The 230,686-nt window shown below is 60.0% G+C and carries 189 protein-coding genes, 1 tRNA gene and 2 pseudogenes (1 of these 192 cut by a window edge); 103 read left to right on the top strand and 89 right to left on the bottom strand.

What is annotated here, in order from left to right:
• From AC0Z4S_RS14390 to AC0Z4S_RS14360, 7 genes and pseudogenes are all read left to right on the top strand, one after another.
• Nucleotides 1-887, top strand: the 3' portion of a protein-coding gene (locus AC0Z4S_RS14390; RefSeq protein WP_485623490.1) for a FecR family protein. It extends 79 nt beyond the left edge of the window; the window shows 887 of its 966 coding nt (coding positions 80-966); its start codon lies off the left edge, out of view; the stop codon is at nt 885-887.
• A 122-nt stretch (nt 888-1,009) separates the two neighbouring features.
• Nucleotides 1,010-3,595, top strand: a complete 2,586-nt coding sequence (locus AC0Z4S_RS14385; RefSeq protein ID WP_485623489.1) for a TonB-dependent receptor — start codon at nt 1,010-1,012, stop codon at nt 3,593-3,595.
• Nucleotides 3,596-3,704: 109 nt separating this feature from the next.
• Nucleotides 3,705-4,301 carry a biliverdin-producing heme oxygenase gene (locus tag AC0Z4S_RS14380; RefSeq protein WP_485623488.1) on the top strand — a complete coding sequence of 199 codons (597 nt, stop codon included), beginning with the start codon at nt 3,705-3,707 and terminating at the stop codon, nt 4,299-4,301.
• A gap of 153 nt (nt 4,302-4,454) precedes the next feature.
• A complete protein-coding gene (locus tag AC0Z4S_RS14375; protein WP_485623487.1) occupies nt 4,455-4,865 on the top strand; it encodes a YbaN family protein in 411 nt (136 codons plus the stop codon).
• Between the two features lie 105 nt (nt 4,866-4,970).
• Nucleotides 4,971-6,314, top strand: a pseudogene (locus AC0Z4S_RS14370) (methyl-accepting chemotaxis protein); the annotation flags it as partial.
• A gap of 102 nt (nt 6,315-6,416) precedes the next feature.
• Nucleotides 6,417-7,172 (top strand): methyl-accepting chemotaxis protein, encoded by a 756-nt coding sequence (locus AC0Z4S_RS14365; RefSeq protein WP_376779074.1) that lies wholly within the window; start codon nt 6,417-6,419, stop codon nt 7,170-7,172.
• 190 nt (nt 7,173-7,362) lie between these two features.
• The gene (locus AC0Z4S_RS14360) at nt 7,363-8,712 is read left to right on the top strand and encodes a CoA transferase (RefSeq protein ID WP_485623486.1); all 1,350 of its coding nucleotides are present in this window, start codon (nt 7,363-7,365) and stop codon (nt 8,710-8,712) included.
• 196 nt (nt 8,713-8,908) lie between these two features.
• Here AC0Z4S_RS14360 and arcD (AC0Z4S_RS14355) read toward each other — a convergent pair whose 3' ends face one another.
• Nucleotides 8,909-10,336 carry an arginine-ornithine antiporter gene (gene arcD, locus AC0Z4S_RS14355; RefSeq protein ID WP_253504741.1) on the bottom strand — a complete coding sequence of 476 codons (1,428 nt, stop codon included), beginning with the start codon at nt 10,334-10,336 and terminating at the stop codon, nt 8,909-8,911.
• 437 nt (nt 10,337-10,773) lie between these two features.
• On the opposite strand from arcD (AC0Z4S_RS14355), the gene arcD (AC0Z4S_RS14350) reads away from it, so the two are divergent.
• The 12 genes from arcD (AC0Z4S_RS14350) to AC0Z4S_RS14295 all read left to right on the top strand — a co-directional run bounded on the left by arcD (AC0Z4S_RS14350) (nt 10,774) and on the right by AC0Z4S_RS14295 (nt 25,599).
• Nucleotides 10,774-12,201, top strand: a complete 1,428-nt coding sequence (gene arcD / locus AC0Z4S_RS14350) for an arginine-ornithine antiporter (RefSeq protein ID WP_042607274.1) — start codon at nt 10,774-10,776, stop codon at nt 12,199-12,201.
• Nucleotides 12,202-12,235: 34 nt separating this feature from the next.
• A complete protein-coding gene (gene arcA / locus AC0Z4S_RS14345) occupies nt 12,236-13,492 on the top strand; it encodes an arginine deiminase (protein ID WP_064364996.1) in 1,257 nt (418 codons plus the stop codon).
• Between the two features lie 69 nt (nt 13,493-13,561).
• A complete protein-coding gene (locus AC0Z4S_RS14340; RefSeq protein ID WP_041479782.1) occupies nt 13,562-14,572 on the top strand; it encodes an ornithine carbamoyltransferase in 1,011 nt (336 codons plus the stop codon).
• A gap of 191 nt (nt 14,573-14,763) precedes the next feature.
• Nucleotides 14,764-15,693 (top strand): carbamate kinase, encoded by a 930-nt coding sequence (gene arcC, locus AC0Z4S_RS14335; RefSeq protein WP_125917143.1) that lies wholly within the window; start codon nt 14,764-14,766, stop codon nt 15,691-15,693.
• A gap of 62 nt (nt 15,694-15,755) precedes the next feature.
• On the top strand, nt 15,756-16,118 hold the full coding sequence (locus tag AC0Z4S_RS14330) for a DUF5064 family protein (RefSeq protein WP_485623483.1): 363 nt from the start codon (nt 15,756-15,758) through the stop codon (nt 16,116-16,118).
• A gap of 264 nt (nt 16,119-16,382) precedes the next feature.
• The gene (locus AC0Z4S_RS14325; RefSeq protein WP_485623482.1) at nt 16,383-17,891 is read left to right on the top strand and encodes a sigma-54-dependent transcriptional regulator; all 1,509 of its coding nucleotides are present in this window, start codon (nt 16,383-16,385) and stop codon (nt 17,889-17,891) included.
• A gap of 438 nt (nt 17,892-18,329) precedes the next feature.
• On the top strand, nt 18,330-18,713 hold the full coding sequence (gene gcvH / locus AC0Z4S_RS14320; RefSeq protein ID WP_485623481.1) for a glycine cleavage system protein GcvH: 384 nt from the start codon (nt 18,330-18,332) through the stop codon (nt 18,711-18,713).
• Between the two features lie 11 nt (nt 18,714-18,724).
• A complete protein-coding gene (gcvP, locus tag AC0Z4S_RS14315; protein WP_253504752.1) occupies nt 18,725-21,577 on the top strand; it encodes an aminomethyl-transferring glycine dehydrogenase in 2,853 nt (950 codons plus the stop codon).
• A gap of 208 nt (nt 21,578-21,785) precedes the next feature.
• Nucleotides 21,786-23,162 (top strand): L-serine ammonia-lyase, encoded by a 1,377-nt coding sequence (locus AC0Z4S_RS14310; protein ID WP_485623480.1) that lies wholly within the window; start codon nt 21,786-21,788, stop codon nt 23,160-23,162.
• A 110-nt stretch (nt 23,163-23,272) separates the two neighbouring features.
• Entirely contained in the window at nt 23,273-24,397 is a 1,125-nt protein-coding gene (gcvT, locus tag AC0Z4S_RS14305) for a glycine cleavage system aminomethyltransferase GcvT (RefSeq protein ID WP_485623479.1), read from the top strand.
• Nucleotides 24,398-24,800: 403 nt separating this feature from the next.
• On the top strand, nt 24,801-25,013 hold the full coding sequence (locus AC0Z4S_RS14300) for a cold-shock protein (RefSeq protein WP_003175786.1): 213 nt from the start codon (nt 24,801-24,803) through the stop codon (nt 25,011-25,013).
• A 97-nt stretch (nt 25,014-25,110) separates the two neighbouring features.
• Nucleotides 25,111-25,599: an RDD family protein gene (locus AC0Z4S_RS14295; RefSeq protein ID WP_485623478.1), complete on the top strand. Its 489-nt coding sequence runs from the start codon at nt 25,111-25,113 to the stop codon at nt 25,597-25,599.
• A gap of 132 nt (nt 25,600-25,731) precedes the next feature.
• On the opposite strand, the gene nadA is transcribed toward AC0Z4S_RS14295, so the two are convergent.
• From nadA to AC0Z4S_RS14200, 19 genes are all read right to left on the bottom strand, one after another.
• Nucleotides 25,732-26,790, bottom strand: coding sequence for a quinolinate synthase NadA (nadA, locus tag AC0Z4S_RS14290; RefSeq protein WP_016773509.1), 1,059 nt, complete (start codon nt 26,788-26,790; stop codon nt 25,732-25,734).
• Between the two features lie 271 nt (nt 26,791-27,061).
• Nucleotides 27,062-27,137 (bottom strand) — tRNA-Lys (locus AC0Z4S_RS14285).
• 63 nt (nt 27,138-27,200) lie between these two features.
• Nucleotides 27,201-27,893 carry a 7-cyano-7-deazaguanine synthase QueC gene (gene queC, locus AC0Z4S_RS14280; protein ID WP_485623477.1) on the bottom strand — a complete coding sequence of 231 codons (693 nt, stop codon included), beginning with the start codon at nt 27,891-27,893 and terminating at the stop codon, nt 27,201-27,203.
• A 1-nt stretch (nt 27,894) separates the two neighbouring features.
• Nucleotides 27,895-28,542, bottom strand: coding sequence for a 7-carboxy-7-deazaguanine synthase QueE (gene queE / locus AC0Z4S_RS14275; protein ID WP_253504763.1), 648 nt, complete (start codon nt 28,540-28,542; stop codon nt 27,895-27,897).
• A gap of 167 nt (nt 28,543-28,709) precedes the next feature.
• Complete coding sequence (gene ybgF / locus AC0Z4S_RS14270; RefSeq protein WP_041479790.1) at nt 28,710-29,549, bottom strand: tol-pal system protein YbgF; 840 nt, start codon at nt 29,547-29,549, stop codon at nt 28,710-28,712.
• 6 nt (nt 29,550-29,555) lie between these two features.
• Nucleotides 29,556-30,053, bottom strand: coding sequence for a peptidoglycan-associated lipoprotein Pal (pal, locus tag AC0Z4S_RS14265; protein WP_003178634.1), 498 nt, complete (start codon nt 30,051-30,053; stop codon nt 29,556-29,558).
• 52 nt (nt 30,054-30,105) lie between these two features.
• A complete protein-coding gene (tolB, locus tag AC0Z4S_RS14260; protein ID WP_016773506.1) occupies nt 30,106-31,386 on the bottom strand; it encodes a Tol-Pal system beta propeller repeat protein TolB in 1,281 nt (426 codons plus the stop codon).
• A 17-nt stretch (nt 31,387-31,403) separates the two neighbouring features.
• Complete coding sequence (gene tolA / locus AC0Z4S_RS14255; protein WP_016773505.1) at nt 31,404-32,480, bottom strand: cell envelope integrity protein TolA; 1,077 nt, start codon at nt 32,478-32,480, stop codon at nt 31,404-31,406.
• Nucleotides 32,480-32,932: a protein TolR gene (gene tolR, locus AC0Z4S_RS14250; protein WP_160767866.1), complete on the bottom strand. Its 453-nt coding sequence runs from the start codon at nt 32,930-32,932 to the stop codon at nt 32,480-32,482. Before tolR ends, tolA begins: the two co-directional genes overlap by 1 nt.
• Nucleotides 32,933-32,955: 23 nt before the next feature.
• On the bottom strand, nt 32,956-33,651 hold the full coding sequence (tolQ, locus tag AC0Z4S_RS14245; RefSeq protein ID WP_008080223.1) for a protein TolQ: 696 nt from the start codon (nt 33,649-33,651) through the stop codon (nt 32,956-32,958).
• Nucleotides 33,641-34,108: a tol-pal system-associated acyl-CoA thioesterase gene (gene ybgC / locus AC0Z4S_RS14240; RefSeq protein WP_253504768.1), complete on the bottom strand. Its 468-nt coding sequence runs from the start codon at nt 34,106-34,108 to the stop codon at nt 33,641-33,643. Before ybgC ends, tolQ begins: the two co-directional genes overlap by 11 nt.
• Before the next feature lie 127 nt (nt 34,109-34,235).
• Nucleotides 34,236-35,297, bottom strand: coding sequence for a Holliday junction branch migration DNA helicase RuvB (ruvB, locus tag AC0Z4S_RS14235; RefSeq protein WP_024014087.1), 1,062 nt, complete (start codon nt 35,295-35,297; stop codon nt 34,236-34,238).
• Complete coding sequence (ruvA, locus tag AC0Z4S_RS14230; protein WP_024014088.1) at nt 35,298-35,906, bottom strand: Holliday junction branch migration protein RuvA; 609 nt, start codon at nt 35,904-35,906, stop codon at nt 35,298-35,300.
• 114 nt (nt 35,907-36,020) lie between these two features.
• Nucleotides 36,021-36,548, bottom strand: coding sequence for a crossover junction endodeoxyribonuclease RuvC (ruvC, locus tag AC0Z4S_RS14225; RefSeq protein WP_016773501.1), 528 nt, complete (start codon nt 36,546-36,548; stop codon nt 36,021-36,023).
• A 157-nt stretch (nt 36,549-36,705) separates the two neighbouring features.
• On the bottom strand, nt 36,706-37,452 hold the full coding sequence (locus AC0Z4S_RS14220) for a YebC/PmpR family DNA-binding transcriptional regulator (RefSeq protein WP_024014089.1): 747 nt from the start codon (nt 37,450-37,452) through the stop codon (nt 36,706-36,708).
• A 119-nt stretch (nt 37,453-37,571) separates the two neighbouring features.
• A complete protein-coding gene (aspS, locus tag AC0Z4S_RS14215; RefSeq protein WP_039758189.1) occupies nt 37,572-39,347 on the bottom strand; it encodes an aspartate--tRNA ligase in 1,776 nt (591 codons plus the stop codon).
• Nucleotides 39,348-39,446: 99 nt separating this feature from the next.
• The gene (locus AC0Z4S_RS14210; protein WP_253504772.1) at nt 39,447-39,668 is read right to left on the bottom strand and encodes an FmdB family zinc ribbon protein; all 222 of its coding nucleotides are present in this window, start codon (nt 39,666-39,668) and stop codon (nt 39,447-39,449) included.
• A gap of 130 nt (nt 39,669-39,798) precedes the next feature.
• Nucleotides 39,799-40,137 carry a ribbon-helix-helix domain-containing protein gene (locus AC0Z4S_RS14205; protein ID WP_253504774.1) on the bottom strand — a complete coding sequence of 113 codons (339 nt, stop codon included), beginning with the start codon at nt 40,135-40,137 and terminating at the stop codon, nt 39,799-39,801.
• A 181-nt stretch (nt 40,138-40,318) separates the two neighbouring features.
• On the bottom strand, nt 40,319-40,789 hold the full coding sequence (locus AC0Z4S_RS14200; RefSeq protein WP_253504776.1) for a Dps family protein: 471 nt from the start codon (nt 40,787-40,789) through the stop codon (nt 40,319-40,321).
• A 310-nt stretch (nt 40,790-41,099) separates the two neighbouring features.
• On the opposite strand from AC0Z4S_RS14200, the gene AC0Z4S_RS14195 reads away from it, so the two are divergent.
• The gene (locus tag AC0Z4S_RS14195; protein WP_042607292.1) at nt 41,100-41,702 is read left to right on the top strand and encodes a cold-shock protein; all 603 of its coding nucleotides are present in this window, start codon (nt 41,100-41,102) and stop codon (nt 41,700-41,702) included.
• 63 nt (nt 41,703-41,765) lie between these two features.
• Here AC0Z4S_RS14195 and AC0Z4S_RS14190 read toward each other — a convergent pair whose 3' ends face one another.
• The 3 genes from AC0Z4S_RS14190 to AC0Z4S_RS14180 form a co-directional block, all read right to left on the bottom strand.
• Complete coding sequence (locus AC0Z4S_RS14190) at nt 41,766-41,972, bottom strand: SlyX family protein (protein WP_016773495.1); 207 nt, start codon at nt 41,970-41,972, stop codon at nt 41,766-41,768.
• Nucleotides 41,973-41,974: 2 nt separating this feature from the next.
• Nucleotides 41,975-42,400 (bottom strand): HIT family protein, encoded by a 426-nt coding sequence (locus AC0Z4S_RS14185; RefSeq protein ID WP_485623474.1) that lies wholly within the window; start codon nt 42,398-42,400, stop codon nt 41,975-41,977.
• Between the two features lie 448 nt (nt 42,401-42,848).
• Nucleotides 42,849-43,211, bottom strand: coding sequence for a hypothetical protein (locus AC0Z4S_RS14180; RefSeq protein WP_485623472.1), 363 nt, complete (start codon nt 43,209-43,211; stop codon nt 42,849-42,851).
• A gap of 75 nt (nt 43,212-43,286) precedes the next feature.
• On the opposite strand from AC0Z4S_RS14180, the gene AC0Z4S_RS14175 reads away from it, so the two are divergent.
• Nucleotides 43,287-44,636: an OprD family porin gene (locus AC0Z4S_RS14175; RefSeq protein ID WP_471878004.1), complete on the top strand. Its 1,350-nt coding sequence runs from the start codon at nt 43,287-43,289 to the stop codon at nt 44,634-44,636.
• Between the two features lie 116 nt (nt 44,637-44,752).
• Here the strand turns inward: AC0Z4S_RS14175 and AC0Z4S_RS14170 are convergent, their stop codons facing one another.
• Together AC0Z4S_RS14170 and AC0Z4S_RS14165 are read right to left on the bottom strand one after the other, a co-directional pair.
• Complete coding sequence (locus tag AC0Z4S_RS14170; RefSeq protein ID WP_042607295.1) at nt 44,753-45,595, bottom strand: mechanosensitive ion channel family protein; 843 nt, start codon at nt 45,593-45,595, stop codon at nt 44,753-44,755.
• A 150-nt stretch (nt 45,596-45,745) separates the two neighbouring features.
• On the bottom strand, nt 45,746-46,231 hold the full coding sequence (locus AC0Z4S_RS14165) for a YajQ family cyclic di-GMP-binding protein (RefSeq protein WP_016773491.1): 486 nt from the start codon (nt 46,229-46,231) through the stop codon (nt 45,746-45,748).
• Nucleotides 46,232-46,371: 140 nt separating this feature from the next.
• Between AC0Z4S_RS14165 and AC0Z4S_RS14160 the strand changes: the two genes are divergently transcribed.
• The 3 genes from AC0Z4S_RS14160 to AC0Z4S_RS14150 are packed head-to-tail and all read left to right on the top strand — an operon-like array spanning nt 46,372 to nt 49,959.
• Nucleotides 46,372-47,289 carry a putative 2-dehydropantoate 2-reductase gene (locus tag AC0Z4S_RS14160; RefSeq protein WP_485623469.1) on the top strand — a complete coding sequence of 306 codons (918 nt, stop codon included), beginning with the start codon at nt 46,372-46,374 and terminating at the stop codon, nt 47,287-47,289.
• Between the two features lie 45 nt (nt 47,290-47,334).
• The gene (locus AC0Z4S_RS14155) at nt 47,335-49,371 is read left to right on the top strand and encodes a sensor histidine kinase (protein WP_485623467.1); all 2,037 of its coding nucleotides are present in this window, start codon (nt 47,335-47,337) and stop codon (nt 49,369-49,371) included.
• A 3-nt stretch (nt 49,372-49,374) separates the two neighbouring features.
• Complete coding sequence (locus AC0Z4S_RS14150) at nt 49,375-49,959, top strand: cob(I)yrinic acid a,c-diamide adenosyltransferase (protein ID WP_485623465.1); 585 nt, start codon at nt 49,375-49,377, stop codon at nt 49,957-49,959.
• 113 nt (nt 49,960-50,072) lie between these two features.
• On the opposite strand, the gene AC0Z4S_RS14145 is transcribed toward AC0Z4S_RS14150, so the two are convergent.
• The 4 genes from AC0Z4S_RS14145 to secA all read right to left on the bottom strand — a co-directional run bounded on the left by AC0Z4S_RS14145 (nt 50,073) and on the right by secA (nt 55,909).
• Nucleotides 50,073-51,020 carry a Nudix family hydrolase gene (locus tag AC0Z4S_RS14145; protein WP_485623463.1) on the bottom strand — a complete coding sequence of 316 codons (948 nt, stop codon included), beginning with the start codon at nt 51,018-51,020 and terminating at the stop codon, nt 50,073-50,075.
• Nucleotides 51,017-51,649: a glutathione S-transferase family protein gene (locus AC0Z4S_RS14140; protein WP_485623461.1), complete on the bottom strand. Its 633-nt coding sequence runs from the start codon at nt 51,647-51,649 to the stop codon at nt 51,017-51,019. Before AC0Z4S_RS14140 ends, AC0Z4S_RS14145 begins: the two co-directional genes overlap by 4 nt.
• Nucleotides 51,650-51,827: 178 nt before the next feature.
• Entirely contained in the window at nt 51,828-53,045 is a 1,218-nt protein-coding gene (argJ, locus tag AC0Z4S_RS14135; protein ID WP_485623459.1) for a bifunctional glutamate N-acetyltransferase/amino-acid acetyltransferase ArgJ, read from the bottom strand.
• 122 nt (nt 53,046-53,167) lie between these two features.
• Nucleotides 53,168-55,909, bottom strand: coding sequence for a preprotein translocase subunit SecA (gene secA / locus AC0Z4S_RS14130; RefSeq protein WP_485623457.1), 2,742 nt, complete (start codon nt 55,907-55,909; stop codon nt 53,168-53,170).
• A gap of 308 nt (nt 55,910-56,217) precedes the next feature.
• Here secA and AC0Z4S_RS14125 point away from each other — a divergent pair, with 308 nt between their 5' ends.
• Nucleotides 56,218-56,673, top strand: a complete 456-nt coding sequence (locus tag AC0Z4S_RS14125; RefSeq protein ID WP_253504809.1) for a DUF721 domain-containing protein — start codon at nt 56,218-56,220, stop codon at nt 56,671-56,673.
• 90 nt (nt 56,674-56,763) lie between these two features.
• Here AC0Z4S_RS14125 and AC0Z4S_RS14120 read toward each other — a convergent pair whose 3' ends face one another.
• Nucleotides 56,764-58,251: a helicase HerA-like domain-containing protein gene (locus AC0Z4S_RS14120; protein WP_485623455.1), complete on the bottom strand. Its 1,488-nt coding sequence runs from the start codon at nt 58,249-58,251 to the stop codon at nt 56,764-56,766.
• A 186-nt stretch (nt 58,252-58,437) separates the two neighbouring features.
• Here AC0Z4S_RS14120 and AC0Z4S_RS14115 point away from each other — a divergent pair.
• The 5 genes and pseudogenes from AC0Z4S_RS14115 to gpgF all read left to right on the top strand — a co-directional run.
• Nucleotides 58,438-59,469, top strand: a pseudogene (locus tag AC0Z4S_RS14115) (HAMP domain-containing protein); the annotation flags it as partial.
• Nucleotides 59,470-59,562: 93 nt separating this feature from the next.
• Nucleotides 59,563-60,327 carry a methyl-accepting chemotaxis protein gene (locus AC0Z4S_RS14110; RefSeq protein WP_425375757.1) on the top strand — a complete coding sequence of 255 codons (765 nt, stop codon included), beginning with the start codon at nt 59,563-59,565 and terminating at the stop codon, nt 60,325-60,327.
• Between the two features lie 174 nt (nt 60,328-60,501).
• Nucleotides 60,502-61,614, top strand: coding sequence for an N-acetylglucosaminyl phosphatidylglycerol synthase (gpgS, locus tag AC0Z4S_RS14105; protein ID WP_485623453.1), 1,113 nt, complete (start codon nt 60,502-60,504; stop codon nt 61,612-61,614).
• Nucleotides 61,607-62,377 (top strand): N-acetylglucosaminyl phosphatidylglycerol deacetylase, encoded by a 771-nt coding sequence (gpgD, locus tag AC0Z4S_RS14100; RefSeq protein WP_485623451.1) that lies wholly within the window; start codon nt 61,607-61,609, stop codon nt 62,375-62,377. The genes gpgS and gpgD overlap by 8 nt, the downstream gene beginning before the upstream one ends.
• Complete coding sequence (gene gpgF, locus AC0Z4S_RS14095) at nt 62,374-63,369, top strand: glucosaminyl phosphatidylglycerol flippase (RefSeq protein ID WP_471877995.1); 996 nt, start codon at nt 62,374-62,376, stop codon at nt 63,367-63,369. The genes gpgD and gpgF overlap by 4 nt, the downstream gene beginning before the upstream one ends.
• 74 nt (nt 63,370-63,443) lie before the next feature.
• Here the strand turns inward: gpgF and AC0Z4S_RS14090 are convergent, their stop codons facing one another.
• Both AC0Z4S_RS14090 and purU read right to left on the bottom strand, forming a co-directional pair.
• Complete coding sequence (locus AC0Z4S_RS14090) at nt 63,444-63,620, bottom strand: hypothetical protein (RefSeq protein WP_485623450.1); 177 nt, start codon at nt 63,618-63,620, stop codon at nt 63,444-63,446.
• An 81-nt stretch (nt 63,621-63,701) separates the two neighbouring features.
• Nucleotides 63,702-64,550 (bottom strand): formyltetrahydrofolate deformylase, encoded by an 849-nt coding sequence (purU, locus tag AC0Z4S_RS14085; RefSeq protein WP_016773477.1) that lies wholly within the window; start codon nt 64,548-64,550, stop codon nt 63,702-63,704.
• 336 nt (nt 64,551-64,886) lie between these two features.
• Between purU and mvaT the strand changes: the two genes are divergently transcribed.
• Nucleotides 64,887-65,264, top strand: coding sequence for a histone-like nucleoid-structuring protein MvaT (gene mvaT, locus AC0Z4S_RS14080; protein WP_016773476.1), 378 nt, complete (start codon nt 64,887-64,889; stop codon nt 65,262-65,264).
• A 98-nt stretch (nt 65,265-65,362) separates the two neighbouring features.
• Here the strand turns inward: mvaT and sbcB are convergent, their stop codons facing one another.
• Nucleotides 65,363-66,793 carry an exodeoxyribonuclease I gene (gene sbcB / locus AC0Z4S_RS14075; RefSeq protein ID WP_485623448.1) on the bottom strand — a complete coding sequence of 477 codons (1,431 nt, stop codon included), beginning with the start codon at nt 66,791-66,793 and terminating at the stop codon, nt 65,363-65,365.
• A 267-nt stretch (nt 66,794-67,060) separates the two neighbouring features.
• Here sbcB and AC0Z4S_RS14070 point away from each other — a divergent pair, with 267 nt between their 5' ends.
• From AC0Z4S_RS14070 to AC0Z4S_RS14045, 6 genes are read left to right on the top strand one after another with little or no spacing between them, the layout of a single operon-like run.
• A complete protein-coding gene (locus AC0Z4S_RS14070; protein ID WP_485623447.1) occupies nt 67,061-67,777 on the top strand; it encodes an RDD family protein in 717 nt (238 codons plus the stop codon).
• A complete protein-coding gene (locus tag AC0Z4S_RS14065; protein WP_485623446.1) occupies nt 67,774-68,751 on the top strand; it encodes a stage II sporulation protein M in 978 nt (325 codons plus the stop codon). The genes AC0Z4S_RS14070 and AC0Z4S_RS14065 overlap by 4 nt, the downstream gene beginning before the upstream one ends.
• The gene (locus AC0Z4S_RS14060) at nt 68,738-70,276 is read left to right on the top strand and encodes a DUF4129 domain-containing protein (protein ID WP_485623445.1); all 1,539 of its coding nucleotides are present in this window, start codon (nt 68,738-68,740) and stop codon (nt 70,274-70,276) included. Before AC0Z4S_RS14065 ends, AC0Z4S_RS14060 begins: the two co-directional genes overlap by 14 nt.
• Nucleotides 70,273-71,436 carry a DUF4350 domain-containing protein gene (locus AC0Z4S_RS14055; protein WP_485623443.1) on the top strand — a complete coding sequence of 388 codons (1,164 nt, stop codon included), beginning with the start codon at nt 70,273-70,275 and terminating at the stop codon, nt 71,434-71,436. Before AC0Z4S_RS14060 ends, AC0Z4S_RS14055 begins: the two co-directional genes overlap by 4 nt.
• Nucleotides 71,433-72,434 (top strand): AAA family ATPase, encoded by a 1,002-nt coding sequence (locus AC0Z4S_RS14050; protein WP_485623441.1) that lies wholly within the window; start codon nt 71,433-71,435, stop codon nt 72,432-72,434. The genes AC0Z4S_RS14055 and AC0Z4S_RS14050 overlap by 4 nt, the downstream gene beginning before the upstream one ends.
• Nucleotides 72,431-73,762 (top strand): DUF58 domain-containing protein, encoded by a 1,332-nt coding sequence (locus tag AC0Z4S_RS14045; RefSeq protein WP_485623440.1) that lies wholly within the window; start codon nt 72,431-72,433, stop codon nt 73,760-73,762. Before AC0Z4S_RS14050 ends, AC0Z4S_RS14045 begins: the two co-directional genes overlap by 4 nt.
• Before the next feature lie 55 nt (nt 73,763-73,817).
• Here AC0Z4S_RS14045 and AC0Z4S_RS14040 read toward each other — a convergent pair whose 3' ends face one another.
• From AC0Z4S_RS14040 to AC0Z4S_RS14025, 4 genes are all read right to left on the bottom strand, one after another.
• Entirely contained in the window at nt 73,818-78,527 is a 4,710-nt protein-coding gene (locus tag AC0Z4S_RS14040; protein WP_485623439.1) for an Ig-like domain-containing protein, read from the bottom strand.
• The gene (locus AC0Z4S_RS14035) at nt 78,520-82,605 is read right to left on the bottom strand and encodes a Tc toxin subunit A-related protein (RefSeq protein WP_485623438.1); all 4,086 of its coding nucleotides are present in this window, start codon (nt 82,603-82,605) and stop codon (nt 78,520-78,522) included. The genes AC0Z4S_RS14040 and AC0Z4S_RS14035 overlap by 8 nt, the downstream gene beginning before the upstream one ends.
• A gap of 61 nt (nt 82,606-82,666) precedes the next feature.
• A complete protein-coding gene (locus tag AC0Z4S_RS14030; RefSeq protein WP_485623437.1) occupies nt 82,667-86,308 on the bottom strand; it encodes a Tc toxin subunit A in 3,642 nt (1,213 codons plus the stop codon).
• A gap of 146 nt (nt 86,309-86,454) precedes the next feature.
• Complete coding sequence (locus AC0Z4S_RS14025; protein WP_485623436.1) at nt 86,455-89,628, bottom strand: hypothetical protein; 3,174 nt, start codon at nt 89,626-89,628, stop codon at nt 86,455-86,457.
• A gap of 473 nt (nt 89,629-90,101) precedes the next feature.
• On the opposite strand from AC0Z4S_RS14025, the gene AC0Z4S_RS14020 reads away from it, so the two are divergent.
• Nucleotides 90,102-90,473 carry a DUF6124 family protein gene (locus tag AC0Z4S_RS14020; RefSeq protein ID WP_485623435.1) on the top strand — a complete coding sequence of 124 codons (372 nt, stop codon included), beginning with the start codon at nt 90,102-90,104 and terminating at the stop codon, nt 90,471-90,473.
• 93 nt (nt 90,474-90,566) lie between these two features.
• Here AC0Z4S_RS14020 and AC0Z4S_RS14015 read toward each other — a convergent pair whose 3' ends face one another.
• Both AC0Z4S_RS14015 and AC0Z4S_RS14010 read right to left on the bottom strand, forming a co-directional pair.
• Nucleotides 90,567-90,926, bottom strand: a complete 360-nt coding sequence (locus AC0Z4S_RS14015; protein ID WP_253504863.1) for a PilZ domain-containing protein — start codon at nt 90,924-90,926, stop codon at nt 90,567-90,569.
• Between the two features lie 231 nt (nt 90,927-91,157).
• The gene (locus AC0Z4S_RS14010) at nt 91,158-91,544 is read right to left on the bottom strand and encodes a tetratricopeptide repeat protein (RefSeq protein WP_485623434.1); all 387 of its coding nucleotides are present in this window, start codon (nt 91,542-91,544) and stop codon (nt 91,158-91,160) included.
• Nucleotides 91,545-91,716: 172 nt separating this feature from the next.
• Here AC0Z4S_RS14010 and pyk point away from each other — a divergent pair, with 172 nt between their 5' ends.
• The gene (gene pyk, locus AC0Z4S_RS14005; protein WP_024014116.1) at nt 91,717-93,168 is read left to right on the top strand and encodes a pyruvate kinase; all 1,452 of its coding nucleotides are present in this window, start codon (nt 91,717-91,719) and stop codon (nt 93,166-93,168) included.
• A gap of 339 nt (nt 93,169-93,507) precedes the next feature.
• Nucleotides 93,508-94,791 carry an NHL repeat-containing protein gene (locus tag AC0Z4S_RS14000; RefSeq protein WP_485623433.1) on the top strand — a complete coding sequence of 428 codons (1,284 nt, stop codon included), beginning with the start codon at nt 93,508-93,510 and terminating at the stop codon, nt 94,789-94,791.
• A gap of 122 nt (nt 94,792-94,913) precedes the next feature.
• Here AC0Z4S_RS14000 and AC0Z4S_RS13995 read toward each other — a convergent pair whose 3' ends face one another.
• The 3 genes from AC0Z4S_RS13995 to AC0Z4S_RS13985 are packed head-to-tail and all read right to left on the bottom strand — an operon-like array spanning nt 94,914 to nt 97,727.
• Entirely contained in the window at nt 94,914-95,663 is a 750-nt protein-coding gene (locus tag AC0Z4S_RS13995) for an enoyl-CoA hydratase-related protein (RefSeq protein ID WP_485623432.1), read from the bottom strand.
• Between the two features lie 29 nt (nt 95,664-95,692).
• Nucleotides 95,693-96,628, bottom strand: coding sequence for an iron-sulfur-binding ferredoxin reductase (locus AC0Z4S_RS13990; RefSeq protein ID WP_485623431.1), 936 nt, complete (start codon nt 96,626-96,628; stop codon nt 95,693-95,695).
• A complete protein-coding gene (locus AC0Z4S_RS13985) occupies nt 96,621-97,727 on the bottom strand; it encodes a GGDEF domain-containing protein (RefSeq protein ID WP_253504877.1) in 1,107 nt (368 codons plus the stop codon). The genes AC0Z4S_RS13990 and AC0Z4S_RS13985 overlap by 8 nt, the downstream gene beginning before the upstream one ends.
• 554 nt (nt 97,728-98,281) lie before the next feature.
• Between AC0Z4S_RS13985 and AC0Z4S_RS13980 the strand changes: the two genes are divergently transcribed.
• The 7 genes from AC0Z4S_RS13980 to AC0Z4S_RS13950 all read left to right on the top strand — a co-directional run bounded on the left by AC0Z4S_RS13980 (nt 98,282) and on the right by AC0Z4S_RS13950 (nt 113,049).
• On the top strand, nt 98,282-99,805 hold the full coding sequence (locus AC0Z4S_RS13980; protein ID WP_122589657.1) for a fumarate hydratase: 1,524 nt from the start codon (nt 98,282-98,284) through the stop codon (nt 99,803-99,805).
• Between the two features lie 194 nt (nt 99,806-99,999).
• On the top strand, nt 100,000-104,490 hold the full coding sequence (locus AC0Z4S_RS13975; RefSeq protein WP_485623430.1) for a SpvB/TcaC N-terminal domain-containing protein: 4,491 nt from the start codon (nt 100,000-100,002) through the stop codon (nt 104,488-104,490).
• 2 nt (nt 104,491-104,492) lie between these two features.
• Nucleotides 104,493-107,303, top strand: coding sequence for an RHS repeat domain-containing protein (locus AC0Z4S_RS13970; protein ID WP_485623429.1), 2,811 nt, complete (start codon nt 104,493-104,495; stop codon nt 107,301-107,303).
• Between the two features lie 83 nt (nt 107,304-107,386).
• The gene (locus AC0Z4S_RS13965; RefSeq protein WP_485623428.1) at nt 107,387-109,147 is read left to right on the top strand and encodes an ATP-binding protein; all 1,761 of its coding nucleotides are present in this window, start codon (nt 107,387-107,389) and stop codon (nt 109,145-109,147) included.
• Nucleotides 109,147-110,475, top strand: coding sequence for a sigma-54-dependent transcriptional regulator (locus tag AC0Z4S_RS13960; protein ID WP_485623427.1), 1,329 nt, complete (start codon nt 109,147-109,149; stop codon nt 110,473-110,475). Before AC0Z4S_RS13965 ends, AC0Z4S_RS13960 begins: the two co-directional genes overlap by 1 nt.
• A 385-nt stretch (nt 110,476-110,860) precedes the next feature.
• Complete coding sequence (locus AC0Z4S_RS13955) at nt 110,861-112,180, top strand: MFS transporter (protein WP_024014128.1); 1,320 nt, start codon at nt 110,861-110,863, stop codon at nt 112,178-112,180.
• A gap of 209 nt (nt 112,181-112,389) precedes the next feature.
• Nucleotides 112,390-113,049 carry a flavin reductase family protein gene (locus AC0Z4S_RS13950; RefSeq protein ID WP_485623426.1) on the top strand — a complete coding sequence of 220 codons (660 nt, stop codon included), beginning with the start codon at nt 112,390-112,392 and terminating at the stop codon, nt 113,047-113,049.
• On the opposite strand, the gene AC0Z4S_RS13945 is transcribed toward AC0Z4S_RS13950, so the two are convergent.
• Nucleotides 113,021-113,263: a hypothetical protein gene (locus AC0Z4S_RS13945; protein WP_485623425.1), complete on the bottom strand. Its 243-nt coding sequence runs from the start codon at nt 113,261-113,263 to the stop codon at nt 113,021-113,023. The two genes, AC0Z4S_RS13950 and AC0Z4S_RS13945, sit on opposite strands and share 29 nt — an antisense overlap.
• 43 nt (nt 113,264-113,306) lie before the next feature.
• Nucleotides 113,307-113,660, bottom strand: a complete 354-nt coding sequence (locus AC0Z4S_RS13940) for a putative quinol monooxygenase (protein WP_485623424.1) — start codon at nt 113,658-113,660, stop codon at nt 113,307-113,309.
• A gap of 396 nt (nt 113,661-114,056) precedes the next feature.
• Here AC0Z4S_RS13940 and AC0Z4S_RS13935 point away from each other — a divergent pair, with 396 nt between their 5' ends.
• Entirely contained in the window at nt 114,057-114,986 is a 930-nt protein-coding gene (locus AC0Z4S_RS13935; RefSeq protein WP_253504905.1) for an AraC family transcriptional regulator, read from the top strand.
• Nucleotides 114,987-115,233: 247 nt separating this feature from the next.
• Here the strand turns inward: AC0Z4S_RS13935 and AC0Z4S_RS13930 are convergent, their stop codons facing one another.
• On the bottom strand, nt 115,234-116,685 hold the full coding sequence (locus tag AC0Z4S_RS13930) for an aldehyde dehydrogenase family protein (protein WP_485623423.1): 1,452 nt from the start codon (nt 116,683-116,685) through the stop codon (nt 115,234-115,236).
• The gene (locus tag AC0Z4S_RS13925; protein ID WP_485623422.1) at nt 116,682-118,319 is read right to left on the bottom strand and encodes a 5-guanidino-2-oxopentanoate decarboxylase; all 1,638 of its coding nucleotides are present in this window, start codon (nt 118,317-118,319) and stop codon (nt 116,682-116,684) included. Before AC0Z4S_RS13925 ends, AC0Z4S_RS13930 begins: the two co-directional genes overlap by 4 nt.
• Before the next feature lie 220 nt (nt 118,320-118,539).
• Between AC0Z4S_RS13925 and AC0Z4S_RS13920 the strand changes: the two genes are divergently transcribed.
• Nucleotides 118,540-119,421: a LysR substrate-binding domain-containing protein gene (locus tag AC0Z4S_RS13920; RefSeq protein ID WP_485623421.1), complete on the top strand. Its 882-nt coding sequence runs from the start codon at nt 118,540-118,542 to the stop codon at nt 119,419-119,421.
• A 108-nt stretch (nt 119,422-119,529) separates the two neighbouring features.
• Here AC0Z4S_RS13920 and AC0Z4S_RS13915 read toward each other — a convergent pair whose 3' ends face one another.
• Together AC0Z4S_RS13915 and AC0Z4S_RS13910 are read right to left on the bottom strand one after the other, a co-directional pair.
• Complete coding sequence (locus AC0Z4S_RS13915; RefSeq protein ID WP_485623420.1) at nt 119,530-120,144, bottom strand: NAD(P)-dependent oxidoreductase; 615 nt, start codon at nt 120,142-120,144, stop codon at nt 119,530-119,532.
• Nucleotides 120,145-120,189: 45 nt separating this feature from the next.
• Complete coding sequence (locus AC0Z4S_RS13910; RefSeq protein ID WP_485623419.1) at nt 120,190-121,068, bottom strand: MBL fold metallo-hydrolase; 879 nt, start codon at nt 121,066-121,068, stop codon at nt 120,190-120,192.
• A 114-nt stretch (nt 121,069-121,182) separates the two neighbouring features.
• On the opposite strand from AC0Z4S_RS13910, the gene AC0Z4S_RS13905 reads away from it, so the two are divergent.
• A complete protein-coding gene (locus AC0Z4S_RS13905; protein WP_485623418.1) occupies nt 121,183-122,088 on the top strand; it encodes a LysR family transcriptional regulator in 906 nt (301 codons plus the stop codon).
• Nucleotides 122,089-122,228: 140 nt separating this feature from the next.
• Entirely contained in the window at nt 122,229-122,405 is a 177-nt protein-coding gene (locus tag AC0Z4S_RS13900; RefSeq protein WP_016773438.1) for a hypothetical protein, read from the top strand.
• A 133-nt stretch (nt 122,406-122,538) separates the two neighbouring features.
• Here the strand turns inward: AC0Z4S_RS13900 and AC0Z4S_RS13895 are convergent, their stop codons facing one another.
• A complete protein-coding gene (locus AC0Z4S_RS13895) occupies nt 122,539-123,429 on the bottom strand; it encodes a helix-turn-helix domain-containing protein (RefSeq protein ID WP_024014136.1) in 891 nt (296 codons plus the stop codon).
• A 175-nt stretch (nt 123,430-123,604) separates the two neighbouring features.
• Between AC0Z4S_RS13895 and pobA the strand changes: the two genes are divergently transcribed.
• Together pobA and AC0Z4S_RS13885 are read left to right on the top strand one after the other, a co-directional pair.
• On the top strand, nt 123,605-124,798 hold the full coding sequence (pobA, locus tag AC0Z4S_RS13890; protein ID WP_485623417.1) for a 4-hydroxybenzoate 3-monooxygenase: 1,194 nt from the start codon (nt 123,605-123,607) through the stop codon (nt 124,796-124,798).
• A 78-nt stretch (nt 124,799-124,876) separates the two neighbouring features.
• Entirely contained in the window at nt 124,877-126,394 is a 1,518-nt protein-coding gene (locus AC0Z4S_RS13885; RefSeq protein WP_485623416.1) for an MDR family MFS transporter, read from the top strand.
• An 84-nt stretch (nt 126,395-126,478) separates the two neighbouring features.
• Here AC0Z4S_RS13885 and AC0Z4S_RS13880 read toward each other — a convergent pair whose 3' ends face one another.
• The 4 genes from AC0Z4S_RS13880 to AC0Z4S_RS13865 form a co-directional block, all read right to left on the bottom strand.
• Entirely contained in the window at nt 126,479-127,327 is an 849-nt protein-coding gene (locus AC0Z4S_RS13880) for a cache domain-containing protein (RefSeq protein ID WP_253504936.1), read from the bottom strand.
• 129 nt (nt 127,328-127,456) lie between these two features.
• Complete coding sequence (locus AC0Z4S_RS13875; RefSeq protein ID WP_485623415.1) at nt 127,457-128,314, bottom strand: ATPase; 858 nt, start codon at nt 128,312-128,314, stop codon at nt 127,457-127,459.
• A gap of 116 nt (nt 128,315-128,430) precedes the next feature.
• Nucleotides 128,431-129,423, bottom strand: a complete 993-nt coding sequence (locus tag AC0Z4S_RS13870) for an NAD-dependent epimerase/dehydratase family protein (protein ID WP_485623414.1) — start codon at nt 129,421-129,423, stop codon at nt 128,431-128,433.
• A gap of 102 nt (nt 129,424-129,525) precedes the next feature.
• Entirely contained in the window at nt 129,526-130,413 is an 888-nt protein-coding gene (locus AC0Z4S_RS13865; RefSeq protein ID WP_485623413.1) for a LysR family transcriptional regulator ArgP, read from the bottom strand.
• Between the two features lie 96 nt (nt 130,414-130,509).
• Here AC0Z4S_RS13865 and AC0Z4S_RS13860 point away from each other — a divergent pair, with 96 nt between their 5' ends.
• The 9 genes from AC0Z4S_RS13860 (at nt 130,510) to AC0Z4S_RS13820 (ending at nt 144,117) form a co-directional block, all read left to right on the top strand.
• Complete coding sequence (locus tag AC0Z4S_RS13860; protein WP_016773432.1) at nt 130,510-131,112, top strand: LysE/ArgO family amino acid transporter; 603 nt, start codon at nt 130,510-130,512, stop codon at nt 131,110-131,112.
• 176 nt (nt 131,113-131,288) lie between these two features.
• A complete protein-coding gene (locus AC0Z4S_RS13855) occupies nt 131,289-131,885 on the top strand; it encodes a superoxide dismutase (protein WP_016773431.1) in 597 nt (198 codons plus the stop codon).
• Nucleotides 131,886-132,214: 329 nt separating this feature from the next.
• A complete protein-coding gene (locus AC0Z4S_RS13850; protein WP_016773430.1) occupies nt 132,215-134,266 on the top strand; it encodes a putative bifunctional diguanylate cyclase/phosphodiesterase in 2,052 nt (683 codons plus the stop codon).
• 217 nt (nt 134,267-134,483) lie between these two features.
• Nucleotides 134,484-135,842, top strand: coding sequence for an imelysin family protein (locus tag AC0Z4S_RS13845; RefSeq protein WP_485623412.1), 1,359 nt, complete (start codon nt 134,484-134,486; stop codon nt 135,840-135,842).
• 275 nt (nt 135,843-136,117) lie between these two features.
• On the top strand, nt 136,118-137,545 hold the full coding sequence (locus tag AC0Z4S_RS13840; protein ID WP_485623411.1) for a di-heme oxidoreductase family protein: 1,428 nt from the start codon (nt 136,118-136,120) through the stop codon (nt 137,543-137,545).
• A gap of 27 nt (nt 137,546-137,572) precedes the next feature.
• Complete coding sequence (locus tag AC0Z4S_RS13835) at nt 137,573-138,637, top strand: imelysin family protein (RefSeq protein WP_485623410.1); 1,065 nt, start codon at nt 137,573-137,575, stop codon at nt 138,635-138,637.
• Nucleotides 138,638-138,651: 14 nt separating this feature from the next.
• The gene (locus AC0Z4S_RS13830) at nt 138,652-139,752 is read left to right on the top strand and encodes a DUF1513 domain-containing protein (protein ID WP_485623409.1); all 1,101 of its coding nucleotides are present in this window, start codon (nt 138,652-138,654) and stop codon (nt 139,750-139,752) included.
• Between the two features lie 176 nt (nt 139,753-139,928).
• Nucleotides 139,929-141,077 carry an efflux RND transporter periplasmic adaptor subunit gene (locus tag AC0Z4S_RS13825; RefSeq protein WP_485623408.1) on the top strand — a complete coding sequence of 383 codons (1,149 nt, stop codon included), beginning with the start codon at nt 139,929-139,931 and terminating at the stop codon, nt 141,075-141,077.
• A gap of 13 nt (nt 141,078-141,090) precedes the next feature.
• Nucleotides 141,091-144,117 (top strand): multidrug efflux RND transporter permease subunit, encoded by a 3,027-nt coding sequence (locus AC0Z4S_RS13820; RefSeq protein WP_485623407.1) that lies wholly within the window; start codon nt 141,091-141,093, stop codon nt 144,115-144,117.
• A gap of 178 nt (nt 144,118-144,295) precedes the next feature.
• On the opposite strand, the gene AC0Z4S_RS13815 is transcribed toward AC0Z4S_RS13820, so the two are convergent.
• The 5 genes from AC0Z4S_RS13815 to colR all read right to left on the bottom strand — a co-directional run bounded on the left by AC0Z4S_RS13815 (nt 144,296) and on the right by colR (nt 148,022).
• The gene (locus AC0Z4S_RS13815) at nt 144,296-144,523 is read right to left on the bottom strand and encodes a hypothetical protein (protein ID WP_016773424.1); all 228 of its coding nucleotides are present in this window, start codon (nt 144,521-144,523) and stop codon (nt 144,296-144,298) included.
• Between the two features lie 2 nt (nt 144,524-144,525).
• Nucleotides 144,526-145,242: a lipopolysaccharide kinase InaA family protein gene (locus tag AC0Z4S_RS13810; RefSeq protein ID WP_325717550.1), complete on the bottom strand. Its 717-nt coding sequence runs from the start codon at nt 145,240-145,242 to the stop codon at nt 144,526-144,528.
• A gap of 3 nt (nt 145,243-145,245) precedes the next feature.
• A complete protein-coding gene (locus AC0Z4S_RS13805) occupies nt 145,246-145,914 on the bottom strand; it encodes a class I SAM-dependent methyltransferase (protein ID WP_253504965.1) in 669 nt (222 codons plus the stop codon).
• 151 nt (nt 145,915-146,065) lie between these two features.
• A complete protein-coding gene (locus AC0Z4S_RS13800) occupies nt 146,066-147,349 on the bottom strand; it encodes a sensor histidine kinase (protein WP_485623406.1) in 1,284 nt (427 codons plus the stop codon).
• Entirely contained in the window at nt 147,339-148,022 is a 684-nt protein-coding gene (gene colR / locus AC0Z4S_RS13795) for a two-component system response regulator ColR (RefSeq protein WP_016773421.1), read from the bottom strand. Before colR ends, AC0Z4S_RS13800 begins: the two co-directional genes overlap by 11 nt.
• Nucleotides 148,023-148,233: 211 nt before the next feature.
• Here colR and AC0Z4S_RS13790 point away from each other — a divergent pair, with 211 nt between their 5' ends.
• Complete coding sequence (locus AC0Z4S_RS13790; RefSeq protein WP_485623405.1) at nt 148,234-148,977, top strand: phosphatase PAP2 family protein; 744 nt, start codon at nt 148,234-148,236, stop codon at nt 148,975-148,977.
• 188 nt (nt 148,978-149,165) lie between these two features.
• Here AC0Z4S_RS13790 and groL read toward each other — a convergent pair whose 3' ends face one another.
• The 4 genes from groL to AC0Z4S_RS13770 form a co-directional block, all read right to left on the bottom strand.
• Nucleotides 149,166-150,812 (bottom strand): chaperonin GroEL, encoded by a 1,647-nt coding sequence (gene groL, locus AC0Z4S_RS13785; protein WP_064365078.1) that lies wholly within the window; start codon nt 150,810-150,812, stop codon nt 149,166-149,168.
• A 50-nt stretch (nt 150,813-150,862) separates the two neighbouring features.
• Nucleotides 150,863-151,156 (bottom strand): co-chaperone GroES, encoded by a 294-nt coding sequence (locus tag AC0Z4S_RS13780; RefSeq protein ID WP_007916610.1) that lies wholly within the window; start codon nt 151,154-151,156, stop codon nt 150,863-150,865.
• A 259-nt stretch (nt 151,157-151,415) separates the two neighbouring features.
• A complete protein-coding gene (locus AC0Z4S_RS13775) occupies nt 151,416-151,892 on the bottom strand; it encodes an FxsA family protein (RefSeq protein ID WP_016773418.1) in 477 nt (158 codons plus the stop codon).
• A gap of 71 nt (nt 151,893-151,963) precedes the next feature.
• On the bottom strand, nt 151,964-152,689 hold the full coding sequence (locus tag AC0Z4S_RS13770; RefSeq protein ID WP_485623404.1) for a HugZ family pyridoxamine 5'-phosphate oxidase: 726 nt from the start codon (nt 152,687-152,689) through the stop codon (nt 151,964-151,966).
• Nucleotides 152,690-152,853: 164 nt separating this feature from the next.
• Between AC0Z4S_RS13770 and AC0Z4S_RS13765 the strand changes: the two genes are divergently transcribed.
• The gene (locus tag AC0Z4S_RS13765; RefSeq protein WP_016773416.1) at nt 152,854-153,612 is read left to right on the top strand and encodes an SDR family oxidoreductase; all 759 of its coding nucleotides are present in this window, start codon (nt 152,854-152,856) and stop codon (nt 153,610-153,612) included.
• 105 nt (nt 153,613-153,717) lie between these two features.
• Here AC0Z4S_RS13765 and apbC read toward each other — a convergent pair whose 3' ends face one another.
• On the bottom strand, nt 153,718-154,812 hold the full coding sequence (gene apbC / locus AC0Z4S_RS13760; RefSeq protein WP_485623403.1) for an iron-sulfur cluster carrier protein ApbC: 1,095 nt from the start codon (nt 154,810-154,812) through the stop codon (nt 153,718-153,720).
• A 152-nt stretch (nt 154,813-154,964) separates the two neighbouring features.
• On the opposite strand from apbC, the gene metG reads away from it, so the two are divergent.
• From metG to AC0Z4S_RS13720, 8 genes are all read left to right on the top strand, one after another.
• Entirely contained in the window at nt 154,965-157,016 is a 2,052-nt protein-coding gene (gene metG / locus AC0Z4S_RS13755) for a methionine--tRNA ligase (protein WP_463570967.1), read from the top strand.
• A gap of 116 nt (nt 157,017-157,132) precedes the next feature.
• Nucleotides 157,133-157,702, top strand: a complete 570-nt coding sequence (locus AC0Z4S_RS13750) for an Rnf-Nqr domain containing protein (protein ID WP_485623402.1) — start codon at nt 157,133-157,135, stop codon at nt 157,700-157,702.
• Entirely contained in the window at nt 157,699-158,703 is a 1,005-nt protein-coding gene (gene rsxB / locus AC0Z4S_RS13745) for an electron transport complex subunit RsxB (protein ID WP_485623401.1), read from the top strand. The genes AC0Z4S_RS13750 and rsxB overlap by 4 nt, the downstream gene beginning before the upstream one ends.
• Entirely contained in the window at nt 158,690-159,673 is a 984-nt protein-coding gene (locus AC0Z4S_RS13740; RefSeq protein WP_485623400.1) for an RnfABCDGE type electron transport complex subunit D, read from the top strand. Before rsxB ends, AC0Z4S_RS13740 begins: the two co-directional genes overlap by 14 nt.
• Complete coding sequence (locus tag AC0Z4S_RS13735; RefSeq protein ID WP_485623399.1) at nt 159,670-160,275, top strand: RnfABCDGE type electron transport complex subunit G; 606 nt, start codon at nt 159,670-159,672, stop codon at nt 160,273-160,275. The genes AC0Z4S_RS13740 and AC0Z4S_RS13735 overlap by 4 nt, the downstream gene beginning before the upstream one ends.
• Nucleotides 160,272-160,844: an Rnf-Nqr domain containing protein gene (locus AC0Z4S_RS13730; protein ID WP_485623398.1), complete on the top strand. Its 573-nt coding sequence runs from the start codon at nt 160,272-160,274 to the stop codon at nt 160,842-160,844. Before AC0Z4S_RS13735 ends, AC0Z4S_RS13730 begins: the two co-directional genes overlap by 4 nt.
• On the top strand, nt 160,841-161,479 hold the full coding sequence (gene nth / locus AC0Z4S_RS13725) for an endonuclease III (protein WP_485623397.1): 639 nt from the start codon (nt 160,841-160,843) through the stop codon (nt 161,477-161,479). Before AC0Z4S_RS13730 ends, nth begins: the two co-directional genes overlap by 4 nt.
• Before the next feature lie 107 nt (nt 161,480-161,586).
• On the top strand, nt 161,587-161,766 hold the full coding sequence (locus AC0Z4S_RS13720; protein WP_485623396.1) for a PA3496 family putative envelope integrity protein: 180 nt from the start codon (nt 161,587-161,589) through the stop codon (nt 161,764-161,766).
• 88 nt (nt 161,767-161,854) lie between these two features.
• On the opposite strand, the gene AC0Z4S_RS13715 is transcribed toward AC0Z4S_RS13720, so the two are convergent.
• Nucleotides 161,855-162,481 carry a response regulator transcription factor gene (locus tag AC0Z4S_RS13715; RefSeq protein WP_130912025.1) on the bottom strand — a complete coding sequence of 209 codons (627 nt, stop codon included), beginning with the start codon at nt 162,479-162,481 and terminating at the stop codon, nt 161,855-161,857.
• Between the two features lie 460 nt (nt 162,482-162,941).
• Between AC0Z4S_RS13715 and AC0Z4S_RS13710 the strand changes: the two genes are divergently transcribed.
• Nucleotides 162,942-163,655, top strand: coding sequence for a hypothetical protein (locus AC0Z4S_RS13710; RefSeq protein ID WP_253505001.1), 714 nt, complete (start codon nt 162,942-162,944; stop codon nt 163,653-163,655).
• Between the two features lie 121 nt (nt 163,656-163,776).
• Here AC0Z4S_RS13710 and AC0Z4S_RS13705 read toward each other — a convergent pair whose 3' ends face one another.
• Both AC0Z4S_RS13705 and AC0Z4S_RS13700 read right to left on the bottom strand, forming a co-directional pair.
• Nucleotides 163,777-164,994 carry an argininosuccinate synthase gene (locus tag AC0Z4S_RS13705; RefSeq protein ID WP_011335737.1) on the bottom strand — a complete coding sequence of 406 codons (1,218 nt, stop codon included), beginning with the start codon at nt 164,992-164,994 and terminating at the stop codon, nt 163,777-163,779.
• A gap of 129 nt (nt 164,995-165,123) precedes the next feature.
• On the bottom strand, nt 165,124-166,038 hold the full coding sequence (locus AC0Z4S_RS13700; protein ID WP_129997569.1) for a flagellar protein MotY: 915 nt from the start codon (nt 166,036-166,038) through the stop codon (nt 165,124-165,126).
• 160 nt (nt 166,039-166,198) lie between these two features.
• On the opposite strand from AC0Z4S_RS13700, the gene pyrC reads away from it, so the two are divergent.
• Together pyrC and rnt are read left to right on the top strand one after the other, a co-directional pair.
• Nucleotides 166,199-167,245 (top strand): dihydroorotase, encoded by a 1,047-nt coding sequence (gene pyrC / locus AC0Z4S_RS13695; RefSeq protein ID WP_016773405.1) that lies wholly within the window; start codon nt 166,199-166,201, stop codon nt 167,243-167,245.
• Entirely contained in the window at nt 167,242-167,919 is a 678-nt protein-coding gene (gene rnt / locus AC0Z4S_RS13690) for a ribonuclease T (RefSeq protein WP_016773404.1), read from the top strand. Before pyrC ends, rnt begins: the two co-directional genes overlap by 4 nt.
• A 472-nt stretch (nt 167,920-168,391) precedes the next feature.
• On the opposite strand, the gene AC0Z4S_RS13685 is transcribed toward rnt, so the two are convergent.
• Together AC0Z4S_RS13685 and AC0Z4S_RS13680 are read right to left on the bottom strand one after the other, a co-directional pair.
• Complete coding sequence (locus AC0Z4S_RS13685; RefSeq protein ID WP_285406237.1) at nt 168,392-168,862, bottom strand: Panacea domain-containing protein; 471 nt, start codon at nt 168,860-168,862, stop codon at nt 168,392-168,394.
• A 217-nt stretch (nt 168,863-169,079) separates the two neighbouring features.
• Complete coding sequence (locus AC0Z4S_RS13680; RefSeq protein WP_003227723.1) at nt 169,080-169,682, bottom strand: peroxiredoxin; 603 nt, start codon at nt 169,680-169,682, stop codon at nt 169,080-169,082.
• Between the two features lie 312 nt (nt 169,683-169,994).
• On the opposite strand from AC0Z4S_RS13680, the gene AC0Z4S_RS13675 reads away from it, so the two are divergent.
• Both AC0Z4S_RS13675 and bfr read left to right on the top strand, forming a co-directional pair.
• Nucleotides 169,995-170,213: a bacterioferritin-associated ferredoxin gene (locus AC0Z4S_RS13675; RefSeq protein WP_485623395.1), complete on the top strand. Its 219-nt coding sequence runs from the start codon at nt 169,995-169,997 to the stop codon at nt 170,211-170,213.
• A gap of 200 nt (nt 170,214-170,413) precedes the next feature.
• The gene (gene bfr, locus AC0Z4S_RS13670) at nt 170,414-170,887 is read left to right on the top strand and encodes a bacterioferritin (protein WP_042607368.1); all 474 of its coding nucleotides are present in this window, start codon (nt 170,414-170,416) and stop codon (nt 170,885-170,887) included.
• 126 nt (nt 170,888-171,013) lie between these two features.
• On the opposite strand, the gene grxD is transcribed toward bfr, so the two are convergent.
• From grxD to AC0Z4S_RS13655, 3 genes are all read right to left on the bottom strand, one after another.
• Nucleotides 171,014-171,355 carry a Grx4 family monothiol glutaredoxin gene (gene grxD, locus AC0Z4S_RS13665; protein ID WP_016773402.1) on the bottom strand — a complete coding sequence of 114 codons (342 nt, stop codon included), beginning with the start codon at nt 171,353-171,355 and terminating at the stop codon, nt 171,014-171,016.
• A 97-nt stretch (nt 171,356-171,452) separates the two neighbouring features.
• Nucleotides 171,453-173,558 carry a molybdopterin oxidoreductase family protein gene (locus AC0Z4S_RS13660; RefSeq protein ID WP_485623394.1) on the bottom strand — a complete coding sequence of 702 codons (2,106 nt, stop codon included), beginning with the start codon at nt 173,556-173,558 and terminating at the stop codon, nt 171,453-171,455.
• A gap of 135 nt (nt 173,559-173,693) precedes the next feature.
• Entirely contained in the window at nt 173,694-173,984 is a 291-nt protein-coding gene (locus AC0Z4S_RS13655; protein WP_253495496.1) for a hypothetical protein, read from the bottom strand.
• Between the two features lie 406 nt (nt 173,985-174,390).
• Between AC0Z4S_RS13655 and argF the strand changes: the two genes are divergently transcribed.
• On the top strand, nt 174,391-175,311 hold the full coding sequence (gene argF, locus AC0Z4S_RS13650; RefSeq protein ID WP_253495499.1) for an ornithine carbamoyltransferase: 921 nt from the start codon (nt 174,391-174,393) through the stop codon (nt 175,309-175,311).
• On the top strand, nt 175,308-176,417 hold the full coding sequence (locus AC0Z4S_RS13645) for an ABC transporter ATP-binding protein (RefSeq protein ID WP_253495502.1): 1,110 nt from the start codon (nt 175,308-175,310) through the stop codon (nt 176,415-176,417). Before argF ends, AC0Z4S_RS13645 begins: the two co-directional genes overlap by 4 nt.
• A gap of 108 nt (nt 176,418-176,525) precedes the next feature.
• On the opposite strand, the gene AC0Z4S_RS13640 is transcribed toward AC0Z4S_RS13645, so the two are convergent.
• Nucleotides 176,526-177,308: a PhzF family phenazine biosynthesis protein gene (locus AC0Z4S_RS13640; protein ID WP_253495506.1), complete on the bottom strand. Its 783-nt coding sequence runs from the start codon at nt 177,306-177,308 to the stop codon at nt 176,526-176,528.
• 99 nt (nt 177,309-177,407) lie between these two features.
• Nucleotides 177,408-177,878, bottom strand: a complete 471-nt coding sequence (gene ybaK, locus AC0Z4S_RS13635; protein ID WP_039758379.1) for a Cys-tRNA(Pro) deacylase — start codon at nt 177,876-177,878, stop codon at nt 177,408-177,410.
• 351 nt (nt 177,879-178,229) lie between these two features.
• Here ybaK and AC0Z4S_RS13630 point away from each other — a divergent pair, with 351 nt between their 5' ends.
• From AC0Z4S_RS13630 to glpD, 4 genes are all read left to right on the top strand, one after another.
• Entirely contained in the window at nt 178,230-179,081 is an 852-nt protein-coding gene (locus tag AC0Z4S_RS13630) for an MIP/aquaporin family protein (protein ID WP_042607374.1), read from the top strand.
• A gap of 77 nt (nt 179,082-179,158) precedes the next feature.
• Complete coding sequence (gene glpK / locus AC0Z4S_RS13625; RefSeq protein WP_485623393.1) at nt 179,159-180,661, top strand: glycerol kinase GlpK; 1,503 nt, start codon at nt 179,159-179,161, stop codon at nt 180,659-180,661.
• Between the two features lie 95 nt (nt 180,662-180,756).
• Nucleotides 180,757-181,512 carry a DeoR/GlpR family transcriptional regulator gene (locus tag AC0Z4S_RS13620; RefSeq protein ID WP_007953179.1) on the top strand — a complete coding sequence of 252 codons (756 nt, stop codon included), beginning with the start codon at nt 180,757-180,759 and terminating at the stop codon, nt 181,510-181,512.
• Nucleotides 181,513-181,761: 249 nt separating this feature from the next.
• Nucleotides 181,762-183,297, top strand: a complete 1,536-nt coding sequence (gene glpD, locus AC0Z4S_RS13615; protein WP_485623392.1) for a glycerol-3-phosphate dehydrogenase — start codon at nt 181,762-181,764, stop codon at nt 183,295-183,297.
• A 301-nt stretch (nt 183,298-183,598) separates the two neighbouring features.
• Here glpD and AC0Z4S_RS13610 read toward each other — a convergent pair whose 3' ends face one another.
• Nucleotides 183,599-184,486 (bottom strand): LysR family transcriptional regulator, encoded by an 888-nt coding sequence (locus AC0Z4S_RS13610; RefSeq protein ID WP_485623589.1) that lies wholly within the window; start codon nt 184,484-184,486, stop codon nt 183,599-183,601.
• A 106-nt stretch (nt 184,487-184,592) separates the two neighbouring features.
• On the opposite strand from AC0Z4S_RS13610, the gene AC0Z4S_RS13605 reads away from it, so the two are divergent.
• The 9 genes from AC0Z4S_RS13605 (at nt 184,593) to AC0Z4S_RS13565 (ending at nt 193,607) form a co-directional block, all read left to right on the top strand.
• Entirely contained in the window at nt 184,593-185,945 is a 1,353-nt protein-coding gene (locus tag AC0Z4S_RS13605) for an MFS transporter (protein ID WP_485623391.1), read from the top strand.
• Nucleotides 185,942-186,352 (top strand): DUF4440 domain-containing protein, encoded by a 411-nt coding sequence (locus AC0Z4S_RS13600; protein WP_485623390.1) that lies wholly within the window; start codon nt 185,942-185,944, stop codon nt 186,350-186,352. Before AC0Z4S_RS13605 ends, AC0Z4S_RS13600 begins: the two co-directional genes overlap by 4 nt.
• Nucleotides 186,353-186,625: 273 nt before the next feature.
• On the top strand, nt 186,626-187,540 hold the full coding sequence (locus AC0Z4S_RS13595) for a glutamate/aspartate ABC transporter substrate-binding protein (protein ID WP_253495523.1): 915 nt from the start codon (nt 186,626-186,628) through the stop codon (nt 187,538-187,540).
• 201 nt (nt 187,541-187,741) lie between these two features.
• On the top strand, nt 187,742-188,488 hold the full coding sequence (locus AC0Z4S_RS13590) for an amino acid ABC transporter permease (RefSeq protein WP_056790046.1): 747 nt from the start codon (nt 187,742-187,744) through the stop codon (nt 188,486-188,488).
• The gene (locus AC0Z4S_RS13585) at nt 188,488-189,159 is read left to right on the top strand and encodes an amino acid ABC transporter permease (protein ID WP_217865352.1); all 672 of its coding nucleotides are present in this window, start codon (nt 188,488-188,490) and stop codon (nt 189,157-189,159) included. The genes AC0Z4S_RS13590 and AC0Z4S_RS13585 overlap by 1 nt, the downstream gene beginning before the upstream one ends.
• Nucleotides 189,156-189,890, top strand: coding sequence for an amino acid ABC transporter ATP-binding protein (locus tag AC0Z4S_RS13580; protein WP_485623389.1), 735 nt, complete (start codon nt 189,156-189,158; stop codon nt 189,888-189,890). The genes AC0Z4S_RS13585 and AC0Z4S_RS13580 overlap by 4 nt, the downstream gene beginning before the upstream one ends.
• A 155-nt stretch (nt 189,891-190,045) precedes the next feature.
• Nucleotides 190,046-191,947, top strand: a complete 1,902-nt coding sequence (gene aauS, locus AC0Z4S_RS13575; protein WP_485623388.1) for a two-component sensor histidine kinase AauS — start codon at nt 190,046-190,048, stop codon at nt 191,945-191,947.
• Nucleotides 191,944-193,269: a two-component response regulator AauR gene (gene aauR, locus AC0Z4S_RS13570; RefSeq protein WP_042607381.1), complete on the top strand. Its 1,326-nt coding sequence runs from the start codon at nt 191,944-191,946 to the stop codon at nt 193,267-193,269. The genes aauS and aauR overlap by 4 nt, the downstream gene beginning before the upstream one ends.
• An 8-nt stretch (nt 193,270-193,277) precedes the next feature.
• Complete coding sequence (locus tag AC0Z4S_RS13565; RefSeq protein WP_485623587.1) at nt 193,278-193,607, top strand: GlpM family protein; 330 nt, start codon at nt 193,278-193,280, stop codon at nt 193,605-193,607.
• A gap of 237 nt (nt 193,608-193,844) precedes the next feature.
• Here the strand turns inward: AC0Z4S_RS13565 and AC0Z4S_RS13560 are convergent, their stop codons facing one another.
• Nucleotides 193,845-194,879, bottom strand: coding sequence for an alpha/beta fold hydrolase (locus tag AC0Z4S_RS13560; RefSeq protein WP_485623387.1), 1,035 nt, complete (start codon nt 194,877-194,879; stop codon nt 193,845-193,847).
• A 215-nt stretch (nt 194,880-195,094) separates the two neighbouring features.
• Between AC0Z4S_RS13560 and metR the strand changes: the two genes are divergently transcribed.
• Complete coding sequence (gene metR / locus AC0Z4S_RS13555) at nt 195,095-196,012, top strand: transcriptional regulator MetR (RefSeq protein WP_253495535.1); 918 nt, start codon at nt 195,095-195,097, stop codon at nt 196,010-196,012.
• Nucleotides 196,013-196,095: 83 nt separating this feature from the next.
• Here the strand turns inward: metR and AC0Z4S_RS13550 are convergent, their stop codons facing one another.
• The 4 genes from AC0Z4S_RS13550 to nosR form a co-directional block, all read right to left on the bottom strand.
• Nucleotides 196,096-196,602 carry a GNAT family N-acetyltransferase gene (locus tag AC0Z4S_RS13550; RefSeq protein WP_485623386.1) on the bottom strand — a complete coding sequence of 169 codons (507 nt, stop codon included), beginning with the start codon at nt 196,600-196,602 and terminating at the stop codon, nt 196,096-196,098.
• Nucleotide 196,603: 1 nt separating this feature from the next.
• Nucleotides 196,604-197,242, bottom strand: coding sequence for a LysE family translocator (locus tag AC0Z4S_RS13545; protein WP_485623385.1), 639 nt, complete (start codon nt 197,240-197,242; stop codon nt 196,604-196,606).
• 23 nt (nt 197,243-197,265) lie between these two features.
• Entirely contained in the window at nt 197,266-197,700 is a 435-nt protein-coding gene (locus AC0Z4S_RS13540; protein ID WP_485623384.1) for an NUDIX hydrolase, read from the bottom strand.
• A 66-nt stretch (nt 197,701-197,766) separates the two neighbouring features.
• Entirely contained in the window at nt 197,767-199,128 is a 1,362-nt protein-coding gene (nosR, locus tag AC0Z4S_RS13535; protein ID WP_471877685.1) for a response regulator c-di-GMP phosphodiesterase, NosR family, read from the bottom strand.
• A gap of 250 nt (nt 199,129-199,378) precedes the next feature.
• Here nosR and AC0Z4S_RS13530 point away from each other — a divergent pair, with 250 nt between their 5' ends.
• Genes AC0Z4S_RS13530 through AC0Z4S_RS13510 form a run of 5 tightly spaced genes read left to right on the top strand, consistent with a single transcriptional unit; the run spans nt 199,379 to nt 207,725 of the window.
• Nucleotides 199,379-201,637 carry a GGDEF/EAL domain-containing response regulator gene (locus tag AC0Z4S_RS13530; protein ID WP_485623383.1) on the top strand — a complete coding sequence of 753 codons (2,259 nt, stop codon included), beginning with the start codon at nt 199,379-199,381 and terminating at the stop codon, nt 201,635-201,637.
• Nucleotides 201,634-203,505: a putative bifunctional diguanylate cyclase/phosphodiesterase gene (locus tag AC0Z4S_RS13525; RefSeq protein WP_485623382.1), complete on the top strand. Its 1,872-nt coding sequence runs from the start codon at nt 201,634-201,636 to the stop codon at nt 203,503-203,505. The genes AC0Z4S_RS13530 and AC0Z4S_RS13525 overlap by 4 nt, the downstream gene beginning before the upstream one ends.
• A 43-nt stretch (nt 203,506-203,548) precedes the next feature.
• Nucleotides 203,549-204,514: a cytochrome-c peroxidase gene (locus AC0Z4S_RS13520; protein ID WP_485623381.1), complete on the top strand. Its 966-nt coding sequence runs from the start codon at nt 203,549-203,551 to the stop codon at nt 204,512-204,514.
• On the top strand, nt 204,511-206,325 hold the full coding sequence (locus tag AC0Z4S_RS13515; RefSeq protein ID WP_485623380.1) for a DAHL domain-containing protein: 1,815 nt from the start codon (nt 204,511-204,513) through the stop codon (nt 206,323-206,325). The genes AC0Z4S_RS13520 and AC0Z4S_RS13515 overlap by 4 nt, the downstream gene beginning before the upstream one ends.
• The gene (locus AC0Z4S_RS13510; protein ID WP_485623379.1) at nt 206,322-207,725 is read left to right on the top strand and encodes an ATP-binding protein; all 1,404 of its coding nucleotides are present in this window, start codon (nt 206,322-206,324) and stop codon (nt 207,723-207,725) included. The genes AC0Z4S_RS13515 and AC0Z4S_RS13510 overlap by 4 nt, the downstream gene beginning before the upstream one ends.
• 7 nt (nt 207,726-207,732) lie before the next feature.
• On the opposite strand, the gene AC0Z4S_RS13505 is transcribed toward AC0Z4S_RS13510, so the two are convergent.
• Nucleotides 207,733-209,058 (bottom strand): APC family permease, encoded by a 1,326-nt coding sequence (locus tag AC0Z4S_RS13505; RefSeq protein ID WP_485623378.1) that lies wholly within the window; start codon nt 209,056-209,058, stop codon nt 207,733-207,735.
• Nucleotides 209,059-209,352: 294 nt separating this feature from the next.
• Nucleotides 209,353-210,174: a carbon-nitrogen hydrolase family protein gene (locus tag AC0Z4S_RS13500; RefSeq protein WP_485623377.1), complete on the bottom strand. Its 822-nt coding sequence runs from the start codon at nt 210,172-210,174 to the stop codon at nt 209,353-209,355.
• A gap of 125 nt (nt 210,175-210,299) precedes the next feature.
• On the opposite strand from AC0Z4S_RS13500, the gene AC0Z4S_RS13495 reads away from it, so the two are divergent.
• Nucleotides 210,300-211,100 carry a helix-turn-helix transcriptional regulator gene (locus AC0Z4S_RS13495; RefSeq protein ID WP_471877678.1) on the top strand — a complete coding sequence of 267 codons (801 nt, stop codon included), beginning with the start codon at nt 210,300-210,302 and terminating at the stop codon, nt 211,098-211,100.
• A 158-nt stretch (nt 211,101-211,258) separates the two neighbouring features.
• Nucleotides 211,259-212,878, top strand: coding sequence for an FMN-binding glutamate synthase family protein (locus tag AC0Z4S_RS13490; protein WP_485623376.1), 1,620 nt, complete (start codon nt 211,259-211,261; stop codon nt 212,876-212,878).
• Between the two features lie 79 nt (nt 212,879-212,957).
• Here the strand turns inward: AC0Z4S_RS13490 and AC0Z4S_RS13485 are convergent, their stop codons facing one another.
• Nucleotides 212,958-214,379, bottom strand: a complete 1,422-nt coding sequence (locus AC0Z4S_RS13485) for an amino acid permease (protein ID WP_485623375.1) — start codon at nt 214,377-214,379, stop codon at nt 212,958-212,960.
• A 397-nt stretch (nt 214,380-214,776) separates the two neighbouring features.
• Nucleotides 214,777-218,016 (bottom strand): hypothetical protein, encoded by a 3,240-nt coding sequence (locus tag AC0Z4S_RS13480; protein WP_485623374.1) that lies wholly within the window; start codon nt 218,014-218,016, stop codon nt 214,777-214,779.
• A gap of 337 nt (nt 218,017-218,353) precedes the next feature.
• On the opposite strand from AC0Z4S_RS13480, the gene AC0Z4S_RS13475 reads away from it, so the two are divergent.
• Entirely contained in the window at nt 218,354-221,497 is a 3,144-nt protein-coding gene (locus tag AC0Z4S_RS13475; protein WP_471877729.1) for a transglycosylase domain-containing protein, read from the top strand.
• 68 nt (nt 221,498-221,565) lie between these two features.
• Here the strand turns inward: AC0Z4S_RS13475 and AC0Z4S_RS13470 are convergent, their stop codons facing one another.
• The 6 genes from AC0Z4S_RS13470 to AC0Z4S_RS13445 all read right to left on the bottom strand — a co-directional run bounded on the left by AC0Z4S_RS13470 (nt 221,566) and on the right by AC0Z4S_RS13445 (nt 228,707).
• A complete protein-coding gene (locus tag AC0Z4S_RS13470; RefSeq protein ID WP_485623373.1) occupies nt 221,566-222,825 on the bottom strand; it encodes a hypothetical protein in 1,260 nt (419 codons plus the stop codon).
• Between the two features lie 71 nt (nt 222,826-222,896).
• Nucleotides 222,897-224,141, bottom strand: a complete 1,245-nt coding sequence (locus AC0Z4S_RS13465) for a hypothetical protein (RefSeq protein ID WP_485623372.1) — start codon at nt 224,139-224,141, stop codon at nt 222,897-222,899.
• A gap of 47 nt (nt 224,142-224,188) precedes the next feature.
• Nucleotides 224,189-224,689 (bottom strand): CS1 type fimbrial major subunit, encoded by a 501-nt coding sequence (locus AC0Z4S_RS13460; protein ID WP_485623371.1) that lies wholly within the window; start codon nt 224,687-224,689, stop codon nt 224,189-224,191.
• A gap of 33 nt (nt 224,690-224,722) precedes the next feature.
• Nucleotides 224,723-225,466, bottom strand: a complete 744-nt coding sequence (locus AC0Z4S_RS13455) for a molecular chaperone (RefSeq protein ID WP_471877728.1) — start codon at nt 225,464-225,466, stop codon at nt 224,723-224,725.
• A 121-nt stretch (nt 225,467-225,587) separates the two neighbouring features.
• Nucleotides 225,588-228,110 carry a CS1-pili formation C-terminal domain-containing protein gene (locus AC0Z4S_RS13450; protein WP_485623370.1) on the bottom strand — a complete coding sequence of 841 codons (2,523 nt, stop codon included), beginning with the start codon at nt 228,108-228,110 and terminating at the stop codon, nt 225,588-225,590.
• Nucleotides 228,111-228,215: 105 nt separating this feature from the next.
• Nucleotides 228,216-228,707 (bottom strand): CS1 type fimbrial major subunit, encoded by a 492-nt coding sequence (locus AC0Z4S_RS13445; protein ID WP_485623369.1) that lies wholly within the window; start codon nt 228,705-228,707, stop codon nt 228,216-228,218.
• 499 nt (nt 228,708-229,206) lie between these two features.
• Here AC0Z4S_RS13445 and AC0Z4S_RS13440 point away from each other — a divergent pair, with 499 nt between their 5' ends.
• Nucleotides 229,207-229,782, top strand: coding sequence for a PadR family transcriptional regulator (locus tag AC0Z4S_RS13440; RefSeq protein ID WP_485623368.1), 576 nt, complete (start codon nt 229,207-229,209; stop codon nt 229,780-229,782).
• Nucleotides 229,779-230,564, top strand: a complete 786-nt coding sequence (locus tag AC0Z4S_RS13435; RefSeq protein WP_485623367.1) for a siderophore-interacting protein — start codon at nt 229,779-229,781, stop codon at nt 230,562-230,564. The genes AC0Z4S_RS13440 and AC0Z4S_RS13435 overlap by 4 nt, the downstream gene beginning before the upstream one ends.
• The last annotated feature ends 122 nt before the right edge of the window (nt 230,565-230,686 follow it).

The following is a 230,686-nucleotide window of genomic DNA, read 5'->3' as shown; positions in this document are numbered from 1 at the left end:
TCATCGTGCTCGGCAGCCCGGACGAGGAACAGACCCGGCAATTTCATGCCTGGCTGGCGGCGGATCCGTTGAATGCCGAGGCGTTCGCCAAGGCCCAGGCGATCTGGGACGGCCCGCAAGTCGCGCTGTGCGCCGAAGCCCTGGCAGCAAAACCGGCAAAGATCACTTTCCTCAAACGCTTGCGTCCGCACTGGAAACCGCTGGCCAGCGCTGCGGTGTTGATCCTCGGTCTGTTCAGCTTCAGCAACCTGCCGATGCGCCTGCAGGCCGATCACCTGACCGTGGTCGGCGAGCGGCAGCGCCTGCAACTGGAAGACGGCTCGAAGGTGCTGCTCAACACCAATTCAGCATTCTCCAGCACCATCAATGATCAACAACGCGTGGCCCGGCTGTTTCAGGGCGAGGCGTTTTTCGAGATCGCCAGCGGGCGCAATCAGCCGCTGGAGATCGATGCGGGGCCGGTAACGGCCAGTGTGCACGACACCGCATTCGCCGTGCGCTACCTCGACGGGGTCGCGCAGGTGAATGTGCAGCGTGGCGATGTCGATCTGCGCGCCACCCACAACGATGCCCGCGTGCGCTTGCGTGCCGGGGAAAGCATTCGGATCGGTCCCAACGGATTTGATCGTCCGGCCAAGCTCGACGCCAATGCGGATCTGGCGTGGATTGAAGGCCGTCTGGTGTTCGAGAACTGTCCGCTCAATCAGGTGCTGGCCGAGCTGCGCCGCTACTACCCGGGCTGGATCATCAACAACAACGAACAACTGGCCGACGTCGCCGTCACCGGCAATTACCGTCTCGACCAGCCGCTCGACGTGGTGCGCTCCCTCGCCCACATCACCTCGGCACGCCTGCAGGAATTCCCCGCGCTGGTTATCTTGAACTAAATGAGAATTATTTTTACTCGATAGCCAACGGCAGTACGTCTCGTTATAGCCAATGCAATTGATTCGCATCTAACCATGCCGATCAGCACCTATAAAGATTCGTGCGACACGGAGCGCTATCGATGTCCTCACGCCTTACCCGCCAGACTGCTTCCCCCTCCCGCGTACTGTCCCTGCTGACCGCGGCCATCCTCATGGCCGGCACCGCGCCGCTGCTCGCAGCCACCGAGCAACCGGCGCGCAACATGGGCGATTACCCGTTCGCCATCGGCCAGCAACCGCTGGTCTCAGCGCTGAATGCCTTTACCGCCGTGACCGGTTGGCAGGTCGGCTTGCCGGCAGAGCTGGGTCAGAACGTCTCGTCGCCGGGCGTGCGCGGTTCGCTGCCGCCGGAGAAAGCCCTCGAGCGCCTTTTGGTGGGGACCAACCTGAGCTTTCGCAAGCTGAGCAACGACAACGTCGTACTGGAAAAACGCAGCGGCAGCGGCACGCTGAATCTCGATCAAGTGACGATCAGCGCGACGCGTCAGGAACAGTCGGTCAACAGCGTGCCTTCGACAGTCAGCGTGCATGATCGCGATGAACTCGACCGCAACAACGTCAACACCATCAAGGATCTGGTGCGCTACGAGCCGGGCGTTTCAGTCGGCGGTGCCGGTCAGCGCGGCGGCATCAGCGGCTACAACATTCGCGGCATCGACGGCGACCGCATCCTGACTCAAGTCGACGGCGTGGAGATCCCCAACGGTTTCTTCAACGGCCCGTACGCCAAGAGCCAGCGCAACTACGTCGACCCGGAAATCGTCAAGCGAGTGGAAATCCTCCGTGGCCCGGCCTCAGTGCTGTACGGCAGCAACGCCATCGGCGGCGCGGTCAGTTACTACACGCTGGACGCCGACGACATCATCAAACCGGGCAAGGACGTCGGCGCGCGGTTGAAAAGCGGTTACAGCTCCGCCGACGACAGCTGGCTGAAATCTGCCACCGTCGCCGGGCGCAGCGGTGAGTTCGACGGTCTGCTGCATTACAGTCAGCGCGACGGTCACGAAAGCGAATCCTTCGGCAGCCACAACGGCACTGGCCTTGCGCGCACCGCGGCCAACCCCGAAGACGTCCGTGCGACCAACGTGCTGGCCAAGCTCGGCTGGAACTACAACGACGATTCGCGCCTGGGCCTGACCTACGAAAAGTACAAGGACGACCGCGACACCGATCAGAAAAGTGCCTACGGCGGCCCGTACTTCAACGGCGCCCCGACCATCCCTGACAGCGTACTGCCTGGCGGCATGTACCAGTGGCGCACCGGCAACGACACCATCACCCGCGAGCGTTTCGGCATCGAACATTCGTTCGCCCTCGACAGCCTGCTGGTCGATAACGTCAAGTGGAGTCTCAACCATCAGACTGCCAAGACCGACCAGAGCACCGAAGAGTATTACTTCCCGATGACCCGCAGGGTGCTGCGTACCCGCGACACGATCTACCAGGAAAAACAGTGGGTGTTCGACGCGCAACTGGACAAGGCCTTCGCCATCGGTGACACCGATCACCTGCTGACTTACGGCACCACGATCAAGCAGCAGAAAGTCACCGGTTCACGCAGCGGCGACGGCACATGCCTGGCAGTCGGTCGCGGCTGCACGGCGATCGGCGCGACCAGTGCGGCGGACGTGCTGGCCAAGGCCAGTGATTTCCCCGATCCGACCATCAACACCTACAGCCTGTTTGCCCAGGATCAGATCAGTTGGAACGACTGGACCTTCCTGCCGGGTCTGCGCTACGACTACACCCAGCTCAAGCCGCACATCACTGAGGAGTTCCTCAACACCGTGAACGCCGACGGCCAGGGCACGGTCAGCGACAAAAACAAGACCTGGCACAAAGTCTCGCCGAAATTCGGCCTGACCTATGCGCTGACGGAACACTACACCTGGTACGGCCAGTACGCCGAAGGCTTCCGCACGCCGACGGCGAAAGCCCTGTACGGGCGTTTCGAGAACAACACCAGCGGCTACACCGTGGCGCCCAATTCCGACCTTGAGCCGGAAAAAAGCAAAGGCTTCGAAACCGGCCTGCGCGGCAATTTCGAGCAGGGTTCGTTCGACGTCGCGGTGTTCTATAACAAGTACCGCGACTTCATCAACGAAGACGCAGTCAAGCCGGGCGACGATCAGTTGACCTTCCAGAGCAACAACATCAAGCGCGCTACCATCAAGGGCGCGGAAGTCAAAGGTCGCTTGAATCTGGATGCTTTCGGCGCGCCGCAAGGCCTGTACACCCAAGGCTCGATCGCCTACGCCTACGGGCGCAACAACGACAACGGCGAGCCGATCAACAGCGTCAACCCGCTCACCGGGGTGTTCGGCCTCGGTTACGACCAGCACACCTACGGCGGTTTGCTGAGCTGGACCGTGGTGAAGAAGAAGGACCGTGTCGACGACAGCAACTTCAAATCGCCGGACGGCGTCAGCAGTCAGTTCAAGACCCCGGGCTTCGGCATTCTCGATCTGGCCGGCTATTACAAAGTCACCGACGACGTCACCGTCAGCGGCGGCCTCTACAACCTCACCGACAAGAAATACTGGCTGTGGGACGACGTGCGCGGTTACGACAGCGTCGGCGAAGCCTCGGTGACGCAACCGGCCAATCTCGATCGTCTGACCCAACCGGGACGCAACTTCGCGATCAACCTGATCTGGGACATCTGACCCGCCCGGCCTCACTGCGCGTGTTATCGCCGCGCAGTGGGTTTTTTTACTGTCCGGCGCCCGCCCGTACGTCTTGTTATCAAGCGCCTCATTCATCAAGGACACCCCCATGACTGCCTCGGAAAAAGCCCTGCGTTCGCAACGCCTGAACCAGATCACCCATGAGCCGCACAGCAAACTCGATGCGCTGGTCAAAGCCCACGCGCCGTTCGAAAGTCGCGCCAGCTTCGCCCGTTTCGTCGTCGCGCAATACCTGTTCCAGGCGGAACTGGTCGAGCTGTACAACGACGCTGAACTGACCGCGATCGTCCCTGACCTGCCGGCCCGCTGCCGCGCCGAAGCGGCCAAGGCTGACCTCGCCGACCTCGATACCGACGTCCCGGCCCCAGTGGCTGGCGCGCTGAAAAACCCGAGCAAGGCGCGGGCGCTGGGCTGGATCTTCGTGTCGGAGGGCTCCAAGCTCGGCGCGGCGTTCCTGATCAAGCGCGCCGTGGCGCTCGATTTGAGCGAAACCTTCGGCGCCCGGCATTTGGCTGAACCGCAAGGTGGCCGCGCCGAGGGCTGGAAAAGCTTTGTGCGCACCCTCGATGCGTTGCAATTCACGGCAGAGGAAGAGGCCGAAGTGGAGCAAGGCGCGCTGGACGCGTTCAACCGCTTCACCGTGCTGCTGGAACAGGCTTATGCGACAGAAGCCGAACCTGCCTGAGCGCCACGAATATCCCTGTGTAGGAGCTGCCGAAGGCTGCGATCTTTTGATGTTGCTTTAAAGATCAAAAGATCGCAGCCTTCGGCAGCTCCTACAGGGGGCTGCGTAAGTCTGTAAGATCTCCGTTCCGCTTCGGAAGCCACCGCTGAGCCCATGCCCGCACCCGCCCCATCAAAACTCGCCCGTCTGCTGTTCGCTCTGCTGGCCTATGTCAGCCTCGGCATTGGCCTGATCGCCATCGTCGTGCCCGGCCTGCCGACCACCGAGTTCATCCTCCTTGCCGCGTGGGCCGCGACCCGCAGTTCGCCGCGCCTGAGCGCCTGGCTGGAAAACCATCGTCTGTTCGGGCCGATCCTGAGTAACTGGCGCAACGGCAAGATCATCGCGCGCAAGGCCAAGCTCAGTGCCACCGTGAGCATGCTGCTGTGCGCGACATTGATGCTGGTGCTGCTCGATCACGGTTGGCCGATCTATCTGGCGATCGCCGGGATGGGCCTGGGCAATCTGTGGATCTGGTCGCGTCCGGAATCCCCCGTCGCTGCAGCGAAACATTCCTGTAATTAAAGACTTTTCAGCACTTTCCCCTGCGCAAACGTTTAGCGGCGACCGTCTGTCGGCGAGCGCCTCATGCCGTCTCGCTCGGCGCCGATGAGCATTGAATGGCGCTGAATGGATTTGGCAAACCGGGCTGCGGCCCAGGCCACCTGTCTATTCCATTCGCGAGATCGCCCCATGTTCGACGCTCTGTCCATTCGCCTGAAAATCGTCCTGCTCTCCGGCCTGTGCCTGCTCGGAGTGGTGGCGCTGATTGTCAGCATGAACATCTACCAGACCAACCAGAACGACGAACTGGTCAGTCAATCCAGCAACCAGTTGCTCACCGCCAGCGTGCAGAACCTGTTGCAGGCCAAGGCTGCCGAGCAAGCAGTGCGGGTGCAGAAAACCTTTGGCGAAAGCCTGCTGGTGGTCACCGCCCTCGCCGACCAGATCAAGGATCTGCGGACGATGGCGGCCAAGCGTTCGCTCGAAGCCGGCGCTGTTCGTGAAGAGTTGAATCAGAGCCTGAAAACCGCGTTCGAGCGCAACGATAAAGTCCTGGGCATCTGGCTGGCGTTCGAACCCAACGGCCTCGACGGCAAGGACAGCGAATTCGCCAACGATGCCGCGCGGCAATCCAACGAAGCCGGGCGCTTCGCCTCGTACTGGAGCCGTGCCGCCGGCGCCGCGCTGAATACGATCATGGTCGAAGATGACCTGACCAAGACCACCCTCAGCGTCAGCGGCACGCCGTACAACAGCTGGTACACCTGCCCTCGCGACAACAAGCGCACCTGCCTGCTCGATCCGTATGCCGACACGGTTGGTGGCAAGGAAATGCTCATGACGACCATTTCCGTGCCAGTGATGGTCGACGGCAAAGCGATCGGCGTGGTCGGTGTCGACATCGCCCTCGACGCGCTGCAAGCCGCCGCCGTCGACTCGCAGCGCAGCCTGTTCAACAACGCCGGCCACATGTTGATCGTCTCCGGCAGCGGCGTGCTCGCGGCCGACAGTGCTGACGCGACGCGGGTCGGCAAAAAGATCAGTGACACCCTCGGCGCGGACGGCAAGGACGTATTGCAATTGGTCGGCAGCGGCACGGCGAAAATCCTCGAACAGGGCGATTTGATTCGCGCGGTTTACCCGGTTGATCCGATCGGCAATTCGCGGGCGTGGGGCGTGGTCATCGACCTGCCCAAACAAGTGCTGCTGGCTGACTCGGTGAAGCTGCAAGCGGTGCTGGATGATGCGCAGGAAACCGGCGTGATCACTGCTCTGCTGGTCGCCGTGGTGGCCGGTCTGATCGGCCTGCTGCTCACCTGGCTCACCGCCTCCGGCGTCACCCGTCCGATCAACAGCGTCGCCGACATGCTGAAGAACATCGCCAGCGGCGAAGGCGATCTGACCCAGCGTCTGAACTACAGCAAAAAAGATGAACTGGGCGAACTGGTGAACTGGTTCAACCGCTTCCTCGACAAGCTGCAGCCGACCATCGCGCAAATCAAACAGAGCATCACCGAAGCCCGTGGCACGGCTGATCAGTCTTCGGAAATCGCCCGGCAGACCAGCGAAGGCATGCAGGTGCAGTTCCGCGAAATCGATCAGGTCGCCACCGCGTCCAACGAAATGAGCGCCACCGCCCACGATGTCGCCAACAGTGCCTCGAACGCCGCCAATGCGGCCAAGGGTGCCGATCAGTCGGCGAAGGACGGCATGGCGATCATCGAGCGCAGCACCCGCGACATCAATCAACTGGCCGATGAAGTCAGCAAAGCGGTGACCGAGGTCGAAGCGCTGGCGGTCAACAGCGAGCAGATCGGTTCGGTGCTGGAAGTGATCCGCAGCATCGCCGAACAGACCAACCTGCTGGCCCTCAACGCTGCTATCGAAGCCGCCCGCGCCGGCGAAAGCGGTCGCGGTTTTGCCGTGGTCGCTGACGAGGTGCGCAACCTGGCCAAACGCACGCAGGATTCGGTGGAGGAAATCCGCGTGGTCATCGAGCGCATCCAGACCGGCACCCGCGGCGTGGTCGCCACCATGCATTCCAGCCAGACCCAGGCGCACAACAACGCCGGGCAGATTCGTCAGGCGGTCGATGCGCTGGGCAAGATCAGCGACGCGGTGACGGTGATCAGCGACATGAACCTGCAGATCGCCAGTGCCGCCGAAGAGCAGAGCGCCGTGGCCGAAGAGGTCAACCGCAACGTCTCGGCGATTCGCACCGTCACCGAAACCCTGACCGAACAGGCCACGGAATCAGCGGCGATCAGCAGCCAGCTCAACAGCCTGGCGAGCCAGCAGATGAAATTGATGGATCAGTTCCGCGTGTAACGGCCACGCCTCGAAACAATGTGGGAGCGAGCTTGCTCGCGAAAGCGGTCGCCTAGTCAGTGATGGTGTTGAATGTGCTGGCCTCTTCGCGAGCGAGCTCGCTCCCACAGGGATGGTGTTCACCCAGGGGGTTTATCTAGCCCGGTTATGTTTTGCACTATCATCCCCCTCTCGCTTCGGAGGGCCTTCGATGACTGATCTGCTCACGTCCATCCAAACCGCACTCGACCTGCCGCGCAGGCCAATCCCCTTCAACGGTGACGGCGCGCTGCCCTCGGCGTTCGCGGTCACCGAACTGGCCTGCGCCAGCATTGCCGCTGCCGGGCAAGCGATCAGCGAACTGCTCCACCAGCAAACCGGCCACTTGCCTGCGGTTGCAGTCGATCGACGTCTGGCCTCGTTCTGGTTCTCCACCTCGCTGCGCCCGATCGGCTGGCAAGTGCCGCCGCTGTGGGATCCAGTCGCCGGCGATTATGCGACCCGGGACGGCTGGATCCGCCTGCACACCAACGCCCCGCATCACCGCGCCGCCGCTGAACGCGTGCTTGGCGCCTGTGTCGGTCGTGTAGCGATGGCGGCGAAAGTCGCGCAATGGGCAAGTACGGATCTGGAACAAGCGGTGGTCGACGCCAAGGGTTGCGCCGCCCAGATGCGCACTTGGGCGCAGTGGCAGCAGCACCCGCAAGGGCTGGCGGTGAATGCCGAGCCGCTGGTGCATTTCATTGAGCAGACAGACGAACACCGCGCCGAGTGGCAAGGTTCGATCGCACGACCTCTGGCCGGGATCAAGGTGCTCGACCTGACCCGCGTGCTCGCCGGCCCCACCGCCAGCCGTTTTCTCGCAGGGCTGGGCGCCACTGTGCTGCGCATCGATCCGCCGAGCTGGAACGAACCCGGCGTGGTTCCGGAAATGACCGTCGGCAAACATTGCGCGCGGCTGGACCTGCAGACTCCGGCGGATCGCGCGGTGTTCGAAGCTTTACTGAGAGACGCCGACATTCTGCTGCACGGCTACCGCGCCGACGCTCTGGAACACCTCGGCTTTGGTGTTGAGCGCCGTCGACAACTGGCACCGGGGCTGATCGATGTCTGCCTCAACGCCTACGGCTGGAGCGGCCCTTGGCAGAATCGCCGGGGTTTCGACAGCCTGGTGCAGATGAGCAGCGGCATTGCCGAAGCCGGACAGCGCTGGAAGCACAGCGACAAACCGACGCCGCTGCCGGTGCAGGCGCTGGATCATGCGACCGGGTATCTGATGGCGGCAAGTGCGATCAGGCTGCTGACTGAACGCATGGCCAACGGTCGCGGGGGTTCGGCGCGGTTGTCCTTGGCGCGCACGGCGAAGCTGTTGATCGAGCATGGGCCGGGGACGCATGACCTGCTGCGGGCCGAAGATGCGCTGGATCAGGATTCGGCGCTTGAGCACACAGCGTGGGGTCCGGCGCGGAGGTTGCGCGTACCGGTGCAGATCAGCGGGACGGCGATGCGGTGGGATTGGCCGGCGATGGAGTTGGGCTCACATCCTGCGCAGTGGCTCTAGAAGAAGCCCCTCACCCCAGCCCTCTCCCGGAGGGAGAGGGGGCCTACCGAGGTGTCTTGCGCTATACGTCGACCTGAAAAAACCAGTCGATTATGGATTCGGTAAAGGTCTTTCACGTCGGCGTAATTCGCCAATATCCCCCGGTCGGCCCCCTCTACCTCCGGGAGAGGGCTGGGGTGAGGGGCTGCTTTTCAGATCACAACGCCAGCACCCCGCTATACAACCCATACGCCGCCATCCCCGCACCAATCACCACACAAGCAAAAATCCCCTTCTCCACCGTGGTAAAGACCGGCTGGCCCTGTTCATGCTTGGCCTTGGCAAACAGAATCACCCCCGGCGCGTACAGCAGCGCCGACAGCAGCAAATACTTCACCCCACCGGCATACAACAGCCACACCGCGTAAACCAGTGCGATGCCGCCAATCAGCAGATCCTTGGTGCGTTCGGCCGAGGCATGTTCGTAGGTTTCGCCGCGCCCGCTGAGCAGCACCGCGTAGGCCGCCGACCACAGGTACGGCACCAGAATCATCGACGAGGCCAGGTAAATCAGACTGGTGTAAGTCCCCGCCGAGAACAGCGTGATCAGCAGGAAAATCTGGATCATCGCATTGGTCAGCCACAGCGCGTTGACCGGCACGTGATTGTTGTTTTCCTTCTTCAGGAACGCCGGCATGGTCTTGTCCTTGGCCGTGGCGAAGAGAATTTCCGCGCACAGCAGAGCCCACGACAGCAATGCGCCCAACAGGGAAATCGCCAGCCCGACGCTGATCAGCAACGCGCCCCACGGCCCGACGATGTGCTCGAGCACCGCTGCCAGTGAAGGGTTCTGCAGATTGGCCAGCTCCGGCTGGCTCATGATCCCCAGCGACAGCACGTTGACCAGCACCAGCAGCGCCAGCACGCCGAGAAAGCCGATTACCGTGGCGCGGCCGACGTCGCTGCGTTTCTCCGCGCGGGCCGAATAGACGCTGGCGCCTTCGATGCCGATGAAGACGAACACGGTGACCAGCATCATGTTGCGTACCTGATCCATCACCCCGCCGAAGTTCGGGTTACTGCGTCCCCAGATGTCGCGGGTGAAGATGTCAGCCTTGAACGCCACCGCAGCGATGACGATGAACATGATCAGCGGCACGACCTTGGCTACGGTGGTCAACTGGTTGATCAGCGCCGCCTCCTTGATTCCGCGCATCACCAGGAAATGCACCGCCCACAACAGCACCGAGGCGCAGCCGATGGCGATCGGCGTGTTGCCCTGGCCGAACACCGGAAAGAAATAGCCGAGGGTGCTGAACAGCAAGACGAAATAACCGACGTTGCCCAGCCACGCGCTGATCCAGTAACCCCAGGCCGACGAAAAGCCCATGTAATCGCCGAACCCGGCCTTGGCGTAGGCGTAGACGCCAGAGTCCAGTTCCGGTTTGCGATTGGCCAGGGTCTGAAAGACGAACGCCAGCGTCAGCATGCCGATCGCAGTGATGCCCCAGCCGATCAGGATTGCCCCGGCATCGGCGCGCGCCGCCATGTTCTGCGGCAACGAGAAAATCCCCCCGCCGATCATCGAGCCCACCACCAGCGCGATCAACGCGCCAAGGCGCAGCTTTTGCGTCGGTTGCGACATGCAGATCTCCTTGGAAAAGCCGCTGTTGTTTATTTGTAACAACAGCTGACTAAAAAGCTAAGAGTAGATGACGTTTATCAGGTAATGCGTGACCGAGCACACTTTTATATAGCGGATGACGATAACGCGTAGCACGTTAAGTCAGTTTTGTGCGCTGATCCTGATAATTCGATTCTGTACTGAAAACAGATGACGGACATTTGCCAAACCCGCAAAAGCAACTAGCGTCATAGTTCGAAAGCATTAATAGCTATTCCCAATTGCATTAGCGAAACGGCTCTGTATCGGGCCTTTCAGAGCACAGCGTTATGCCCGCAACGGGTGGATAAGTCATTCATTAACAATGGAATGTGACCATGCACTGATCCAAGTCAGCTATTCGAACAGACAACGGTACTAGGCTGTGAGCTCTCCTTTCCTGCAATGGAGTCATGCAAATGTCTGAAGCGCCCGGAAAACTAAGACTCGGTGCACTGGTTGCACTGGTAGTCGGCTCAATGATCGGTGGCGGGATATTTTCCTTGCCACAAAACATGGCCGCCAGCGCCGACGTCGGTGCCGTGCTGATCGGCTGGGCCATCACCGCCGTCGGCATGCTCACCCTCGCTTTCGTCTTTCAGACTCTCGCCAATCGCAAGCCTGACCTGGACGGTGGGGTCTACGCCTACGCCAAGGCAGGATTCGGCGACTACATGGGTTTCTCATCTGCCTGGGGTTACTGGATCAGCGCCTGGCTGGGCAACGTCGGCTACTTCGTTCTGCTGTTCAGCACCCTTGGCTACTTCTTTCCGATCTTCGGCGAGGGCAATACCCCGGCAGCGGTGATCGGCGCGTCCTTGCTGCTGTGGGGCGTGCATTTTCTGGTGCTGCGCGGGATCAAGGAAGCGGCGTTCATCAACCTCGTGACCACGGTCGCCAAGGTCGTGCCGCTGCTGCTGTTCGTGTTGATCGCCATCTTCGCGTTCAAACTGGACATCTTCACCGCCGACATCTGGGGCGTGAAAAACCCCGACCTGGGCAGCGTGATGAACCAGGTGCGCAACATGATGCTGGTGACTGTCTGGGTATTCATCGGCATCGAAGGCGCGAGCATCTTCTCCGCCCGCGCCGAGAAACGCTCGGATGTGGGTAAGGCGACCGTGATCGGCTTCATCACCGTGCTGCTGTTTCTGGTGCTGGTGAACGTGCTGTCGCTGGGCATCATGACTCAGCCGGAACTGGCGAAACTGCAGAACCCGTCGATGGCCGCCGTGCTTGAACACGTCGTGGGCCACTGGGGCGCGGTACTGATCAGCGTCGGCCTGATCATTTCGCTGCTGGGGGCGCTGCTGTCGTGGGTGCTGCTGTGTGCGGAGATCATGTTCGCCGCCGCCAAAGACCACACCATGCCGGAGTTCCTGCGCAAGGAAAACGCCAACCACGTGCCGGTCAATGCCCTGTGGCTGACCAATGCGATGGTGCAGATTTTCCTCATCATCACCCTGTTCTCGGCCAGCACTTACCTGTCGCTGATCTACCTCGCCACCTCGATGATTCTGGTGCCGTACCTGTGGTCGGCGGCCTATGCCCTGCTGCTGGCGGTGCGCGGCGAGAGCTACGAAGGCTTTGCCGCCGAGCGGCGCAAGGATCTGATCATCGGCGGTATCGCCCTGATCTATGCGGTGTGGTTGTTGTACGCCGGCGGGGTCAAGTACCTGCTGCTGTCGGCCCTGCTTTATGCGCCCGGCGCAATCCTGTTCGCCAAGGCCAAGCTGGAACTCAGACAACCGGTTTTCACCAACGTCGAGAAGCTGATTTTCGCTGCAGTGGTCGTGGGCGCCGTGGTGGCGGCCTACGGTCTCTACGATGGCTTCCTGACGCTGTAACCCCTGATTGATTGTCATCTGGAGGAACACAGAAATGACCACGGAAAAAGTGAAGTACGGCGTCCACTCCGAAGCCGGGAAACTGCGTAAAGTCATGGTTTGCTCCCCAGGTCTGGCCCATCAGCGGCTGACCCCGAACAACTGCGATGAACTGCTGTTCGACGACGTGCTGTGGGTGGCGCAGGCCAAGCGCGACCACTTCGACTTCGTCACCAAGATGCGCGAGCGCGGCATCGACGTGCTGGAAATGCACAACCTGCTGACCGACATCGTTGCCATCCCCGAGGCGCTGGACTGGATTCTTGAACGCAAGGTCACTGCCGACTCGGTAGGCCTGGGCCTGATCAGTGAAGTGAAATCCTGGCTGAAAAGTCTCGAGCCGCGGCACATCGCCGAATTCCTGATTGGCGGCGTCTCGGCCGATGATTTGCCGGACAGCTTCGGTGGCAAGACCATCCAGATGTTCCGCGACTTCCTTGGGCATTCCAGCTTCATCCTGCCGCCGCTGCCCAACACCCAGTTCACCCGCGACACCACTTGCTGGATCTACGGTGGCGTGACGCTGAACCCGATGTACTGGCCGGCGCGCCGTCAGGAAACCCTGCTGACCACCGCCATCTACAAATTCCATCCGCAATTCACCAACGCCGAATTCGAGATCTGGTACGGCGACCCGGACAAGGACCACGGCAACTCCACCCTTGAGGGCGGCGACGTCATGCCGATCGGCAACGGCGTGGTGCTGATCGGCATGGGCGAGCGCTCATCGCGTCAGGCCATCGGCCAACTGGCGCTGAACCTGTTCAACAACAAAGCGGTGGAAAAAGTCATCGTCGCCGGCCTGCCGAAATCCCGCGCGGCGATGCACCTGGACACCGTGTTCAGCTTCTGCGACCGCGACCTGGTGACGATTTTCCCGGAAGTGGTCAACCAGATCGTCGCCTTCACCCTGCGCCCTGACGAAAGCAAACAGGGCGGCATCGACATCCGCCGCGAAGAAGGCAGCTTCCTCGACACCGTCGCCGCTGCGCTCAACCTGCCGAAACTGCGCGTGGTCGAAACCGGCGGCAACAGCTTCGCCGCCGAACGCGAGCAATGGGACGACGGCAACAACGTGGTGGCGATGGAGCCCGGCGTGGTCATCGGCTACGACCGCAACACCTACACCAACACCCTGCTGCGCAAGGCCGGCGTGGAAGTCATCACCATCAGCGCCGGCGAACTCGGTCGCGGCCGTGGCGGCGGCCACTGCATGACCTGCCCGATCATCCGCGACCCGATCGATTACTAAACCTCTGAGCCCTGGCCGGCACTTACCCAGTGCGGCCAGGGGGATAACCGACACCGAAGGAGATCCATCATGGCTTTTAATATCCACAACCGTAATTTGCTGAGCCTGGAACACCACACCCCTCGCGAATTGCGTTACCTGCTCGACCTGTCCCGCGACCTCAAGCGCGCCAAGTACACCGGCACCGAGCAACAGCATCTGAAGGGCAACAACATCGCCCTGATCTTCGAGAAAACTTCGACCCGCACCCGTTGTGCATTCGAAGTGGCGGCCTATGACCAGGGCGCCAACGTCACCTACATCGATCCGAACTCCTCGCAGATCGGCCACAAGGAAAGCATGAAGGACACCGCCCGCGTGCTCGGGCGCATGTACGACGCCATCGAATACCGTGGCTTCAAACAGGAAATCGTCGAAGAGCTGGCCAAGTTTGCCGGGGTGCCGGTGTTCAACGGCCTGACCGATGAATATCACCCGACCCAGATGATCGCCGACGTGCTGACCATGCGCGAACACGCCGACAAGCCGATCCACGAAATCAGCTACGCCTACCTCGGCGATGCGCGCAACAACATGGGCAACTCGCTGTTGCTGATCGGCGCCAAACTCGGCATGGACGTGCGCATCTGCGCGCCAAAAGCCCTGTGGCCGCTGGACGATCTGGTAGCGCGCTGCAAAAAATACGGCGAGGAAAGTGGCGCACGCATCACCCTCACCGAAGATCCGAAGGAAGCGGTCAAAGGAGTCGATTTCATCCACACCGATGTCTGGGTATCGATGGGCGAACCGGTGGAAGCCTGGGCCGAGCGCATCCAGCAGTTGCTGCCGTACCAGGTCAACGCCGAGCTGATGAAAGCCACCGGCAACCCGCGCACCAAGTTCATGCACTGCCTGCCGGCATTCCACAACAGCGACACCAAGGTCGGCAAACAGATCGCCGAACAATATCCGCATCTGAAAAACGGCATCGAAGTGACCGACGACGTGTTCGAGTCGCCGGCCTGCATCGCCTTCGAGCAAGCGGAAAACCGCATGCACACGATCAAGGCGATCCTGGTCTCGACCCTGGCTGATCTCTGACGCCACAGCGCTCCCACTGAAGGAACCGGAAACCCAATGTGGGAGCGAGCCTGCTCGCGAAAGCGTCATTTCAGACGACATCACTGTTGAATGACATACCGCATTCGCGAGCAGGCTCGCTCCCACAGGGATTCCGGTTTCGACAGAGAGATCGAGTCGTTTGCCACTCCTCTGCTTAGAAGGATTGCACCATGCGTATCGTCGTAGCCCTGGGCGGTAACGCCCTGCTCCGCCGTGGTGAGCCGATGACCGCTGACAATCAGCGGGCCAACATCCGCATCGCCACCGAGCAAATCGCCAAGATCCATCCCGGCAACCAACTGGTCATCGCCCACGGCAATGGCCCGCAAGTCGGTCTGCTGTCACTGCAAGCGGCGGCCTACACTTCCGTCACTCCGTACCCGCTGGACGTGCTCGGCGCCGAAACCGAAGGCATGATCGGCTACATCATCGAACAGGAGCTGGGCAATCTGCTCGACTTCGAAGTGCCGTTCGCCACCCTGCTCACCCAGGTCGAAGTCGACGCCAACGACCCGGCCTTCAAGAACCCGACCAAGCCGATCGGCCCGGTCTACGAGAAAGCCGAAGCGGAAAAACTCGCCGCCGAGAAAGGCTGGGCAATTGCCCCGGATGGCGACAAATTCCGCCGCGTCGTCGCCAGCCCACGGCCGAAACGCATCTTCGAAATCCGACCGATCAAGTGGCTGCTGGACAAGGGCAGCATTGTGATCTGCGCCGGTGGTGGCGGCATTCCGACCATGTATGACGAAAACCGCAACCTCAAGGGCATCGAGGCGGTAATCGATAAGGACCTGTGCTCGTCGTTGCTCGCCGAGCAACTGGAAGCCGATCTGCTGGTGATCGCCACCGACGTCAACGCGGCGTTCATCGACTATGGCAAACCCACCCAGAAAGCCATTGCCGAAGCCCACCCTGACGAACTCGAACGCCTTGGTTTCGCCGCCGGTTCCATGGGGCCGAAGGTGCAGGCAGCCTGCGAATTCGCGCGCCATACTGGCAAGGTCGCGGTGATCGGTTCGCTGGCCGATATCGAAGCCATCGTCCAGGGTACTGCCGGTACGCGGGTCAGCACGGCGAAGCCGGGGATCAGCTACCGATAACAATAAACGCCGGGGCAGATTCAAGACCTGCCCCGCGCCCATGCCTTGAAAGGAGTAGCTCAATGGCCCAATTCGAACCCGGTCACCTGCACATCGAGCGGCACGCGTTGACACCGGATGACGTCGATTACAACGTGCATCTGGACTATGAAGTGTTCACCGATCCGCAGAAAGGCAAAGGGATTCAGTTCACCCTGCATGGCAGCATGCAGGGCAAGGACATGAAGGAGACGTTTTTCCTGCCCAAGGAAGAGGCTTACAACTTCGCCCGCGATGTCACGCGGATCGCCGAGAAGTACGGAATCCCCAAGGCCCACAGCCAAATCGGCTCGGTGCACAAGCATTACGACCTGATGTTCGAAGACATTCGGCAGAAGTTGAATATGCAGTCCGGGGATCCGGTCAATCTCGAGCATTTTGAGTAAACCTTTAAAAGCCCCTCACCCTAGCCCTCTCCCGGAGGGAGAGGGGACTGATTGGGGGATGCTGCAGCATTGCGTCGACCTGATCCTGCATCACTGAATCTATAATCGCCCGGTTTTCTCAGGTCGGTGTATAGCGCCAGACACCTCGGTCGGCCCCCTCTCCCTCCGGGAGAGGGCTGGGGTGAGGGTGCTTTTGCTTTCACCTCTCTTCAAGCCCAAGGCATACTTGCCCCCCTCCGCTCTGCAGATCACTGAACCGCCCCCATGCGTATCCACGTCAGCTTCATCGACCGCGTCGGCATCACCCAGGAAGTCCTGGCTATCCTCGGTGGGCGCAATCTCAATCTGGATGCGGTGGAGATGATTCCGCCGAACGTCTACATCGACGCGCCGACCCTGAGCCCGCAAGTGCTCGAAGAACTGAAAGATGCGCTGTTCCGGGTACGCGGCGTCGAGGCGGTAACGGTGGTCGACATCCTCCCCGGCCAGCGTCGGCACCTGCAGCTCGACGCCTTGCTCGCGGCGATGACCGACCCGGTGCTGGCCCTCGACAGCGCCGGCCAAGTGCTGCTGGCCAACCCGGCGTTGATCGCGTTATACGGTCGCGAACCGGCCGGCGAAAGTGTCTCGGCGCTGTTCAACGATCCCGGCCTGCTCGACACGCTGCTCGAAAATGGCTTTCGCCTGCCGCTGCGCGAGATCACCGTCAACGGTCAGACCCTGCTGCTCGACGCCACGCCGATCACCGACGCCGGCGCCCTGCTGACCCTCTTTCAACCGAACCGCATCGGCGAACAACTATCGGCATTGCACCACGACCACGCCGAAGGCTTCGACGCCCTGCTCGGCGAGTCTCCGGCGATTCGCGCGCTCAAGGCCCGTGCACAACGGGTCGCCGCCCTGGATGCACCGCTATTGATTCAAGGCGAAACCGGTACCGGTAAAGAGCTGGTGGCCCGCGCCTGTCACGCGATCAGTGCGCGGCACAGCGCACCGTTTCTCGCCCTCAACTGCGCGGCGCTGCCGGAAAACCTCGCCGAGAGCGAACTGTTCGGCTACGCCCCCGGCGCCTTCACCGGCGCGGCGCGTGGCGGTAAACCGGGGCTGATGGAGCTGGCCAACCAGGGCACGGTGTTTCTCGATGAGATCGGTGAGATGTCGCCGTACTTGCAGGCCAAACTGCTGCGTTTCCTCAACGACGGCAGCTTTCGTCGGGTGGGCGGTGATCGTGAAGTAAAGGTCAACGTGCGCATCCTCAGCGCGACCCACCGCGATCTGGAAAAAATGGTCAGCGAAGGCCTGTTCCGCGAAGACCTGTTCTATCGCCTCAACGTGCTCAATGTCGAAGTGCCGCCGCTGCGTGAACGCGGCCAGGACATTCTGCTGCTGGCGCGTTACTTCATGCAGCAGGCCTGTGCGCAGATCCAGCGCCCGGTCTGTCGCCTGGCGCCGGGGACTTATCCGGCGCTGCTCGGCAATCGCTGGCCGGGCAACGTGCGGCAATTGCAAAACGTGATTTTCCGCGCGGCAGCGATTTGCGAGAGCAGCCTGGTCGATATCGGCGACCTCGATATCGCCGGCACCTCCGTCGCGCGCCAGACTGACACCGACGTCGACAGCCTCGAACAAGCGGTCGAATCCTTCGAAAAAGCGCTGCTGGAAAAGCTCTACGTCAGCTACCCCTCGACCCGCCAACTGGCGAGCCGCTTGCAAACCTCGCACACCGCCATCGCCCATCGCCTGCGCAAGTACGGCATCCCGAACAAAACCTGATTCACCACCGATCCCTTGTAGGAGCTGCCGAAGGCTGCGATCTTTTGACCTTGATCTCTAAAAAACAAAGTCAAAAGATCGCAGCCTTCGGCAGCTCCTACAGTCCCGGTTTTCAATTCAGGAATAATATCGCCACGCTGAAAACGACCTTCATCTGTACCGAAAGCGCTACAGCGGAACGATATCGCTACACCCGCCGCTGATAAGCGCTGCGCAACGCTTTGATCCCGTTCAGCTTTTTTCCTCGTTCCAGGCTGTAGCGATTCCGCTACAGCTCTGGCTTACCGATAAACACCGAAGACAGCCAAGTCGTTGATTTATATCAATAAACCAACCTTGGCCGCATTCTTGCTAATTATCTTCTCATCTATCAAGGGCGTCCCCGCCCCACGCTTTCCACCGCGTCCACCAGACGAGTCTGGCCCCCGAGGAGTTTCCATGAGCGAGTTGCGTTTTACTGAAGATCACGAATGGCTGCGCACCGAAGCCGACGGCAGTGTCACTGTCGGCATCACCGCGTTCGCGCAGAACGCCCTGGGCGACGTGGTATTCGTGCAACTGCCTGAGCTGCAGGCCTACGAAAAAGGCGCCGAAGCCGCCACCGTGGAATCGGTGAAAGCCGCCAGCGGCGTATACATGCCGCTTGATGGCGAGGTGTTGGAAGTCAACCCGGCACTGCAAGACGCCCCGGAACTGGTCAACGAAGATCCGCTGGGTGAAGGCTGGTTCTTTCGCTTCCAGCCAAGCGACGCGTCTGCCGTTGCTAAACTGCTCGATCAGGACGCTTACGACCGTCTGATCAAAGCCCAAGCCGAAGCCTGAGGAATTACGCCATGACCCAGATCAATCTCGGCACCGCCAACGAATTCATCGCCCGTCACATCGGCCCGCGTGCCGCTGACGAGCAGGCCATGCTCAACAGCCTCGGCTTCGATTCGCTCGAAGCCCTGAGCGCCAGCGTTATCCCGGAAAGCATCAAGGGCACCAGCGTGCTCGGCATGGACGACGGCCTCAGCGAGGCCGATGCGCTGGCGATGATCAAATCCATCGCCGGCAAAAATCAGCTGTTCAAAACCTACATCGGCCAGGGCTACTACAACTGCCACACGCCGTCGCCGATCCTGCGCAACCTGCTGGAAAACCCGGCCTGGTACACCGCTTACACGCCCTACCAGCCAGAAATCTCACAGGGCCGTCTCGAAGCGCTGCTGAACTTCCAGACCATGATCAGCGACCTCACCGGCCTGCCGATCGCCAACGCCTCCCTGCTCGACGAAGCCACCGCCGCTGCCGAAGCCATGACCTTCTGCAAACGCCTGAGCAAGAACAAGGGCAGCCACCAATTCTTCGCCTCGATCCACAGCCACCCGCAAACCCTCGATGTGCTGCGCACCCGCGCCGAGCCGCTGGGCATTGACGTGGTCGTGGGCGATGAGCGCGAGCTGACTGACGTCACGCCGTTCTTCGGCGCACTGCTGCAATACCCGGCAAGCAACGGTGATGTGTTCGACTACCGCGAGCTGACCGAACGCTTCCACGCCGCCAACGCTCTGGTGGCCGTGGCCGCCGACCTGCTGGCCCTGACGCTGCTGACCGCACCGGGCGAATTCGGTGCCGACGTGGCGATCGGTTCGGCGCAGCGCTTCGGCGTACCGCTGGGCTTCGGTGGCCCGCACGCCGCTTATTTCTCTACTAAAGATGCGTTCAAGCGTGACATGCCCGGCCGTCTGGTCGGTGTCTCGGTCGACCGTTTCGGCAAACCGGCGCTGCGTCTGGCGATGCAGACCCGCGAGCAACACATCCGCCGCGAAAAGGCCACGTCGAACATCTGCACCGCCCAGGTGCTGCTGGCCAACATCGCCAGCATGTACGCCGTGTATCACGGCCCGAAAGGCCTGACCCAGATCGCCAACCGCGTGCATCACCTGACCGCGATCCTGGCCAAAGGCCTGACCGCTCTCGGCGCTCAAGTAGAACAAACCAGCTTCTTCGACACCCTGACCGTCGCCACCGGCGCACACACCGCCGCGCTGCACGACAAGGCGCACGCTCAGCAGATCAACCTGCGTGTGATCGACGCTCAGCGTCTGGGCCTGTCGGTCGACGAAACCACCACTCAGGCCGACATCGAAACCTTGTGGGGCCTGTTCGCCGACGGCAAGACCTTGCCAGACTTCGCTGCGCTGGCCGCTTCGGTTCAAAGCACCATCCCTGCTGCGCTGGTACGCCAGTCGCCGATCCTCAGCCACCCGGTGTTCAACCGTTATCACTCGGAAACCGAGCTGATGCGCTACCTGCGCAAACTGGCGGACAAGGATCTGGCGCTGGATCGCACCATGATCCCGCTGGGCTCGTGCACCATGAAACTCAACGCTGCCAGCGAAATGATCCCGGTGACCTGGGCTGAATTCGGTGCCCTGCACCCGTTCGCCCCGGCCGCACAAAGCGCCGGTTACCAGCAACTCACCGACGAGCTGGAAGCGATGCTTTGCGCTGCTACCGGTTATGACTCGATCTCGCTGCAACCGAACGCCGGTTCGCAGGGTGAATACGCAGGTCTCCTGGCGATCCGCGCCTACCACCAGAGCCGTGGCGATGAGCGCCGCGACATCTGTCTGATCCCGTCGTCGGCCCACGGCACCAACCCGGCCACCGCGCAAATGGCCGGCATGCGCGTGGTCGTCACCGCGTGCGATGCCCGTGGCAACGTCGACATCGAAGACCTGCGCGCCAAAGCCATCGAGCACCGCGAACACCTCGCTGCATTGATGATCACTTACCCGTCGACCCACGGCGTGTTCGAAGAAGGCATCCGCGAAATCTGCGCGATCATTCACGACAACGGCGGCCAGGTGTATATCGACGGCGCCAACATGAACGCCATGGTCGGCCTCTGCGCACCGGGCAAGTTCGGCGGTGACGTGTCGCACTTGAACCTGCACAAAACCTTCTGCATCCCTCACGGCGGTGGCGGCCCGGGCGTCGGCCCGATCGGCGTCAAATCGCACCTGACCCCATTCCTGCCGGGTCACGGCCAGATGCAACGCAAGGAAGGCGCGGTCTGCGCGGCACCGTTCGGCAGCGCGAGCATTCTGCCGATTACCTGGATGTACATCCGCATGATGGGTGGCGCCGGTCTGAAGCGCGCTTCGCAACTGGCGATCCTCAATGCCAACTACATTTCCCGTCGCCTCGAAGAGCATTACCCAGTGCTGTACACCGGCAGCAACGGCCTGGTGGCGCACGAGTGCATCCTCGATCTGCGTCCGCTCAAAGACAGCAGCGGCATCAGCGTCGATGACGTCGCCAAGCGCCTGATCGACTTCGGCTTCCACGCCCCGACCATGTCGTTCCCGGTCGCCGGCACGCTGATGATCGAGCCGACCGAAAGCGAATCCAAGGAAGAGCTGGACCGCTTCTGTGACGCGATGATCCGCATCCGCGAAGAAATCCGCGCAGTGGAAAACGGCACCCTGGACAAGGAAGACAACCCGCTGAAAAACGCCCCGCACACCGCAGCGGAACTGGTCGGCGAATGGACCCATCCGTACAGCCGCGAGCAAGCGGTGTACCCGGTCGCGTCGCTGATCGAAGGCAAATACTGGCCGCCGGTCGGCCGGGTCGACAACGTCTTCGGCGATCGCAACCTGGTGTGCGCCTGCCCGTCGATCGAAAGCTACGCTTAATGGAATGAGGGGCGGGTTTACCTGCCCCAATTTCAGCATCACCACAGATCCCCCCCTGTGGGAGCGAGCCTGCTCGCGAAAGCGTAGTGTCAGTTAATGAAAGGTTGTCTGACCCAACGCTTTCGCGAGCAGGCTCGCTCCCACAAGGGATCTGCTACCGATTTCGGACTTTCGCCAATTCCTATAACAAGAAACCGGAGAACCACTCATGTCGTTAAGCGTGTTCGACCTGTTCAAGATTGGCATCGGTCCCTCCAGTTCCCACACCGTCGGCCCGATGCGCGCGGCGGCGCGTTTCGTCGAAGGCCTGCGCCGTGAAAACCTGCTGGCTACCACCGCCAGCGTGCGCGTCGAGCTGTACGGTTCGCTCGGTGCTACGGGCAAAGGTCACGGCAGCGACAAAGCCGTGCTGCTCGGCCTCGAAGGCGAGCACCCGGACAGCGTCGACACAGAAACCGTTGCCGCGCGCCTGCAGGAGATTCGCGGCAACGGCCGGCTGAATCTGCTCGGCGAGCACAGCATTGCGTTCAACGAGAAAGAACATCTGGCGATGATTCGCAAACCGTTGGCCTACCACCCCAACGGCATGATCTTTCGCGCCTTTGACGCGGCCGGAATTCAAGTCCGCAGCCGCGAGTATTATTCGGTCGGTGGCGGTTTTGTTGTCGATGAAGACGCGGCCGGTGCCGATCGCATCGTCGAAGACGCCACGCCGCTGACCTTCCCGTTCAAAAGCGCCAAGGACTTGCTTGGCCATTGCAGCACGTACGGGCTGTCGATCAGCCAGGTGATGCTCACCAATGAAAGCGCCTGGCGGCCGGAAGCCGAGACTCGCACCGGCCTGCTGAAGATCTGGCAAGTGATGCAGGATTGCGTCGCTGCCGGCTGCCGCAACGAGGGCATTCTGCCGGGCGGCTTGAAGGTCAAGCGCCGGGCCGCGGCGCTGCATCGGCAACTGTGCAATAACCCGGAATCGGCGTTGCGTGATCCGCTGTCGGTGCTTGATTGGGTCAACCTCTACGCACTGGCGGTCAACGAAGAAAACGCCAACGGCGGGCGCGTGGTCACTGCGCCAACCAATGGCGCGGCCGGGATCATTCCGGCGGTGCTGCATTACTACATGCGTTTTATCCCCGGGGCGAATGATGACGGCGTCGTGCGCTTTCTGCTCACTGCTGCGGCCATCGGCATTCTCTATAAGGAAAACGCCTCGATCTCCGGCGCCGAAGTCGGCTGTCAGGGTGAAGTCGGTGTGGCCTGTTCGATGGCGGCCGGCGCCCTGTGCGAAGTGCTCGGCGGCAGCGTGCAGCAAGTCGAGAACGCCGCGGAAATCGGTATGGAACACAACCTCGGCCTGACCTGCGACCCGATCGGCGGCCTGGTGCAGGTGCCGTGCATCGAGCGCAACGCGATGGGCTCGGTGAAAGCCATCAACGCGGTGCGCATGGCCATGCGTGGCGACGGTCAACATTTCGTCTCCCTCGACAAAGTCATCCGCACCATGCGCCAGACCGGCGCCGACATGAAAAGCAAATACAAGGAAACCGCCCGCGGCGGCCTGGCGGTCAACATTATCGAATGCTGATCACGAACTCAGCCAAACCTAACTAGCTCCCTCTCCCTCCGGGAGAGGGCTGGGGTGAGGGGCTCTTGATCTTGCCTCTCACCCGCAACCCAAATTCAAAGGAGCCACGCATGTCCACCGAACAACTCTCGAAAACCCCGCTGCACGCACTGCACCTCGAACTTGGCGCGCGCATGGTGCCGTTCGCCGGCTATGACATGCCCGTGCAATACCCGCTCGGCGTGATGAAAGAACACCAGCACACCCGCGAACAGGCCGGGTTGTTCGACGTTTCGCACATGGGCCAGATTCGCCTGACCGGTGCCAATGCCGCCAAAGCCCTTGAAACCCTGGTGCCGGTGGACATCATCGACCTGCCGGTAGGCATGCAGCGTTATGCGATGTTCACCAACGAAAGCGGCGGCATCCTCGATGACCTGATGGTCGCCAATCTGGGCAATGACGAACTGTTCCTGGTGGTCAACGCCGCGTGCAAGGATCAGGACCTCGCGCACCTGCAGAAACACATCGGCGATCAGTGCACCATTACGGCGCTGTTCGAAGAGCGCGCCCTGCTCGCTTTGCAAGGTCCGGCAGCCGTCACGGTGCTGGCGCGTCTTGCGCCGGACGTGGCGAAGATGACTTTCATGCAGTTCAATCGTGTGTCGTTGCTGGGCGTGGATTGCTTTGTCAGCCGTTCGGGCTACACCGGTGAAGACGGTTTTGAAATCTCGGTACCAGCCGCTGAAGCGGAAAAACTCGCTCGCGCCCTGCTCGCCGAACCAGAGGTTCAGACCATCGGCCTCGGCGCTCGTGATTCGCTGCGTCTGGAAGCCGGCCTGTGCCTGTACGGCCACGACATGAACACCGAAACCACGCCGATCGAAGCCAGCCTGCTCTGGGCGATCTCCAAGCCACGCCGCGCCGATGGCGCACGGGCCGGCGGTTTCCCGGGCGCGGAGCAGATTTTCGCCCAGCAACAAAACGGCGTTGCACGCAAACGCGTCGGCCTGCTGCCACAGGAACGCACGCCGGTGCGGGAAGGTGCAGAGATCGTCAACGAGGCTGGCGAGATCATCGGCAGCGTCTGCAGCGGCGGTTTCGGTCCGACTCTGGGCGGGCCACTTGCGATGGGTTATATCGATAGCGCTTACGTCGCGCTCGACACGCCTGTATGGGCCATCGTCCGTGGGAAAAAGGTGCAGATGCTTGTAAGCAAAATGCCATTTGTTCCACAACGCTACTATCGCGGTTGATCGACTGTTTCTATAAGTAACGCGATTGCGTTATACGTGCACTAATGTGTAACGCAATCGCCATAAAACAGTGCGTTTTTTAACACTCGCTTCGAATATGAACGTTGCTTATAACGTTTGCAAAAATTAGAACCAGACAATCGTCTAAGACAGTACTAGTGAACTGCCGAACTATCATCAAGGGCAGTAAAACCGGGGCCTTCGCGGGGCTTGTTTTTTCTCCTGTAGTTGGCGTAGAGTTTGTCCACTGTGTTTGCATGGGTCAGCTTGGAATCGTGACCTGGGCAGTAGCCTACAAGTTAGCTACATCCCGCTCGACGTCTTCTTACTCCTTGCAACCAGCTCCAGTACTCTTTCATGTGAAAGGGGCTGTCATCAATTTATGCGTCAAAGGAAATAAGAAATGTCCCAACGTCAGAGCGGTACCGTCAAGTGGTTTAACGACGAGAAAGGTTTTGGTTTTATCACTCCTGAAAGCGGTCCGGATCTGTTCGTACATTTCCGCGCCATTCAGGGCAACGGCTTCAAAAGCCTGAAAGAAGGCCAGAAAGTGACTTTCGTTGCTGTGCAAGGCCAGAAAGGCATGCAGGCTGACGAAGTACAAGCAGAAGCCTGATCTTCTGATACGAAAAAGCCCCTGATATTGATATCAGGGGCTTTTTTGTGCGCGCCAATCCGTAAAATGGCGCTTCCATCCGCGTCCCGAGGCTGCCATGTCGAAACACCTGCTCACGCCCCAAGGGGACTTTCCTCCCGTTGCTCTTGGTCGTCGTCTGGCTGCGATGTTCTATGACTTCCTGCTGTGCACCGCCCTGCTGATCGTCACCGGTTTCATCTATAAATTGATCCAGGCCGCGATCATCGGCGAAGAGCGCTTGCGGGCGATGACCGATGCCGGCCAGCTCGACGGTGACCCGCTTTATTCAACGGTGCTGCTTTTGGTGTTGTTCGGCTTCTTCGCCAAGTTCTGGACCCATGGCGGGCAGACACTGGGCATGCAGGTGTGGGGTATTCGCGTGCAGAACGGCGACGGCACAGCGATCAGCCTGTGGCAGGCGCTGCTGCGCTTTATGGTATCGATCGCGTCGTGGTTGTGCGTCGGGCTGGGATTTCTCTGGTCACTGTATGACCAGCAGAAGCGCACCTGGCATGACATCTACTCCGATACCCGCCTCGTCCGGGTCCCGAAGAAGAGCAAATAACCTTACGACACCCCAAAACACTGTGGGAGCGAGCTTGCTCGCGAAGGCGTCGTATCAGTCGATTAAAGAGTGACTGATACACCGCTTTCGCGAGCAAGCTCGCTCCCACAGGTTTCGTGTTGTTTGTGAACGTTATGCGTTACCCGCCAATTTCATCCGCGCCGCCTGGGTGAAATCAAGCATGCGCTTCAACGGGCGGATCGCCTGCGGAATCAACGCCGGATCAACGAAGATCTCGTTCGTGCCTTCCTTCAGGCTCTTGAGCGTGCGCTCAAGGGTGTTCATGGCCATCCACGGGCAGTGCGCGCAACTGCGGCACGCCGCGCCGTTACCGGCGGTTGGCGCCTCGATGAAGACCTTGTCCGGGCACAGCTGCTGCATCTTGTAAAAGATGCCACGGTCGGTCGCGACGATCAGGGTCTTGTTCGGCAGGCTCTGTGCAGCAGCGATCAACTGACTGGTGGAACCGACGGCGTCCGCCAGCTCGATCACCGAAGTCGGCGACTCCGGGTGCACCAGAATCGCCGCGTCCGGGTACAGCGCCTTCATGTCTTCGAGCTGCTTGGACTTGAACTCTTCGTGAACGATGCAGGCACCGTCCCAAAGCAGCATGTCGGCGCCGGTCTTGCGCTGGATGTAAGTGCCCAGGTGCTTGTCCGGTCCCCAGATGATCGTTTCGCCGTTGTCCATCAGGCTTTCGACGATTTCCAGTGCGCAGCTCGACGTCACCACCCAGTCAGCCCGAGCCTTTACGGCGGCGGAAGTGTTGGCGTAAACCACTACCGTGCGCTCCGGATGCTGATCGCAGAACGCCGAGAACTCGTCGACCGGGCAACCCAGGTCCAGCGAGCAGGTCGCCTCCAGCGTTGGCATCAGCACGCGTTTTTCCGGGTTGAGAATTTTTGCCGTCTCGCCCATGAATTTGACGCCGGCGACCACCACGGTCTTGGCCGGATGTGCGTTGCCGAAGCGGGCCATTTCCAGGGAATCGGAAACACAGCCGCCGGTTTCTTCGGCCAGGGCCTGGATCACCGGATCACAATAGAAGTGGGCCACGAGCACCGCGTCCTGAGCCTTGAGCTCGGCGGCGATGGCGGAACGATAGTAGGCCTCCTCCTCTGCCGTCAGCGGCTTGGGCTGCTTGGCGTCGAGGTGGGCTTGAACCAGAAGGCGTTCGGAAATCTGCGTCATGTTCGCAAGACCTGCAGGCGCATTCGCGCGAAAGTCGAGTATACACCCGGCTCCGGACCGCTAGAGGGTACCGCCGGGAGAGTGAGTATCATCAGGCACGGACAGCGTTGAAGCTGCGCAAGGCTACAGAATATCCCGTTGATACAAAAGATGATTCTGACCTGTGTCAGGCCGGGCGGCGCTGAAATGCAATGCAGCCAAATCGCAGGCAAAAAAAAACCCGGAAATCCTCACTTTCGTGGGCCTTCCGGATTTTCTAAACCGCCAAATATGGTGGGTCGTGTGGGATTCGAACCTACGACCAATTGGTTAAAAGCCAACTGCTCTACCAACTGAGCTAACGACCCGCTGTGTGGTGGCGCGTATAATACTGATTTTTAAGGACTATTCAACACCTTTTTTGAAAAAGATCAAAAATAAGGGGTTGGGTCGCTTACACCGGCCGCCGCGAAGCCTTCTGCACGCAGGCGGCAGCTGTCGCATTTGCCGCAGGCGCGGCCGTCATCGTCTGCCTGATAGCAGGAAACCGTCAGGCCATAATCCACGCCGAGCTTCACGCCCGCCTGGACGATCTGCGCCTTGCTCAGGTTCTGCAACGGTGCCTGAATGCGGCAGCCGTTGCCTTCCACGCCCGCCTTGGTCGCCAGATTGGCCATGCGCTCGAACGACTCGATGAACTCGGGACGGCAATCCGGGTAGCCGGAATAATCCACCGCATTGACGCCGATGAAGATGTCGCGGGCGCCAAGCACTTCGGCCCAACCCAATGCCAGCGACAGGAACACGGTGTTGCGCGCCGGCACGTAAGTCACGGGAATGCCTTCGCCCAACTCCTCCGGGATGTCGATACTGGTGTCGGTCAGGGCCGAGCCGCCCATGCCATTGAGGTTCAGGCCAATGACTTTATGCTCAACCACACCCAGATCGCGAGCGACGCGAGCGGCGGCGTGCAATTCAGCATGCGAACGCTGGCCGTAATCGAAGCTCATGGTGTAGCAGGCGTAGCCTTCGGCGCGGGCCATCGCGACGACGGTGGCCGAGTCGAGGCCGCCGGACAGCAGAATGACCGCACGTTTTTCGGTAGTGTTCAGTTGTTCAGTCATCTCAGCGCCCCGGCTCGTCGTTCCAAAGATATTTATGCAGCTGCAATTGCAGGCGTACCGGCAGGTTGTCCGCCACCACCCAGTCCGCCAGCTCGCGAGCATTGAGGTCATGGTGGCTTGGAGAAAACAGCACTTCGCCGGCACGCTGGTCGAGACCGTACTGGATCAGCTTGGAGACAGCCCAGTCATAGTCCTCCCGCGAGCAGATGACAAACTTCACCTGATCGTTGCGGGTCAGCAGTTCGATGTTCTCGTAACGGTTGCGATGAGCTTCTTTCGAGCCCGGCGTTTTCAGATCAACCACGCGACTGACGCGTGAATCCACCGCCGAGACGTCGAGGGCGCCGCTGGTTTCCAGCGAAACCTCGTAGCCGGCATCACACAACCGTTCAAGCAAAGGAATAGCGTTTGGCTGGGCCAACGGCTCACCGCCGGTGACGCAGACGTAGCGCGGACGGTATCCGGCCACTTGCTCAAGGATGTCGTCGAGGCTGCGGACGGTGCCACCGCTGAACGCATAAGCGCTGTCGCAGTATTGGCAACGCAACGGGCAACCGGTCAGGCGCACGAAAACCGTGGGCAGCCCGGCAGTCCGAGTTTCCCCCTGCAACGAGTAGAAAACTTCGGTGATTCTCAATGTGTCTTGCATAGTCGCCACGGGCGTAACAGCTAAACAGGCTGTCCGCCTCCGTCAGGCACTTCAGGCAATCCCGCCAACGCGTAGACTGCAAGAAGCGTGGTTCAGAAAAAGGGCGTGAATTCTAACGAAAAAACCCGCGACAAGCGCGGGTTTCTTCAAAACACGGATAAACAGGCTTACATGCGCTGCAGATCACGCTGGGCCAACTGCGCGGCGGAAGTGCCCGGATACTGGGACACCACCTGCTGCAGAATGCCTTTGACCTTGTCAGTGTGACCGAGGCGGCGCTCTACGTCAGCCAGTTTGTACAGCGAGTCCGGCACCTTGTTGTGCTTGGGATACAACTGCGAAACCTTGGCAAACGCCTGACCTGCACCTTGCAGATCACCCTTGGCCAGGTTCACTTCACCCAACCAGTATTGGGCGTTGCCCGCGTACTGGCTGTTGGGGTACTTGCGCAGGAAAGCGGCGAAGGCCTGGCTGGCCTTGTCGAAATCCTTGGCTTTGATCAGGTCGAAAGCGGCATCGTAATACAGCTTTTCCTTGGCCGGATCAGCCGGTTCGCTACCCGCAGCAGGAGCTTGGGCGGCCGCAGCAGCACCCGCGCCTGCGGCAGCACCGGCAGCAGCACTTGCATCGCCGCCGGCAGAGGAATTCTCGGGAGTCGCGGCTGGTGCAACGCCGGATCCTATGCGCCGATCAAGATCCTGGTATCGCTCCAGGGATTCCTGCTTCATGCGCGCAACCTGATTCTGCAGTTCTTCGATCACGCCCTGTTGGCGCGAGATCTGATCCTGCATCTGTTGCAATTGGTTGAACAGCATGCCTTGTGCCGAGGCAGGGGCCGAAGCCGCTCCCCCGGCATAGGCGCCGTTCGTACCGTAACCCGCAGGCGGATAACTGCTCCCGCTATTGTTATAACCGGAGTTGTCATCGACCACAGGAACCGCAGCCCACGCCGCAAGCGGCGCGAGACTGAGAGCCAGAACAGTTACAGCACGACGGCACGTTCGCATATCGAATTACTTACGCAGTTCGACGCGACGGTTCTGGGCCCAGGACTGCTCGTCGTTGCCGGTAGCAACTGGACGCTCTTCGCCGTAGGAAACCAGTTCCAGCTGAGCTGGGGAAACACCTTGCAGTACCAGGTAGCGCTGAACGGCTTTCGCACGACGCTCGCCCAGTGCCATGTTGTACTCACGAGTACCACGTTCGTCGGTGTTGCCTTCCAGAACAACGCGAGCGCCGTTTGCTTTCAGGTCTTTGGCGTGAACGTCCAGAGCGCGCATGGCTTCTGGCTTCAGGTCCGAGCTGTCATATTCGAAGTAGAAGGTGGTGATTGCGCGCAGAGCAGCTTCTTCGCTCAGGGAGCCGTCAACGGCACCGGTGTTTGCGCCGTAACCAGCGTTTGGATCAACAGCGCCTTCGCCGGCGTTGTCGCCGCCTTTGGACGAGCAACCTACAGCTACAGCCATGGCCAGAGCCAGCGCAGCAAATTTACCAAACTTCAGCATTTCCATCGTGAAACTCCTAATGAACCCCAGTGTGTTAAGTAAAACGTGTAGCGCCCGCTCACTTCAGGTAAGGGGACCAGGACGGTTCTCTGACTTCGCCTTGAGCGGTAGGAAGCGGGAGCCTCACGCGTCCATTAATGGACACGAGCATCAAGACTCCCCGGCCCTGTTGGCGGGTGGCGTAGATTACCATGGTGCCGTTGGGCGCAACAGTAGGTGACTCGTCCAGAGTGCTATCAGTGAGGATCTTTACACTACCCCGCTGCAGATCCTGAGCTGCCACCTTGAAATTGGTGAAGCCATCCTGACGATGGATCATCACCAAAGTCTTTTCATCAGCCGAAAGTTTCGGGTTGGCGTTGTAGTTGCCCACGAACGTCACACGCTCGGCACCACCGCCACCGACGCTGGTTTTATAGATTTGCGGCTTGCCGCCACGGTCGGAGGTGAAATAGATGGTCGAACCATCCTTGCCCCAGAACGGTTCGGTATTGATGCCCTGGCCATTGGTTACGCGACTGATCTGACGCGAACCAAGGTTCATCACGTAGATGTCCGGGTTACCGTCTTTCGACAGCACGAATGCCAGGCGATTGCCATCCGGCGACCAGGCTGGCGCACCATTCAGGCCTTCGAAGTTGGTGATCTGCTCACGGCGACCGGTGTCGATGTTCTGCATGAAGATGCGCGGACGCTTCTGCTCGAACGACACATAGGCGATACGCTTGCCGTCCGGGGCGAAACGCGGCGACAGGATCGGCTCACGCGATTGCAGCAGGGTCACTGCGCGGGCGCCGTCATAGTCGGAACGCTGCAGGGTGTAGCGCGTGTTCTTCTCGGAGAAACGCTCAGCCGTTACGTACAGCAGACGCGTCGAGAAGGCACCTTCGATACCGGTCAGCTTCTGGAACGACTGATCGGAGATGAAGTGCGCCATGTCGCGAATCTGGTCAGTAGTGCCGGAAACACTGCCGTCAGCCACTTTCTGTTCGGTGGCAACGTTGAACAGTGCCCACTGCACCTGCAGGCGACCGCCCGCTGGCGCGATGCTGCCGACCATCATGTATTGAGCACCCACCGCCTTCCAGTCACGGAAGATGATTTCGCTTGGCTGGCTTGGCTGGCTGATCATGTTGGCTTTCGGAATCGGCGAGTAATAGCCCGAGTTGCGCAAATCGTTGCCAATGATTTCAGCCATGTCGTCAGGCAGCACGGCGCCGCCCTGCATGCCGAACGGTACGACGGCGATCGGAGTAGCCCGATCGCTGCCGCTGGTGACCAGAATGTTCTTTTCATCTGCCGCCGCGATCCCTGCCATGCAGCAGATCACGACCAGCATTCCTCGAAGAAGGTTTCTCACAAGGCTAGATCCTCAGGTGTGAATGTCATCTTGAATGAACGATACGGAGCGAAATCGCTCGGCTTCATTCCCTGCATTTCTGTCAAACGTCCAATATTCTTCACTGCCGCGACTGCCGAAGCATCGAACGGACCGTCACCGCTGGACTTGGCCACGCTGACCGAAGTCACCGTACCGTCCGGCAACATGCCGATTTGCAGCACGACTGTCATGCCTTTGCGGGCCGAAGGAGGACGAGCCCAGCCTTCTGCTGCGCGAGCGCGAATCAAGTCATCGAAACTGCCGGCGACTTCGTCACCCTGTTCATCGGCCAAGGCCTGCTGGCGCTGCGGCGTGTCGGAAAGCAGATCTGCCAGGGCCTGAGCCTTTTTGTCTTCGGCGGATTTGCGTGCCGCTTCCTGCGCTTTTTTCTTCGCAGCATCGGCAGCAGCTTTCTTCTTCGCGTCTTCGGCGACTTTCTTCTTCGCCTCTTCAGCTTCAGCTTTCTTCTTGGCGTCTTCGGCGGCTTTCTTCTTCGCGTCTTCGACGATCTTTTTCTTGGCTTCTTCAGCAGCGGCTTTCTTCGCCTCTTCCTCAGCAGCCTTCTTCGCTTCGTCTTCGGCCTTCTTCTTGGCTATATCAGCCAATTGTTTCTCTTCGGCCTTTTTGGCTTCGGCTTTCTTCGCGTCGTCAGCTTTCTTGGCTTCATCAGCCTTTTTCGCTTCGTCCGCTTTTTTCGCCTCGTCGGCCTTCTTGGCTTCCTCGGCCTTTTGAGCCGCTTCCTCTTTCTTTTGTTCCGCCGCCTTCACCGCTTCCTGCTCGATCTTTTTCTGTTCCATCTGTTCGACTTCGGTCTGGCGCGCGGCGGATTTCTTCGCCTCACCCGCAATCTTCTGATTGGTCTGGGTGGTTGCCTGACTTTTCGATTTCAGCTGGTACAGAGTCGCCTGGACGATCGGCTTGGCCGGCGGCAGTTCGGGCGTGAAGGCAAAACTGACGAACAGCATGCCGAATACCAGCACGTGCAGGACAATTGCCAGAACACTAGGCCAGAAGTAGCTTTCCGAGGCGGACGGCTCTCGCTGTTGCTGCATCAGGGGGCCTCGGTAATCAGACCAACGTTACCGACCCCGGCTTTCTGCAACCCGCCCATGGCGCCCATGACGGCGCCGTAGTCGACAGTCTTGTCGCCACGAATGAACACCTGGGTGCGTTTGCCGCCCTCGGTGCCGGCGCGGATGATCTTGGTCACCGCGTCGGTCATTTGCGGCAGGGTCATGGCCCTGTCCTGTTGCTTCTCGGTGTCGACTTCGCTGCCAAGGTTCCAGTAGTAGGTCTTGTCAGCCTTGATCGAAATGGTCAGGACCTGGGTGTTGTTGTCCTGCGGCAAGGCTTCGCTGGAAACCTTGGGCAGATCAACCTTCACGCCCTGATTGAGCATCGGCGCGGTCACCATGAAGATGACCAGCAGCACCAACATCACGTCGATGTAGGGCACCACGTTCATCTCGGCGACCGGCTTGCGCTTTTTGCGAGCTCGAGCGATTAAAGCCATCGGGAAATACCTGCTTATTCTTCGCTGGTGTGCACTTTGCGGTGCAGGATCGCCTGGAATTCATCGGCGAAGGTGTAGTAACGGCCCAGCAAGGTCTCGCTGCGCGCAGCAAAACGGTTGTAAGCGATAACCGCCGGGATTGCAGCGAACAGGCCGATCGCGGTGGCGATCAGGGCTTCGGCGATACCCGGAGCTACGGTGGCCAGGGTCGCCTGCTGGGCGCTGGCCAGACCACGGAAGGAGTTCATGATCCCCCACACGGTACCGAACAGACCGATATACGGGCTGACCGAACCGACGGTGGCGAGGAACGGCAGGCTCTGCTCGAGTTTCTCTTCTTCACGAGAGATGGCGACGCGCATTGCACGGGCCACGCCTTCCATTACTGCTTCCGGGTCGACACCTGGCTGCTGACGCAGACGGGAGAATTCCTTGAAACCGGCACGGAAGATCTGCTCCACGCCCGAATCCGGATCAGGGTTGCTGCCGGCCTGACGGTACAGTTTGGACAGGTCGATACCCGACCAGAAGCGCTCTTCGAAGCTCTCCAGGGCGCGTCGACCGGCACGCAGCAAGTTGCTGCGCTGAAAGATCATGATCCATGAGGTCACCGATGCGGCCACCAGAGTCAACATTACCAACTGCACCACGATGCTGGCATTGCTGACCAGGCTCCACATGGAGGAATGGTCGACGACGTTAGCTTCCACGCTTTATCTCCTGCTTTGAGTGTGTACCCGGGCCGACCGCGTCGGCGAAGGCCGCACGCAGGTCTTCGGGAAGGGCCCGGGGTTTCAAACTGTCGGTGCGCACGCAGGCCACCAAAAACTGCCCTTCGCAGAGCAGCACATTATCCGTGGCCCGCCTGACCTGCTGTCTGAAGCGCAGGCTGGCACGGTTCAATTCGATTACATCAGCGCTTACCAGCAGTTCGTCATCCAGTCGCGCCGGCGCGTGATAACGCGCTTCGCTGGAATGCACGACGAACAACAGGTCCTCTCCGGCAAGCTGCGATTGGGCAAAGCCCAGTTCCCGTAGCCGTTCGGTTCGAGCCCGTTCCATAAACTTGAGGTAATTAACGTAATACACGATGCCGCCCGCATCGGTGTCCTCGTAATAAACGCGACAACGATGTGCGAACGGCTCAAGCCCGTTTTGCGCGCGCATACTCTAGTGCTTACTCCTCAGGTTGCCAATCCGGCCAGACAACTGTTTTTCGTGGTTTCAAAGCTTTAACGCAAAAGTACCGTCGTCTGACAGTACAAACCCTGAATAAATCACCAACAAATGTGTATCAATCGTCGACGGCGTCGAGAAACTCGTCTGCCACGGGCATCTCGCCCATGCGTGACGGCACATTCAAACCGAAATGCAAATAGGCATGCCGCGTCACCACCCTGCCCCGTGGCGTGCGCATGATGTAGCCCTGCTGGATCAGATACGGCTCGAGCACGTCTTCAATGGTGTGGCGCTCTTCGCTGATCGCCGCCGCCAGACTGTCGATACCGACCGGTCCGCCATCAAACTTCTCGATCATGGTCAGCAGCAGTCGCCGGTCCTGATGATCGAAACCGTGTTCGTCGACATCCAGCAGGTTCAGCGCCAGATCCGCCACGGCTTTGGTGATATGGCCCTTGGCGCGGACTTCGGCGAAGTCGCGCACCCGTCGCAGCAAACGGTTGGCGATTCGCGGGGTGCCACGGGCGCGACGGGCGATCTCGAACGAGCCTTCCGGGTCCAGCGGCAGACCGAGAATCGCCGCCGAACGACTGACGATCGTCGCCAGATCCGCGGTGCTGTAGAACTCCAGGCGCTGAACGATACCGAAGCGATCACGCAGCGGGTTGGTCAGCATGCCCGCTCGGGTGGTCGCGCCGACCAGAGTGAACGGCGGCAGATCCAGCTTGATCGAGCGCGCTGCCGGCCCTTCGCCGATCATGATGTCGAGCTGGAAATCTTCCATCGCCGGATACAGCACTTCTTCAACGATCGGCGACAGACGATGGATTTCGTCGATGAACAACACGTCGTGCGGCTCGAGATTGGTCAGCAATGCGGCCAGATCACCCGGGCGCTCCAGCACCGGGCCTGAGGTGCTCTTGATCGACACGCCCATTTCCTGGGCAATAATGTTCGCCAGCGTGGTCTTGCCCAGCCCCGGCGGGCCGAAGATCAAGGTGTGATCGAGGGATTCGCTGCGGCCTCGGGCAGCCTGGATGAACAGCTCCATCTGCTCGCGCACGGTCGGCTGGCCAATGTAATCGGCCAGACTGACCGGACGAATCGCCCGGTCCTGGACTTCTTCGCGCTCGCGCGGGCTGTGCGCGGCGGCGATCAGACGGTCAGCTTCAATCACTTAAATCATTCCCTTCAGAGCGCGGCGGATCAGGTCTTCGCTGCTCAGGTTCTTGTCTTTGATCGCGGAAATCGCCTTGCTCGCTTCCTGCGGCTTGTAGCCCAGGGAGATCAGCGCGCTGACGGCATCGGTCTCGGCGCTGTTAACCGGCGCCGGGCCGTCCGGCTGATTCGGCACCAGCGCGAACATCGCCGGCGAAGTTTCCCAGGCTTTGAAGCGGTCTTTCAATTCGACCAGCAAACGCTCGGCGGTCTTCTTGCCAACCCCCGGCACCTTGGTCAGCGCGGAAGTATCCTGGGACTGCACGCAACGCACCAGCTCATCGACTTCCAGGCTCGACATCAGTGCCAGCGCCAGTTTCGGCCCGACCCCGTTGAGACGGATCAGCTCGCGAAAGAAGTCTCGCTCACGCTTGCCGGCAAAACCATAGAGCAATTGCGCATCTTCGCGTACGACCAAATGGGTATGCAGGGTCAGCGGTTCACCGACCGACGGCAGACGATAAAGGGTGGTCATCGGCACTTCCACCTCATAGCCGAGGCCGTTTACATCGAGAATCAGGTGCGGCGGCTGTTTCTCAGCCAGGGTGCCGCGCAAGCGTCCAATCACGTTTTGAATCCTTGAGCGCTGGCCAGCCGTGGGCTGGCGACGATTGAAGGTGGCTTGCGCGCCGGCAACACAGGCACCGAGAAGCCAACTTCAGGAAAATTGATGCTGATGCTATCAGAGACGCAGGCGCCCGCCACGACTGCGTGCGGTTCCCAGACCGTGGGGGAGCAGGCTTGAGCGTGTATGCGCATGGCAGATGGCGATCGCCAGGGCATCGGAGGCGTCGATTTGCGGCTTGCTGGTCAATTTGAGCATGTGCATGACCATCATCTGCACCTGCTCTTTATTGGCCGCACCCGTGCCGACCACAGCCTGCTTGACCTGAGTCGCGGTGTATTCGGCGATTTCCAGGCATTCTTCCGCGCCGGCGACAATCGCCGCGCCGCGCGCCTGACCGAGCTTCAGCGCCGAGTCGGCATTTTTCGCCATGAACACCTTTTCGATGCCCATGGTCACCGGGCCGTAGGTCTTGATGATCTCGCGCACGCCGCGATAGACGATTTGCAGACGCTCATGCAGCTCGCCGGATCCGGTGCGAATGCAGCCCGAGGCCACATAGATGCAGCCGCCCCGCCCGGTATCGCGAACGATCCCGTAACCGGTGATGCGCGAACCGGGGTCGATACCAAGAATTAGAGTCATAACGCCTGCAGAAAATAATGCGGAAGCTGAGGGTACATGTAGGAGCTGCCGAAGGCTGCGATCTTTGTGTTTTTAAAAGATCAAAAGATCGCAGCCTTCGGCAGCTCCTACAGGGGAAGTGTAGAGCCAGCAAAAAACTGCGACCTTTCCATTTACATCAGCCTAGCTGAGCAGCCACGTCTTCCGGGATATCCGCGTTGGAATAGACGTTCTGCACGTCATCCAGATCCTCGAGCATGTCGATCAGCTTGAGCACCTTTTCGGCGCCTTCCAGATCCAGCTCGGCGCTGGTGGTGGGCTGCATGACGATTTCCGCGTCGTCGCCCTTGAACCCCGCCGCTTCCAGCGCGTTGCGCACCGCATAGAAACCAGTGAACGAGGTGAACACGTCGATCGAACCGTCTTCGTGCGTAACCACGTCATCGGCGTCGGCCTCCAGCGCCGCTTCGGTCAGCGCGTCTTCATCGACGCCTGGGGCGAAGCTGATCTGGCCCTTGCGCTCGAACAGATACGCCACCGAGCCATCGGTGCCGAGGTTGCCGCCACACTTGCTGAACGCGTGACGCACCGCTGCGGCGGTGCGGTTGCGATTGTCGGTCATGCACTCGACCATCACCGCCACGCCGCCGGGCCCGTAGCCCTCGTAGGTCAGCTCTTCAACGTTGTCCGCCTCGGTAGCACCGGCACCGCGCGCGACGGCGCGGTCGATGATGTCGCGGCTCATGTTCGCGCTCAACGCCTTGTCCAGGGCCAGACGCAGACGCGGGTTGGACCCCGGATCACCGCCACCCTGACGCGCCGCAACGGTCAGTTCACGGATCCACTTGGTGAAGATCTTGCCCCTCTTGGCATCCTGACGTTCTTTGCGGTGCTTGATGTTTGCCCACTTGGAATGACCTGCCATAACTTGCTCCGAATGCTCTTTGAAACCTTGCCCGCCCTGCCGAGGCAGCGGCCGGCAATTGAAAAATTCGACCTGAGAAAGAAAAAAGGCGCATCCGAAGATGCGCCTTCAGGCCCGTCTTACTCAGCCTTTGGCGTTTCGCGCAGGCGAATGTGCAGCTCGCGCAATGCCTTGGCATCGACCACGCCAGGAGCCTGCGTCATCACGTCGGCAGCACTCTGGGTTTTCGGGAAGGCGATCACTTCACGGATCGACTGGGCGCCGGTCATCAGCATCACCAGACGGTCCAGACCGAAGGCCAGACCACCGTGCGGCGGTGCACCGTACTTCAGCGCGTCAAGCAGGAAGCCGAACTTCTCTTCCTGCTCCGCTTCGTTGATGCCCAGCAGGCGGAATACCGCTTGCTGCATTTCCTTGCGGTGGATACGGATCGAACCGCCGCCCAGCTCGGTGCCGTTCAACACCATGTCGTACGCACGGGACAGCGCGCCGGCCGGGTTGGCTTCGAGTTCCTGCGGGGTGCACTTCGGTGCGGTGAACGGGTGGTGCAGCGCGGAGAAGCTGCCGTCGTCGTTCTCTTCGAACATCGGGAAGTCGACGACCCACATTGGCGCCCACTCGCAGGTCAGCAGCTTGAGGTCGTGACCGAGCTTGATACGCAGCGCGCCCAGGGCTTCGCTGACGATCTTGGCCTTGTCGGCACCGAAGAACACGATGTCGCCGTCGACTGCGCCGACGCGATCAAGGATCACGTTGAGCTTGTCTTCAGGGATGTTTTTCACGATCGGCGATTGCAGGCCTTCAACACCGGCGGCACGCTCGTTGACCTTGATATACGCCAGACCCTTGGCACCGTAGATGCCGACGAACTTGGTGTAATCGTCGATCTGCTTGCGCGGCATGCTCGCCCCGCCCGGAACGCGCAGCGCAGCGATACGGCATTTCGGATCGTTGGCCGGGCCGCTGAACACCTTGAATTCAACTTCCTTGAGCTGGTCGGCAACGTCGACCAGTTCCAGCGGAATACGCAGGTCCGGCTTGTCCGAACCGTAGCGGCGCATGGCTTCTTCGAAGGTCATGTGCGGGAATTCGCCGAACTCCAGGTTCAGCACTTCCTTGAACAGGTTGCGGATCATCTGCTCGGTCAGGCCCATGATCTCTTTTTCATCGAGGAAGCTGGTCTCGATGTCGATCTGGGTGAATTCCGGCTGACGGTCGGCACGCAGGTCTTCGTCACGGAAGCACTTGGCGATCTGGTAGTAACGGTCGAAGCCGGCGACCATCAGCAGTTGCTTGAACAGCTGCGGCGATTGCGGCAGGGCGAAGAACGAACCGGCATGGGTACGGCTCGGCACCAGGTAGTCACGCGCACCTTCAGGGGTGGCACGGGTCAGGATCGGCGTTTCGACGTCGAGGAAGCCGTTCTCGTCGAGGAAGCGGCGGATGCTGGTGGTCATGCGCGAACGCAGACGCAGCTTCTCGGCCATTTCCGGGCGACGCAGGTCGAGGAAGCGATAGCGCAGACGGGTTTCTTCGCCGACATCGGAGAACTCGTTGAGCGGGAACGGAGGGGTTTCCGACTCGTTCAGCACCTCAAGCTCATAACCCAGCACTTCGATCATGCCCGAAGCCATGTTGGCGTTGGTCGCACCGGCCGGACGCAAGCGCACCTTGCCGGTGATCTTCACGACGTATTCGCTGCGCACGCGATCGGCGGCGGCGAAGCTCTCGGCGCGATCCGGATCGAACACCACCTGGGCCAGACCGTCACGATCACGGATGTCGAGGAAAATCACCCCGCCGTGGTCGCGGCGACGGTGAACCCATCCGCAAAGGGTAATTTCCTGACCTTCCAGGCTTTCGTTCAGTTGGCCGCAATAGTGGCTGCGCATCATGGTGTGGTTCGCTTCTCGTAATTCGAAATTCGGTGGAGATCCCGCTGCCTTCAAGCAAGGCGGAAACTCACGCGTGTCGTTCGTTCAGGGCTTGAAACCCTAGTCAGCTTTGTCGCCACCGGCCAGATTCTTCTTGGCTCCGGTCTTGAAATCGGTCTCGTACCAACCGTTGCCGCTGAGGCGAAAACCCGGCATGGACAGCTGTTTCTTCAGTTCGGGTGCCTGGCAGGCAGGGCAGTCGATCAACGGCGCGTCGCTGATCTTCTGAATGGCTTCCAACTGATGACCACAGGAAGCACATTGGTAATCGTACATTGGCATGGGGGTGTCTCGGCGATCAGATTGCTGCCGCGCGCAGGGCTTTGCGGCGAAAGCGCGGGATTATATCGATTAAATGCAGGCTGTGCAGCCGTAACACTGCACAGCCCGCAACCTCGTTGCAACCACCGTTTCAGCGCGAAACGGCGGGTGCGGGGTTTTTGATCCCGTTCATGACGCAAACTACCCGTACCAGCGCACTGAAATTCTTCACCCCGCCGTGACGCAGATGCACTTCACGATCGACGTGGGATAACAGTGTGCTGATCGAACAATGATTGTCCTCGGCCATGCCGCCGAGAATGTTCCAGTAGACCTGCTCGAGTCGCAGGCAGGTCGCAAAACCGTTGAGGCGTATTGATCGGGACAAGGGCCGGATCAGATTCATGTCGAATCCGCTGACGAACGGATCGACCTTTATAGCGTGCCGCGAAGCCGACATCCTGTCGTTTCGCCCGTCTCCTTCTACCATAGCGTTGACACTCCTTTGCCATGACTGCTGATTTATAAGGCAACATCCTGCGCCCTCATAAAAACCCAGTGACAAAGTTATCGCCATACGACTTGTTGACCAGCCTCGTAGGATAAGCCAACGACAACGGTAAGAGTCTGGACAGCGTGCGGACGACTCTAAGCCGCCCGCAGCAGCCGGGTCATTGCTCGAGCAGCGCGCGCAGCATCCACGCGGTTTTCTCATGCACTTGCATGCGCTGGGTCAGCAGATCGGCGGTCGGTTCGTCGCTGACCTTGTCCAGCAGCGGAAAGATACCGCGCGCGGTGCGGGTCACCGCTTCCTGGCCGTCGACCAATTGCTTGATCATATCTTCGGCACTCGGCACCCCGACCTCCTCTTTAATAGAAGAAAGACGTGCGTAGGTGGCGTAGGCACCTGGCGCCGGGAAGCCCAACGCACGAATACGCTCGGCGATCGAATCGACGGCCAGCGCCAGCTCGTTATATTGCTCTTCGAACATCAGATGCAGCGTGCGGAACATCGGGCCGGTGACGTTCCAGTGAAAGTTGTGGGTTTTCAGATACAGCACGTAGGTGTCCGACAGCAGTCGCGACAGGCCTTCGACGATGGATTTGCGGTCTTCTTCACTGATACCGATATCAATTGCCATGCTTACCCCCTAACAGTGATTGAATTCATCCAGCAGGTTCAGCCCCACTTTAGCAAGGCAAGCGCTGGCTCGCAGCTATGAATCGGTGATCAGACTGCGACAAATCGACCGTTTCCGTGCCGCTGGCCGGGCTGATTTGAGTAGCCGCAGGCTTTGCTGTTAAATAGGCAGTGTGTCGCCATCCCCCATTTTCCGGGGTGTTGCGCATAGGCTGATCAGTGTACGTGTCCACCGCCTCTTATTTTGTCCTGAAGCGAACCGTGCGCCTTCAGCTCTTCCTTGTGAGCCGTCATAACGTGAGCCAATCAAAATGTTGAAAATCGTCCACCTGCTAATGGGCGCAGCAGCCTTGCTGCTGTCGTTCATACCCAGCCTGAAAGCCGAAGCCGTTCCTTACCTGCAACAGCCCGATGCACTTTACCTGGCCTTTTTCGGCCTGCTGAACCTGGTCATCGCTCCAGTGATTCCCTACTGGAACAAAGGCCCGCGCCAGCATCTGCAAAATCTGGTCAGCGCCCTGCTGGTGCTGACCGTCGTCCTGCAAACCCTGACCCTGATCGCACCGATGCCGGTCATCGCTGGCCAGCCGGCCGTGTTGTTCAGCCTGGCGATTGCGCTGGTTGCCGTGCTGCTGCACCTGGCCGTCAGCTTCTACAAATCGTCACCGGCCGCCGCGCCGACTACCTATGACATGAGCAATCGCGATACCGGCACCGTGAAGTGGTTCAACACTTCCAAGGGTTTCGGTTTCATCTCCCGGGATTCCGGTGATGATATTTTCGTGCATTTTCGCGCCATTCGTGGCGAAGGCCACCGTGTCCTGGTCGAAGGCCAGCGCGTCGAGTTCTCGGTGATGAACCGCGACAAAGGCCTGCAAGCCGAAGACGTGATCGCGGCTCTGCCGCGTCGCTGATCCAAAGCAAAAAACCGCGCGCAGCCTAGGCTGCGCGCGGTTTTTTTATGCCTGCCGAATGGCTCAATAATGCGGCGGCGGTGCATCTTCTTCAAAAGCACCGAACTGCCCGACCATTTCTTCGTGACGCTTGATCAGCGCTTCCATCTGCAATTGCAGGCGCTCGATGACTCTCTGCTGGGCCACCAGCACATCGTTCAATGCCTGAATGGTGTCATCCTGAAAGGCCAGACGGCTCTCCAGGTCGGTAACGCGTTCTTCGAGGCTCATGACTAGCCCTCCACAAAAGTGAATTCTTCAGTCAGCACCAGGCGCAGGCGCTCGCGGATCGTCGCCACCTGTTCCGCACTGTACGGCTTGGCCGGATGCTTGCCCCAGACCGGGGCTGGCCAGGCGGCATCGTCGCGTTTGCGCACGATGACATGCATGTGTAATTGACTGACTACGTTACCCAGGGTCGCCACGTTCAGCTTGTCGGCGTCGAACGAGTCCTTGAGCAACTCCGCAAGCGTGGTGGTTTCTCGCCAGAGCTGCTGCTGGTCGGCGACATCCAACTGAAACAACTCGCTGATATCCTCGCGGCGAGGCACCAGGATGAACCACGGGTAATTACTGTCGTTGGACAGCAACAGCCGGCAAAGCGGGAAGTCGCCGATCACCAGCGTGTCCTGTTGAAGTCGTAAATCCAAAGCAAACACAGTACGTACTCCCGACTGGTCCTTTAACTCAGCTCGGAGGCCGGCCCTGACGGCGGCGCACCAAGCGACAGGACGCAGCATACCTGCGAATGCAGCGGGCTTCACGCAGCCCCCGCCAATAAATCGCCAGACGCTCCGACATGAATCATTTATCTGCGCCGCGCACCAACACGACCCTCAACATGAGTCTCGACTCGAAGAACGCTTTGGAAATCCTTGATCGTTGCAGTCTGCGCTCCCCCTCACGAGAACATTTCAGGCTCGCCCGTGAATTTTCTGCACCAAAACAGCACACAACGTCTACGCTCACTGGGTCGGGCATCCGCCAAATACTCACTGCGGGGTGAACCGGTAACGTTTTTGGTTGTCCTGCGCATCTTTGGTGCGTTGCAACACCATTGGCAGAACCTGGTCAAGCCTGCGACAAAACAGGCCGGAGGCCCCGTTTTCACAAGGTTTTCACATATGCGGCCGTTGCCGGGAAAAATAACCGCACCGAATTTGCGGTTTGTGCACGCTTGTTGCATTCGTAACCGTATGGACTATAAGCGCACCACTGGAAGTGGTCGCCTGAAGCCAATAAAAACAGTGGCAGGGTTGCCCGATGGAGATTCAAGTGTTTTGCCAGGGACTCTTTTTTAGCGGTGCAAAAAGGCCCGGAAACAGCGATAAAGTTGTCAGTCCGGCTGCATCGGTACTGTGAATTTGCGACATCCAGCGCTCCTTTTGCGACAACGCCGTAAAGAAGCTGAAAGGTTGCTTTCGCAAGTATCGCCAACATTGTCGGCGTGATATAAGTTTGCGCCGACACAAAAAGAAAGAGCCGCCCAGATAATAAAACAGGTGGGACGGCAGTACTCTTCTAAAACCAAAGGAGCAAATCACGATGCGCGTGATGAAGTGGAGCATGATCGCACTGGCAGTTGCAGCAGCAGCCAGTTCGCAGTTGGCTACGGCCGCCCCGTTTGTTAGTGACCAGGCAGAAGCCAAAGGTTTCGTTGAAGACGCGAAACTCACCGAGACGTTGAAGAACTACTACTTCAACCGCGACAACAAGAACGGTGGCCGCGACCAGAAAGACTGGACCCAGGGCTTCCTCGGCAACTTCACCTCCGGTTATACCCAAGGCACCGTGGGTGTAGGTATTGATGCATACGGCTATCTGGCGCTGAAACTGGATGGCGGTGACGGTACTTCCGGTACTGGCAACATGAGCCGTAGCGATACCGTCAAGGCCAACGGCTATGCTCGCGACGTCAACGACAGTCAGGGCAAGGCAGGCGCTTCCATCAAGTTCCGTGTCTCCAAGACCGAACTGAAATTCGGCGACATGCAGCCAAGCACCTCTCCAGTGTTCGCAGTCGGCGGTTCCCGTATCCTTCCGCAAACTGCCACTGGCTTCCAGTTGCAGAGCAGCGAAGTAAAAGACCTTGACCTCGAAGCCGGCCACTTCTACTCCGGCTCCAGCCAGGACAAGAACGCCCGCGATGGTGGCCTTTACGCTACCTATGCCGGTGTTGAAGCGAACAATATCGACTACTTCGGCGGCAAGTACTCGATCACTGACAACCTCAGTGCATCGCTGTACGGCGCCAAGCTGGAAGACATCTGGAACCAGTACTACGCCAACGTGAACCTCACCACTCCGTTCGGTGGTGACACTTCGCTGAACACCGACTTCAACATCTATCGCACCACCGACACCGGTAGTGCCGAAGCGGGTGACATCAGCAACACCACGTTCTCGCTGGCAACCGCTTTGTCGTTCCTCAAAGCGCACACCTTTACCCTGGCCTTCCAGAAGGTCAACGGCGACACCCCGTTCGACTACATCGGCGTGGGCAAGAACAACCGTGGTGGCGACTCGATCTTCCTCGCCAACTCCATCCAGTACTCTGACTTCAACGGCGCAGGCGAGAAATCCGTTCAAGCCCGTTACGACCTGAAAATGGCCGAGTACGGCGTTCCTGGCCTGAGCTTCATGGTTCGTTACGTCAAAGGTTGGGATATCGACGGCACCAACACTCCAGCGGGCAGCGCGTACGCCGGTCTGTATGGTGAAGATGGCAAACACCACGAAACCAACTTTGAAGCCAAGTACGTTGTTCAGAGCGGCCCGGCCAAAGATCTCTCCTTCCGTATTCGTCAAGCCTGGCACGTTGCCAACGCTGACGAAGGTGAAGGCGATGTCAAAGAGTTCCGCCTGATCACCGAGTACCCGCTGAACATCTTGTAATCGTCAGTGGTTAGTTTCAAAGCATAAAAAAAGGCCCATCTTCCGATGGGCCTTTTTATTGCCTGCCACTTGATTAAGAGTCTGGCTACCAAAGCAATTACTTAGCTAGCAACCTATCATTGTGTCGCCGATTCCTGAACAACGCGTATAACTCGCTGCGGAAATGGAATATCAATACCGGCAGCCTTCAAACGGTCTCGCGCCTGTTCATTAAACATGAACATCACATCCCAATAATCTGCAGTTTTAACCCAGACACGCAGGGAAACCGTGATCGAACTGTCGCCCAGTGTCGAGATCACCGCTTGTGGCTCCGGGTCCTGCATCACGCGGGCATCCTTGGCCAGATCCAGCAACACCTGACGGGCCTTCTGCAGATCTGCCTCGTAATCAACGCCGACATCAAACACGACTTTGCGGGTTGGCTGACGGTTGGTATTGGTGATGATGCCGTTCGACAGATTACCGTTGGGCACGATGATCGTCTTGTTGTCGCCGGTGCGCAGCACGGTATGGAAGATCTGGATGCTGTCGACGGTACCCGCCACGCCTTGGGCTTCGATCCAGTCACCGATGCGGAACGGGCGGAACAGCAGAATCAGCACGCCGCCAGCGAAGTTCGCCAGGCTGCCCTGCAAAGCCAGACCGATCGCCAGACCCGCAGCACCGATGGCCGCGACGAACGAGGTGGTTTCGACGCCGATCATCGACGCGACGCTGACAATCAGCAGCACCTTGAGAATGATGTTGGCCAGGCTGCTGATAAAGCCTTGCAGCGCCAGATCGGCATTGCGCAGGGCCAGCAGACCGCCGAGTTTTTGCGTGACCTTGTTGATCAGCCACCAGCCGATCGCCAGGGTAATCACTGCCAGCAGCACGCGGCTGCCGTATTCCATGATCATCGGGATCCACGCCTGGGACGCCTTGACCAGGTGGTCCACTTCAGCATTCAAATCCATGTTCTATCTCCTGATTTCCGGCTTCCCGGGGTGTACACAAAAAATGTGGGAGCGAGCTTGCTCGCGAAAGCGGTTTGTCAGTCAACTCATCGCTGAATGAAACACCGCATTCGCGAGCAGGCTCGCTCCCACATAGCCTTCAGACCAAGCTTAGTCGCGGAAGTTGTTGAACTGCAGCGGCATGCCGAATTCCTTGGCACGCAGGGCCGCGATGGCTTCCTGCAGGTCGTCGCGCTTCTTGCCGGTGACACGCACCTGCTCGCCCTGAATGGCAGCCTGGACCTTGAGCTTGGCTTCCTTGATGTGGCCAACGATCTTCTTCGCCAGTTCTTTGTCGATGCCTTCCTTGAGAATGGCGTCCTGCTTCATCAGTTTGCCCGAAGCGTAAGCGTCCTTGACCTCAAGGCACTGCACGTCGATCTTGCGCTTGGTCAGCGCCAGCTTGAGTATTTCGATCATCGCTTCGAGCTGGAAAGCGGCTTCGGCAGTGAGGCTGACGGTCAGGTCTTTTTCCTTGAACTCGAAGCTGCCTTTGCCTTTCAGGTCATAACGACGATCGAGTTCCTTCACGGCGTTCTCGACCGCGTTGGTGAGTTCGTGTTTGTCCAGTTCGGATACCACGTCGAACGACGGCATGTAATCTCTCCAATAAAAAGGCGCGCTCGATGTGGATGGAGCGCGCTTGGCTTGCGGTTAAAATCGGGCTCATTATAACGGGTCTTTTCCTACCGATACGGCGAGCCGCACATGCCTGCAAGCAATCGAGCAAAAAACTGATGTCGACGATCTGGCATGTACTGGGCGCCGGCAGTCTCGGCACACTCTGGGCGACACGTCTGGCCCGCGCCGGCCTGCCCGTGCGGCTGATCCTCCGTGACGCGGCGCGCTTGCAAAGCTACGAGGCAGTGGGCGGATTAACCCTGGTAGAAAACGGACAAGCTCATATCTATGCAGTTCCCGGCGAAACCCCGGACAGCCCCGAGCCGATTCGCCGTCTGCTGGTCGCGTGCAAGGCCTATGACGCCGAAGAGGCCGTCGCCCGCCTCGCTTCACGCCTCGCTCCGGATGCCGAATTGATCCTCCTGCAAAACGGTCTGGGCAGTCAGGACGCCGTGGCCGCGCGGGTGCCGCAAGCGCGCTGCATCAGCGCATCCAGCACCGAGGGCGCGTTTCGCGACGGCGATTGGCGCGTGGTGTTCGCCGGCCACGGTTTCAACTGGCTGGGCGATATCGGCAATCCGCTGGCACCCGTCTGGCTCGACGATCTGCAAGCGGCAAACATTCCCCATGAATGGAGCCCTGATATCCTCACTCGGCTGTGGCGCAAACTGGCGCTGAACTGCGCGATCAACCCGCTGACCGTGCTCCACGACTGCCGTAACGGCGGGCTGACAGCGCATCACTGCGAAGTCGCCACGCTCTGCGCCGAACTGACTGAACTGCTCGAACGCTGTGGTCAGCCGGCAGCGGCGGACAATCTGCAAGCGGAGGTCGAACGGGTGATCCACGCCACCGCCGCCAATTACTCTTCGATGTATCAGGACGTCGCCAACCAGCGCCGCACCGAAATCAGCTATCTGTTGGGCCACGCCTGCAAAATCGCTGAGCGCCATCAGTTGCACCTGCCGCACCTGCAGCAGTTACAGCAACGTCTGGTGGCTCATCTGCGCAAGCGTGGATTGCCCAGCGACTGAGCAGCCGCTAGGCTGATGGCTTGTTCCCCTGCTGCGATAAACCTGATGCCATTGCGCCAGCGCCTCGAAAACCTGCCGGTCGGCCAGAAACTGCTGGCCGCCCTGCTGGTGTTGTTGACCACGGTTCTGCTGGTCGCCAACCTGACCTTTATCAGCGCCGCCTACTACATTTCCCAGGAAAGCATGGCGCCACAGGCCCTGCAGACCATCGGCCGGCTGATCGCCAATCCGAGTCTGGTCAGCGACGCGCTGGAGTCGCCGCGCAGCGCCGAGCGCCTGCTCAAGGAACTCGACAGTTATTCTCCGTTGCGTGCCGCCGCCCTTTACGACGGCAAGGGCGAACGTCTGGCGCAGGTGCAGCGCGGTGAAAAGCTCAGCCTGCCCGAGCGCTATCGCCATGTCGAAGCCTGGCAACTCACCGAATTTCGCAGCAATCAACTGATCACCCTGCCACGCCCCGGTACTGCGCCGGGCCATCTGTTGCTGGTCGCCAGCAGCGAACTGCCGATGGCTTTCTATACCGGAACCCTGACCGCCAGCCTCGGCATCCTGATCTTCAGCGTATTGTTGTGGCTGGTGATTGCGCGGCAGATCAAGCGCTTGATCACCCGCCCCATTCATCAGCTCGAGGAGCTGTCCCGGCAGGTCACCCGCGAAGAAAACTACGCCCTGCGCGCTGCACGTGGCAATCACGACGAAATCGGCAGTCTGGCCGAGGCGTTCAATACCATGCTCTCGCGCATCGAAGCCCGCGAGCAGCAGCTCAAACGCGCCCGTGATGACTCGCAAGCCGCCTACGATCAGGCGCAGGGGCTGGCCGAGGAAACCCGCCACACCAATCGCAAACTGGAGCTGGAAGTCCAGGTGCGCAGCAAGATCGAGAAGAAACTCACCGGCTTCCAGAATTACCTCAACAGCATTATCGACTCGATGCCTTCAGCGCTGATCGCCCTCGACGAGCAGCTTTACGTCACCCAGTGGAACCAGGAGGCCAGCGCCCTGTCCGGCACGCGTCTGGACGAGGCACTGAACCAGCCGATCTTCCTCGCCTTCGAACCGCTCAAGCCTTTTTTGCCGCAGCTCAAGGCCACCGTCGAGCAGCACACCGTGGCCAAAGTCGATCGGGTGACCTGGTTCAAGGACGATGAACCGAAGCATTACGCACTGACGTTTTATCCGCTGATGGGCGGTGCCGGGCGTGGCGTGGTGATCCGTATCGACGACATCACCCAGCGCCTGTCGCTGGAAGAAATGATGGTGCAGTCGGAGAAGATGCTCTCGGTCGGTGGCCTCGCGGCCGGCATGGCTCACGAAATCAACAACCCGCTCGGCGCGATCCTGCACAACGTGCAGAACATTCGCCGGCGTCTGTCGGCGGATCTGCCGAAGAACATCGAGACCGCCGAACAACTGGGCATTGAGCTGGATGCGGTCAATCGTTATTTGCAGGGTCGCGAAGTCCCGCAATTGCTCGATGGCATTCAACAGGCCGGCGCCCGCGCGGCGAAGATCGTCACGCACATGCTCAGCTTCAGCCGCCGCAGCACCCGGCAAATGGCGCCGTGCGATCTGCCGGCGCTGATCGATCAGGCCGTTGAGATCGCCGGCAATGATTTCGACCTGGCCATTGGTTTCGACTTCAAAGGCCAGGCCATCATCCGCCAGTTCGACCCGGCCCTGGGCCCGGTGCCGGGCACCGCCAACGAACTGGAACAGGTGCTGCTCAATCTGCTGAAAAACGCCGCCCAGGCGATTCATCAGCGCGAAGACGACAGCGAACCGGGGCGGATCATTTTGCGCACCCGACTCAATCCGCCGTGGGCCGAGATTCAGGTCGAGGACAATGGCATCGGCATGAGCGAAAACGTGCGCAAACGCACCTTCGAACCGTTCTTCACTACCAAGGAAATCGGCCAGGGCACGGGGCTTGGCCTGTCGGTGTCGTACTTCATCATCACCAACAACCACAAAGGCCAGATGGAAGTGCAGTCGGCTCCCGGCCAGGGCACTTGCTTTACCCTGCGTCTGCCGCTGGTGCAACCGGCGCCGTTGACCACCGAAACCAATTCACTACCGAGGTAACCCATGGGCTTTCGCTTGTCGAAGATCTACACCCGCACCGGCGACAAAGGCGAGACCGGCCTCGGCGACGGCCGCCGTGTACCCAAGGATCACCCGCGCATCGAGGCGATTGGCGAGGTCGATACGCTGAACAGTCAGGTCGGCGTGTTGCTCGCCGGATTGATTGCCGAGCGAGAGGCATTTCCTGGGCTGAATGAGCTGATCGAGGTATTGGCGCCGTGTCAGCATCGCTTGTTTGATCTGGGCGGTGAGCTGGCAATGCCGGAATATCAGGCGTTGAACGAGGCTGAAATCCAGCGGCTGGAAGCGGCGATCGATATCTGGAATGAAGAGCTCGGGCCGCTGGAGAACTTCATCCTGCCCGGCGGCTCGATGTTGATTGCGCAAGCGCATGTCTGCCGCAGTCTGGCGAGGAGTGCCGAGCGGCGGTGTCAGCATTTGAACGCGATCGAGCCGTTGGCCGGGGTTGGCCTGGCGTATATCAATCGGCTGTCGGATTTGCTGTTTGTGGCCGCGCGATTGATCGCGCGGCGGCAGGGGATTGCCGAGATTTTGTGGCAGCCGGCGGTAAGGCCTGAGAAGAAGTAGCGCCTGTCAGGGCGCCTTCGCGAGCAGGCTCGCTCCCACATTTGACTGCATTCTGACTGGAGAAATGCAATCCACTGTGGGAGCGAGCCTGCTCGCGAAGAGGCCGGTAGCCCTTACACTGGATCAGGCCAGAACGCCCGAATCCCCGCCACACCCTGAGCCCCGACATCCCAAGCCTTCTTGCGCTCCGCCGGGCCAACCCCGCCCAACAAAAACACCGGCTTGCTGAAGCCGTCAATCAACGCCGCAGCCTGCTCCCAACCCAATGGCTGTGCATCCGGGTGCGTCAGCGTCGGTTGCACCGGCGACAGGGTGACGAAGTCGACGCCCATCTGCTCTGCCAGCGCCAGCTCTTCAGCGTTATGGCACGACGCCGCGAGCCAGCGCTCTGCTGGCAACGGACGCCCTGCCGCCGCGTATTTACGCAGCTGGGCGGCGGTGATGTGCCAGCCCGCCGACGGGAAATCGCCCAGCCATTCGAACGGCCCTTTGATCATCAACTGCGCCTTGCCCGCGCACAGGCCAACCGCATCCACCGCCAGATCACGGTATTTCGGGTCGTAGCCATTTGGTGCGCGCAGCTGGATCAGTTTGATCCCGCCGGCAATCGCCTTCTGGATCCCCCGCAACAAGGCCGGGCCTTCGAGATCTTCCGGGGTGATCAGGTATTCGGCAGGCAAACGCGCCGCCGCGACGATTGGCTGGTTAGCCGCCGGGAATTCATAGTTGATCAGCTCTCTGGCGCTGACCCAGGCCAGTGGCTGGCCTTCAGCACCATGGGGTTCGCCGCTGAACGCCGACACTTCCCAGACATCCAGCAACACCTGTTTGTCCGGGTAGTCGTGGCGAACCTTGATCAACGGACGGGCAGCATCAACGACGATTCCCAGCTCTTCGTGCAGCTCGCGAGCCAGTGCCGATTCGACTGACTCGTCAGCCTCGACCTTGCCACCGGGGAACTCCCACAGCCCGCCCTGATGCTGGGTATCAGCGCGACGGGCGATAAGGATTTTGCCGGCGCCATCACGAATGACGGCAGCGGCGACGTGGACGCGTTTCACGGGTTCAATTCCTCCAGTCCAGCCTTTTGCCACGCCTGGAACGCGGGCCATTGGTAGACAGTTTCAACATAAGCTTCGTCAACTGCCGGCAGCTTCACCTGATAGGTGCGCAGGCGCACGGCGATCGGCGCGAAAAAGGCATCGGCGAGGCTGACGCGACCGAACAGGTACGGCCCCTCTTCCGTGGCTGCCGCGCGGCATTCAGCCCACAGCGCGAGCATGCGTTCGATATCGACCTTCACCTCTGGCGGCACCGGGTTCAGCGGTGCGTCCTGGCTGAGATTGAACGGCATGTGGTTGCGCATGGCGAAGAAGCCGCTGTGCATTTGTGCGCAGGCCGAGCGGGCCTGAGCGCGGGCGAAGGTATCGCTCGGCCAGAGTTGTTCGGACGGGAACTGCTCAGCGAGATATTCAGCGATGGCCAGCGAGTCGGCGATGGTGCCGCGAGTGGTTTGCAGCAGCGGCACCTTGCCGGTCGGCGAATGCTTGAGCAGGCGTTCGCGGGTGTCGGGCTTGCCGAGCTTGATCAGCTCTTCGCTGTAGGGTGCACCGGTCAGCTCCAGCGCCAGTGCCGCGCGCAGGGACCAGGAGGACAGCAGTTTGTCGCCGATGATCAGGTGCAGAGACATGGTGTGGCGCCTTTTCGTCAGAGGAAACTTCAAGAATTATTGTGTCGGAACCCCCGCTTTCGCGAGCAAGCTCGCTCCCACAGGTTCTGAGGTGTACACAACATTTGTGAACGGCCGTAACCACTGTGGGAGCGAGCTTGCTCGCGAAGAGGCCAGCAGCCCGCTCCCACCTTTCAGGTCAGGTGCGGTATTCCGCGTTGATCTTCACGTACTCATGCGACAGGTCGGTGGTCCAGATGGTTTCGCTGCAATCGCCGCGACCCAGTTCGATGCGAATGGTGATTTCTTCCTGCTGCATCACCGCCGAGCCCTGAGCTTCAGTATAGGTCGCGGCGCGGGCGCCACGGCTGGCGATGCACACGTCGCCGAGGAACACGTCGATCTTGCTCACGTCCAGGTCCGGCACACCGGCACGGCCCACGGCGGCGAGGATGCGCCCCCAGTTCGGGTCGGAGGCGAACAGCGCAGTCTTGATCAGCGGCGAGTGCGCCACGGTATAACCGACGTCCAGACATTCCTGATGGTTGCCGCCGCCATTCACTTCAACAGTGACAAACTTGGTCGCGCCTTCGCCGTCACGCACGATGGCCTGAGCCACGTCCATGCAGACTTCGAACACCGCTTGTTTCAGCTTGGCGAACAGTTCGCCTTCTGCGCGAGTGATTTCCGGCAGCGCGGCCTTGCCGGTGGCGATCAGCATGCAGCAGTCGTTGGTCGAAGTGTCGCCGTCGATGGTGATGCGGTTGAACGACTTGTTGGCGCCGTCGAGCATCAGGTTGTGCAGCACGTCGCGGGAAACTTTGGCGTCAGTGGCAATGTAACCGAGCATGGTCGCCATGTTCGGCCGAATCATCCCGGCGCCCTTGCTGATGCCGGTGACGGTGATGGTCACGCCGTCATGCTCGAACTGGCGGCTGGCGCCCTTCGGCAGGGTGTCGGTGGTCATGATGCCGGTGGCAGCAGCTTCCCAGTTATTCTCCGACAGATCATCCAGCGCGGCTTGCAGTGCGCCTTCGATTTTCTCGACCGGCAGCGGCTCGCCGATCACACCGGTGGAGTACGGCAGAATCTGGCTGGCGTCGACGCCGGTCAGCTCAGCCAGTTTGGCAGTGGTGCGCTCGGCAGCGACCAGACCCGGTTCGCCGGTGCCGGCGTTGGCATTGCCAGTGTTGGTCAGCAAGTAACGCACGGCATTGTGCACGCGCTTTTTTGCGAGGATCACCGGCGCGGCGCAGAACGCGTTCAGGGTAAACACGCCAGCCACCGTCGAACCTTCCGCACAGCGCATTACCACCACATCCTTGCGCCCCGGGCGCTTGATGCCGGCCGAGGCGATACCGAGTTCAAAACCGGCAACCGGGTGCAACGTTGGCAAAGGACCAAGACCAACAGCCATGAATGCGCTCCTTACTCAATGATGTCAGCACCGCCACGGGAAAGGACGGTGGGATAAATGGCAAAACGCCGCGACGGCAGGAGCCGGTCGCGGCGCGGGGTGTTCAGCGATTGAAACGGGTTTTACTGGATCTGCCCGTGGCAATGCTTGTACTTCTTGCCCGAACCGCAGTAGCACAGTTCGTTGCGGCCCAGCTTCTGTTCGTTGCGAACCGGGGCAGCGGCGGTGGCCAGCGCCACATCGACCTCTTCACCCAAGGCTTCCGGCTGATCCAGCCCAGGCGCTTCGGCGTGTTCGAACTGCATGCGCGCCGCCAGTGCTTCGGCTTCCTGACGCAGGCGTTGTTCTTCGGCTTCCGGATCTTCGCGACGTACCTGAACGTGCGAGAGCACGCGGATCGAGTCGCGCTTGATCGAATCGAGCAGCTCGGAGAACAGCGTGAACGACTCGCGCTTGTATTCCTGCTTCGGGTTCTTCTGCGCATAGCCACGCAGGTGGATACCGTGACGCAGGTGATCCATGGTCGACAGGTGGTCTTTCCACAGGTCGTCGAGTACGCGCAGGACGATCTGCTTCTCGAACGAGCGCAGCGCCTCGGCACCGGCCTGGTCTTCTTTCTCGTTGTACGCCGCCATCAGCTCGGTCATGAGCTTCTCGCGCAGGGTTTCTTCGTACAGGTGATCGTCTTCGTCGAGCCATCGCTGGATCGGCAGTTTCACGCCGAAATCGCTTTCGATCGACGCTTCCAGACCGGCCACGTCCCACTGCTCTGGCAGCGATTGCGGCGGAATGTGGGCGCTGACGGTGGCGTTGAGCACGTCCTGACGGAAGTCGGCGATGGTTTCACCGATGTTGTCGGCGGCCAGCAACGTGTTACGCATGTGATAAATCACTTTACGCTGTTCGTTGTTGACGTCGTCGAACTCGAGCAGTTGCTTGCGGATGTCGAAGTTGCGGCCTTCAACCTTGCGCTGCGCCTTCTCGATCGCGTTGGTCACCATGCGGTGCTCGATCGCTTCGCCCGGCTGCATGCCCAGGGCTTTCATGAAGTTCTTCACGCGGTCGGATGCGAAGATGCGCATCAGGCTGTCTTCCAGCGACAGGTAGAAGCGGCTCGAACCGGCGTCGCCCTGGCGGCCGGCACGGCCACGCAGCTGGTTGTCGATACGGCGCGATTCGTGACGCTCGGAAGCGATTACCTGCAAGCCGCCGGATTCCAGCACTTGCTGGTGACGCTTCTGCCAGTCGGCCTTGATCTGGGCGATCTGCTCAGGGGTCGGGTTTTCCAGCGAAGCGACTTCCACTTCCCAGTTGCCGCCCAACAGGATGTCGGTACCACGACCGGCCATGTTGGTGGCGATGGTCAGCGCACCGGGACGACCGGCCTGAGCGATGATTTCAGCTTCTTTTTCGTGGAACTTGGCGTTGAGAACCTTGTGTTCGATGCCTTCTTTGACGAGCAATGCGGACATGTGCTCGGAAGTTTCGATGGTTGCGGTACCCACCAGCACCGGACGACCGGCCGCCATGCTTTCCTTGATGTCCGCGACGATCGCCGCGTACTTCTCTTCGGCGGTGAGGAACACCAGGTCGTTGTAGTCTTTACGCGCCAACGGTTTGTTCGGCGGAATGACCATGACTTCCAGACCGTAGATCTGGTGGAATTCGAAGGCTTCGGTGTCGGCGGTACCGGTCATGCCGGACAGCTTGGTGTACAGACGGAAGTAGTTCTGGAAGGTGGTCGAGGCCAGGGTCTGGCTCTCGGCCTGGATATTCAGACCTTCCTTGGCTTCGATCGCCTGGTGCAGGCCTTCGGACAGACGACGACCCGGCATGGTACGACCGGTGTGTTCGTCGACCAGCACGACCTGACCATCCTGGACGATGTATTCGATGTTGCGGTTGAACAGCTTGTGCGCACGCAGACCGGCATAGACGTGGGTCAGCAGGCCCAGGTTGTGCGCCGAGTACAGGCTCTCGCCTTCGGCCAGCAGGCCGACGCGGGTGAGCATTTCTTCGATGAACTGGTGACCGGCTTCGTTGAGTTCGACCTGACGGGTCTTTTCGTCAACGGTGTAATGGCCAGCCTTGGTGACTTCGCCTTCGACTTCTTCAACATGCAGTTCCAGCTGCGGGATCAGTTTGTTGATCTCGGTGTACAGCTTGGAGCTGTCCTCGGCCTGACCGGAAATGATCAGCGGGGTACGCGCTTCGTCGATGAGGATGGAGTCGACTTCGTCGATCACGGCAAAGTTGAGTTCGCGCTGGAATTTTTCATCCATGCTGAACGCCATGTTGTCGCGCAGGTAGTCGAAACCGAATTCGTTGTTGGTGCCGTAGGTGATGTCGGCGGCGTAGGCGGCACGCTTCTCTTCCGGCGGCTGGAACGGTGTCACGACGCCGACGGTCAGGCCGAGGAATTCATACAGCGGGCGCATCCAGTTGGCGTCACGGCGGGCCAGGTAGTCGTTCACGGTCACAACGTGCACGCCCTTGCCGGACAATGCGTTGAGGTAAACACCCAAAGTGGCCACGAGGGTCTTGCCCTCACCGGTGCGCATTTCGGCGATCTTGCCTTCGTGCAGGGTCATGCCGCCGACGAGTTGCACGTCGAAGTGGCGCATGCCCATTACACGCTTGCCGGCCTCGCGGGCGACGGCAAAGGCTTCCGGCAACAGCTTGTCGAGGGTTTCCCCTTTGGCGATACGGGCCTTGAACTCGGCGGTCTTGGCACGCAATTGATCGTCCGAAAGGGCCACCATTTGCTCTTCGAAGGCATTGACGAGCTGCACCGTCTTGAGCATGCGTTTGACTTCACGCTCGTTCTTGCTTCCAAAAAGTTTCTTTAACAAAGGCGCAAACATATCGGCAGGATCTTCCACACTAAAGGGATGGAGGGCGGCCCCGTGAGTCGCCCGTGCAGCCCTCATGGCCGCATGCGAACGAGCATTCTACCCGGAAACGGTGGTGAGGAAAGTGGCGATGTTCCACGATGCTGGCACTGCGCTTTGACGGGGCTCACTTAAAATAGGGGCGTTTTGCTCAACTTCAACCCGTCGAGGGAAAGAAGTCAGGCGTTGATTTAATGAGCAAAGCAGGGACAAAAGCAATGGGCCAGTGGTTCCACAGCTTTCTGCTAACATGGCGCCTCTGTGACTTCAGGTGTTCGATCATGGCGTTTCGCCCTCTCACGGCCAGAGCCCCCGCCGTTCTGCTACGCGAAGCCAAACCGCTGAAAGCCATCCTCGGCCATGCCCAGCGCCTGGAGCATTTGCAGCGTCTGCTCGAAAGCCAGCTGCAACCGGCCGCCCGCGAGCATTGCCGTGTGGCCAAGTGGCGCGAAGGCGAACTGTCGCTGGTGGTCACTGACGGTCACTGGGCGACGCGCCTGCGCTATCAGCAGAAACGCTTGCAACGGCAGCTGCAATTGTTCGAAGAGTTCGCCAGCCTGACCCGGATCAAATTCAGCGTGCGCCCGCCGATCATTCAGCACCGGGCGGTTGGGCACACGATGGATCTGTCGAGCAGTGCGGCGGAGACGATTCAGTCGACGGCCGACGGCATCAGCGATCCGGGATTGCGCGCGGCGCTGGAGCGGTTGGCGGCGCATGCCAAGGGTAAAGCCTGAAGCAAAATCAAAAGATCGCAGCCTTCGGCAGCTCCTACAGAATGAATGCATTTCAACTGTAGGAGCTGCCGAAGGCTGCGATCTTTGCTTTTAGCGGCGCTTGCTGCCGCCGAGCAGCGACCCCATCAACCCGCGCACCAACTGCTTGCCGAGATTATTAGCGGCCTGACGCATCGCCGATTTCAGTGCCTGCCCTGCCGCCGTGCCGAGGAATTCGCCCGCGCGATCAGCGAGGCTTGGCTCTGCGGCCGCTGGTTTGCCCGCTGGGGTTTCAGCCTCAGGCGCCAGCCCTTTGCGTCCCATCAGGATTTCATAGGCCGACTCACGATCGATCGGCTTGTCATAGCGGCCCTTGAACGGCGAGCCGCCGATCAGCACAGTGCGCTCGGTTGCAGTCAACGGCCCGATCCGCGATTGCGGCGGTGCCACCAGCACGCGCTGGACCATTTCCGGTGTGCCCTTCTCGGTCAAGGTACCGACCAGCGCCTCGCCAATTCCCAGCTCGGTGAGCACCGACAGGCTGTCGAACGCCGGATTCGGCCGAAAACCATCCGCCACTGCGCGCAGGGATTTCTGTTCTTTCGCAGTAAACGCACGCAGGCCGTGTTGAATACGCAAGCCCAACTGCGCCAGCACGTCATCCGGCAGGTCCGCTGGCGACTGAGTGACGAAGTACACGCCCACGCCTTTGGAGCGAATCAAGCGCACCACTTGCTCCAGGCGTTCCTGCAACGCCTTGGGCGTGTCGCCGAAGAGCAAATGCGCCTCGTCGAAAAACAGCGCCAATAGCGGTTTGTCGGCGTCGCCGCGCTCGGGCAATTGCTCGAACAACTCGGCCAGCAGCCACAGCAGGAACGTTGCATAGACCTTCGGCGCCTCGTGCACCAGACGACTGGCGTCGAGCAAATGGATGCGCCCACGGCCATCGGCGCCCGGTTGCAGAATGTCTTCGAGTTGCAGCGCCGGCTCGCCGAACAGCGCTTCGGCGCCCTGCTGTTCCAGCGTCGCCAAGCGGCGTAACAGTGCCTGGCTGGAACCGGTGGTCATCAGCGCCGCATCCTCGCCGAGTAATTGCGGATTGTCCTTGAGGTGATTGAGCAGCGCTTTCAGATCCTTGAGATCCAGCAACAGCAAGCCTTCGCGATCCGCCACCTTGAACGCCGCGTACAGCGCCGACTGCTGACTGTCGGTCAGCTCGAGCAGGCTGCCGATCAGCAACGGGCCCATTTCGCTCAGGGTGGTGCGCAGCGGATGACCGGATTCGCCGTGAATGTCCCACAGCGTGACGGGATAAGCCTGGGGCGTGTGACCGAGCCAGGGCATGCCGGCGATACGCTCGGCCACTTTGCCCTGCGGGTTGCCAGCGGCGCCGAGGCCGCACAGGTCGCCCTTGATGTCGGCGGCGAACACCGCCACACCGGCATCGCTGAACGCTTCGGCCAGACGCTGCAAGGTCACGGTTTTACCAGTGCCGGTGGCGCCGGCGATCAGTCCGTGGCGGTTGGCCAGGCGCATGGCCTGAGCGATGGGTTGCGCGGCCGGATCAGCGCCGATAACGAGTTGCGAGGAGTCAGGCATTTTCTCACCCAATGGTTAATCTTTGATGACACATGGCCGATACATAAAGTGGACGAACCCGTCAGAAAATCGGGTCAGACATTTCCCTAAGGAGAGCCGGAAATATCAGTTTTTCAACCTTGCCCATAGTGCGCGCCTCTATCAAAGCACGCCCAGGACATTAAGACCTTAGCGGAACCCCAAGCCATGAACAAAAACCTGCGCTTCAGCCATAAGATTTTGCTTGCCGCCGCTCTCATCGTCATTGCCGCTTTCGCCTCGTTCACGTTGTACAACGACTGGCTGCAGCGCAATGCGATCCGCGATGATCTGAATAACTACCTCAACGAAATGGGCGAGGTCACCGCCGGCAATATCCAGACCTGGCTCAGCGGGCGCATTCTGCTGATCGAGAACGCCGCACAAAACATTGCCATCAACCCGGAACCTGCCACGGTCGCCAGCCTGCTCGAGCAGAAAAGCCTGACTTCGACGTTCATGGCCACCTACCTGGGCGATGCCACCGGGCATTTCACCATCCGCCCGGACGTGAAGATGCCGGACGGTTTCGATCCGCGCGTGCGCCCTTGGTATAAAGGTGCCGAAAGCAGCAGCACGTCGACCCTGACCGAACCCTACATCGATGCCGCCACCGGCCAGTTGATCATCTCCATCGCCACCGCGTCGAAGAAGGCCGGGCAGAGCGTTGGCGTGGTCGGCGGCGACCTCAGTCTGCAATCGCTGGTCGATACCCTCGCCGCGCGGGATTTCGACGGCATGGGCTATGTGTTCCTGATCAGTGCCGACGGCAAGATCCTCGTCCACCCGGACAAGGCTCTGGTGATGAAATCGCTCAAAGAAGCCTACCCGCAGGACACCCCGCGCATCAGCAGCGACTTCAGTGAAGTGACGGTGGATGGCAAAACCCGCATCGTCACCTTCGCGCCGATCAAAGGCCTGCCATCGGTGAACTGGTACATCGGTCTGTCGATCGATAAAGACCAGGCCTATGCGATGCTCAGCGAATTCCGCACCTCGGCGGTGATCGCGACCATTATTGCCGTGGCAATCATCATTGCCCTGCTCGGCATGCTGATTCGCCTGCTGATCCAGCCACTGCACGTGATGACCCGCGCCATGGAAGACATCGCCGACGGCGAAGGCGACCTGACCAAACGCCTGAACATCGTCAATAACGATGAATTCGGCATCCTTGGCACCGCATTCAACCGCTTCGTCGAGCGCATTCACGGTTCGATCCGCGAAGTGTCCTCGGCCACCGGCCAGGTCAACGAGGTCGCCCTGCGCGTCGTTGCAGCGTCGAACTCGTCGATGTACAACTCCGACCAGCAAGCTTCGCGCACCAGCAGCGTTGCTGCCGCGATCAATCAGCTCGGCGCCGCCGCGCAGGAAATTGCCCGCAATGCCGCACAGGCTTCGAATCAGGCCAGTGACGCCCGGGGTCTGGCCGAGGATGGCCAGCAAGTGGTCGAGCGCAGCATCAAGGCGATGAATCAATTGTCGAGCATGCTCAGCGCGTCGAGCACCAACATCGAGTCGCTGAACAGCAAGACCGTCAACATCGGCCAGATTCTCGAAGTGATCACCAGCATTTCCCAGCAGACCAACCTGTTGGCGCTGAACGCGGCGATCGAAGCGGCGCGCGCCGGTGAGGCCGGTCGTGGTTTTGCCGTGGTGGCCGACGAAGTGCGCAACCTCGCGCACCGCACCCAGGAATCGGCCCAACAGGTGCAGACCATGATCGAGGAGCTGCAAGTCGGCGCCCGGGAATCGGTGAGCACCATGAGCGACAGTCAGCGCCACAGCCAGGACAGCGTCGAGATCGCCAACCTCGCTGGCGAACGCCTGAACAGCGTGACCCTGCGCATTGGCGAGATCGACGGGATGAACCAGTCGGTGGCGACCGCGACCGAGGAGCAGACTGCGGTGGTCGAGTCGATCAATGTCGATATCACCGAGATCAATACGCTGAACCAGGAAGGTGTCGAAAACCTGCAAGCGACCTTGCGTGCGTGCTCGGATCTGGAGCAGCAGGCTTCGCGTCTCAAGCAACTGGTAGGCAGCTTCAGGATTTAAGATCAAAAGATCGCGGCCTTCGGCAGCTCCTACAGGGGAAACGCATTCCAATTGTAGGAGCTGCCGAAGGCTGCGATCTTTTTGCATGTGCCCCGCACCGCGCAATCCCGACCGAACATCTATTCTGGATAACGGTCAACCAAGGGAGAACAACACAGCGGAGGGTTGCTCACCGTGCATATCGCCGACATCACCATGTTCTACGCCCCGGCCAGCGGAGGCGTACGGACTTATCTGGATGCCAAACACCGTCGCCTCGGCGACCGCAACGCCATTCGTCACAGCCTGCTGATCCCCGGCGCACGACTGGGTGAACATGACGGCATTTACACGGTTCCAGCGCCCGCGCTGCCCTTCGGCAAAGGCTATCGCTTCCCGCTGCGCCTGGCGCCATGGCGAAATGTTCTGCAGGATTTGCAGCCGGACCTGATCGAAGTTGGCGATCCCTACCTCACCGCATGGGCGGCGCTGGATGCGCGGCGGCAGCTGGATGTGCCGGTGATCGGCTTTTATCACTCGGATCTGCCGCTGCTGGCGGGTAATCGCATGGGCCATTGGGTCACGCCGAATGTCGAGGCCTACGTCACCCGTCTCTATGGCAATTTCGACCGCGTGCTTGCGCCGAGCCAGGTCATGGCCGACAAGCTCACGGCGCTTGGCGTGCGTAATGTCTATGTACAACCGCTAGGGGTGGATTTGCATACCTTCCATCCCGACGCCCGCGACCCCGGCCTGCGGGCCGAACTGGGCATTGCCGAAGACACCCGCCTGCTGATCTTCGCCGGGCGCGGGTCCAAGGAGAAAAACCTGCCGGTACTGCTCAAGTGCATGCAACGCCTTGGTCCGCGTTATCACTTGCTGCTGGTCGGCTCGTCGATGCCCGCAGCGGTGCCGGACAACGTCAGTGTCATCGACGAATTTTGCCCGGCGCCAAAAGTCGGGCGGCTGATGGCCAGCGCCGATGCGCTGCTGCATGCCGGTGATCAGGAAACTTTCGGTCTGGTCATTCTTGAAGCCATGGCTTGTGGCATTCCAGTGGTGGCAGTCGCGGCCGGTGCGTTTGAAGAGATCGTCAATGACTCCTGCGGTCTGCTCTGTGCACCGAATAATCCGCAGGCCATGGCCAACGCCGTGCGCGAGCTGTTCAGTCGCGGCTGTGATCGGCTCGGCCGTCAGGCGCGCCAGCATGTCGAACGGCATTACGCCTGGGATACCGTAGTCGACAGCCTGCTCAGCCACTACCACGCCGTGCTCGGCCATACGCTGCCACGGGTGGCCAATGGTTGAGCCAATGAAAACGGTTTGTCTGGTATTGCATGATGTGGCGCCTACGACCTGGGGTGATTACCAGCCCTTCGTCGAGGCCGTCGATGCCTTGGGCAATGTGCCGATGACATGGCTGGTGGTGCCGGACTTCCATCGCCACGATGCGCTTGATGCCAACCCGGCATTTCGCCGAGTGCTCGATGCCCGGGTCGCCCGAGGCGATGAACTGGCGCTGCACGGTTATTACCATGACGACCAGGAACCCATGTCGCACAACCCGCGCGACTGGTTCATGCGCCGGGTCTACACCCATGAAGGTGAGTTCTATCGGCTGTCCCGCGAAGCAGCCCTCGCCCGCCTGCACGCCGGGCTGGAAATTTTTCAGCGCTACGACTGGCCAGTGCACGGCTTCGTCGCCCCGGCGTGGCTGATGAGCGACGGCACCCGTCAGGCCTTGCGCGAATTGCCGCTCAGTTACACCAGCGATCCGCAGCATCTTTATCGCTTGCCCGACTTTAGCGCCGTAGATGCACCGGGACTGGTGTGGAGTGCGCGCAGTGCCTGGCGGCGCGGCTTGTCGAAAATCGTCAGCGACCAGCGTGAACAGCGCTGGCGCGAAGCCCCGGTGATTCGCCTGGGTCTGCATCCGGTCGACATGCGCCATCGTTTCTCTCGAGATTATTGGTTACGCACGCTGGAACGCCTGCTGGCGGACGGACGCGTGCCGCTGACCAAGATCGACTGGCTCGCCCGACAGCACGGTCAACTGGAACGCGCAGCATGAAGCGCAGCCTGCTGTTGCTGATTGGTCTGCTCGCAGCAGTGCTGATTCCTGTGCTGCTCGGCGGCGGCGAAACCTGGTCGCGTTTGCGCGCTTTCCCGCTGAACTGGCTGTTGATCATGTTCGGCATGATTCTGCTGTGCTGGGGCATCAATACCCTGCGCCTGCGTTTGCTGCTCGGCGATCAGCGTGAAAAGGTCGCACCGTTGAAAAGCCTCGGTGTGGTGATGGCGGCCGAGTTCGCCTACTGCGCTACGCCCGGGGGCAGCGGCGGGCCGCTGACCATCATGGCCTTGCTGGCCCGGTGCGGCGTGCGTCCGGCGCGGGGCAGCGCGGTGTTTGCCATGGACCAACTCAGCGATCTGTTGTTCTTTCTCTGCGCGCTGAGTGGGATTCTGATCTACGCGCTGTTCCAGCACCTGAGCGATCGCCTCGAGTGGCTACTGACAGTCAGCGCCGTTTCGCTGTTCGGCGGCTTGTTCAGTTGCGTATTGATTGCGCGCTATCACCGAGCGTTGATTCGCCTGAGCGGTCGGGTATTGGCAGGAATGAACGTCACGGCGCGCACTCGCAGGCGCTGGGCGCGCAAGTTGCTGCACTTTCTCGCGGCGTTTACCGATACCTTGAAGTTGCCCTGGCAGACGCTGGTTCAGGTGTTCGCCTTGACTTGTTTGCACTGGCTGCTGCGTTACAGCGTGTTGTATCTGGCTCTGCGCGGGCTCGGTGCCGACTTGCAGTGGGCATGGAGTTTTCTGGTGCAGATGCTCTCGCTGGGCGCCGGCCAGTTCAGTCTGTTACCCGGCGGCGCAGGGGCGGCGGAATTGACTTCTGCTGCGCTCCTCGCACCGATGGTGGGCAAATCCACCGCAGCGGCGGCGATCCTGATCTGGCGAGTGGTGACGTATTACTTCTATCTGCTGGTCGGCGGCCCTGTGTTCGTGTTGATGCTGGGCAAGCCGTTGCTGAAGAAGCTGATGAAAGTGCGCCAAGCCTGAAGATCGCAGCCTTCGGCAGCTCCTACATTGAAACGCGATTCTCTCTGTAGGAGCTGCCGAAGGCTGCGATCTTTTCAGGCATTACCCGTTTCATCGTCCGACTCTGTTTTCACCTGTTCCCAAAGCTCGGCGGCGCCGGGGAATTCGGTGCCGTCCTCAGCGCTCATGTCGTCGGGGTCGTAGCGACTCAGGCAACCTTCGCCGAGGGTGGCGGGCGCTTTTGATGTGGCTTTGTCCAGTGGATCGTTCATGGCTTTTCCTCGGACTCAAATGACAAGGGCCTGAGCGATTCAACGCCCAAGCCCTTGGTTTTTCAAGCATGCAGTGCTCGATCAGAACACAACTGTCTTGTTGCCGTGCACCAGCACACGGTCTTCGAGGTGATAACGCAGGCCGCGGGCCAACACCATCTTCTCGACGTCACGGCCGAAACGCACCATGTCTTCGATGCTGTCGCTGTGGCTGACACGCACCACGTCCTGCTCGATGATCGGGCCGGCGTCCAACTCTTCGGTCACGTAGTGGCAGGTCGCGCCGATCAGTTTGACGCCGCGCAGGGACGCCTGGTGGTACGGCTTGGCGCCGACAAACGAAGGCAGGAAGCTGTGGTGAATGTTGATGACCTTGTGCGCATATTCGCGGCACATGTCCGGCGGCAGGATCTGCATGTAGCGCGCCAGCACCACCACTTCGGCGTCGTGCTGTTTGACCAGGCGCGACACTTCGTCGAATGCAGGCTGCTTGTCCTGCGGATTGACCGGCACGTGGTAGTAAGGAATGCCGTGCCACTCGACCATGCTACGCAGGTCGTCGTGGTTGGAAATCACGCAGGAGATTTCGCAATCCAGTTCGTCGCTGTGCCAGCGGTGCAGCAGGTCGGCCAGGCAGTGCGATTCGCGGCTGGCCATCAGCACTACGCGTTTCTTCTGCTCGGTGTCGGTGATGCGCCAGTCCATCGAGAACTCTTCGGCGATCGGCGCGAACTTCTCGCGCAATTCTTCGATACCGAACGGCAGCGAATCGGCACGAATTTCGTGACGCATGAAGAACCAGCCCACTTGATTGTCAGAGTGGTGGCTCGCTTCGGTGATCCAGCCGTTATGAGAGGCCAGAAAATTACTGACTTTGGCAACGATGCCAACGCGGTCCGGGCAAGATATCACCAGCCGAAAAGTGCGCATGAGGGGGAAACTCCAGAACTTCACAAAGGCCGCCATTCTAGCGACTGTGCAGGAAAACTGCAGTACGCATGCGCGCCGCTCGCAACGAAGCCTGGCGAAACGACTTTCTGACGCGGGTCTTCGTCAAGACCGTGACGCTTTAGCGAGGCTTTTGTCAGACAACTGTAAATATCTGTGCTGACTGCATCACATTATTTAACTGAACATTCAATTGGCGGCTAATTCCTGTAACTCATTTAAATAAAAAGCCGATCTAAATGTTTACTTGATGAAACAGCCTGACTATTATTGCGGCACTGTCCCCTGTCATTCAGCATTCTACAAAAGGTAGTACTCATGTCCTTGATCAACGAATATCGCGCCACCGAAGAAGCCATCAAAGAGCTGCAAGCCCGTCTGAAAAACCTGTCGGAAGACGACAAACTGCAAGCCGAGCTGGAATTCGAAGGCAAACTGCGCACGCTGATGGGTGAATACTCCAAGTCGCTGCGTGACATCATCGCGCTGCTGGATCCGGAAGCCAAATCCAAGGCCCCACGTGGCGGCGCAGTGAAAACTACCGGCACCAAACGTGCACGCAAAGTTAAGCAATACAAAAACCCGCACAACGGTGAAGTCATCGAAACCAAAGGTGGCAACCACAAGACTCTGAAAGAGTGGAAAGCCAAGTGGGGCGGCGACGTGGTTGAAGGCTGGGCTACCCTGCTGGGCTAAGCCGCAACATCTTCGCCGAGCGATCCGCGAACAAAAAAACGCCAGCTTGCGCTGGCGTTTTTTTTATGCCCGTCAATTATTTCCGGGCATGTTCAATTTCACAGATTCAAACGTTTGCGTAATGCCTGGACATAGTTCTGCCAGTCATTGAGCACGTCTCTCTGCATTGGCGTCGCACTAAGCGACCATTGCTCGGCTGCCTCGATAAATGCCTGCACGGTATTCGGCGCACCTGCCTCGGGTTGCGTGAGACGCTGCTGACAAAATAATTTCCAGCGCTCCTGCTCGGCAACATCCAGGGTGTCCGGAAAGTTGCGTGCTCGATATCGAAAAAGTAATTCGGGCAAACGTTCATCATCGAAAGGCCACTGCTCTTGCGCTAATTGCGCAGGATCCGCCATTCGAACTTGCTCACATAGACGGCGGTCGCGATCACCGATAAAACCATCGTACAACTGCTGCTCGGGATCTTCGCTGGGTGTGAAATCTTCGCTGGCATAAATCGCCGCGATTTTATCTTTCCAGACTTGTTGTGCGTCAGTTAGTCGCAGTGCCCGCTCCTGATAAAGCGCCATATCCAGCCCAAGGCGTTGCTGATCTTCTGCGCGCAATACCGCCAGCGGCGCTACAACCGGACAACGATTGATGTGAATCAGCTTGAGCGGCACCGGCAACTCACCTTCCTCCAACTCATCGCGGCGGGTATACAGCCGCTGGCGCAGGACTTGCGCGTCCAGGTCCAGCAGCCCCTGTGGATCGAGATGCAAGTCACAGACGATCAAGGCGTTGCGGTTCTTCGGGTGCCAGGCCAGCGGCAGGACCACGCCGACATAACTGCGCGCCGCCGAGAAACGCCCGGACACATGCACCAGCGGTTGCAGCAGACGAATCTGATCCAGCACTTTCTGCTTGCTGCGCAACTGGAACAGCCACTCGTAGAGCCTGGGCTGTTTCTCGCGAATCAGCCGCGCCAGTGCGATGGTGGCGCGCACGTCCGACAGCGCCTCGTGGGCATGGCCGTGATCGATATTATTGGCCGCCGTGAGACGCTCGAGCTTGAGGGTCACGCGGCCCTCATCATCCGTCGGCCAGACCAGACCGTCGGGACGCAATGCGTAAGCGGCGCGCACCACATCGATCAGATCCCAGCGACTGTTGCCGCCCTGCCACTCCCGCGCATAGGGGTCGAAGAAGTTGCGATACAGGCTGTAGCGGGTCATTTCATCGTCGAAACGCAAGGTGTTGTAACCGGCGCCACACGTGCCCGGTGCGGCCAGTTGCGCATGCACGCGAGTCATGAAATCGGCTTCGCTCAGGCCCTTTTCGGCGAGCTGGCCGGGGGTGATGCCGGTGATCGCACAGGCGGCCGGGTGCGGGAGGATGTCTTCGCTGGGCTGGCAGTAGAGATTGACCGGCTCGTCGATTTCGTTGAGCGCATGGTCAGTACGAATCCCGGCGACTTGCAGCGGACGGTCGTTGCGCGGATTGATGCCAGTGGTTTCGTAGTCGTACCAGAAGATTGAAGTCACGGGCGAATCCTGAACAGAAGATCGGCGAAGTCTAGGCGCTCCAGGGTTGCCACGGCCAGCCTCGTCGCCCTCGAACAGCAATTTCTCCAAATTCCTACAGGTGAATCGCATTTTCCCTGTGGGAGCGAGCCTGCTCGCGAAAGCTTTCTGTCTGTTGCAAATGGACTGACTGATCCACCGCATTCGCGAGCAGGCTCGCTCCCACACCCGAGAGGCTGCTAGCATCAGGCGCAATTGCACTCTGAACAGGCGAACATCAGGTAACCCATGCTCGAGCCCACAGCACCGCCAAGGAAAGCACCGCTGGATACGCGGCATCAGGTCGAAACGCCGGAAGGTATCGACCTGCCCTTGCGCCCTGCCGGGTTGATGGTGCGCGCCGTGGCGTTTGGCATCGATCTGGGCATCCGCGGCCTGATTCTCGGCGTGCTGTTTATCGCATTGGCATTTCTCGGCAAGCTCGGTATGGGCCTCGGTTCTTTGCTGCTGTTCGCCATCAGCTGGTGGTACATGGTGCTGTTCGAAGTGCTGCGCCAGGGCCGCTCGCCGGGTAAACAATGGCTGGGCTTGCGCGTCGTCCATGACGACGGCACGCCGATCGGCTGGTCGGCCTCGCTATTGCGTAACCTGCTGCGTTTTGTCGATCTGCTGCCCTTCGGCTATTTCCTCGGTGCAGTCAGTTGCCTGCAACACCCGACCTTCAAACGCCTCGGCGACATTGCCGCCGGCACACTGGTGGTCTACAGCGAACGCCCGCTCAGTCGCCCGCAATTGCCTGAGGCCGAACCTCGCCGCTGCCCTGTCGCTCTCACGCTCAGCGAACAACGCGCGCTACTCGGTTTCGCCGAGCGTCAGGCCGAGCTATCGCCGGCACGGGTCAATGAGCTGGCAGCGTTGCTGGCGCAGCCGCTGCATATTTCCGCGCCCAAAGCCGTGTCCGAACTCAACGGTATCGCGCGCGGCCTGCTGGGGCCGACCCCATGAAGCAGAGCCTGTTCGAAACCCGCCACAAGGCCGAATGGGAGCGCTTCGCCCTGGCGCTGGAACGCCTCGAACACGGCAAGGACACCTCGCAAGTAGCGGCTTTTCCCAAGGCCTATCGACGTCTTTGCCAACATCTGGCTCTGGCCCAGGAGCGCGGCTACAGCAGTTTTCTGATCGACTCATTGCAGCAGCAGGTATTGCGCGGCCATCAACAGCTGTACCGGCAGCGCAGTCGCCTCGGCGCGCAAATCATCAGTTTCATCCTCGCCGACTTCCCGCGACTGGTGCGCGAAGAGTGGCGCTTCGTTGCGGTCGCCAGCCTGCTGTTCTTCGTCAGCCTGATCGGTTTTGGCGTGCTGGTTTATCTGTTCCCGGAACTGATCTACAACCTGATCCCGGCCGAACAGGTGCGCGAGATGCAAGGCATGTACGACCCCGTTGCCGGCCACCTCGGACGCTCGGCGGAACGGGCAGCCAGCGAAGACTGGGTAATGTTCGGCTATTACGTGATGCACAACACGGGCATCGCCTTTCAAACGTTCGCCAGCGGTTTGCTGATGGGCGTGGGCAGCGGTTTTTTCCTGCTTTACAACGGCATGATCATCGGCGCGGTGGCCGGGCATCTCAGCGAGATCGGTTTCGGCCAGACCTTCTGGTCGTTCGTGATCGGTCACGGTGCGTTCGAACTGACCGCCATTGCCCTCGCCGGCGCGGCGGGCCTCAAGCTGGGCTGGGCGCTGATCGCCCCCGGACGTCTGACATGGGGCGAGGCGCTGCGTCTGGCCGCGCGAAAAAGCGTGTTGCTGGTGTGCGGGGTGATGCTGTTCCTGCTGATCGCAGCATTCATCGAGGCTTACTGGTCGTCGAAAACCAGCGTCACGCCGCTGACCAAATACGCAGTCGGCGCCGCGCTGTGGCTGGCCGTCGCGGTTTATCTGCTGTTTGCCGGAAGGATCCGCCATGCGCCTGAGTGATGCCAGCGTGGTGATTCGCCCGCGCACGACCTGGGAAGCCATGGACCTCGGCGTACTGATGAGCCAGCAACATCGGCGTCTGCTGATGACCAGTTGGGCCATCGTCACCCTGCCGCTGTTCGCCCTGCTCAGCCTGTTGCTGTGGGATTCACCGTCGCTGGCGGTGTTCATTTTCTGGTGGCTGAAACCAGCATATGAACGCCTGCCGTTGTACATCCTCTCCAAAGCACTGTTCGGTGAAACGCCGACGCTCAAGCAGGCATTGCGTGAATGGCCGCGCCTGCTAAGGCCGCAGTTGCTGGCCAGTCTGACCTGGCGACGGCTGAGCCTGAGTCGCAGCTTTGTGCTGCCGGTGACGCAACTCGAAGGCCTCGACGGCGAGGCCAGACAACAACGTCTGCAGGTACTGTTGCAGCGCAACGGCGGCGCCGCGCAGTGGTTGACGATTATCGGCGTGCATCTGGAAACCGCGCTGTGGATTGGTCTGATGGTGTTGTTTTACATACTCCTGCCGCAGCAGATCGAAACCGATTGGGACTGGCAGTCGCTGCTGCTCGCGGCCGATCAGGACTGGCGCTGGCTGGAACACCTGACCAACGCTTTCTATGCGCTGATCCTGGTGGTCTGGGAGCCGGTGTATGTTGCCTGCGGCTTCAGCCTCTACCTCAACCGGCGCACGCAACTGGAAGCCTGGGACATCGAGCTGGTGTTCCGCCGTTTGCGTCAGCGCTTGAACAACGGCGTGCTCGGTGTACTGCTGGCCGCATGCCTGCTGCTGCCGAACCTGCAACCGGTATGGGCGGCTAATACGCCGGACGCGCCACGACTGCTCAATCAACCGCTGACCAGTCAGGCCTCGCACGACAGCATCCAGTCGCTGCTCGAACAACCGCCGTTCAAGAACAAAGAGAGCGTCACCCGCTATCGCTTCGGCGATGACCCGGCGAGTCCGGCCGAGGACAAGCAGACAGGTGAGGCACCGCAATGGCTGAAGACCCTGCTCGGCTGGCTCGATGGTCGGCACCTCGATAGCCTCGCCAGCGTGATTGAAGTGCTGCTGTGGGGAACGTTGATCGCCGCGCTGGGCTGGCTGCTCTGGCGTTATCGCGAATTTCTCCAGGCCTTTGTCAGCCGCCGACCGAACCTGCCATCGCGCAGCAAACGTCCGGCGGCGCCACAAGTTTTCGGCCTCGATCTGAACCTTGAAACCTTGCCTGATGACATCGCCGCCAGCGCCGAACAGCTGTGGCTCAGCGAACCTCGTGCCGCGCTGGGCCTGCTCTATCGCGGGCTGCTGAGCCATCTGCTGCACGATTTCGATCTGACGCTGAAAGCCGCCGACACCGAGAGCCAGATCCTCGAACGCATCGAACAATTGCAACGCCCGAACCTGCTCGCCTACAGCCGCAACCTCACTGTTCACTGGCAGAACATGGCCTACGGGCACCGGATTCCACCCGCTCATTTGCAAGCGGAATTGTGCGACGGCTGGCGTACATTGTTTGCCAAAGGTGCTGCGCATTGAACCGGCGCATCGGCTGGTCGATCGGTGCGCTGGCGCTGTTGCTGCTCGGCGGCTTGAGCCTTTTTCTGTTTCTCAAAGCCCGGCCATATCAGGAAGTTATCGATCACGGCCCCTCGCCCACCGCGCAAGCCAACCCGTATCTGGCGGCGGAAATATTTCTGCGCGAACGCGGCCTCGTGGTCACCCACGCCGAGACCCTGGCGGTGCTGCCACAGATCGATCCGCACGGTAATACTCTGTTGTTGTTCGGCGAGCGCGCGCGGATGACGCCGCGAGAAGTCGATCAGGTGTTGAACTGGACTCGCGCCGGCGGGCGCTTGGTGTTTGTCGCCGAGTCGCTGTGGGATGCGCGAAGTCAACAAAGCAACGATCTGCTGCTCGATCGAGTGCAACTGCACCAGTCGCTAAGCAAGGACCTGAAAGATCCTCCTGAGGCAGTGGAAAAGGATCGTTTCCCGAAACTGACCAAGCTGTATCTGGAAGACGAAGACGCGCCGGCCTACGCCGGGTTCGACACCGACTTCCACCTCGACGACCCGAACAACGTAGCCCAAGCCTGGGCCAACAGCGCCAAAGCCACGCACATGATGCAACGGGTGTACGGCCTCGGCACGGTCACCGTGGTCACCGATGCCGAGCTGTGGAAAACCCCGGCCATCGGCCAATACGATAACGCCTGGCTGCTCTGGTACCTGAGCGCCGACACCGACGTCACGCTGATTTACAACACGGCGCACGATGGTCTGTGGACGCTGCTATGGCGCTACTTTCCACAGGCCATCGTCGCCCTGCTCGCCTTGGTCGGCCTGTGGCTGTGGCACGCTGGCGTACGCCATGGCCCGCTGCAGCTGCCCGCCCCGAGCGGACGCCGGCAATTGCAGGAACACCTGCGCGCCAGTGCCGATTTCCTGCTGCGCCACAACGGCCAGCAGGCGCTGCTGCAAGCACTGCAACAGGACGTGCTGCGCCGCGCCCGCCGCCGCCATCCCGGTTTCGATCAACTGAACGTTGCCGAACAATGGCTGGCGTTGTCGCGCCTGACCCGGCAACCCACCCGCGCCATCAGCCAGGCCCTGAGCCCACGAGCGAAGCAGCGTTTATCCAGCGCCGAATTCAGCCGGCAGGTCGCTCACCTGCAAACCTTGAGGAACGCGTTATGACTGAACAGATCGAGCCCGGCAGCGCCACGCATACCGCTCAGCAACGCCAGCGTGCCAGCCAGTTGGCGCAGGCGGTGCGCAACGAATTGAAAAAAGCGCTGATCGGCCAGGACGCGGTGGTCGACGACGTGCTGACCGCGCTGATTGCCGGCGGCCACGTGTTGCTCGAAGGCGTGCCCGGTCTGGGCAAGACCTTGCTGGTGCGGGCACTGGCGCGTTGCTTTGGCGGTGAGTTTGCACGCATCCAGTTCACCCCGGACCTGATGCCCAGCGACGTGACCGGCCATGCCGTGTATGACTTGCAGACCGAACAGTTCAAGCTGCGCAAAGGCCCGTTGTTCACCAACCTGCTGCTGGCCGATGAGATCAACCGCGCCCCGGCAAAAACCCAGGCAGCGCTGCTCGAAGCGATGCAGGAGCGTCAGGTCACGCTCGAAGGTCGCGCCCTGCCGATCGCGCAACCGTTCATGGTCTTGGCCACACAGAATCCGATCGAGCAGGAAGGCACCTATCCGCTGCCGGAAGCCGAACTCGACCGTTTCATGCTCAAGGTGCGCATGGATTATCCCGATGCCGATCAGGAACTGAACATGGTCCGTCAGGTGTGTCGCTCGAGCCGCGCCGACATGCTCGATGTGCAACCGCTGCGCACGGTATTGCAGGCCAGGGACGTGCAAGCCCTGCAACGGATTGCCAGTGACTTGCCGCTGGACGATCAGGTGCTCGATTACGCCGTGCGCCTGGCGCGCGGCACGCGCACCTGGCCGGGGCTGACCCTGGGCGCCGGCCCCCGTGCCTCGATTGCCCTGGTGCGTTGCGCCCGCGCCCGCGCCTTGTTGCGTGGTGGCGAGTTCGTGATTCCCGACGACATCAAGGGTTGCGCGCTGGCCGTGCTGCGTCATCGCGTGCGCATTGCTCCGGAGCTGGATATCGAGGGTCTGCAGGTCGATCAGGTGCTCGCGCAATTGCTCGATCAAGTGCCGGCGCCGCGCCTGTGAAACCCTCGCGGCTGCTGTTGAACTGGCTGGCCCTGCTGCTGGTCGTCAGCATTGTACTCGGTGCCCTTCAAGCACTCGGCAGAGAGCTTCCGTCGAGCCTGATTTCGATCAATTGGGGTTTGCTCCTGGCTCTGTTGGCGTTGGCCGTGATTGATGCGCTGCGCCTCAGACGCCTGCCCTCGCCGCACATCAAGCGGCAGATGCCAGGCAGTCTGGCACTTGGGCGTTGGGCAGAGGTGCAACTGGACATTGCGCATGACTTCGCCGATACGCTGCAAATCAGTCTTTTCGACCACGTTCCCGACGGCCTCGCGTTTGAACATCTGCCATGGGCCGTCGAGCTTCAACCCGGCCATTCGAGCCAGATCCGCTACCGTCTGCGCCCGGCCAAACGCGGGCATTTGCGCTTTGAACACTGCGAAGTCAACATGCCGAGCCCTCTGGGCTTATGGTCAGGCAAACGCCTGCTCAGCGTCAGCGACGAGACCCGCGTCTACCCGGATTTCGCCCGGTTCTACGGCGGTGAGCTGTTGGCCGTGGACAACTGGCTCAGCCAGCTCGGTGTGCGTCAGCGCCAGCGGCGCGGTCAGGGCCTGGAATTCCATCAACTGCGCGAATTCCGTGAGGGCGACAGCCTGCGTCAGATCGACTGGAAAGCCACCGCCCGTCAACGCACGCCGATTGCCCGCGAGTATCAGGATGAGCGCGACCAGCAAATCATTTTCCTGCTCGACTGCGGCCGTCGCATGCGCAGCCAGGACGATGAACTCTCGCATTTCGACCACGCGCTCAATGCCTGCCTGCTGCTCAGCTACGTGGCCCTGCGCCAGGGCGATGCGGTGGGCCTGAGTACCTTCGCCGGCGACACGCGGCGCCATCTGGCGCCGGTCAAAGGCGCTGGGCAATTGAACGTATTGCTCAACGCGGTTTATGACCTCGACAGCACACAACGCCCGGCCGATTACCAGGCCGCCGCCAATCAACTGCTGAGTCGCCAGAAACGCCGTGCCCTGGTGGTGCTGGTGACTAACTTGCGTGATGAAGACGATGAAGAATTGCTGAGCGCGGTCAAGCGTCTGAGCGCACAACATCGGGTATTGGTCGCCAGTCTGCGCGAAGAAACCCTCGACACCCTGCGCAATACAACGGTGCAGACATTGCCCGAGGCACTCGCTTACTGCGCGACAGTGAATTACCTGAATGAGCGCGCAGAACTCCATGAGCGGTTGAGTGCTCATGGAGTTTCGGTGATGGATGTCCGGCCAGCGGAGTTCGGGGCAGAACTGGTAGCGCGATATCTGGCGTTGAAGAGTGCCGGAGGGTTTTAACGCCTTCTCCGGCTGGAACAGGCGCGGCTTCATTAGCAAGAGCAACAACTTGCAATCAGACAGTGCTGCCGTCGTAGTGATTGTAAATTTTCAGATCGGCAGTTACGCCCCTGTGCGTATTGACAACTGCTTCGCCGGAGTGACCGGTTGTCAAGTAGTAGATCTCGCTTGAATCGGAATGCTGAACCGAGACTCGAACACCCGGCGCAAGCTGCTTCGTCATTTTGGAGGTCGCCCGAATGCCATTTTGGGTCATTATTTCCCCGGTCCCCATCTCAATGTCTCGCTCCCAGCGTTCTGCTGTCACCCAGTTATGCGCCAGGCGCATGGCCGTAGGCAAAATCAGCCATTGATCATTACGCGTCGTCAGCGTCAGGGCAAACGAGCCATCGCCGATGCTTTCTCGACAATCGATAGTCCACGATAACCACTCCTGTCCGAGTTGATACTCCTGTTCAATGTCAGGAGTTATTTTCACTCCAAGACTCTCAGCGCTCGCGCCTTGCCATCCCAGCCTTATATAAGCCCCCATCAGCGGACTGCCTTGTTTTGCCCGCAATCTGATCACATGCAACCCGCCATGACAGGGATACGACGTGTCATGCCCAAAGACTTTGGCGAAACTGTCGAATTTCATGTCCAGCTCTGCCTCGACATCGAACAATTGTCCAGGCAACAATCGGTCCGGAATGCTTGGACTGGTGAACTTCAAAGTGAAGTCGCCATTGCGCCATGGGCCTTCGTTATTGACGGACCACCGAATGGGTTCATCGTTTACCGGGCGCAAGGTGTCAAGATCCGGATCAAACGTCAGCCCGAGCGCCTGCGCCCCGGACGAGTCTTCAAGTGCCACCTCAGCCCAAGGTTTCAGCCAACTGTGCGGCCTTACCCTTAATTCGAGGTCGTAAGCGGTTGCATGAGACAGCAGCAGCTTCCCGTCAACAAGGCTCACCTCTTTGCCATCGAGCCAAAGCGTGAACTCCTGCATCCAGGTATCCGAGTTTGCAATCGCGCTGAAAATCATCGAATTGAACTCCCATCCCGCGTAACCGCCCTTCACAGAGGCAAGCAACCAACCCTCCTTGATCGGAGGAAGCCTGAACGTGACCTCGGCCTTGCCGGTGCCATCTGTTTTCGTCGGGGCGATCTTGATCCCCGGATAGTCCCACTCCACCTCGACATCCACCAACGGCTCAGCGGTTCTGGCGGAAACCACAATGACCTGTGCGCTGACTTCTTGCCCCGGATATCCTGTCGGATCAGGACTGATCAACGATTGGATCTTGCGAGGCTCATGCAGGAAAAACGGCAATGCCATCGAATCCGAATGCAGTGCGCCCCCCACCGATACGGTCAGCTCCTGCGTTCCAGGTGTAGTCGGTACAAATTCAACCTTCGCCACCCCGTAGAAGTTGGTGATCGATGTCACCACACCTAGGTCAGGACTGCGCCAGGTCACGGCGACTGCCACCATTGGCTTGCCGCTGATCGACGAGATGACCGTCACCTGCTCAGTCACGGCATCGCCCCAGAGCAACGCCTGGTTGACCCGCTGGCGTTCAGCGATCTTCACCACCTGTTCGCCCTGCCCCACCGACATGGCGTTCACGGGGGACAGGCTGGCCAGCCGGGCGGAGGCAAAACGCATTCCGAAATTGCCGTCGCTGAGGTCGTCCACCCAGAACCTGTAGATCTGCCCTATGTCTGGCAACAATCTGGGGGCGCCAGGCTTCGGTTCCTCGAAGCGTATGCCGAGTGTTGCAGGTCGGTTCCCCGTCACGCCCATGGTGAAGAGCTGATCCAGCAAGACACTGCCTTCTGGCGCTCGCACGTGCAGTCGATGCTGCCCATTGCGTCGCGGGAAAAACGTTCGTTCGCCCAATAGCTGCTCCGGCTGATCGTCGAAACTGACCATCACGCCCTTCCACGGATCGCTGGCCAGCGCTTTGATCGGCATTGCACGACAATCTTCGTAGCCGTCATAACGACTGAGTACCGACGCAGTTACCGACTGCTCGCCGTCAATCTCCGGCCTGAAGCCAAAACCGCTCCAGCCATCGACGGTGGTCGGGATTGCTCGCGGGTTTTCCTCGATGTACCAGTTCACCGGTGCCTGATCCACAGGGCGGTTGGTGTAATGCGAGTACACCTGCACCCACATCCACGCCGGCGCCTGGCCAATGACCGGATCGACCGCCGACTCGCGGCAGTCCTCAAATCTGACTTTGTTGTGAGCCAGCGTCATCGGCTTGGCAATCGCCGTGAAATTCAACTGAGGCAAAGCGAGGGTCAGGGCAAATTCGCCCGGTGCTTCACTGCCGGTGAAGTCCAGCGTCCAGATCGCGCCGCCGTCGTCCAGCGTCTGCGCATGATCGAGCGGCGGGGCGACGGTCGCGCCCAATGAGTCGGCCGATGTGCCCGACCAGATCAGAGATGCCTCAAGCCCCACCAACGGACTCAGTACATGAGGTAAAACCTTGAAGCGGTGAACAGCCCCCAGGCACGGATAGAGCCCGCCATCATCCAGGTTCGATGACACCTGATCGAGCATCAGCGTGAGTTCCTCGGTCAGATCCGCAGACACCAGGCGTCCTGCCAATTCGCGAACCTCTGCTACGCCGTCAAGGCGCAGTTCCAGCTCGAACAGGCTGCTGTGGCTGGTGCCGCTGTCGGAGCCCAATTCCCATTGCACCCCTGCCGACGTCAATTGCCTGGGCTCTCCCAGTCCTTCAGGCACCAATCCGATATCAGGATCAACGCCGCGCCAGTGCAGGCTGATATTGCCCCCGATCCAGTCACTGCCCTCAACAGGTTCGACTTTCAGGGTGTGAGTCTGCCCGCGTCGACAGAGCACCCCCAATGTATTGCGTAGGACTTCTGCGTCGTCGAGCCAGATCCTGACATGATTTTTCCAGGGGTTCGTGGCAACGGCGTTGACGGTGAAGGAGTACTCGACCCCGCGATCTTCCGGGTACGCCCTGAGGCGCGCCGTGATTGACTTTTCCCCGGCCGTTTCCGGCCTATAGTGAAAACCGGACCAGCCGCCCGATCCAGTGACAACGTGAACCGGTTCACCATCAGGAGTAATCCATTCGACCAACACATTGCTGACCGGATCACCATCGCCGCTGACCACTTCATGCACCGCTTGCACGCGCAGCAGCACACTCTCTGCTTCGTCGACGATCGGATATTTGTTGGCCTCCCGCACCTCCCCCACCCTGATCCGATTGCGCGCCAGTGACATGGGTTTGACCGGGGACGGCAACAACAGCCTGGAGCAGCCCAATGACAGGCCAAATTGCCCGTCGACCCGGTCCTCGCTCGTCAGCGTCCAGTGGATATCGCTCCCATCGAACCGCACCGGCTCCTCGAGCGCCGGACTGACCTTGACCCCTAATTGCTCGTGGCCGACGCCGCTCCAGTGCAGCGACAGATCAGTGCCCCGCAACGGGCTGTCGTCGGGCAGGCGCACGATGACCGGGTACACGGTGCCCCGGTCGGGATAACCGGTCACGCTCCACTGCGTTACTTCTTCTCCGACGACGGCACGCAGATCGTTCCACGGATCAGTCGCCAACACATTGACCGTGAATTCATGCGTTACTTTGCCACTGGCGTAATAAGGGCTTTCGACCGATGCCGTGATGACAACCTCACCCGCTCTTTGCGGTTCAAAATCAAAATAAACCCAGCCTTGCTCGTTGGTGACGCTGGCGCCAATCACACGTTGCCCGGGAGCCGTCCAGTTCACTGTCCGGCCATCCAGCGCCTCGCTGGTGTAGAACGAAATGACTTGCACCCCGAGCGGGACACTTTGTTTATATTCGAGCACCGGGTCATAAGCTGCTGCCAGCACCTCGCGAAAAGCCAGACGATGGTGCCCCAATGACACGTCAATCGCATAAGGCTCAGCGTTGAACTGGTTGAGCAGACTGATCGAGAACTCATAGCTGTTCGCGTCGCCGATCACCGGGCAGTCGAGCGTCCATTCTGATGACAGCGGTCCATCGACCTCCCATTCAGGGTCAGCCTTGACCGCTTCCTGCGGGTTGCCAAGGGCGGTCAAAGCGATGTTCGTACCGAGCCAGGCGTTGTCGTCCAGGGGCATGAAAGACAGCTCGTGCGCCATGTAGAGGGGGTCGCTCTGATTGCCGCCAACAGATGCGCCCAGGCACAGATGCAACGTTTGGCCAGGTGCCAGAACTTCCTCGTCCAGATACAAATGCTGGAGTTGCAGCGGGGCAAGTTTCAGTTGAAGGTCGATGTGCGTGATAAGCACCATCGAGCGATTGTCGCCGGCATGGGTCGGAACACCACTGACTTCGAAGCTCAACGAGTCGCCACTTTCAAACACCAGATCGTCCAGCGATTGTCGATAGGCAATCGGCAGGAAATCCAGCGGCTGCTGCGTGCCGAGGCGACTTTGATCGTCCTCCGGGTTGCGCACGAGTTCGATGTCCATTAACACATCGCTCCCCTTGAGGATACGCAACCGGCCCGGTTCGCCTGACCATGAAACCCCGGGCCGCAGCTCGCAAAGGAAGTTCAGTTCATAGCTTGCGGTGGCGTCAGGCGTTTTCGGGACGGTAACGTCCTGTGAAGCCGAGGCACCGACCCCCACTTTCATGAACCTGGTGAACTCACTTCCATAGAGTTCCTCCCCCAGGCCCACGACTCCTTTGCGAATCCAGCCATTGAGCTTGTCATTGAAGTCGCCATTTTGGATCAGACTCTTGTTCGCCTGGATGATCGGCTCATTCATGGTTGCCTGCTCCTTGGATTGGCTTTTTCAGCCGGGCGTTTTCAGCCTCGGTGACCATGTCCTGGACTTTCAGGATGAACGTCGGCTCGCCGGCCCTGGCGGTGTAGCTGATGCGCATGGTGATGTCGGTCAATGACTGAAGCATGGCGGATTGCGGTTGTTTACCGGGCCACGGAAAAATCAATCTCCACCGGGAGGCCAGACCGGTGCATGCGAACGGGGCGTGCAGTCCCTCATCGGCTTTCATGTTCGTCAAGCCGTTATCGGCGATCCCGACCGACAATGCTATTTGCTGAGCGCTGCGCATGTTGAACAGCACCTCAAGTGGCGCCGCCCCGCCAGGGTTGTGCATGTACTTGACGGACTCGGGGGTTGGCCGGGTCGCCGTCATACTGCTGATTTGCTGCAGGATCGCTCGCACATTCTCATTGGGGCCGGTCAGGACCGGCAGATCGATCTCCACCGAACTGATCTGCCGGCAGAAATGTCCCGGATAATCACGATCGAACAGCAACTGGGAGAGGTTGAATTCCAATATCCCCGTGGTTTGCAATTGCTCCAAGGCCTCCGCCCAGTCGGCAACGCCCACCCGGGAATCCGGCTCATCCTCGAACAACCGTCGCAGGGAGATGGTTTTGACCAGTTCCAGCCGCCGCTCGTGGCGTTGCAGGTATTCACGCTCCAGGCGCAGCAGATACCCGCGCAACTGCTCACCGGCCGTCAGGCCATGACGGTGGTCGAGCCAGACCTGGGGCAAGGGGATTTGCGTATCGTAATCGCCGGTTTCGGCGGCCAGCGAAGCCTGGGCGCTGAGGCACAGGCTGATGACTGCATCGTAGGCCTGATAATGCAGTGCCTTGAGCTGACCGAGCATCCAGCTGAACAGTTCGGCATTGCTCGCGCGTTTTTTCAGGTAGTTGTAGACCGTCAATGCCTGACTGTTGGCCCTCAGGGTCTGTGCAAGGTTGGCGCGTGCCGCAGCGAGCGCGTGTCTCAGCGCAGCTATCTGCTCTTCGATCGCAAGCGCCTCCAGATCTGCCTGATCGCGCTGCAGCGCCCATTCTCCTCGGCGCCGACGGTAAGCTTCGGTCGTTGCCTGGCTGTCGGCGTCGATCTGCGTACTCAACGAAGAAAGCTCCATGATTTTAGCCAGTGCATCAACCGCATGTTCCGGTTCGGAGCCACCATTGGACGTGCCGAATATGTTCGGGAATGCCGCAACGATGCCCGCGACGGTTCTGAAGCCCTGGGCGTGCAGCGCGATTGTTTTCGACTGTTTCAGCTTCGACATGACCTCATATTCATCCTGCGAAACGTTTTGCTTGTGAAGTTCTGCGTAAGTACTGGCCCGATCCCGCGCCATGGCGCGGCTTTGCTCCAGCGCTGCCAGATTCGCCTCCAACTGGGAGATCGACTGGTCCTGCACCGTCTCGGCGTAGTGGCCCAATTCCACCAGATGGCTTTGCTGCAATTCCTCCTGCTCGGCGCGATCACGGCGCTCCAGCAGACTGAGCACCTGACTGCCGTAATCCTGCAGCGCCTGCACAGCCCGCAGCGCGACTTCGAACGTCACGCGCCAGCGGAATGCATTGACCACCATTCGCCCACCCATCGGTCTCGGCCCGGCTACACCGCCGGACGCCAGGTCACGCAGCAATCGATCCGGATCCGTCGCCGGGCTGAATAACGCGTTATCCATAGGCTTGCCATCGATGGTGAGGTAATTGCGCAGGTTGTCCAGCCGTTGTCCCGGCAGGGCAAACAGGTCGAGCAGCCTCTGATTGATGGGAATTTCAAACGGCGGGCACGCCAACCGCCCAAGCATCGGTGGGGTATCGGAGGCGAACGGGTAATGCGCCAGGCTGAAATTCAGGGTCTGTGCAAGAGCTTCGAGCCGGGGCCGCGTAGAGCCCTTGGCCAACAGGTTGGCGACCGTGTCGGTTTGCCAGCGGCTCCTCGTGTCGGCCGTTGGTGGCTCGCCCATCAGAAATTCGGCCTGGACGTAGCACAGCTTGGCGGCCACCAGACTGTCACGGGTAAGTTGCCGGTAATACCAGTCGCCCCAGGTCATCAGGTTTTTCACATAATCGGTGAACACCAGAATCTGCAAGTGCGCCGGCGCTGCGTAACCAATGGCATCCGGATCCGTGGGGTTCTGGCTTTCACATCCCGGATCGCCTGGAACCTTGATGACATTCAAAGGCCGGCAACGCCACCACGCCGGCTTCGGGTTGGCGTGGTCTGGCACTTCGGGGGCCTGCGGATCGAACAGGTAATGCAGCCAGTTTTGTGCCTCGCGGAAACGTTCTTCATCGCGCAAACGCGTGGCCATCAAATGCGGCAAATGGAAAAACAGCTCCCAGAAATACAGGCCATTGGCTCCATTGAAAGCGCCATTGGGCTCAACCAACGCCCCGCCGGCGGGCGGCGGCTCCGCAATGAACTGAGTGTCCCAGTCCAGCACGGCATCCACGGAAATATTCGAACGCTGCACCAGTTCCGGGCCAAACAATGAATTGAGCCGGACGAATTTCACTTCCAGGTCAGGTTGATTGAAGGACAGAAACTGTGCCGCATCGCCAGCGTTTTTATGCAAAGTTGGAGGGGGGGGGAGGTCCATGACGTTGACAATCGTCAGGTCAAACCGCATGTCGCCCCCATAGGCGGAGGGAGTGCCCAGAGAAAACGTGGTCGGTTTAGGCCATGTACCTTTGTCTCGGCTGGATTCCCACGATTGGGTAACCCAACCACCCGCCTCATCAAGCATTTCTTCTATCGGAGCCGGATCCTCACCGGCAGCCCCCTCAATTCCCAGCTTCATATTCACCAGAGCGCTGGACCGTCCCGTAGGCCTGCAATACCCCTGCACCGTCAGGTAATCCTTTTCTCCCACCCGCAACGCCGTTGCGCGCAGCTCCAGATAGTCGATCAGGTAACCGGGTGTCTGCACACGGGACACAACAGTCACCTGACTGCTAAGTGGGTGCTGAACCGTTTCCTTGCTGACGAATCGGTGTTCCAACGCCAGATCCAGCCACGCCCCGCCGTCTCCGGGGAGGGCGCGCATCAACACGTCGTAAACCGCATGCACCTTCAGGTCGGGAGAATCTGCAGGCTCGAACCTGCCCCACAGTAAAATCCCGAGCATGCCCTTGGGGTTCTGGTTGTCGGTGCGCACACTTGCGATCAGTCGGGCGCCCGGCAAAATGTCTTTATCGTGCTCCGAACTGTGCACGCACAGCGGCGCCGACCATTGGCCGTTCTGCGTCATGAACGCCAGGTTGATGTCCAGTTTGAAGGGGATCCGTTCGGTGGCAGTTTTAGTCCCGACCTCGGTACGCCATTCCGCCCAGACCAGACACAACCGGCCATTCCAGAATACCGGGCGGATATCCAGCACCTCGTTGGCAGCGGGAATGTCCACGGCCTGCCATTCACTCCATGCCGCCGGATTGACCGTCTCATTCGTGCCGCCCAGCTCAATCTCGGCCTTGCGCCAGAAGTACTGGAACGGTTGCACCCGCTGTCGCCCGACAAAATAATAATCGGCTCTGGCAGGCGTCACGCCATCCATGTAGCAACTGATCACATCCAGATCGCAGATTTGCTCGAAGGCCTGCAGGTAGTCCTGCAGCGCTGACTGCACGGACTCAGTGCTCAAGCGCGTCTGGTTGAGGTTGTTCTCGAGTTTTTTGAACAGGCTGGTCTTGCGCAAACGCACAAAGGGATTGATGTAGTTTTCCGGGTAGCACGAAATCAACTGCACCGCAGCCCAGTCCGGGTAGTTGTTGTACAACTCCCATTCGAGCAGGTGACGCTTGTCGAACTCCTGGTTTTCAAAGCCGGGTTCCAGTTTGCGGTATACGGCATGGATGTAGTGCTGCAAGCAACTGATCGCTTCGGCTATCCAGGAGCTCTGGACTCTGGAGGTGTCGAGCGGATCCATGCGCAGCAGTTCGAACAGGTCGGCCGCGGTTTTCAAAAACGGGTACTTCGCCGTGGCCGCTTGGCCAATGCAGTATTCGAGCAGCGCCGCGCGACGTTTTTCCTTCAGCGCGTCAATGTGACTCGATGCCATGATCTTGCTCCTTGGGGCCCGGGGACGACTGTTAGCCAGGCAATAGCACCTGTTCGGCTATCTACTCACTCGCAAAGGTGATGGGGTCTGGGAAAATTTCTCGGCTTTCGCCAGCATGGCTGAGAACACTGAAATAGAAGGTACCCCCGGTACGACTGGAGACAAAAACCCGCGTGAGGCCCTGCTCACCGGTAAAACCATGCGCTGGCCGGATCACCGCGCTGGCTGATGTTTCGGGGGGGACACTTTCAAAGAACCAGTCCACCAGCGAGTCGGCTGGGCGGTTGCCATATTTGTCTTCGAGTACCGCGTAGAGTTCGACCTCCCGTCCCGGTGGCACTTCCCCCAACGGCACTGGTGACAGTTCTGGCGACGGAAACGACAGCGTATCGGCGTCGAAGGTCACCGTTACAGAAGGGGCATACCACGGCTCAAACAAGTCCAGCCAATACAAGGGCGTCTCGCTGCCCATGACCTTGCCCGGAATAAAGTTCGCCTCCAGCGTTCCATCTGTCCAGGTCATCCCCGTCTCAATGCTGCCCAAGGTGGTACGCCAGTAAACGTTGACACCGCTCAGAGGGTTGCCTTCAGCATCTTTCAGGGTCACCAGATAAGTCCGTTTCTCGCCTGGCTTGTTGGCCACGAGGTCTCTTTCATCCTTGGCGACGCAGGTGATCGAGATCAGCCCGTTGAGGTCAACGGGCACATGCACCATCGGCGTCACGGACTCGCTCAAAAGGGCCAGTTCGGCGGCCTCGGCGTAAGCCTGTCTGTCGATGGTTTCGGGCAAATCGCCGATCAGGAAAGACGTCAACGCCGCCATGCCACTGCCAGCAGACAGGCTGCGCACGCGCATCAACAGATCGAGTTGCCTGAGGGTCTTCAGAACCTTGAGATCGGTGGTATCGATACGGTCGATGCACTCGCGCACTTCCTGCACGCTCCAGCCCAAAAAGTTGGCCAGCCTGATCGCCGCAGCCTGCTGGGCCAGTGTCAGCGCATCTCCCGTAACCTTCGGCAGCGCATTGACATGACGCAAATAGTCCAACAGCTTCTGCTCGGGCTGTTCACCTTGGGCAAAGGCGCGAACCAGTACCGTCAGGTAATACAGTGTGTGCATCGTCAGCTTGTGCTTGTCGACCTGACCCAGCCAGGCTTCATGGCCGTAATCCAGATATTCCTGCAACAGCGTGGCGCTCAGTCCCAGCGTCGACACCACCTCACTGCGCCGTCGCACCTGCGCCAGCAGATCCGACAGATCCAGCAATACGCTGGCCTTGCGCGGATCACGGGCCGACGCCTCTGCATCCGCCTGCGTGCGCTCGAGCACGTGCTGCAGCAATTGATAAACCGTGGCGTTTGCCCAGTGCAGAATCGGTACTGCCTGGTCCACCCCGACACCGGCATACACGGCCAGTGTCTCTTTGACCAATGACGCCTGAGCATCGCGCACCTGCAAAATCACCCCGGTCATGTTGACGATAATGGACTGGCGCAATGACGAATCGACCAACCCCAAGGCACTGTCGACCGCCGAGGCGATTTTTTTGCGGACTTCGTCCAGGTATTGTTCGGGTGTCCCGTGATCAGGCCGTACCAGGCCAGAGGTGTCGACAATCGCATCGAGATCGTCGGCGTTTATCGCCAGGAGTTCGAGCCAGCCGGCAGCTCCGGCAGGCGGCACGCCTGCCGTCAGGAAATCGGCGTTGGACAACAGGGCCGTCGGTAGCAAATTGCGAAGCTGCTCGAAAAACTGCAGATCCTGCTCGGACGATTGCTGCGCCGGCGGCGGCTCGACCGCGTGCTGCAACACCCACAACAGGGGCAGACGGCTCTGCGCGCACCACTGCATGCAACCGTGCATGGCTTCGATCAGTTCCAGTACATCCGGTGGACCTTCTGCAACAGTATGGATGCACGGAATGCCTGCCACCCCGTCTACCCACTGGCTGTCGCCCAGCACCGACAGCAGCAACACCCCCTCGACCGGCGTGATCTTCAACAGCCGGGACAGGTGCACCAAGCGGTAAAAACTCGAGATGATTGCCGGGCTGCGCGTCAGTGAGTCGGTCCGTCCGTGCGCCTTGGCCACCGTCGTTGCCAGAACGTAATAAGTCTGCAGGTCGATCGCCAGGCCACGGCACAATTGGCTGATCGTCAGATCGACCTTGCCCGGTACCGGAATCACTGAAAACGTACCATTGTCGAGCCGCAAAGACTCGCGATAACCCGTTCGTTCATTGAAGGTCTGGTCGAACAGCGAAAGCGCTTCACCGCGACCGTAGACTGACAACTCATCGATAAACACCGCAAAATCAGCCGCCGAGCAACCGTAACGCTCCCGCAGGGTCTGAAAAAGGCCCAGGGCATGCACCACGCCGCTGGTTATATTCATCTCTGATTCAACGCTCGATTCCGCACCATGGCCGCGTGCTACCGCACGGATCGCCGCCACCAGCAGTGCATCGACCTGATCGAACGGCAATCGCGTCCAGTTGGCGAGCCGCACCATCTGGTTTATCCGGCCAAAGCGGTTGAAGCCCACTTTATCGTCGGGGTCTGCTGTCACCCAATGGCGATTGGTTGCACCTTCATCGATGTCCAAGGGGGGCTCAGAGCCGTCGTTGACGTAAACCGACCCCGAGCGCTCACTCTCCGGCTTTTCAGGCTGTGTATCCTGGTAGGTCACATTGGGCGAGCGCACCGGGGCAAAATCGCGAATCGACAGCAAGGCTTCGATCTGCTTGCTGCTCAACTTCGTCCGCTTGCCTAAAAACTTCACCTGATTAAGGTTGCCGTAGATTTCCTGATTATTGGTACCGAAATGGAGAGCGTAAAAAGCTTCTCGTTCCTGCAGATCCGGGAAAGGTGTTGTCAGCAATCGCTGCTGATAGGGACCGAGCCGCGAAGCATGGGCGAATCCGGAAGCGGTATTGGCCCCCCGGGCATCGGCTTGTAAAAAGTAGGGAAAGTCCGGATCGACACAGTGTGCAACATCACCCACCGACAAGTCGTTAGCCTGTGCGAGGCTGTCAATCGTGACCCAGTGCTGGTAGTACGGCAGGCCGTTGGGATAGCACGCGTCGATCAACGCGTCTTCAATCGACACCCCTGGCCTGTTTGCCGCGATGAACTGCTCCAGTACCGCGACGATGATGTCGACCGACGATATCGACTGATAAACCGCATTGAAGTCGACCTTGAGCGCCAGCAAATCCGTGCGACGTTTGTGCAACTGATAGTGTTCTTGTTGGTTTTCGGGTTGGATACGGTCCTCAATCCAGTGCAACAAATCCATCAGATACGCCACGTGCGAAGCAATGGACTCCAGTGCGTCCGGTGGACACAGCGCAGCAAAGTCGGTACCGATCAGGCCTTGATAATTGGGCCCTCTGACCATGGATAACAGGCCGCTCGAACTGCGTGTTGTGGCGCCCTTTTTGCCGGTAAGGGTGTGCTCGATAAACTGGCGACGCACGTACGTGGCCATGCTGTTGGCGCTGCGCAGAAAACGCTCGGCGTCATCCGGGCTTAGCCCCATCTCCCTGACCAGGCCTGGCTTACCCATCTCCACCAATCGAAAAATCGATTTCTCCTGCTCAAGGTAAGTCTTGAGGGTGCTCAGTCCGGTGTTTCTTTCAGTGAGTTGCTCACCAAACAACTGGTCGAACAGTTGCAAGGCGGGGCGGCGCGAATCAGCCATGATCAGTTCCTTGAGGCGACGACTGGCCAGAACAAGCTGACGTTCCCGTCAGACTGCACATTCATTGAGTAAGATTGAGCGCTCCGACGCGATTAACGTCTACTGTCAGATCTGACAGGTATGACTACCGTTCGTCGTATGCGTACTCAGGAGCCTTTCAAGGCCGGGCGCGCGGGCTCAACTTCAAAGCGCTCGCTGTCGACCCGGGCAGAAACCGTCTCACCGTTCGGATCGCCGGTCAGAATCTGCCAGAATTGGTACCAGTTTCCTGATTGGGGCAATGGCTTTGTCGCCTCGCCCCTCCATCTGCCATCGGCAATGGGCAACAGCTCCGCCCACGGCACATCCGGGTTGTACCAGCTCATCACGGTCCCTGACCCCGGACGGCCCTGACCGGCAAAAACGACCGGATGCGAAACCCAGCGGCCGGCTGCCGGTTCGTCGAGCGTGGGCCGAAAAGTGCCCAGCACAACCGGTCGCGTGGCCGGGATCGACTCGAACGTCTCCAGCGACGCCACCGCCTCCAGCACGTAATGGCCGCCGAGGAATGAACTCAAGTCGACCGTCACCGACCAGGTGCGATCCGGGCGCACAATTGCGTGGACGTGCACCGCCTGCGCAACGGCATTGTTCAGTGTCACCGTGACCGTGTCGCCCACTACACCGAAGCCCGATACCACCGTGCTGCTGCCGACGTGGTCAGCCTCGATCGGGCTTTCAATCAGCGGCGGCGCAGGGACGACGTCAAACGCGCGCGGCTCGGTCTTTTCCGAGGTGAGCTCACTGCCGTTTTCACTGCGAAATATCTGTAGCGCCTGAATGGTTTTCTGCCCTACCACCGGCAGCTCCACTTCGACTTCCCAGTGACCGTCCCCGCCCACCTCAACGTCCGGCAGCGAAGGTCCGCTGATCCCCACCCAAAAAATCTGGACTGTCGCACCCGGCATGCCACACCCGGTAATTTTGCCGCAACGCGGCAGCCTGCCCATTTCCGTGGGCTGGGTGATCTGCGGCGGTAACACCACCACCGTGAGTTCGTGCAACTCACTGGCGAGCGAAGGGCGGTTTTTCAGAGTCTGCACTGCATTGATGACGTATGGTCTGAACGTCAGATTGCGCAGTTCAATCGACCAGGCGCCGTCCTGGTCAAGTATCGTGGGATCGCCAAGCCGGTCTCCTACTTGTATGTCCCACAACTGCAGGCTGGCGCCCAGCATACCGTTCAAGCCGGAAATGGTGACGTCACGCCCCACATCACTGCCCGAAACCGGGTCCGTGATCTCGGGCTGCAGCATGGGGCGCGCGACGCTGAAGGTTGTGGTCGCGGCGGGCGATTTTTGCCCGCCGGCAAATTGGGTCACGGTGACGGTGTGGACCTCATCCTCCGCGAACGGCTTGTCGCGGCGAAATGTCCACTGACCATTGCTGACATTCGCGTTGTGCCCAAAATCTTCGTCGCTGTACCAGAGGGTGACCACCGCATCCCACCAGCAAGTACCGCTGAGCTGCGGTGAAAGTCCATTTTCGACCGGGTCGTTCAGGCCGGGGGCCAGTGGCGGGATATTCACATCAAGGACAAGCCATTCGTTTTCCTGGTCGACAAATCCCGACTGCTTGATGCGAACCTGCTGGTGAAACGTGGGGCCCCATGGCGCTGGAACCTGGCTTGTCCACGCTCCATCGTTTTTCAAGAGAACATGAGGCGCCACCGCTTCATTCGCGTCGATTTTCCAGAGCCACACAGTTGCCCCCGCATTGCCGCGGCCACTGAACGTTGGTTGATAGTCGCGCGTGTAATCCAGGTCTGTGACATTCGGCAGCTTCTTTTCGACCTTGAGATCGCAGGGCAGCGAATAGATCCAGCCACTGGCACCGTCGCCCACTTTTTGCACGATTTGCAGGTTGTAATTGCCGTAGGGCCAGCTTGTGGCCGTGGTACTCCAGTCGCCGTTTTCGAGTACCTGCGCGTCCGGCGGCGGCGTGACCGTAGAACCGGGCAGAGTGAAGACAACCATCGCGCCGGCATAGCCTGTGCCAAAAATCCTGATCGATCCGTCGGGCAAGACTTCGTGCTTGACGTGGACAAGTTGGGCAGGCCGGACCTTGAATCCGCGCGGAAGGCTTCGACCCGATCTGTAATCACCTCTGACGTTTACCGCCACCAGCGAGACCGGGCCTGGAGGCACGACAACAGAGGCGCTCCACTGCTCGCCGGTCAATACCGCGCTGGTGCCATATCGGGTGAGGCCACCGTCCTGAAATACTTCAACGGTGCCTCCGACCAAGCCATCAGATCCGGTCAGGATAAAGGCCTGAGCCTGTTCCTGATCTGAATCCCGCGAAATCGTAGGCCACAGCCTCACAGAAACAGTCACCGGCTTCGACCAACCAGGCAATATACCGCTGGCCAGCGACTGCTGCGCCACGAAGGTGAACTGGCGGTGCGGCAGATCTACTGTTAAAACCGTCGACCAAATCCCACTGGAATCGACTGTTGCCGTACCGTAAGCGAACGAGCCGGACTCATAAATTTTGACGGTTGCTCCGGGAAAACCCTCTCCCTGGAGCTTTGGTCTGGGGACTACAATCACATCATTGTCATTTAGATGACTGAAGGAAGGGACACCGTAATAGTAGAAAGCCCTCGGAAGCGAATAACGAGTGGGCCAACCCAGCTCCGAATGCCTCACTTTAATGAAATATGTTCCCGGTTTTAACCCAGCAAACAGTTTGATAGACCAGTTCGCTAACGTGCCCGTTATTTGCGAGCTCATGTCTTTGTTCGTACCATCCTCAACGATTTGAAGATAGCCGCTGCTGACCCCCGTTCCCGAAATAGTCGCGGTCCAGGTGTCGGCAGAGGTGATCACAGGAAGCTTTCTGACAATGACGTGCTTATTCCTTTTCTCGGACCAGTGGCTATGGTACTTCCACTGTGTATCGTAGTAACCATTACCCTCGGGTAGTCCAGTAGCACGGTACTCATGCCACTGCTTGCCCTTATACAGGCGCCCCTCTACCAGCTTGCGGAAATACCCATTCGGGCCAAAGTAATTAATCCACACCTGGTGCTCACCGTCAGATTGCGGAACATTGAAGATGATCAAACCGTTGGTATCGGAGTAATCGGTGAACTCCCAACGCTGAATTTCCAAAGGGGCGACGTATTGCTCATCAGGATTCACGCCACTTGAAAGCTGAGGTTCCGCTTGCTGCGGTTCGGCGATTCCCTCGCCAAGATGGCCTTCAATGTCTGGCGAGGAGTCCAGAGGTTCGACATCATCTGCACCCGACGTTTGTCCCTCTTCATTGTTTGCCATGATCAATTCCTTCTTGTTGCCGGAGGCAGGATGACTTGCAGGAAACCTTTGAATACACCCCCGCTCCTGCGGCCCACACCTGTAAAACCTGACAGTCCCGACAAACGGTAACTGTTCCTACACGGCACACAGTCGTTGTCCTTCAGTTCACGACTGGCAACTACGTTGCCTTGCGCCTTTGCCTACACATCCCTCAGAATCCGCCGGCTTGTGCGCCTTGTTAATGCCCCGTAACGTGATCCGTGCCGCTGCCAATCAGTGGTCGGGTTTAGTCGCCCGGTAGGTATATGAAGGTGCATAAGCGTCATCCAGTCGGGTAATCCCTATCCCCGCACTTGATGGTGGCTGTGCGCAGGGCGCCTTCGGGCGCGCCGGTAATTCGTATGCCTCCCGGTCGACTAACCTGCGTTCAGCCGCCACCCCTTTTCGTTTAGTCGCGAACAGGTGATGGCCCTCATGGAGGCAATACGACAATGATCAAACCAACACCCAATCCCCCGGAATCCGAAGATTCGACTTCCCCCTACGCTTCCACCGCTTCAAAGAAACTCCACGAGGCTGCCGAAAAAGCCCTCGACCACTACCTCAAGCCGAAACCCGACTCGCGCAACTCCGTCGATCGCGGCATGCAGATGTTCATGGTCGCGCCCGACCTCAATCCCGAAGCGATGGCCATTCAAACCTACGAAACCTTTTCTTCGGTCAGCATTCTGCTGCTCGACCTGGCCGACAGCCTTGAAGACAAGCCGCGACACCTGGCGATGGCGATCTATCAATTGAGCGAGATGGGGTTGTTGCTGGCGGAGAAGGCGCTGGACAACGAGCGGGCAATCACGACGGCGTGACGTCAAGGTCGAAAGATCGCAGCCTTCGGCAGCTCCTGCATTTGGAATGCGTTCCCCCTGCAGGAGCTGCCGAAGGCTGCGATCTTTTGCTGTTCAGGCCGACGCCGGCAGCGGCTGAAAACTGAAATACTGCTGCAACGCCAACACCAACTGCCCGAACTCCGCCGGCGCGCGCCGCAGGATGAAGCCGGCGTCGTAATGCAACGGCGTGGCGTCTTCATGACACCACACGCAGCAGGCGCTGAAATCGATGACTTGCTGGCTGCCATCGCAGGCGGGGACTTTGAGGCGTAACTGGAAATCCGCGCCGACCATCATCGGCAACTGACTGATCAGCATCAGCCCGTCTCCAGACACGTTGCCGAGAAACCCGATGGGTTTGTCGGTGACGCTGTTGAACACTCTGAGGTAGTACGGCAACTGATGCCGTTCGATTCGGCGGTCGGTAAACATGATGCGCAGCGCCCTGCAAGGCTCCATCACGGAGCCACACCTGTGCTTCGGAACGCGCCCGTGTTGCCGGCACGCTCTCCCCGCTTCCGGTGTGACAGTCGCTACGTCGCCGTCACCTTACAACCGCCAGTCGCAGGTGTTGCTCCGGATGCAGCACCGTGGTGCCGAATCCGGGTTCTTCGACTATAGCTCAGCTTGTACACACGGCCAGATTTTGTATGAAAACCGTCATCAGAAACGGGTCGGGCGCACCACGGCAGCAGCGCTGCGCGTCGGGTAATGGCCCAGACTCTGCAAGGTTTCCAGACGCGCTCGGGCGCGGTAGGCGTATTCGCTGTTGGGGTACGAAGCGATGATGAACTGGTAGGTCTGTACCGCATCGATGTAGAGCTTTTGCCGTTCCAGGCACTGGCCGCGCATCATCGACACTTCCGGCCACACGTACGGGCGGGCGCGGCTGGCGCGTTCGACCTTGGACAGTTCAAGCATCACCTGCTCGCAATTGCCCCGCTCATAGGCGCTGTAAGCGTTGTTCAAATGGTGGTTCATCGACCAACGGGTGCAGCCCGTCACGGCGAAGACGCTGAGGGCAAGGGCGGCAATGGGCAACAATCGCATGGGGGTTCTCCTGTCTTGAGCTCTGTATCGACCCCTGGTCGAAAATCTTCAGGCGCGCTTGCCCCAAAGTTGCCACGTTCAATAAAGAAAACGATAAGTAGTGCATTCGAACAATGACTACACCCTTCGAGCATAGTAGCCTCTGCCTGCGCTTGAACTCAGGAGTCTTTGCATGTCCGTCCGTCGTACCAAAATCGTCGCTACCCTTGGCCCGGCCAGTAACTCGCCGGAAGTTCTCGAACAGCTGATTCTGGCTGGTCTGGACGTTGCCCGTCTGAACTTCTCCCACGGCACCCCCGACGAGCACAAGGCTCGCGCGAAGCTGGTGCGTGACCTCGCTGCCAAGCACGGCCGCTTCGTCGCCCTGCTCGGCGACCTGCAAGGCCCGAAAATCCGTATCGCCAAATTCGCCAACAAGAAGATCGAGCTGAAGATCGGTGACAAGTTCACCTTTTCCACCAGCCATCCGTTGACCGAAGGCAACCAGCAAGTGGTCGGCATCGACTACCCGGATCTGGTCAAGGACTGCGGCGTGGGCGACGAGCTGCTGCTCGACGACGGCCGCGTGGTGATGCGCGTCGAAACCGCCACCGCCACCGAGCTGCATTGCGTCGTGACCATCGGCGGCCCGCTGTCCGACCACAAAGGCATCAACCGTCGCGGTGGCGGCCTGACTGCGCCGGCCCTGACTGAAAAAGACAAGGCCGACATCAAGCTCGCTGCCGAAATGGAAGTCGACTACCTCGCGGTATCCTTCCCGCGCGATGCCGCCGACATGGAATACGCCCGTCAACTGCGCGACGAGGCCGGCGGTACTGCCTGGCTGGTGGCGAAGATCGAACGCGCCGAAGCCGTGGCCGACGATGAAACCCTCGACGGCCTGATCAAGGCATCCGACGCAGTAATGGTTGCCCGTGGCGACCTCGGTGTGGAAATCGGCGACGCTGAACTGGTGGGCATCCAGAAGAAAATCATTCTGCACGCACGCCGCCACAACAAGGCCGTGATCGTCGCAACGCAGATGATGGAGTCGATGATCCAGAACCCGATGCCGACCCGCGCCGAAGTGTCCGACGTGGCCAACGCCGTGCTCGACTACACCGACGCCGTGATGCTCTCGGCTGAATCTGCCGCGGGCCTGTACCCGCTGGAAGCCGTGCAGGCCATGGCGCGCATCTGCGTCGGCGCCGAGAAACACCCGACCGGCAAAACCTCCAGCCACCGCATCGGCAAGGAATTCAGCCGTTGCGACGAAAGCATCGCGCTGGCGACCATGTACACCGCCAACCACTTCCCGGGCGTCAAGGCGATCATTGCGTTGACTGAAAGCGGCTTCACCCCGCTGATCATGTCGCGCATTCGCTCCTCGGTGCCGATCTACGCGTTCACCCCGCACCGCGAAGCCCAGGCCCGCGCAGCCATGTTCCGTGGCGTCTACACCATTCCGTTCGACCCGGCCTCGCTGGAACCGCACGAAGTCAGCCAGAAGGCCATCGATGAACTGACCAAGCGCGGCGTCGTGGAAAAAGGCGACTGGGTCATCCTGACCAAGGGCGACAGCTACCACACCACCGGCGGCACCAACGGCATGAAGATCCTGCATGTGGGCGATCCGCAGGTCTGAGTGACGCGCTGAAAAACCAAAGCCCCGGCATGTGAATGCCGGGGCTTTTTTCGTTTTCCGAAGTTTAGACGATTGCAACCTTCGGCAAATCCTACAGGGGATTAACTCATCCTTGTATCTGTCAACTGTCAGGTTTGACAGTTGACGGGACGTTGCACTCGGCCTCCAATGAATCCTTGCGCGATGGGCATCACCGTTGGATTTTCGAATTATCGGAAAGGTGCAGCCATTCAAACGATGGAGAAATCGTGACTGCTGCAAGCATCGCTCAAGGGTGTGACGTGGATATCGCGGTCGCACGGTTTATCGATGCGAAGAATGTCAGCGAGGTGATCAGTCATGAACGTCAAAAACCCTGGAAAACCGGATCCGCAATTCGGGCTTAATGGGCTGGTATACATGAATCAGTTAGGTCTCCCGTTTCGCAGAATCACCAGCCGCGCACTGGACACAGATGCGGAAGGAGCTATCTGTGTTTCCGGCACTGTCGAGGATGACTTAAATGCAATCGCTTATTTCTGTATCAAACTCACAGCGGCAGGCCTACTTGATAAAAAATTCGGCAACGCGGGCTATATCAGCGGCCAGTTCGATAGGGATATGAAAGATTCATTCGTGAACGAAGCCAAGTTGCTCAGTGACAAAAAAATCCTGCTTATCGGCTCTTATAAATATCGCGACATCACGGATGTCGGTATCGCGTTCCTCCGCTTGTTGCCGAGTGGAGAACCGGATCGTGACTTCGGCATCGGTGGCAAGGTGATTCTCAAGCCGGGTGCGTTCATTCTCAACGCCACTGCGAAACCTGCGGGCCCTATCAGGCTCAGGCAAATCGACGCGGTATCCACGGTGATTGCGTCAGACGGTAAGATATTGATCGTCGCTCGGCTTCAATTGGAGCTTATACCGGTGTCGCTGCTGATCAGACTGGAGCCCAACGGCAGCCTCGATATCAGCTTCAATAATAAAGGATACGTCGAAATCGCCCACCCTGACTTTGTTGAACAAACAGTCCTGAATACGGTGCTGCCAACGTCTGACGGAAAATATGCACTCGCGGGATCGGTCGGACCTTTACACGACAGTCAGACATTTTTTGCTCAGTTACTCGACACGGGAGAGCTGGATACGGGTTTTGGAGAAAATGGTTATCTGAAGATCAATCCCGGCCCGTTTGAAGACTCCACCAGCTTTTCCCTCATTCAGCAGCCGAACAAACGTCTTTTAGCAGTGGGTCATGTGTCCGGACCTGCACACAAGGGACTGTTGATCAGCAGAGAAGTCGATGGCAGAGAAAATATTCAGTTCAATGGGGGTAACCCCGTAGTTGAACAGATGGGCAACCTCGATACCATTTGGGCAAATGCCTTCATAAACCGCGACGGCAGCATTCTGACGTTCGGGGCTATGTTGGGTAGCCGCGTATCCACCGTCATGGCACGTTTCACTCATGCAGGCAAACTCGATTTGACCTATGGGAACGGTACCGGGTGGTTCTCGTTTGACTACATCAAACAAATCAGACAGCCCGGTATATTCATGGCGGATAAAGTGACCTTTTTAGCGATGACCATGGCGGCAGAAGACGAACATCATTGCGTGATTCGAGCCCTGACAGATTGAGGTCTGTTATTTATCCCGGGCCGTTCGGACCTTGATCGGTTAAAGCGGTTCGAAATCTCCGACAGATCACAAAAAATGTGGGAGCTGGCTTACCAGCGGTGTAGCGAGTGCGACAGCCAGAATCAATGCCGGTTGATAAAGTCGCTCAACGCCGCCAATGCTTCCGGCGAACGCAACTGCTGGGTAAACAACGCGCCCTCCTCCTCAATGACTTTGCGCAGCAACTCGCGATCCGGCGCTCGCATCAGTTGTTTGCTGATGCGCACGGCTTCGGCCGGCAACTGATCAAAACGCAACGCCACTTCCCGCGCCTTGCTCAGCGCCGCATCACCGCTCCCCAGCGCCTCGGTGGCAATCCCCCACGCTGCCGCTTGCTCACCGCTAAAGCCTTCGCCAAGCAACAGCAACTCCGCCGCTTTCGCATGTCCAAGCAAACGCGGCAGGATCAGGCTGGAGCCGAATTCCGGACATAACCCAAGATTGACGAACGGCATGCGTAACCGCGCATCGCGGGCCACGTAGACCAGATCGCAGTGCAGCAGCAACGTGGTGCCAATGCCCACTGCTGCGCCGGCCACGGCCGCGATCACCGGTTTGCGGCATTCGAGCAGGTTGAGCATGAAATGAAACACCGGGCTGTCGAGGTCGCTCGGCGGTTGCTGGATGAAGTCGCCGATGTCGTTGCCAGCGGTGAAACACTCGCTGCTGCCCGTGATCAGAACCGCGTTGATCTCTGGGTCGCCATCGGCCTTTTGCAGCGCCTCAGCGAGGCGGCTGTACATGGCCCGGGTAAGAGCGTTTTTCTTTTCCGGGCGGTTGAGGCGCAGGGTCAGTAAACCGCGCTCGCGTTCCAGCAGAATGGCTTCGGTCATGGCGTGTCTCGCGTCTGAAAAATCAGCGCTCAACCACGGCTCAGGAAGATATCGGCCAGCAGTTGATTGCGCGGTAATCCGGCCAGGTACAGGCGCCTCGCGAAGGCATCTACGCTGGCGGTTGAGCCGCAGACTAAGGCCAGGGTTTGCCGGGAAACAAGGCGCAGTTGCGCCAAAGCGGCGGCTGACTCGGCCGCTGTCCACAGCTCGACGCTAAGGTTTTCCCGCTGCGCGGCCAGCGCGGCGAGGGGTTTGGCCAGATAGTGATCGCGAGCGTCATGGGCCACGTGAATGACACGAATGGCGCCCTGATGATCGTGACGCAAGGCCTCGCGCAGCACGCCGAACAATGGCCCCAGACCCGTGCCGGCGGCCAGCAGCCACAGCGGTCGGGTGTGCCAGTCCGGGTCGTAATGCAGCGCGCCGCCGCGCAGTTCGCCGAGGCGAATCGAGTCGCCGATCTGCAGCTTGCGTGCGGCATCGACGAATTCGCCGGGTTGGCGGCAATCGAGGTGAAACTCCAGGAATCGGTCCTCTTGCGGCAGGCTCGCCAGCGAATACGGCCGCGCAATCTGCCCGATCCACAGCACCAGATGTTGTCCGGCGCTGTAGCGCAGAGGACGTTGCGGTGTCAGGCGTAAACGCAGGATGCTGTCGCTGAGCCAGTCCAGCGCCTCGACCACCGCCGGGCGACCGTCGGTAATCGGGTCGAAGGTGTGCACCTGCATGTCTTCGCTCACCTGGCACTGACAAGCCAGGCGCCAGCCCTGCTGGCGCTGTTCGGCGCTCAAGGCGTCCGGGCGATTATCGGCGGGCAGCCCCTGCACGCATTGCACCAGACAGGCATGGCAACTGCCGGCGCGACAACTGTAGGGCACGGCGACGCCGTTCTGGTTCAGGGCATCGAGCAGGTTGCTGCCCGCCTCCACTGTCCAGTGTCGTTCACCGACGCGCAGTTCAGGCATCGACATTCTCCCACGCGGCCGCACAACGATTGCGCCCGTCACGCTTGGCCCGGTACAGCGCCTGATCGGCGCGCTGCAAGGCCTCGTCCAGATCGTCACCGACCGCCAACAGGGTCATGCCGGCCGACAGGCTCAAATTGCGTACTTGCAGGCCCATCAATTCAACCTCGGTGAAGGCAATGCGCAAACGCTCGCAGCAAGCCGTCAATCGTTCGGCATCGCAGTCGGGCAACAGCACCACGAATTCTTCGCCACCATAGCGCGCCAGCACATCGCCCTCGCGCAGACAGGCCTGCGCCACACCGGCGAACGCTTGCAGTACCTGATCGCCGGCGGCGTGACCATGCAGGTCGTTGATGCGTTTGAAATGGTCCAGATCGATCAGCGCCAGCCCGTGCATCACGTCGCTGTCCAGCGCGTTCAGCTCGCGCGAGGCAATGCGCAGGAAGTGTCGGCGATTGAACAGCCCGGTCAGTTCGTCGGTGGCGACCAGATCTTCGAGCTGGCGCATCATCCCGCGCAAGGTGTCCTGATGCGCCTGCAAGGCAAAGCGGCGCTGCCGCTGGCGTTGCCGGGAAACCTGGACAAAGCGCGCATATAGCACCAGCCAAGCCAGCACCATCGCCAGAATGCACACCTGCAATGCCGCGAGCGCAGGCTCGGCAAGGCGCAAGTGGTAACCATCCCACAGGGTAATCGCGGAAAAACTGAAGAACACCAGCAGCGCGCAACGGATGAATACCCGACGCGTGAGATGGAACAGGCCGAACAGCAGAATCAGCACATAAAACACCAGAAACGCACCGCGCGCCTCGTCGACATGGGCGATCAGCCAGGTCTGCCAGCCCAGACCCATCAACACTTGCGCTTCGGTCAGGCTGGGGTCGGCGAAGCGCTGGTTGCGACCGCTCCAGAACAGCCCGAACAGCGTCGCCTGACTGATGACCACCAGGGCGCTGCCGATGGCCACGCCGCTGAGCGATTGCCGGTAATGCCCGGTGAAAAACGCCAGCCACAGCAGCAGCAAAGCCAATCCGTAGGTGGCCGCAGCGAGGGCGAAGCGTTTGAGCAAAAGGCGTTGAATGGCGTTATGGGTCAATCGTTGACTCACCGTGCGATAGGAGGCTGACCGAGTGTCCTACTCTACAGACCGGATGCCACTTTAGAGGCCCGGTCGCTAAATGACCACCGATTTTCGGGCTCGAAATTTGACGTCAAAAGTGTGGCCCGCTGATGCCGCCAAAAGCCCCTCACCCTGGCCCTCTCCCACAGGGAGAGGGGACTGACCGTGTCGTTTGTTCGAAGTCCGCCGACCTGAAATACCGAGGCGAACTTTGGTTTTGAAAAGTCCGAATGCCAATCCGCGCCGAAGCCGAACCCGGATTTGAATATCAACAAAATCGGCTCCCTCTCCCTCGGGAGAGGGCTGGGGTGAGGGGGAAGATCCTGAAGTGCAAACCCGCTGTCCGATATCCGCCCACTCATGCGACCAACGAATGACTGCTGGCGCGTGTACGCCCAACCGAGCCGCGGTATACTGCCGCGCCTTTTTAGCGTCGCGCCAGCAGCCCCGGCGTGCCAGAGGATCAGCTGTGAGCTCAAAGCCTCAAGCTGCCCCATAGAATGTTCCCGTGTTTCAGAGGAGCGCGACTCATGACCGTGATCAAGCAAGATGACCTGATTCAGAGCGTTGCCGACGCCCTGCAGTTCATTTCCTATTACCACCCCGTGGATTTCATCCAGGCGATGCACGAAGCCTACCTGCGCGAAGAATCGCCGGCGGCCCGTGATTCGATGGCGCAGATCCTGATCAACTCGCGCATGTGCGCCACCGGCCATCGCCCGATCTGCCAGGACACCGGTATCGTCACCGTGTTCGTCCGTGTCGGCATGGACGTGCGTTGGGATGGCGCCACCATGGGCCTGGACGACATGATCAACGAAGGCGTGCGTCGCGCCTACAACCTGCCGGAAAACGTCCTGCGTGCCTCGATCCTCGCCGACCCGGCGGGCGCTCGCAAGAACACCAAGGACAACACCCCGGCAGTCATTCACTATTCCATCGTTCCGGGCAACACCGTGGAAGTGGACGTGGCGGCCAAGGGCGGCGGTTCCGAAAACAAGTCGAAAATGGCCATGCTCAACCCGTCCGACTCGATCGTCGACTGGGTGCTCAAGACTGTTCCGACCATGGGCGCTGGCTGGTGCCCGCCGGGCATGCTCGGCATCGGCATCGGCGGCACCGCGGAGAAGGCCGCGGTGATGGCCAAGGAAGTGTTGATGGAATCCATCGACATTCACGAGCTCAAGGCCCGTGGCCCGCAAAATCGCATCGAAGAAATGCGTCTGGAGCTGTTCGAGAAGGTCAACCAGTTGGGTATCGGTGCCCAGGGCCTCGGTGGCCTGACCACGGTGCTCGACGTGAAGATCATGGACTACCCGACCCACGCCGCATCCTTGCCGGTGTGCATGATCCCCAACTGCGCCGCCACCCGTCACGCGCACTTTGTGCTCGACGGTACAGGTCCAGCCTCGCTGGAAGCGCCACCGCTGGACGCCTACCCGGAAATCGTCTGGGAAGCCGGCCCGTCGGCCCGTCGGGTAAATCTCGACACCCTGACTCCGGAAGACGTGCAGAGCTGGAAACCGGGCGAAACCGTGCTGCTCAACGGCAAGATGCTCACCGGTCGCGACGCCGCGCACAAGCGCATGGTCGAGATGCTCAACAAGGGCGAAACCTTGCCGGTGGACCTCAAGGGTCGCTTCATCTATTACGTCGGCCCGGTTGATCCGGTCGGTGACGAAGTGGTGGGCCCGGCCGGCCCGACCACCGCGACGCGGATGGACAAATTCACCCGGCAGATCCTCGAGCAGACCGGCCTGCTGGGCATGATCGGCAAATCCGAACGCGGCCCGACGGCGATCGAGGCGATCAAGGACAACAAAGCCGTGTACCTGATGGCCGTCGGCGGCGCCGCTTACCTGGTTGCGCAAGCGATCAAGAAGTCCAAGGTGCTGGCCTTTGCCGAGCTCGGCATGGAAGCGATCTACGAGTTCGAGGTCAAGGACATGCCGGTTACCGTTGCCGTGGACAGCAAAGGTGAGTCAGTACACATCACCGGCCCGGCGATCTGGCAGCAGAAGATCAGCGAAAGTCTGGCAGTGGAAGTGCAGTAAGGTCATCGCGGTAAAACAAGGCCGGCCCGTCATACGACGGGCCGGCCTTTTTCATGTCCGATCATCTGGAAATAAAAAAGCCGGCGATGCACAAAAATCGGTCTAGCGCACCTGTCAGGTCTGACAGGTTACGTCCCGGCTCAAACTTGCTAGCGTCAGTCCACCCTCGCACCGTTTCTGCACCGGACGCAATCATGGTCGACCAAGAGCTGAGTATCGTTACTCCGTCCATTGCCAAAAGCTCGACGATCGCCACCATCGGCAAGAGCTGGGGCGCCGTCGGCCCGACCGGTGCAGCCACGTTCGAACTGCCGTTGCCGGCATCCGCCGGGCGTGGCTGGAATCCGCAGCTGACGCTGACGTATAGCAACCAGGCCGGCAATGGTCCGTTCGGCATCGGCTGGGGGCTGAACCTGAGCCAGATCAGCCGACGCACCAACAAAGGCGTGCCGCGCTATACCGATGACGACGAGATCATCGGCCATGACGGCGAGGAGTGGATGGCGGAGCGCGAACCCGATGGCACGCTCATCTACAGGATTGAATCCCGGTACGGCGAATTGAACATCGGAGCGCACCGCGTGGTGCGTTACTGGCCGCGAGTGGAAAGGGACTTTTCCCTGCGCGAGTTCTGGCAGCCGGAGGACGGAGCCGCGCCATTCTGGCTGATCCATGGGCCCGATGGCTCGCTGCACATGTACGGCAAGACAGCCGATTCGCGTCGCGAGGATCCAGCGGATCCACAGCGAATCAGCGCCTGGTTACTGTGCGAAAGCATGAACGCGCACTACAAACACATCTGCTACCGCTACAAGCGCGACGATCACGACTCCGATACGGCACGGGGCTACCAGGCTCAGCGTTATCTGGAGCGCGTGTGCTATGGCGAGCTCACTGCAAGCAAAGAGTTGCATGCCTGGACCATCGAGGATCCTGCTGCGCTTGAATGGCTTTTCCAGCTCATCTTCGACTATGGCGAGCGCACCACCTCACTGACCGAAGTCCCGGTGTACGACGGCGATACCCTGCAACCGTGGTTGCTTCGCCCAGACCCTTTTTCCACCCACGGCCAGGGCTTTGCGATCGGCACTCGGCGGCTCTGTCGGCAAGTGCTGATGTTTCACTATTTGCCTGGAGAAGCGGTCAGTGAACCGGCGCTGGTCAGACGTCTGCTGCTGGAATATCACACCCCGCAAAACATCGCCCAATGGTCCTACAGCCTGATCAGTGCGGCTCACTATCAGGCTTTCGATGCGAGCGGCAGCGTGGAAAACACGCCGCCGGTGGAGTTCGAATACTGTCCTTTCGAGATCAACAAAACGCCGACACGCCTGTTTGAAATGGAGAACCAGCCGGGCATTGAAGATGGCCAGTTCTACCAGTGCCTTGATTTGTACGGGGAAGGCGTGCCGGGCTTCCTCTGCCGCTATTTCGACGGTTGGCATTACCGCGAACCCGAGCGCGCAGGCTCGGGAGGCAACGACATCGCCTATGGTCCATGGACGGCTCTGCATCAGATTCCACTGACCGACCGCAATCGCGCAGTCGTTCAGATGCTCACCGACCTGACCGGGGACGGACGCTTGGACTGGATCAGCGCACGCCCCGGCTGGAGCGGGTTTCATGCCATGACGGCTCAGCGTGAGTTCGCCTCCTTCGTGGCCTTCAACAAATTCCCGCTGGAATTTTTCAACACGCTCTCGATCCTCGGCGATCTGAGTGGTGACGGTTTGCACTCCCTGGCCCTGATTGGCCCGAACTCGGTACGCCTGTACGCCAATCGCCGCGAAGAAGGTTTCGCCCCGGCTCAGAATGTGCGACACGAGCCAGAAGAAGACCGTCTGCCACTGTTCAGCAACACCGCCACCGAACTGGTGCTGCTCGGTAATTTGCTGGGCAGCGACATGCCCGAATTGTGCCGCATCCGTCACAACGAAATCCGCTGCTGGCCCAACCTCGGTCACGGGCGCTTTGGCGAAGGGCGCAAGATCAGTGACCTGCCCTTCAGCTACGCACAGTTCGATTCATCGCGGGTACGCCTGGCGGATCTCGATGGCTCCGGCGCTCCGGCACTGATTTATCTGCAGTCGGACGGCTTCGATATTTACTTGAATCGCGGTGGCAATGGCCTGGAGCAGATACCGGTCAGCGTTCCCTGGCCTGAGGGCGTGCGCTACGACCGTCTGTGCCAGGTGAGCTTCGCCGACCTGCAAGGCCTGGGCTGTGCCAGCCTGATCCTGACCGTGCCCCATGAAAAGCCGCAGCACTGGCGCTACGATTTCGTTTCGGCCAAGCCGTGGCTGCTTGTTGCCTCAAACAACAATATGGGCTGCAGCGCCAGCGTGGTTTACCGCAGTTCGGCCCAGGAATGGCTGGATGAAAAACAGCAGCTACTCAAACGCAAACGCCTGCCGGTTTCGCACCTGCCGTTCGCGGTATCGGTGGTCGTCAAACAGCAGCAGCTCGATGAAATCACCGGCAACTGTCTGACGCAGAGTTTTATCTGGCGCGAAGGCGTCTACGACAGTAAAGATCGCGAGTTCCGCGGTTTTGGGCATCTGCAGCAGACCGACAGTGAAAGCGCCAGCGGCGACGACGATGTCGGTTTCACCGAGCCGGTGCGGGTCTGCACCTGGTTTCATACCGGGCTGTCGAGGGATCCGCCACGCGACTCGTATTTCAATGGGGACAGGAACGCCGTCGCGCTGGACAGCACAGTGTTCAGCCTGACGCCGGCCCAGGACCAATTCGATCAACCAATTGTCCCGCGCGATGTCGCAACCGAATACCAGATCCGCCGTGCGCTGGTCGGCTCGGTGGCGCGCGTTGAAACCTACGCCGGCGCTGCGGTGGATGGAGCAGGTATTGCCACACCCCTCGCGGTAGAAGAGTTTCGCTATCTGGTGCGCGAGATCCGGCCTCAGGCTCACTACGACGCCGCCGTGCTGTTACCGCTGGTGCTGGAAACCATCAGCTATCAGTACGACCGGTTTATCGACGATCCCTTGTGCCGTCATGAGATCAACCTGCGCCGGGATCCATTCGGAGCAACGACCCAGGCGTTCACTGTGAGTTATGCGCGTCGTCTGACCAAAGACGATGTCCCGCCTTTCGAGGACCCGGATCAACAACAGTGGTGGCTTGACGCGCAGGACGATCAACAGCATTCGTTTTATCTGGTTGAAAGCCGGATGCAACACATCAACCTTCTCGGTCCGCAGCAACGGCGACTGGGCCTTTCATATCTGGCGCGCAGTAATGCGCTGGTCCTGACCAAAGGCACACTGCCGACCGGGTTGTCTGCGGAACAGGTGTCATATGAAGCGTTCATGGCTCATCAGGACTCCGCGCACTGGAAGTCAGCCAGGGTCCTGACCGGCCAGTCCGTGCAGCGTTACGTGGACACCGAGAACAAGCTGCTGCCCGACGGCGTGGCTACTTTCGGAGGCCTGGCCGGGCCACTGGAACTGGCCCAGTTCGACAAGGACGCGCTGGCCGCCTACAACGTCGTGCAGCCGCCGATCAACATCCATGAAGAACTGACCAGGATCGGTTACACGGTCATGGCCCCTCTGTTCGACCCTCCTCCCCCCGTCGATGCGGATCCCGAGCTGTATTCGACGATTTTCAATCTGGCCGAATACGCCGGCATCGAGGGCTTTTTCAACGTCATCAGCTACCGCGAAACACCCAGCCACGGCCCCACCTGTGCGCAATACGATGACTACAGCCTGTTGATCGTCCGTGTCGAACTGCCCGATGGATGCAGGTATCTCATCGAGTACGACTACCACGCCATGCAACCGACGCGTATCACCGACCCCAACGACAATATCGAAGAGGCCCTCTACGAGCCCTCCGGTCAACCGTTGGCCACCACTTTCTACGGCACGGAAAACGGCATCGCGCAGGGATTCAGATCGCTCAGTGAATACCAGCGTCCGGAAGATCATCGCCCGGATCCGGCGATTGCCGACCCGCAGGCTGCCGTGCAAAAAGCCGCCAGTACCCTGCGCAAGGATCTGTTCAGCTGGATGGGTGAAATCCATGGCGCCACTGATCTGATCGAACAATGGGCCACTGACGGCTATCTGTTGCCCTGCGGCCATATTCGCGCCAGTGCGCGGCAACGGCTCGCGCGGCGCAACACACTGACTTCGTCGGAACGGGCGTTACTGGAGGCGATCAACGCGGCGCATCGCGAACCCGTTCATACCGTGGTGCTGAGCGCCGACCGCTATCCCGACAAGGAGATCGCTGCACAGATCCAGATTGTCAGGGTTTGCGTAGACGGCTTTGGCCGGACACTGCAAACCCAGCAACTTGTTGATCCGGGCATGGCCTACAAGGTGGTCGATGGCGCCCTTGTCGTCGAGGACGGCAAGTATGTCGAAGTGCATGCCGATCCGCGCTGGCGGGTCAGTGAACGGCTCGAATACAACAACAAGGGGCTGCCGGTTCGCCAGTTCCGGCCGTTTTTTGCAGATGTGCACCGCTATGTGAATGACCAGTCCCTGCGCGAGCTGGGCTATTTCGATCAAGTGTTTTATGACGCCCTGGGACGGGAGGTCAAACTGATCAATGCCAAAGGCGATTTTGCCTGCACGACCTACCATCCCTGGTACAAGATCTTCGAAGACTTCAACGACACTGGGGAGACCTCCGGCGAAACCCTGGCGTCATAGCCGTGAACACTAACGTGCACTGGCACACACCCACGTTATCGGTCAGCGACGGGCGCGGCCTGCCGGTGCGCCAGATCGCTTACCTGCGCAGCGCCGTCGAAGTCGTAGCCATGGTCAACCGTCAGCTACATGATCCCGCCGGACGTCTGGTCGCGCAGTTCGATCCGCGTCTGTCCATGCCCAGCCTGACGACGGTTTGTCGCCTGGACGGCCAGCCATTGAAAACCGACAGCGTCGATGCCGGCTGGCGCCTGCACCTGCCGGGTCTGGCCGGTGAGCCGCTGCAACGTTGGGACAAGCACGGCAACCATTGGCGCACGACATTCGACGATCAGTTGCGCCCGGTGACGGTCGCGGAAAACGGCGAGGCTGACGTCGATCTGTTTACCTACGCCGACGCCAGCGCCGACGCCGGACACAACCAGCGTGGCCAGTTGCTGGAGCAGAGCGATCGCGCCGGCACGTTGCGTACCGACAGCTTCGCCCTCAGCGGCCAGGCGCTGCGCGAAATCCGCACCTTGCTCGATAAAATACCCTTCAGCAGCCGGCGGATTTTCAGTCCAATGGGCGCGGTGCTGGAGCAGACCGATGCCGGCGGCCATCGCCAGCAATCGCGCTATGGGCTGGCCGGCCAGCTCAGGCAGGTGCAGTTATTGATCAACGGCGAAACCGATTGGCGACCCGTGTTGCGCGACGCTCATTACAACGCCACGGATCAGATCATCGAGCAACAGGCCGGTAACGGGGTGCGCAGCGAGTGGACTTACGATCCTGCCGATGGTCGGCTGCATAAGCAACGCAGCCGCAGAGACAATGGCGAGGTGCTGCAGGATTTCGAATATTTTTACGACCGCGTCGGCAACCTCACCCGCATCGAAGACCATGCCTTTGCGCCGAGCTGGTTCGCCAACCAGAGGGTCGATGGCCATCGCGACTTCAGCTACGACACGCTGTACCGGCTGATCAGCGCGACCGGCTATGACGACGGCCCGCTCGCGGACATTCCCGGCCTGCCCAAGCCGACCGATCCGAACAATCGCCTCAACTACACCCAGACCTACACCTACGACAGCGGCGGCAATCTGGAGAAACTGGTGCATGGACGGGCCGGCGCCAACCGCACCGTGCAGATGCGCATTGATCCGGTCAGCAACCGCGGCGTGCGCTGGAAACCGGATGATCCGGAGCCAGACTTCGACACGCTGTTCGACCGCCACGGCAACCTGCTGGCTGTGCAACCGGGCCAGCCGTTGCGCTGGAACGTGCGCGACGAGTTGCAGGACGTCAAGCTGGTGGCCCGGGAGGATGGCCGCGATGACGCCGAATACTATGCCTACAGCCAGGGCCAGCGGGTGTTCAAACGCTACGAATGGTATGGCGCAAGCTCCCTGCACTTTCATCAGGTGCGCTACCTGCCGGGCCTGGAAATCCGCAGCAAGGACAACGGCGAAGAACTGCACATCATCCAGCTGGGCAACGCGCGCTGTCTGCATTGGACCTCGCCGCCGCCTGCGGCTGTCGAGAACAATCAACTGCGCTACAGGCTCGACGACCACCTCGGCTCGTGCACGATGGAGCTGGATCAGAATGCGCAAATGATCAGCCACGAAGGCTATTACCCGTTCGGCGCCACGGCATGGATGATCGGAAAACCGGAGACCGGGGTCAGCTACAAATTCATTCGTTATTCAGGCAAGGAGATGGACGTCAGCGGTTTGTATTACTACGGCGCACGTTATTACGCAGCGTGGTTGCAGCGTTGGGTCAGTGCCGATCCGGCAGGCGAAGTGGATGGCCTGAATCTTTACGCCTTCGTCGGCAACGATCCGGTGGGCCATGTCGACGTCAACGGTGAAACCAGATTGCCGTTTCTGGACGATATTCATGCCGGAATGGATCGCATCATTGCTTCGCAAAATACGAGCTATGCCAAAAACGCACAACATCTTGCAGAAAAGCGGATGGCCCGCCAGATGAATGATCAGATGATGCAACACATAGAAATTCTGGGGATCACCCAGCGCCGCGCAAGCGATGCCGCCAAGCAACTCGACACAATGGGTTCGGGCAGCGACATTGCTTTGGCGACAACACGCAGAACGCTGGTATTGGTCGCAAGCAAAGCCCTCAGTTATGGCGCCGGTCTAGCGGTCGGTGTCGGTGCTCAGGCACTGGGCGCCGCGGCACCCGGTGTCGGCAACGTGATAGGTGCGGCGATGGGCTACGCCGCAAAAATCGGGGTCAGCGCGCTCATCGACTATGCGGCCGAAACAACCGGGCTGAGCGCGTCGGTCAATCTGAAAACCTCCAAGGTGTCAGCGGACACTATTATTGAAAGAGCCCAACACAAACAGATGCAGCCGCTTGAGTATGTAAACGCCAAAATCCAGGGCTTGATTCCCCGCAACAGAAAATCCGGACTCAAGTTGGCGAAGGAAGCGGGGGCTCAACTGACGGCGGTGGGTGTGAAAAGAACGCTGAACTCACTACCTCCGGCAGCGGCCGGCGCCATTGCTAGCGGAGCCGCGGCGTTATGGACGTTGCCGGAAATTGTCGATGAAACGGCCAAGGCCATCTCTGGGAAGTCCAGCGAAAAAATGTTCGCGTTCGAAGGGAATATTCTCGGGCTTGCACAGGCTATCGAGGCGAGTAACAACACGGTCCATGAGTATGCTCACGCACTTGGCAGGACAAGCTTGAACGGCATTGACCTAAACGATCTGGACCAGGAAACGGCCCGAATCACCGACATGCTCCACGGTCTGGCGTTAACGGTACAAAAGCATAGAACTGCGCACAGCGCTGCCGCGTAAATGGACGCCTTTCTGAGCGGGGACAATGTCCCCGCCTGCCGACATGCTATCGTGCCCGCCCGACTGCCATCCGTTTGCCCAGCATGCTGCCGACTTCCCGTACTGTGCGTCTGTCGTTTTATACCCTGCTGATCATCGCTGGTACCGCGCTCGCCGCGACCCTGGCGATCCGTCATGCCGAACGCCAGGCACTGGAAGAGGACGCCTCCCGCGCCAACCAGCAACTGGCGCTGTATGCCAATTCGTTGCACACCTTGATCGATCGCTACCGCGCCCTCCCCGCCGTGCTAGCGCTGGACCCACAGTTACGCTCGGCGCTGGCCGGCCCGGTCGATGCCTCGCAGCAAGCGGCATTGAATCTGAAGCTGGAAAAAATCAACGGCGCGGCGCAATCCTCGACCCTTGAACTGCTAGATCGCAGCGGTCTGGCCGTGGCCGCCAGCAACTGGCGCTTGCCCAGCAGTTACGTCGGTCACAATTACGGCTTTCGCCCCTACTTCAGCCAGACGCGCACCCAAGGCACCGGGCGTTTTTATGCAGTGGGCGTGACCAGCGGAATACCCGGTTATTTCCTCTCCAGTGCGGTGCTCGGGGACAACGACGAGTTCCTCGGGGCGATGGTGGTCAAGCTGGAATTCCCCGAACTGGAACGCGAATGGAGCCAGGGCAGCGACACGCTGCTGGTCAGTGATGCGCGCGGGATCATCTTCATCGCCAACCAGCCGGGCTGGCGTTATCGCGCCTTGCGGCCGTTGAGCGCCAGCGATCTGGCCGAGATCAAAACCACCCGCCAGTACGACAAGCAATCGCTGGTACCGCTGACCCATTTGCCGCTACGGCGTTTCGATGACAACAGCGATCTGCGCCGGGTCGAAGGCCCGCAGGGCACGGCGGATTATCTGTGGGAATCGCTGCCACTGACGACCGAAGGCTGGACCCTGCACCTGCTGCGCCGCCCGCAAGTGGCCTTCGAGGATTTGCGCAACGCCGCCCTGGCCGCGGCCGGGGTGTGGCTGGCGCTGGTGTTTCTGTTGCTGTTTCTCAACCAGCGCTGGCGGCTGGCCAAGGTCCGCCAGCGCAATCGCGAAGAACTCGAGCGTCTGGTCGAGGAGCGCACCCGCGACCTGCGCACTGCTCAGGAAGGTCTGGTGCAGTCGGCCAAACTCGCCGCGCTGGGGCAGATGTCCGCGGCGCTGGCCCACGAAATCAATCAACCGCTGACCGCCCAGCGCATGCAACTGGCGACCCTGCGCCTGCTGCTCGAACATGGCCGCGTGGATGACGCGTACAAGGCGCTGAAACCGGTGGACGACATGCTTACGCGGATGGCCGCCCTCACCGGCCACCTCAAGACGTTCGCCCGCAAAAGTCCGAGCGGTTTGCGTGAACGTCTGGATCTGGCGACCGTGGTCGATCAATCGCTGCAATTGCTCGATGCGCGGCTGCGCGACGAGCAGGTCAGCCTGGTGCTGCATCTGGCCCGCCCGGCGTGGGTGCGCGGTGATGCGATTCGCCTGGAACAAGTGCTGATCAACCTGTTGCGCAATGCGCTGGATGCGATGCAAGGCAAAGCCTGCAAGCGTCTGGAAATCCGCCTGGAGGCCGATGAACAACTGTGGCGGCTCAGCGTCAGCGACAATGGCGGCGGCATTGCCGAAGAGTATCTGGGCCAGGTGTTCGATCCGTTCTTTACCACCAAACCGGTGGGTGACGGCCTGGGCCTCGGGCTGGCAGTATCCTTCGCCATCGTGCATGAATCCGGCGGCCGTTTGAGCGCCGAAAATGGCGATAACGGCGCGGTGTTCAGCCTGACCCTGCCAATCGATCTGGAGGCACACATCTGATGCTCAATTCGGTAATGGTGGTCGACGACGAAAGCAGCATTCGCAGCGCCGTTGAACAATGGCTGAGCCTGTCAGGGTTCCAGGTGCAACTGTTCAGCCGTGCCGAAGAATGCCTCGCCGCACTGCCCGAACATTTTGCCGGGGTGATCCTCAGCGACGTGCGCATGCCCGGCATGGACGGTTTGCAATTGCTCGCTGCCGTGCAAAAGCGCGACGCCGAACTGCCGGTGATTCTGCTTACTGGCCATGGCGACGTGCCGATGGCGGTGGAAGCGATGCGCGACGGCGCCTACGACTTTCTGGAAAAACCGTTCAGCCCGGAGACCCTGCTCGGCAGCCTGCGCCGGGCGCTGGACAAACGCCGCCTGGTCCTGGAAAACCGCGCCCTGCACGAACTGGCCGACAACCGCGCGAAGCTGGATGCGACGCTGCTGGGCGTATCCCGTGGCTTGCAGACGTTGCGTCGGCAAGTGCTGGATCTGGCGACCTTGCCGGTCAATGTGTTGATCCGTGGCGAAACCGGCAGCGGCAAGGAACTGGTCGCGCGTTGCCTGCATGATTTCGGCCCGCGCGCCGGCAAACCCTTCGTGGCGCTGAACTGCGCAGCGATCCCGGAGCAACTGTTCGAGGCCGAGCTGTTCGGCCATGAGAGCGGCGCATTCACCGGCGCCTCCGGCAAGCGCATCGGCAAACTGGAATACGCCGATGGCGGCACGCTGTTTCTCGACGAGATCGAAAGCATGCCGCTGGCCCAGCAGGTGAAATTGCTGCGGGTCTTGCAGGAGCAAAAGCTTGAACGGCTGGGCTCGAATCAGAGCATTCGGGTTGATCTGCGCATCGTTGCGGCGACCAAACCGGACCTGCTCGACGAAGCCCGCGCCGGGCGTTTTCGTGAGGACCTGGCTTATCGCCTGAACGTCGCCGAACTGCGCTTGCCGCCGCTGCGTGATCGTCGAGAGGACATTCCGTTGCTGTTCGAGACCTTTGCGCAGAATGCCGCTCAGCGTCTGGGCCGGACTTTTCCGCCGTTGACGGGCGCGCAGTTGAGCCATTTGCTTAGCCACGACTGGCCGGGCAATGTGCGCGAACTGGCCAACGTTGCCGAACGTCAGGTGTTGGGGCTGGATGAACCGGTCGCCGGAATCGATCCGGGGCAATCGCTGGCGGCGCAGCAGGAAGCCTTCGAAGCGCAGTGCCTGCGCGCAGCATTGACCCGGCACAAAGGTGATGTGAAAGCCGTGCTCGAAGAACTGCAACTGCCGCGCCGCACGTTCAATGAAAAGATGCAGCGGCATGGGTTGAGTCGGGAGAAGTTTCTGAGCGAGTGAGTCGGGCCTGGGATTTTCTGGGTGGCTGAGATCTTTTCCCCCTCACCCCAGCCCTCTCCCCCAAAGGGGCGAGGGGGAAAGGGAGCCGATCTTCATGCTTTTCAAACCTGAATTCACCTCGCTAACTCAGGTCGATGCACCTCGAACAAACACCTCGGTCAGTCCCCTCTCCCCCTGGGAGAGGGCTAGGGTGAGGGGCTTTTGATCTTCACGCCGATAAGCGGAAATCCGCTCACACAAACCAATCAGTCGGCACAAATCCGCTCAACCATACCCTCTACCCCCTCTAAACCGGCCCTCCTTCCCTTGGCACAGCTCCTGCTATAGCCCCAGCAGGCTGCGTTCCGACGCGCTCCACAAAAACAATTAAACGAAGGATCCTTCAATGGATAACTCCAACGCCCTGCCTCTTGGGTCGGCTGCCGTGCCGGCCAAACCGAGAACCACCGCCAGCCGGATCAAATCGATCTTCAGCGGCTCTGTCGGCAACATGGTCGAGTGGTACGACTGGTATGTGTATGCCGCCTTCTCCCTGTACTTCGCCAAGACCTTTTTCCCCGCCGGCTCCACCACCGCACAGCTGATGAACACAGCAGCGATCTTCGCCGTGGGCTTTTTGATGCGGCCGATCGGTGGCTGGCTGATGGGCATGTACGCCGACAAGGTCGGACGCAAGAAAGCGCTGATGGCCTCGGTGTACCTGATGTGCTTCGGCTCGCTGCTGATCGCCCTGAGCCCGAACTATGAAACCATCGGCATCGGCGCGCCGATCCTGCTGGTATTCGCCCGCCTGCTGCAAGGTCTGTCGGTCGGCGGCGAGTACGGCACCTCGGCGACTTATCTGTCCGAGATGGCCACCAAAGAGCGTCGCGGCTTCTTCTCCAGCTTCCAGTACGTAACGCTGATCTCCGGCCAGCTCATCGCCCTCGGCGTGCTGATCGTGCTGCAGAACATGCTGACCACCGAACAACTGTACGCGTGGGGCTGGCGTATCCCGTTCGCCATCGGCGCGCTGTGTGCAGTGGTGGCGCTGTACCTGCGTCGTGGCATGGAAGAAACCGAGTCGTTCACCAAGAAAGAAAAATCCAAGGAAAGCGCCATGCGCACCTTGATGCGCCACCCGAAAGAGCTGTTGACCGTGGTCGGCCTGACCATGGGCGGCACCCTGGCGTTCTACACCTACACCACCTACATGCAGAAATACCTGGTGAACACGGTCGGCATGAGCATCTCCGACTCGACCACCATTTCCGCCGCCACGCTGTTCCTGTTCATGTGCCTGCAACCGATCATCGGTGGCCTGTCGGACAAGATCGGCCGGCGTCCGATCCTGATCGCGTTCGGCGTGCTGGGTACGATCTTCACCGTGCCGATCCTGATGACCCTGCACACCATCCAGACCTGGTGGGGCGCGTTCTTCCTGATCATGGCGGCGCTGATCATCGTCAGCGGCTACACCTCGATCAACGCGGTGGTCAAAGCCGAATTGTTCCCCACTGAAATCCGCGCCCTGGGCGTTGGCCTGCCGTACGCACTGACCGTATCGATCTTCGGCGGCACCGCCGAATACATCGCGCTGTGGTTCAAGAGCATCGGCATGGAAACCGGTTACTACTGGTACGTCACCGCGTGCATTGCCGTGTCGCTCCTGGTGTACATCACCATGAAAGACACCCAGAAGCACTCGCGGATCGTGACTGACTGAGCGGACCGCATCGCGGGCAGGACAAAATCCGTGTCCTGCCGCGAACCCGTAGGAGCTGCCGAAGGCTGCGATCTTTTGATTTTGTTTTTCGAGATCAACAGATTGCAGCCTTCGGCAGCTCCTACAGGGGGATTCGCATCCGGGTGGAAATATGCAGTGGCTCCTTGCACTATGGCTGCATCCGAATGCAGCTCAGGAATCCGCTCCCCATGCCCGATGACATCCACTTCTACGAACCCGCCAACGGCCACGGCCTGCCCCACGATCCGTTCAACGCCATCGTCGGCCCGCGCCCCATCGGCTGGATCTCCTCGCAGGATGCCGAAGGCCGGCTCAATCTCGCGCCGTACAGTTTCTTCAACGCCTTCAACTACGTTCCGCCGATCATTGGTTTTTCCAGCGTCGGGCGCAAAGACAGTTTGAACAACATCGAGCAGACCGGTGAGTTCGTCTGGAACCTCGCTACCCGCCCGCTGGCCGAGCAGATGAACCAAAGCTGCGCGATGGTCGCACCTGAGGTCAACGAGTTTGAACTGGCGGGGCTGACGACCGTGGCGTCGAAGGTGATCTCGGTACCACGGGTCGCCGAAAGCCCGGTGTCCTTCGAGTGCAAGGTCACGCAGATCATTCAGCTGCAACGCGCCGATGGCGCAACCGTGCCGAGCTGGCTGATTCTCGGCGAAGTGGTCGCCGTGCACATCGCCAAATGGCTGCTCAAGGATGGCATCTACGACACCGCCGCCGCACAGCCGATTCTGCGCGGCGGCGGGCCGGCGGATTATTTCCAGCTCGGGCCTGAAGCACTGTTCAAAATGTGGCGCCCGGGGGGCGCAGAAATAACTACCAGACCAGCTCGGCGTCATCAGTGACGCCCTGGAGTTTGTCCAGTTCGTTGATGGCTGCGTCATCGGCAGCAATGGCGCCGGGGAACACCTGCTCATTGAGCAATTTGTGAAAGCGTGGGGCGCCGCCATCGACCAGGGCCTTGACCGCGATCGCCGCGTAATACCCCTTGTTGCCGCCCAGCTCGACGGGGACGACTGCGGAGACTGCTTCGAAGCGTTCAAACTCTTTACGTGCCATGTCGCGGATCCTGGCTCAATCAAATAAGCCGGACATTAAACCCTCAACCGGCGAGTTTGTGTATCGGCGCAGCGCATTGACCGAGGGCCTGCGCGGCGGAAACGTCCCTGAACGTGTGGAAGTCGAGGCTGTTGACCACCAGGTCCTGGACCAGCTCGGCGAAGACTTCCATCGACGCACTGTTGAAATACGCAGTCATCATCTGCTGGCTGCTCCAGTAGCCGCTGACCAGCCACAGATCGGCGTCGCACTGCGATTGTTGCAAGGAAAAACTCAGGCAACCGGGCGCTGCGCGCGAGACCTCGATCAAAGCGCTCAGGCGCACACCGAGTTCCGCCGAGCGCCCGGCCTGGGCACGAACGAAGGCCATATGACTGACAGGCATCTGCTTGGACATGATCAACCCTCCATGAAATCGCGTGGCAGCCGGGGGACGGGCTGCGACTGAAGCAAAGATTAAGGGCCGGGCCGGCAGCGCCGTTAGTCGATTCCTGCCTTCGCGTTGCACAATCCTGCGAGACTGCGCAGACGACCTGTAACAACCTGTAAACCCGCGCAACACGTCTGTCATACGCGTTTTGTGTAGGAGCTGCCGAAGGCTGCGATCTTTTGCTTTTGCCTTGAAGATCAACGGATCGCAGCCTTCGGCAGCTCCTACAGAATCGTATGGCGGGAGAGCTGCGCGCACCTCCGGGCAGAATCAGGCAAGCATTTGGCAGAATGTGTCTACCGCCGCGGCTTGCACAAACATATGCTCTGTTGCATTCCCCCTCACTTGCCGAGGATGCCGTGCATGACGTCATTCGATCGTTTTCAAGCCGAACCCAGCGCCGACATGGAAAAGCAGCGCGCGGAGCTGGCGGCGATCATCCGCCGCAACACCAGCGACGATGGCAGCTACCAGACCGCCATCGGCTCGCTGGTCATGTCGCGCCACACCCAGTCCCATGATTTTGCCCCGGTGCTTGCGCAGCCGGCGCTGTGCATCATGGCGCAGGGGCGTAAAGAGGTCCGCCTGGCTGACGAATTCTTCAATTACGACCCGCTGAATTATCTGGTGGTGTCGGTTTCGATGCCGCTCAGCGGGCGCGTAGTCAATGTCTCGCCAGAGGAACCGATCCTCGCCGTACGCCTCGACATCGATCCGACGGAAATCACTGCGCTGATCGCCGACGCCGGCCCGATGGGCGTGCCGACGCGCCCGACCGGCCGTGGTCTGTACGTGGAAAAAATCGACAGCGCCATGCTCGACGCGGTGTTGCGTCTGGCGCGGCTGCTCGACGCGCCGAAAGACATCGCCATGCTCGCGCCGCTGATTCGCCGGGAGATCCTGTATCGCCTGCTGCGCAGCCCGCAGGGCCATCGCTTGTATGAGATTGCGATTGCCAACAGCCAGAGCCACCGCATCAGCCAGGCGATCAAATGGCTCAACAGCAACTTCGAACAGCCGCTGCGCATCGATGATCTGGCGCGGGAAGTGAACCTCAGCGTGTCGACGCTGCATCATCGTTTCAAGGCGATGACCGCGATGAGTCCGTTGCAGTATCAGAAACAGCTGCGCCTGCAAGAGGCGCGGCGCTTGATGCTGACCGAGGGGCTGGAAGCGTCAGCGGCGGGGTATCGCGTGGGCTATGAAAGTCCGTCGCAGTTCAGCCGCGAGTACAGCCGCTTGTTTGGTGCGCCGCCATTGCGGGATCTGGCGCGGTTGCGGCTTTCGGTGTGAGGCCTTAGAAGCCCCTCACCCTAGCCCTCTCCCAGAGGGAGAGGGAACCGATTGGGGAATATTGCAGAGGTTCACCGACTTGCGATATCGGTGCTGAATCCGGAATCAGCCAAGCCAGGCCAACCCGGCGTTGGGTTGATGACCTTCAAATCCATAATCGACTCGGTCTTTCAGGTCGACGGAGAACACCAGACACCTCGGTCGGCTCCCTCTCCCTCCGGGAGAGGGCTGGGGTGAGGGTAGGCTTTTATACCGCTCGAACTACATGCTTGATCTCCTGAAACGCCGCCAACCCCCAAGGCCCCAACTCACGACCGACACTGCTCTGTTTGTACCCTCCCCACGCCGCCTGCGGGAAGATCACTTGCGGTGCGTTGATCCACACCAGCCCCGCCTGCAACGCATTGGCCACGCGATCCGCCGCGGCGGCATCGCGCGTCACCACACTCGCCACCAGGCCGAACTGCGTATCGTTGGCCAAGGCAATCGCTTCCGCTTCGCTGCCGAAACTGCGCACACACACCACCGGGCCGAAAATCTCCTCACGCCATAACGCGCTGTCCAGCGGCACATCGGTGAACACCGTCGGTTGCAGAAAATACCCGCGCGGCAAATGCGCCGGGCGATTGCCGCCACAGAGCAAACGCGCCCCCGCACTCAGGCCACGATCAATATGCCCAAGCACCCGCTGGTATTGCGCCTGATTGACCAGCGCGCCCATCTCCACGTGCGGGTCGAACGGATCGGCGACTCGAATCGCCTGCGCGCGTTTTTGCAAACGCTGAAGAAATTCATCCATCAATTGCTCGGCGACCAGCACCCGACTGGTGGCCGAACACATCTGCCCGGCGTTGAAGAACGCACCGCCACAGGCCAGGTCCACCGCCAGCTGCAGATCAGCATCCGCCAGCACCAGCAAGGAAGATTTGCCACCGAGCTCCAGGCTGACTCCCTTCACGGTTTCGGCAGCGCGTTGCATCACCTGCACGCCAACCGCGTTGCTGCCGGTGAAGGAGATTTTGGCGATACGTGGATCCGCCGACAACGGCGCACCCACCGCCAGACCCGTGCCGCAGACCAGATTGAACACGCCGTCGGGCAAACCGGATTCAGCGATGATCGCCGCCAGTTCCAGTTCCGGCAGCGGCGTTACCTCGGAGGGTTTCAGCACCACGCAGCAACCGGCGGCCAGCGCAGGTGCGAGTTTCCATGCGGTGGTGACCATGGGGAAATTCCACGGCACGATCAGCCCGACCACGCCGCACGGCTCACGACGCAGGCGTGCAGTGAAATCCTCGCTGGGCAGCGGCACGTTGCTGTCCTGTTTTGCGTCGAGGCCTTCGGCGAGTTCGGCGTAATAGTCGAAGGTGGCGATCACGTCATCGACATCAATGGCCGCTTCGAACTGCGGTTTGCCGTTGTTGCTCGATTGCAGGTTCATCAATTGTTCGCGACCGTTGCGCACGCCATTGGCAATGTTGCGCAGGATCGCGGCGCGCTCGGTGCCGGTGGTCTGCGACCAGTGTTTGAACGCCTCGGTCGCCGCGCTGATCGCTTGATCGACGGCGTGCTCGTCGCCGCCATTGACCGTGGCCAGCAACGCCTCCGTAGCGGGGTTGATCACCCGCAGATGTTCGCGCCCGGCCGACCATTGGCCGTTGATGTAAAGGCCATCGAGTGTGGCTGGAAAACTGTTCATAGGGCCACCGCCTGCATCCACTGGTTCTGGTCGATTTCAATCAGCGTCGGGCCTTGCCGGTCCGTCGCCTTGCGCAGCGCTGCACGCAGTTCGTCGATGCTGCCGATGGCTTGCGCGGCGCAACCGAGGCCCTTGGCCACGGCAACGAAATCCGGGGTGTAGATGTCCACGCCGACCGGTTCGATGGCGCGGTTGACCATGTACTTTTTGATCTCCTCGTAACCCTGGTTATTCCACAGCAGCACGATCACCGGCACCCGCGCTTCAACGGCGCTGGCCAGTTCCGGCAGAGTGAATTGCAAGCCACCGTCGCCGATCAGGCACACCACGGGCGGGCGGGCGCCGTTAGCGAGTTGTCCACCGAGCCACGCACCAATCGCCGCGGGCAACGCATAGCCGAGGGTGCCGTAACCGGTGGAGGCGTTGAACCAGCGCCTTGGGCGTTCAGGGTTGAAAGTGAGGTTGCCGGTGTACACCGGTTGCGTGGAGTCGCCAACGAACACCGCGTTCGGCAATTCGTGCAACACGGTTTCTAGGAAACACGTCTGCGCCAAGGTCGGCGCATCCCAGCTCGCCGCCAGCTCATCGCGCAAGCGCGCAGCCCGAGCGTGACCCCAATCATCGCGGCGCTCGGCCAGCGGTTTTTGCGTCAGCGTGCTGAGCAATGCCTGCGCGGCGTGGCGCGAATCAGCGACCAATGCGACGTGCGGCGGGTAGTTGCGCACGGTCTGATCGGCATCGATGTCGATGCGCAGCAGCTTGCCGGGAATCTCGAAGCCGCCGGCGAAGGTCACGTCGTAATCGGTCTCGGCCAGCTCGGTGCCGATCGCCAGCACCACGTCGGCTTCGGCGACCAGTGCGCGAGTGGCGACCAGGCTTTGTGTCGAACCGATCAACAGCGGATGGCTGGTCGGCAGCATGCCTTTGGCGTTGATGGTCAGCGCCACCGGAGCTTCGAGTAACTCGGCGATTCGCCTCAGCTCCGGCGCCGCGTCGATAGCACCGCCGCCGGCGAGAATCAGTGGCCGTTGCGCGCTGGCGAGCAGTTCGCTCATGCGGCTCACGGCAGCCGGTGCGGCGCCGGCGCGATCGATACTCACCGGCAGGTTGGCGAGCAACTCATCGGCCTCTTCCACCAGCACGTCCAACGGAATTTCGATATGCACCGGTCGTGGTCGCCCGGCCTGGAACAAGGCAAACGCACGGGCCAGCACCACCGGCAATTCAGTGGCAGACATCAGCGTATGCGAGAACGCTGCGACGCCGCCGACCAGTGCGCTCTGGTTCGGCAGCTCATGCAACTTGCCGCGGCCACCGCCCAACTGACGGCGCGACTGCACGCTGGAGATCACCAGCATCGGAATCGAATCGGCGTAAGCCTGGCCCATGGCGGTGGTGATATTGGTCATGCCCGGGCCGGTGATGATAAAGCACACACCGGGTTTGCCGCTGGTGCGCGCGTAGCCGTCAGCCATGAAGCCGGCGCCCTGCTCATGGCGAGGCGTGACGTGGTTGATGCTTGATCGGGCGAGGCCTCGGTACAGCTCAACGGTATGCACACCGGGAATGCCGAACACCTGCTCGACCCCGTAATTTTCCAACAGCCTGACCAGTACTTCGCCGCACGTTGCCATGTTGATTGCCCTTTCATTCACTGAAACACCCCCCTGTGGGAGCGAGCCTGCTCGCGAATAGGCGGCCCAGCCAATATCCATGTCGAACCTTGAACCGCCTTCGCGAGCAGGCTCGCTCCCACAGGGTCCGTGGAGTGCCCATTGGAACGGCGCACAGCTAGCAGCAACAATCGATTAAAAGTCATACTAGCCATGTCCTCACGTCATACCTCGGATCGCCATGAAACGCCTGCCACCCCTGCCCGCTCTGCATACGTTCTGGATCACTGCGCAATGCTGCAACTTCACCCGCGCCGCCGAGCAGTTGCACATCACTCAGGGCGCGGTGAGCCGGCAGATCGCCGGGCTGGAAGAACAGCTCGGTTATCCGCTGTTCATTCGCTTGGCTCGGGGGCTGGCGCTGACGGCCGAAGGACGTGAATGGCTGCCGCAAGTGGAGAAAGTCTTCGGGTTGATCAGCGAGGCAACCGAGCAGATCGGGCTCAGACATCAGACTTTGCAACTCAAGGCGCCGAGCTGCGTGATGCGCTGGCTGCTGCCGCGTCTGCTGCAATGGCAGAAGGAACGCCCGGACGTGCCGGTAAAACTGACGGCCTCGCTGCAACACGGTGTGGATTTTCAGCGCGAGCAATTTGACGCCGCCGTGATCTACGGCCCGCCGCCGGACAATTCGCCAGGCGCACTGCATCTGTTCGACGAGCAACTGACACCGGTCTGCTCGCCGCAATTGCTAAAAGGCGCGCCTGCGCTGAATTCACCGGAGGATTTGCAGGAGCATTTGTTGTTGCACCCGACCCATGACATTCAGGATTGGTCGGTGTGGCTCGACGCGGCGGGTTTGCGCCTAAGCAATCTTGGCCACGGACAGCATTTCGAAACGCTGGATCAGGCGATGTCGATGGCCTCCCATGGCACGGGCGTGGCGATCGGGGACTGGTCGCTGATTGGTGATGATCTGAACGCCGGGCGGCTGGTGATGCCGTTTGCGTTGAAGGTGAAGACGGGGTTGGCGTATTACGTGGTGGTGCCTGCTGCAGCCGAGCCCTCGCCGCAACTTGAGGAGCTGATGCTCTGGCTGGTTGAGCAGTCTCATACCCGCTGAACACACAAATCCCTGTAGGAGCTGCCGAAGGCTGCGATCTTTTGATTTTGCTTTTCAAGATCAAAAGATCGCAGCCTTCGGCAGCTCCTACAGGGATAGCATCTCTGATCAGTAGCCGACCGTATAACGCTGGCGCGAATGCTTCGGCGCTTCCACTTCGTCAATCAGCGCAATCGCGTAATCGGCAAAGGTGATCCAGCTACGCCCTTGCGCACTGACCAACAGATGATCCTTGCCGACACGGAATGCGCCACTGCGCTCACCCTCGACAAACTCCGCCGATGGCGACACAAAGGTCCAGTCCAGTTCCTGCTCCTGACGCAGTGCTTCAAGAAACGCCGCACCCGCGCTGGCCTCGGTTTTGTATTCGGCCGGGAAACCGGCGCTGTCGATCACTCGCGTATCGTCCGGCAGCAACAGCGAACCGGCGCCGCCCACCACCAGCAAGCGTTTCACGCCCGCCTGCTTCACCGGCCCGACAATCGCCGAGGCCGGCACAGTGGCGAAATGCGCTGCGCTGATCACCACGTCGTGACCGGCTACCGCCGCCTGCAGCGCCGCCGAATCCAGTACGTCGAGGCTCTTGCTGACGACACCGGCACGGCTGCCGATCTTCGAGGTATCGCGGGCAATGGCGGTGACGCTGTGGCCGCGACGCAGGGCTTCTTCCAGCAATTGGCTACCGGCACGTCCGGTGGCGCCGATGATTGCAATCTTGCTCATGACATTCTCCAGTTGGCTTGAAAAGGCTGCGTATTCAGGTTCGGCTTACCACTGCATCTCGCCCTTGGCGACTTTCGCGCTGAGTTCCAGCGAGCTTTCCTCGCCAAGTTGCGGGTAGCGTTTTTTCATCGCCGCGATCAACGCAGCAGAATCTTTGGCCTTGGCGGTTTCGGCATCGAAGGCCTTGATGTAATCGGCGGTGAATTTCACGCTGGCCAGCGAGCGGCTGCTGTCACCCAGATAATGGCCGGGCACCACGGTTTGCGGTTTCAGGCTTTCGATGGTCTGCAGGGTGTGCAGCCAGTCGGTGTGGGATTGCGCGGTCTGGGTGTCGGCCATCCACACATGAATGTTCTCGGCGACCACCACGCCACCGACCACTGCCTTCAACGACGGAATCCACACGAAGCTGCGATCCGGCTGCTTGCCGTCGAGGCCAATCACCTGCAGTTTCTTGCCTTCGAGGGTCAGGCTGTCGCCCTTTAGCACGTCCGGAACGATGGTTTTCGCCGGCACGTCGGCGCCCATTTTCGGCCCCCAGTAAGCCAGTTTACCGTCGACGGTGTGCTTGATGTGATCGACGGTCGGCTGCGAGGCCAGCACTTTCGCCTGTGGAAATGCTTTGGTCAGGGTGTCGAGACCGAAGTAGTAATCCGGATCGCCGTGGCTGATGTAGATGGTGGTCAATTGCTTGCCGCTGGCGCGGATCTTTTCCACCACCTGCTCGGCCTGGGATTTGCCGAACTGCGCGTCGACCAGAATCGCTTCTTTCTCGCCACTGACCAGCACCGAGCTGACCGGGAAGATTGCTTCGCTGCCCGGGTTGTAGACATCCAGGCTCAGCTCGGCAGCGGATGCATGGGCGGCAAAGCCGAAAAGTGCTGCGGCGAGCACAACGCGTTTGAATTGGGTGAAGCCGATCATCTGTTGCTCCGAGTTTCGAATGCCGTGCGTGGCGATGCAACAGAGCTTAGTTGCCAGACTCAGTACAAAAAATGCGATGCTTGAACATAGTTTGTTTCTGAAAGCGGGCAAATCATGGATCGGCTTCAAGCAATGCGCGTATTCGTCACGGTGGTGGATCTGGGCAGCCAATCGGCGGCGGCCGATCACCTCGATCTGTCGCGGCCAGTGGTGTCGCGTTATCTGGCGGAGCTGGAAGACTGGGTCGGCGCGCGACTGATGCACCGCACCACGCGCAAATTGAGTCTGACCGCTGCCGGCAGTGAAATCCTCCCGCGCTGTCGGCAGATGATCGAGCTGTCGCACGACATGCAAGCCGCGGTCAGCGGACCCGCTGACGCGCCGCGCGGCCTGCTGCGAATCAGCGTCAGCACCTCGTTCGGCCAGGCGCAACTGGCCGATGCGATGGCGGCATACGTCAAGCTTTACCCAGGCGTGAGCATCGATCTGCAGATGCTCGACCGCACGGTGAATCTGGTCGATGAGCGCATCGATCTGGCGATTCGCACCAGCAACGATCTTGATCCGAATCTGATCGCCCGGCGTCTGACCGTGTGTCGTTCGGTGGTTTGCGCAGCGCCGGCTTATCTGCATGAGCATCCGGCGCCGTTACGGGTCGAGGAATTGAGCCGACACAATTGCCTGACCCATTCCTATTTCGGCAAGAGCCTGTGGCATTTCGAGGAGGATGGCGAACCGGTGTCGGTGCCGGTGCAGGGCAATATCAGCGCCAACGAGGCCAGCACCCTCCTGCGCGCCACCCTGGCCGGCGCGGGTGTGGCGATGCTGCCGACCTACCAGGCCGGGGTGCATATTCACAACGGCGAACTGCTGCGTTTGCTGCCACATGCCGAGCCCCGGCAGATGAATATCTACGCGGTGTACGCTTCACGCAAACACATGCCCGCGGCACTGCGCAGCATGCTCGACTTCCTCGTACAGCGTTTTCCGGAGATCCCCGCCTGGGATGTGGGATTGTAAAAGTCAAAAGATCGCAGCCTTCGGCACCTCCTACATTTGGAATGCGTTTCCACTGTAGGAGCTGCCGAAGGCTGCGATCTTTTGATCTTGTTCTATGCTCAAAGTAATACCGCAAGGTAGACGTTCAGAGGTCGAACACCATGAACATCAAAACAAAAAGGTACGCCGCCATTTTCATCACCTGCGCCGCCACGCTGGCGCTGTACGGCACCGCTGCCTGGCGGGTCGAGCAGTTACGCCAGTTGCCGCGCGAGTATGCGAGTTGCAACTATGAGCGGTGCATTCCCCACAATGCCACGCTGAATGCATTGCGCTGATAGACCTGCGCTGGAATGCAATCCCTGTGGGAGCGAGCCTGCTCGCGAGTGCGCTGTGTCAGCCAGCATCGTTGCTGAATGAAAGGCCGTATTCGCGAGCAGGCTCGCTCCCACAGGGGGTCTTGCGGTGTTCTCAGGATTGTTGCTCGGCCTTCAAGCGGTCGCGGAATGCCTTTGGCGAAATCCCGACACGGCGGCGGAACAGGCGGGTGAAATTGGTCGGGTCGGAAAAGCCCAACAACTCCGACATCTCGTAAATGGTCATGCTGGTGTAAGTCAGCAGGCGCTTGGCTTCCAGCAACTGGCGCTCGTGCATGATCTGCAACGCCGGTTGCCCGGCCAGTTCACGGCAGGTGCCGTTGAGGTGCGACACGGAGATGCCCAGGCGATGGGCGAGGTCTTCGACCTTGACGTGCTGGCGGTAAGTCTCTTCCACCAACTGAATGAAACCGTTGAGGTACTCGCGCTGACGTTGTGGGCGCTGACTGGCCTTGTGGCGCACGATCGCCTGGCGGCTGACCCAGACCATGATCACGCTGACCAGCGAATGCATGAGCATTTCCCGCGCCGGTTGATGGCCGTTGTACTCGGCCTGCAATGCTGAAAACAGGCTGTTCAGATAATCGCCATCCTTGCCGGCCGGGTAGTTTTCTGCCCGTGCAAGTGCGTGTACCGAATCGCCCAGTTGCGCCTGCAAATGGTTGATCAGCGGCGTCGCCAAGGTGACGATGAAGCCTTCGACGTCCTCGGAAAAACGAAAGCCGTGCACCGACAACGGCGGCAGCACTTGTATCGCCGGCGTCTCGAGTTGCGTGCGCTGGCCTTCGATTTCAAGCTCTGCCTGACCTTTGAAAACGAACAGCAGCTGGCACAGATCCGCATGGCGGTGAGGTTTGATTTCCCATTGATGTTCGCGACTGCGCGAGGAAATGGTTTCACAGTGCAGCAAGTCCGGGGTCGGCCAATCCAGGCTTTCACCGTAGAGCTTGAACACCGGAATCGAAGGCAGGGCAGGCTTGTTCATACTTCAATCCAGGCCTCGGGTTTGTGGGCGATAATCGCACCGATTGGCAGAATGTACAGGTATCGGCTCAGTTTTCACCTTCAATTGACAGACCCGCAAGGGAAAAATGCAAGCACTCGATCCATAAAATCATTCACCGGCGATTGCTGCGTGAAGCTTGCGAGTCATAAAAACAATGAAAACCCTGAAAACCCAAGTCGCCATTATTGGCGCCGGTCCTTCCGGACTGCTCCTTGGCCAGTTGCTGCACAACGCTGGCATCGACACCCTGATCCTCGAACGCCAGACCCCTGATTATATTCTCGGGCGCATCCGTGCCGGCGTACTTGAACAAGGCATGGTAGAGCTGCTGCGTCAGGCCGGGGTCGGGCAGCGAATGGATGCCGAGGGACTGGTCCATGGCGGTTTCGATCTGGCGCTGGACGGTCGCCAGGTGCACATCGACCTGCACGCGCTGACCGGCGGCAAAACCGTCATGGTCTACGGCCAGACCGAGGTCACCCGCGACCTGATGGCCGCTCGTCGGGAGGCCGGGGCGCCGACTGTTTATCAGGCGAACAATGTCGCTCCCCACGGCATGAAAAGCGACGAAGCTTTCGTCACCTTCGAAAAGGACGGTGAAAGCTGGCGCGTCGATTGCGATTACATCGCCGGGTGCGATGGCTTCCACGGCGTCGCGCGGCAATCGATTCCTGCCGATTGCCTGAAGATCTTCGAACGGGTCTACCCGTTCGGCTGGCTGGGCATTCTCGCCGACACCCCGCCGGTTCACGACGAACTGGTCTACGCCCGCCACGAACGCGGCTTCGCCTTGTGCAGCATGCGTTCGGCCACGCGCACACGCTATTACCTGCAAGTACCAGCGGATGAAAATGCCGATGACTGGAGCGATCAGCGTTTCTGGGATGAGCTGAAAAAACGCCTGCCGGCCGCCCTCGCGGAAAAACTGGTGACCGGCCCTTCGATCGAAAAGAGCATCGCGCCGCTGCGCAGTTTTGTCGTCGAACCGATGCAGTACGGCCGGATGTTCCTGGTCGGCGACGCCGCGCACATCGTCCCGCCCACCGGCGCCAAGGGCTTGAACCTGGCCGCCAGTGATGTCAGCACGTTGTTCGATATTCTGCTGAAGGTGTATCGCGAAGGTCGCACTGATCTGCTGGAAAAATACTCGGAGATCTGCCTGCGCCGGGTGTGGAAAGCCGAGCGGTTTTCCTGGTGGATGACGTCGATGCTGCATCGCTTTGACGAGCACGATGAGTTCAGCCAGCGCATCAGCGCTTCGGAACTGGACTATTTTGTCAGCTCGGAAGCGGGGCAAAAAACCATTGCAGAAAATTACGTCGGGCTCCCGTACGAGGCTATCGAATAGCCTGCTACCGACTTACACTGGTGAGCATCCCCGCTCGCCTGACGATCTGCGGGACTTCACTGCCCGCAGGTTTTGCCCGTGACCAATCTCAATCACCCTGAAACGCCCAAACCGGCCATTCGCAGCGTGCTGGTCGCCCTGATGATGGCGATCTTCCTCGGTGCGCTGGACCAGACCATCGTCGCCGTGTCGATGCCGGCGATCTCCGCACAGTTCAAGGATGTCAGCCTGCTGGCCTGGGTGATTTCCGGTTACATGGTGGCGATGACCGTGGCGGTGCCGATCTACGGCAAGCTCGGCGACCTGTACGGGCGGCGCAAACTGATGCTGTTCGGCATGGGCCTGTTCACCCTCGCTTCGCTGTTTTGCGGCATGGCGCAAAGCATGGAGCAACTGGTGCTGGCGCGGATTCTTCAAGGCATCGGCGCCGGCGGCATGATCTCGGTAAGTCAGGCGATCATCGGCGACATCGTCCCGCCGCGTGAGCGCGGGCGCTATCAGGGTTACTTCAGCAGCATGTACGCCGTGGCCAGCGTCGCCGGCCCGGTGCTCGGCGGCTACATGACCGAATACCTGTCGTGGCGCTGGGTGTTTCTGATCAACCTGCCGCTGGGTCTCGGCGCGTGGTGGGTAGCGCGGCGCAACCTGCGCGGCTTGCCGATTCCGCAGCGCAAACCGGTGATCGATTACCTCGGCACGGTGCTGATGATCATCGGCCTGACTGCGTTACTGCTCGGCATCACCGAAGTCGGCCAGGGCCATTCATGGCGCAGCAGCGAAGTGCTCGGCCTGCTCGCCTGCGCCGTGATCGTACTGGCGCTGTTCGTCTGGCATGAGCGCCGGGCACGCGAGCCGTTGCTGCCAATGCACCTGTTCGCCAACCGCAATGCCCTGCTGTGCTGGTGCACGATTTTCTTCACCAGTTTCCAGGCCATCTCGCTGATCGTGCTGATGCCGCTGCGCTTTCAAAGCGTCACCGGCGCCGGCGCCGACAGCGCGGCGTTGCACTTGCTGCCGCTGGCGATGGGCTTGCCGATCGGCGCCTATTTCGCCGGCCGCCGTACCTCGGTTACCGGACGCTACAAACCGCAGATTCTCACCGGGGCGATCCTCATGCCGATCTCGATTCTCGGCATGGCCTTCAGTCCGCCACAAGCGACGCTGGTAAGCGGTCTGTTCATGTTGCTCAGCGGCATTGCCGGCGGCATGCAGTTCCCGACCTCGCTGGTCGGTACGCAAAACTCAGTGGAACAACGCGACATCGGCGTCGCTACCAGCACCACCAACCTGTTTCGTTCACTGGGCGGTGCGGTAGGCGTGGCGTTGATGTCGGCGCTGTTGCTCGCATTGCTGCACGATTCCAGTTTCGCCCACCTGGCGAGCAGTTCGCTGATCAGCGAGGGGCACACGGGCAACGTCCTGCTCGATGGTTTGAACGCCGCCCCGGGGGATGCACAGAATGCCTTGCGCGCGGAACTGCTGGTGACCTTCCGCCATCTGCTCTGGGTCAGTACGGCGGTGTCGCTGCTGGGGCTGGCGGCGGCGATTGCCATGCCGAACAACCTGCTGCGCGGGCGCGAACACGGCGTCCGCTGACAGCAAAGATCGCAGCCTTCGGCAGCTCCTACAGAAGAACCCATTCCCATGTAGGAGCTGCCGAAGGCTGCGATCTTTTGATCTTCAAGGGCTGTAATAGCCCACCGCGACGAGGAAATGCCCGACCTTTTTCAGGTACGCATGCTTGTCCTCGATCTTGCCGGTCACCGGGTTTTTCCAGCGGTATTCGTATTCGCCTTCGTCCTGCTTGCCGATCAGCGCCAGAATCGGCTCGCCTACCGGTTTGCCTTCCGGGTCCTTGACCTTGCCAAAATCAGTGTTGATCAAGCGCAGATTGGTGCCGTGGGCGACATAACGCTGGTTGTTCAGATCGACCACGAACACATACAGGTCATCCTGCAGGTAACCGCCCTTGAGCGAGTTGATCGCCGTCAGCGTGCCCTTCTCGTCCTTGGCCAGATCCGTTGCGGCTTTGTCGAGCAATGCCTTGGCCTGCTCGGCCGAGGCCCGTGGCAAGTAGTAACCGACCGCGAGAATGCGCTGGCCGACGCGCTGATAGAACACATGCTTGCGCTCGACCTTGCCGTCGGCCCAGTTCTGCCAGCGGTATTCGGCCTGCTGGATGCCGTTGCCTTCCGGCACCTTCAGCGCGTCCTTGAACGCCTTCTGCAGATCCGGCCCGAGCACTTCGCTGACATCCCGGCCGATCAGCGCCGATGAAGGCCCGCCACTGGCAAGCATGACGCCCTTGGTGTCGAGGACGAACACGTAGCGATCCTTGTCGACGAACTCACCCTGACGGCTGAATGCGGCGAAGGCCTTGTCGCCATTGTCGTGGTAGTAGGCCAAGGCTTTTTCCAGCAGGGCGATGGCGGCCTGACTGTCATCCCTGGCGGCGGTGGCGGCGCTGGCCTGGCCGAAACCGGCCAACAACAGCAGGCCGAGCCAGGCCACTTTATGCAAAAACCCCATAGCGCATCCCTCGTTCTTTTTGGTGTTTCAAGAGCGTAGACGGCTTGCGGTCATGTCGAGATATTCAGAGCGTTTCTGAACATTGCGCCGTGAGGCTGGCGAGAGGGGCCCGCCAGCGTCGATCAGCGTTTAAGGGCGGGAATTGATCTGTTGCTGCAGGTTCTGGATCTGCGCCTGCAAGGTGTTGAGGTTGCGGGTCATCTGCGCGCGGAACGCATCGAACTCGGCGGTATTGCCACCACCCTGCGGCGCTGCCGGGCGATTGTCCTGCTGACTTTTCAGGACGACGATGTCCTGCTCCAGACGATCGATCGCCGCGCTCGGGTTGCCCTGCTTCTTCAGCGCGGCGATATCGGCGCCGAGGCTTTTGAACTGGGCGTCGAAGGCTTTCAACTGCGCATCGACCTTGCTGGTATCGGCCGGTGTGCTTTTGATGGTCGCAAGCTCGGCACTCAGGGCTTTGACCTGCGCCTGCAATTGCGTGTTGGCATTCTGCTGTTCAGTGGTCTGCGCGGTCATCTGCGCCAGCCGCTTGTCCAGCTCGCTGGCCTGACCGGCCACGCCTTGCTGCTGCTTGCTCTGGTCGAGCAACTTGCCTTCAAGCTGTTTGATCTGCAACTTCAACGCTTCGCTGTCGCTGCTGACGTTGCTCTGGCTGGCGACGACCTTGCCGGAAATATCCTGCAGGCGCCCTGCCGCTTCTTCGCTGATGCGCGCAAAGCTTTCCTGGGTGGCGACCAGTTGCTGCTCCATCAGCGAAATCTGCTGGAAGCTCCACCAGGCCAGGCCGATGAAGGCGAAAAACAACGCGCCGACCAGCGCCCACAGCGGCCCGGTGCTGGCGGCCTTGACCTTGACCACGGGCGCGGTGCGCGAATGCACGGAAGTGCGGGGGCCGGGCGCGATGTCATCGTCGTCGAACGGATCGGCGCGCAGACTTGGCACGTTATCGAAATCGTCGTCGTGGGCATCATTTCGCATGGACATTGAGGCAACCTTTGGCAAACGCGGTGATGGCTAAATGCTGCGAAGTATAACCGCCGCAGCCGCAGGCATTGACCCTCAACCCGCGAGGCGGTTCATTGTTGCCCGGCCGAATCGTTTCAACGAATGTCCTGAGCTTTCCACCACGCACAGAACTCATCGAGGGCAGCCCACAGGCTGACTTTCGGGTCGTAGTCGAGATAATGCCGCGCGCGGCTGATGTCCAGGGTGAAATTTTTCTTCATGACCTGCATGCCCAGGCGCGACAGGGTCGGTTCCGGACGTCCGGGCCAGAGCATGCACGCGCCTTCGTTAAGGGCGGCGACGCTGTAGGCCAGTCCATACGAGCGGTATTTGCGCACCTGATCGACTTCCATCCGCCGCATCACGTAGTTGACCACGTCCCACAGCGGCACCGGCGTACCGTTGCTGATGTTGTAGGCCTTGCCCAGCGCCGAGCCAGCCGCCAAGAGGCTGCTGAGCATGGCTTCGTTGAGGTTCTGCACGCTAGTGAAATCGACCTTGTTCAAGCCGTCGCCGATGATCGCCAGCCGGCCCTTGCGCTGCATCTTCAGCAGGCGCGGGAAAATGCTCATGTCACCGGCGCCGGTGACAAAGCGCGGGCGCAGGGCGATGGTTTCCAGACCGAACTCCTGTGCGCCGAAGACTTTTTGCTCGGCCAGATATTTGGTCGCGGCATACGGATGCTTAAAGCGCGTGGGCACTTGCTCTTCGGTCAGAGCGAGATGGTCGCGGCCATCGAAATAGATCGATGGCGACGACAGGTGCACCAGTCGCCGCACCCGCTGCTTGAGGCAAGCCTCGACGACGTTTTCGGTGACTTCGACATTGCCCTGATGAAAGTCCTGATATCGCCCCCATAAGCCAACGGCACCGGCGCAATGCACCACCGCTTCGACGTCACGGCAGAGGTCACGTACCAGATCGGCGTCGGTCAGATCGCCCGGGACAAACTCCGCGCCTCGGCGCACCAGATGCTCGACGCTCTCGGCCCGGCGACCGTTGACCCGCACTTCAAGGCCCTGCTCCAGGGCGAAACGCGCAAAGCGCCCGCCAATAAAGCCGCTGGCGCCGGTAACCAAAATCTTCATCAAAAAAAACTCCAGGAGAACAGTTGCAAGCTTCAGGCTATAAGCTGCAAGTTGAAACGGTGCGCGTACTTGCCGCTTGCAGCTTGACGCTTACAGCTGCTTTCAAGCCACTAGCCACTGCCTGGACGAGCGCAGTAATTGTTCGGTCAGCAGGTTCAGCAACTGGCCGCCATTGCGCCAATGATGCCAGTACAGCGGCACGTCGATCGGTTTATCTGGCAGCAATTCGCGCAGCACCCCGCGTTGCAATTGCTCGCGCACCTGCAGTTCCGGCACCAGCCCCCAACCCAGGCCGGCTTCGGTCAGGCGAATGAAGCCTTCGGAGGACGGGCATAAATGATGCTCGAACGCGCCGTCGACGCCCAACAGCGCCAGGTAGCGATGCTGGAGAAAATCGTCCGGGCCGAATACCAGCGCCGGGGTGCGTGGCAACTGTTCGGCGCGCACGCCATCGGGAAAATGTCGAGCGATGAACGCCGGACTGGCCAGGGCGCGATAGCGCATGGCGCCGAGCAATACGCTACGTGCGCCAGCCACCGGGCGCTCGCTGGCGCACAGGCAGGCGGCCACTTCACCGGCACGCATGCGCTTGAGGCCGACAGTCTGGTCTTCAACTATCAGGTCGAGCAACAAATGCTGCTCGGCGCAGAAATCGCCGACGGCCTCGGCCCACCAAGTGGCGAGGCTGTCGGCGTTGAGGGCAATGCGCAGGCGATCCGGCAAGCCTTCTTCGTCCAACGCCGGCACTACGGATTGCAAGTCGCGCTCGAGCAAACGCACCTGTTGCACATGGTTGAGCAAGCGTCGGCCGATTTCGGTCGGCGCTGGCGGTGTTTCGCGCACCAGCACCGGCTGACCGACCCGCGCCTCAAGCAACTTGATGCGCTGGGAGATGGCCGACTGCGACAGGCCCAGCACCTGCGCGGCGCGATCAAACCCGGCCTGCTCGACCACGGCAGCCAGCGCGGAAAGCAATTTATAGTCGAACATCAGTTTTCCTAATGGGCGATCAGCACTATTGGTTTTTCTTATACAGCGTCACACCGGAGAATAGCCAGCAAGCACCCTCTTTCAAGGATATTTTCCATGTGGCAAAGCTATGTAAACGGCCTGTTGGTGGCGTTCGGCCTGATCATGGCGATCGGCACGCAGAACGCTTTTGTCTTGGCGCAGAGCCTGCGCCGTGAACACCATCTGCCCGTAGCGGCATTGTGCGTGGTGTGTGACGCGATTCTGGTGGCGGCCGGAGTATTCGGCCTGGCGACGATTCTGGCGCAGAACCCGACCCTGCTGGCGATTGCCCGTTGGGGCGGCGCGACCTTTCTGATCTGGTACGGCAGCCAGGCATTGCGCCGGGCCTGCTCGAAACAGAGCCTTGAGCAAGGCGAAAACCAGACCGTGCGCTCGTTGCGCGCAGTCATGCTTAGCGCGTTGGCGGTGACCTTGCTCAATCCCCACGTCTATCTGGATACGGTATTGCTGATCGGCTCGCTGGGCGCGCAGCAATCGGTGCCCGGCGCTTATGTGGTCGGCGCGGCGAGTGCCTCGCTGCTGTGGTTTTTCACCCTCGCCCTTGGCGCGGCGTGGCTGGCACCGTGGCTGGCCCGGCCGAGCACCTGGCGCATTCTCGATCTGGTCGTTGCGTTGATGATGTTCGCCGTGGCCGCGCAACTGATCATCGCCGGATGATTTATTCCTGAAGGCTCTGGAACCTCTATCCCACACAGTTGTTGCGTGGTTAAGGCGCGACCCCGGTGCTATGATCCGAACCCTGCGCCGCAAAGAGTAAAAACTCGCCGGTGCATTTCCGGCCGCCCGTGATCGGCCTTGCGCTCACCGCAACAGACCTGATTAGGAGAATCATCATGGCTTTCGAATTGCCGCCGCTGCCTTACGCACACGATGCCCTGCAGCCGCACATCTCCAAGGAAACCCTGGAGTTCCACCACGACAAGCACCACAACACCTACGTCGTGAACCTGAACAACCTGGTGCCAGGCACCGAGTTTGAAGGCAAGACCCTGGAAGAAATCGTCAAGACTTCTTCGGGCGGCATCTTCAACAACGCCGCTCAGGTCTGGAACCACACCTTCTACTGGAACTGCCTGGCGCCAAACGCCGGCGGTCAGCCAACCGGCGCACTGGCAGATGCCATCAACGCAGCGTTCGGTTCGTTCGACAAGTTCAAGGAAGAATTCAGCAAAACCTCGATCGGCACCTTCGGTTCCGGCTGGGGCTGGCTGGTGAAAAAGGCTGACGGTTCCCTGGCCCTGGCCAGCACCATCGGCGCCGGCAACCCGCTGACCAGCGGCGACACCCCGCTGCTGACCTGCGACGTCTGGGAACACGCTTACTACATCGACTACCGCAACCTGCGTCCGAAGTACGTTGAAGCGTTCTGGAACCTGGTCAACTGGAAGTTCGTGGCCGAGCAGTTCGAAGGCAAGACCTTCACCGCTTAAGCTGCACGCCAGACAAGAGACCCGGCTTCGGCCGGGTTTTTTTATGCCCGGCGCATGGCGTTTGTCGCACGGCAAAAGCAGCTTCGCGCCGTTTGCTGCCAGCCCACAGCCGACTACCATCAGAGACAGGAAAAAATCTTTGACCCGGTGCTCAAGTTGCGGGCAATTGCAACCGACACAGTTGATTCAGAGCTATTACTCAAATGACGACATTGCGGCCAGGATACCGGCGAATTTTCCCGTGCCTGATTGTCCCTTTGACTGCCAACCCGGGATTGCCAATACTCATGGCAACTTGACGCTACCCGCACGGAACAAGGAATAACCCTTTGAAGCTGGAACTCAAGAACAGCTTGTCGGTGAAGTTGCTCCGGGTCGTGCTCCTGTCGGCATTGATCGTAGGCGTAGTCTTGAGCTGCGCGCAGATTGTGTTCGATGCCTACAAGACCCGTCAGGCCGTGGCCGGCGACGCCGAACGTATCCTCGACATGTTCCGCGATCCTTCGACTCAGGCCGTCTACAGCCTGGATCGGGAAATGGGCATGCAGGTGATCGAAGGGCTGTTCCAGGACGACGCCGTGCGTCAGGCCTCTATAGGCCACCCCAACGAAGCCATGCTCGCGCAGAAATCACGCGAACTGCAGCATTCCAACAGTCGCTGGCTGACTGACCTGATTCTTGGTCAGGAACGCACCTTCACCACGCAATTGGTCGGCCGTGGCCCCTACAGCGAATACTACGGCGACCTGAGCATCACCCTCGACACCGCCACTTATGGCGAAGGGTTCATTGTCAGCTCGGTGATCATTTTCATTTCCGGCGTATTGCGCGCACTGGCGTTGGGGCTGGTGCTGTATCTGGTCTATCACTGGTTGCTGACCAAACCGCTGTCGCGAATCATCGAGCACCTCACCGAGATCAACCCCGACCGCCCTAGCGAGCACAAGATTCCGCAGATCAAGGGCCACGAAAAAAACGAGCTGGGCCTGTGGATCAACACCGCCAACCAGCTGCTCGAGTCCATCGAACGCAACACTCATCTGCGCCACGAAGCGGAAAACAGCCTGCTGCGCATGGCCCAGTACGACTTCCTCACCGGCCTGCCGAACCGCCAGCAACTGCAGCAGCAACTGGACAAGATTCTGGTGGATGCCGGCAAGTTGCAGCGCCGTGTCGCCGTGTTGTGTGTCGGACTGGATGACTTCAAAGGCATCAACGAACAATTCAGCTACCAGACCGGCGACCAGTTGCTGCTGGCCCTGGCCGATCGCTTGCGCGCCCATAGCGGTCGCCTCGGCGCCCTCGCCCGTCTCGGCGGCGACCAGTTCGCGCTGGTGCAGGCCGACATCGAACAACCTTACGAAGCGGCGGAACTGGCGCAGAGCATTCTCGATGACCTCGAGGCACCCTTCGCCCTCGACGATCAGGAAATCCGCCTGCGCGCAACCATCGGCATCACCCTGTTCCCGGAGGACGGCGACAGCACCGAGAAGCTGTTGCAGAAGGCCGAGCAGACCATGACCCTGGCCAAGACCCGGTCACGCAATCGCTATCAGTTCTACATCGCCAGCGTCGACAGCGAGATGCGCCGCCGTCGCGAGCTGGAAAAGGATCTGCGCGATGCACTGATTCGCGACCAGTTCTACCTCGTCTACCAGCCGCAGATCAGCTATCGCGACCACCGCGTGGTCGGCGTCGAAGCGCTGATTCGCTGGCAGCACCCCGAACACGGCCTGGTGCCGCCGGACCTGTTCATTCCGCTGGCGGAACAGAACGGCACGATCATCGCCATCGGCGAGTGGGTGCTCGATCAGGCCTGCAAGCAATTGCGCGAGTGGCATGACCAAGGGTTCGTCGATTTGCGCATGGCGGTCAACCTGTCGACCGTGCAACTGCACCACGCCGAACTGCCGCGGGTGGTCAACAACCTGCTGCAGATGTACCGGCTGCCGCCGCGCAGCCTGGAACTGGAAGTCACCGAAACCGGCCTGATGGAAGACATCACCACCGCCGCCCAGCATCTGCTCAGCCTGCGCCGCTCCGGCGCGCTGATTGCGATCGACGACTTCGGCACCGGCTATTCATCCCTCAGCTATCTGAAAAGCCTGCCGCTGGACAAGATCAAGATCGACAAGAGCTTCGTCCAGGATCTGCTGGATGACGACGATGACGCGACCATCGTTCGCGCGATCATTCAACTGGGCAAGAGCCTGGGCATGCAGGTGATTGCCGAGGGCGTGGAAACCGCCGAGCAGGAAACCTACATCATTTCCGAGGGTTGCCACGAAGGTCAGGGCTACCACTACAGTAAACCGCTGCCGGCGCGGGAGTTGGGCATTTACCTCAAGCAGGCGCAACGCAGCAATGCGGCGATTCTTTAAAGATCAAAGATCGCAGCCTCAAAGATCAAAAGATCGCAGCCTCGTTGCACTCGTCAGCTCCCACAGTGCAACGAGGCTGCGATCTTTTGATCTTCTTGCGCAAATAAGAAATATTTCCACCCACGCCTTTACACATAATGCGAAAGATTTGCATTATGTCGCAGTTTTGCGCGCCCCCGGCGCCAGTCCAATCAACTACCGAAGCAGGATGTTCGCCATGATTCGTATGCCTCTGGCTACCGCCAGTCTGCTGGCCATCGCTATTTCCCTCGCCGGTTGCGGCGAAGGCAAGGACAAAGAAAAAGCCTCCGAAATGACTCCGGCTTCCAGCAGCGCTGCTCCAGCCCCGGCGCCGGCCGCTGCCCCTGCTCCTGCTGCCGGTAAAGTTGACGATGCCGCCGCCAAGGCTGTGGTCGCGCACTACGCCGACATGGTCTTCGCCGTTTACAGCGATGCCGAATCCACCGCGAAAACCTTGCAAACCGCCGTCGACGCGTTCCTCGCCAAGCCGAACGCCGACACCCTGAAAGCCGCCAAGGCTGCCTGGGTCGCCGCGCGCGTGCCGTACCTGCAGAGCGAGGTGTTCCGCTTCGGCAACACCATCATTGACGACTGGGAAGGTCAGGTTAACGCCTGGCCGCTGGACGAAGGCCTGATCGACTACGTCGACAAAACCTACGAGCACGCGCTGGGTAACCCGGGCGCTACCGCCAACATCATCGCCAACACCGAAGTGCAGGTCGGCGAAGACAAGGTCGACGTGAAAGAGATCACCCCGGAAAAACTCGCCAGCCTCAACGAGCTGGGCGGTTCCGAAGCCAACGTCGCCACTGGCTACCACGCCATCGAATTCCTGCTCTGGGGCCAGGATCTGAACGGTACCGGCCCTGGCGCTGGCAACCGTCCGGCCTCGGACTACCTGGAAGGCGCCGGCGCCACCGGTGGTCACAACGAGCGTCGTCGTGCCTACCTCAAAGCCGTGACCCAACTGCTGGTCAGCGATCTGGAAGAAATGGTCGGCAACTGGAAGCCGAACGTGGCCGACAACTACCGCGCCACGCTGGAAGCCGAGCCAGGCGAAGCCGGCCTGCGCAAAATGCTCTTCGGCATGGGCAGCCTGTCCCTGGGTGAACTGGCGGGCGAGCGCATGAAGGTTTCCCTGGAAGCCAACTCCCCTGAAGACGAGCAGGATTGCTTCAGCGACAACACCCACTACTCGCACTTCTACGACGCCAAAGGCGTGCGTAACGTTTACCTGGGCGAGTACACCCGTGTTGACGGCAGCAAGCTGACCGGCGCCAGCCTGTCGTCGCTGGTGGCCAAGGCCGACCCGGCCGCCGACACCGCACTGAAAGCCGATCTGGCCGCGACCGAAGCGAAGATCCAGGTCATGGTCGATCATGCCAACAAAGGTGAGCACTACGACCAGCTGATCGCCGCCGGCAACACCGCTGGCAACCAGGTCGTTCGCGACGCCATCGCCGCGCTGGTCAAGCAGACCGGCTCGATCGAAGCCGCTGCCGGCAAACTGGGCATCAGCGACCTGAACCCGGACAACGCCGATCACGAGTTCTGATCATCGCGTCCGCGTCAAAAAAAGGCGACCTTCGGGTCGCCTTTTTCATACCCCATGTTCACAGTCCTCTGTAGGAGCTGCCGAAGGCTGCGATCTTTTGATTTTGATCTTCAAAAAAACAAGATCAAAAGATCGCAGCCTTCGGCAGCTCCTACAGGGGTTTTCATCGGTCTGCAGATTCGCGCTGTATCAAGCAAACGATAATTCCTCTTATTCAAACCCCCTCGCCCTGTTAGACTTTGCGCCTTTGTTTTCGCCCGTTTGCAGGATGTCTGATGCCGTCGTTGCTGCTTCGCTTGTCCGCACTGTTGCTGGCCCTGGGCCTGAGTGCCTGCGATGACGCCCCGCGCTTTACCGAGGCCGAGCCGGGTGAAGCGCGTTCGGGCGGCGCGGCGACTGTGCGCAAAAGCGATCAGAATGCCTTCTCCCTGCCATCGGCCAACCTGCCACCCTCCCGACGAGTGGATTTCAGTGTCGGCAACAGCTTCTTCCGCAGCCCGTGGGTAATTGCGCCGTCGACCACCACCGCGCGCGACGGCCTCGGTCCGCTGTTCAATACCAACGCCTGCCAGAACTGCCACATCAAGGACGGTCGCGGCCATCCGCCGGCCCCTGATGCGACCAATGCCGTGTCGATGCTGGTGCGCCTGTCGATTCCCGACGCGCCGCCCTACGCCAAAATCATCGAACAGCTCGGCGTGGTGCCGGAGCCGGTGTATGGCGGGCAATTCCAGGACATGGCCGTGCCCGGCGTCGCTCCGGAAGGCAAGGTGCGCGTCGACTACACGCCGGTGCCCGTACGGTTCAAGGACGGAACTGAGGTCGAGTTGCGCAAACCGACCCTGCAGATCACTCAACTCGGTTACGGCCCGATGCACCCGGACACACGATTTTCGGCACGAGTGGCGCCGCCGATGATTGGTCTGGGCCTGCTCGAAGCGATCCCCGAAGAAGCGATCCTCGCCAACGCCGCCGCCCAGGCGAAAGAAAACAACGGCATCAATGGCCGTCCCAATCGGGTCTGGGATGACCAGTTGCAGAAAACCGTCATCGGCCGGTTCGGCTGGAAAGCCGGGCAACCGAATCTCAATCAACAGAATGTTCACGCGTTTTCCGGTGACATGGGCCTCACGACCAGCCTGCGGCCATTCGACGATTGCACCGAGGCGCAAACCGCCTGCAAACAGGCGCCGAACGGCAATGGCCCGGACGGCGAGCCGGAAGTCAGCGATAACATTCTGCGCCTGGTGCTGTTTTACAGTCGCAATCTGGCAGTGCCGGCGCGCCGTGGCGTCAACGACCCACAGGTGTTGGCCGGCAAGAACCTGTTTTTCCAGGCCGGTTGCCAGTCGTGCCACACGCCGAAATACACCACCGCCGCCAACGCCGCCGAACCTGAGCTGGCCAATCAGGTGATTCGTCCGTACAGCGATTTGCTGCTGCATGACATGGGCGAAGGCCTGGCGGACAACCGCACGGAATTCCAGGCCTCCGGCCGCGACTGGCGCACGCCGCCGTTGTGGGGGATCGGCCTGACACAAGCGGTCAGTGGCCACACGCAGTTTTTGCACGACGGCCGCGCACGCAATCTGCTCGAAGCGGTGCTCTGGCATGGCGGCGAAGCGAGCGCTGCGCAGCAACAGGTTTTGTCTTTCAATGCCGAGCAGCGCGCTGCGTTGCTGGCATTTCTGAACTCACTTTAAATACTGAAAACGCATCGGGAGCCCGACATGTTCCGTCCCAAGTTACTGTTCACCAGCCTTGCCGCGCTCGCCCTCGGCGCCTGCTCGCCGCAGGACCCGCAAGCGGTCACCTCGGCGGCGATCGCCAAATCGGTGATCCTGCCGACCTACACCCGCTGGGTCGAAGCCGACCGGCAACTGGCGGTCAGCGCCCTCGCCTACTGCCAGGGCAAGGAAAGCCTGGAAACCGCCCGCGCTGATTTCCTCCACGCGCAAAAAGCCTGGGCCGAACTGCAACCACTGCTGATCGGCCCGCTGGCCGAGGGCAATCGTTCGTGGCAGGTGCAGTTCTGGCCGGACAAGAAAAATCTGGTCGGTCGTCAGGTCGAGCAACTGGTCGTCGCCCAGCCGCAGATCGATGCCGCCGCGCTGGCCAAATCCAGCGTCGTCGTGCAGGGCCTGTCGGCTTACGAATACATCCTCTTCGACGCCAAGCCTGACGTCGCCAACGATGCGCAGAAAGCCAAGTACTGCCCGCTGCTGATCGCCATCGGCGAGCGCCAGAAGCAACTGGCCGAAGAAATCCTGCAGGGCTGGAACAACACCGACGGCATGCTTGCGCAGATGAGCAAGTTCCCCAACCAGCGCTACGCCGACTCCCACGAAGCGATCGCCGATCTGCTGCGCGTACAAGTGACTGCACTGGATACCCTGAAGAAAAAACTAGGTACGCCGATGGGCCGTCAGAGCAAGGGCGTGCCGCAGCCGTTCCAGGCGGATGCGTGGCGCAGCCAATCGTCGCTGACCGCACTGGAAGCCAGCCTTGCCGCGGCCAAAACCGTTTGGGAAGGCGTCGACAACAAAGGCCTGCGCGGTCTGTTGCCAGCCGAGCAGAAACCGCTGGCGGAGAAGATCGACGCCGCTTATGCCGCCTCGCTGAAACTGTTCGACAGCACCCAGCGTTCGCTCGGCGAAATGCTTGAGGACGACGCCGGTCGCCAGCAACTCAACGATATCTACGACAGCCTCAACGTCGTCCATCGCCTGCATGAAGGCGAACTGGCCAAGGCGCTGGGCATCCAACTGGGCTTCAATGCCAACGACGGTGACTGATGAGGGCGAGTGCCATGCTGCGACGTCAGGTTCTGACTTTAGGTAGTGCACTGCTCGGAGCAGTGACGCTGGGCGGCTGGACGCTGTTCAAACGCAAGGATCAGAGCCCTTTGCTGTTGTCGGCGCGTGATGACAGCGACGGCAAGCATTACGCCGTCGGTTATCGGCTCGACGGCACGCGGGTGTTCGCCACCCACGTCGGTCAGCGTTGCCACGACATCATCAATCATCCGACGCAGCCGCTGGCGCTGTTCGTCGCGCGGCGTCCGGGTACCGAGAGTTACCTGATCGACTTGCGCGACGGCAAGTTGCTGCAGACCGTGACTTCGCAGCCGAACCGGCACTTCTACGGCCACGCCGTGGTGCACAAGGACGGCGACTACCTGTACGCCACCGAGAACGACACGTCCGATCCCGGCCGTGGCCTGCTCGGCGTGTACAAGTTCGAAGGCGAGCGGCTGGTGCACTCGGGCGAAATTTCCACCCATGGCCTCGGCCCGCATCAGGTGTCGTGGATGCCCGATGGCGAGACGCTGGTGGTGGCCAACGGCGGGATTCGCACCGAGGCGGAAAGCCGCGTCGATATGAACCTCAACGCCATGGAGCCGAGCCTGGTGCTGATGCAGCGCGACGGCACGTTGCTGAGCAAGGAGACCCTCGCCCAGCAGATGAACAGCGTGCGCCACCTGGGCATCGCCAGCGACGGCACCATCGTCGCCGGTCAGCAATTCATGGGCCCGTCCCATGAGCGCTCGGAACTTCTGGCGATCAAGCGGCCGGGGCAACCGTTCGTGGCGTTCCCGGTGGCCGAGCAGCAGTTGCAGGCGATGGGGCACTACACTGCCAGCGTCGCGGTGCACAGCGATTTGCGCCTGGTCGCGTTGACGGCGCCGCGCGGCAACCGCTTCTTCATCTGGGATCTGGACAGCGGCGAACTGCGCCTCGATGCGCCTTTGCCTGATTGCGCCGGCGTTGGTGCGGTGAAGGATGGTTTTGTGGTGACCTCGGGCCAGGGTCGTTGCCGCTACTACGATTGCCGCCAGGAACAACTGCTGGCCAAGCCGCTGGAATTGCCGGCGGGGCTCTGGGACAACCATCTTCATCTGATGGCCTAGAGCCGTTGAAAAGATCGCAGCCTTCGGCAGCTCCTGCTTTGGAAGGTAATCCCCTGTAGGAGCTGCCGAAGGCTGCGATCTTTTGCTTCACCCTGTAATAACTGCCAGTTGGAATCCCCCCTGTACTCGGAGTAATGTGCCCGCCTGTCTCATGATTTATCCAAGGAACTGGACATATGCTGCGTCGCCGCATGCTGATCATGTTGGGTGTTGTTTTGCTGCTCGTCCTGGTGCTGGGCGGTTACAAGGCCTTTTCGATCTACACGATGATCCAGGGCTTTTCCAAACCGAAACCACCCATCAGCGTCGCCGTGGCCACGGCCGGCGAACAGCCGTGGCAGATGCGTTTGCCCACTGTCGGTTCGCTCAAGGCGCTGCAAGGCGTTGACCTGAGCCTGGAAGTCGCCGGCACCGTCACTGAACTCAAATTCGAATCCGGGCAGAAGGTCAAGGCCGGGCAACCGTTGCTGCAACTTGACAGCGCCGTGGAAACCGCTCTGCTGGAAACCGCCCGCGCCGACCTCGGCCTGGCGCAACTGGATTTCGGCCGTGGCGCACAACTGGTCGACAGCCGCGCGATCTCCAAAGGCGAGTACGACCGCCTCTCCGCCGTGCTGCAAAAGAACAAGGCCACGGTCAATCAGCTCAACGCTACGCTTGCGAAAAAGCGCATCCTCGCGCCGTTCAGCGGCACCATCGGCATCCGCCAGGTCGACGTCGGCGACTACCTCGCCAGCGGCACCAAAATCGCCACGCTGCAAGACTTGAGCAGCCTCTACGCCGACTTCTATGTGCCCGAACAAGCGGTGCCGAAACTCGCCCTCGGCCAGCCCGTGCAGTTCACCGTCGCGGCGTATCCCGGGCAGAACTTCACCGGAAAGATCAGCGCGATCAACCCGATCGTCGAAAGCACCACGCGCAACATCCTCGTCCGCGCCACCCTGGCCAACCCCGACGGCAAGCTCTTGCCAGGCATGTTCGCCAGCCTTGAAGTGCTGCTGCCCGATCCGCAGAGACACATCGTGGTGCCGGAAAGCGCGATCACCTACACCCTGTACGGCAACTCGGTGTACGTGGTCGGGCAGAAGAAGGCCGAGGACGGCAGCGTCGCCAAGGATGACAACGGCCAACCGCTGCTGATCGCCGAACGTCGTTTCGTCGAGACCGGTGAACGCCGCGATGGCCTGGTGATGATCAACAAGGGCGTGCAGAGCGGCGAACAAGTGGTGACCGCTGGCCAGATCAAACTGGACAACGGTGCCCACATCGCCATCAGCGACGACAAGACCCTCGGCGAGCAGAACAGTCCGCCTCGCGCCGACTGATCAAGGAATCCTCATGGCTTTTACCGATCCGTTTATCCGCCGCCCGGTGCTCGCCACCGTGGTCAGCCTGCTGATTGTGCTGCTGGGCTTCCAGGCCTGGAGCAAGCTGCCGCTGCGCCAGTACCCGCAAATGGAAAACGCCCTGATCACGGTGACCACGGCCTATCCCGGGGCCAACGCCGAAACCATTCAGGGCTACATCACCCAACCGATGCAACAGAGCCTGGCCAGCGCCGAGGGCATCGACTACATGACTTCGGTCAGCCGGCAAAACTTCTCGGTGATCTCTATTTACGCGCGCATTGGCGCCAACACCGACCGCTTGTTCACCGAGTTGCTGGCCAAGGCCAACGAGGTGAAGAACAAGCTGCCGCAGGACGCCGAAGACCCGGTGCTGAGCAAGGAATCCGCCGACGCCTCGGCGCTGATGTACATCAGCTTCTTCAGCAAGGACCTGAGCAACCCGCAGATCACCGATTACCTGTCGCGGGTCATCCAGCCAAAACTGGCGACGCTGCCGGGCATGGCCGAAGCGGAGATCCTCGGCAACCAAGTGTTCGCCATGCGACTGTGGCTCGACCCGGTGAAACTCGCCGGCTTCGGCCTCAGCGCCGCCGACGTCACTGCGGCGGTGCGTCATTACAACTTCCTCTCCGCCGCCGGCGAAGTGAAAGGCGAGTACACCGTCACCAGCATCAATGCCAACACCGAACTGAAATCCGCCGAAGCCTTCGCGGCGATTCCGCTCAAGGTCGATGGCGACAGCCGCGTGCTGCTGCGCGATGTCGCGCGGGTGGAAATGGGCGCGGAAAACTACGACTCGATCAGCTCGTTCGGTGGCACGCCGTCGGTGTACATCGGCATCAAGGCCACCCCCGGCGCCAACCCGCTGGACGTGATCAGGGAAGTGCGCAAGCTGATGCCCGAGCTGGAAGCGCAGCTGCCGCCGAATCTGAAAGGCGAAATAGCCTACGACGCTACGCTGTTCATCCAGGCTTCCATCGACGAAGTAGTCAAAACCCTGTTCGAAGCCGTGCTGATCGTCATCGTCGTGGTGTTCCTGTTTCTCGGCGCGTTACGCTCGGTGGTAATCCCGGTGGTGACCATTCCACTGTCGATGATCGGCGTGATGTTCTTCATGCAGATGATGGGTTACTCGATGAACCTGCTGACGCTGCTGGCGATGGTGCTGGCCATCGGCCTGGTGGTGGACGATGCGATCGTCGTGGTGGAGAACATTCACCGGCACATCGAGGAAGGCAAGACGCCGATGGAGGCAGCGCTTGAAGGCGCACGGGAAATCGCAATGCCGGTGGTATCGATGACCATCACCCTGGCGGCGGTGTACGCGCCGATCGGTTTTCTCACCGGGCTGACCGGAGCGCTGTTCAAGGAGTTCGCCCTGACCCTGGCCGGTGCGGTGGTGATTTCCGGCGTCGTCGCCCTGACCCTTTCGCCGATGATGTGCGCGTTTCTGCTGCGTCACGAGGAGAATCCCAGCGGACTGGCCCATCGTCTCGACCGGGTCTTCGAAGGCCTCAAGCGCCGCTATCAAAGCATGCTGCACGGCACGCTCAATACCCGGCCAGTGGTGCTGGTTTTCGCGGTGATCGTGCTGTGCCTGATTCCGGTGTTCCTCAAGTTCAGCAAGTCGGAACTGGCGCCGGACGAGGACCAGGGCATCATTTTCATGATGGCCAGCGCGCCGCAACCGACCAACCTTGAATACCTGAGCACCTACACCGACCAATTCATCACCATCTTCAAAGAGTTTCCCGAGTACTACTCGTCGTTCCAGATCAACGGCTACAACGGCGTGCAGGCCGGTATCGGCGGTTTCCTGCTCAAACCGTGGAACGAGCGCAGCCGTACGCAGATGGACATCCTCCCCGAGGTCCAAAGCAAACTGGAGAGCATTCCCGGCTTGCAGATCTTCGGTTTCAATCTGCCCTCCTTGCCTGGCACCGGTGAAGGGTTGCCGTTCGAATTCGTGGTCAATACGGCGAATGACTACGAGTTGCTGCTGCAAGTCGCCGAGCGGATCGAGAAGCGCGCCATGGAGTCGGGCAAGTTCGCCTTCGTCGACCTCGATCTGGCGTTCGACAAACCGGAAGTGGTGGTCGATATCGACCGCGACAAGGCTGCGCAGATGGGCGTATCGATGCTCGATCTGGGCGGCACGCTGGCGACCTTGCTTGGCGAGGCGGAGATCAACCGCTTCACCATCGACGGGCGCAGCTACAAGGTCATCGCCCAGGTCGAACGGGCCTACCGCGACAACCCGGACTGGCTGAACAATTACTACGTGAAAAACACTCAGGGTGAATTGCTGCCGCTGTCGACCTTGATCAAGGTCAGTGACCGCGCGCGACCGCGCCAGCTCAATCAGTTCCAGCAGCTCAACGCGGCGAAGATTTCCGGTTTCCCGCTGGTAAGCATGGGCGAAGCGATCGACACGGTGCTGCAGATCGCCCGCGAGGAAGCACCGGCCGGATTTGCCTTCGACTACGGCGGCGCCTCGCGGCAGTTCGTACAGGAAGGCAGTGCGTTGTGGGTCACGTTCGCGCTGGCGCTGGCGATCATCTTTCTGGTGCTGGCCGCGCAGTTCGAAAGCTTCCGCGATCCGCTGGTGATTCTGGTGACGGTGCCGCTATCGATTTGCGGCGCGCTGATTCCGCTGTTCCTCGGCTGGTCGAGCATGAACATCTACACCCAGGTCGGGCTGGTGACGCTGATCGGTCTGATCAGCAAGCACGGCATCCTGATCGTCGAGTTCGCCAACCAGTTGCGCAAGGACAAGGGCCTGACCGCCCGTGAAGCTGTTGAAGAAGCGGCGGCGATTCGCTTGCGCCCGGTGCTGATGACCACAGCGGCGATGGTGTTTGGCATGGTGCCGTTGATTCTGGCGACCGGCGCGGGGGCGGTCAGCCGCTTTGATATCGGCATGGTGATTGCCACGGGCATGTCGATTGGCACGTTGTTTACGCTGTTCGTGCTGCCGTGTGTTTATACCTTCCTGGCGAAACCGGATCCCAGATAACACGCATCACCCTGTGGGAGCGAGCCTGCTCGCGAATGCGGTAGTTCAGCTGCATTGATGTCGACTGACACACCTTCGCGAGCAGGCTCGCTCCCACAGAGGACGATATGTATCTTGAAAGTTGTGAAATAAAAAAAGCCTCGCAACTGCGAGGCCTTTTATGTGGGCTTCAATCGTTTCAACTGGCTGGCCTCATTCCCTGGGACAGTCCGAACATGAACAGCAACAAATCATGATCGGGCTGGGTTGCCACGGAGGCCTTGGCCACCCGTGGTACCGAACAATGAGCATCGTTCCCGGACGCCCCTATGACCTGCATGCGCGGCTGCTCCCAGGCAGCCACCGCCAGTGAAGCAACTGCCAAGGCCCCAACCAGGAACAAACCTCGTGCAATTTCGAGTTTCATCGCTATAAACCTTTGATAGCGCTGCCAAACGCCGTCTCATAAAAGTAGACGAGTTTTTTCCAGTCGGCATCGCGGAACGACGAATGGCGACGCAGCTGCTTCATGTCGTGCTGCGCGGCGCGGTAGGCGGTCAGGCGCTGGCGGCATTTCTCCAGATCGATCAGCGCAACTTCAACCTGCGCCGCTTCGCCTTCACCAGTGACCCGTACAAAAACGTGCTTGATGTAGATGCAGCTGTGCTGCCAGCGGCCTTTGTGCATGCGCGCCAGGTTCTCGGCCAGGTCTTTGAGCACGCGCTCGTAAACCACGTCGCCACATTGATCGCGACCACCCGCGGCGGCCAGCCAGTGTTCCAGTTCCTGGAAGCCATCGAGTGATTTGGTGACAAGCAGTGCGCGCCACTTGTGCTGCGGATCCGGTTGCGCGCCACAAAAGACGATCTGCGGAACGCGCACGCCGAGTTTGCTCACGCCGGTCAGCGCATCGAGTTCACGCAATACGGTCGGGCGACCGAACGGGTGCAACCAGCTGCGATAGATGTGCCCGGTCTGACGCTTGGCGTACAGCAACTGGCCGTCACGGCCGACTATGCGCTGCACACCACTTTCGCCACCGCGGCGCACGTTGGGCTCTTCAACCCACTCGCCACGCTGGGCCCAGTAATAATCGAAACGATCCTGTGGAGCGACATCCGCTTCAACCGCTGCTTGCACTGCCATCCTCTACCTCTTGCGTAATACGTAAACCCGCCACATCGCATAGAGCGGTATAAAGTCCAGTTGTTCCTGAATGCGGAAACCCGCCTGCTCAAATTCTTTCTCGATCGTTGCCGCCGGAATCAGAAACCGATTCTGGTAATCACGATTCGGTCGGTCCAGCTCGGCGCGCTTGCGCTTCCAGGCCTTGAAGTTACCGTCGACCCACAACGAAACAATCACACTGTCACGGGTTACCCGCTCGAATTCGCGCAGGATCACCTTACGGTGCTCGGCTTCACCGATATGGTGAAGAAGACGCATGCAGAAGATGCTGTCGACCGCGTTATCCGGCAGAGCGATATCGAACGCCGAGGTGTGCAGCGGTTGTACACGCTTGACCACATCGGCTGGCTGCCCTTGCAGCGCGGTCTTGATCATCGACTCGGAATTGTCCGCACCGATGATCACCCGATTGGGCTTTTCCGCGAGCATTGGCCAGAAGCGTCCGGCACCGCAGGGCAGATCCAGCACCAGACCGGGATCCCCCGCCAGCGCCAGCGCCTTGCGACCCAATTGCTCGTCGCGTAAGTGCGACAGGCGGCGGCCAAGGCTTTCCTTGTGCTTGCGCAGGTAGCGTTGTGCGTGTTGATCGTCGTACTTTTCGGAAAAATCGAGCTTGATCGGGTCGGCCATCATCTGGACTCCTGAGGTCTGATGACGCCACCTTAAGCAGCGGCGTGTCAGCGTCAGGTCATCCAATTGTGAAAATTCTGTCAGGTAAATCTGCAAAGTATTACAACGTTATACAGGATTTAGACAGGCGGGCGGGAGTAGCCTCGAGCCACTATTTGCCTGCATTCACGCCAAGATCTACCTCGAATCGGCAGCCATTGGGGTCCATTGTGCTCAGGCTGACCGTCCAGCCCTGGTTTTCGCAGATGCGCTGCACCAACGATAAGCCAAGGCCGAGGCCTTCACCGCGCTTCTCGCTGCCGCGCACGAAAGGCTCGAACATCGCCTCACGTTTTTCCTCGGGAATGCCCACGCCCGAATCCTCGACAATAAAGCCGTTGGCGGTGAGCGTCAGGCGAATAAAGCCCTCTTCGGTGTAATGCAGTGCGTTACGCAACAGGTTGCCCATGACTGCATTCAGCAAGGTTGCGTTGTATCGGGTATCTGGTGGGTTACCCGGCTCGAACATCAGCGTCAGCCCCTTGCGCTCGATCGGCTCGCGCCACAGACACAGCAGACTTTCGGCCACTTGCGAGAGACTCTGCTGCGGCGCTGCCCCGGCCTCTTCGTTCTGCGCGCGCGCCAGCGTCAGGAAGGTCTGCACCAGCTCGCGCATCTCCTCGCTGGCGCGAGCGATGCGCTCGACCTGGGCGCGACCGCGCTGATCGATGCCGGGGTTTTCCAACAGCAGTTCGCAGGAACTGGCGAGGACCATCAGCGGCGTGCGCAATTCATGGCTGACGTCGCTGGTGAACAACCGCTCGCGGGTCAACGCCTGACGCAAACGGCCCAGCGTGGCATCGAACGCCACCGCCAGTTCGCCGACTTCATCCGCGGCATAATCCGGCGCCAGGGGTGGCGCCAGCCCGAGCAACTGATCGCGATGGCGAACCTGCCGGGCCAGCCGCACCACCGGCGCCATCACCTTGCGCGCGAGCACCCAGCCGAGAAATACCGCCAAGGCCAGGCTGAGCACGAAGCCCACCAGCACCACGGCAAACAGTACGCGCTCGCGCTCTTCGAAATCGCTTTGATCCTGCAGGAGTACGTAGCGCCGGCCATCGACCACTTCGACCATGGCGTGATAGGACAGCTGCTCGCGAAACACTTCATGGAAACCTGCATCGAGGTGACGCAAATCCTTGGGCAGTTCGAAATCCCCGGGCCCGCCGCTGAAATAGAACAGCTGATCCGGCTCCGGGCGATGGCTCCAGTCCGAGACATTGTCCATCAGCAGCAAACGTTGCAGGTCGCCACCCAGCCCAGCGGAAATCAGTTTCTCTTCCACCAGGTGCACCGTCGCCACGATACCCATGGCAAAAGCGCCGGCCACCAGCGCGCTCATCAGCGCAAAGGCGATGATGATCCGCTGGGAAAGGCTCTGCTTAAACTCCATCACGCCCCTCGGCCAAGCGATAACCGACACCGTGCACCGTGTGCAGCAGTGGCTTGGCGAATGGCTTGTCGATCACCTGGCGCAACTGGTGAACATGGCTGCGCAGGCTGTCGCTGTCCGGGCAGTCATCGCCCCAGAGCGCTTCTTCGAGAATCTCCCGACGCAACACGTGGGGGCTCTTCTGCATCAACACCGCGAGCAACTTGAGGCCGACCGGGTTGAGCTTGAGCAGCTTGCCTTCGCGGGTCACTTCCAGGGTGTCGAGGTCGTAGCTCAGATCACCGACCTGCAACGCCCGACGGCCGCCGCCCTGGGCACGACGCATGACCGCTTCGACGCGCGCCGCCAGTTCGGACAGGGCGAAGGGTTTGATCAGGTAATCGTCAGCACCGGATTTGAAGCCCTGCAGCCGGTCGTCGAGTTGATCGCGCGCAGTGAGCATGATCACCGGGGTGTCGCGCCGGGCATCTTCACGCAGGCGCTTGCACAAGGTGTAGCCGTCGATGCCGGGCAGCATGATGTCGAGCACGATCAGGTCGTAATGCTCGGTCGCCGCCAAGTGCAGCCCTGACAGCCCGTCCTGGGCGCAATCGACGGTATAGCCTTTCATGCCCAGGTAATCGGCCAGATTGGCCAGGATGTCACGGTTGTCTTCGACCAGCAGAATTCGCATGGACATCTCCTCCGAACGGGGTTACGGCCGTCTTGGCCCGCGCAGCTTACGGCCAAGTGTGGCTCAGGGCTAGGGGCGTTTTTCGATAAATCTGCGCCGTGCGCGCTGCGACGATTTTTTCACTTTCGGTTAACAAATCGCCGACGCCAGCGCGCGCAGACTCCGCGCGATTGCACCCTCCCTTTCTTTTCATCGACCAAGGAACCTGCCCATGGTGTCGACCTCTGCCCTTCCCGCTTCGAAGCCACTGAACTGGTGGCTGTGTCTGGGCATTCCCGCAGCGGCGGCGATCATTCTGCTGTTGCTGGAACTGACCGATCTGGACATGGATCTGGCGCGAATGTTCTACGACCCGGTCGCCGGTGATTTCATCGGGCGGCACAGCTATTTTCTTGAAGACATCCTGCATGACCGGGCGAAACAGGTGGTGATCGGCTTCTCGGTGTTTGCCATCCTCGGTTTCATCGGCGCGTTTTTCATCGAACGGCTGAAACCGTTCAAGCGTGAATTGGGCTGTCTGGTGCTGTCGCTGGGACTGGCCACTTCGTTTGTCACCCCGGTCAAAGCCGTTACCGCGGTGCAGTGCCCATGGAGTCTGGAGCAATTCGGCGGCCACGAGACCTACAGCAAACTGATGGAGCATCGCCCCGCCACCGACAAGCCGGGGCGTTGCTGGCCGGGTGGCCATGCGGCGACCGGGTTTACCTTGTTTGCGCTGTTCTTCGTGCTGCGTGACCGCCGCCCGCGACTGGCGCGGCAGGCGTTTGTGTTTGCCTTTGCGCTGGGCTCGGTGTTCTCGATCAGCCGCATGATGCAGGGCGCGCACTTCTTTTCGCACAACGTGTGGACGGCGATTTTCTGCTGGCTGATTTGTCTGGGGGCTTATTACTGGGTGCTCTATCGCCCGGCGGGCAAGACTGCAACGGCTGTAACTCCACACCCTATCAACGCCTGAAATGGGGAACCTGTGGGAGCGAGCCTGCTCGCGAATGGTCGGGTCAACTGGCTTATATGCCGGATGAAAAACCGCTTTCGCGAGCAGGCTCGCTCCCACAGGGGATGTGGGTAAGTCTGAGATTCGGGCAATAAAAAACCCCGCTGACTTTCGCCAGCGGGGTTTTGCGTTACAGGGCCAGGGCTGGCTTACATCATGCCGCCCATGCCACCCATGCCGCCCATGTCTGGCATACCGCCGCCCGCTGCACCTTCTTTCTTCGGTGCGTCAGCAACAGCTGCTTCGGTGGTCAGGATCAGACCGCCGATCGAAGCTGCGGCTTGCAGAGCCGAACGGGTTACCTTGGTTGGGTCCAGGATGCCCATTTCGATCATGTCGCCGTATTCGCCGGAAGCAGCGTTGTAACCGAAGTTACCTTTGCCGTTCTTCACTTCGTTGACGACTACGCTTGGCTCGTCACCGGAGTTGGCAGCGATCTGACGCAGCGGCGCTTCAACAGCGCGACGCAGCACAGCGATACCGACGTTCTGGTCAGCGTTGTCGCCGGTCAGCTCGGTCAGTGCTTCCAGAGCACGGATCAGCGCGACGCCACCGCCAGGTACCACGCCTTCTTCAACGGCTGCGCGGGTTGCGTGCAGGGCGTCTTCAACGCGGGCTTTCTTCTCTTTCATTTCAACTTCGGAACCAGCGCCAACCTTGATCACTGCAACGCCGCCGGACAGCTTGGCCAGACGCTCTTGCAGTTTTTCACGGTCGTAGTCCGAGGAAGTTTCGGCAACCTGGGCACGGATCTGAGCGATACGGCCTTCGATGTCTGCCTGCACGCCAGCACCGTCAACGATGATGGTGTTTTCCTTGGACAGGGTGACGCGCTTGGCGTTACCCAGGTGCTCCAGGGTGGTGCTTTCCAGGCTCAGACCGATCTCTTCGGAGATAACGGTACCGCCGGTCAGAACAGCGATGTCCTGCAGCATGGCCTTGCGACGGTCGCCGAAGCCCGGTGCCTTGACGGCAGCGACTTTGACGATGCCGCGCATGTTGTTCACAACCAGCGTCGCCAGGGCTTCGCCTTCAACGTCTTCGGCCACGATCAGCAGCGGACGGCCGGCTTTGGCAACGGCTTCCAGCACTGGCAGCATTTCGCGGATGTTGGAGATCTTCTTGTCGACCAGCAGGATCAGCGGGCCGTCGAGCTCGGCAACCATGGTGTCCGGCTTGTTGACGAAGTACGGCGAGAGGTAGCCACGGTCGAACTGCATGCCTTCTACAACCGACAGTTCGTTTTCCAGGCCCGAGCCTTCTTCAACGGTGATCACGCCTTCTTTACCGACTTTTTCCATGGCTTCGGCAATGATGTCGCCGATGGAGTTGTCGGAGTTGGCCGAGATGGTGCCGACCTGAGCGATGGCTTTGAAGTCAGCGCATGGCTTGGACAGGGCTTTGAGCTCTTTGACGATGGCGATGGTCGCCTTGTCGATGCCGCGTTTCAGGTCCATCGGGTTCATGCCGGCAGCGACGGCTTTCAGGCCTTCGTTGACGATCGACTGAGCCAGAACGGTAGCGGTGGTAGTACCGTCGCCAGCGTCATCGTTGGCACGGGAGGCAACGTCTTTGACCAGCTGCGCGCCCATGTTTTCGAAGCGATCTTCGAGTTCGATCTCTTTGGCGACGGAAACGCCGTCCTTGGTGATGGTCGGAGCGCCGAAGCTCTTCTCGAGAATCACGTTACGGCCTTTCGGGCCCAGGGTCGCTTTTACCGCGTCAGCCAGAACGTTGACGCCTTTGAGCATCTTGGAGCGGGCGGCATCGCCGAACTTAACTTCTTTAGCAGCCATGATCGATATTCCTTAAATACTTTGTAGTAACGGGAAAATGAACGGGAGTATCAGCCTTCGATAACCGCGAGAATTTCGTTCTCGCTCATTACCAGCAGGTCTTCGCCATCGACTTTCACAGTGTTGCTGCCGGAGTAAGGACCGAACACAACCTTGTCGCCTTCCTTCACGGACAGTGCACGCACTTCACCGTTTTCCAGAGCTTTGCCCGGGCCTACAGCGAGAATCACACCGTGGTTGGCTTTTTCAGCAGCCGAACCTGGCAGGACGATACCGCCAGCGGTTTTCTTTTCTTCTTCGCTGCGACGGATAACGACGCGGTCATGCAGAGGACGAAGCTTCATTGTCGATCTCTCCTAATTGTGGTTTTCATCGGCCGGTGTAGTCCCGGCGGGTTTAACGAATCCGGCCTGCGCCGGTTGCGATTCGTCGAGCGAACCGCGGAAGTCTGTCCGGTTCAAATACCGGAAACCTTTCGGTGACCGATACATAGGGGCGTACAAGCCGATTACAAGGGCTGGCGGAAAAAATTTTTCATCCAGACACGGTAAATAACAGCCATAAACGAGCACGGCACCCGCAGGTGCCGTGTCGATGCTGATGTCACTTGTTGTCGCGGTGTTCGAACTCGCCTTCGATCACATTCGGCTCTCGACCCAGCGGCTCGCGCGGTGCCGGGCCGCCCCGTGGTTGCAGGTCGTCGGCGAAGGCGCGCTGGCGCATGGCCTGGTCTTCGGCGCGCTGACGCATCTTGTTTGCCAGCAGACGGCGGGTGACCGGCAACAGCATCACCAGACCCACCACATCACTGATGAAGCCGGGGATGATCAGCAGGCCGCCGGCCAGCGCCAGCATCAGGCCTTCGAGCATGGTCTGGGCGGGCAATTCGCCGCGGTTCAGGCTTTCCCGGGCACGCAATGCGGTGGCCAGACCGGCGACGCGCAGTACGAACACACCGAACATCGAGCCGAGAATGATCAGCAGCAGGGCCGGGAAAAACCCGATAGAGCCTGCCACTTTGACGAATACGAACAGCTCCAGCACTGGAAACAGCAGAAAGAGCAACAGAAAAGGGCGCATCAAAGTTTCCTCAACGCAAGAAATGCCTTGCAGTAAGCCTTAGATGACGTCGCCCTTGCGTGAATTCAACCTTAAGAATCCGGTTTTTTTGCCCAGACCTCGGCGTGAGCCAATGAAACCAAGGCTTCGCGCACTTGTGTCGGCGTATTACATGGCGCCGCGAAGGGTAACCAGTACAGCGCCTGACCGATGCGCAGGTGCATGCCTTCGCTGTCGATCCCGGCCAGTTGCGCCGGCTCGCTGTCCGGCAGTCCGGCAAGCTCGACGTAGTGGGCGATGGCCTTGGCGTGGTCGCTGTTCATGTGCTCGACCATGCTGATTTCCGCCTTGCCGGCGAACGGGTTGGCCAAGGTCAGATGATCGACCCAGTGGATCGCGCCAAACCCGCCGATGTAGCGATGGCGCACCGGATCGAGCACCCAGAAATCGAAATCGTGGGCCTGGTGATAATTCTGCGAGTCGGGGAAATAACGGTAATAGCGTTCGGCGGCGGCCTCGATGGCTGCCGGATCTTCGAGCTTCTGCGCTTCGGCCAGATAAGTCAGACGCCCGACGGCCTGCACATCGTCGGCCTCGCGCTCGCCCACCAGCATCGAGCACTTCGGATCTTTCTGCAGGTTGTGGGTGTGCTGGGCAATGCGGCTGATCAGGATCAGCGGCCGCCCCTGCTCGTCCAGGCAATACGGCACAACCGAGCCAAAGGGAAAACCCGGCATCGATTTGGAGTGGGTCGACAGCACTCCACGGTATTCCTTGAGAAGCAATTCTCGGGCATTCTTCGCCACTTCAGCGCTCAATTTGTGACTCCTTAAATAGGTTCCGTCTAGAAAACGGACAGGCGCGCAGCGAATAGTAACCGGCGCGCGTCGGGCAAATGTTCCTGTGCAACCTGGCCCGGACCGGTGCCGATCGAGCGTTGCCGACAACAAAAACAACTCAGACCTGCCAGCGGGACATGCGAATGCAACTCAACGACAAAGTAATCATTATCACCGGCGGTTGCCAGGGTTTGGGCCGTTCCATGGCCGAGTATTTCGCCGGCAAGGGCGCGAAACTGGCCCTGGTCGATCTGAATCAGGAAAAACTCGACGACGCCGTGGCCGCCTGCAAAGCCAAGGGTGTCGAAGCGCGCAGCTATCTGTGCAACGTTGCCAACGAAGAACAGGTCGAGCACATGGTCGCGCAAGTGGCCGAGGACTTCGGCGCCATCCACGGCCTGATCAACAACGCCGGGATCCTGCGCGATGGTCTGCTGCTGAAGGTCAAGGATGGCGAAATGACCAAGATGAGTCTGGCCCAGTGGCAGGCAGTGATCGACGTCAACCTGACCGGCGTATTCCTCTGCACCCGTGAAGTCGCGGCGAAGATGGTCGAGCTGAAGAACAGCGGCGCGATTATCAACATCTCGTCGATTTCTCGTGCGGGCAACGTCGGCCAGACCAACTATTCCGCAGCCAAGGCGGGCGTCGCAGCGGCGACCGTGACCTGGGCGAAGGAGCTGGCACGTTACGGCATTCGCGTCGCGGGCATTGCGCCGGGCTTCATCGAAACCGAGATGACCCTGGGCATGAAGCCGGAAGCGCTGGAGAAGATGACGTCGGGGATTCCGCTCAAGCGCATGGGCAAGCCGGAAGAGATCGCCCATTCAGCGGCGTATATCTTCGAGAACGACTATTACACCGGGCGGATTCTGGAGATGGATGGCGGGTTGCGGATCTGAAGCAAAATCAAAAGATCGCAGCCTCGCTTCGCTCGTCAGCTCCTACGGAATGTGTAGGAGCTGACGAGCGAAGCGAGGCTGCGATCTTTTTGCAGGCGGCGCCGATCAATCGTCGCTGATGGTGATATTCGGCATCGCCGGCGAAACCGCTTCCTGCAAAACAATGCGCGCGCCGACGTGGCGGGCCAGTTCCTGATAGACCATGGCGATCTGGCTGTCCGGCTCGGCGATCACGGTTGGCTTGCCGCCATCGGCCTGTTCGCGGATCAGCATCGACAGCGGCAGCGAGGCCAGCAGTTCGACGCCGTATTGGGTGGCCAGTTTCTCACCGCCACCTTCACCGAACAGATGCTCGGCATGCCCGCAGTTCGAGCAGATGTGCACGGCCATGTTTTCCACCACGCCCAGCACCGGAATGTTGACCTTGCGGAACATTTCCACGCCTTTGCGTGCATCGAGCAGCGCCAGATCCTGCGGCGTGGTGACGATCACCGCGCCCGCCACCGGGACTTTCTGCGCCAGGGTCAGCTGGATGTCGCCGGTGCCCGGCGGCATGTCGATGACCAGATAATCCAGATCGCCCCACGCAGTCTGCGTGACCAGTTGCAGGAGCGCCCCGGAAACCATCGGCCCGCGCCAGACCATCGGCGTGTTGTCGTCGGTCAGGAATGCCATCGACATGACTTCCACACCGTGGGCCTTGAGCGGCACGAACCACTTCTGATCCTTGATTTCCGGGCGGGTGCGCTCGGGGATGCCGAACATGATGCCCTGACTCGGGCCATAGATATCGGCGTCGAGAATGCCGACTTTGGCGCCTTCACGGGCCAGCGCCAGCGCAAGGTTGGCGGCGGTGGTGGATTTGCCCACGCCGCCCTTGCCGGAAGCGACGGCAACCACATTCTTGACGTTGGCCAGCCCCGGAATCTGCGCCTGGGCCTTGTGCGCGGCGATCACACTGGTGACTTCGACGCGGGCAATCACCACGCCGTCGAGGTTTTCGATCGCCAGTTGCAGTAATTGCGCCCAGCCGCTCTTGAACAGGCCGGCGGCGTAGCCGATTTCCAGCTGCACATTGACGCGGTCACCGATGATCTCGATGTTTTTCACGCAACCGGCGCTGACCGGGTCCTGGTTCAGGTAAGGGTCGGTGTATTGACTGAGGACGGCTTCCACCGCTGCGCGAGTGACGGCGCTCATGGGCAACTCCGATAACAAGACTGGAAAGGATGGCGGCTATCGTACCCCTTCTGTCCTGCGGACGGCATGCCCGGCAACCATTTGCAGGGGTGAAATATCTTTCCCGGCGCTTTATAGTGGCCGACCTCCGTTTCATCAAGTAGCGAAGCCCCATGTCCGAGCCACGCAAGATCCTCGTCACCAGCGCCCTGCCCTACGCCAACGGTTCGATCCACCTTGGCCACATGCTGGAATACATCCAGACCGATATGTGGGTGCGCTTCCAGAAGCATCGCGGCAATCAATGCATTTATGTCTGCGCCGACGACGCCCACGGTTCGGCGATCATGCTGCGCGCGGAAAAGGAAGGCATCACCCCGGAACAACTGATCGCCAACGTGCAGGCTGAACACAGCGCCGACTTTGCCGACTTCCTGGTCGACTTCGACAACTTCCACTCCACTCACGCCGAAGAAAACCGTGAGCTGTCGAGCCAGATCTACCTCAAGCTGCGTGACGCCGGGCACATCGCCCAGCGCTCGATCACCCAGTATTTCGACCCGGAAAAGAAAATGTTCCTGGCCGACCGCTTCATCAAGGGCACCTGTCCGAAGTGCGGCACCGAAGACCAGTACGGCGACAACTGCGAAAAATGCGGCGCGACCTACGCACCGACCGACCTGAAGGATCCGAAGTCGGCGATCTCCGGCGCCACTCCGGTGCTCAAGGATTCCCAGCACTTCTTCTTCAAGCTGCCGGACTTCCAGGACATGCTCCAGGCCTGGACCCGTAGCGGCACTTTGCAGGACGCGGTGGCCAACAAGATCGCCGAATGGCTGGATGCCGGCCTGCAACAGTGGGACATTTCCCGCGATGCGCCGTACTTCGGCTTCGAGATTCCGGGCGAGCCGGGCAAGTATTTCTATGTGTGGCTGGATGCGCCGATCGGTTACATGGCCAGCTTCAAGAACCTCTGCAACCGTACGCCGGAGCTGGACTTCGACGCGTTCTGGGGCAAGGACTCGACTGCCGAGCTGTATCACTTCATCGGCAAGGACATCGTCAACTTCCACGCACTGTTCTGGCCAGCCATGCTTGAAGGCGCCGGCTACCGCAAGCCGACCGGCATCAACGTGCACGGCTACCTGACCGTCAACGGCCAGAAAATGTCGAAGTCGCGCGGCACCTTCATCAAGGCCCGCACTTATCTCGATCACCTGTCGCCGGAATACCTGCGCTATTACTACGCGGCCAAACTGGGCCGTGGCGTCGACGACCTCGACCTGAACCTGGAAGACTTCGTGCAGAAGGTCAACTCCGACCTGGTCGGCAAAGTGGTCAACATCGCCAGCCGTTGCGCCGGGTTTATCCACAAGGGCAACGGCGGCCTGCTGGTCGACAACAATGCCGCGCCGGAACTGACCGAGGCCTTCCTCGCCGCCGCGCCGAGCATTGCCGACGCCTATGAAGCCCGCGACTTCGCCCGCGCCATGCGTGAAACCATGGCCCTGGCCGACCGCGCCAACGCCTGGATCGCCGACAAGGCGCCATGGTCGCTGAACAAGCAGGAAGGCAAGCAGGATGAAGTCCAGGCGATCTGCGCCACCGGCATCAACCTGTTCCGCCAGTTGGTGATTTTCCTCAAGCCGGTGCTGCCGCTGCTGGCCGCCGATGCCGAGGCGTTCCTCAACGTCGCCCCGCTGACCTGGAACGACCACACCACTCTGCTGGCCAATCACCAGCTCAACGAATTCAAACCGTTGATGACCCGCATCGACCCGGTAAAAGTACAAGCCATGACCGACGCCTCGAAAGAAGACCTGACCGCCAGCCAGACTGACACCGGTGCCGCCGCCCCTGCGGGCAACGGCGAACTGGCCAAGGATCCGCTGTCGCCGGAAATCGACTTCGATGCTTTTGCCGCCATTGACCTGCGCGTCGCGTTGATCGTCAAGGCCGAACACGTGGAAGGCGCCGACAAGCTGCTGCGCCTGACCCTCGATATCGGTGACGAGCAACGCAATGTGTTCTCCGGGATCAAGAGCGCTTACCCGGATCCGTCGAAACTCGACGGTCGCCTGACCATGATGATCGCCAACCTCAAGCCTCGGAAAATGAAGTTCGGTATTTCCGAAGGCATGGTGATGGCGGCGGGCCCTGGCGGTGAAGAGATCTACCTGCTGAGTCCGGACAGCGGCGCCAAGCCGGGTCAGCGCATCAAGTAAGGCGTTGCCGTAAAACGATCCCACCGACGTGCGTTGCGCATGCCGGTGGGATTTTTCATATCTGGCCCGATAGTGCCTACCCTTGAGAGACACCCGCCCGTTTCGCTGGCAGAACCATGACCGAACTCGTGTTAACGCTGATCAGTGCTGCGCTGCTCAACAACTTCGTGTTGCACTGGCCGCTGGGCGTCGCTCCCCTGCTGGCGGGTAGCCGACGGCAAGTGCATGCGCTGGGGTTGGCGACGTTGTGCCTGATGATTGTCGTCGGCGTCATCGGTCAAGCGATCTGGCAATGGATACTGGTGCCGTTGCAGCTGGAAGCGCTGCGCCTGTTCGTGTTTTTGCCGCTGAGTGTGTTGTTGATCGCACCGCTGCTGAAACTGCTGGCACGCGGACTGCCGGATTGGCCGTTCGAGGGATTATGGCCGCTGTTGCTCGGCAATGCCGGGGTCCTCGGGCTGGCGCTGATCAACGCGCAGAACGACCAAGGCCTGTTGAACGCGACAGCCTTGAGTCTCGGCGCCGGGCTGGGTTTCTGGCTGGTGCTGAGTGTGTTCTGCGATCTGCGCGAGCGCACGGCCGACAACGATATTCCTCTGCCCTTTCGCGGTCTGCCGATCGACCTGATCAGCGCCGGACTGATCGCAGTGATTTTTCTCGGATTCAGTGGATTGATCAAAACATGAGTCTGATTCAACGCATCGATGCCCTGCTGCCGCAGACCCAATGCGGCAAGTGCGGCCATCCCGGATGCAAACCCTATGCGCAAGGCATCGTTGATGGCGAGCCGATCAACAAGTGCCCGCCGGGCGGCGAGGAAACCATCGCCGCCCTCGCCAAGCTCTTGAAAATACCGGTGCTGGAGCTGGACGTCAGCCGTGGCCCGGCACCGCCTCAAATCGCCTTCATCCGCGAGGCCGAATGCATCGGCTGCACCAAATGCATTCAGGCCTGCCCGGTGGACGCCATTGTTGGCGCGGCAAAATTCATGCATACGGTGCTGATCGACGAATGCACAGGTTGTGATCTGTGCGTCGCGCCGTGCCCGGTCGACTGCATCGAAATGCATCCTTTGCCTGCGAACACGATCCCGGTGGTTGGCGGTCTCGCATTCGATCTCGAAGAACAGCGCGCCCGCGCTGAAAAGCGTGACCATGCGCGCCAGCGTTTCGAGCGCCGCAACCAGCGCCTGCTGCGTGAAGAACAGCAAAAACAGGCCGAACGTGAAGCGCGAGCCCAGCGTGCGGCACAGCCGCAAGTGTCGACCGCCGACCCGGTGCAGGCAGCGCTCGAGCGGGTACGTGCGCAAAAAGCCGCGAACGCCGACGCGGCGCTGAAGAAGGCCAAGGTCGATGTGGCGATGAGTCGTGCGCAACTGCACAAATCGCTGAAAGCCTTCGGTCATCCGCCGACGTTCGAGCAGCAGTCGCAACTGATCGTCCTGCAGCAACAATTCGAAGCCGCCGAACAAGCGTTGGCCACCCTGGAAAACAGCCAACCGGCAACTCCCGTCGCCCCCGCTCCGAGCAATGACGCGGAACTGAAGCGGGCCAAAATCCAGTTGGCCATGCGCCGCGCCGAGTTGAAAAAAGCTCAGGCGGCAGAGGCTGCACCCGAGCAGATCGCAGCACTGGAACAGGCCGTGACTGACGCCGAGCGTCGGGTGCAAGACCATGCCGCCCCTTGAGGCTGCGGATGATCGCCTGCAACAGGCGATGAATAGCGTGCTGCTCGCAGCTCTGCCGGGGCTGCTTGCTTTGTTCTGGCTGTATGGCTGGGGCGTGTTGATCAACCTGCTGCTGGCGGTTGTCAGCGCTTTGCTCGTCGAGGCTGGCGTTGCCCGTCTGCGTCGGCAAGCGATGCAAGCTGCGTTGCGCGATGGCAGTGCGCTGGTCAGTGCAATGTTGCTGGCCGTTGCGCTGCCGGCTTATTGCCCTTGGTGGCTGACGGTCACCGCGACCGTTTCTGGCTTGGTGTTCGGCAAACACCTGTATGGCGGCGTCGGCAAAAACCCGTTCAATCCGGCCATGCTCGGCTTTGCCTTGAGCATCGCGCTGTTCCCGCAAGCGATGACGCACTGGCCAGGTCATGGCCTCGATTTCCTTCCGGCGCTGCAACAGGTTTTCAGTCCGGCACCAGCGCCGGACGCCTGGGTGCAGGCCACCGCGCTGGACAGCTTGCGCATCAATAAAAGCCTGACCATGGATGAACTGTTCGCCAGCAACCCGGCCTTCGGCCGTTTTGGCGGGCGCGGTGTGGAGTGGGTCAATCTGGCGTTTCTGCTCGGCGGCCTGTTCCTGTTGCAGCGGCGAATCTTTTCCTGGCACGCGCCGGTGGGCATGCTTGCCAGCCTGTTCGGCATCAGCCTGTTGTGCTGGAACGGCTCGGGGTCGGACTCCCATGGTTCGCCGCTGTTTCACCTGCTCAGCGGCGCCACGATGCTCGGCGCATTTTTCATCGTCACCGAACCGGTGTCCGGGGCGAAAAGCGCCCTCGCCCGACTGCTGTTCGGCGTGGGCGTCGGCCTGCTGACTTACCTGATTCGCACCTGGGGCGGCTACCCGGACGGCGTCGCGTTCGCGGTATTGCTGATGAATTTTCTGGTGCCTGCGCTGGAGCGCTTCGCCGCCAGCCGCCGGCCGCCGGTGAGCGCATGAAGCGCTCGGCCAGTGTCATGATGATTGTGCTGCTGGCGTGCGTTGGCGTGAGCGCGACCTACCTGCTGCAGCGCAGCAGTGCGCCGCAGATTGCCGCTGAGCTGCGCCTGCTCGACAGCCGCAAACTGCTTGATGTGCTCCCTGCAGAACGCTACGACAATCAGCCGCTGGAGCATCCGCTGACGCTCCCCGACACAGCGCTGCGCCATAGCACGCTGTCGGGCGGCTATCGGGCGATGCAATCCGGGCAAACCGTGGCCGTGCTGTTGCGCAGCAGGACCGAAGGTTACGCAGGTATTCTCGAACTGCTGATCGCCATCGATGCCAACGGCAAACTTCTTGGTGTTAAAACCCTTGAGCAGCGCGAAACGCCGGGATTGGGCGGTCACATCGGTGAATGGCCGAATGCCTGGCTGCAGAGTTTCACCGGTAAATCCCGCAGTGACCCGACAGACGCCGGCTGGGCGCTGATAAAGGATCAAGGGCAATTCGATCAGATGGCCGGTGCGACCATTACCTCCCGTGCCGCGATCAATGCGATTCATGACGCGCTGCGTTACTTCGATGAGCATCGGGCGCTGCTGCTGGGAGCTGGGACATGAAGCGCACACTAACGTTATTGATGCTGGTGCCGTTACTGGGCGCCACAGAAACATTGAGCGCTGCATTGGGGATGACTCTGGTGCTCGGCACGGCGCTCGGAGCCTTCGCCATATGCATGTCGGTGCTACGTGATCGTCTGACTGGCGCAAATGTATTGCTGGCGAACCTGATACTCGCCGCAACGCTGACCAGTTGCGCAGACATCGTGGCACGACGCTGGTTTTTACCCTGGCAGCAGCCGCTTGATCTCTATATAGGGCTGATCGCCTTGCAATGCATCGCGCTTGAATACAGCGGCGCCTTCCGCGGCCCGGCCGTCGGGTGTTTCAAACGCTGTGTCATGTTCGGCGCGCTCATGCTGTCGATCGGCGGGCTGCGCGAAATCATCGGCCATGGCACCCTTGGCCGAGGGTTTTCGACGCATTGGCAAGGTGTGGTTTTATTCCCCGAGGGGCTGCATCTGATTACGCTGGTTCCCGGCGCTTTTGTTTTACTGGGCCTTCTTCTCGCCGCTCGTCAGGCGTGGACACGCCGCAACTCTGTCATCAAGGAAACGCATCGCCCATGAATGCTGCAAAACGTCTTGAGATATTTCGCCGACTGCACGAAGACAATCCCGAGCCGAAGACAGAACTGGCGTACTCGTCGCCCTTCGAGCTGCTGATTGCGGTAATTCTTTCGGCGCAGTCCACCGATGTTGGCGTCAACAAGGCCACGGCAAAACTGTTTCCGGTTGCCAATACACCCGCAGCGATTTTCGCGCTGGGTATCGAAGGCTTGTCCGAGTACATCAAGACCATCGGTCTATACAACAGCAAGGCGAAGAACGTCATCGAAACCTGCCGCTTGCTGGTTGAACGCCATGGCGGCGAAGTCCCGCAAACCCGCGAAGAGCTGGAAGCCTTGCCCGGCGTCGGACGCAAGACAGCCAACGTGGTCCTCAATACAGCGTTTCGCCAGTTGACCATGGCAGTCGACACGCACATTTTCCGCGTCAGCAACCGCACCGGCATCGCGCCGGGGAAAAATGTGATGGAAGTTGAAATGAAACTGATGAAGTTTGTGCCGAAAGAATTCCTGCTCGATTCACATCACTGGCTGATTTTGCACGGCCGTTATGTGTGCCTGGCGCGCAAACCGCGCTGCGGTAGCTGCCGCATCGAAGATCTGTGCGAATACAAACATAAAACTTCCCACGATTGAGCCGTCATCGGTTTTTTGCATCCATCGATTGAAAAAATCTTTTTTACCCGCCGCGGTAATGTCGATATAAGGAGCGCCAAAGGCAGTCTTAGCCGGGAGTTGACTTCATGAGTACCGACAAAGAGCAACTGGATGTAGAAGAGGAATTTATTGCCGCTGAAGCCGATGACGCAGAACCGGTGGTGGAAGTGGCCAAGACCAACCTCAGCAAGCGTCGCACAATTGACAACCTGCTTGAGGAGCGCCGACTGCAACGGCAATTGGCCGATTACGATTTTGATCTGTGATAGCTGAAGGCCTCCCGAACCGGAGGCTTTTCATTTTCTGCGGCAACTGAACTTGATCGGCCCATGACCTTGTCAGCTGTCGGATCGTTCACACAAGACCATTGCGCTGCGCCAGTTCGATCAGATCAACCAGCGACCGCGCATTGAGCTTGAGCAACAAGCGTGTCTTGTAAGTGCTTACGGTCTTGTTGCTCAAAAACATGCCGTCAGCAATTTCCTTGTTGGTCTTGCCGCGCGCCAATTGCTGCAACACCATCATTTCCCGCCCGGACAGACGATCGACCATGTCCGCCTCACTCGCATTGCCCAGACTGGTGCGCACGGTGTGCAACGCCTGATTGGGGAAATAGCTGTATCCGGACAGCACTGCCTTGATTGCACTCAGCAGTTCGGTCAAATCCTGTTGCTTGCATACATAACCCGCTGCGCCCGACTGCATGCAACGCATTGAAAAATGCCCGGGAGCCTGGGAAGTCAATACAAGAACTTTAACTGGCATGGCGGTAGAGGTCAGGCGTGCAATGACTTCCAGCCCATCAAGTTTCGGTATACCAATATCCAGAATGACAAGATCCGGCAATTGTTCGCGAGCAATCTGCAATGCATCCACACCATTGTCCGTTTCTGCAATGACTTCGTAGCCATGCCGTTCCATCAGCATACGTACCGCAAGTCGAATGACGGGGTGGTCATCCACGATCAGCACTTTATTCATGGGCAAGTCCAGTTTTCGCTGTTCGAATTTTTAGAACACGCACGATATCCCAGTCACTTGTCCCAAGGCACAGCGAGTTTTACACACACTTGCATCAAGAGACATTCCCTACAGGCATTGAGGATAATTCCCACAAATACAGCGCTAACCCCCTGTATGCCCGACTTCAGCTCCCCCCTCATTGTCGGGATTTTCAGTTGTTCCGTGAACCGCCCTACGCCCAGGAATTACAGATCCTCTGGTCCTGGTCTATAGCAGCCAGCACGCGTTGAGCAATGAAGATGTGGCTGTGTCGCGGATTTGGTTAATGGAAACATGATGCATTAAGCCAGAATCGGTGTAGAGCGACATGCGTTTCAACATATCTTAAAAACTTGAAACAACCGCCGCATACTTAAACCCGCACTTTTGCTATAAATAGAAATACAACCTTCCAGACAACTACCCAGAACTCTAAACTATGCTGAAGATAAAAAAAAAGATTACCAACCCAATGACAGTCATCGCTATATTCGCGATTCTTTCGGAAACATCGGCTGCCGTATCACTGCCATTTCTAGATAATAAGGATCGGGAAATTTACGTCTGGTTTCTGATCAGCTTCCCCTTTTACTTGTTATTTCTTTTCTTCATGACCCTCAACTTCAATCACCGCTCACTCTACTCGCCCTCTGACTTCGGAAAAGACAAAAGCTTTTTAAAGGCAGCAGAAGATCAGGAGCGCGACAACAAACGAAACCTGCCGCTGCGCGAGACAGGTGAATCAAGCACCTTTGAAATAACCAGTTGCGTCGTGTCAGGCAAATCTGGCAGAGGCAGATTTCAACGCCCATGCAGCATTCACAACGCACCCGATCCACCAGCCGATATGAGCAGCCAGCCCGGCCCGCTTGTTCAGACTATCAAGTTGTCACCCTTGATCAGCGAACTGAACATAATTGACGCGAGGGATATTGATGCGACGAGGGAATTCGATGCCATTCTCGACGCTCTGCGCAGAGCCGACAAAAAGAACGCGCGCGTGTTGGTCTTTCTGTCCAATCATGTCTCGGATTCGCTGGCGCACACCGCACTGCAACAGATCAGGCAAGCGAAGAAGGGCTCAGGCGCGACGCTGTGTATCGTTTACAACCTGTGCTCACAAACAGTGACACTATTGGGAAGAGCAAGCTGACAGACAAGTCCTGTGCCGCACGCGGGCAGACGAGGGACCAGCCTGATGAACCAGACAAAAAAAATAAAAAAAGGCGGCCATGAACAGGCCGCCTTTTTTATTGCGCGCTGGGCGCAACCACTCAGAACAACTTGCGGCCCTTGTTGGCAGCAATGCGCATGCGCAGCGCGTTGAGCTTGATGAAGCCCGCCGCGTCGGCCTGGTTGTAAGCACCGCCATCCTCTTCGAAGGTCGCGATGTTGGCGTCGAACAGCGAATCGTCGGACTTGCGCCCGGTGACGATCACGTTGCCTTTATACAGTTTGAGGCGCACCACACCGTTCACGTTGACCTGCGAGGCGTCGATCATCTGTTGCAGCATCAGACGCTCAGGGCTCCACCAGTAACCGGTGTAAATCAGACTCGCGTACTTCGGCATCAGCTCGTCTTTGAGGTGAGCGACTTCGCGGTCCAGAGTGATCGATTCGATGGCGCGGTGAGCGCGCAGCATGATAGTGCCGCCCGGGGTTTCGTAGCAGCCACGGGACTTCATGCCGACGTAACGGTTTTCGACGATGTCGAGACGACCGATGCCGTGCTCGCCGCCGATCCTGTTCAGCGTCGCCAGTACCGTGGCCGGAGTCATTTCGACGCCGTCCAGCGCGACGATGTCGCCGTTGCGGTATGTCAGCTCAAGATATTGCGGGGTGTCGGGAGCCTTCTCCGGGGAGACGGTCCAGCGCCACATGTCTTCTTCGTGCTCGGTCCAGGTGTCTTCCAGCACGCCGCCTTCATAGGAGATGTGCAGCAGGTTGGCGTCCATCGAGTACGGGGATTTTTTCTTGCCGTGGCGTTCGATCGGGATCGCGTGCTTCTCGGCGTAGTCCATCAGCTTCTCGCGGGACAACAGGTCCCACTCGCGCCATGGCGCAATGACTTTCACGCCTGGCTTGAGCGCGTAGGCGCCCAGCTCGAAACGTACCTGGTCGTTGCCCTTGCCGGTGGCACCGTGGGAAATGGCGTCGGCGCCGGTTTCGTTGGCGATTTCGATCAAACGCTTGGCGATCAGCGGACGGGCGATGGAAGTACCGAGCAGGTACTCGCCTTCGTAAACGGTGTTGGCGCGGAACATCGGGAACACGAAATCGCGCACGAATTCTTCGCGCAGGTCGTCGATGTAGATTTCTTTGACGCCCATGGCCTGAGCCTTGGCGCGGGCCGGCTCGACCTCTTCGCCTTGACCGAGATCGGCGGTGAAGGTCACCACTTCACAGTTATAAGTATCCTGCAGCCACTTGAGGATCACCGAAGTGTCCAGGCCGCCGGAATACGCCAGAACGACCTTGTTTACGTCCGCCATGCCATCACTCCACGGGGTTCTACGGAAAGCCGGGGAGTCTACCGCTCAAACGCGATAATTTACAGAGGCGCGACAGCTTAAGACGACAAAGCGACAGAATCTGTCGACAGCGCGACGATGACCGGCGAGTCAGGAAGTCGTTGCGGCGGTGGCTGGCGTACTCGCTTGCGGTGCTGGCGCAGGGGCTGTGGTCGGTGCCACACGCGACAATTTCACGTTGACCCGACGATTCTTCGCACGATTGGCCTTGCTGGTGTTCGGCACGATCGGATATTGCTCGCCGTGGAAGCGCACGGTGATCTGCGATTCCTGGATGCCATTGGCCTTGAAGAAATCGACCACCGCCAGCGCCCGGCGCCGCGACAGTTCGCGGTTGGTAAGGCGATTGCCGCTGTTGTCGGAATAGCCGTCGAGCTCGATGTGGTTCACCGTCGGATCGGCCTTCATGTAGTCGAGCATCACCTGCAGCTTGGCCTTGGCGGCCGGGTCCAGATCAACGCCCTCCCCCGGGAAACCTACCTGCGACTGCTTGATCTGGTCGAAATTCTGCGGCAGCAATTTCGCGACACAGGATTGATAGTCGTTGAACGCCTTGCTGAACTTGACCGGCAATAGGCGAACTTCGGAAACCCGGCCGTCGCCAGACGCACGGCGCACAACCGGACTGCGGCCATCCAGCAGACCGCTGATGAGACCGCCGGCCTGCGATTGCGAACTGTTGAACAACACATTGCCACTGCCCAGACGCACCGAGCCCAGATTGATGTCGCCGCGCCCTGGCTGCCACGGCGCAGCGGCCGCGAGCAATGTCGCCGAACCGCCGCCGAGCATGGCGTTGTAGGCATTCAGACGGAAGATCGCCTGCTCACCGGCCTTGCGCACGAACTCGCCCGAGCCGAAATCGGTGATCGGTTGCGTCAGGCGGCATTCGAACTTGTCGCCGGCGACCGTCCACTCAATGTTCTCCAGACGGGTCTGGTAGGTCAGCGCCATCGCGGGAAGGCTGGCAAACACACTGAGCAGGGCTAGATAACGCTGGCGCACGGGAGGCTCCATTGGCTTGTGAAACACAAACACCGATTCACACAATGTTTACGGCATACCTTCGGGATATCGGACGCTTGTGGCAAAACTTGATAGCGGGTGCCTGCAAGAGTCTTTTCCGGTAGCATTCGCCTCAGTTTGACCCGCCTGGAATCCCTTCATGTCCGACCGCCTGACCCTGCTGCGTCCCGACGACTGGCACATTCATCTTCGCGATGGTGCCGTGTTGACCAATACCGTTGCCGATGTGGCCCGCACCTTCGGGCGCGCGATCATCATGCCGAACCTGGTACCGCCGGTGCGCAACGCCGCCGAAGCCGACGGCTATCGTCAGCGCATTCTCGCTGCCCGCCCGGCCGGCAGTCAGTTCGAGCCGTTGATGGTGCTGTACCTCACCGACCGCACCCAACCGGAAGAAATTCGTCAGGCCAAGGCCAGCGGTTTCGTGTACGCCGCCAAGCTGTACCCGGCCGGCGCAACCACCAACTCCGATTCCGGCGTGACCAGCATCGACAAGATCTTCCCGGCGCTGGAAGCCATGGCCGAGGTCGGCATGCCGCTGTTGATCCACGGTGAAGTCACTCGTGGTGACGTCGATGTGTTCGATCGCGAAAAGATCTTCATCGATGAGCACATGCGCCGCGTGGTCGAGCGCTTCCCGACATTGAAAGTGGTGTTCGAACACATCACCACCGGCGACGCCGTGCAGTTCGTCAACGAGGCTTCGGCCAACGTCGGCGCGACCATCACCGCGCATCACCTGCTGTACAACCGCAATCACATGCTGGTGGGCGGAATTCGGCCGCACTTCTATTGCCTGCCGATCCTCAAGCGCAACACCCATCAGGAAGCCTTGCTCGATGCCGCCACCAGCGGCAGCGCCAAGTTCTTCCTCGGCACCGACTCGGCGCCCCACGCCCAGCACGCCAAGGAAGCCGCCTGCGGTTGCGCCGGTTGCTACACCGCCTACGCCGCCATCGAGATGTACGCCGAAGCGTTCGAACAGCGTAACGCGCTGGACAAGCTCGAAGCCTTCGCCAGCCTCAACGGCCCGCGCTTCTACGGCTTGCCGGCCAACACCGATCGCATCACCCTGGTTCGCGAAGAATGGACCGCCCCGACCAGCCTGCCATTCGGCGAGCTGACCGTTATCCCGCTGCGCGCCGGTGAAAAACTGCGCTGGCGCCTGCTGGAGGAACACGCGTGAGTGAAGACAATTTCGACGATGAGCTGGACGGTCAAGGTGGCGGCGGCGGTTCCCGTCATCCGATGGCAGCGCGTTTTCGCGGCTACCTGCCGGTTGTCGTCGACGTAGAAACCGGTGGCTTCAACGCGGCCACCGACGCCCTGCTGGAGATTGCCGCGACCACCATCGCCATGGATGAAAAGGGTTTCGTCTACCCGGATCACACCTACTTCTTCCGTGTCGAGCCGTTCGAAGGTGCCAACGTCGAAGCGGCAGCGCTGGAGTTCACCGGGATCAAGCTCGATCACCCACTGCGCATGGCCGTCAGCGAAGAAACCGCGCTGACCGACATCTTCCGTGGCATCCGCAAGGCGCTGAAAGCCAACGGCTGCAAACGGGCGATTCTGGTCGGGCACAACAGCAGCTTCGATCTGGGCTTTCTCAACGCAGCAGTTGCGCGCCTGGACATGAAGCGCAACCCGTTCCACCCGTTCTCCAGCTTCGACACCGCGACCCTGGCGGGTCTGGCGTACGGTCAGACCGTGCTGGCGAAAGCCTGTCAGGCCGCCGGCATCGATTTCGACGGTCGTGAAGCGCACTCGGCGCGTTACGACACCGAAAAGACCGCTGAGCTGTTCTGCGGCATCGTCAATCGCTGGAAGCAGATGGGCGGCTGGGAAGACTTCGACGACTGATCCTCGGCGAGCAAATCCCGCGCATGAAAAAACCGGCCGCATGGGCCGGTTTTTGGTTTAGTGCTTATAGAGCTTAAATTCTCGATCAATCCACACGACGTGAAAAACCCGATGGTTCTTGTAACCCACCATCGCTACGCGTTCGAAAGCCCGAAACACCAGCAATCTGACATCACCTGTTAAAAAAGCAGGTATCCCTACTTTAAGGCTGTTTCTCTCAATCGTTTCACATCCATACCGGTGCCTATGCTCCCTGCGCAGCTCTCTCCACGGCATCTTTCCCAGGATCCTGAGGCGCTCAAGCATTTTCGACCGTTCGACAGCCTCACAATCCTGGATGCACCAGCCATTCTGCAAATACTCAAATGAGAAAACCGGAGGTCGCGCTTCCGATGAATCCATTTCGATGGTGGACGTCCGTGCCGTTAGTGTAACCGCCGCATCGCGTTCCCTGCGTTTGAACCTGGCCATTTCAGTTCACCAAATGCTCCCGGAAATACTCCTGCATGTCGCAGGCGGGAATTTCTCGGCTGAACTCCCCTTCCTTGAAGTTTCTACGCCAAGGAGCTTCTTCATGCGTCAATTGGCGTAGTTTCCATGCCGAGAATTGGCCATAAACGTCGAACACTTCGTTCAGCAGACTTTGTTGTTTAGCACTGAAAACATCGGGGTTGAAATCATTTGGAGGAGGAATGGCACTCGATCCAAATTGGCTGAATCTTCGATATAGATCCGGAACCACCGGCCCGTGCATCCACGCCTCCAGCTTTTCAGGGAAGAGAGCCTCGCCATGGACGGCCAGACTGAACCCTTGAGCGTAATAAACCAATTTTTGAATTTTGAGATTGGAGATCTCGCCTTCATGCCCTTCCAGGCAGAGGAAATAATCCGCAACGTCCAAGCTACTCGGCATTTGAATCCCCTTCTGCATCATGCAATCCATTGCACAGTCCTTACTGAGGTGAGGCGCAATTCAGGCCAAGGCAATTGCCCTTGTGGCCCGTTATCGCTTGACTACAACCCTATCCAACCACTGTTCAGCCATCCAGCATTATTTTCCAGGCATTTGAGACAAATGATGCCAAAGACTCTTTTCCGCTATTCTGCGCATGAAAAAACCGGCCGCATGGGCCGGTTTTTTTGTACCTCGACGTTGTGCCTTACAGGGCAGCAGCGTTCTCGGTCAGGTAAGCCGCAACGCCTTCTGGCGAAGCGTTCATGCCTTTGTCGCCTTTCTTCCAGTTGGCCGGGCAGACTTCGCCGTGCTCTTCGTGGAATTGCAGAGCGTCGACCAGACGGATCAGCTCTTCCATGTTACGGCCCAGCGGCAGGTCGTTGATGATCTGCGAACGAACCACGCCTTTGTCGTCGATCAGGAACGCGCCGCGGAAAGCCACGCCGCCTTCGGACTCAACGTCGTAGGCCTTGGCGATGTCGTGCTTCATGTCGGCAGCCATGGTGTATTTCACCTGGCCGATGCCGCCATTGTTCACTGGAGTGTTGCGCCAGGCGTTGTGGGTGAAGTGCGAGTCGATCGACACAGCGATCACTTCCACGTTGCGTGCCTTGAAGTCAGCCATGCGGTTGTCCAGAGCGATCAGCTCGGACGGGCAGACGAAGGTGAAGTCCAGCGGGTAGAAGAACACCAGGCCGTATTTGCCTTTGATGGCCGAGGACAGGGTGAAGCTGTCAACGATCTCGCCATTGCCGAGTACGGCCGGGACGGTGAAGTCTGGGGCTTGTTTGCCTACGAGTACGCTCATTGATATCTCCTGGTGTAAAAACTTGAAGTTCAGGGTCCGGGCCAGCCTGTCACCCTCAGGCGACAGCCCTGTGACACGAACCCTCTTCGCAAGGGACGACCATCATACACTGCGTGTTTGGCCTGTCCGTAACGGATTTTCCCTGTTCGGTTATCCACCGCGTATTCATTGGCTCAAGCGAACATCTGGAAAATACCGTTCGTCAGGCGCAGGCAAAATGGCTGGGAAGCGTTCCGAAAGCACTTTGACAATCATTCTCGTTAACATTAAGATCCATCGCAATTGAGTCACAACCAGCGACGGTTCTTACTTATGTATGTTTGCCTCTGCACTGGCGTCACCGACGGACAGATCCGCGAAGCGATCTATGAAGGTTGCTGCAGCTACAAAGAAGTTCGCCAGGCCACCGGCGTCGCCAGCCAGTGTGGCAAATGCGCCTGCCTTGCCAAGGAAGTGGTGCGCGAAACCCTGACCAAGCTGCAAACCGCCCAGGCATCGATACCCTACCCGGTAGAATTTACTGCCGCGTAAATGCCCCATTTCAAAGAACCGGACTTGATGTCCGGTTTTTTTATGCCCGAAAATCAATTGCTTAGCGTCCAGACGCGGAACACAAACATTCTTATTCCGATTAATTTTCATTTATTATTCAATAACTTAGGTTTGACACTTATAAATACCAAGCTCAAACTCCGCCTTATATACGGTTAATACAGGGCAGGACTCCGATCATGAAAGGCGACATTACAGTCATCCAGCATCTCAACAAGATCCTTGCCAATGAGCTGGTCGCGATCAATCAGTACTTCCTGCATGCGCGCATGTACGAAGATTGGGGTCTGAACAAGCTCGGCAAGCACGAATACAAAGAATCCATCGACGAGATGAAACACGCGGACAAGCTGATCAAGCGCATCCTGTTTCTCGAAGGCCTGCCGAACGTGCAGGACCTGGGCAAACTGCACATCGGCGAACACACCCGCGAAATGCTTGAGTGCGACCTGCGCATCGAAAAGACCGGCCACGCCGATCTGAAAGCCGCCATTGCTCATTGCGAAACCGTTGGCGACTTCGGCAGCCGTGAACTGCTCGAAGACATCCTCGAGTCGGAAGAAGAACACATCGACTGGCTGGAAACCCAGCTCGGCCTGATCGACAAGATCGGTCTGGAAAACTATCTGCAATCGCAGATGGGCGAAGAATGATCTGACATTCGCCGGATCCGAGACACTAAAAAGCCCCGCCCTCTTTGGAGGTGCGGGGCTTTTTATTGGCCGAAGATCAAAAGATCGCAGCCTCGTTTCACTCGACAGCTCCTACAGAGAAGCGAGTCAGGCTTCGGACTTGTTCGCCGCTGCCGCTTCGACAGCCGCCTTGATGGTGCTTTGCAGCGAACCGTCTGCAGCCATCTCGGTCATGATGTCGCTGCCGCCGACCAGCTCACCGCCGACCCACAGTTGCGGGAAAGTCGGCCAGTTGGCGTACTTTGGCAGGTTGGCGCGGATTTCCGGGTTCTGCAGGATGTCCACGTAAGCGAACTTTTCACCACAGGCCATCACAGCCTGCGCAGCCTTTGCGGAGAAGCCGCACTGCGGGGCATTCGGCGAGCCTTTCATGTAAAGCAGAATGGTGTTGTTGGCAATCTGCTCTTTAATCGTTTCGATGATATCCATGGAGCACCTCGGCTGAACTTTCCGACTCAGAGGTCGGCACGGTGGCGCATTGTAACGGAATCCCGAGCGCCATGCTCGGTCTCCCCGACAGACCTGCTCAAGCCGCCGCCACTGTCACCGGTACGCCGTTCAGCGCCGCATTGCCCGACAATTCGTCGAGCTGACACTCGTCGGTCAGGTCGTTGGCGCTCGACCCCGGCTGGCTGCTGGCGATCACCATCTGCACGCCCGGGCGCGCGTGGCCCCAACCATGGGGCAGGCTGACCACGCCTTTCATCATGTCGAGACTGGCGAGCACTTCCACCTCGATCTGCCCGACCCGTGAGCTCACCCGAACCCGTTGCCCGTCGGCCAGACCACGGCTGGCCAGATCATCCGGGTGCATCAGCAATTGATGCCGCGGCTTGCCCTTCACCAGCCGATGAAAGTTGTGCATCCACGAATTGTTGCTGCGCACATGGCGGCGGCCGATCATCAACAACTCATCGGCAGCTGGCGCCCGCAAAGCGGCAAAGCGTGCGAGGTCGGCGAGGATCTCCGGCGGTGCGGCCTGAATATGCTGATTCGGCGTTTTCAGGCGTGGCGCCAGATTCGGCTTCAGTGCGCCCAGATCGATGCCGTGCGGATGATCGAACAGGGTCGCCAGCGACAGCTTGTGCTCGGACGCATCGCCGTAGCGGCCCATGCGCAATCCCATGTCGATCATCTTCGCCGGCGGCATCGTCGGTTTCAGCTCCTTGCCGGTTTTCTCGGCGAAGGCCTTGGCCAGCCCGACGAAGATCTCCCAGTCATGCAGCGCGCCCTCAGGCTTGGCGAGAATCGCGCGATTGAAGCGAGTGACGTTGCGCACCGCGAACAGATTGAAGGTGGTGTCGTAGTGATCGTTCTCCAGCGCCGAAGTCGACGGCAGGATCAGATCGGCGTAGCGCGTGGTTTCGTTGATGTACAGGTCGATGCTGAGCATGAAGTCGAGGCCGTCCAGCGCCTGCTCCAATTGCCGGCCGTTGGGCGTCGACAACACCGGGTTGCCGGCCACGGTGATCAACGCGCGGATCTGCCCTTCGCCTGCGGTGAGCATTTCTTCGGCCAGCGCCGACACCGGCAACTCGCCGCCGTATTCCGGCCGTCCGGAAACCCGGCTCTGCCACTTGTTGAAATGCCCGCCCGAGGTTGACGCCACCAGATCCACCGCGGGCTCGGTGCACAAGGCACCGCCAACGCGGTCGAGGTTGCCGGTCACAAGGTTGATCAGTTGCACCAGCCAATGACACAAGGTACCGAAGGCCTGGGTCGAAACGCCCATGCGGCCGTAGCAGACAGCACTCGGCGCGGCAGCGAAGTCGCGCGCCAGTTGACGGATCTGCTCGGCAGGCACCGCGCAGAGCGGGCTCATGGCCTCGGCGCTGAACGCCGCCACCGCGCTGCGAACCTCGTCCAGGCCATCGACCGGCAAATGGCTGTCGCGGGTCAGACCTTCGCTGAACAGCGTATTGAGCATGCCGAACAGCAATGCCGCATCGCCGCCCGGGCGGACGAATACATGCTGATCAGCTATCGCTGCGGTTTCACTGCGCCGCGGATCGACCACCACCACTTTGCCGCCGCGCGCCTGAATCGCCTTCAGACGCTTCTCGACATCCGGCACAGTCATGATGCTGCCGTTCGAAGCCAACGGATTGCCGCCGAGGATCAACATGAAATCGGTGTGGTCGATGTCCGGAATCGGCAACAGCAAGCCGTGGCCGTACATCAGGTAGCTGCTGAGGTGATGTGGCAATTGATCGACCGAGGTTGCCGAATAGCGATTGCGTGTTTTCAGCAAACCGAGGAAGTAGTTGCTGTGGGTCATCAGGCCGTAGTTGTGCACGCTCGGATTGCCCTGATAGACCGCAACGGCGTTCTGGCCATGACGTTCCTGAATCGCCGCCAGTTTCTCGGCCACCAGAGCGAACGCCTCGTCCCATTCGATCGGCAGCCATTCGCTGCCGACCCGACGCATCGGCTGGCGCAGGCGATCCGGATCATTCTGGATATCTTGCAGGGCCACGGCTTTCGGGCAGATATGGCCACGACTGAAGGTATCGAGGGCATCGCCCTTGATCGAGGTGATTGCGACCTGACCATCGGTTTCTGTGGTTTCGATGGTCAGCCCGCAGATGGCTTCGCACAGGTGGCACGCACGGTGATGAAGAGTCTTGGTCATGGCCAGTCTCTGTCTTGTTCGGAGGCAGGCAATCACGCCCGCGGGAACAAAACTATGGCCCGTGCGCAGGGGCGGCGCCAGCGACGTTCGTCTTGTGAATCGACGGTTATCAGGACAGCCGATAAATCGCCGCGATCAGTTCGGCGGCAACTGCGGCGGTGCTGCCAGCTGGATTTCCTGGATGGTTTCAATCTGCTCGTGAGCGACGTGCACGCCGGTGAGTTCGCCGATCAAGCGCCAATGCTCATCGAGCCCGGCGCTGATGGTGGCCATGCGATCGATCATGTGCCGACCGGCGGATTTCACCACTTCGTCTTCACTGCGCAGCAACTCGAAAGACATCGAGGTGACCGAGGCGGTGAGATGGGTCAGAGAGCGAGCCGTGTGGCCCAGCAGTTCCATTAACAGTTTTTCTTTCGATTCCATGCGGAGGCTTCCTGCGTCGCTCGAAACTTATTTATAACCCAGCACTTTGCTTTAGCAAATGTTTCAGTCTGAACATCCGACCAAGCGAATCCATGGCGCAGCGTTCACAAACCGACCAGGACCGCTGCGTTGCCGTCGCGGCGCATTGCCAAGCGCGGCGGGGCCAGTGTACAAAGAGGCTCACCGCTGTACTGAATCCGGCGTCAAATTGCGTGATCGAAATGCTCGGTTCGCGCTCCGAATCCCGCTGAAAAAGTACCCTATTGGCATAACGCGACATTTAGTGTCAATATCGCGCCTTCCCCCATTTTCGTCGCCCCGTGCGGCTTACGCCGCAGGTCTCGCCCGTTGTTCCGTTAAACAAGGCTTTGAGCATCTGCGGTCTGTAGCAAAAAGGTAGTCAATGATGAGCGCAAGGCACTTTCTCTCCCTGATGGATTGCACGCCCGAAGAGCTGGTCAGCGTGATCCGTCGAGGCGTTGAGCTCAAGGACCTGCGTAACCGCGGCGTACTGTTCGAGCCTCTGAAAAACCGCGTGCTGGGGATGATCTTCGAGAAATCCTCGACACGTACAAGGATCTCCTTCGAGGCCGGCATGATCCAGCTCGGCGGCCAGGCGATCTTCCTGTCCCCGCGTGACACCCAGCTGGGCCGTGGCGAGCCGATCAGCGATTGCGCCATCGTCATGTCGAGCATGCTCGATGCGGTGATGATCCGCACCTTCGCCCACAGCACCCTGACCGAATTCGCCGCTAACTCGCGCGTGCCGGTGATCAACGGCCTGTCCGATGATCTGCACCCGTGCCAGTTGCTCGCCGACATGCAGACCTTTCTTGAGCACCGTGGCTCGATCCAGGGCAAGACCGTGGCCTGGATCGGTGACGGCAACAACATGTGCAACAGCTATATAGAAGCGGCGATCCAGTTCGACTTCCAGCTGCGCGTCGCCTGCCCGGAAGGTTACGAGCCGAACCCTGAGTTTGTCGCCAGGGCTAGTGATCGCGTAACCATCGTGCGTGATCCACAAGACGCCGTACGCGGCGCGCATCTGGTCAGCACCGACGTCTGGACTTCGATGGGTCAGGAAGAGGAAACTGCCAAGCGCCTCAAGCTGTTCGCGCCGTTCCAGGTCAACCGTGCCCTGCTCGACCTCGCTGCCGAGGACGTGCTGTTCATGCACTGCCTGCCGGCGCACCGTGGCGAAGAAATCAGTCTCGACCTGCTCGATGACCCGCGCTCCGTCGCCTGGGATCAGGCAGAAAACCGTCTCCACGCACAGAAGGCCCTGCTCGAGTTCCTCGTCGAACCGGCATATCACCACGCATGAGCCATGAATTACTGCTGAACCTGCGCAACCTCGCTTGCGGCTATCAAGATCAACGCGTGGTGCAGAACCTCAATCTGCACCTCAACGCCGGCGACATCGGTTGCCTGCTCGGCTCGTCCGGTTGCGGCAAGACCACCACCCTGCGCGCCATCGCCGGTTTCGAACCGGTGCATGAAGGCGAAATCACCCTCGGTGGCGAAACCCTCTCCAGCGCCGGTTTCACCCTGGCGCCGGAGAAACGCCGGATCGGCATGGTGTTTCAAGACTACGCGCTGTTCCCGCACCTGAGCGTGGCCGACAACATCGCCTTCGGCATTCGCAAGCACCCACACAAGACGCGCGTGGTCGAGGAACTGCTGGAACTGGTCAACCTGAAGAACCTCGGCAAGCGCTTCCCCCACGAGTTGTCCGGCGGCCAGCAACAGCGGGTCGCCCTCGCCCGCGCCCTGGCGCCGGAGCCGCAACTGCTGCTGCTCGACGAGCCGTTCTCCAACCTCGATGGCGAGTTGCGCCGCAAGCTCAGCCATGAGGTGAGGGACATTCTCAAGGCCCGTGGCACCAGCGCGATTCTGGTCACCCACGATCAGGAAGAGGCCTTCGCCGTCAGCGATCACGTTGGTGTATTCAAGGAAGGTCGGCTGGAACAGTGGGACACGCCCTACAACCTCTATCACGAACCGGCGACGCCATATGTCGCCAGTTTCATCGGTCAGGGTTACTTCATTCGCGGCCAGCTTATCAGCCCGGAATCTGTGCAGACCGAGCTGGGTGAACTGCGCGGCAATCGCGCTTACACCTGGCCGATCGGCGGTGCGGTGGATGTGCTGTTGCGTCCGGATGACATCGTCTATGCGCCGGACAGCGCATTGCAGGCGCAGATTGTCGGAAAGACGTTTTTGGGCGCGGCCACCCTGTACCGCCTGCAATTGCCGACCGGGGCGCAGCTGGAATCGATCTTCCCCAGCCATGCCGATCATCTGGTTGGCGCGCAGGTCGGGATTCGCGTAGCGGCGGATCACCTGGTGCTGTTCCAGGCGTCCGGCAGCACGGCGGCGCAGATTCCGGCGGTGGAAAACGGCGTCCGCCGATTCAGCACCAGCCTCTGATCGAACACCCTTCCCGTGTAGGAGCTGCCGAAGGCTGCGATCTTTTGATCTTGATCTTGAAAGTCAAAAGATCGCAGCCTTCGGCAGCTCCTACAGGAGGGATTGCGGTCAGCTCAGATGCAGGGTGCCGCTGGCCACCAGCGTCGCATTGCCGCCAATCTTCACCCGCTCACCCTCCAATCGACAGAACAACTCCCCGCCCCGCGCCGAGCGCTGGCACGCGGTCAGGTTCGACTTGCCCAAGCGCTTGGCCCAATACGGAATCAGGCTGCAATGCGTCGAACCGGTCACCGGGTCTTCATTGATGCCGATCGCCGGGGCGAAATAGCGCGAGACGAAGTCATGCTGATTGCCACGCGCAGTAACGATCGCGCCCAGCCACGGCAGTTTCGCCAGCGCGGCCATGTCCGGCTTGCAGTCGAGCACGGCTTGTTCCGACTCCAGCACCACGAACAATTCGTTGGAGCCGAGCACATCAACCGCCTCAACGCCGAGCGCCCGCTCGACATCCAGCGTCACGCCGATTTCCGAGGGGATGATCGTCGGGAAATCCAGCCACAAGCGGTCGCCCTCGCGGCTGACACTCAGCGCGCCAGACTTGCAGGTGAAGTCGATGCGCTCGGCACTTTCCTTATGGATTTCGAACAGCACAAACGCGCTGGCCAGGGTCGCGTGTCCGCACAACGGCACTTCAGTGGTTGGGGTAAACCAGCGGATATGCCAGGCCTGGCCTTCGCGAACGAGAAATGCGGTTTCCGCCAGGTTGTGTTCGGCGGCAATTTTCTGCATCAAGTCATCGGCCAGCCAGCTGTCGAGCCGATAGACCATCGCCGGGTTGCCACTGAACGGCCGATCGCTGAAAGCGTCGACCTGATGAAACGCAAGCTGCATGATTTTCTCCCTGAATTGGTCGATCGAGCATGCAACGGCGGCCCGGATCAGTGCCAGTGACAGAAGCGCAATTTTTTCTTCATACAGCTTGCACGCTTGTTACGCCCGGCCGATATCCGCGAACTTCGCCTGGGTGTGCTCGGCCAATACTGCCGGTGCCAATTCCACTTCCAGTCCTCGCCGCCCGGCACTCACATAAATAGTCGCGAACCCCTGAGCGGAATTATCGATGAAGGTACGCAGGCGTTTCTTCTGCCCGAGCGGGCTGATGCCGCCCAACAGGTAGCCAGTGGAACGTTGCGCAGCAGCCGGATCGGCCATTTCGGCTTTTTTCACTCCGGCGGCGTGCGCCAGCCCTTTGAGGTCGAGCGTTCCGACGACCGGCACCACAGCCACCAGCAATTCACCTTTTTCACTGGCGGCCAGCAGGGTTTTGAACACCTGCGCCGGTTCGAGTCCGAGCTTCTCCGCTGCCTCCAGCCCATAGGACGCGGCCTTCGGATCATGTTCGTAACTGTGCACGCGATGTTCGGCACGAACTTTTTTCAACAAGTCCAACGCTGGGGTCATGGCAGCTCCGGGTTCGGCAATCTCAGAAAAAACCTGCGGCCGATTCTAGGTCATCAATTGGCAAAAGGCTCTAGCGCCGCCCGCGATTCCCGCGGCTCGGCGGCATATTCAGTCAAACACCTGCGCTGATCATTCACACAGCGAATAGTTTTATTGTGACCGACGGTTCACTTTCGACCTTTGACAGGTTTGTTTCTTGTCTATATTTTTTCGAATCTGAATAATGTAAGAATTATGGTCAACGCAGTACCCAGCAGTAACCCGGGAACCGAATGGGGATTCCGACCCGGTGAAGATCGCGCCCTGCTCCGTTGGCAAGGCGCCACACAAGAAAAAGAACCGAGGTTTTCAATGACAGCTGCTTTACCGCAACCTTCGCTTTCCGGCCAATGCATGGCCGAGTTTCTCGGCACGGCCCTTCTGATCTTCTTCGGCACCGGATGTGTCGCCGCGCTCAAAGTCGCGGGCGCCAGCTTCGGCCTTTGGGAAATCAGCATCATCTGGGGCGTCGGCGTGAGCATGGCGATCTACCTCACCGCCGGGGTATCCGGCGCGCACCTGAACCCGGCCGTGAGCATTGCTCTGGCGATCTTCGCCGACTTCGAAAAGCGCAAACTGCCGTTCTACATCCTTGCGCAAATCGCCGGCGCCTTCTGCGGCGCGCTGCTGGTCTACACGCTCTACAGCAACCTGTTCTTCGATTACGAACAAACCCACCAGATGGTGCGTGGTTCGGCCGCCAGCCTGGAACTGGCGTCGGTGTTCTCGACTTACCCGAACCCGGTGCTGTCGACGGCTCAGGCATTTCTGGTCGAGATGATCATCACCGCGATCCTGATGGGCGTGATCATGGCCCTGACCGATGACAACAACGGTCTGCCACGCGGCCCGATGGCACCGCTGCTGATCGGTTTGCTGATTGCCGTGATCGGCAGTGCGATGGGTCCGCTGACCGGTTTCGCGATGAACCCGGCACGTGACTTCGGTCCGAAACTGATGACTTTCTTTACCGGTTGGGGTGAAATTTCCTTCACCGGTGGACGTGATATTCCATATTTCCTGATTCCGATTTTTGCACCGATTGTCGGTGCCTGCCTCGGCGCTGCCGGGTATCGCGGGCTCATCGCTCGTCACCTGACCGGCGCCACACCTGCTACAAAGGATGCAGAACCGGCCATTGACGGCAAACCAAGAACTTCTTGAAACAGTCGGCGCCGGCTCCTGCCCATCCGAGCCTGCGCCATGGCCCACTCTCGTTTTTTTCGTCCAAGGCAATCGACATGACCGACATTCAGAACAAGAACTACATCATTGCCCTTGATCAGGGTACGACCAGCTCCCGCGCGATCATTTTCGACCGCGACGCGAACGTGGTCTGCACCGCGCAGCGCGAATTCGTTCAGCACTATCCGCAGGCCGGTTGGGTCGAACATGACCCGATGGAAATTTTCGCCACCCAGAGCGCAGTGATGGTTGAGGCACTGGCCCAGGCCGGCCTGCACCACGACCAGGTGGCCGCGATCGGTATCACCAACCAGCGTGAAACCACCGTAGTCTGGGACAAGACCACCGGCCGCCCGGTGTACAACGCGATCGTCTGGCAGTGCCGCCGCAGCACCGAGATCTGCCAGCAGCTCAAGCGCGACGGCCACGAAGACTACATCCGCGACACCACAGGCCTGGTCACCGACCCGTACTTCTCCGGCACCAAACTCAAGTGGATCCTCGACAACGTTGAAGGCAGCCGCGAGCGCGCACGCAACGGCGAACTGCTGTTCGGCACCGTAGATAGCTGGCTGATCTGGAAATTCACCGGCGGCAAGGTACACGTAACCGACTACACCAACGCCTCGCGCACCATGCTCTTCAACATTCACTCGCTGGAGTGGGATTCGAAGATGCTGGAGATTCTCGACATCCCGCGCGAGATGCTCCCGGAAGTCAAAGCTTCCTCGGAAATCTACGGTCGCACCAAGAGCGGCATCGCCATCGGCGGTATCGCCGGCGATCAGCAAGCGGCGCTGTTCGGGCAGATGTGCGTGGAGCCGGGCCAGGCGAAAAACACCTACGGCACCGGCTGCTTCCTGCTGATGAACACCGGCGACAAAGCGGTGAAATCCCAGCATGGCATGCTCACCACTATCGCTTGCGGCCCGCGCGGCGAAGTTGCCTATGCCCTCGAAGGTGCAGTGTTCAACGGCGGTTCGACCGTGCAATGGCTGCGCGATGAACTGAAAATCGTCAACGACGCCCACGACACCGAATACTTCGCCAACAAGGTCAAGGACAGCAACGGCGTCTATCTGGTGCCGGCATTCACTGGTCTCGGCGCACCGTACTGGGACCCGTATGCCCGTGGCGCACTGTTTGGCCTGACTCGCGGCGTGCGTGTCGATCACATCATCCGCGCCGCGCTGGAATCGATCGCCTACCAGACCCGCGACGTACTCGACGCCATGCAACAGGACTCCGGCGAACGCCTCAAGGCCCTGCGCGTGGACGGCGGCGCGGTGGCGAACAACTTCCTCATGCAGTTCCAGGCCGACATCCTCGGCACCCAGGTCGAACGCCCGCAAATGCGCGAAACCACTGCACTGGGCGCGGCGTATCTGGCCGGTCTGGCCTGCGATTTCTGGGGCAGCCTGGAAGAACTGCGCGGCAAGGCAGTGATCGAGCGCGAGTTCGAACCGAGCCTCGACGAAGTCGCAAAAGAGAAACTGTACAAAGGCTGGAAAAAAGCCGTCAGCCGCACCCGTGACTGGGCGCGCGAGGACGCTGAATAAGCCAACGTGCAGTTCCAGAAGGGTATCTAACTGGTAGGGAGCAGATTCCTGCGGCATCATGGGCAAATTTTGCTTGGCAGCCCAAAGGAAGCCCCATGAATCTGCCTCCCCGTCAGCAGCAAATCCTCGAGCTGGTCCGCGAACGCGGCTATGTGAGTATCGAGGAAATGGCCACGCTGTTCGTTGTCACCCCGCAAACCATCCGCCGCGACATCAATCAGCTCGCGGAAGCCAATCTGCTGCGTCGCTACCACGGTGGCGCCGCTTACGATTCCAGTGTCGAAAACACCGCGTATGCCATGCGTGCCGATCAGATGCGCGATGAAAAGCAACGCATCGGCGAAGCCATCGCCGCGCAGATCCCCGATCACGCCTCGCTGTTCATCAATATCGGTACGACCACCGAATCGATCGCCCGCGCCCTGCTCAATCACAGTCACCTGAAAATCATCACCAACAACCTGCATGTCGCCTCGATGCTCAGCGCCAAGGATGATTTCGATGTGCTGCTGACCGGCGGTAACGTGCGGCGTGACGGCGGTGTGGTCGGTCAGGCGAGCGTGGACTTCATCAACCAGTTCAAGGTCGATTTCGCCCTGGTCGGGATCAGCGGGATCGATGAGGACGGCAGCCTGCTCGACTTCGATTATCAGGAAGTGCGGGTGAGCCAAGCGATCATTGCCAACGCGCGGCAGGTGATTCTCGCGGCGGACTCGAGCAAGTTCGGGCGCAACGCGATGATCCGACTGGGGCCGATCAGCCTGATCGATTGCCTGGTCACCGATCAGCAGCCGGTGCCGGCGCTGGCGCAGTTGTTGAGTCAGCACAAGATTCGCCTGGAAGTCGTTTAACACTTCCAGAGATCAAAAGATCGCAGCCTTCGGCAGCTCCTACATCTGGAATGCATTCCTCCTGTAGGAGCTGCCGAAGGCTGCGATCTTTTGCTTTTAATGTTCGAATATTTTCCTTTCTCAGCCCTTCGATGAGTTTTTTCAATCGAACGTGACTGGCTGTGCGCGTCTTTATGGGCTACCATTTTCGCAAATGAACATTAATGTTCGATTTCCAAGACATAAAACCAAAAGAACCGAGGCCAGCCGATGTCCACCTCTACCTTGCGTACGCCCCCTCTCTCCGAGATCTATGACGTTGCCGTGATCGGCGGCGGGATCAATGGCGTGGGGATCGCAGCGGATGCCGCCGGTCGCGGTCTTTCGGTGTTCCTTTGCGAAAAAGATGACCTGGCCAGCCACACCTCGTCGGCCAGCAGCAAGCTGATCCACGGTGGCCTGCGCTATCTGGAACATTACGAATTCCGTCTGGTGCGTGAAGCGCTGGCCGAGCGCGAAGTGCTGCTTGCCAAGGCGCCGCACATCGTCAAGCCGATGCGTTTCGTCCTGCCGCACCGCCCGCACCTGCGCCCGGCGTGGATGATTCGTGCCGGCCTGTTCCTTTACGACAACCTCGGCAAACGCGAGAAGCTGCCAGGTTCGAAAAGTCTGAAGTTTGGCGCCGACAGCGCGCTGAAAAGCGAAATCAGGAAAGGCTTCGAATACTCCGATTGCTGGGTCGATGACGCCCGCCTCGTGGTATTGAACGCCATGGCTGCGCGTGAGAAAGGCGCCCACGTACACACCCAGACCCGCTGTGTCAGTGCCCGACGCACCAAGGGCCTGTGGCATCTGCATCTGGAGCGCGCCGACGGCAGCCTGTTTTCGATCACCGCCAAAGCGCTGGTGAATGCCGCCGGCCCGTGGGTTGCCAAATTCATCCGCGACGACCTGAAGATGGAATCGCCGTACGGCATCCGTTTGATTCAGGGCAGCCACGTCATCGTGCCGAAACTGTACGAAGGTGAACATGCGCACATTCTGCAAAACGAAGATCAGCGCATCGTCTTCACCATTCCGTACCTGAACCACTTCACCCTGATCGGTACCACCGACCGTGAGTACACCGGCGACCCGGCGAAAGTGGCGATCACCGAAGGCGAAACCGATTACCTGCTGAAAGTGGTCAACGCCCACTTCAAGAAGCAAGTCAGCCGCGAAGACATCCTGCACAGTTATTCGGGCGTCCGGCCGCTGTGCAACGACGAATCCGACAACCCGTCCGCCGTCACCCGCGATTACACCCTGGCGCTGTCGGGCAACGCTGAAGAAGCGCCACTGCTGTCTGTGTTCGGCGGCAAGCTGACTACGTATCGCAAACTCGCCGAGTCGGCGATGGCGCAGTTGATGCCGTTCTTCACCCAGATGCGCCCAAGCTGGACCGCCACCGCCACGCTACCCGGCGGTGAAGACATGACCACGCCAGAGGCCCTGAGCGCGCGGATTCGCGACAAGTTCGATTTCGTCCCGACGGAAATCGCCCGGCGCTGGGCCGTCACTTACGGCAGCCGCACCTGGCGCATGCTTGAAGGCGTGGAAACGCTGGCCGACATGGGTGAGCACATCGGCGGCGGTCTCTACACCCGTGAAGTCGATTACCTGTGCAGCGAAGAGTGGGCGACCAGGGCGCATGACATTCTGTGGCGCCGTACCAAGCTGGGCTTGTTCACTACGCCGGACGAGCAGCAGAAGCTGACGACGTATCTGGGCAAGGTCGAGCAGAACCGGAAGATCGAGGCGGCTTGATCTTTACAGGAGGCTGAAACGAAAGCCCCTGAGTTGTGAGATTCAGGGGCTTTTTGTTGTGCCCGCAAGATCCAGCCCCCCTCACCCCAGCCCTCTCCCCCCAAGGGGGGCGAGGGGGAAAGGGAGCAGATTTGGGGAAATCCTCCAGTCCTGCGCGAGGGGAGAAAGGGAGCAGATCTTCATGCTTTTCATGACCTGAGTTCGGCTCGACATTTCAGGTCGGCGAAGCTCGCAAGAACAACTCGGTCAGTCGCCTCTCCCTCCGGGAGAGGGTTAGGGTGAGGGTGAGGGGCTTTTGATTTCAGCGCCCCAGATGCGCCAACAGAAAATCGATAAACACCCGCGATTTCTGCGGCAAATGCGGCGTATCAGGAAACACCAGGCTGATCGGCTGTGACGGCAGCGAGTATTCCGGCAACACGCGCACCAGATGCCCGCAGGCCAAATCGTCTTCAACCATCCACGCCGGCAACACCGACACCCCCAGCGACGACAACGTCATCGAACGAATCGCCGTCGAGGAATTTGACTGGAATTGGCGCGTGCCACTGACCTCGACCCCCTCCCCCACACCATCGCGTAAAACCCACTGCGTCGGCGCCAGCAAATTGCTGTTGGCGATCCACGGTGCGGCACTGAGATCCTGCGGCGTGTTTACCGGATAGCGGGCCAGAAACCCTTCAGTCGCCACCAGCACAATGTCATAGTCCGCCAGTTTCCGGCTCTTGAAAGCCGAGTCCGGCAGATTGCCCAGGCGAACCACCAGATCCAGCCGTTCGGCAAGCAGATCGTTGAGCGAAGAGTTGAAGTCGTAGCACAGGCGGATGTCCGGATAGCGCTCGGCGAACAGCGGAATCAGCGGCAGGATGAATCGCTCGCCGTATTCACTGGTGGAACTGATCCGCAACGTTCCCGAAACGCGGTTTGTGCCGTGCATCACCCTGTCGAAGGCTGTGTCGATATCGGCAACGATGGTTTTGAATTCGTTGTAAAAGCTCTGCCCGGCCTCGGTCAGGGACACAGCACGACTGTTGCGCATCAGCAGCGTTGTAGACAACGCCGCTTCCAGCGCCTTGATGTGCAGGCTGACCATGGCCCGGCTGAGGTTGAGATGGCTGGCAGCCTTGGTGAACGATCCCAGTTCGGCAATCGCCAGAAACGTCTGTACCCGGTTCAAGTGCGTATGCAGGGCGCCCTGCGTCACGGTTCAATCCCTTCAAACATTATGTTCAGCCCCATTGCATCGACGGCCGGAGTCTATCGCCCCTATGCTCGTCGACAAAGGGGAAAACAGCATGAGTTACCGCTATAAAGTCGCGTCGGTGTTCCTGCTCGGCTTCTTTATCGACTGCATCAACATCTTCATGTCGGCGGTGGCGCTGCCCAGTCTGTCGGCAACGTTGCACGTCAATAGCTCTGCGGTGGCGTGGGTTGGCAATGCTTACATTCTCGGCCTGACGCTGATCGTTCCGGTGAGCACCTGGCTGGCCGCACGCTTGGGCAGCCGCGAAATTCTGACGGCCTCGATGTTGCTGTTTGCAGCAGCGGTGTGGCTGTGCGGCCAGGCAGGCAGCTTTGAGGAACTGGTGATCTGGCGCTTCGTCCAGGGCATCGGCGGCGGCCTGTTGATTCCGGTCGGGCAGGCGCTGACGTTCAATCTTTTCCAGGGTGAGCAACGGGCGAAAATATCCACGCTGGTGATGGCCGTCGCACTGATCGCACCGGCGATTTCACCCACCGTGGGCGGCCTCATCGTCGACCTCAGCTCCTGGCGCTGGGTGTTTTACAGCAACATTCCGTTTTCGCTGCTTGCTGCCGGGCTGTCCTGGTTGTGGATCAGGGAAAGCCGACCCGCCGAACTTCAGCGTCCGGATATCCAGGGCCTGTTGCTGGTCAGCTCGGCGCTCGCCAGCCTGCTGATGGGGATGTCCCTGTACGGCGGCGACTATCCGCCAATGGCAGCGCTGGGTTTTGTCATTGCGGGGCTGATATTCATCGCGCTGTATCTGCTGCACTACCGCCGCTGCTACAACCCGATCATCGACTTGAGCCTGCTCAGAAGCAAAAAACTCAGCACTTCGATTTTCATCTATTACGCGATTCCGGGCGTGTTCACCGGGGTCAACCTGATGAGCATTTTCTACCTGCAGAGCACCCTGCACTTCAGCGCCCGGCTGACGGGAATGTTCATGCTCGTCTACGCCATCGGTGCGTTCATTGCGATGACCATTTGCGGTCGGGTCTACAACCGGGTCGGCGCCAGGCGCCTGTTCACCCTCGGCATGCTGTTGCACAGCGCCGGCATTGCCACGTTGGTGCTGGTCAGTGCGCCAGGTGATCAGTGGATCATCGTGATCGCTTACGGCCTGATGGGCATAGGTGGCGGCATCGGTGCCAATACCGCGCAGACCACCTCCATGATGGACTTCACCGACGGCGACATGCACAAGGCCAGTGTCATCTGGAACATCAATCGCCAGATGTCTTTCAGCCTCGGTGCCGCACTGTTTCTGATGATCTTCAATGTGCTGCTCCAGCAGCTCGACACTACGCAGGCCTATCACGCGACTTTCGCGATCGCAGCGCTGGTCGGGCTTTTCCCGCTGCTACAGATGAATCAACTGCCCCCTGCAAAGGAACGCCCATGACAAAGAATCTGATCGAACTGGCCGAACACAGTATTCACCACATCCACGAGCTGATCCTCCGGGTATTCACCGATGCCGACGGCATGGGCGCCGCGAGCATCGAGCCGTTGATGCAGGCATTTGCCGAAGATTTCAGCATGGTCGGTATTTCGGCGATCCCGTTGAACCGGCCCGACGTCGAGCAGCTGTTCAGGAGTGCCGTAGGCGCGAAGAAGGGACTCGATATCCAGATCAGCGATGTGCACACGGTATGGCAGCAGGACGGGATGCTGGCCGTGAGCTACATAGAAACCCATCGCTTGAACGGCGCTGAACATTCGCGAGTGTCGGTGGCGATCCTGAGCGCGCAGCCAGCCGGGGTGAAGTGGCTGTATTTGCATGAAACGCCACTGAGCCGGGAGTCTTGAAACTGTACGCTACGAGTCATTCGGTTTTCCGAACGCGACTCCACAGTCGATTCGGTTAACCGGATCAGATCTTCATAAAATCGCCGTCACAAATCTTTAATAACGTTACAAAACAATAACTTAATCTATGACGCCTGCTCTGGCACGAGTCATGCTCTACACTCTCTCGACGAATGCCTGTTGTGCCAACACTTCAGGAGCCGTCAGGCATTCGAAGCACAAAAAGGGCCGACGAACTGGCTCCATAAAAAAAACAATGTCGAGGAAAATTTGATGCGCATCGTTCCCCATATCCTGGGCGCAGCCATTGCTGCCGCTCTGATCAGCACGCCAGTTTTCGCCGCCGAGCTCACCGGCACCCTGAAGAAGATCAAAGAGTCCGGTGTCATCACCCTGGGCCACCGTGACGCCTCCATTCCGTTCTCCTACATCGCTGATGCTTCCGGCAAGCCGGTCGGCTACTCGCACGATATCCAGCTGGCCATCGTCGAAGCGATCAAGAAAGACCTCGACCTGCCGAACCTGCAAGTCAAATACAACCTCGTCACCTCGCAGACCCGTATCCCGCTGGTGCAGAACGGCACCGTGGACGTCGAGTGCGGTTCGACCACCAACAACGTCGAGCGTCAGCAGCAGGTCGACTTCTCCGTCGGCATCTTCGAAATCGGTACCCGTCTGCTGTCCAAGAAAGACTCCAAGTACAAGGATTTCGACGATCTGAAAGGCAAGAACGTCGTGACCACCGCCGGCACCACCTCCGAGCGCATCCTCAAGGCGATGAACGCTGACAAGCAGATGGGCATGAACGTCATCTCCGCCAAAGACCACGGCGAGTCGTTCCAGATGCTGGAATCGGGCCGTGCCGTTGCGTTCATGATGGACGACGCCCTGCTCGCCGGCGAAGCCGCCAAGGCCAAGAAAGCCGCCGATTGGGAAGTGACCGGCACGCCACAGTCGTACGAAATCTACGGCTGCATGATGCGCAAAGGCGACGCGCCATTCAAAAAGGCTGTGGATGACGCCATCGTCGCCACCTACAAATCGGGCGAAATCAACAAGATCTACGAGAAGTGGTTCATGCAGCCGATCCCGCCAAAAGGCCTGAACCTGAACTTCCCGATGAGCGACGAGCTCAAGAACCTGATCGCCAATCCGACCGACAAAGCGGCTGACGACAAGAAGTCCTGATTTTCTGACTAACCTTATCCCCTGAGGAGGCGCCTGCCTTTTCAGGGGATGGTCACTCCCTGCTGGCATTTTTCTGGAAACACTCGAACCGGTGGCTGTCGAGCCGATCGCGTGTGCCCGGTCTTTGAAAAAAAGACTGGGGAGGGAACGGAGTTCCCCAGGCGGGCACTTGTACATCGATCGAATCGAGGGGAGACCCTAATGAATTACAACTGGGACTGGGGCGTGTTCTTCAAGTCCACCGGCGTGGGCAGCGAGACCTATCTCGACTGGTTCATCTCCGGTCTGGGCTGGACCATCGCCATCGCCGTCGTGGCGTGGATCATCGCCCTGCTGCTCGGCTCGCTGCTGGGCATCATGCGCACCGTGCCGAACCGCATCGTATCGGGCATCGCGACCTGCTACGTCGAGCTGTTCCGTAACGTGCCGCTGCTGGTGCAGCTGTTCATCTGGTACTTCCTGGTGCCCGATCTGCTGCCGCCGGATCTGCAGGAGTGGTACAAGCAGGACCTCAACCCGACCACTTCGGCCTACCTGAGCGTTGTCGTCTGCCTCGGTCTGTTCACCGCCGCCCGTGTCTGCGAGCAAGTGCGCACCGGTATCCAGGCGCTGCCCCGTGGCCAGGAATCCGCCGCCCGCGCGATGGGTTTCAAACTGCCGCAGATCTACTGGAACGTGCTGCTGCCCCAGGCCTACCGGATCATCATTCCGCCGCTCACCTCGGAATTCCTCAACGTGTTCAAGAACTCCTCCGTGGCGTCCCTGATCGGTCTGATGGAATTGCTGGCGCAGACCAAACAGACCGCCGAGTTCTCGGCCAACCTGTTCGAAGCGTTCACCCTGGCGACGCTGATCTATTTCACCCTCAACATGAGCCTGATGCTGCTGATGCGCCTGGTCGAGAAGAAAGTCGCGGTGCCCGGCCTGATCTCCGTGGGGGGTAAATAATGGAATTCGATTTCAGTGGCATCGTCCCGGCCATTCCCGGTTTGTGGAACGGCATGGTGATGACCCTCAAGCTGATGGCCATGGGCGTGATCGGCGGGATGGTTCTCGGCACGATCCTCGCGCTGTGCCGTCTGTCGCACAACAAGCTGCTGTCGAGCATCGCTGGCGCCTACGTCAACTATTTCCGCTCGATTCCGCTGCTACTGGTGATCACCTGGTTCTACCTGGCGGTGCCGTTCGTGCTGCGCTGGATCACCGGCGAAGACACGCCGATCGGTGCGTTCACCTCCTGCGTCGTGGCGTTCATGATGTTCGAAGCGGCGTACTTCTGCGAAATCGTCCGTGCCGGGGTGCAGTCGATTTCCAAGGGCCAGATGGGTGCTGCGCAAGCACTGGGCATGAACTACGGGCAGATGATGCGCCTGATCATCCTGCCGCAGGCGTTCCGCAAGATGACCCCGCTGCTGCTGCAGCAGAGCATCATCCTGTTCCAGGACACCTCGCTGGTCTACACCGTGGGCCTGGTGGACTTCCTCAACGCCTCGCGCGCCAGCGGCGACATCATCGGCCGCTCCAATGAGTTCCTGATTTTCGCCGGTCTCGTGTACTTCATCATCAGCTTCGCCGCCTCGCGGCTGGTCAAGCGTCTGCAAAAAAGGTTCGCCGTATGATCTCTATCAAAAACATCAACAAGTGGTATGGGGACTTCCAGGTGCTGACTGATTGCAGCACCGAGGTCAAGAAAGGCGAAGTGATCGTGGTCTGCGGCCCGTCGGGTTCCGGCAAGTCGACGCTGATCAAGTGCGTCAACGCCCTGGAGCCGTTCCAGAAAGGCGACGTGGTGGTTGACGGCACATCGATCGCCGACCCGAAGACCAACCTGCCGAAACTGCGTTCGCGGGTCGGCATGGTGTTCCAGCATTTCGAACTGTTCCCGCACCTGACCATCACCGAAAACCTGACCATCGCGCAGATCAAGGTGCTCGGCCGCAGCATGGAAGAGGCGACCAAAAAAGGCCTGCAACTGCTTGAGCGCGTCGGCCTGTCGGCGCACGCCCACAAGCATCCGGGGCAACTGTCCGGTGGTCAGCAACAGCGTGTGGCGATTGCCCGTGCGCTGGCGATGGACCCGATCGTCATGCTGTTCGACGAACCGACCTCGGCGCTCGACCCGGAAATGGTCAACGAAGTACTCGACGTGATGGTGCAACTGGCTCACGAAGGCATGACCATGATGTGCGTGACCCACGAAATGGGCTTCGCCCGCAAAGTGGCCGACCGGGTGATCTTCATGGACCAGGGCAAGATCATCGAAGACTGCCCGAAAGAGGAATTCTTCGGCGACATCAGCGCCCGCTCCGAACGCGCGCAGCACTTCCTCGAGAAAATCCTGCAGCACTAACAACCACCACAATACCTGTGGGAGTGAGCTTGCTCGCGAAGGCGTTTTTTCCATCAACAGTGATGTTGAATGTACCGGCCCCTTCGCGAGCAAGCTCGCTCCCACATGGAAAGTGGTGAGCCTGCAAGTGTTGTGGTTGACCCAAGGCATCTGTGATGAAATGCGACCCCACTCTTTATCGCGCTGCAAAGCCATCACTTGCCGTGAAGCCCCGTCTGATCCGCCATCTGTTCCTGCCGCCACTGATCATCGCCCTGATGGTCGGACTGGGTTTCATCGGCTTCTGGACCAGTGAACACTTCGGCATCCGCAGCCTCGGCGAGAACGGCCAGCGTCAGCTGGAACTGCACGCCCGCGCGGTCGAAAGCGAGATCAGCAAATACACCTACCTGCCCAGCCTGCTGGAACTCGAAACCAGTGTGCCGCAGTTGCTGGCCGACCCGACCCCGGAGCACCGGCAGACGGTCAACGATTACCTCGAGGGCCTGAACCGCCGCAGCCGCAGTCGGGCCATCTACGTGATGGACACCACCGGCCGGGTCATGGCCACCAGCAACTGGCGCGATGTCGACAGTTACCTGGGTGAAGACCTGTCCTTTCGCGCCTATTTCAAGGACGCCGTGCGCGGCCAGCCCGGGCGTTTCTACGGCATCGGCAGCACCAATGGCGAACCCGGTTACTACCTCGCCCACGGCCTCGAAGAGCACGGCAAGATCATCGGTGTCGCGGTGGTCAAAGTGCGTCTGGAAGCCATGGAAGAACGCTGGCAACGGGCGCGTCTGGAAGCGTTCGTCAGCGACGAGAACGGCATCATCATTCTCTCCAGCGACCCGGCCAGGCGGCTGAAATCGGTGATCCCGCTCAGCGATGAGGTCAAGGAAAAACTCGCGCGCAGCCTGCAGTACTACTGGTTCCCGCTCAACGAACTGCAACCGCTGGCCCGTGAGACGCTGGCCGAAGGTGTGGAGAAACTGACCTTCCCGGCCAACAGCGAATTGCAGCCCGACGAAGACGACATCAGTTATCTGGCGCAAACCCGATTGCTGAGCGACACGCCGTGGAATTTCACCTTGCTCACGCCGTTGCAGGACCTGCGCCGGGAAGCGATCAACCAAGGGATTCTGGTGGCGGTGGCGTTTGCCCTGTTTGCCTTCCTGTTGATTGCCTGGAACGAGCGGCGCAAAGTCCTCGCCACCCGCCTCGCCGCGCGCGAAGCGTTGCAGGAAGCCAACAGCCAACTGGAGCGTCGGATTACCGAACGCACCGCCGACTTGCGCGCCAGCAACGAACGCCTGAAGAGTCAGATCCGCGAGCGTCGCCAGGCCGAGGAGACCTTGCGCCGCGCTCAGGACGAACTGGTGCAGGCCGGCAAACTCGCCGCTATCGGGCAGATGTCGACCAGCATCGCCCATGAATTGAACCAGCCGCTGGCGGCCATGCGCACGCTGTCGGGCAATACCGTGCGCTTTCTCGAGCGCGGCCAGCTCGACGTCGCCAGCACCAACCTCAAGACCATCAACGACCTGATCGACCGCATGGGCCGGATCACCGCCAGCCTGCGTTCGTTTGCCCGGCGCGGCGACAACAAGGGTCAGGCCAGTCTCGGCAAAGCCGTCGACGCCGCGTTGCAAGTGCTCGGCGCGCGCCTGGAACACACCGAGCTGCAGATTCATCGGCAGTTTGCCGACGTGCAGTTGCAGATCGATCAGACCCGCCTCGAACAGATCCTCGTCAACCTGATCGGCAACGCCCTCGACGCCATGCATGCGCAACCGCAGCCGCAACTGTGGCTGGAGGGTGAAGAGTTCAACGGCAAGTATCGCTTGCGGGTGCGCGACAACGGCCATGGCATCGACGCTGAAGCGCGCAAGCATCTGTTCGAACCGTTCTTCACCACCAAACCTGGCGAGCAAGGCCTGGGACTGGGCCTGACCCTGTCCGCCAGCCTCGCCGCGGCCACTGGCGGGCACCTGGGTGTCGAACACCCGGCCGGCGGTGGCACCACTTTCGTCCTCAGTTTACCGTTGGTAAGCCCTCTTCCTGCCGAGCCAATATGAACCCCGAACTCAGTGTGCTGATCGTCGAAGACGACCCCCATGTACTGCTCGGCTGCCAACAGGCGCTGACCCTCGAAGACATTCCGTGCATCGGCGTCGGCAGTGCCGAAGAAGCGCTGGCGCAGGTCGGCGACAACTTTGCCGGCATCGTCATCAGCGACATCCGCCTGCCGGGCATCGATGGCCTGGAATTGCTTACCCGCCTCAAGCAGCGCGATCGCAGCCTGCCGGTGGTGCTGATCACCGGCCACGGCGACATCTCCATGGCCGTCGGCGCCATGCAGAAAGGCGCCTACGACTTCATGGAAAAACCGTTCTCGCCGGAGCGTCTGGTGGACGTGGCGCGGCGTGCGCTGGAGCAACGCAGCCTCGCCCGTGAAGTGTCATCGCTACGTCGGCAACTGGCTGAACGCGATTCGCTGGAAGGGCGGATCATCGGCCGCTCACCGGCGATGCAGAACCTGCGCGAGCTGATCGCCAACGTCGCCGACACCTCGGCCAACGTCTTGATCGAAGGCGAGACCGGCACCGGCAAGGAACTGGTCGCCCGTTGTCTGCACGACTTCAGTCGGCGCCACAGCAAACAGTTCGTCGCGCTCAACTGCGGCGGTCTGCCGGAAAACCTTTTCGAAAGCGAAATTTTCGGTCATGAGGCCAACGCCTTCACTGGCGCCGGCAAACGGCGGATCGGCAAGATCGAACACGCCGACGGCGGCACGCTGTTCCTCGATGAAGTGGAAAGCATGCCGCTGCCGTTGCAGATCAAACTGCTGCGCGTATTGCAGGAACGCACTCTCGAACGCCTCGGTTCGAACCAGAGCGTGGCGGTGGATTGCCGGGTGATCGCGGCAACCAAATCCGATCTCGACGAAGCGAGCAAGGCCGGCGAGTTTCGCAGCGACTTGTACTACCGCCTCAACGTCGTGACCCTGGAATTGCCACCGCTGCGCGAACGCCGTGAAGACATCCTGCAACTGTTCGAACACTTCACCCAGCAATCGGCGCTGCGCTTCGACCGCGCGCTGCCGGAGCTGGACAACCAGACCCTGTCGAACCTGATGAGCCACGACTGGCCGGGCAACGTGCGCGAACTGCGCAACGTCGCCGAACGCTTCGCCCTCGGCCTGCCGGCATTCAAGAAATCCGGGGCCAGCGCCGGCCAGGGTCTGGCATTTGCCGAAGCGGTGGAAGCCTTCGAGCGCAACCTGCTGGTCGACGCCTTGCAACGCAGCGGCGGCAACCTGACCCAGGCCAGCCAGGAACTCGGCATGGCCAAGACCACGCTGTTCGACAAAGTCAAAAAGTACGGGCTGAGCCACTGATGGACCTGATTCTGAAAGCGGCGATCGGCGCCGCAGTGGTGCTGATCCTCGCCGCACTGTCGAAGACCAGAAACTATTACATCGCCGGTCTGGTGCCGCTGTTTCCGACCTTTGCCCTGATCGCGCATTACATCGTCGGCAAGGACCGCTCGGTCGACGACCTGAAGACCACGATCGTGTTTGGCATGTGGTCGATCATTCCGTACTTCATCTATCTGGCGACGTTGTACGTGATGGTCGACCGCATGCGCCTGGAAGCATCGCTGGCCGTGGCGGCGGTGGCGTGGTTGATGGCGGCGACGGTGCTGGTCACGGTTTGGGTGCGGCTGCACAGTTAAGATCAAAGGCTACCCTCACCCCAGCCCTCTCCCGGAGGGAGAGGGGGCCGACCGCAGGGTGCTTCAAATTACATCGACCTGAGAAACCGAGTCGATTATGGATGCGTAACTTGAACGCGTTCACCGAACTCATAATCAACCCGGTCATTCAGGTCGGCGGATAGCGCAAGACACCTCGGTAAGTCCCCTCTCCCTCCGGGAGAGGGTCAGGGTGAGGGGCTCTTGATCTTCGCCGCCCTAAAGCACATTCCCACCCGCCACTGGCTCAACCTGCGCCAAGTGCGAAGTATCCTCACGATGTGCCTGCAAATACGGCAGCACCGCCGCCAGCAACGGCTCTTTGAACGCTTCCTGAAACCGATGCGCCAGCCCCGGAATCAGCTTCAACTGACTGCCGCGAATGTGCGCCGCCAGATGCACACCGTGCATCACCGGCAACAACGGATCGGCGGTGCCGTGCACCACCAGCGTCGGCACGCGCAATTGGTTGAGCAGTGCCACCCGGCTCGGTTCGGCGAGGATCGCCATGATCTGCCGCTTGACCCCTTCGGGATTGAACGCACGGTCATAAGACGCCGCCGCTTGCTGCAGCAACGCCTGCCGATCATCGCTGACCGTCGGACTGCCCAACGCGGCCAGCAAATCCGCCTGCTGTTCCAGCGCTACTTGACGATTGGGCGCACCACGCCGCGACAGCAACTGCACCAGCGCCGCACTCGGTGCCGGCAAGCCTTCGGCGCCCGAGGTGGTCATGATCAGCGTCAGGCTCTCGATCCGCTGCGGGGCCATTGCCGCCATGTGCTGAGCAATCATCCCGCCCATGCTCGCACCCAGCACATGGAACTGCTCGACGTGCAACGCGTCCATCAGACCCAGCGCGTCGTCAGCCATGTCGGTCAGGCTATACGGTGCCGAAACGGGCAGGCCGAGCTTGTAGCGCAGCACTTCGAACGTCAGGTTGGCCTCCACCGGTGTCTGCCGCCAGGTCGACAGACCGACGTCCCGATTGTCATAGCGAATCACCCGAAAACCCTGCTGACACAGCGCAACCACCACTTCGTCGGGCCAGTGAATCAACTGCCCGCCCAGGCCCATCACCAGCAACAGGGCCGGATCCTGAGCGCGACCGATGCTTTGATAGGCAATGCTCACCTGTTGCAGATCGACCCGTTCGGTCGGCACATTGACGTCGCAACGCGCGGCTGCCGAAACCGTCGGGCCCAACAAAAGCGCGGCCAGCACGGCCGCGATTGATAAAAATTCCTTGAACATGAAAAACACCGAAACGCAGAACCCCAGTAGAGCGCGAGTCTGATGAAGTTTGTTCAATCGCGCTGCCACACTTGCGTGACAGTTTGATGAAGAGTGCCGAGCGGTCACCCTCAGGGAATTCACGCGGTTATTCAGCGGATGTCGACAGCCCGGTAAACATTAGACAAACTCAACGACCCTGCGATTGTCACAAGTTTTCTTCATGGAGCCAGCTGGTGCTTGAAATCCGTCACCTGAAAACCCTGCATGCCCTGCGCGAAGCCGACAGTCTGGTCGATGCCGCTGACCGCCTGCATCTGACGCAGTCAGCCCTGTCGCATCAATTCAAAGAACTTGAAGAGCGCATGGGCATGCAACTGTTCGTGCGCAAGACCAAGCCGGTGCGGTTCACCAGCGCCGGTTTGCGCCTGCTGCAACTGGCTGACGCCACCCTGCCCTTGCTGCGTGCCGCCGAGCGCGATATCAGTCGTCTGGCCGGTGGCACCGCCGGGCGTTTGCACATGGCCATCGAATGCCACAGTTGCTTCCAGTGGTTGATGCCGACCATCGACCAGTTCCGCGATGCGTGGCCGGAGGTCGAGCTTGATCTCGCCTCGGGCTTCGCCTTCGCGCCGCTGCCGGCACTAGCCCGGGGCGATCTGGATCTGGTGGTGACCTCCGATCCGCTGGAGATTGCCGGCATCACTTACGTGCCGCTGTTCACTTACGAAGCCATGCTCGCGGTCGCCAATCAGCATGCACTGGCGAGCAAGCCGTACATCGTCCCCGAAGACTTGTTGACCGAAACGCTGATCACCTACCCGGTGGAACGCGACCGCCTCGACATTTTCACGCGTTTTCTGGAACCGGCCGACATCGAGCCGGCGCAAGTGCGCACCTCGGAATTGACGGTGATGATGATGCAACTGGTCGCCAGTGGCCGTGGCGTCTGCGGCATGCCGCACTGGGCGCTGCACGAATACAGTTCGCGCGGTTACGTCAAGGGCAAGCGATTGGGGGAAAAAGGCTTGTTCGCGACGCTGTATGCAGCGATTCGCACGGACATGCTCGATGCGCCGTATATGCGTGACTTTCTGCTGACGGCCAAAGACACCTCGTTCTCGACCCTGGACGGTGTCAGCGCGGTGCGCTGAACGCCAAAATCAAAAGATCGCAGCCTTCGGCAGCTCCTACATCAACCGTGTAGGAGCTGCCGAAGGCTGCGATCTTTTGATCTTCATGCCGGATGGACTTCACGCCACATGTGGATCTTGTCGAAATAGTCTTCGCCGACGCGCACCGCCAGTGGTTCCAGCCCGTACTGAATGAAGCCGCAACGCTGATACAACTGAAAAGCCGCGTCGTTGCCGGCGGTGACGGTGAGCTGGAGCAGTTTCAGCGCCGGATGCTTTTGCGCTTCGGCCAAAGCCGCCTGGACCAGATCAAAGCCCAGCCCCTGACGACGAAAATCCGCTGAGACATACATCCCGAACAGCGTTGCCTTGTGCCGGGCTTTCTCGCGCGGTTCGAAGGCCAAGCCAACAATGCCGGCGAGCGTGCTGCCGTCGAAGGCACCGAGCACCACATCGAGCTTGCTGGTCAGGCGGCCCTCCCACCAGCTCAAGGGCATCACCGCGCGTTCGCGCACGCTGGAAGTGAACGCCTGCGGATGCCGGTCGTAGGCTTCGAGCATCAGCTCGCGGTAAGCCAGGGCGTGGCTGGCATCCAGCCGTTCGATCCACACCTCAGGCGGTCCGCCGCTGTTCAAGCATCAACCGCACCGCGAGGCCGCCAAGGACCAGGCCCATGAAATACCGCTGCAACGCCAGCCAGGTCGGGTTACGCACAAACCACGAAGCGATGGCCGCAGCGAACAGCGCGATCAGCAAATTGACGCAGAAACTGACGCTGATCTGGGTCAGGCCGAGCACGATGCTTTGGGTGAACACCGAGCCGTGTTCAGGGGTGATGAATTGCGGAAATACCGAGAGGTAGAACACGGCGATTTTCGGGTTCAGCGCGCTGGTGAGAAAGCCCATGGTGATCAGCTTGCGTGACGAGTCGGCCGGCAATTGTTGCGCTTCGAACGGCGACCGCGCGCCGGGTTTCACCGCTTGCCAGGCCAGCCACAACAGGTACAGCGCACCGGCCCATTTCAGCACTTCATAAGCCATCGGCACGGCGAGGAACACTGCGGTCAAACCGGCCGCCGCCGCAAACAGATGCACAAAGAACCCCGCCACCACGCCGAGCAACGACGTGATCCCGGCCTTGCGTCCCTGACAGATCGAGCGCGAGATGAGATAGATCATGTTGGGCCCCGGTGTCAGCACCATCAGCAGTGCAGCGGCGGCAAAGATCAGCAGGTCTGGCAGCGGGATCATGGCAAAGTCCTTTGCGGGGATGATCAGGCGAGTGCGGTCAGTGAACGGCGATAAAACGGCAGGATGTGCTCGCGTGTCAATGGTGCCAATTCAAGCGCCGGATCCGTGGCCGGATCGACCCAGATGACCTCCTCGATTTCGGCTGCGGGAATAACGTCAGCGTCGATCGTCAGTTGAAAAATGTCGGCATGCACGACGAACCCCGGCTCGTTGGCGGCAGGTGCCGAGAACTGGCCGAGAAAGGAGGCCTGCGCCGGATCGATCCGCAGCCCCAATTCCTCTTCCAGCTCTCGGGCAAGGGCGTGGATCGGCAGCTCATGGGCTTCGATCTTGCCACCCGGTTGCATGAACGCCGTGGTACCGCGCTTGCGCACCAGCAGAGTCTGACCTTGGGCGTTGAGCAGCAGCGCGGCGGCGATATGGATGAGGTGTGTCGGAGCAACAGATACGGAAGTCACGGAGCAGTCACCAGCCTGAAAAACCGCAAGGATCCCATGCCCGCGTCTATGCCGTCACCTCGCCGGTCACTCCTGCAAAGCCTTGAGCTCGGCTTCAACCTCCTCCGGTACTTTGACGAAAACCTTGTACCTGGCGCCCTCCATGGCTTCGAACGCGATCAGCTTTTCCACCAGCAGCGCACTGAGAACCTTGCCGGCGTTAAGCAGCAGCATGCCGTTATCGGCATTGAGATTGCGCGCCAGAATCATTCCCGCCGCCAGGTCCCGGGTGGACAGCACCTTGACCGACGGGTCGGCCAGCGTGACGTCGCTGAGGAATGCCGCACACACCTGAATGAAATCTTCGACCAGATCAGGATCGTACAAACGCCCGGCGTACTGGCGCAGGTACAGCAATGCTTCGTCGCTGTTCATCTGTCGCTCGAGAATCAGACCGCGCTGCAACTCGACGAAATCCACCGCCAGTTTCAGCAGACGCGAACCGAATGGAATGCCCTCGCCCTTGAGCCGGTCGGGAAACCCGCTGCCGTCCCAGCGCTCCTGATGGTGAAGGATCAGACGCGCCGCGTCCTTCATCGGATCCAGCGTCATGAGCAACGATTCGCTCTGCTTCGGATAATCGCGATAACGCTCGCGCTCGGTATGGCGCAGCAGATCCGATGGCGTGGTCATCATCGCGTCGGTCCAGCTCAGCTTGCCGATGTTGTACAACGCCGCAGCCATGGCCAGGTCGCGACTGCTGGCTTCGTCCAGGCCATGCTGTTTGCAGTAGCTGCGCACCAGTTCGATGATCTGCCGGTTGGTCTGTTTGGCAGGGGGCAAACGCAGATTGGCCAACAGCGAAAACACTTCGGTGCCAGTGACATAGCTGTGCTTGAGCTCTTCGTACGCCAGATCGAGCATGTCGGCGGTCTGCTGCAGCTCGGCGGTGCGCGCCGCCACATGTTTTTCCAGGGTGCTGTTAAGCTGCTTGAGCTGGTCGTTCTGCCTCCGCGTCAAGTGCTCCAGCCGCTCGCGCTCCTGCTCGGAATGCTGGTGTTCGAGAGACTGACGCAGGATCAGCAGCAATTCCTCGTCATTCCACGGCTTGCTGATGTAACGGTGAATCTGCCCGTCGTTGATGGCTTTGATGATCGCCGACGGATCGGCATAGCCGGTAAGCATGATTCGCGCAGTCTGCGGATAGCGCTGACGAACATGGGCCAGCAACGAAGCGCCGTCCATGCCCGGCATGCGCGCATCGCTCATCACCAGATTCACCGGCTGCTGCGCAAGGATGTCCAGCGCCTGCGCGCCGCTGGTGGCCAGCAGAACATCGTAGGGTTGGCCGCGCAACAGACGGCGCAGGCTGTTGAGGATCGATTCCTCGTCATCAACCAGCAGCACCGTGGGTCGATGCCCCGGCATCGGGGCGGATTGCTCTTCCATGGCATGGCCTCAAAACGAAAACAGGGTTAACGGCACACCGAACAGACACCTCGCAAGTCCGTGCCTGTGTCCAAGGCTAGATGATTTCTGCCTGATTTCACGCAAATCTTCCTGCGGGCCTGAAAGCGTAGTACCGAGTAGACGACTATGCTCAGTACAGCGCAGGACACCGTGGCTCTGGAACTGGCAATTGGCGAAGGAAAAGGATGCCCAGGATGACAACAGCATGCCAGCCTCTGGCAGGCACGACATGAACCGGCCAACCGCGCACATCAATCGTCGTGTGCTGATCGTCGACGACAGTCCGGCGATCCATGGCGATTTCGCCAAGATTCTCAGTCCGGTCATCCTGGACGACGAGGGTCTGGGCGAAACCGAGAATCTGTTGTTCGGCACCCCGTCCGCCAGACAATCCCAGCAGTTCGAACTCGATTCGGCCTTCCAGGGCCGCGAAGCCCTCGACAAACTCGAAGTCGGGCTGGCAGAAAACCGCCCCTATGCGATGGCGTTCATCGACATGCGCATGCCACCGGGCTGGGATGGCCTGGAAACCATCGAACGGCTGTGGCAAGTCGATCCCCGATTGCAAGTTGCGCTGTGCACGGCCTATTCCGATTATTCCTGGGAAGACATCGACCGGCGTCTGGAGCTGAATGACCGGTTGCTGATTCTGAAAAAACCCTTCGACGCGATCGAGATCCGGCAGATGGCCAGCGCCCTCACGGTCAAATGGCAAATGACCGAAGACGCCGAACTGAAGATGAACCTGCTGGAAAATGCAGTCCAGGAGCGCACCCGCGAGCTGTCCGACGCCAACATCATTGTGCAGAACAGCCCGACCATCCTGTACCGCTTGCGCGGCGACCCCTCGTTCGCGTTGATGTACATCTCCCACAACATTACCCGCTACGGCCATGTCGCCGCCGATCTGGTGGGCTCGCCAGACTGGGCGCAGGTGCTGATTCACCCGGACGATCACGCCAGCGTCGATGCAGCCATGGCCCGGGTTATGGATCGGCATGCATCGGGCGCTTCCATAGAATTTCGCATGCGCACCGGCCAGGGCACCTGGCGCTGGGTGGAAAACCGCTACATCCCGGTGCGCGATCATGACGGCCGACTATTGGAGGTCGAAGGCATCATCCTCGACATCACCGAACGGCGTCTGGCCGAGGACAAACTGGCCTTGCTGGCCCGCTCCGATGGCCTGACGGGCCTGGCCAACCGCGCCACCCTGATCGAACGCCTGCATCAGGCATTCGCTGCCGCGCGCCGGGGCGCCATGCCGTTTGCGGTGTTTTATCTGGATCTGGACCACTTCAAGCGGATCAACGACACCCTGGGTCACCCGGTGGGCGATCTGCTGCTGCAGGAAGTCGCCCGGCGCATCAAATCCGGCGTGCGGGAAAACGACGTGGTGGCGCGCCTGGGCGGTGACGAATTCGCGATCCTGCAACTGGACGTCAGTGACCCGACCCAATCGGCCGCGATGGCCGCCAATATCCGCGACACGTTGCTCGCGCCCTACAACCTGGCCGGCAATGCGCTGCACATTTCGGTGAGCATCGGTATCAGCAGTTACAACGATCTGAGCCTCGATGCCGACAGCCTGCTCGGGCAGGCCGATATGGCGCTGTATCGGGCCAAGGAAATGGGCCGCAACCAGTATCACTTCCATTCCGAGGCAATCTCCCGGGAAGTGGCGGATCGCATGACCCTGATCAGCGAATTGATGACAGCCCTCGAGAACCATGAACTGATGTTGCGTTATGCACCGGAAGTTGATCAGCACAGCGGCCGGATTCTGGGCATGGAGGCGCAGATCCTCTGGCAGCATCCGCGCCTCGGCCTGTTGCCGGCCTGCGATTTCGTGCCGATCGCGGAGAAAACCGGCGCGATCATTCCGCTCGGAGGCTGGGTGCTGAATCACGCCTGCCAGCAGATGCATCTGTGGCGTAACGAGGGGGTCGCACCGCCGGTGATGGCGATCAAACTGTCGCTGGCGCAACTCAAGAGTGGCCCGGAACTCATCTACGACGTGCTGCGCACCACTGCCCGCTGGGAACTTGCCCCCTGGGACCTGCGCTTCGATGTCACCGAAGCCACGCTGGCCCAGACCAAATGGACGCACAACGATGCGTTGCCGCGCCTGCGTGAACTGGGCGTGGCCATCGCCATCGATGATTTCGGCACCGAATACTCCTCGTTCGACTACCTGAAAACCTATCGGGTCAATCACCTCAAACTGGCCCAGAGCTTCGTCGACAGTGCCGCCCACGATGTCGCCGGCGCCAACGCCCTGCGTGCCATCGTCAACTTCGCCCGGGACCTGGACATCGGCATCATCGCTGATGGCCAACCGTCGCCGGACCTGCCTTGCGCGACCGTCGCCGCGCCCCCGCTGCCCAGCGCCCGCGGGCGGTATTTCAGCGCGGCGGTCAGCGCCGAGCAGGCCGGGCGTTTGCTCAAGGAAAGTTGCCGTCTGGCGCCGAAGGAGGACGAGGCATGAAGACGCCTTTCCCGCAGACCAACCGGCGCATTCTGGTCATCGACGACACGCCGGCGATCCATGAGGACTTTCGCAAGATCCTCGCGCCGCAGGTTGCCGACACCGGCGATCTGCAGCAACTGGAACAGACCCTGTTCGGCACCCATCAGGCGCCGCACCCGAGCTTCCAGATCGACTCCGCCTATCAGGGCCAGGAAGCGCTCGCACTGGTCAAACGAGCATTGGCCAACGGCACCCCCTATGCGCTTGCCTTCATCGACATGCGCATGCCGCCCGGCTGGGACGGCCTGGAAACCATCGAGCAACTGTGGCAGGTCGATCCGAACCTGCAAATCGCCTTGTGCACGGCGTACAGCGACTACAGCTGGGAGGCGATGGCCGAACGGCTGGAGTTCGGCGACCAGTTGCTGATCCTGAAAAAACCGTTCGACAGCCTGGAAATCCGCCAGATGGCCAACGCCCTGACCTGGAAATGGCAGCTGGCGCAGGACGCAGCGCTGAAGATGCTCAGCCTTGAGCGGACCATCGAGGCGCGGGTTCACGAACTGCTCAAGGTTTCGCACCTGCTGCAATACGACAGCCTGACGGAACTGCCCAACAGCACCTTGCTGGGCGATCGCCTGAGCCAGGCCATGGCCGTCTGCCGGCGCCATGACAGGCAACTGGTGGTGATGTTCCTTGGTCTGGATCGTTTCAAGCGCATAAACAATGCGCTGGGCCATCCGGCGGGTGACGACATACTCAAACAGACCGCCCGGCAACTGTTGGCCTGCGTCCGTGATTCGGACTCGGTGTTTCGCTACGGCTCCGACGAATTCGTCGTGATCCTCGGCGACATCAACCATCCCCTGCAAACCCGCGGCATCGCGGAGAAACTCCTCGCCGCCATTCGCCTGCCGCAGACGATTGCCGGCCATGATGTCAGCGTCACCGCCAGCCTGGGCATCAGCGTCTACCCTGATGACGGTCTCGAGGCCATCGAACTGATCAAGAAAGCCGAGACCGCGATGCGCAACGTCAAGGAACAGGGGCCCGACAACATCGGCTTCTTTATCGAGGCCATGAACCAGCACGCCCGGGAACAGCAGAGCATCGAGTCAGGGATTCGCCGCGCTCTGCAAAACCACGAACTGGTTCTGCACTATCAGCCCAAGATCGACCTGCGCAGTGCCAGAGTGGTGGGTGCCGAAGCCCTGGTGCGCTGGCAGAAACCGGGGCATGGCTGGGTCTACCCGGCGGACTTCATCCCGGTGGCCGAGGACAGCGGCCTGATCGTACCGCTGAGCAAATGGGTACTGGCCGAAGCCTGTCGTCAGACCCGAGCCTGGCAAGTGGCCGGGCTGCCACCGATCCGCATGTCGGTGAACACCTCGCCCATCGATTTTCGCCAGCGTGACTTCGTCGCAGGCATCGAGCACGTACTCGAGCAGACAGGTCTGGCGCCCGAGTGGCTGGAGCTGGAAATCACCGAAGGCGTACTGATGCAAAACGTCGAGGCGACGATGACGGCGCTCAATCGCCTGAAAGTGCTGGGCACGCGCCTGGCGATCGATGACTTCGGCACCGGCTATTCCAGCCTGAGCTACCTGAGGCGGTTTCCCATCGACGTGCTGAAGATCGACCAATCGTTCATTCGCAACCTGTGCAACGACCGCAACGATGCCGCGCTGGTGAGCGCCATCATCAACCTGGGCAAGAGTCTTGGGCTGAACGTTATCGCCGAGGGCATCGAAACCGCCGAACAACTGGCCTTTCTCAAGGCCCATCACTGCGAAGAAGGCCAAGGGCACTTTTTCAGCAAAGCCCTGCCAGCCGATGCGTTCGCACGCTTGCTGGCCGGCACGCAACCCGCGCCGTGGGCGATCTGATGAACATTTTGAAACCGGCCTTGAGTCAGGGAGACGATTGCCAATGAGCCTTTACCACCACGCCATGGCGTTGCTGCTGTGCGGATTGTGTGCCGGGGCCGCTGCCGAGCCGCTGGACGAGCCGCTGGACGAGCCGCTCAAACCGTTGCCCGCGGCGGCTCAGCAGGACGCCCGGCACGTGGAACTCGGTCGGCGGTTATTCCACGAGCCACGGTTATCGATCAACAACACGCTGTCCTGCGCCAGCTGTCACCAACTGGACAAGAACGGTGCCGACAGCCGCGCCTTGTCTCTGGGCTTCGACGGCAGACCGGTAGCGTTCAACACGCCGACGGTGTTCAACGCTGTCCTCAACTTTCGCCAGTTCTGGGATGGCCGCGTCGAAACCCTGGAAGAACAAAGCAACGTCGTCATCACCAGCCCCCATGAAATGGGCAGCAACTGGAACACGGTCATCGAGCGGCTCGGCCAAAACCCCGACTATCGCCGCGACTTTGCCGCCATCTTCCCGGACGGTGTGACCAGAGCCAATGTCCAGCAGGCGCTGGCCAGCTTCGAACGCACCCTGCTGACGCCCGACTCACGTTTCGATCAATACCTGCTGGGCAACACCGACATCCTCACCCTGGAGGAAAAGTACGGCTACCAACGCTTCAAGGAGTACGGCTGCATTGCCTGCCATCAAGGGGTGAACATCGGCGGCAACATGTTCCAGAAATTCGGCGTGTTCGGCGATTACCTCGCCGATCGCGGCAACCCCACCGTGGCCGATCAGGGCCGCTTCAATGTCACTGGCGATGAAGCGGATCGGGCGGTATTCCGGGTGCCGAGCCTGCGCAATGTCGCGATCACCGCACCGTATTTTCACGATGGCTCGGCGCCCACCCTCGAGCGGGCGGTGGATGTGATGTTCCAGTACCAGTTGGGGCGCATGCCAAGCGAAGAGGACAAACGACTGATCATTCTGTTTCTCAAGACCCTCACCGGCCAATGGGCGGGCTCACTATGATCAACATCTCCCGTCGGCGCAGTCTGCTGTTGCTCACGCTGGTCGCCATGGCCCTGGCCTCGATCCTGCTGTTTCTCTACTTCAAGTCCAGCTCCGACCAGAACATGACGTACACCGAATCGCGGGATCTGATCCGGCAGATCAAGCAGCAGAACTCGCTGTGGGAAAACGAGGTCCTCAAGGCCAGGGTCGCGCTCACCCACAACTACGATCCGCTGGTGTCGCCGATGAACGAGATGAACCGGCTCTGGGAGCGCTTCGACGCGATAGAGTCCGGGCATGGTCGCAAAGACTCGGCGCAATGGAACGACGCCCACGAGAACTTCCTGCAGGCGATGCAGGAAAAGACCCGTCTGGTCGAACAGTTCAAATCGCAGAATGCGCTGTTGCGCAACTCCCTGGCCTTTCTGCCCACGGCTGAAGACGACATCCTGCAACAGCTGGCGAGCCTGTCGGACTTCGATAAATTGCAGCTGCAAAACATCATCACCGATACCTACGACTTGCTGCTCAGCGCCCTGGAATTCGCCCAGGTCACCTCCGACGACAGGGCCGCCGACATCGAGGTCGGCCTGAACAAACTGAAGGTAAACGCCGAACGCCTGCCACCGGCATTTGAAACGCCGATCAGGATCCTGAGCAACCACATCGCCCTGATCGCTCGCGAGCAGCCACGGGTCAACCAGTTACTCGAGAGCATCGAAACCATTCCAGTGGCCGAACGCCTGGACGTCATCACCACCATGCTCGACCACGATCAGCAGCGCGCCGATCAGGTCGACCGGCAGTACCACGTCTACCTGTTATTGTTTTCGGTGCTGTTGGTGTTGTCGCTGGTGTGGCTGGCCATCCGCCTGATTGGCAGTTTCGCCGAGATCAATCGGGTAAACAGTGCCCTGCAAACGGCCAACGATGTACTGGAGCAACGGGTCGAGGAGCGCACCCGGGAACTCAGGGACGCGCAAAGCGAACTGCTCGGCGCGGCACGTCAGGCCGGCATGGCGGAAATCGCCACCAACGTGCTGCACAACGTCGGCAACGTACTCAACAGCGTGAACATCTCCAGCGACCTGATCACACGCAAGCTGCGCAGCAGCAAGGCCCAGGGTCTGGGCAAGGCCATGCAAATGATCAACGAACACCCGCATGACCTCGGCGCCTTCCTCAACGAAGACGCCAAGGGCAAATTGCTCCCCGGCTACCTCAACCAATTGGTGGTCGCCATTGCCCAGGAGCAGCAGGAAATGCTCGACGAACTGAACCAGATGAACAAGAGCGTCGATCACATCAAGGACATCGTCGCCACCCAGCAGTCCTACGCTGGCGCCAGCAGCATGACCGAGCCGCTGTTGATCAACGAGTTGCTCGAAGACGCGTTGCGCATGAACGCCGGCGCCCTGACCCGGCACCACGTCACGGTGGTCAGGGAATATGCGGATGTGCCGCAGGTGATGGGCGACAAACACCGCTTGCTGCTGATCCTGATCAACCTCATCAGCAACGCCAAATACGCCATGTCCGACCTCAGCAACCGCCCACGCACCATGACCCTGGCAGTAAAAATCGTCGATGACGGCTTCCTCGAAATCAGCGTCAAGGACGATGGCGAAGGCATCGCACCGGAGAACATGACACGGATCTTTGCGCACGGTTTTACCACCCGCAAGGAAGGCCACGGGTTCGGCCTGCACAGTTGTGCCCTGGCCGCGATCGAAATGAACGGGCGCCTCACCGCGCACAGTGACGGCCCGGGCAAAGGTGCGTTGTTCACCCTGCAGATACCGCTGATTACCGTAACGGAGCACGCATGAGCGAACTGTCGAACCGCCGCATTCTGCTGATCGACGACATGCCGTCGATTCACGAAGACTTCCGCAAGATTCTTGCGCCGCCAGCGGCGCAGTCAGTGGAACTGGACGAGATGGAGGCCGCCCTGTTCGGTGCCCAGACCCGCCCCCAGCGCCCGCTGTTCGAGCTCGATTCAGCCTATGGCGGCGAAGAAGGCCTGGGCAAACTGATGCAGGCGCTGAAAGAGCAACGCCCCTACGCGCTGGCCTTCGTCGACATGCGCATGCCCGATGGCTGGGACGGCGCGAAAACCATCGAACATCTCTGGCAGCACGATCCGCAGTTGCAGGTAGTGGTCTGTACCGCTTACTCGGATTATTCCTGGGATGAACTGCTGGAACGCCTGCAGGCGCATGACCGCTTGCTGATTCTGAAAAAACCGTTCGACAACATCGAAGTGCAGCAGATGGCCAACACCCTGCTGACCAAATGGCAGATGACCGAACGTGCATCATTGCAGATGCATCATCTGGAACACCTGGTCGATCAGCGCACCGCCCAGTTCAAGCAGGCCAGCGAAGAACTGCAACGGGAAATCGATGAGCGCAAGCAACTGGAAAGTCAGTTGGTGCAGTCGGAAAAACTCGCTTCACTGGGCCAACTGGCGGCCGGCGTGGCCCATGAAATCAATAATCCGATCGGCTTCATCTCCTCCAATCTCGGCACCCTCGACGGCTATTTCAAACAATTGCTGAGCGTACTCGATGCCTGGCAAACGCTCGGGCCCACGCCAGACAACGAGTCCGTGGCGCGGCTTGAGCAATTGCGCAAAGACGTCGATCTGGACTTTCTCCTCGAAGACATTCCGGTGCTGATCCGCGAGTCCAAGGAAGGCATCGGCCGGGTCGGGCAGATCGTCAAGGACCTGAAGGATTTCTCCCGGGTCGATACCAACCAGCAATGGCAGTGGGCCAATCTGCAACAAGGCATAGAGTCGACCCTGAACATTGTCGCCAGCGAGCTGAAGTACAAGGCTGACCTGATCAAGGAATATCAGCCCTTGCCGGATATCGAGTGTCTGCCGTCACAAATCAATCAGGTGATCATGAACCTGGTGGTCAATGCGGCTCAGGCCATGGGCCCCGAACGCGGCACCATCACCTTGCGCATCGGGCAACAACAGGAAACTGCCTGGGTGGAGGTTGCCGATACCGGCGCGGGGATTGCGCCGGATATCCTGCAGAAAATCTTCGATCCGTTTTTCACCACCAAACCGGTCGGCCAGGGCACCGGGCTTGGCCTGTCCCTGTCTTACGGCATCGTTAAAAAACACGGAGGAGAAATCTCGGTACGCAGCGAGCCGGGCGTGGGCACGACCTTTCGCGTCGAGTTGCCGATGCGTCAGAGTCGGCCCGCTGCGTGAAGCCGTCTCAGGCGGCTTCCTGAAAATCCATCTCCGGTGGCTGGCGACGGAAGCCGCCCGTCAGCACCGCCAGATACACCACGCCAATCGCCAGCCAGCTCAGGCCCAGATACACCGCCAGATGATCAAGGCTGACCATCAGCCACAAATCAGCCACCAGCCCGATGAACGGGAAGATCAGAAACAGCAACAACTCGCGCAGGCCCTTTTTCTCGCCGCCGATCCAGTAATGGAAGATCACCGACAGATTCACCAGGCTGAATGCCAGGAACGCGCCGAAGTTGATGAACGAGGTCGAGGTGGTGACGTCGAGTTTCAGCGCCAGCAAGGCCACCACGGCGCAGAGCAGGATGCTGTTGACCGGTGTGCCGAAGCGCGCGTGCAACGTGCCGAAGAAGGACTTGGGCAACACACCGTCGCGGCCCATGGCGAACAACAGTCGCGAACCGCTGGCCTGGGCCGACAGTCCCGAGGCGAACTGGCCGACGATCAGGCCGATCAGGAAGATCGAGACGAACAGGTCACCACCGATGTTGCGCGCGATTTCATAAGCAGCCGAGTCGACGCTGTCGAACTGGAACGACGGATGAGCGATCTGCACGAAGTACGAGACGCCGACGAAGATCAGGCCGCCGATCAAGGTGATCAGCATGATCGCCCGGGGAATGGTGCGGCGTGGATCGCGGGTCTCTTCGGTCAGGGTGCTGACTGCGTCGAAGCCAAGGAACGAATAGCAAGCGATCGCCGCGCCGCTCATGATCAGCGACAGCTGCATGTCGCCGTTGAAAAACGGTTTGATCGACCACAACGGCGTGCCCGCATCGCCACCGATGTAGTGCACGCACAGCGCAACGAAGGCGATCAGCACGAGGAACTGCACCAGCATCAGCAAGGCGTTGATGCCGTTGGCCAGTTTCAGGCCGATGATGTTGATCGCACTGGTGATACCGATGAACGCGAGCACCCAGATCCATTGCGGGATCGATGGGAAGGCCGACGTCAGGTAAGCCGCGCCGATCAACCAGATGGCCATGGGCAGAAACAGATAATCGAGCAACACCGCCCAACCGGCGATAAAGCCGAGTTTGGGGCTGATCGCCTTGCGCACGTAGCTGTAAGCCGAGCCCGCGACAGGGAACGCGGCGGCCATGCGCCCGTAACTCATTGCGGTGAAGAACATCGCCACCAGCGCCGCCAGATAAGCCGCAGGCACCATGCCGGCGGTGGATTGGGCGAGGATGCCGAAGGTGCCGAGGACAATGATCGGCGTCATGTAGGCGATGCCGAACAGCACCACCGACCCTAGCGAAAGGGTGCGTTGCAAACGAGCCATGGGCGACTTACTCCGAATGTTATTGGATTTATGGCAGAGCCGGATTCGGCGAATGTTTCGGGTGTTGCTGTTATTTTTGTTCGACTGAAGATCGTTACCCCCTCACCCCAGCCCTCTCCCCCAAGGGGGCGAGGGGGGAAAGGGAGCCGATCTCCATGGGTTACAAACTTGAGTTCGACTTGAATGCAGATTCAAATCCTCAGTTCGACTCGGTCTTTCAGGTCGGCGTATCTCGAACAATCAACTCGGTCAGTCCCCTCTCCCTCCGGGAGAGGGCTAGGGTGGGGGCTGCGGTTATCGGTGTGGAATCAATAGCTCGCGAACACCGCAAGCCTGCTCCACCACCTCTCCCGGCAACTTCAGACGCTGATCATCCAGATAGCGATAATCCTTGCGCGCAATCTCCAGTTGCGCGAAATCCAGCTCGACCCTGAACTGCCCTTCTTCGCGCCCAGCCTCGAACAGCAGCGCCCCCAGCGGATCGACCAGCGCACTGCCGCCGGCAAACACCAAACCGTCGTCCCCCGCCTCGACACGATTGACCATCAGCGCAAACGCCTGATTCTCCTGGGCGCGGGCCATGATCGCGGTGCGGTGGGTCGGGCCATACGGGTCCATGTTGCCGTTGGTGACGATGAGCAATTCCACGCCCAGTTGCGCCAGGGCGCGGGCAGTTTCCGGGAACTCGATGTCGTAGCAGATCAACAGCCCGACGCGCACGCCGTTCCACACACAAGTGGCATAGCGGTCGCCGGCCTCGAACACGCCGCGATCCGACGCCCACAGATGAGTCTTGCGGTATTTCAGGGCGATGCCTTCGGGGGTGATCAGCAGCGTGGTGTTGTAGAAGCGGCCTTTGTCGTTTTCGGCCATGCCGATGACCACGGCGATGTTGCGCTCACGCGCCGCCGCACACACGGCGCTGACGGTCGGGCCGTCGAGCGGTTCGGCGATTCGCGCCACGGTTTCGGCATTGGGAAAGCCCATAAGGTGGGTTTCCGGGAACACGATCATTTGCGTGTCGGCCGCGCAGGCAGCAATCGCCGTCAGTGCGCGTTCGAGATTGTAAGCCGTGTCATTGTCACGGCCCGCCAATTGGGCGAGTTCGACTTTCATGAGAATTCCTTGTTGTGAGCGCCGAGCCTGGAAAGATTGCCCGGTGCCTGTCTGTGGGCCAGTATGCGCAGCAAGCAACCGGCCAGGGAATCACGCAGCCGGGGTAACCCGATAGGGGTAGATCGATGACACTTTCGTTGAATGACATCACTTGGCACCGCGCTGTCGGGCAACTGATCGACGCGCTGGACAAGCCGAATTTCTGGGCGCAACTGGTGCGTCTGCTCGAGCAGTACGTAACGTTCGATAGCTGGGTCGTGCTGCTGTTCAGCGCCGATCAGCATCCGCAAGTCTTCGCCGAATGCCCCGGCGAGGACGGCAGCCCGGACCCGTTGTTCCAGGATTATCTGCGTGGTCTGTACTTGCTCGATCCGTTCTACATCGCCTGCCGCGAGCAGTCGCGCACCGGGCTCTATCGCCTCTCGGAAGTCGCGCCGGAGCATTTCGAGCTGACCGAGTACTACCAGCGATACTTTCGTCTGAATGTGGTGGCCGACGAAATCCAGTTCAATTGCCAGCTCGAAGGCGAACGCACGCTGTGCCTGTCGCTGGGCAGTGAAAAACGTTTCACTGGCGAACAGATCGCTTTGCTGTCTTTGATTCAGCCGTGGGTGCTGGGTCTGTTGCGCCAGCGTTTGCCGTACGAGATCAACGAAACCGTGGCCCTCGCCGCCGCACCGGCGCAGGCAGACTGGCGCGTGCAACTGGAAGCGTCGGTGCAACAGCTCAAGGGCGCACAACTGACCGCGCGGGAACTGGATGTCGGGCGTTTGATGCTCAGCGGTTGCTCCAGCAAAGAAATCGCCCGTAAGCTGGAAATCTCCGTGGAAACCGTGAAAGTCCATAAGAAACACATGTACAGCAAGCTGGGGATCAAATCCCAGTCCGAGCTGTTTTCGATTTTTCTGCAGGCGCAGAACGCCTGAAACAGTGTGATTAACGCTTTTTGTGGGAGCGAGCCTGCTCGCGAAGAGGCCCTCATGGCCGACATCAATGTTGGCTGGTCCGCCGTCTTCGCGAGCAGGCTCGCTCCCACCGGGATGCGTGCCGTTGCACAAATCTGAGTCCGAACCAGGGAAACCGTATGAGCCTGTCGCTGCTGAGCCGCTACGCCTTCTTTGCCGCCTGTGTGATTTTCACCCTCGCCAGCCTGCCTTTCCTCGAACATGACTGGCTGTGGCCGATCACCGCCGTCACGGGCGTGCTGAGCCTGCTCGGCCTCTTCGACCTGTTGCAGACGCGCCACGCGGTGCGCCGCAACTATCCGATTCTGGGCAATATCCGTTATCTGGTCGAAGGCATCCGCCCGGAGATTCGCCAGTATCTGCTCGAGTCCGACAGCGACGCCCTGCCGTTCTCCCGCGCGCAGCGTTCGCTGGTGTACTCGCGAGCGAAAAACGAGACCGCCGACAAACCGTTCGGCACGTTGATCGACGTCTATCAGTCCGGCTTCGAATTCATCGGCCATTCGATGCGCCCGGCGCCGTTGAGCGACCCGAGCGGTTTCCGCGTCACTGTCGGCGGCCCGCAGTGCACGCAGCCGTACTCGGCGTCGATCTTCAATATTTCGGCGATGAGCTTCGGCTCGCTCAGTGCCAACGCCATCCGCGCGCTGAACCAGGGTGCGAAACTCGGCAACTTCGCCCACGACACCGGTGAAGGCAGCATCAGCCCGTATCACCGCGAGCACGGCGGCGACCTGACGTGGGAACTGGGCAGCGGCTATTTCGGCTGCCGCACCAGCGATGGCCGTTTCGACCCGGAGCGCTTCGCCGTGCAGGCGCAGAACCCGCAGGTGCGCATGATCGAGATCAAGATGAGCCAAGGCGCCAAACCCGGCCACGGCGGCATTTTGCCCAAGCACAAGGTCACCCGGGAAATCGCCGAAACCCGCGGCATCCTGATGGGCGAGGACTGCGTCTCGCCATCGCGCCACAGTGCGTTTTCCACACCGATTGAAATGATGCAGTTCATCCAGCAACTGCGTGAGCTGTCCGGCGGCAAACCGGTGGGCTTCAAGTTCTGCCTCGGCCACCCGTGGGAATTCATGGGCATTGCCAAAGCCATGCTGGAAACCGGCATCCTTCCCGATTTCATCGTCGTCGACGGCAAGGAAGGCGGCACCGGCGCAGCCCCTGTCGAGTTCACCGACCACATCGGCGTGCCGATGCGCGAAGGCCTGCTGTTTGTGCACAACACGCTGGTCGGCCTCAACCTGCGCGACAAGATCAAACTCGGCGCCAGCGGCAAGATCGTCAGCGCCTTCGACATCGCCAGCGTGCTGGCCATCGGCGCCGACTGGGCGAACTCCGCGCGCGGCTTCATGTTCGCCATCGGCTGCATCCAGTCGCAAAGTTGCCACACCAACAAATGCCCGACCGGCGTCGCCACCCAGGACGCCCTGCGCCAACGCGCTCTGGTGGTGCCGGACAAGGCCCAGCGCGTCTACAACTTCCATCGCAGCACGCTCAAAGCGCTGGCGGAAATGCTCGCGGCAGCCGGGCTCGAGCATCCGTCGCAACTGTCGGCCAAGCACTTGGTGCGGCGCATGTCGGCGACCGAGATCAAGTTGTTTTCGCAGTTGCATGTGTTTCTGAAACCGGGGGAATTGCTCACCGGCGAAGTGAATGGCGAGTTCTATTCGCGGATGTGGCAAATGGCGCGGGCGGACAGTTTTGAGCCGCTGGAAGTAGCGGCCGCGTAGCACTGACCATCACTGTTGACCACTGACAACAAAGCCCCGATCTCGCGACCGGGGCTTTGTTGTTTTCAGGCGTCAGAATTCAGGAAACCGAACGCACCGAGCCTTGCGACGCTTGCGTCGGCTGCAACTTGAACACGTAAAACAACACCGTCAGCAACAGCAGAAACGCCGGGCCTACATACAACGCCACGCGGGTATCCGGGAAGTACGCCATCAGGCCGACCACCAGTACCAGAAACGCCAAAGCGAAATACGAGCTGACCGGGTACAGCCACATCTTGTACTTGAGGCCGGCACGTTCGCTGGCGCTCAGGCCTTTGCGGAATTTCAGTTGCGCCAGCAGGATCATCACCCAGGTCCAGATCGCACCGAAGGTGGCAATCGAGGTAACCCAGACGAAGACTTTTTCCGGCACCAGATAATTGAGCATTACGCCCAGCAGCAACACCGCGATCGATAGCAGCAGCGCACGACGCGGCACACCGTTGTTCGAGGTCTTGGCGAAACCGGCCGGGGCCTGGCCGTTCTGCGCCAGACTGTAGAGCATGCGCCCGGTGCTGAAGATGCCGCCGTTGCACGACGACAGCGCCGCAGTGATCACTACGAAGTTGATGATGCCGGCGGCGGTCTTGATGCCCAGACGCTCGAAGGTCATCACGAACGGACTGCCCTGGGTGCCGATTTCATTCCACGGATAGATCGACAGAATCACGAACAGTGCGCCGACGTAGAACAGCAGAATTCGCCAGAACACCGAGCCGATCGCGTCCGGAATGGTCTTTTGCGGGTTCTTCGCTTCACCGGCGGTCAGGCCGATCATCTCGACGCCGAGGTAGGCGAACATGACCATTTGCAGCGACATCAGCACACCGGTCACGCCGTTGGGCATGAAACCGCCGTGCGCCCACAGATTGGAAATGCCCAGCGCCACGCCGTCATTGCCGAAACCGAAGGCAATGATGCCGACGCCGCCGATCACCATGGCGATGATGGTGACGATCTTGATCAGGGCGAACCAGAATTCGAATTCGCCGAAGGCTTTGACCGCGATCAGGTTGATCGAGCCCATGCTGATCAGCGCCGCGAGGGCCCAGATCCAGCGCGGCACATCGGGGAACCAGATACCCATGTACACCGCCACGGCGGTGATTTCCGCAACACAGGTCACCAGCCACAGAAACCAGTAGTTCCAGCCCGTGAGGAAACCGGCCAACGGCCCGAGATAATCTTGCGCGTAGCGGCTGAACGAACCAGCCACCGGGTTGTGCACGGCCATTTCGCCGAGGGCGCGCATGATCACCAGGATCGCCAGACCGCCAAGAATGTAGGAAAGCATGATCGCCGGGCCGGCCATTTCAATGGCCTTGGCCGAGCCTAAAAACAGACCGACGCCGATACAGGCACCGAGCGCCATCAGGCGGATATGCCGTTCGCCCAGTTCGCGTTTGAGCGGACCGCCCGAAGCGGTGTCGCCGTGGGGCAGATGATTGCCGACTGGCATAGGGGTACAACCTCGTCTTGTTATTGGATATGACCACCGGGTTTCGAAGCGTCGGCCGATAGGCCTAGGCTGGGCAGGAAACCGCGTCGGCTTCGTGGGCGGACGCGTCTTGCAGAGCAATCTGAAAGATCAGCGGGGCGTGCAGAATAAAATACTTCCGACAGAACTTTTCACTCTATAAACCATGATATTTGGCCGATAATTCCGGTCATGCAGCTCATGATTGAGAGTATTTCCTGAGATGCGTAAGAAAAATCGCCGCAAATAGGCGGCGATTATTTCACAGAAAGAGCGAGCCGTTATTCTTCGTCCGGCTTTCATCGCTCAGGAGGACGCCGGTCCGCCGTTCATGCACAGCCACCAGACGAAGCCGGATCGGCTAACGATGCTGGCCCGATCACACGCTCAGGGGAGCGGCCGAGAAGCCTTCGAGCGTGCCGCGGATGTCTGCTATTTCGCTGGCGTCAGGCTTGAACTCGTTGACCGCATAATCGGCGCCGCCGCGCTTCTTTCCGTACTTGTGGAAAGTCTTTGCCAAGGCGCCATCTCGCAACGCTTTCGACAACCCTTCCTGTAAGGTCTCTCTGCTATTGAATATCGCCATGCCCGAGTTAGGGTCGTAAAAGAACCATTGCTGCCCGCCATCGCTGAAACGTGTGCCGGCGACCATTCCATGACTTTTGGTGCCGATCATGAGGATTTTCTGCTCACGCGCACTGGCGAGTTCGTCAATGATGTTCTGAGCATCCATCTTTTGCGGCTTGCCGCCTGTATGAAAGGAATACTTGCCGCCCAGTCTTTGCTGACTTGTTTCGAGGCCAGAGATGAATCGCGCCGCTTGCGGGTCGGTCTGCTTATTGGCCGCCTTGAAAACATTCCTCAAAAGAGTGCTTTCCCGTCCATGATGAAAGGCGTAAGCCATCGCGTATGACAGGGCGGCGCATTTTCCGTTGGAAGCCAGATCCACCCGGGCCAGAAAATAATGCTGGGCGAGCGGCGTCACTTTGACACCTTTGGGCATGTCCTGGATGAGCAGATCCGAGTAGTACTTGGCGTCGTCAAACAGACTGTCTTTTATCTCCCTCGCCAAAGCGCCCATTTCATCGGGGCGTCGGCCAGGTTTCGCGGCCAGTTCGATCAACTCCAGAGTGTTCAGGCTGAAGCGATAATCCGCAATCGTGTCCAGCACATCCAGTCCGTTCGAATAGCCCCTTTTGAAGGCTGCAAGATTGAGTGGCGTGCAGGCCGCCTCGATATTGTCGTTGAAGCTCGAATAGCGATCGACATAGTTGGCATCCGCGCCAAAAAGGCTGCCCAGGCGGCCCTGTCTGGGCTGAAAGTCGCCGGGGGCGCCATACACTTGGTCGGTTGCCGGATTGTAGCGATACCACTGATCGCTTTTAACAACGCCTACACCCTCGACAGACTGCCCACCGGTCTTCCAGGTGCCAACCAATGCGGTGCCATGCTGCTTCCCTACTGTCTGCAACAGCTCATAACTGCCCACCACCCCACCGCGCAACCGGGTCAATTTCAACAGACTGCGGTCGGCAATGAATTTGATCCCGCCGCCGAGAAGGCGAACGCCACCTGTTGCCGCCAGATGCAAACCGCTCAACGGGTTGAGTTCGCCGATGACAAGCACGCCAATGATCTTCGCTGCCTTCAACGCCTTGCTGATGGCCGAAGTCGTCCTGGCCGCCACTTGCGTCAACTTTGCTGCGGCACCCGCGCCCGCGGTGACAAAACCCAATACATCGAGGAACAGATCAATTGCTCCATCGATGTATTTGCCTTGAACGAAATTCTCGATGGCCGATTTGAAGGGAATCAGATTCAGCAGGAAGTCCAGGCGTGATTTCAGCAGCGCCATTTCCTTGTCGTAGGTTGTCTGCCCCTTGGCAGCCAGCAGAATGTCTTCCCGGTCATAATCAAGATGCTCGACAAAGGCATCGACAATCGTGCGGGTCCGCGCGCTGTCATAGCTGGCGGGCACAGGCACTTCGGCGTCGAAGATGACCTGTTTGAGTTTTGCCGCTACGGTTTCATCCTCCACATGAAACGGTGTCGTCGCGTAGACCAGGCTCGGGACGTGCCGGTCGTACTCATCGGCTTTGCCGGCCGGGTCGGACTCTTTGCGGGTGATCGAGCCGGCTTCCAGATCGATGGAATACACCGTGACTTTCTTTTCAGGACCGCGCTCGATTCTCAAGGTCAGTCGTGTATCGGTCGCTATCAGGTTTCGGCCCCAGAATTGGGTACTTAATCGAAAAATCTTGTGCTGATAGAAATCAATTTTCCCATATTCGAAATTCTCGCGATCTTCCAGCGGCAGGCCGGCTATCAGATGCTGCAACGTCAATCGCGTGCCTTGCTTGAGATCGGCCAAAGTACTTGCAAATTGACGACTGAAAGTTTCCCACACACGAAGATTGAGTTCATTGATCTCATGGATCCGAAACTTCAGCAGCGGGTCGCTGGTTTTCCAGCGGTAAGACGTATCCATCATTGCAACGTCCAATAATGAATACATGCCCAGCGGGCCATAAGTTGGACTGGACACGGGCGAAAGACTGAGCAGAGTCTTTTCTGAACTGTCCCATTCGAGGGCGTGATTCTCGACGGGAAAGTTCTCGCCGAATTGTTTCTTCAGTCCGGCCAAGGCAATGGCCTTGCGGTCGGGCAGCACACGTCCCAACAGGATCGGAGCGTTGAGGCCGTCAGCCAGTTGATCATTGAAGCGGGTTTTCAACTCGTCCAGTTGCTCGTCGGTGTAGCGCTCGTCACCCACTCTGGGCACCAGCCCATGGACGACGCCCCAATCGATCAGCGCGAGAGTCTGGGCATAAGCGCTCACGGCGGGATCGATCAGCGCTGCCTGTTCCGCGTGCAGCATGACTTGAGCGAAGGTCATGCAAGCGACCTTGCCGGGCGCGTGCACCTCGACAATCGCGGCGGCAACGGCAAGGTTGAACCACGCCTGGCCGCCATACGTGACTTCTTCGGGAATCTTTTTGATCAGGTACAGCGGAGCGTTGAAAGCGAGCAACGCGTAAGCGGCCAGGCCGGACAACTCGGGGCTGCAGATCAGATGTTTGAGCAGATGTCGACGCAGTTCATCGAACACCGCCACCAGCGGCTTTCCCCAGAAAGGCTTACCGGCCAGATCGAGGCCGGCGACGGTGTTGCGTTGCCGCCTGTCGATCGACAGCGGATCAAGGTCGAGCTGCAGCGCAGCCAGTGCGTAATCGTTGACGCTTTGATCTGTGGCGATCCCGCGCAAATGAGTCTGCACTTGTAATCCCAGCGCCTGACCGCGCGCGCTGGCAACAAGCGTTTGCAAGGCCTGCGCGGGATCGCCCGTCTCTTCCACCGTCAGCGCATGCTCCGCATTCAGACACTCCAGTAATTGCCGGCCCGGCCGCCACTCTTCCTTGAGACTTTTTCGAAACAGCTGGATCGCTTTCAGTACTTCGTTTCGTTCACTCATATCAAGTGGAATCGGCCAGGACAAGGCACCACCAAAATCGCCAAAGGCGTGCGACTCGATTGCAACTTCAGATCTTTCAGACTTTGTCTGGATCGCATCTTCCATCCGTGCCGAAACAGCACCGCTCATAAAACGATTTGCTTGCATTACGAAAAATTCCAAGATTAATAAGTACAGCCAAATTAAACTAGAAACTTTCATTTAAAAAACCCGAAAGCGTAACGATACATATGCATTACCAAATACAAACAACGGGCAGTTACAACTTGCTGCAACTGATTACTTAATTAAAAAACCAACAAACTACGCACATGACGACATTCGCGGAAAAATCCGTAGCGCCTGGCACGGTGTTCGCCTGCACTGGCCAGCCCCACGTGTGGGGCACGTTCGATGCTCGCTGCACAATTCCCCTTCGCCCTCGCCAACCACCGTCTAAGCTTCAGACAAGTCCGATCAATCTGCGTGAATGGATCAGTCGACTATGGGCGCTTTGTGGCAAACCGATTCGAGTAAAACCGTGGTTCAGACTGAACGTGTGAATGAAGCGCCTGTCCCTGAAAAAACCCGCCGCAACCGGCATGGGTGGAAGGCTTTCTGGTTGTTGTTTTTGATCATCGCGGTAGTGGTGGGACTCGCTGCGTCAAAGGAAATGCGCACCTCGCGCTTCCAGGCGCGGGAACTGAGCCAGTACGCCGCGTCGCTGACCTACAAGCTTGAACCCGGCCCCAGCGAAGCGATTCGCTATCCGGGCAACGGGCCGTTCGATCTGCGCCTGGGTTACAGCTCGCTCGACGAATTCCTGCCACGCCTGCTCAAGCGCAACTATGTGATCACTGAGCAGACGCGCTTCTCCCCTGCCCTGCTCGGTTACACCGACAAGGGCCTGTTCGTGCCGTATTCGGAAAAGATTCAGGCCGGGCTGTCAATCACCGATTGCCGAGGCGCGCCGCTGTATCGATACAACTATCCGCAGCAACTGTATGCCGACTTCGCGGCGATTCCGCCGGTGGTGGTCAGTAGTCTGCTGTTCATCGAAAACCGCTTTCTCCTCGACCCGAAACAGCCGTTGGCCAACCCGGCGGTAGACTGGCCGCGCTTCGGCATGGCGGCGTGGTCGCAAGTGGCAAAATTGCTGCACCTGCCCGGCCAGTCGGCGGGCGGCAGTACGCTGGCCACGCAACTGGAGAAGTATCGACATTCGCCGGACGGCCTGACCGCGTCGGGCGCCGAGAAACTGCGCCAGATGTTTTCGGCCAGCGTGCGCGCTTATCAGGATGGCCCGCAAACCCTTGGTGCGCGACAGAACATCGTGCGTGACTACCTCAACAGCGTGCCACTGTCGGCAGTGCCGGGGCATGGCGAAGTCCACGGTATGGCCGAAGGCTTGCGGGTCTGGTACGGCAGTGATTTCAGCAAAGCCAATGAGCAACTGAACAGTCCGGCGACCGACCCACAGACCATGGCCGCCAAAGGTCTGGCCCTGCGCGAAATGCTTTCGCTGATGATCGCCCAGCGCCGTCCATCGTTTTACCTGACCAGGGGCCGCGAGGATCTTGCCAGTCTGACCGACAGCCACCTGCGCCTGCTCAAACAGAACGGCGTGATCGACAGCGCCCTCGCCGACGCCGCGCTGGCGAGCACGGTGTCGTACCGCGACTGGCAGACCCAGCCAACGATGCAACCGATCGAAACCAACAAAGGCATCAGCGTTGCCCGCAGCCGCCTGGCGAGCATGCTCAACCGGCCGCTGTACGACCTCGATCGCCTCGACCTGTCGGCCACCAGCACCCTGCAGGGTGATCTGCAAACCCAGGCCACCGCCTACCTGAAAAAACTTGCCGACCCGGCCTACGCTGCAGAAATCGGCCTGCTCGGCGAACGCTTGCTGACGCCGACCAGCACCACGCAAGTGCGCTACAGCTTTACCCTGTTCGAACTGACCCCGGACGGCTCGCGCGTACGTGTGCAGACCGACAGTACCGATCAACCATTCGACATCAACGAGGGCAGCAAGCTCGAACTCGGCTCGACGGCAAAAATGCGTGTGCTGACCACCTACCTGCAAATCGTCGCCGAGCTGCACGACAAGTATGGCGCCATGGGTGCGGCGGAACTGAAGAAGGTCGAAGTGCCGGATCAGGATCGCCTCAGCCGCTGGGTCATCGACTACCTGATCCAGAACAAGGATCACGACCTGTCGAAGCTGCTCGGGGCCGCGCTTGATCGCAAATATTCGGCGAGCCCCGGCGAGGCGTTTTTTACCGGCGGCGGTTTGCACACCTTCCACAACTTTCGCAAAGAGGACAACGGTCGCCTGCCCACTTTGCGCGATTCGTTGCGCGAGTCGATCAACCTGCCATTCATTCGCCTGATGCGCGACATCGTTCGCTACACCACCTACTCAGGGCCGAACGCCGAATTGCTCAAGGATGATCGCGACCCGCGCCGTCAGGAATACCTGGCCAGTTTTGCCGACCGCGAAGGCACCTCGTTCCTGCTCAAGTTCTGGAAGAAGTACAGGAACAAGGACACCCAGGCGCGTCTCGATACCTTCCTCGACAGCATGCGCCCGACGCCGATCCGCATGGCGGCCGTGCATCGTTATCTGCTGCCGGAGGCCAGCCAGGAAGATTTCAACCGGTTCGTGCGCTCGCACCTCAAGGGCACCAGGCTCAACGAAAAACTCACTGACGAGCGTCTGATCCGCCTCTACGATTCTTATGGCCCCGGCAGTTACGATTTGCCTGATCAGGGCTTCATCGCCAAGGTCCATCCACTCGATTTGTGGATGATGGGTTACCTGCTGCATCACCCGGAGGCAACCTTCAGCGAGATCGTCAAGGCCAGCCATTTCGAACGCCAGGAAGTCTACAGCTGGCTGTTCAAGAGTCGGCACAAGGGCGCCCGCGACAGTCGCATTCGCACCATGCTCGAGATCGAAGCGTTTCTCGATATTCATCAGCGCTGGCAGAAAGTCGGCTACCCGTTCGATCACCTGGTGCCGTCGCTGGCCACTGCCATTGGCAGTTCCGGCGACCGCCCCGCCGCGCTGGCCGAGCTGATCGGCACCATCCTCAACGACGGCGTGCGCATGCCGACGCTGCGCATCGACAGCCTGCATTTCGCTGCCGGCACACCTTACGAAACCAAAGTGGTCAACGATCCGCATGTGGGTAAACGGGTGATGCCGGTGGAAGTCGCGCGAGCCATGCGCGAAGCGCTGTCGCAAGTGGTCGATGCCGGTACGGCCAAACGGGTGTCCGGCAGTTTCAAGTTGCCTGACGGCACGCCGCTGGCCATGGGCGGCAAAACCGGCACCGGCGACAACCGCATTGCGGCGATCGGTTCCGGCGGGCGAATCATCAGTTCCAAGTCGATCAACCGCACGGCGACCTTCGTGTTCTATATCGGCGACCACCATTTCGGCACCCTCACCGCGTTCGTGCCCGGGCGCTCGGCGGAGAACTTCAAGTTCACCTCGGCCCTGCCCACGCAAGTGCTCAAGGGCATGGCGCCGATTCTTACGCCGTATCTGCAACCGGGCAGTGACTCGCAATGTCGTCCGGCGGAAAACCCACCCGTGGTCACCACCGGCCCTGCGCAGCCGGCAATTCTTTCCGGATGAAACAACGCATCACCGCTCTTGCTCCTGTCCAGCCAGATTCGGCGTGGGCTGCCTGAGCGGAATCGCGCTTAACCTACCTCCGAATCCCAGATCACCGTGACATTGCCCGAATAGCTGCGCGCATATCCGTCCTTGAGCATTTCATCCACCGCATCGCGGGCCACTTCGAAGTGCAGCGTGCCGACCTTACGGTCCAGATAGAAGCCCGGCTGAAACAGCTCGGTGCCCGTGCCATCGCGCAGCAAGCGCCGGCGATTGACCGCTTGCCCGGCGCCATCGGTCAGCCCGTTGGGCAGGCTGACGCTGACTTCCAGCGGCGCCACATGGCCGGCGGTCGACTCCCACAGCGCGCAGCTGTTGTCGACGACGTACTGGCACTCGATGTTCATCTTGAAGCGGCTCGAGGCCGAGATATTGAACGTCTGGTCACGCACCAACCGGGTCGGCTTGCGCCCCTCGTTCAGCCACGACTGCCAACCGCCCACCGGCTCCAGCACCACCCGGTTGCCACCGGGAGGAATGTCGACCTTCATGGTGTGCGTGACCTTCAGATTGAAATTGAGGGTCAGCATCGAATCGCTCGGGATCATCACATCGCCCATGTCGAAATCCATGTTCGGACCGACGGTGTAGGTGATGGAACCGGTGTAGTCGCCTGATTCCATCTTCAGCGGATCCGGCGTACGCAGTTCATAGGCATAAACGAAAAACAGATAGCGCATGGACGGCGGAATATCGAACTTCGCCTGCTTGCTACAGGCCCCCGCGCCCGTTGGCACTTTCCAGAAACTGTTGTAGCCCACTTCTCCGGCGGAAAAAGTACCGACGCCCTGGCACGGCGCCGGGGCGTGCATCCACGCGCCGCCCGCCCACAGATCGTCCCACCCGCCACCTCCGGTCAACTTGACCACCGTGTCTGGCAGTTGCGTTTCATGACCGATACCGGCAATTCTCAACTGCACGATCTGCGTATCACCGGAAGAGTGAGTGACAGTAATGTTCTGCCAATGTGAGGGCACTCTGGCCATCCCGCCCTGACGAGGATCAGTGTGGTTGGCCTGAATCGTCGCGTTGGCCGTGAACGGTATCTGGGCGATCAGACTAAACAGCCCCAAAGGCTCACAAGCCCATGGCGCTTGCCGACAAAAACCTTCGGATGGCGTCTGGTTCTTGAACTGGTTTTTTTGCGGATTGGCAAAATCCGGCTCGAAGGTGGCTTCAATGTTATGGACTTCAGCCGCCGCTGCCCCGGCCATCAGCGACAGCACCAAAGCGCTCCACACGCTGCTCTTCGGCAAGCGCAGAGACCGTATGCAATAGCTACCCATGATCTTTTTCCTCAAAATGGCGTCGGAACATCCGAAGTTTCCCTGGTGACACAGCGCAATCGACAATTCGCCTAACCCACTTCCGAATCCCAGATCACCGTGACATTGCCCGAATAGCTGCGGGCATAGCCGTCCTTGAGCATTTCATCCACCGCATCGCGGGCCACTTCGAAATGCAGCGTGCCGACCTTGCGATCCAGATAGAAGCCCGGCTGAAACAGCTCGGTGCCCGTGCCATCGCGCAGCAAGCGCCGGCGATTGACCGCTTGCCCGGCGCCATCGGTCAGCCCGTTGGGCAGGCTGACGCTGACTTCCAGCGGCGCTACATGGCCGGCGGTCGACTCCCATAACGCGCAGCTGTTGTCGACGACGTACTGGCATTCGATGTTCATCTTGAAGCGGCTCGAGGCCGAGATATTGAACGTCTGGTCGCGCACCAGCCGGGTCGGCTTGCGCCCCTCGTTCAGCCACGACTGCCAGCCGCCCACCGGCTCCAGCACCACGCGGTTGCCGCCGGGAGGAATATCGACCTTCATGGTGTGCGTGACCTTCAGATTGAAATTGAGGGTCAGAATCGAATCGCTAGGGATCATCACATCGCCCATGTCGAAATCCATGTTCGGACCGACGGTGTAGGTGACGGAACCGGTGTAGTCGCCCGATTCCATTTTCAGCGGATCCGGTGTACGCAGTTCGTAGGCGTAGACGAAATACTGATATTGCATGGCCAGCGGAATATCGAACAAAGCCTTTTTCGCACAGGCCCCGGCCCCTTCTGGAACCTTCCAGAAACTGTTATAGCCGTAATCCCCGGCACTCACCCAACCGACTCCCTGGCAGGGTGGTGGCGCGTACACCCAGCCACCGCCTTCCCACAGCTCATCCCACCATTTGCCCCCAGTCAATTCGCTCACCGTTCGCGGCAACGCCAGTTCGTGTCCGATGCCGGCGATCCTGACCTGCAATTTATGTGTATCGCCTGACGAATGGGTGACTTGCACATCTCGCCAGTCCGACGGAATCCGGGCCATTCCGCCCTGTCGCGGATCCGCGTGATTCGCCCGAATCGGAGCATTGGCCGTGAACGGAATCCTCGCGATCAGGCTGAACAGGCCAATCGGTTCGCACGCCTGCGGGATCTGCCGACAGAACCCTTCGGACGGCGTCTGATTCTTGAACTGATTTCGTTGCGGGTTGGCAAAGTCCGGCTCGAAGGTCGCATCGATGTTGTGCACTTCGGCCGATGCCGCAGCGCTGAACAATGTCAGCAGCAAACCGATCCAGGGGCGGATGCCCGGGGCGCTTGAAAAAATCACGGGGGTTCTCCAGAAGATGCTTCGATAGCAGCGCTGTACGAGCCATCTCACTCGCCAGGCGCTCGGGCACTGAACAGCAACAGCACGTTGCCAGCGTAATCTCCGGGGCCGTAGCCGCCCTCCGGTCTGACGGGGTCGATCTGCAACAACACCCGTGTGCCCGCTGCGGCCTCGGCCTGCGACACCACCTCGCGCGGCACCATCTCGGCGCTCAGTTCCACCTTGTTGAACGTCACGCGCAGGCTGATATCGTCTGCCGGCCGACCGTTCGAAAGGTAGGGCGCGGATTCCAGCCGCGCCTCGATCGCACTGGTGTCGTGGCGCACATCAAAGTATTTGCGCACGCTGCTCAGGCTTGAGGTCGAGTGATTCCAGTCGAGCCGCTGCGGTCGGAGAATCCAGTCCGCCTCCGCGGGAATGATGTAGAACGGACGGCTTGGCACGTCCAGTGTCACTTCGAATGTATGTTCTTCCCGAGCCGCCCAGGCCGCATCGCTGGTCAGAGCCGCCGCGGCTATCAGCGCGACGACGGTGCATTGCTTGATCATGTTGGTTACCCGTTGCGTCAATGAAAAGCAGACCTAGCGGCTGCTGACCGTCAGGTTCTTCTTCTCGCTGCCTTCGATCAGGAAGAAGCGGTACCCACGGCCCTTCTCCTTGTCGAAAGCGAACGTCTTGCCCGCCAGCACATGGTGTTTGGTGGTCGCACCGCAGTCGGTTTCGTTGCTCAACGAGCAGCTTCTGAACTCGTCGACAATCACCACGGTGTTGCCGTCATTGCGCAGTTCGTAGCGGCTGGCGGTTTCATTGATCGTCGTGGCAAACCGTGCTTCCCTGGGCCGTACGAAGAACACCGTGCCGAAGCCGGTCATCACGTTGACCCCGGCCGTGAGGGCCTTTTTGTAGTCTTCCCGTTCTTCCTGGCTGACCGCGAATTCGTCTTCCTTTTCCGGGACCACCGGCACGAATCGCACGCGGAAGTAACGCTCGCGATCGCGTTCGCCCATGTACAGCAAACGGGTGCCCTGCATGCCCTGGGCCGGGACGATCAGCCGCGCCGGGCTGGCCATCAGGCCATTGCGCGAAGCGCCGTCGGCTGCGTTCTCAACCGGGATTTCCTTCGGTGTGCCGTCGGCACCGTAGACAATCTCCAGAACGTTGACCTTGACGAACGCGGTGGCATCCCCGCTGTTGAACACCCGTTTCAGATAGGTGCTCTTGTCGGCATCCATATAGTCGTACACCGTACCGACATTGATCTGCGGCCCGGCCTGCGCCGTCAGGCAAAACACGCTGAGCACGCTCAGCAAAAACCCACGGTTCATCACTTCAACTCCATGCAAAAAGGAAAAGGCGCCGGCCCGCACGTTCAGACTCGCCGCCTGGGTGGCCAGCGTCGGCAATGCCCGCCACAGGCCCCGGTCATATGTCGACTTGGTCATCGGTTCAGCCCGCCTTCTGTGCGGTGACACTGACGTCGGCCACGGTGTCTGGCGTGCAGCGCAGATCGCCGATCATCAGTACGTTGTTTTCACTGCGGTACTGGTTGGCATCGAGGCGGAACTGACACAACAAGCGGTTATCGCGACGGATTTCGAGGGTCGGCGAACCGGCGTTCATTTCCATTGAAAAGAACCCGTCGACCTCGGTGACGCCACGGCTGGCATGGTTGATCACGTGATGGCCCTTGAGCGGCTGCCCTGCTTCATCGATCAGTCGACCGAGCACGGTCAGGGTTTTCATCACACGGATCTTGCGGTACTCCACCCCGCCCTTGTTCAGGTGATAGCGAGTGCGCGCCGGCTCGATCGTGGCAGCCGGTACGTGATTGCCCTGGAAGTCGAAGCTCACCGAGCTGTTCTGGTACGCGGTGATCGGGATGAAATTGCGCCCCGGTTTCAAGGCCGCGCTGCCGCCGCTGTAATCGTCGGCACGCAGGGCGATATCGTCGATGTCCGACTCCACATCGACAATCATTCCGGCGCCGCGCATTTCGTACTGACTGGTCAGCAACATCTGCTGGCCGCCGACCACCAGCGTGCTGTCGAGGTTCAGGCCGCCGGTGAAATTGCCGTTGTACGACGAGCGCTGGATAAAGCCATCGCCGTTGACCGAGTCGGTGCGGAAATTCGCCAGGCTGGACATGCCCACACCGTAGGTATCGGTCAGCGCCGTCACCGATACGTTTTGCAGCACATGATCCTTGAAGTCCTTGCGCCAGCCGAGCGAAGCATTGTTGTCGCGCTTGCCGTCGCGGGCGGTACGCGAGCCGATGCTGCCGGTGAGCTGCTGACCGGGTGTGCCCAACGCCAGGTTGACGCTCAAATCGACGCCACGGTTGCGCGCGTCACCGCTGCTGTAACTGCCCGGTCGGTCGAACACCGAGAAGCGCCAACTGGCATCGCTGCCAAACAGCGTGGTGCGTTGTGTCCAGCCGAGGTCCACGCCCAGACCTTCGACATTGCCCTCACTGTGGGCCACCCGGGCATTGATCGTGCTTTTGCTGCTGACCCGATGGTTGAGCGCCAGCGAGGAATTGCTGGTCTGGCCGATGAACACGTTGCGCGGGCGAATACGCGTGCCGTCCGGCAAGGTGTCGTAGGTGTTGGTGGTGTCGAGCCAGCTGCGATTGTGGCTGACAACGATGCTGCCGGAACCGTAGTTGTAGAGGCTCTGCAGGTCCAGACCGGTGCCGTAGTCCTCGGTCTTGTAGACGTTGGCAAAAAGGCTGATGTGATTGGCCAGCGTCCAGTCGATGGACGTACCGTATTGCAGTTTTTCGCGGATCTGGCGCGCCGACAGCCCGAGAATCACCCGCGGATGCAACAGGTAATTGACCGCCGCGCCGGCGGTGGGGCTGCCACTGGCCTGGGTGTCCCAGTTGCTCAGCAACTTCGTTTCCTCGCCGGCAAAAACGTTGTAGCGCCAGCGGTCGTCGAGGTTGCGCCAGTTGCTGGGCTTGTACACCAGCTCCTGGGTGGTGGAGGTGATCTGGCCATCTTCGATCAGGCGCACTTCCACCTCGTAAATACCACCGGGCAGCGGCCGGGTATCGAGGGTCTGCAACCCGGCGGGCACCGATTGGGTATTGATCAACAGACCGTCGCGCCAGATCTCCACCGAACCCTGGCGGTTGGCCGTGACATAGATCGGGTAAACGCTGGGCATCGGGCTGTTGATGGCCAGGCTGTCGGAGCTGCCATACATGACGCCGACGGCGGTATCGGGGCTGGTGCCAAACGTGCGCGGTTGGCGGGTCAGCCCTTCGGAATTGGGGGTGAAATAGCCCAGGCGGAAAAAACTGCCTTGCAGTTCGCGCTGGGTGTGCAACTCGTGAACAGCGTGATAAAGCTTGTCGTCCGGCCCGCCAAGGCGCGCCAGTTGCAGGTTCAGTGTCTGGCTCCAGTTGCCCAGGCTGCCGCTGGCCTCAAGGCCGAAGCGCCCGCCCAGATCCTGGTCCTGGCCGCCGTTGAGGTTCAATTGATTGCGCACCATCAAGCCATGGCTGCCGCCCTCAGGCTGGTCGTAATAGCGCTTGGCTTCAAGGTCGCGCTCAGCGTTTGCGGTGAGAATGGAAACCAGAGAACTTTCCAGGTTGTAATGCACAGCCAGCACCTGATCCGGACAGGAACCGCTGCAGTTGCCCAGTGGCACGCCGGGCTTGAGATAAGCCGCCCATTTCTCGCGCTCGGCGGGGCTATAGCGGTTCTCGCTGGTGTCGGTGAATTCGAGCAGGGTGATGCGATCATCGCGGGACAACACCACCATGGCCTCGCCCAGGGGCTGATGATCGAGTTCGACCCGAACCGCCAGCGGCACATCAAAGAAATGCTCCTCGAAATCCGCCGGCAGGCCTTTGGCCTGGGCCAACAGACTTCGCGGCGTGGTGCCGGCGGAGTTGGAAGCCACGGCTGCGCTGGCACAAAACAGCAGCGCAAGCGCAGCCGCGATGGGAGTCATCGGGAACATGAACTTTTACTCTGATTACGAACGGTGGAAGTCCACCGGAGCAGACAGCGCTGCCCCGGTGGTTAACACTGGCGAAACGTCAGTGTCAGATACCGGATCACTCAATCAAGGAGTGACAACCGGAGGAACGGCGTCGAAGGTCAGTGCGACAACACCGGTGTAATCACCCGGCTGGAAGTTAGTGCCTACGGCACTGATCTTGAGCGGTGCGCGGAAGTTGACGTCGGATTCCGCTTCGCCCACAACTTCCTGTGGCGTGGTGGTGAGGGTTTTGTTGTTGATCGCCACTTGCAGGTCGATGCTGCTCGAGCCGGAAATCAGTTTCGGCGCGGTATCAACACTGGCGTGTACCGAACCGTTGTTGTTGCGCACATCGAAGAAACCATTGACTTCACCCATCTTGCCGGTGCCCGGCTGATAGCTCATGTCCTGGTCTTTATTGACCAGATCCGGATCGGTCGGTACCACGTAGAAGCCGTTGGTCGGCACGTGAGCGACGATGTTGATCGAGTGGGCGGCTTCACCAGCGGCGAACGCTCCCGAAGAACCCAATGCCAGAAGAGCCAATGGAGCAGCGAATGCAATTTTCTTGAACATCGTTCAGTACCTTGTTTTCTTGATGAGAAGGAATGATTGAGAGTTCAAGTCAAACGCCAGGGGAGTTGAGCCAGATCAACTTGAACTTTCAATGCCGGGACATCATCGACTCTTGGCTCCGGGAAGTAAGCAAGTAACTTCCGATAACCTCGTAGTTCAACAACCCCATGACTCGAAAGAAAAAAGAACAAAATAACGATATTCGAAACAACGCCTGTAAGTGACGCCCTACATACAGATAAAGTTAAAAACCCATACAGCACTTTGACCCAGACACAATGGGCGTTAGTTGGAACTTTAGAATACTTGCTCAAATAAAATAGAGCTTTGACTTTAACCCTGAAGTTACCCTGCCCGAACATTTTCCAAAAAATGATTTGTTGCATTCCGACAGAACAGCACCGCTCGTCTGGCCACAGATGCGCAGGCAGAAAACGCCTTGCACTGACCTTAAGATATATCTTAAGTTGTATCTAAACACGACGAGAGAAGACGAAAAATGAGAGACCATCATTCCCACCCTCGCGAACACGGCGACGGCCGCGACGGCTTCGAAAAACGTCCGGGGCGTGAACGCGGCGGCCGCGGCCCGCGAGTGTTCGCCCCGGGTGATCTGAAATTGCTGCTGCTGGCGCTGGTGGCCGAACAGCCTTGCCATGGCTACGACCTGATCCGCCAGATCGAGAGCATGTTCGACGGCGCCTACAGCCCGAGCCCGGGCGTGATCTACCCGACCCTGACATTTCTTGAAGAGAGCGAACTGATCACTGGCGACGCGCAGGCCGGAAAAAAACGCTACAGCGTCACCGAGGCCGGACGTTTGACACTGGATGAGCAAGCGGTGGCACTGGACGGCGTGCGGATGCGCATCGACGTGAGCAAACGCTCGCTGCGCGGCCATGATCGACCACCGGAAATCCACGAGGCGGTACACAACCTGCGCCATGCCCTGCAACTGCACCACGGGCGCTGGAGCGCCGAGGAAATCCTGCGCGTGCGTGACCTGCTCAACGACACCGCCAAAGCCATCGTCGACGGCCCTGCCGTTCAACCTGTCCAGGAGAAAGCCGAATGACCGAAGTCGATACCCAAACCATTCACCGCGTAATGCACGAAATCAAACGCCGAAAGCTTGAGGTTTTACACGTTACCGACCTGACCCCGCGCATGCGCCGCATCACCCTCGGCGGGCCGGAGCTGGCCGGGTTCATCAGCCTGGGCACGGACGATCACGTCAAATTGCTGTTCCCGCAGACCGCCGAACAGGCCGCCGCGCTGGAAACCTTGCAGCTCGGCGCCGGCAAGGACAACGGGCCAATGCCCGCGATGCGCGACTACACGCCGCGTCGTTATGACCTGGAAAAAATGGAGCTGGACATCGATTTCGTCCTGCACGGCGATGGCCCTGCCTCGACCTGGGCCGAGCAGGCGCAACCCGGGCAATTCCTGCACATTGGCGGGCCGCGCGGCTCGATGATCGTGCCGGACATCTTCGACAGCTACCTGCTGATCGGCGACGAAACCGCCCTCCCCGCCATCGCGCGGCGTCTCGAAGGCCTGGCGGCCAATCGCAAGGCGCTGGTGGTCATCGAAGTGGAAAACGGCGCCGAGCAGCAAGTGCTGGAAAGTGCGGCAGAGGTGCATGTGATCTGGGTGTTGCGCGAGGGCGGCAAGGACAACCTGCTGACCACAGTCAAGCAACTGCAGGTACCCAAGGGCAATCTGTATGCCTGGGTAGCGACCGAGACCAAGGTCTCACGGCAGATTCGCCGGGTATTGATTGATGAGCATGGGCTGGATGAACAGTTCATCAAGGCTGTCGGCTACTGGCGCGCGGAAGGCTCTGAGGAAGAGTAAATCCGAGTAGCAAAAGATCGCAGCCTTCGGCAGCTCCTTGTATCTCGACTAACGCTCCGCCAGGAGCGATAGTTCTCGACTGATCATCGAGGGAGGGACTTGGAAGCCGCGCAGCTCCTTAG

It is taken from the genome of Pseudomonas sp. 1L-B-1-E-C1, assembly GCF_057291835.1.
The sequence above is the reverse complement of the archived record's forward strand: the minus strand, read 5'-3'. Positions and strand labels throughout refer to the sequence as shown.

What these genes read in the sequence shown, in the direction of transcription:
- AC0Z4S_RS13740 (WP_485623400.1), top strand. Translation starts at nt 158,690, where the DNA reads ATGCCGCCCCTTGAGGCTGCGGATGATCGCCTGCAACAGGCGATGAAT.
- ybgC (WP_253504768.1), bottom strand. Translation starts at nt 34,108, where the DNA reads ATGCGCGCGCAAAACGGGCTTGAGCCGTTCGCACATCGTTGTCGCGTT.
- bfr (WP_042607368.1), top strand. Translation starts at nt 170,414, where the DNA reads ATGAAAGGCGACATTACAGTCATCCAGCATCTCAACAAGATCCTTGCC.
- AC0Z4S_RS13780 (WP_007916610.1), bottom strand. Translation starts at nt 151,156, where the DNA reads ATGAAGCTTCGTCCTCTGCATGACCGCGTCGTTATCCGTCGCAGCGAA.
- AC0Z4S_RS13710 (WP_253505001.1), top strand. Translation starts at nt 162,942, where the DNA reads ATGCTGAAGATAAAAAAAAAGATTACCAACCCAATGACAGTCATCGCT.
- pyk (WP_024014116.1), top strand. Translation starts at nt 91,717, where the DNA reads ATGTCCGTCCGTCGTACCAAAATCGTCGCTACCCTTGGCCCGGCCAGT.
- AC0Z4S_RS13590 (WP_056790046.1), top strand. Translation starts at nt 187,742, where the DNA reads ATGAATTACAACTGGGACTGGGGCGTGTTCTTCAAGTCCACCGGCGTG.
- AC0Z4S_RS14385 (WP_485623489.1), top strand. Translation starts at nt 1,010, where the DNA reads ATGTCCTCACGCCTTACCCGCCAGACTGCTTCCCCCTCCCGCGTACTG.
- AC0Z4S_RS13880 (WP_253504936.1), bottom strand. Translation starts at nt 127,327, where the DNA reads ATGGGGTTTTTGCATAAAGTGGCCTGGCTCGGCCTGCTGTTGTTGGCC.
- AC0Z4S_RS13515 (WP_485623380.1), top strand. Translation starts at nt 204,511, where the DNA reads ATGATCAACATCTCCCGTCGGCGCAGTCTGCTGTTGCTCACGCTGGTC.
- arcD (WP_042607274.1), top strand. Translation starts at nt 10,774, where the DNA reads ATGTCTGAAGCGCCCGGAAAACTAAGACTCGGTGCACTGGTTGCACTG.
- AC0Z4S_RS13980 (WP_122589657.1), top strand. Translation starts at nt 98,282, where the DNA reads ATGACCGTGATCAAGCAAGATGACCTGATTCAGAGCGTTGCCGACGCC.
- aauS (WP_485623388.1), top strand. Translation starts at nt 190,046, where the DNA reads ATGAAATGCGACCCCACTCTTTATCGCGCTGCAAAGCCATCACTTGCC.
- AC0Z4S_RS13705 (WP_011335737.1), bottom strand. Translation starts at nt 164,994, where the DNA reads ATGGCGGACGTAAACAAGGTCGTTCTGGCGTATTCCGGCGGCCTGGAC.
- AC0Z4S_RS13435 (WP_485623367.1), top strand. Translation starts at nt 229,779, where the DNA reads ATGACCGAAGTCGATACCCAAACCATTCACCGCGTAATGCACGAAATC.
- AC0Z4S_RS14125 (WP_253504809.1), top strand. Translation starts at nt 56,218, where the DNA reads ATGGCGTTTCGCCCTCTCACGGCCAGAGCCCCCGCCGTTCTGCTACGC.
- AC0Z4S_RS14110 (WP_425375757.1), top strand. Translation starts at nt 59,563, where the DNA reads ATGTACAACTCCGACCAGCAAGCTTCGCGCACCAGCAGCGTTGCTGCC.
- gpgF (WP_471877995.1), top strand. Translation starts at nt 62,374, where the DNA reads ATGAAGCGCAGCCTGCTGTTGCTGATTGGTCTGCTCGCAGCAGTGCTG.
- AC0Z4S_RS13440 (WP_485623368.1), top strand. Translation starts at nt 229,207, where the DNA reads ATGAGAGACCATCATTCCCACCCTCGCGAACACGGCGACGGCCGCGAC.
- AC0Z4S_RS13865 (WP_485623413.1), bottom strand. Translation starts at nt 130,413, where the DNA reads ATGTTCGACTATAAATTGCTTTCCGCGCTGGCTGCCGTGGTCGAGCAG.
- AC0Z4S_RS13510 (WP_485623379.1), top strand. Translation starts at nt 206,322, where the DNA reads ATGAGCGAACTGTCGAACCGCCGCATTCTGCTGATCGACGACATGCCG.
- nosR (WP_471877685.1), bottom strand. Translation starts at nt 199,128, where the DNA reads ATGGAAGAGCAATCCGCCCCGATGCCGGGGCATCGACCCACGGTGCTG.
- AC0Z4S_RS13455 (WP_471877728.1), bottom strand. Translation starts at nt 225,466, where the DNA reads ATGAACCGTGGGTTTTTGCTGAGCGTGCTCAGCGTGTTTTGCCTGACG.
- AC0Z4S_RS13775 (WP_016773418.1), bottom strand. Translation starts at nt 151,892, where the DNA reads ATGCGCCCTTTTCTGTTGCTCTTTCTGCTGTTTCCAGTGCTGGAGCTG.
- AC0Z4S_RS14330 (WP_485623483.1), top strand. Translation starts at nt 15,756, where the DNA reads ATGGCCCAATTCGAACCCGGTCACCTGCACATCGAGCGGCACGCGTTG.
- AC0Z4S_RS13525 (WP_485623382.1), top strand. Translation starts at nt 201,634, where the DNA reads ATGAAGACGCCTTTCCCGCAGACCAACCGGCGCATTCTGGTCATCGAC.
- nth (WP_485623397.1), top strand. Translation starts at nt 160,841, where the DNA reads ATGAATGCTGCAAAACGTCTTGAGATATTTCGCCGACTGCACGAAGAC.
- AC0Z4S_RS13645 (WP_253495502.1), top strand. Translation starts at nt 175,308, where the DNA reads ATGAGCCATGAATTACTGCTGAACCTGCGCAACCTCGCTTGCGGCTAT.
- AC0Z4S_RS13900 (WP_016773438.1), top strand. Translation starts at nt 122,229, where the DNA reads ATGAACATCAAAACAAAAAGGTACGCCGCCATTTTCATCACCTGCGCC.
- AC0Z4S_RS13720 (WP_485623396.1), top strand. Translation starts at nt 161,587, where the DNA reads ATGAGTACCGACAAAGAGCAACTGGATGTAGAAGAGGAATTTATTGCC.
- AC0Z4S_RS13990 (WP_485623431.1), bottom strand. Translation starts at nt 96,628, where the DNA reads ATGCCTGAACTGCGCGTCGGTGAACGACACTGGACAGTGGAGGCGGGC.
- AC0Z4S_RS14300 (WP_003175786.1), top strand. Translation starts at nt 24,801, where the DNA reads ATGTCCCAACGTCAGAGCGGTACCGTCAAGTGGTTTAACGACGAGAAA.
- AC0Z4S_RS13810 (WP_325717550.1), bottom strand. Translation starts at nt 145,242, where the DNA reads ATGGCAGTGCAAGCAGCGGTTGAAGCGGATGTCGCTCCACAGGATCGT.
- AC0Z4S_RS13870 (WP_485623414.1), bottom strand. Translation starts at nt 129,423, where the DNA reads ATGAAGATTTTGGTTACCGGCGCCAGCGGCTTTATTGGCGGGCGCTTT.
- AC0Z4S_RS13815 (WP_016773424.1), bottom strand. Translation starts at nt 144,523, where the DNA reads ATGAAACTCGAAATTGCACGAGGTTTGTTCCTGGTTGGGGCCTTGGCA.
- secA (WP_485623457.1), bottom strand. Translation starts at nt 55,909, where the DNA reads ATGTTTGCGCCTTTGTTAAAGAAACTTTTTGGAAGCAAGAACGAGCGT.
- AC0Z4S_RS13620 (WP_007953179.1), top strand. Translation starts at nt 180,757, where the DNA reads ATGAATCTGCCTCCCCGTCAGCAGCAAATCCTCGAGCTGGTCCGCGAA.
- AC0Z4S_RS13820 (WP_485623407.1), top strand. Translation starts at nt 141,091, where the DNA reads ATGGCTTTTACCGATCCGTTTATCCGCCGCCCGGTGCTCGCCACCGTG.
- AC0Z4S_RS13475 (WP_471877729.1), top strand. Translation starts at nt 218,354, where the DNA reads ATGGGCGCTTTGTGGCAAACCGATTCGAGTAAAACCGTGGTTCAGACT.
- AC0Z4S_RS14360 (WP_485623486.1), top strand. Translation starts at nt 7,363, where the DNA reads ATGACTGATCTGCTCACGTCCATCCAAACCGCACTCGACCTGCCGCGC.
- AC0Z4S_RS13955 (WP_024014128.1), top strand. Translation starts at nt 110,861, where the DNA reads ATGGATAACTCCAACGCCCTGCCTCTTGGGTCGGCTGCCGTGCCGGCC.
- glpD (WP_485623392.1), top strand. Translation starts at nt 181,762, where the DNA reads ATGTCCACCTCTACCTTGCGTACGCCCCCTCTCTCCGAGATCTATGAC.
- AC0Z4S_RS14025 (WP_485623436.1), bottom strand. Translation starts at nt 89,628, where the DNA reads ATGGCAAACAATGAAGAGGGACAAACGTCGGGTGCAGATGATGTCGAA.
- AC0Z4S_RS13750 (WP_485623402.1), top strand. Translation starts at nt 157,133, where the DNA reads ATGACCGAACTCGTGTTAACGCTGATCAGTGCTGCGCTGCTCAACAAC.
- AC0Z4S_RS13470 (WP_485623373.1), bottom strand. Translation starts at nt 222,825, where the DNA reads ATGGGTAGCTATTGCATACGGTCTCTGCGCTTGCCGAAGAGCAGCGTG.
- AC0Z4S_RS13545 (WP_485623385.1), bottom strand. Translation starts at nt 197,242, where the DNA reads ATGATCCCGCTGCCAGACCTGCTGATCTTTGCCGCCGCTGCACTGCTG.
- AC0Z4S_RS13965 (WP_485623428.1), top strand. Translation starts at nt 107,387, where the DNA reads ATGCTGCCGACTTCCCGTACTGTGCGTCTGTCGTTTTATACCCTGCTG.
- AC0Z4S_RS14000 (WP_485623433.1), top strand. Translation starts at nt 93,508, where the DNA reads ATGAACGTCAAAAACCCTGGAAAACCGGATCCGCAATTCGGGCTTAAT.
- AC0Z4S_RS14170 (WP_042607295.1), bottom strand. Translation starts at nt 45,595, where the DNA reads ATGGATTTGAATGCTGAAGTGGACCACCTGGTCAAGGCGTCCCAGGCG.
- AC0Z4S_RS14040 (WP_485623439.1), bottom strand. Translation starts at nt 78,527, where the DNA reads ATGAATGAGCCGATCATCCAGGCGAACAAGAGTCTGATCCAAAATGGC.
- AC0Z4S_RS13960 (WP_485623427.1), top strand. Translation starts at nt 109,147, where the DNA reads ATGCTCAATTCGGTAATGGTGGTCGACGACGAAAGCAGCATTCGCAGC.
- gpgD (WP_485623451.1), top strand. Translation starts at nt 61,607, where the DNA reads ATGGTTGAGCCAATGAAAACGGTTTGTCTGGTATTGCATGATGTGGCG.
- AC0Z4S_RS13735 (WP_485623399.1), top strand. Translation starts at nt 159,670, where the DNA reads ATGAAGCGCTCGGCCAGTGTCATGATGATTGTGCTGCTGGCGTGCGTT.
- AC0Z4S_RS14195 (WP_042607292.1), top strand. Translation starts at nt 41,100, where the DNA reads ATGTTGAAAATCGTCCACCTGCTAATGGGCGCAGCAGCCTTGCTGCTG.
- queE (WP_253504763.1), bottom strand. Translation starts at nt 28,542, where the DNA reads ATGCAAGACACATTGAGAATCACCGAAGTTTTCTACTCGTTGCAGGGG.
- AC0Z4S_RS14155 (WP_485623467.1), top strand. Translation starts at nt 47,335, where the DNA reads ATGCCATTGCGCCAGCGCCTCGAAAACCTGCCGGTCGGCCAGAAACTG.
- AC0Z4S_RS14050 (WP_485623441.1), top strand. Translation starts at nt 71,433, where the DNA reads ATGACTGAACAGATCGAGCCCGGCAGCGCCACGCATACCGCTCAGCAA.
- AC0Z4S_RS13560 (WP_485623387.1), bottom strand. Translation starts at nt 194,879, where the DNA reads ATGTTCAAGGAATTTTTATCAATCGCGGCCGTGCTGGCCGCGCTTTTG.
- AC0Z4S_RS14210 (WP_253504772.1), bottom strand. Translation starts at nt 39,668, where the DNA reads ATGCCAATGTACGATTACCAATGTGCTTCCTGTGGTCATCAGTTGGAA.
- nadA (WP_016773509.1), bottom strand. Translation starts at nt 26,790, where the DNA reads ATGACGCAGATTTCCGAACGCCTTCTGGTTCAAGCCCACCTCGACGCC.
- AC0Z4S_RS13605 (WP_485623391.1), top strand. Translation starts at nt 184,593, where the DNA reads ATGAGTTACCGCTATAAAGTCGCGTCGGTGTTCCTGCTCGGCTTCTTT.
- AC0Z4S_RS13930 (WP_485623423.1), bottom strand. Translation starts at nt 116,685, where the DNA reads ATGAACAGTTTTCCAGCCACACTCGATGGCCTTTACATCAACGGCCAA.
- AC0Z4S_RS13500 (WP_485623377.1), bottom strand. Translation starts at nt 210,174, where the DNA reads ATGAAAGTCGAACTCGCCCAATTGGCGGGCCGTGACAATGACACGGCT.
- AC0Z4S_RS13580 (WP_485623389.1), top strand. Translation starts at nt 189,156, where the DNA reads ATGATCTCTATCAAAAACATCAACAAGTGGTATGGGGACTTCCAGGTG.
- AC0Z4S_RS13685 (WP_285406237.1), bottom strand. Translation starts at nt 168,862, where the DNA reads ATGGATTGCATGATGCAGAAGGGGATTCAAATGCCGAGTAGCTTGGAC.
- AC0Z4S_RS13520 (WP_485623381.1), top strand. Translation starts at nt 203,549, where the DNA reads ATGAGCCTTTACCACCACGCCATGGCGTTGCTGCTGTGCGGATTGTGT.
- arcA (WP_064364996.1), top strand. Translation starts at nt 12,236, where the DNA reads ATGACCACGGAAAAAGTGAAGTACGGCGTCCACTCCGAAGCCGGGAAA.
- AC0Z4S_RS13460 (WP_485623371.1), bottom strand. Translation starts at nt 224,689, where the DNA reads ATGATCAAGCAATGCACCGTCGTCGCGCTGATAGCCGCGGCGGCTCTG.
- AC0Z4S_RS13855 (WP_016773431.1), top strand. Translation starts at nt 131,289, where the DNA reads ATGGCTTTCGAATTGCCGCCGCTGCCTTACGCACACGATGCCCTGCAG.
- AC0Z4S_RS13585 (WP_217865352.1), top strand. Translation starts at nt 188,488, where the DNA reads ATGGAATTCGATTTCAGTGGCATCGTCCCGGCCATTCCCGGTTTGTGG.
- metG (WP_463570967.1), top strand. Translation starts at nt 154,965, where the DNA reads ATGTCCGAGCCACGCAAGATCCTCGTCACCAGCGCCCTGCCCTACGCC.
- AC0Z4S_RS13840 (WP_485623411.1), top strand. Translation starts at nt 136,118, where the DNA reads ATGCCGTCGTTGCTGCTTCGCTTGTCCGCACTGTTGCTGGCCCTGGGC.
- AC0Z4S_RS14365 (WP_376779074.1), top strand. Translation starts at nt 6,417, where the DNA reads ATGCAGGTGCAGTTCCGCGAAATCGATCAGGTCGCCACCGCGTCCAAC.
- AC0Z4S_RS13530 (WP_485623383.1), top strand. Translation starts at nt 199,379, where the DNA reads ATGAACCGGCCAACCGCGCACATCAATCGTCGTGTGCTGATCGTCGAC.
- gcvP (WP_253504752.1), top strand. Translation starts at nt 18,725, where the DNA reads ATGACCCAGATCAATCTCGGCACCGCCAACGAATTCATCGCCCGTCAC.
- AC0Z4S_RS13940 (WP_485623424.1), bottom strand. Translation starts at nt 113,660, where the DNA reads ATGTCCAAGCAGATGCCTGTCAGTCATATGGCCTTCGTTCGTGCCCAG.
- AC0Z4S_RS14175 (WP_471878004.1), top strand. Translation starts at nt 43,287, where the DNA reads ATGCGCGTGATGAAGTGGAGCATGATCGCACTGGCAGTTGCAGCAGCA.
- AC0Z4S_RS14150 (WP_485623465.1), top strand. Translation starts at nt 49,375, where the DNA reads ATGGGCTTTCGCTTGTCGAAGATCTACACCCGCACCGGCGACAAAGGC.
- colR (WP_016773421.1), bottom strand. Translation starts at nt 148,022, where the DNA reads ATGCGAATTCTGCTGGTCGAAGACAACCGTGACATCCTGGCCAATCTG.
- AC0Z4S_RS14120 (WP_485623455.1), bottom strand. Translation starts at nt 58,251, where the DNA reads ATGCCTGACTCCTCGCAACTCGTTATCGGCGCTGATCCGGCCGCGCAA.
- queC (WP_485623477.1), bottom strand. Translation starts at nt 27,893, where the DNA reads ATGACTGAACAACTGAACACTACCGAAAAACGTGCGGTCATTCTGCTG.
- rsxB (WP_485623401.1), top strand. Translation starts at nt 157,699, where the DNA reads ATGAGTCTGATTCAACGCATCGATGCCCTGCTGCCGCAGACCCAATGC.
- AC0Z4S_RS14065 (WP_485623446.1), top strand. Translation starts at nt 67,774, where the DNA reads ATGAAGCAGAGCCTGTTCGAAACCCGCCACAAGGCCGAATGGGAGCGC.
- AC0Z4S_RS13860 (WP_016773432.1), top strand. Translation starts at nt 130,510, where the DNA reads ATGTGGCAAAGCTATGTAAACGGCCTGTTGGTGGCGTTCGGCCTGATC.
- AC0Z4S_RS13915 (WP_485623420.1), bottom strand. Translation starts at nt 120,144, where the DNA reads ATGAGCAAGATTGCAATCATCGGCGCCACCGGACGTGCCGGTAGCCAA.
- AC0Z4S_RS13935 (WP_253504905.1), top strand. Translation starts at nt 114,057, where the DNA reads ATGACGTCATTCGATCGTTTTCAAGCCGAACCCAGCGCCGACATGGAA.
- arcC (WP_125917143.1), top strand. Translation starts at nt 14,764, where the DNA reads ATGCGTATCGTCGTAGCCCTGGGCGGTAACGCCCTGCTCCGCCGTGGT.
- AC0Z4S_RS14380 (WP_485623488.1), top strand. Translation starts at nt 3,705, where the DNA reads ATGACTGCCTCGGAAAAAGCCCTGCGTTCGCAACGCCTGAACCAGATC.
- AC0Z4S_RS13800 (WP_485623406.1), bottom strand. Translation starts at nt 147,349, where the DNA reads ATGGAGTTTAAGCAGAGCCTTTCCCAGCGGATCATCATCGCCTTTGCG.
- AC0Z4S_RS14200 (WP_253504776.1), bottom strand. Translation starts at nt 40,789, where the DNA reads ATGGCAATTGATATCGGTATCAGTGAAGAAGACCGCAAATCCATCGTC.
- AC0Z4S_RS14295 (WP_485623478.1), top strand. Translation starts at nt 25,111, where the DNA reads ATGTCGAAACACCTGCTCACGCCCCAAGGGGACTTTCCTCCCGTTGCT.
- AC0Z4S_RS13975 (WP_485623430.1), top strand. Translation starts at nt 100,000, where the DNA reads ATGGTCGACCAAGAGCTGAGTATCGTTACTCCGTCCATTGCCAAAAGC.
- pyrC (WP_016773405.1), top strand. Translation starts at nt 166,199, where the DNA reads ATGTCCGACCGCCTGACCCTGCTGCGTCCCGACGACTGGCACATTCAT.
- pobA (WP_485623417.1), top strand. Translation starts at nt 123,605, where the DNA reads ATGAAAACCCTGAAAACCCAAGTCGCCATTATTGGCGCCGGTCCTTCC.
- AC0Z4S_RS13835 (WP_485623410.1), top strand. Translation starts at nt 137,573, where the DNA reads ATGTTCCGTCCCAAGTTACTGTTCACCAGCCTTGCCGCGCTCGCCCTC.
- AC0Z4S_RS14190 (WP_016773495.1), bottom strand. Translation starts at nt 41,972, where the DNA reads ATGAGCCTCGAAGAACGCGTTACCGACCTGGAGAGCCGTCTGGCCTTT.
- AC0Z4S_RS14030 (WP_485623437.1), bottom strand. Translation starts at nt 86,308, where the DNA reads ATGGCTGATTCGCGCCGCCCCGCCTTGCAACTGTTCGACCAGTTGTTT.
- AC0Z4S_RS13905 (WP_485623418.1), top strand. Translation starts at nt 121,183, where the DNA reads ATGGATCGGCTTCAAGCAATGCGCGTATTCGTCACGGTGGTGGATCTG.
- mvaT (WP_016773476.1), top strand. Translation starts at nt 64,887, where the DNA reads ATGTCCTTGATCAACGAATATCGCGCCACCGAAGAAGCCATCAAAGAG.
- gcvH (WP_485623481.1), top strand. Translation starts at nt 18,330, where the DNA reads ATGAGCGAGTTGCGTTTTACTGAAGATCACGAATGGCTGCGCACCGAA.
- apbC (WP_485623403.1), bottom strand. Translation starts at nt 154,812, where the DNA reads ATGAGCGCCGTCACTCGCGCAGCGGTGGAAGCCGTCCTCAGTCAATAC.
- AC0Z4S_RS13450 (WP_485623370.1), bottom strand. Translation starts at nt 228,110, where the DNA reads ATGTTCCCGATGACTCCCATCGCGGCTGCGCTTGCGCTGCTGTTTTGT.
- AC0Z4S_RS13505 (WP_485623378.1), bottom strand. Translation starts at nt 209,058, where the DNA reads ATGGCTCGTTTGCAACGCACCCTTTCGCTAGGGTCGGTGGTGCTGTTC.
- AC0Z4S_RS13765 (WP_016773416.1), top strand. Translation starts at nt 152,854, where the DNA reads ATGCAACTCAACGACAAAGTAATCATTATCACCGGCGGTTGCCAGGGT.
- argJ (WP_485623459.1), bottom strand. Translation starts at nt 53,045, where the DNA reads ATGGCTGTTGGTCTTGGTCCTTTGCCAACGTTGCACCCGGTTGCCGGT.
- gcvT (WP_485623479.1), top strand. Translation starts at nt 23,273, where the DNA reads ATGTCCACCGAACAACTCTCGAAAACCCCGCTGCACGCACTGCACCTC.
- AC0Z4S_RS13910 (WP_485623419.1), bottom strand. Translation starts at nt 121,068, where the DNA reads ATGATCGGCTTCACCCAATTCAAACGCGTTGTGCTCGCCGCAGCACTT.
- AC0Z4S_RS13950 (WP_485623426.1), top strand. Translation starts at nt 112,390, where the DNA reads ATGCCCGATGACATCCACTTCTACGAACCCGCCAACGGCCACGGCCTG.
- AC0Z4S_RS14340 (WP_041479782.1), top strand. Translation starts at nt 13,562, where the DNA reads ATGGCTTTTAATATCCACAACCGTAATTTGCTGAGCCTGGAACACCAC.
- AC0Z4S_RS13845 (WP_485623412.1), top strand. Translation starts at nt 134,484, where the DNA reads ATGATTCGTATGCCTCTGGCTACCGCCAGTCTGCTGGCCATCGCTATT.
- grxD (WP_016773402.1), bottom strand. Translation starts at nt 171,355, where the DNA reads ATGGATATCATCGAAACGATTAAAGAGCAGATTGCCAACAACACCATT.
- AC0Z4S_RS14160 (WP_485623469.1), top strand. Translation starts at nt 46,372, where the DNA reads ATGTCGACGATCTGGCATGTACTGGGCGCCGGCAGTCTCGGCACACTC.
- AC0Z4S_RS13805 (WP_253504965.1), bottom strand. Translation starts at nt 145,914, where the DNA reads ATGGCCGACCCGATCAAGCTCGATTTTTCCGAAAAGTACGACGATCAA.
- AC0Z4S_RS13480 (WP_485623374.1), bottom strand. Translation starts at nt 218,016, where the DNA reads ATGCAAGCAAATCGTTTTATGAGCGGTGCTGTTTCGGCACGGATGGAA.
- AC0Z4S_RS13630 (WP_042607374.1), top strand. Translation starts at nt 178,230, where the DNA reads ATGACAGCTGCTTTACCGCAACCTTCGCTTTCCGGCCAATGCATGGCC.
- AC0Z4S_RS14010 (WP_485623434.1), bottom strand. Translation starts at nt 91,544, where the DNA reads ATGCGATTGTTGCCCATTGCCGCCCTTGCCCTCAGCGTCTTCGCCGTG.
- tolA (WP_016773505.1), bottom strand. Translation starts at nt 32,480, where the DNA reads ATGCAGCAACAGCGAGAGCCGTCCGCCTCGGAAAGCTACTTCTGGCCT.
- AC0Z4S_RS14070 (WP_485623447.1), top strand. Translation starts at nt 67,061, where the DNA reads ATGCTCGAGCCCACAGCACCGCCAAGGAAAGCACCGCTGGATACGCGG.
- AC0Z4S_RS14375 (WP_485623487.1), top strand. Translation starts at nt 4,455, where the DNA reads ATGCCCGCACCCGCCCCATCAAAACTCGCCCGTCTGCTGTTCGCTCTG.
- AC0Z4S_RS13495 (WP_471877678.1), top strand. Translation starts at nt 210,300, where the DNA reads ATGACACTTTCGTTGAATGACATCACTTGGCACCGCGCTGTCGGGCAA.
- AC0Z4S_RS14165 (WP_016773491.1), bottom strand. Translation starts at nt 46,231, where the DNA reads ATGCCGTCGTTCGACGTGGTATCCGAACTGGACAAACACGAACTCACC.
- ybaK (WP_039758379.1), bottom strand. Translation starts at nt 177,878, where the DNA reads ATGACCCCAGCGTTGGACTTGTTGAAAAAAGTTCGTGCCGAACATCGC.
- aauR (WP_042607381.1), top strand. Translation starts at nt 191,944, where the DNA reads ATGAACCCCGAACTCAGTGTGCTGATCGTCGAAGACGACCCCCATGTA.
- purU (WP_016773477.1), bottom strand. Translation starts at nt 64,550, where the DNA reads ATGCGCACTTTTCGGCTGGTGATATCTTGCCCGGACCGCGTTGGCATC.
- AC0Z4S_RS13945 (WP_485623425.1), bottom strand. Translation starts at nt 113,263, where the DNA reads ATGGCACGTAAAGAGTTTGAACGCTTCGAAGCAGTCTCCGCAGTCGTC.
- ruvC (WP_016773501.1), bottom strand. Translation starts at nt 36,548, where the DNA reads ATGACTCTAATTCTTGGTATCGACCCCGGTTCGCGCATCACCGGTTAC.
- glpK (WP_485623393.1), top strand. Translation starts at nt 179,159, where the DNA reads ATGACCGACATTCAGAACAAGAACTACATCATTGCCCTTGATCAGGGT.
- AC0Z4S_RS14310 (WP_485623480.1), top strand. Translation starts at nt 21,786, where the DNA reads ATGTCGTTAAGCGTGTTCGACCTGTTCAAGATTGGCATCGGTCCCTCC.
- argF (WP_253495499.1), top strand. Translation starts at nt 174,391, where the DNA reads ATGAGCGCAAGGCACTTTCTCTCCCTGATGGATTGCACGCCCGAAGAG.
- AC0Z4S_RS13485 (WP_485623375.1), bottom strand. Translation starts at nt 214,379, where the DNA reads ATGCCAGTCGGCAATCATCTGCCCCACGGCGACACCGCTTCGGGCGGT.
- AC0Z4S_RS13490 (WP_485623376.1), top strand. Translation starts at nt 211,259, where the DNA reads ATGAGCCTGTCGCTGCTGAGCCGCTACGCCTTCTTTGCCGCCTGTGTG.
- AC0Z4S_RS13995 (WP_485623432.1), bottom strand. Translation starts at nt 95,663, where the DNA reads ATGACCGAAGCCATTCTGCTGGAACGCGAGCGCGGTTTACTGACCCTG.
- AC0Z4S_RS14140 (WP_485623461.1), bottom strand. Translation starts at nt 51,649, where the DNA reads ATGTCTCTGCACCTGATCATCGGCGACAAACTGCTGTCCTCCTGGTCC.
- AC0Z4S_RS13790 (WP_485623405.1), top strand. Translation starts at nt 148,234, where the DNA reads ATGGTGTCGACCTCTGCCCTTCCCGCTTCGAAGCCACTGAACTGGTGG.
- AC0Z4S_RS13895 (WP_024014136.1), bottom strand. Translation starts at nt 123,429, where the DNA reads ATGAACAAGCCTGCCCTGCCTTCGATTCCGGTGTTCAAGCTCTACGGT.
- AC0Z4S_RS13595 (WP_253495523.1), top strand. Translation starts at nt 186,626, where the DNA reads ATGCGCATCGTTCCCCATATCCTGGGCGCAGCCATTGCTGCCGCTCTG.
- AC0Z4S_RS13920 (WP_485623421.1), top strand. Translation starts at nt 118,540, where the DNA reads ATGAAACGCCTGCCACCCCTGCCCGCTCTGCATACGTTCTGGATCACT.
- tolB (WP_016773506.1), bottom strand. Translation starts at nt 31,386, where the DNA reads ATGCTGGTCGTGATCTGCTGCATGGCAGGGATCGCGGCGGCAGATGAA.
- AC0Z4S_RS13875 (WP_485623415.1), bottom strand. Translation starts at nt 128,314, where the DNA reads ATGTCCATGCGAAATGATGCCCACGACGACGATTTCGATAACGTGCCA.
- AC0Z4S_RS14015 (WP_253504863.1), bottom strand. Translation starts at nt 90,926, where the DNA reads ATGTTTACCGACCGCCGAATCGAACGGCATCAGTTGCCGTACTACCTC.
- AC0Z4S_RS14220 (WP_024014089.1), bottom strand. Translation starts at nt 37,452, where the DNA reads ATGGCAGGTCATTCCAAGTGGGCAAACATCAAGCACCGCAAAGAACGT.
- AC0Z4S_RS13660 (WP_485623394.1), bottom strand. Translation starts at nt 173,558, where the DNA reads ATGACCAAGACTCTTCATCACCGTGCGTGCCACCTGTGCGAAGCCATC.
- AC0Z4S_RS14060 (WP_485623445.1), top strand. Translation starts at nt 68,738, where the DNA reads ATGCGCCTGAGTGATGCCAGCGTGGTGATTCGCCCGCGCACGACCTGG.
- arcD (WP_253504741.1), bottom strand. Translation starts at nt 10,336, where the DNA reads ATGTCGCAACCGACGCAAAAGCTGCGCCTTGGCGCGTTGATCGCGCTG.
- aspS (WP_039758189.1), bottom strand. Translation starts at nt 39,347, where the DNA reads ATGATGCGCAGCCACTATTGCGGCCAACTGAACGAAAGCCTGGAAGGT.
- AC0Z4S_RS13640 (WP_253495506.1), bottom strand. Translation starts at nt 177,308, where the DNA reads ATGCAGCTTGCGTTTCATCAGGTCGACGCTTTCAGCGATCGGCCGTTC.
- AC0Z4S_RS14325 (WP_485623482.1), top strand. Translation starts at nt 16,383, where the DNA reads ATGCGTATCCACGTCAGCTTCATCGACCGCGTCGGCATCACCCAGGAA.
- AC0Z4S_RS13680 (WP_003227723.1), bottom strand. Translation starts at nt 169,682, where the DNA reads ATGAGCGTACTCGTAGGCAAACAAGCCCCAGACTTCACCGTCCCGGCC.
- AC0Z4S_RS13675 (WP_485623395.1), top strand. Translation starts at nt 169,995, where the DNA reads ATGTATGTTTGCCTCTGCACTGGCGTCACCGACGGACAGATCCGCGAA.
- AC0Z4S_RS13825 (WP_485623408.1), top strand. Translation starts at nt 139,929, where the DNA reads ATGCTGCGTCGCCGCATGCTGATCATGTTGGGTGTTGTTTTGCTGCTC.
- AC0Z4S_RS13925 (WP_485623422.1), bottom strand. Translation starts at nt 118,319, where the DNA reads ATGGCAACGTGCGGCGAAGTACTGGTCAGGCTGTTGGAAAATTACGGG.
- AC0Z4S_RS13730 (WP_485623398.1), top strand. Translation starts at nt 160,272, where the DNA reads ATGAAGCGCACACTAACGTTATTGATGCTGGTGCCGTTACTGGGCGCC.
- AC0Z4S_RS13655 (WP_253495496.1), bottom strand. Translation starts at nt 173,984, where the DNA reads ATGGAATCGAAAGAAAAACTGTTAATGGAACTGCTGGGCCACACGGCT.
- AC0Z4S_RS13830 (WP_485623409.1), top strand. Translation starts at nt 138,652, where the DNA reads ATGCTGCGACGTCAGGTTCTGACTTTAGGTAGTGCACTGCTCGGAGCA.
- AC0Z4S_RS14205 (WP_253504774.1), bottom strand. Translation starts at nt 40,137, where the DNA reads ATGGTAGAAGGAGACGGGCGAAACGACAGGATGTCGGCTTCGCGGCAC.
- AC0Z4S_RS14020 (WP_485623435.1), top strand. Translation starts at nt 90,102, where the DNA reads ATGATCAAACCAACACCCAATCCCCCGGAATCCGAAGATTCGACTTCC.
- pal (WP_003178634.1), bottom strand. Translation starts at nt 30,053, where the DNA reads ATGGAAATGCTGAAGTTTGGTAAATTTGCTGCGCTGGCTCTGGCCATG.
- AC0Z4S_RS14090 (WP_485623450.1), bottom strand. Translation starts at nt 63,620, where the DNA reads ATGAACGATCCACTGGACAAAGCCACATCAAAAGCGCCCGCCACCCTC.
- AC0Z4S_RS14035 (WP_485623438.1), bottom strand. Translation starts at nt 82,605, where the DNA reads ATGGCATCGAGTCACATTGACGCGCTGAAGGAAAAACGTCGCGCGGCG.
- ybgF (WP_041479790.1), bottom strand. Translation starts at nt 29,549, where the DNA reads ATGCGAACGTGCCGTCGTGCTGTAACTGTTCTGGCTCTCAGTCTCGCG.
- AC0Z4S_RS13600 (WP_485623390.1), top strand. Translation starts at nt 185,942, where the DNA reads ATGACAAAGAATCTGATCGAACTGGCCGAACACAGTATTCACCACATC.
- groL (WP_064365078.1), bottom strand. Translation starts at nt 150,812, where the DNA reads ATGGCTGCTAAAGAAGTTAAGTTCGGCGATGCCGCCCGCTCCAAGATG.
- AC0Z4S_RS13715 (WP_130912025.1), bottom strand. Translation starts at nt 162,481, where the DNA reads ATGAATAAAGTGCTGATCGTGGATGACCACCCCGTCATTCGACTTGCG.
- AC0Z4S_RS13445 (WP_485623369.1), bottom strand. Translation starts at nt 228,707, where the DNA reads ATGTTCAAGAAAATTGCATTCGCTGCTCCATTGGCTCTTCTGGCATTG.